Origin of the sequence: Campylobacter sp. P0103, assembly GCF_002139545.1 — a bacterium.
Taxonomy (GTDB): Bacteria; Campylobacterota; Campylobacteria; order Campylobacterales; family Campylobacteraceae; genus Campylobacter; species Campylobacter devanensis.
The window spans coordinates 1-185,020 of sequence record NZ_MJKG01000003.1; the positions used below are offsets into that span (position 1 = coordinate 1).

General features: G+C 32.9%; 195 protein-coding genes, 2 tRNA genes, 1 other RNA gene, 2 pseudogenes and 1 CRISPR repeat array. Of the genes and pseudogenes, 96 read left to right on the forward strand and 104 right to left on the reverse strand.

The window, feature by feature from the left end:
• Positions 1-93, forward strand: a 93-nt coding sequence (locus CIGNP103_RS08295) for a hypothetical protein (protein WP_236847417.1), incomplete at its 5' end; no start/stop codon positions are given.
• Between the two features lie 70 nt (positions 94-163).
• Positions 164-1,881: direct repeats of the CRISPR family, unit length 37 nt; unit sequence GTTTCAAACCGAGTTGATTTGTGGTATAATTTGCAAC.
• 211 nt (positions 1,882-2,092) lie between these two features.
• On the opposite strand, the gene CIGNP103_RS04215 is transcribed toward CIGNP103_RS08295, so the two are convergent.
• The 7 genes from CIGNP103_RS04215 to nadD form a co-directional block, all read right to left on the reverse strand.
• Entirely contained in the window at positions 2,093-2,461 is a 369-nt protein-coding gene (locus CIGNP103_RS04215) for a Dna2/Cas4 domain-containing protein (RefSeq protein ID WP_086268645.1), read from the reverse strand.
• Positions 2,398-2,658 carry a hypothetical protein gene (locus CIGNP103_RS04220; protein WP_086268646.1) on the reverse strand — a complete coding sequence of 87 codons (261 nt, stop codon included), beginning with the start codon at positions 2,656-2,658 and terminating at the stop codon, positions 2,398-2,400. Before CIGNP103_RS04220 ends, CIGNP103_RS04215 begins: the two co-directional genes overlap by 64 nt.
• Positions 2,659-2,928, reverse strand: a complete 270-nt coding sequence (gene cas2 / locus CIGNP103_RS04225; protein WP_086225671.1) for a CRISPR-associated endonuclease Cas2 — start codon at positions 2,926-2,928, stop codon at positions 2,659-2,661. It lies immediately after the preceding gene.
• Entirely contained in the window at positions 2,929-3,885 is a 957-nt protein-coding gene (cas1, locus tag CIGNP103_RS04230; protein ID WP_086268647.1) for a CRISPR-associated endonuclease Cas1, read from the reverse strand. It lies immediately after the preceding gene.
• The gene (locus CIGNP103_RS04235; protein ID WP_086268648.1) at positions 3,866-7,702 is read right to left on the reverse strand and encodes an HNH endonuclease domain-containing protein; all 3,837 of its coding nucleotides are present in this window, start codon (positions 7,700-7,702) and stop codon (positions 3,866-3,868) included. Before CIGNP103_RS04235 ends, cas1 begins: the two co-directional genes overlap by 20 nt.
• A 268-nt stretch (positions 7,703-7,970) precedes the next feature.
• Entirely contained in the window at positions 7,971-8,297 is a 327-nt protein-coding gene (rsfS, locus tag CIGNP103_RS04240; protein ID WP_086233857.1) for a ribosome silencing factor, read from the reverse strand.
• Entirely contained in the window at positions 8,287-8,835 is a 549-nt protein-coding gene (gene nadD / locus CIGNP103_RS04245; RefSeq protein WP_086227196.1) for a nicotinate (nicotinamide) nucleotide adenylyltransferase, read from the reverse strand. The genes rsfS and nadD overlap by 11 nt, the downstream gene beginning before the upstream one ends.
• A 56-nt stretch (positions 8,836-8,891) precedes the next feature.
• Between nadD and gap the strand changes: the two genes are divergently transcribed.
• From gap to CIGNP103_RS04285, 8 genes are all read left to right on the forward strand, one after another.
• Complete coding sequence (gap, locus tag CIGNP103_RS04250; protein ID WP_086227195.1) at positions 8,892-9,887, forward strand: type I glyceraldehyde-3-phosphate dehydrogenase; 996 nt, start codon at positions 8,892-8,894, stop codon at positions 9,885-9,887.
• Between the two features lies 1 nt (position 9,888).
• Complete coding sequence (locus tag CIGNP103_RS04255) at positions 9,889-11,097, forward strand: phosphoglycerate kinase (protein WP_086225681.1); 1,209 nt, start codon at positions 9,889-9,891, stop codon at positions 11,095-11,097.
• Positions 11,094-11,771, forward strand: a complete 678-nt coding sequence (locus CIGNP103_RS04260; RefSeq protein WP_086227194.1) for a triose-phosphate isomerase — start codon at positions 11,094-11,096, stop codon at positions 11,769-11,771. Before CIGNP103_RS04255 ends, CIGNP103_RS04260 begins: the two co-directional genes overlap by 4 nt.
• Positions 11,772-11,773: 2 nt before the next feature.
• The gene (gene fabI / locus CIGNP103_RS04265) at positions 11,774-12,592 is read left to right on the forward strand and encodes an enoyl-ACP reductase FabI (RefSeq protein WP_086225684.1); all 819 of its coding nucleotides are present in this window, start codon (positions 11,774-11,776) and stop codon (positions 12,590-12,592) included.
• A gap of 271 nt (positions 12,593-12,863) precedes the next feature.
• On the forward strand, positions 12,864-14,054 hold the full coding sequence (locus CIGNP103_RS04270; RefSeq protein WP_086225685.1) for a NifS family cysteine desulfurase: 1,191 nt from the start codon (positions 12,864-12,866) through the stop codon (positions 14,052-14,054).
• Positions 14,055-14,067: 13 nt separating this feature from the next.
• Positions 14,068-15,063 (forward strand): iron-sulfur cluster assembly scaffold protein, encoded by a 996-nt coding sequence (locus CIGNP103_RS04275; protein WP_086225686.1) that lies wholly within the window; start codon positions 14,068-14,070, stop codon positions 15,061-15,063.
• The gene (locus CIGNP103_RS04280) at positions 15,060-15,443 is read left to right on the forward strand and encodes a hypothetical protein (RefSeq protein WP_086241891.1); all 384 of its coding nucleotides are present in this window, start codon (positions 15,060-15,062) and stop codon (positions 15,441-15,443) included. Before CIGNP103_RS04275 ends, CIGNP103_RS04280 begins: the two co-directional genes overlap by 4 nt.
• 105 nt (positions 15,444-15,548) lie before the next feature.
• On the forward strand, positions 15,549-16,112 hold the full coding sequence (locus tag CIGNP103_RS04285) for a hemerythrin family protein (protein ID WP_086227192.1): 564 nt from the start codon (positions 15,549-15,551) through the stop codon (positions 16,110-16,112).
• A 112-nt stretch (positions 16,113-16,224) separates the two neighbouring features.
• On the opposite strand, the gene CIGNP103_RS04290 is transcribed toward CIGNP103_RS04285, so the two are convergent.
• A complete protein-coding gene (locus tag CIGNP103_RS04290; RefSeq protein ID WP_086268649.1) occupies positions 16,225-17,529 on the reverse strand; it encodes a Na+/H+ antiporter family protein in 1,305 nt (434 codons plus the stop codon).
• A gap of 154 nt (positions 17,530-17,683) precedes the next feature.
• On the opposite strand from CIGNP103_RS04290, the gene thrS reads away from it, so the two are divergent.
• Entirely contained in the window at positions 17,684-19,498 is a 1,815-nt protein-coding gene (gene thrS / locus CIGNP103_RS04295) for a threonine--tRNA ligase (RefSeq protein ID WP_086246150.1), read from the forward strand.
• Positions 19,495-20,010 carry a translation initiation factor IF-3 gene (gene infC / locus CIGNP103_RS04300; protein ID WP_086225692.1) on the forward strand — a complete coding sequence of 172 codons (516 nt, stop codon included), beginning with the start codon at positions 19,495-19,497 and terminating at the stop codon, positions 20,008-20,010. The genes thrS and infC overlap by 4 nt, the downstream gene beginning before the upstream one ends.
• A gap of 245 nt (positions 20,011-20,255) precedes the next feature.
• Here the strand turns inward: infC and CIGNP103_RS04305 are convergent, their stop codons facing one another.
• The 8 genes from CIGNP103_RS04305 to panB all read right to left on the reverse strand — a co-directional run bounded on the left by CIGNP103_RS04305 (position 20,256) and on the right by panB (position 27,643).
• On the reverse strand, positions 20,256-21,830 hold the full coding sequence (locus tag CIGNP103_RS04305; protein ID WP_086268650.1) for a flagellin B: 1,575 nt from the start codon (positions 21,828-21,830) through the stop codon (positions 20,256-20,258).
• A 426-nt stretch (positions 21,831-22,256) separates the two neighbouring features.
• Entirely contained in the window at positions 22,257-22,853 is a 597-nt protein-coding gene (locus CIGNP103_RS04310; RefSeq protein WP_086233842.1) for a hypothetical protein, read from the reverse strand.
• On the reverse strand, positions 22,825-23,694 hold the full coding sequence (locus CIGNP103_RS04315; RefSeq protein WP_086236257.1) for an MlaD family protein: 870 nt from the start codon (positions 23,692-23,694) through the stop codon (positions 22,825-22,827). Before CIGNP103_RS04315 ends, CIGNP103_RS04310 begins: the two co-directional genes overlap by 29 nt.
• A 3-nt stretch (positions 23,695-23,697) precedes the next feature.
• The gene (locus tag CIGNP103_RS04320) at positions 23,698-24,423 is read right to left on the reverse strand and encodes an ABC transporter ATP-binding protein (RefSeq protein ID WP_086226642.1); all 726 of its coding nucleotides are present in this window, start codon (positions 24,421-24,423) and stop codon (positions 23,698-23,700) included.
• On the reverse strand, positions 24,420-25,487 hold the full coding sequence (locus tag CIGNP103_RS04325) for an MlaE family ABC transporter permease (protein ID WP_086225165.1): 1,068 nt from the start codon (positions 25,485-25,487) through the stop codon (positions 24,420-24,422). Before CIGNP103_RS04325 ends, CIGNP103_RS04320 begins: the two co-directional genes overlap by 4 nt.
• A gap of 28 nt (positions 25,488-25,515) precedes the next feature.
• Positions 25,516-26,544 (reverse strand): Holliday junction branch migration DNA helicase RuvB, encoded by a 1,029-nt coding sequence (gene ruvB / locus CIGNP103_RS04330; RefSeq protein ID WP_086225164.1) that lies wholly within the window; start codon positions 26,542-26,544, stop codon positions 25,516-25,518.
• A 9-nt stretch (positions 26,545-26,553) separates the two neighbouring features.
• Entirely contained in the window at positions 26,554-26,865 is a 312-nt protein-coding gene (locus tag CIGNP103_RS04335) for a rhodanese-like domain-containing protein (protein ID WP_086241629.1), read from the reverse strand.
• On the reverse strand, positions 26,849-27,643 hold the full coding sequence (gene panB, locus CIGNP103_RS04340) for a 3-methyl-2-oxobutanoate hydroxymethyltransferase (protein ID WP_086225162.1): 795 nt from the start codon (positions 27,641-27,643) through the stop codon (positions 26,849-26,851). The genes CIGNP103_RS04335 and panB overlap by 17 nt, the downstream gene beginning before the upstream one ends.
• 83 nt (positions 27,644-27,726) lie before the next feature.
• On the opposite strand from panB, the gene CIGNP103_RS04345 reads away from it, so the two are divergent.
• The 6 genes from CIGNP103_RS04345 to CIGNP103_RS04365 all read left to right on the forward strand — a co-directional run bounded on the left by CIGNP103_RS04345 (position 27,727) and on the right by CIGNP103_RS04365 (position 29,996).
• Positions 27,727-28,143, forward strand: coding sequence for a phosphorelay protein (locus CIGNP103_RS04345; RefSeq protein ID WP_086241630.1), 417 nt, complete (start codon positions 27,727-27,729; stop codon positions 28,141-28,143).
• A 39-nt stretch (positions 28,144-28,182) separates the two neighbouring features.
• Positions 28,183-28,542, forward strand: a transfer-messenger RNA (tmRNA) gene (ssrA, locus tag CIGNP103_RS04350).
• Between the two features lie 190 nt (positions 28,543-28,732).
• Complete coding sequence (locus CIGNP103_RS04355; protein WP_086241631.1) at positions 28,733-29,086, forward strand: hypothetical protein; 354 nt, start codon at positions 28,733-28,735, stop codon at positions 29,084-29,086.
• Positions 29,083-29,382, forward strand: coding sequence for a phage integrase central domain-containing protein (locus tag CIGNP103_RS08455; RefSeq protein ID WP_439097978.1), 300 nt, complete (start codon positions 29,083-29,085; stop codon positions 29,380-29,382). The genes CIGNP103_RS04355 and CIGNP103_RS08455 overlap by 4 nt, the downstream gene beginning before the upstream one ends.
• A 53-nt stretch (positions 29,383-29,435) precedes the next feature.
• The gene (locus CIGNP103_RS04360) at positions 29,436-29,720 is read left to right on the forward strand and encodes a hypothetical protein (protein ID WP_086241632.1); all 285 of its coding nucleotides are present in this window, start codon (positions 29,436-29,438) and stop codon (positions 29,718-29,720) included.
• Positions 29,721-29,732: 12 nt separating this feature from the next.
• On the forward strand, positions 29,733-29,996 hold the full coding sequence (locus CIGNP103_RS04365; RefSeq protein WP_086241633.1) for a plasmid mobilization protein: 264 nt from the start codon (positions 29,733-29,735) through the stop codon (positions 29,994-29,996).
• A 153-nt stretch (positions 29,997-30,149) separates the two neighbouring features.
• Here CIGNP103_RS04365 and CIGNP103_RS04370 read toward each other — a convergent pair whose 3' ends face one another.
• The gene (locus CIGNP103_RS04370) at positions 30,150-31,382 is read right to left on the reverse strand and encodes a type II toxin-antitoxin system HipA family toxin (protein ID WP_086252609.1); all 1,233 of its coding nucleotides are present in this window, start codon (positions 31,380-31,382) and stop codon (positions 30,150-30,152) included.
• Between the two features lie 963 nt (positions 31,383-32,345).
• Here CIGNP103_RS04370 and CIGNP103_RS04375 point away from each other — a divergent pair.
• Complete coding sequence (locus CIGNP103_RS04375) at positions 32,346-32,975, forward strand: zeta toxin family protein (protein WP_086234254.1); 630 nt, start codon at positions 32,346-32,348, stop codon at positions 32,973-32,975.
• A gap of 117 nt (positions 32,976-33,092) precedes the next feature.
• Here CIGNP103_RS04375 and CIGNP103_RS08130 read toward each other — a convergent pair whose 3' ends face one another.
• Positions 33,093-33,236 (reverse strand): hypothetical protein, encoded by a 144-nt coding sequence (locus CIGNP103_RS08130; protein ID WP_179187317.1) that lies wholly within the window; start codon positions 33,234-33,236, stop codon positions 33,093-33,095.
• A 130-nt stretch (positions 33,237-33,366) separates the two neighbouring features.
• On the opposite strand from CIGNP103_RS08130, the gene CIGNP103_RS04380 reads away from it, so the two are divergent.
• Together CIGNP103_RS04380 and CIGNP103_RS04385 are read left to right on the forward strand one after the other, a co-directional pair.
• The gene (locus CIGNP103_RS04380; RefSeq protein WP_086234253.1) at positions 33,367-33,606 is read left to right on the forward strand and encodes a hypothetical protein; all 240 of its coding nucleotides are present in this window, start codon (positions 33,367-33,369) and stop codon (positions 33,604-33,606) included.
• Positions 33,599-33,859, forward strand: a complete 261-nt coding sequence (locus CIGNP103_RS04385) for a hypothetical protein (RefSeq protein ID WP_439098028.1) — start codon at positions 33,599-33,601, stop codon at positions 33,857-33,859. Before CIGNP103_RS04380 ends, CIGNP103_RS04385 begins: the two co-directional genes overlap by 8 nt.
• Before the next feature lie 407 nt (positions 33,860-34,266).
• On the opposite strand, the gene CIGNP103_RS04390 is transcribed toward CIGNP103_RS04385, so the two are convergent.
• The 16 genes from CIGNP103_RS04390 to CIGNP103_RS04465 all read right to left on the reverse strand — a co-directional run bounded on the left by CIGNP103_RS04390 (position 34,267) and on the right by CIGNP103_RS04465 (position 47,528).
• Positions 34,267-34,357 (reverse strand) — tRNA-Ser (locus CIGNP103_RS04390).
• A 43-nt stretch (positions 34,358-34,400) separates the two neighbouring features.
• Entirely contained in the window at positions 34,401-35,081 is a 681-nt protein-coding gene (gene pyrF, locus CIGNP103_RS04395; RefSeq protein ID WP_086268651.1) for an orotidine-5'-phosphate decarboxylase, read from the reverse strand.
• On the reverse strand, positions 35,078-35,476 hold the full coding sequence (gene nusB / locus CIGNP103_RS04400; protein ID WP_086225159.1) for a transcription antitermination factor NusB: 399 nt from the start codon (positions 35,474-35,476) through the stop codon (positions 35,078-35,080). Before nusB ends, pyrF begins: the two co-directional genes overlap by 4 nt.
• A 1-nt stretch (position 35,477) precedes the next feature.
• Entirely contained in the window at positions 35,478-35,948 is a 471-nt protein-coding gene (ribH, locus tag CIGNP103_RS04405) for a 6,7-dimethyl-8-ribityllumazine synthase (protein ID WP_086228521.1), read from the reverse strand.
• Positions 35,949-35,957: 9 nt separating this feature from the next.
• On the reverse strand, positions 35,958-36,281 hold the full coding sequence (locus CIGNP103_RS04410) for a DMT family transporter (protein WP_179186960.1): 324 nt from the start codon (positions 36,279-36,281) through the stop codon (positions 35,958-35,960).
• Entirely contained in the window at positions 36,278-36,604 is a 327-nt protein-coding gene (locus CIGNP103_RS04415) for an SMR family transporter (protein ID WP_086268652.1), read from the reverse strand. The genes CIGNP103_RS04410 and CIGNP103_RS04415 overlap by 4 nt, the downstream gene beginning before the upstream one ends.
• Positions 36,597-37,397, reverse strand: a complete 801-nt coding sequence (gene kdsA / locus CIGNP103_RS04420) for a 3-deoxy-8-phosphooctulonate synthase (protein WP_086268653.1) — start codon at positions 37,395-37,397, stop codon at positions 36,597-36,599. The genes CIGNP103_RS04415 and kdsA overlap by 8 nt, the downstream gene beginning before the upstream one ends.
• A gap of 52 nt (positions 37,398-37,449) precedes the next feature.
• Entirely contained in the window at positions 37,450-38,343 is an 894-nt protein-coding gene (locus CIGNP103_RS04425) for a DMT family transporter (RefSeq protein ID WP_086268654.1), read from the reverse strand.
• A gap of 101 nt (positions 38,344-38,444) precedes the next feature.
• Positions 38,445-39,026 carry a UDP-N-acetylbacillosamine N-acetyltransferase gene (gene pglD, locus CIGNP103_RS04430; protein WP_141082069.1) on the reverse strand — a complete coding sequence of 194 codons (582 nt, stop codon included), beginning with the start codon at positions 39,024-39,026 and terminating at the stop codon, positions 38,445-38,447.
• A complete protein-coding gene (gene pglC / locus CIGNP103_RS04435) occupies positions 39,013-39,618 on the reverse strand; it encodes an undecaprenyl phosphate N,N'-diacetylbacillosamine 1-phosphate transferase (protein WP_086226716.1) in 606 nt (201 codons plus the stop codon). The genes pglD and pglC overlap by 14 nt, the downstream gene beginning before the upstream one ends.
• The gene (pglA, locus tag CIGNP103_RS04440; RefSeq protein WP_141082231.1) at positions 39,611-40,726 is read right to left on the reverse strand and encodes a N,N'-diacetylbacillosaminyl-diphospho-undecaprenol alpha-1,3-N-acetylgalactosaminyltransferase; all 1,116 of its coding nucleotides are present in this window, start codon (positions 40,724-40,726) and stop codon (positions 39,611-39,613) included. The genes pglC and pglA overlap by 8 nt, the downstream gene beginning before the upstream one ends.
• Positions 40,727-40,729: 3 nt before the next feature.
• The gene (locus tag CIGNP103_RS04445) at positions 40,730-42,820 is read right to left on the reverse strand and encodes an STT3 domain-containing protein (RefSeq protein ID WP_086268655.1); all 2,091 of its coding nucleotides are present in this window, start codon (positions 42,818-42,820) and stop codon (positions 40,730-40,732) included.
• Positions 42,804-43,925, reverse strand: coding sequence for an N-acetylgalactosamine-N,N'-diacetylbacillosaminyl-diphospho-undecaprenol 4-alpha-N-acetylgalactosaminyltransferase (gene pglJ, locus CIGNP103_RS04450; protein WP_086229773.1), 1,122 nt, complete (start codon positions 43,923-43,925; stop codon positions 42,804-42,806). The genes CIGNP103_RS04445 and pglJ overlap by 17 nt, the downstream gene beginning before the upstream one ends.
• Positions 43,925-44,989, reverse strand: coding sequence for a glycosyltransferase (locus tag CIGNP103_RS04455; protein WP_086268656.1), 1,065 nt, complete (start codon positions 44,987-44,989; stop codon positions 43,925-43,927). Before CIGNP103_RS04455 ends, pglJ begins: the two co-directional genes overlap by 1 nt.
• Positions 44,986-46,029, reverse strand: coding sequence for a glycosyltransferase (locus tag CIGNP103_RS04460; protein ID WP_086268657.1), 1,044 nt, complete (start codon positions 46,027-46,029; stop codon positions 44,986-44,988). The genes CIGNP103_RS04455 and CIGNP103_RS04460 overlap by 4 nt, the downstream gene beginning before the upstream one ends.
• A complete protein-coding gene (locus tag CIGNP103_RS04465; RefSeq protein WP_086228514.1) occupies positions 46,026-47,528 on the reverse strand; it encodes an MATE family efflux transporter in 1,503 nt (500 codons plus the stop codon). The genes CIGNP103_RS04460 and CIGNP103_RS04465 overlap by 4 nt, the downstream gene beginning before the upstream one ends.
• Positions 47,529-47,799: 271 nt before the next feature.
• Here CIGNP103_RS04465 and lysA point away from each other — a divergent pair, with 271 nt between their 5' ends.
• From lysA to serC, 13 genes are all read left to right on the forward strand, one after another.
• Complete coding sequence (gene lysA, locus CIGNP103_RS04470) at positions 47,800-48,996, forward strand: diaminopimelate decarboxylase (RefSeq protein WP_086268658.1); 1,197 nt, start codon at positions 47,800-47,802, stop codon at positions 48,994-48,996.
• A complete protein-coding gene (locus tag CIGNP103_RS04475) occupies positions 48,996-49,766 on the forward strand; it encodes an HAD-IIA family hydrolase (protein ID WP_086240326.1) in 771 nt (256 codons plus the stop codon). The genes lysA and CIGNP103_RS04475 overlap by 1 nt, the downstream gene beginning before the upstream one ends.
• Complete coding sequence (pheA, locus tag CIGNP103_RS04480; RefSeq protein WP_086228512.1) at positions 49,763-50,842, forward strand: prephenate dehydratase; 1,080 nt, start codon at positions 49,763-49,765, stop codon at positions 50,840-50,842. Before CIGNP103_RS04475 ends, pheA begins: the two co-directional genes overlap by 4 nt.
• Positions 50,839-51,936, forward strand: coding sequence for a histidinol-phosphate transaminase (gene hisC / locus CIGNP103_RS04485; RefSeq protein WP_086268659.1), 1,098 nt, complete (start codon positions 50,839-50,841; stop codon positions 51,934-51,936). The genes pheA and hisC overlap by 4 nt, the downstream gene beginning before the upstream one ends.
• Before the next feature lie 6 nt (positions 51,937-51,942).
• Entirely contained in the window at positions 51,943-53,652 is a 1,710-nt protein-coding gene (gene fliF, locus CIGNP103_RS04490; RefSeq protein ID WP_086225144.1) for a flagellar basal-body MS-ring/collar protein FliF, read from the forward strand.
• The gene (fliG, locus tag CIGNP103_RS04495) at positions 53,652-54,677 is read left to right on the forward strand and encodes a flagellar motor switch protein FliG (protein ID WP_086225143.1); all 1,026 of its coding nucleotides are present in this window, start codon (positions 53,652-53,654) and stop codon (positions 54,675-54,677) included. The genes fliF and fliG overlap by 1 nt, the downstream gene beginning before the upstream one ends.
• Positions 54,674-55,489 carry a flagellar assembly protein FliH gene (fliH, locus tag CIGNP103_RS04500; protein WP_086268660.1) on the forward strand — a complete coding sequence of 272 codons (816 nt, stop codon included), beginning with the start codon at positions 54,674-54,676 and terminating at the stop codon, positions 55,487-55,489. The genes fliG and fliH overlap by 4 nt, the downstream gene beginning before the upstream one ends.
• A 1-nt stretch (position 55,490) precedes the next feature.
• The gene (dxs, locus tag CIGNP103_RS04505) at positions 55,491-57,299 is read left to right on the forward strand and encodes a 1-deoxy-D-xylulose-5-phosphate synthase (RefSeq protein WP_086268661.1); all 1,809 of its coding nucleotides are present in this window, start codon (positions 55,491-55,493) and stop codon (positions 57,297-57,299) included.
• 96 nt (positions 57,300-57,395) lie between these two features.
• On the forward strand, positions 57,396-57,806 hold the full coding sequence (locus CIGNP103_RS04510; protein ID WP_086226728.1) for a Fur family transcriptional regulator: 411 nt from the start codon (positions 57,396-57,398) through the stop codon (positions 57,804-57,806).
• An 84-nt stretch (positions 57,807-57,890) separates the two neighbouring features.
• Positions 57,891-58,670, forward strand: a complete 780-nt coding sequence (locus CIGNP103_RS04515) for a hypothetical protein (protein WP_086268662.1) — start codon at positions 57,891-57,893, stop codon at positions 58,668-58,670.
• On the forward strand, positions 58,670-59,383 hold the full coding sequence (ubiE, locus tag CIGNP103_RS04520; protein WP_086232503.1) for a bifunctional demethylmenaquinone methyltransferase/2-methoxy-6-polyprenyl-1,4-benzoquinol methylase UbiE: 714 nt from the start codon (positions 58,670-58,672) through the stop codon (positions 59,381-59,383). The genes CIGNP103_RS04515 and ubiE overlap by 1 nt, the downstream gene beginning before the upstream one ends.
• Entirely contained in the window at positions 59,380-60,540 is a 1,161-nt protein-coding gene (xseA, locus tag CIGNP103_RS04525; protein WP_086268663.1) for an exodeoxyribonuclease VII large subunit, read from the forward strand. Before ubiE ends, xseA begins: the two co-directional genes overlap by 4 nt.
• Positions 60,541-60,549: 9 nt before the next feature.
• Positions 60,550-61,626, forward strand: a complete 1,077-nt coding sequence (gene serC / locus CIGNP103_RS04530) for a 3-phosphoserine/phosphohydroxythreonine transaminase (RefSeq protein ID WP_086268664.1) — start codon at positions 60,550-60,552, stop codon at positions 61,624-61,626.
• 143 nt (positions 61,627-61,769) lie between these two features.
• On the opposite strand, the gene CIGNP103_RS04535 is transcribed toward serC, so the two are convergent.
• On the reverse strand, positions 61,770-62,366 hold the full coding sequence (locus CIGNP103_RS04535) for a peroxiredoxin (protein WP_086225135.1): 597 nt from the start codon (positions 62,364-62,366) through the stop codon (positions 61,770-61,772).
• A 167-nt stretch (positions 62,367-62,533) separates the two neighbouring features.
• Between CIGNP103_RS04535 and accD the strand changes: the two genes are divergently transcribed.
• The 13 genes and pseudogenes from accD (at position 62,534) to CIGNP103_RS08470 (ending at position 74,620) form a co-directional block, all read left to right on the forward strand.
• Positions 62,534-63,406 carry an acetyl-CoA carboxylase, carboxyltransferase subunit beta gene (gene accD / locus CIGNP103_RS04540; protein ID WP_086225134.1) on the forward strand — a complete coding sequence of 291 codons (873 nt, stop codon included), beginning with the start codon at positions 62,534-62,536 and terminating at the stop codon, positions 63,404-63,406.
• Complete coding sequence (locus tag CIGNP103_RS04545; protein WP_086229759.1) at positions 63,406-63,852, forward strand: 23S rRNA (pseudouridine(1915)-N(3))-methyltransferase RlmH; 447 nt, start codon at positions 63,406-63,408, stop codon at positions 63,850-63,852. The genes accD and CIGNP103_RS04545 overlap by 1 nt, the downstream gene beginning before the upstream one ends.
• Before the next feature lie 11 nt (positions 63,853-63,863).
• On the forward strand, positions 63,864-64,220 hold the full coding sequence (gene dksA / locus CIGNP103_RS04550; RefSeq protein WP_086232507.1) for an RNA polymerase-binding protein DksA: 357 nt from the start codon (positions 63,864-63,866) through the stop codon (positions 64,218-64,220).
• Between the two features lie 9 nt (positions 64,221-64,229).
• Positions 64,230-65,222, forward strand: coding sequence for a hypothetical protein (locus tag CIGNP103_RS04555; protein ID WP_086252623.1), 993 nt, complete (start codon positions 64,230-64,232; stop codon positions 65,220-65,222).
• Complete coding sequence (locus tag CIGNP103_RS04560; protein WP_086252624.1) at positions 65,222-66,160, forward strand: tRNA dihydrouridine synthase; 939 nt, start codon at positions 65,222-65,224, stop codon at positions 66,158-66,160. Before CIGNP103_RS04555 ends, CIGNP103_RS04560 begins: the two co-directional genes overlap by 1 nt.
• Positions 66,142-66,756, forward strand: a complete 615-nt coding sequence (recO, locus tag CIGNP103_RS04565; protein WP_086226737.1) for a recombination protein RecO — start codon at positions 66,142-66,144, stop codon at positions 66,754-66,756. The genes CIGNP103_RS04560 and recO overlap by 19 nt, the downstream gene beginning before the upstream one ends.
• 229 nt (positions 66,757-66,985) lie before the next feature.
• Positions 66,986-67,504, forward strand: a complete 519-nt coding sequence (locus tag CIGNP103_RS04570; protein ID WP_086233815.1) for a PAS domain-containing protein — start codon at positions 66,986-66,988, stop codon at positions 67,502-67,504.
• Between the two features lie 576 nt (positions 67,505-68,080).
• Positions 68,081-68,746 (forward strand): annotated as a pseudogene (locus CIGNP103_RS08460) (methyl-accepting chemotaxis protein); the annotation flags it as partial.
• 14 nt (positions 68,747-68,760) lie between these two features.
• Positions 68,761-72,741 (forward strand): DNA polymerase III subunit alpha, encoded by a 3,981-nt coding sequence (gene dnaE / locus CIGNP103_RS04580; protein ID WP_086241654.1) that lies wholly within the window; start codon positions 68,761-68,763, stop codon positions 72,739-72,741.
• 42 nt (positions 72,742-72,783) lie between these two features.
• The gene (locus CIGNP103_RS04585) at positions 72,784-73,686 is read left to right on the forward strand and encodes a DNA adenine methylase (protein WP_086241655.1); all 903 of its coding nucleotides are present in this window, start codon (positions 72,784-72,786) and stop codon (positions 73,684-73,686) included.
• A gap of 1 nt (position 73,687) precedes the next feature.
• Positions 73,688-74,170 (forward strand): DUF7004 family protein, encoded by a 483-nt coding sequence (locus CIGNP103_RS04590; protein WP_086226741.1) that lies wholly within the window; start codon positions 73,688-73,690, stop codon positions 74,168-74,170.
• Between the two features lie 80 nt (positions 74,171-74,250).
• Entirely contained in the window at positions 74,251-74,382 is a 132-nt protein-coding gene (locus CIGNP103_RS08465) for a DpnII family type II restriction endonuclease (RefSeq protein WP_201790325.1), read from the forward strand.
• Between the two features lie 61 nt (positions 74,383-74,443).
• Entirely contained in the window at positions 74,444-74,620 is a 177-nt protein-coding gene (locus tag CIGNP103_RS08470) for a DpnII family type II restriction endonuclease (RefSeq protein ID WP_369126167.1), read from the forward strand.
• An 82-nt stretch (positions 74,621-74,702) separates the two neighbouring features.
• Here CIGNP103_RS08470 and mshL read toward each other — a convergent pair whose 3' ends face one another.
• The 22 genes from mshL to mraY all read right to left on the reverse strand — a co-directional run bounded on the left by mshL (position 74,703) and on the right by mraY (position 97,012).
• A complete protein-coding gene (gene mshL / locus CIGNP103_RS04600) occupies positions 74,703-76,181 on the reverse strand; it encodes a pilus (MSHA type) biogenesis protein MshL (RefSeq protein ID WP_086225122.1) in 1,479 nt (492 codons plus the stop codon).
• Complete coding sequence (locus CIGNP103_RS04605; protein ID WP_086268665.1) at positions 76,162-76,533, reverse strand: hypothetical protein; 372 nt, start codon at positions 76,531-76,533, stop codon at positions 76,162-76,164. The genes mshL and CIGNP103_RS04605 overlap by 20 nt, the downstream gene beginning before the upstream one ends.
• Positions 76,530-77,102, reverse strand: a complete 573-nt coding sequence (locus CIGNP103_RS04610) for a hypothetical protein (RefSeq protein ID WP_086225120.1) — start codon at positions 77,100-77,102, stop codon at positions 76,530-76,532. Before CIGNP103_RS04610 ends, CIGNP103_RS04605 begins: the two co-directional genes overlap by 4 nt.
• A complete protein-coding gene (locus CIGNP103_RS04615) occupies positions 77,092-78,477 on the reverse strand; it encodes a hypothetical protein (protein ID WP_086241658.1) in 1,386 nt (461 codons plus the stop codon). Before CIGNP103_RS04615 ends, CIGNP103_RS04610 begins: the two co-directional genes overlap by 11 nt.
• 165 nt (positions 78,478-78,642) lie before the next feature.
• Positions 78,643-79,041, reverse strand: a complete 399-nt coding sequence (locus CIGNP103_RS04620) for a hypothetical protein (RefSeq protein WP_141031701.1) — start codon at positions 79,039-79,041, stop codon at positions 78,643-78,645.
• The gene (locus CIGNP103_RS04625) at positions 79,019-79,612 is read right to left on the reverse strand and encodes a hypothetical protein (RefSeq protein ID WP_086234225.1); all 594 of its coding nucleotides are present in this window, start codon (positions 79,610-79,612) and stop codon (positions 79,019-79,021) included. Before CIGNP103_RS04625 ends, CIGNP103_RS04620 begins: the two co-directional genes overlap by 23 nt.
• A 124-nt stretch (positions 79,613-79,736) precedes the next feature.
• Positions 79,737-81,254, reverse strand: a complete 1,518-nt coding sequence (locus CIGNP103_RS04630; protein WP_086225116.1) for a 2-isopropylmalate synthase — start codon at positions 81,252-81,254, stop codon at positions 79,737-79,739.
• A gap of 125 nt (positions 81,255-81,379) precedes the next feature.
• Positions 81,380-82,111, reverse strand: coding sequence for a CDP-diacylglycerol--serine O-phosphatidyltransferase (gene pssA / locus CIGNP103_RS04635; protein ID WP_086225115.1), 732 nt, complete (start codon positions 82,109-82,111; stop codon positions 81,380-81,382).
• Positions 82,104-82,715, reverse strand: a complete 612-nt coding sequence (locus CIGNP103_RS04640; protein ID WP_086232519.1) for a phosphatidylserine decarboxylase — start codon at positions 82,713-82,715, stop codon at positions 82,104-82,106. Before CIGNP103_RS04640 ends, pssA begins: the two co-directional genes overlap by 8 nt.
• The gene (gene ftsH / locus CIGNP103_RS04645) at positions 82,708-84,630 is read right to left on the reverse strand and encodes an ATP-dependent zinc metalloprotease FtsH (protein ID WP_086241660.1); all 1,923 of its coding nucleotides are present in this window, start codon (positions 84,628-84,630) and stop codon (positions 82,708-82,710) included. Before ftsH ends, CIGNP103_RS04640 begins: the two co-directional genes overlap by 8 nt.
• Positions 84,630-85,442, reverse strand: coding sequence for a 50S ribosomal protein L11 methyltransferase (locus CIGNP103_RS04650; protein WP_086225112.1), 813 nt, complete (start codon positions 85,440-85,442; stop codon positions 84,630-84,632). The genes ftsH and CIGNP103_RS04650 overlap by 1 nt, the downstream gene beginning before the upstream one ends.
• Entirely contained in the window at positions 85,442-85,807 is a 366-nt protein-coding gene (locus tag CIGNP103_RS04655) for a chemotaxis response regulator CheY (RefSeq protein ID WP_086225111.1), read from the reverse strand. The genes CIGNP103_RS04650 and CIGNP103_RS04655 overlap by 1 nt, the downstream gene beginning before the upstream one ends.
• A gap of 64 nt (positions 85,808-85,871) precedes the next feature.
• A complete protein-coding gene (hisA, locus tag CIGNP103_RS04660) occupies positions 85,872-86,582 on the reverse strand; it encodes a 1-(5-phosphoribosyl)-5-[(5-phosphoribosylamino)methylideneamino]imidazole-4-carboxamide isomerase (RefSeq protein ID WP_086226750.1) in 711 nt (236 codons plus the stop codon).
• Positions 86,583-87,194, reverse strand: a complete 612-nt coding sequence (hisH, locus tag CIGNP103_RS04665; protein ID WP_086225109.1) for an imidazole glycerol phosphate synthase subunit HisH — start codon at positions 87,192-87,194, stop codon at positions 86,583-86,585.
• Positions 87,178-88,083 (reverse strand): PDC sensor domain-containing protein, encoded by a 906-nt coding sequence (locus tag CIGNP103_RS04670; protein ID WP_086268666.1) that lies wholly within the window; start codon positions 88,081-88,083, stop codon positions 87,178-87,180. The genes hisH and CIGNP103_RS04670 overlap by 17 nt, the downstream gene beginning before the upstream one ends.
• Position 88,084: 1 nt before the next feature.
• On the reverse strand, positions 88,085-89,866 hold the full coding sequence (pglF, locus tag CIGNP103_RS04675) for a UDP-N-acetylglucosamine 4,6-dehydratase (configuration-retaining) (protein ID WP_086241663.1): 1,782 nt from the start codon (positions 89,864-89,866) through the stop codon (positions 88,085-88,087).
• Entirely contained in the window at positions 89,863-90,957 is a 1,095-nt protein-coding gene (gene pglE / locus CIGNP103_RS04680; RefSeq protein WP_086268667.1) for a UDP-N-acetylbacillosamine transaminase, read from the reverse strand. Before pglE ends, pglF begins: the two co-directional genes overlap by 4 nt.
• Before the next feature lie 83 nt (positions 90,958-91,040).
• On the reverse strand, positions 91,041-92,159 hold the full coding sequence (locus CIGNP103_RS08215; RefSeq protein WP_201790324.1) for a restriction endonuclease subunit S: 1,119 nt from the start codon (positions 92,157-92,159) through the stop codon (positions 91,041-91,043).
• A gap of 20 nt (positions 92,160-92,179) precedes the next feature.
• The gene (locus CIGNP103_RS04690) at positions 92,180-94,234 is read right to left on the reverse strand and encodes an HsdM family class I SAM-dependent methyltransferase (RefSeq protein ID WP_086268668.1); all 2,055 of its coding nucleotides are present in this window, start codon (positions 94,232-94,234) and stop codon (positions 92,180-92,182) included.
• A 357-nt stretch (positions 94,235-94,591) separates the two neighbouring features.
• Positions 94,592-94,667 (reverse strand) — tRNA-Phe (locus tag CIGNP103_RS04695).
• Positions 94,668-94,740: 73 nt separating this feature from the next.
• Entirely contained in the window at positions 94,741-95,943 is a 1,203-nt protein-coding gene (gene murD / locus CIGNP103_RS04700) for a UDP-N-acetylmuramoyl-L-alanine--D-glutamate ligase (RefSeq protein ID WP_086268669.1), read from the reverse strand.
• 4 nt (positions 95,944-95,947) lie between these two features.
• Positions 95,948-97,012, reverse strand: coding sequence for a phospho-N-acetylmuramoyl-pentapeptide-transferase (mraY, locus tag CIGNP103_RS04705; RefSeq protein ID WP_086234217.1), 1,065 nt, complete (start codon positions 97,010-97,012; stop codon positions 95,948-95,950).
• A gap of 160 nt (positions 97,013-97,172) precedes the next feature.
• Here mraY and gpmI point away from each other — a divergent pair, with 160 nt between their 5' ends.
• From gpmI to CIGNP103_RS08395, 7 genes are all read left to right on the forward strand, one after another.
• On the forward strand, positions 97,173-98,636 hold the full coding sequence (gpmI, locus tag CIGNP103_RS04710; protein ID WP_086268670.1) for a 2,3-bisphosphoglycerate-independent phosphoglycerate mutase: 1,464 nt from the start codon (positions 97,173-97,175) through the stop codon (positions 98,634-98,636).
• Between the two features lie 10 nt (positions 98,637-98,646).
• Positions 98,647-99,390 carry a 3-oxoacyl-ACP reductase FabG gene (gene fabG, locus CIGNP103_RS04715; protein ID WP_086241668.1) on the forward strand — a complete coding sequence of 248 codons (744 nt, stop codon included), beginning with the start codon at positions 98,647-98,649 and terminating at the stop codon, positions 99,388-99,390.
• Positions 99,391-99,447: 57 nt separating this feature from the next.
• The gene (gene acpP / locus CIGNP103_RS04720; RefSeq protein ID WP_086225098.1) at positions 99,448-99,681 is read left to right on the forward strand and encodes an acyl carrier protein; all 234 of its coding nucleotides are present in this window, start codon (positions 99,448-99,450) and stop codon (positions 99,679-99,681) included.
• Between the two features lie 44 nt (positions 99,682-99,725).
• The gene (locus tag CIGNP103_RS04725; protein WP_086268133.1) at positions 99,726-100,937 is read left to right on the forward strand and encodes a beta-ketoacyl-ACP synthase II; all 1,212 of its coding nucleotides are present in this window, start codon (positions 99,726-99,728) and stop codon (positions 100,935-100,937) included.
• Positions 100,937-101,869 carry an acetyl-CoA carboxylase carboxyl transferase subunit alpha gene (gene accA / locus CIGNP103_RS04730; protein WP_086268671.1) on the forward strand — a complete coding sequence of 311 codons (933 nt, stop codon included), beginning with the start codon at positions 100,937-100,939 and terminating at the stop codon, positions 101,867-101,869. Before CIGNP103_RS04725 ends, accA begins: the two co-directional genes overlap by 1 nt.
• Positions 101,870-102,113: 244 nt before the next feature.
• Positions 102,114-102,467 (forward strand): hypothetical protein, encoded by a 354-nt coding sequence (locus tag CIGNP103_RS04735; protein WP_086252635.1) that lies wholly within the window; start codon positions 102,114-102,116, stop codon positions 102,465-102,467.
• An 85-nt stretch (positions 102,468-102,552) separates the two neighbouring features.
• Complete coding sequence (locus tag CIGNP103_RS08395) at positions 102,553-102,675, forward strand: hypothetical protein (RefSeq protein ID WP_272887997.1); 123 nt, start codon at positions 102,553-102,555, stop codon at positions 102,673-102,675.
• A 56-nt stretch (positions 102,676-102,731) separates the two neighbouring features.
• On the opposite strand, the gene CIGNP103_RS04740 is transcribed toward CIGNP103_RS08395, so the two are convergent.
• The 3 genes from CIGNP103_RS04740 to prfB are packed head-to-tail and all read right to left on the reverse strand — an operon-like array spanning position 102,732 to position 104,590.
• On the reverse strand, positions 102,732-103,157 hold the full coding sequence (locus tag CIGNP103_RS04740; protein ID WP_086251534.1) for an SEL1-like repeat protein: 426 nt from the start codon (positions 103,155-103,157) through the stop codon (positions 102,732-102,734).
• A complete protein-coding gene (locus CIGNP103_RS04745) occupies positions 103,154-103,480 on the reverse strand; it encodes a type II secretion system protein (protein WP_086252636.1) in 327 nt (108 codons plus the stop codon). Before CIGNP103_RS04745 ends, CIGNP103_RS04740 begins: the two co-directional genes overlap by 4 nt.
• A 9-nt stretch (positions 103,481-103,489) precedes the next feature.
• Positions 103,490-104,590: a peptide chain release factor 2 gene (gene prfB / locus CIGNP103_RS04750; RefSeq protein WP_086236016.1), complete on the reverse strand. Its 1,101-nt coding sequence runs from the start codon at positions 104,588-104,590 to the stop codon at positions 103,490-103,492.
• Positions 104,591-104,715: 125 nt separating this feature from the next.
• On the opposite strand from prfB, the gene panC reads away from it, so the two are divergent.
• The 3 genes from panC to tilS are packed head-to-tail and all read left to right on the forward strand — an operon-like array spanning position 104,716 to position 107,835.
• Complete coding sequence (gene panC, locus CIGNP103_RS04755) at positions 104,716-105,537, forward strand: pantoate--beta-alanine ligase (protein WP_086252637.1); 822 nt, start codon at positions 104,716-104,718, stop codon at positions 105,535-105,537.
• 1 nt (position 105,538) lies between these two features.
• Positions 105,539-106,846, forward strand: a complete 1,308-nt coding sequence (gene rimO / locus CIGNP103_RS04760; protein WP_086241673.1) for a 30S ribosomal protein S12 methylthiotransferase RimO — start codon at positions 105,539-105,541, stop codon at positions 106,844-106,846.
• Entirely contained in the window at positions 106,837-107,835 is a 999-nt protein-coding gene (gene tilS / locus CIGNP103_RS04765; protein ID WP_086268672.1) for a tRNA lysidine(34) synthetase TilS, read from the forward strand. Before rimO ends, tilS begins: the two co-directional genes overlap by 10 nt.
• Here tilS and CIGNP103_RS04770 read toward each other — a convergent pair.
• Genes CIGNP103_RS04770 through CIGNP103_RS04795 form a run of 6 tightly spaced genes read right to left on the reverse strand, consistent with a single transcriptional unit; the run spans position 107,801 to position 112,063 of the window.
• Entirely contained in the window at positions 107,801-108,328 is a 528-nt protein-coding gene (locus CIGNP103_RS04770; protein WP_086225088.1) for a hypothetical protein, read from the reverse strand. The genes tilS and CIGNP103_RS04770 overlap by 35 nt on opposite strands.
• Positions 108,325-108,846, reverse strand: coding sequence for a hypothetical protein (locus CIGNP103_RS04775; protein ID WP_086225087.1), 522 nt, complete (start codon positions 108,844-108,846; stop codon positions 108,325-108,327). Before CIGNP103_RS04775 ends, CIGNP103_RS04770 begins: the two co-directional genes overlap by 4 nt.
• Positions 108,836-109,858 carry a hypothetical protein gene (locus CIGNP103_RS04780; RefSeq protein ID WP_086225086.1) on the reverse strand — a complete coding sequence of 341 codons (1,023 nt, stop codon included), beginning with the start codon at positions 109,856-109,858 and terminating at the stop codon, positions 108,836-108,838. The genes CIGNP103_RS04775 and CIGNP103_RS04780 overlap by 11 nt, the downstream gene beginning before the upstream one ends.
• A gap of 45 nt (positions 109,859-109,903) precedes the next feature.
• Positions 109,904-110,530: a lysophospholipid acyltransferase family protein gene (locus CIGNP103_RS04785; RefSeq protein WP_086225085.1), complete on the reverse strand. Its 627-nt coding sequence runs from the start codon at positions 110,528-110,530 to the stop codon at positions 109,904-109,906.
• Positions 110,514-111,824: a tRNA (N6-isopentenyl adenosine(37)-C2)-methylthiotransferase MiaB gene (gene miaB / locus CIGNP103_RS04790; protein WP_086268673.1), complete on the reverse strand. Its 1,311-nt coding sequence runs from the start codon at positions 111,822-111,824 to the stop codon at positions 110,514-110,516. Before miaB ends, CIGNP103_RS04785 begins: the two co-directional genes overlap by 17 nt.
• Positions 111,821-112,063, reverse strand: a complete 243-nt coding sequence (locus tag CIGNP103_RS04795; RefSeq protein WP_086225084.1) for an HP0268 family nuclease — start codon at positions 112,061-112,063, stop codon at positions 111,821-111,823. The genes miaB and CIGNP103_RS04795 overlap by 4 nt, the downstream gene beginning before the upstream one ends.
• 187 nt (positions 112,064-112,250) lie before the next feature.
• On the opposite strand from CIGNP103_RS04795, the gene nusA reads away from it, so the two are divergent.
• Positions 112,251-113,354 (forward strand): transcription termination factor NusA, encoded by a 1,104-nt coding sequence (gene nusA / locus CIGNP103_RS04800; RefSeq protein WP_086228467.1) that lies wholly within the window; start codon positions 112,251-112,253, stop codon positions 113,352-113,354.
• A gap of 55 nt (positions 113,355-113,409) precedes the next feature.
• On the opposite strand, the gene uvrA is transcribed toward nusA, so the two are convergent.
• The 4 genes from uvrA to CIGNP103_RS04820 all read right to left on the reverse strand — a co-directional run bounded on the left by uvrA (position 113,410) and on the right by CIGNP103_RS04820 (position 119,802).
• Complete coding sequence (gene uvrA, locus CIGNP103_RS04805; protein WP_086268674.1) at positions 113,410-116,226, reverse strand: excinuclease ABC subunit UvrA; 2,817 nt, start codon at positions 116,224-116,226, stop codon at positions 113,410-113,412.
• Between the two features lie 63 nt (positions 116,227-116,289).
• Positions 116,290-117,198 (reverse strand): ABC transporter ATP-binding protein, encoded by a 909-nt coding sequence (locus CIGNP103_RS04810; protein WP_086268675.1) that lies wholly within the window; start codon positions 117,196-117,198, stop codon positions 116,290-116,292.
• The gene (locus tag CIGNP103_RS04815) at positions 117,185-118,801 is read right to left on the reverse strand and encodes an ABC transporter permease subunit (RefSeq protein WP_086241677.1); all 1,617 of its coding nucleotides are present in this window, start codon (positions 118,799-118,801) and stop codon (positions 117,185-117,187) included. Before CIGNP103_RS04815 ends, CIGNP103_RS04810 begins: the two co-directional genes overlap by 14 nt.
• A complete protein-coding gene (locus CIGNP103_RS04820; RefSeq protein ID WP_086228463.1) occupies positions 118,798-119,802 on the reverse strand; it encodes a Fe(3+) ABC transporter substrate-binding protein in 1,005 nt (334 codons plus the stop codon). Before CIGNP103_RS04820 ends, CIGNP103_RS04815 begins: the two co-directional genes overlap by 4 nt.
• A gap of 282 nt (positions 119,803-120,084) precedes the next feature.
• Here CIGNP103_RS04820 and CIGNP103_RS04830 point away from each other — a divergent pair, with 282 nt between their 5' ends.
• The 13 genes from CIGNP103_RS04830 (at position 120,085) to CIGNP103_RS04890 (ending at position 132,478) form a co-directional block, all read left to right on the forward strand.
• Entirely contained in the window at positions 120,085-121,740 is a 1,656-nt protein-coding gene (locus CIGNP103_RS04830; protein ID WP_086225078.1) for a DASS family sodium-coupled anion symporter, read from the forward strand.
• Positions 121,741-121,979: 239 nt separating this feature from the next.
• Complete coding sequence (locus tag CIGNP103_RS04835) at positions 121,980-122,843, forward strand: hypothetical protein (protein ID WP_086225077.1); 864 nt, start codon at positions 121,980-121,982, stop codon at positions 122,841-122,843.
• A 30-nt stretch (positions 122,844-122,873) separates the two neighbouring features.
• A complete protein-coding gene (gene nosZ / locus CIGNP103_RS04840) occupies positions 122,874-125,468 on the forward strand; it encodes a Sec-dependent nitrous-oxide reductase (protein WP_096022323.1) in 2,595 nt (864 codons plus the stop codon).
• A 92-nt stretch (positions 125,469-125,560) separates the two neighbouring features.
• Positions 125,561-126,322, forward strand: a complete 762-nt coding sequence (locus tag CIGNP103_RS04845) for a cytochrome C (RefSeq protein WP_086241678.1) — start codon at positions 125,561-125,563, stop codon at positions 126,320-126,322.
• Positions 126,319-127,533: a nitrous oxide reductase family maturation protein NosD gene (locus tag CIGNP103_RS04850; RefSeq protein WP_086252647.1), complete on the forward strand. Its 1,215-nt coding sequence runs from the start codon at positions 126,319-126,321 to the stop codon at positions 127,531-127,533. Before CIGNP103_RS04845 ends, CIGNP103_RS04850 begins: the two co-directional genes overlap by 4 nt.
• Positions 127,526-128,209 carry a 4Fe-4S dicluster domain-containing protein gene (locus CIGNP103_RS04855; protein ID WP_086241680.1) on the forward strand — a complete coding sequence of 228 codons (684 nt, stop codon included), beginning with the start codon at positions 127,526-127,528 and terminating at the stop codon, positions 128,207-128,209. The genes CIGNP103_RS04850 and CIGNP103_RS04855 overlap by 8 nt, the downstream gene beginning before the upstream one ends.
• Positions 128,206-128,751 (forward strand): c-type cytochrome, encoded by a 546-nt coding sequence (locus tag CIGNP103_RS04860; RefSeq protein WP_086268676.1) that lies wholly within the window; start codon positions 128,206-128,208, stop codon positions 128,749-128,751. The genes CIGNP103_RS04855 and CIGNP103_RS04860 overlap by 4 nt, the downstream gene beginning before the upstream one ends.
• Positions 128,748-129,197 (forward strand): c-type cytochrome, encoded by a 450-nt coding sequence (locus CIGNP103_RS04865; protein ID WP_179187319.1) that lies wholly within the window; start codon positions 128,748-128,750, stop codon positions 129,195-129,197. The genes CIGNP103_RS04860 and CIGNP103_RS04865 overlap by 4 nt, the downstream gene beginning before the upstream one ends.
• Positions 129,198-129,202: 5 nt before the next feature.
• Positions 129,203-130,099, forward strand: a complete 897-nt coding sequence (locus tag CIGNP103_RS04870; protein WP_086229718.1) for a NapH/MauN family ferredoxin-type protein — start codon at positions 129,203-129,205, stop codon at positions 130,097-130,099.
• Between the two features lie 9 nt (positions 130,100-130,108).
• Positions 130,109-130,747 (forward strand): ATP-binding cassette domain-containing protein, encoded by a 639-nt coding sequence (locus CIGNP103_RS04875; protein WP_086268677.1) that lies wholly within the window; start codon positions 130,109-130,111, stop codon positions 130,745-130,747.
• A gap of 2 nt (positions 130,748-130,749) precedes the next feature.
• Entirely contained in the window at positions 130,750-131,577 is an 828-nt protein-coding gene (locus CIGNP103_RS04880) for an ABC transporter permease (RefSeq protein ID WP_086225070.1), read from the forward strand.
• Entirely contained in the window at positions 131,574-132,029 is a 456-nt protein-coding gene (locus CIGNP103_RS04885) for a nitrous oxide reductase accessory protein NosL (protein WP_086268678.1), read from the forward strand. Before CIGNP103_RS04880 ends, CIGNP103_RS04885 begins: the two co-directional genes overlap by 4 nt.
• 8 nt (positions 132,030-132,037) lie before the next feature.
• Positions 132,038-132,478 (forward strand): hypothetical protein, encoded by a 441-nt coding sequence (locus tag CIGNP103_RS04890; RefSeq protein WP_086234202.1) that lies wholly within the window; start codon positions 132,038-132,040, stop codon positions 132,476-132,478.
• Between the two features lie 29 nt (positions 132,479-132,507).
• Here the strand turns inward: CIGNP103_RS04890 and CIGNP103_RS04895 are convergent, their stop codons facing one another.
• The 26 genes from CIGNP103_RS04895 to CIGNP103_RS05020 form a co-directional block, all read right to left on the reverse strand.
• On the reverse strand, positions 132,508-133,257 hold the full coding sequence (locus tag CIGNP103_RS04895) for a tRNA 2-thiocytidine biosynthesis TtcA family protein (protein ID WP_086229713.1): 750 nt from the start codon (positions 133,255-133,257) through the stop codon (positions 132,508-132,510).
• Complete coding sequence (locus CIGNP103_RS04900) at positions 133,254-133,940, reverse strand: 5'-methylthioadenosine/adenosylhomocysteine nucleosidase (RefSeq protein WP_086268679.1); 687 nt, start codon at positions 133,938-133,940, stop codon at positions 133,254-133,256. The genes CIGNP103_RS04895 and CIGNP103_RS04900 overlap by 4 nt, the downstream gene beginning before the upstream one ends.
• On the reverse strand, positions 133,937-134,848 hold the full coding sequence (fabD, locus tag CIGNP103_RS04905; protein ID WP_086226788.1) for an ACP S-malonyltransferase: 912 nt from the start codon (positions 134,846-134,848) through the stop codon (positions 133,937-133,939). Before fabD ends, CIGNP103_RS04900 begins: the two co-directional genes overlap by 4 nt.
• 9 nt (positions 134,849-134,857) lie before the next feature.
• On the reverse strand, positions 134,858-135,484 hold the full coding sequence (locus CIGNP103_RS04910; RefSeq protein ID WP_086228452.1) for an FKBP-type peptidyl-prolyl cis-trans isomerase: 627 nt from the start codon (positions 135,482-135,484) through the stop codon (positions 134,858-134,860).
• A gap of 16 nt (positions 135,485-135,500) precedes the next feature.
• A complete protein-coding gene (locus CIGNP103_RS04915) occupies positions 135,501-136,418 on the reverse strand; it encodes a hypothetical protein (RefSeq protein WP_086234200.1) in 918 nt (305 codons plus the stop codon).
• A gap of 13 nt (positions 136,419-136,431) precedes the next feature.
• On the reverse strand, positions 136,432-136,914 hold the full coding sequence (locus CIGNP103_RS04920; RefSeq protein WP_086225062.1) for an OmpA family protein: 483 nt from the start codon (positions 136,912-136,914) through the stop codon (positions 136,432-136,434).
• Positions 136,915-136,989: 75 nt separating this feature from the next.
• The gene (gene tolB / locus CIGNP103_RS04925; RefSeq protein ID WP_086225061.1) at positions 136,990-138,249 is read right to left on the reverse strand and encodes a Tol-Pal system protein TolB; all 1,260 of its coding nucleotides are present in this window, start codon (positions 138,247-138,249) and stop codon (positions 136,990-136,992) included.
• A 2-nt stretch (positions 138,250-138,251) separates the two neighbouring features.
• A complete protein-coding gene (locus CIGNP103_RS04930; protein ID WP_086241682.1) occupies positions 138,252-139,025 on the reverse strand; it encodes a TonB C-terminal domain-containing protein in 774 nt (257 codons plus the stop codon).
• Complete coding sequence (locus CIGNP103_RS04935; RefSeq protein WP_086232551.1) at positions 139,025-139,417, reverse strand: biopolymer transporter ExbD; 393 nt, start codon at positions 139,415-139,417, stop codon at positions 139,025-139,027. Before CIGNP103_RS04935 ends, CIGNP103_RS04930 begins: the two co-directional genes overlap by 1 nt.
• Positions 139,418-139,987 carry a MotA/TolQ/ExbB proton channel family protein gene (locus CIGNP103_RS04940; RefSeq protein WP_086225058.1) on the reverse strand — a complete coding sequence of 190 codons (570 nt, stop codon included), beginning with the start codon at positions 139,985-139,987 and terminating at the stop codon, positions 139,418-139,420.
• The gene (atpC, locus tag CIGNP103_RS04945; protein WP_086226793.1) at positions 139,988-140,377 is read right to left on the reverse strand and encodes an ATP synthase F1 subunit epsilon; all 390 of its coding nucleotides are present in this window, start codon (positions 140,375-140,377) and stop codon (positions 139,988-139,990) included.
• A 17-nt stretch (positions 140,378-140,394) separates the two neighbouring features.
• Positions 140,395-141,792 carry a F0F1 ATP synthase subunit beta gene (gene atpD / locus CIGNP103_RS04950; RefSeq protein ID WP_086225056.1) on the reverse strand — a complete coding sequence of 466 codons (1,398 nt, stop codon included), beginning with the start codon at positions 141,790-141,792 and terminating at the stop codon, positions 140,395-140,397.
• Between the two features lie 17 nt (positions 141,793-141,809).
• Positions 141,810-142,697 carry an ATP synthase F1 subunit gamma gene (gene atpG / locus CIGNP103_RS04955; RefSeq protein ID WP_086228447.1) on the reverse strand — a complete coding sequence of 296 codons (888 nt, stop codon included), beginning with the start codon at positions 142,695-142,697 and terminating at the stop codon, positions 141,810-141,812.
• A gap of 9 nt (positions 142,698-142,706) precedes the next feature.
• Complete coding sequence (gene atpA / locus CIGNP103_RS04960) at positions 142,707-144,224, reverse strand: F0F1 ATP synthase subunit alpha (protein ID WP_086225054.1); 1,518 nt, start codon at positions 144,222-144,224, stop codon at positions 142,707-142,709.
• 14 nt (positions 144,225-144,238) lie between these two features.
• Entirely contained in the window at positions 144,239-144,772 is a 534-nt protein-coding gene (locus tag CIGNP103_RS04965) for a F0F1 ATP synthase subunit delta (RefSeq protein WP_086232552.1), read from the reverse strand.
• On the reverse strand, positions 144,773-145,285 hold the full coding sequence (locus CIGNP103_RS04970) for a F0F1 ATP synthase subunit B (RefSeq protein WP_086241683.1): 513 nt from the start codon (positions 145,283-145,285) through the stop codon (positions 144,773-144,775).
• 9 nt (positions 145,286-145,294) lie between these two features.
• Complete coding sequence (locus CIGNP103_RS04975) at positions 145,295-145,717, reverse strand: FoF1 ATP synthase subunit B' (RefSeq protein WP_086225051.1); 423 nt, start codon at positions 145,715-145,717, stop codon at positions 145,295-145,297.
• 62 nt (positions 145,718-145,779) lie between these two features.
• The gene (locus CIGNP103_RS04980; RefSeq protein WP_086225050.1) at positions 145,780-146,616 is read right to left on the reverse strand and encodes a ParB/RepB/Spo0J family partition protein; all 837 of its coding nucleotides are present in this window, start codon (positions 146,614-146,616) and stop codon (positions 145,780-145,782) included.
• Between the two features lies 1 nt (position 146,617).
• Entirely contained in the window at positions 146,618-147,400 is a 783-nt protein-coding gene (locus tag CIGNP103_RS04985) for a ParA family protein (RefSeq protein ID WP_086225049.1), read from the reverse strand.
• Positions 147,397-148,032 (reverse strand): biotin--[acetyl-CoA-carboxylase] ligase, encoded by a 636-nt coding sequence (locus CIGNP103_RS04990; RefSeq protein ID WP_086268680.1) that lies wholly within the window; start codon positions 148,030-148,032, stop codon positions 147,397-147,399. The genes CIGNP103_RS04985 and CIGNP103_RS04990 overlap by 4 nt, the downstream gene beginning before the upstream one ends.
• Entirely contained in the window at positions 148,010-148,924 is a 915-nt protein-coding gene (fmt, locus tag CIGNP103_RS04995) for a methionyl-tRNA formyltransferase (protein WP_086268681.1), read from the reverse strand. Before fmt ends, CIGNP103_RS04990 begins: the two co-directional genes overlap by 23 nt.
• A complete protein-coding gene (proB, locus tag CIGNP103_RS05000; RefSeq protein WP_086268682.1) occupies positions 148,921-149,685 on the reverse strand; it encodes a glutamate 5-kinase in 765 nt (254 codons plus the stop codon). Before proB ends, fmt begins: the two co-directional genes overlap by 4 nt.
• A gap of 68 nt (positions 149,686-149,753) precedes the next feature.
• Positions 149,754-150,794, reverse strand: coding sequence for a GTPase ObgE (obgE, locus tag CIGNP103_RS05005; RefSeq protein WP_086268683.1), 1,041 nt, complete (start codon positions 150,792-150,794; stop codon positions 149,754-149,756).
• Positions 150,795-150,868: 74 nt separating this feature from the next.
• Entirely contained in the window at positions 150,869-151,126 is a 258-nt protein-coding gene (gene rpmA, locus CIGNP103_RS05010; protein WP_038455086.1) for a 50S ribosomal protein L27, read from the reverse strand.
• A gap of 12 nt (positions 151,127-151,138) precedes the next feature.
• Positions 151,139-151,447 carry a 50S ribosomal protein L21 gene (rplU, locus tag CIGNP103_RS05015; RefSeq protein ID WP_086225044.1) on the reverse strand — a complete coding sequence of 103 codons (309 nt, stop codon included), beginning with the start codon at positions 151,445-151,447 and terminating at the stop codon, positions 151,139-151,141.
• Positions 151,448-151,623: 176 nt separating this feature from the next.
• Positions 151,624-152,691: a cytochrome-c peroxidase gene (locus CIGNP103_RS05020; protein ID WP_442861922.1), complete on the reverse strand. Its 1,068-nt coding sequence runs from the start codon at positions 152,689-152,691 to the stop codon at positions 151,624-151,626.
• Between the two features lie 369 nt (positions 152,692-153,060).
• On the opposite strand from CIGNP103_RS05020, the gene CIGNP103_RS05025 reads away from it, so the two are divergent.
• The 15 genes and pseudogenes from CIGNP103_RS05025 (at position 153,061) to CIGNP103_RS08480 (ending at position 165,976) form a co-directional block, all read left to right on the forward strand.
• Entirely contained in the window at positions 153,061-153,801 is a 741-nt protein-coding gene (locus CIGNP103_RS05025; RefSeq protein ID WP_086268685.1) for a thioredoxin domain-containing protein, read from the forward strand.
• Positions 153,801-154,472, forward strand: coding sequence for a pseudaminic acid cytidylyltransferase (gene pseF, locus CIGNP103_RS05030; protein ID WP_179187345.1), 672 nt, complete (start codon positions 153,801-153,803; stop codon positions 154,470-154,472). Before CIGNP103_RS05025 ends, pseF begins: the two co-directional genes overlap by 1 nt.
• The gene (locus CIGNP103_RS05035) at positions 154,462-155,247 is read left to right on the forward strand and encodes a sugar phosphate isomerase/epimerase family protein (RefSeq protein ID WP_086268686.1); all 786 of its coding nucleotides are present in this window, start codon (positions 154,462-154,464) and stop codon (positions 155,245-155,247) included. The genes pseF and CIGNP103_RS05035 overlap by 11 nt, the downstream gene beginning before the upstream one ends.
• A 347-nt stretch (positions 155,248-155,594) precedes the next feature.
• The gene (exbB, locus tag CIGNP103_RS05040) at positions 155,595-156,020 is read left to right on the forward strand and encodes a TonB-system energizer ExbB (protein WP_086244850.1); all 426 of its coding nucleotides are present in this window, start codon (positions 155,595-155,597) and stop codon (positions 156,018-156,020) included.
• Positions 156,017-156,403, forward strand: coding sequence for a TonB system transport protein ExbD (gene exbD, locus CIGNP103_RS05045; protein ID WP_086225038.1), 387 nt, complete (start codon positions 156,017-156,019; stop codon positions 156,401-156,403). The genes exbB and exbD overlap by 4 nt, the downstream gene beginning before the upstream one ends.
• Positions 156,400-157,071 (forward strand): energy transducer TonB family protein, encoded by a 672-nt coding sequence (locus tag CIGNP103_RS05050; RefSeq protein WP_086268687.1) that lies wholly within the window; start codon positions 156,400-156,402, stop codon positions 157,069-157,071. Before exbD ends, CIGNP103_RS05050 begins: the two co-directional genes overlap by 4 nt.
• A gap of 133 nt (positions 157,072-157,204) precedes the next feature.
• On the forward strand, positions 157,205-158,212 hold the full coding sequence (gene pseI / locus CIGNP103_RS05055; protein ID WP_086225036.1) for a pseudaminic acid synthase: 1,008 nt from the start codon (positions 157,205-157,207) through the stop codon (positions 158,210-158,212).
• A 3-nt stretch (positions 158,213-158,215) separates the two neighbouring features.
• Positions 158,216-159,214 (forward strand): N-acetylneuraminate synthase, encoded by a 999-nt coding sequence (gene neuB / locus CIGNP103_RS05060; RefSeq protein ID WP_086226806.1) that lies wholly within the window; start codon positions 158,216-158,218, stop codon positions 159,212-159,214.
• Positions 159,211-160,359, forward strand: a complete 1,149-nt coding sequence (gene neuC / locus CIGNP103_RS05065) for a UDP-N-acetylglucosamine 2-epimerase (protein ID WP_086252653.1) — start codon at positions 159,211-159,213, stop codon at positions 160,357-160,359. Before neuB ends, neuC begins: the two co-directional genes overlap by 4 nt.
• Before the next feature lie 40 nt (positions 160,360-160,399).
• Positions 160,400-161,437 (forward strand): nucleotidyltransferase family protein, encoded by a 1,038-nt coding sequence (locus CIGNP103_RS05070; protein ID WP_086229696.1) that lies wholly within the window; start codon positions 160,400-160,402, stop codon positions 161,435-161,437.
• The gene (locus tag CIGNP103_RS05075; RefSeq protein ID WP_086268688.1) at positions 161,434-162,327 is read left to right on the forward strand and encodes a Gfo/Idh/MocA family protein; all 894 of its coding nucleotides are present in this window, start codon (positions 161,434-161,436) and stop codon (positions 162,325-162,327) included. Before CIGNP103_RS05070 ends, CIGNP103_RS05075 begins: the two co-directional genes overlap by 4 nt.
• Positions 162,324-163,022 (forward strand): acylneuraminate cytidylyltransferase family protein, encoded by a 699-nt coding sequence (locus tag CIGNP103_RS05080; RefSeq protein WP_086225031.1) that lies wholly within the window; start codon positions 162,324-162,326, stop codon positions 163,020-163,022. The genes CIGNP103_RS05075 and CIGNP103_RS05080 overlap by 4 nt, the downstream gene beginning before the upstream one ends.
• Complete coding sequence (locus tag CIGNP103_RS05085; RefSeq protein WP_086251556.1) at positions 163,015-163,749, forward strand: oxidoreductase; 735 nt, start codon at positions 163,015-163,017, stop codon at positions 163,747-163,749. The genes CIGNP103_RS05080 and CIGNP103_RS05085 overlap by 8 nt, the downstream gene beginning before the upstream one ends.
• Before the next feature lie 298 nt (positions 163,750-164,047).
• Positions 164,048-164,854 (forward strand): annotated as a pseudogene (locus CIGNP103_RS08475) (nitrate- and nitrite sensing domain-containing protein); the annotation flags it as partial.
• A gap of 462 nt (positions 164,855-165,316) precedes the next feature.
• The gene (locus CIGNP103_RS08480) at positions 165,317-165,976 is read left to right on the forward strand and encodes a methyl-accepting chemotaxis protein (RefSeq protein WP_236845064.1); all 660 of its coding nucleotides are present in this window, start codon (positions 165,317-165,319) and stop codon (positions 165,974-165,976) included.
• A gap of 484 nt (positions 165,977-166,460) precedes the next feature.
• Here the strand turns inward: CIGNP103_RS08480 and CIGNP103_RS05095 are convergent, their stop codons facing one another.
• The 6 genes from CIGNP103_RS05095 to CIGNP103_RS05120 all read right to left on the reverse strand — a co-directional run bounded on the left by CIGNP103_RS05095 (position 166,461) and on the right by CIGNP103_RS05120 (position 171,190).
• Positions 166,461-167,948, reverse strand: a complete 1,488-nt coding sequence (locus CIGNP103_RS05095; protein ID WP_086268690.1) for an amino acid adenylation domain-containing protein — start codon at positions 167,946-167,948, stop codon at positions 166,461-166,463.
• 18 nt (positions 167,949-167,966) lie between these two features.
• Positions 167,967-168,158 (reverse strand): hypothetical protein, encoded by a 192-nt coding sequence (locus tag CIGNP103_RS05100; RefSeq protein ID WP_086268691.1) that lies wholly within the window; start codon positions 168,156-168,158, stop codon positions 167,967-167,969.
• Between the two features lie 89 nt (positions 168,159-168,247).
• A complete protein-coding gene (locus CIGNP103_RS08315; RefSeq protein WP_086268692.1) occupies positions 168,248-168,532 on the reverse strand; it encodes an AAC(3) family N-acetyltransferase in 285 nt (94 codons plus the stop codon).
• Positions 168,533-168,552: 20 nt separating this feature from the next.
• Positions 168,553-168,978 carry a type II secretion system protein gene (locus tag CIGNP103_RS08405; RefSeq protein ID WP_086225025.1) on the reverse strand — a complete coding sequence of 142 codons (426 nt, stop codon included), beginning with the start codon at positions 168,976-168,978 and terminating at the stop codon, positions 168,553-168,555.
• Complete coding sequence (locus CIGNP103_RS05115) at positions 168,978-170,258, reverse strand: dihydroorotase (protein ID WP_086268693.1); 1,281 nt, start codon at positions 170,256-170,258, stop codon at positions 168,978-168,980. The genes CIGNP103_RS08405 and CIGNP103_RS05115 overlap by 1 nt, the downstream gene beginning before the upstream one ends.
• A complete protein-coding gene (locus tag CIGNP103_RS05120) occupies positions 170,258-171,190 on the reverse strand; it encodes an aspartate carbamoyltransferase catalytic subunit (protein ID WP_086236046.1) in 933 nt (310 codons plus the stop codon). Before CIGNP103_RS05120 ends, CIGNP103_RS05115 begins: the two co-directional genes overlap by 1 nt.
• 170 nt (positions 171,191-171,360) lie before the next feature.
• On the opposite strand from CIGNP103_RS05120, the gene CIGNP103_RS05125 reads away from it, so the two are divergent.
• From CIGNP103_RS05125 to CIGNP103_RS05175, 11 genes are all read left to right on the forward strand, one after another.
• On the forward strand, positions 171,361-172,368 hold the full coding sequence (locus tag CIGNP103_RS05125) for a DUF1848 domain-containing protein (RefSeq protein ID WP_086268694.1): 1,008 nt from the start codon (positions 171,361-171,363) through the stop codon (positions 172,366-172,368).
• 1 nt (position 172,369) lies between these two features.
• The gene (locus tag CIGNP103_RS05130; protein ID WP_086241699.1) at positions 172,370-173,533 is read left to right on the forward strand and encodes a 3'-5' exonuclease; all 1,164 of its coding nucleotides are present in this window, start codon (positions 172,370-172,372) and stop codon (positions 173,531-173,533) included.
• Between the two features lie 11 nt (positions 173,534-173,544).
• A complete protein-coding gene (locus CIGNP103_RS05135; RefSeq protein WP_086241700.1) occupies positions 173,545-175,119 on the forward strand; it encodes a hypothetical protein in 1,575 nt (524 codons plus the stop codon).
• Positions 175,103-176,539, forward strand: coding sequence for a hypothetical protein (locus tag CIGNP103_RS05140; RefSeq protein WP_086268695.1), 1,437 nt, complete (start codon positions 175,103-175,105; stop codon positions 176,537-176,539). Before CIGNP103_RS05135 ends, CIGNP103_RS05140 begins: the two co-directional genes overlap by 17 nt.
• Before the next feature lie 144 nt (positions 176,540-176,683).
• Complete coding sequence (gene rho, locus CIGNP103_RS05145; RefSeq protein ID WP_086225018.1) at positions 176,684-178,012, forward strand: transcription termination factor Rho; 1,329 nt, start codon at positions 176,684-176,686, stop codon at positions 178,010-178,012.
• A gap of 9 nt (positions 178,013-178,021) precedes the next feature.
• Positions 178,022-179,611 (forward strand): DNA polymerase III subunit gamma/tau, encoded by a 1,590-nt coding sequence (locus CIGNP103_RS05150; RefSeq protein ID WP_086268696.1) that lies wholly within the window; start codon positions 178,022-178,024, stop codon positions 179,609-179,611.
• 7 nt (positions 179,612-179,618) lie between these two features.
• The gene (gene lepA, locus CIGNP103_RS05155; protein ID WP_086246051.1) at positions 179,619-181,409 is read left to right on the forward strand and encodes a translation elongation factor 4; all 1,791 of its coding nucleotides are present in this window, start codon (positions 179,619-179,621) and stop codon (positions 181,407-181,409) included.
• Positions 181,410-181,418: 9 nt separating this feature from the next.
• Positions 181,419-181,766 carry a hypothetical protein gene (locus tag CIGNP103_RS05160; protein WP_086268697.1) on the forward strand — a complete coding sequence of 116 codons (348 nt, stop codon included), beginning with the start codon at positions 181,419-181,421 and terminating at the stop codon, positions 181,764-181,766.
• 53 nt (positions 181,767-181,819) lie between these two features.
• Positions 181,820-182,026: a 2-hydroxymuconate tautomerase family protein gene (locus CIGNP103_RS05165; RefSeq protein WP_086268698.1), complete on the forward strand. Its 207-nt coding sequence runs from the start codon at positions 181,820-181,822 to the stop codon at positions 182,024-182,026.
• Positions 182,023-182,682, forward strand: a complete 660-nt coding sequence (locus CIGNP103_RS05170) for a hypothetical protein (protein WP_086268699.1) — start codon at positions 182,023-182,025, stop codon at positions 182,680-182,682. The genes CIGNP103_RS05165 and CIGNP103_RS05170 overlap by 4 nt, the downstream gene beginning before the upstream one ends.
• Before the next feature lie 32 nt (positions 182,683-182,714).
• Positions 182,715-183,284 carry a ComF family protein gene (locus CIGNP103_RS05175; protein ID WP_086225012.1) on the forward strand — a complete coding sequence of 190 codons (570 nt, stop codon included), beginning with the start codon at positions 182,715-182,717 and terminating at the stop codon, positions 183,282-183,284.
• 28 nt (positions 183,285-183,312) lie between these two features.
• Here the strand turns inward: CIGNP103_RS05175 and pseC are convergent, their stop codons facing one another.
• A complete protein-coding gene (pseC, locus tag CIGNP103_RS05180) occupies positions 183,313-184,437 on the reverse strand; it encodes a UDP-4-amino-4,6-dideoxy-N-acetyl-beta-L-altrosamine transaminase (protein WP_086268700.1) in 1,125 nt (374 codons plus the stop codon).
• Positions 184,438-184,446: 9 nt separating this feature from the next.
• Positions 184,447-185,007 carry a dCTP deaminase gene (gene dcd / locus CIGNP103_RS05185; RefSeq protein WP_086225712.1) on the reverse strand — a complete coding sequence of 187 codons (561 nt, stop codon included), beginning with the start codon at positions 185,005-185,007 and terminating at the stop codon, positions 184,447-184,449.
• Between the last annotated feature and the right edge of the window lie 13 nt (positions 185,008-185,020).

Below are 185,020 nucleotides of genomic sequence, written 5' to 3' on the forward strand. Positions count from 1 at the left end.
ATTAAAACAACCAAAGATTTTCATATAAATATGATGAATAATGATGATTTTATCAATAATTTATATGATACAAACTATTTAGCAAAGCATTAATTTAATTTTAATTCCAAGCTAAATTTATTTATGATAAATTCGATGGTGTCTAATTTATAAACTAGACACCTATTTAAGCTGAGTTGATTTGTGGTATAATTTGCAACATGGCGAAATTACTCCAGATGGCTATTTTAACGGCTGTTTCAAACCGAGTTGATTTGTGGTATAATTTGCAACTGCAGCTATTCTACAAGCATCAATCAGAGCCGCTACGTTTCAAACCGAGTTGATTTGTGGTATAATTTGCAACTAAAATCCACGCTACGGAGATTTTATTCACACACAAGTTTCAAACCGAGTTGATTTGTGGTATAATTTGCAACTGGTGGTGGTGCTTTAATTGATATTGCTAAAAAATAGTTTCAAACCGAGTTGATTTATGGTATAATTTGCAACAGACAGCATATAGATTTAGTATGTGATAAAATCGAGTTTCAAACCGAGTTGATTTGTGGTATAATTTGCAACCAGCCACGCTCATACCGTTTTCATAAGCTTTAAATAAGTTTCAAACCGAGTTGATTTGTGGTATAATTTGCAACTGCAGCTATTCTACAAGCATCAATCAGAGCCGCTACGTTTCAAACCGAGTTGATTTGTGGTATAATTTGCAACTAAAATCCACGCTACGGAGATTTTATTCACACACAAGTTTCAAACCGAGTTGATTTGTGGTATAATTTGCAACTGGTGGTGGTGCTTTAATTGATATTGCTAAAAAATAGTTTCAAACCGAGTTGATTTGTGGTATAATTTGCAACAACGATATAAGCACTTATAAGCAAAATGGGGCTGGGTTTCAAACCGAGTTGATTTGTGGTATAATTTGCAACAAAGCTATACAGCAAAGCAAAGCTACCGGTTGCGATAGTTTCAAACCGAGTTGATTTGTGGTATAATTTGCAACTCGTATATAATAAGAATATCAAGGTGGGCGATGAGGTTTCAAACCGAGTTGATTTGTGGTATAATTTGCAACCTCAAACTCCAATTTTATAGCATTTGCTACTTTTGAGTTTCAAACCGAGTTGATTTGTGGTATAATTTGCAACTAGAAAATATTGATGAGTTTGCTTTTAAGGCTCTGTTGTTTCAAACCGAGTTGATTTGTGGTATAATTTGCAACGAAATTCATCTATAATTACAATTCCTTTGCCGTCCAGTTTCAAACCGAGTTGATTTGTGGTATAATTTGCAACTTTATCAGATAATACTACTTCACTCGCTTTTTTAGTTTCAAACCGAGTTGATTTGTGGTATAATTTGCAACTGCTTACTCATCAAAAGGCACCTTATTAATTTTTTTAGTTTCAAACCGAGTTGATTTGTGGTATAATTTGCAACCCAAATCACGGTTAGCAAAACTGGGGCTTTAATTCGTTTCAAACCGAGTTGATTTGTGGTATAATTTGCAACCGTAAAAAGCACACGCTATACACTAAGAGAGCTAAAGTTTCAAACCGAGTTGATTTGTGGTATAATTTGCAACGCTGATGAGTGTGTAATTTATTGTGATATACCTTATAAGTTTCAAACCGAGTTGATTTGTGGTATAATTTGCAACCGACAAGCTCTATTTTTTACGGCTTTTAAGGGGTAGATGTTTCAAACCGAGTTGATTTGTGGTATAATTTGCAACACAAAGACAACAAAGGGGCAGTCTATGATAACTTTGTTTCAAACCGAGTTGATTTGTGGTATAATTTGCAACTTTATTAGTATTAGAAAACTCCCTTAAGCATAAAATAGTTTCAAACCGAGTTGATTTGTGGTATAATTTGCAACTGAGCTAAATTTAGCCTATTTTATGGGCGTTTGGCTATAGTTTAAAGGTCTTAATTCTTCCACTTTGAAAAAAAATGCTAAAAATAGCGAATTTGTGGAAAAATTTAGCTATAATACAAACGCAAATTATACTACAGATTAACTCTTTAGCGTTTGAAATCACCTAAAGGTGTTAACAGATCGGGGCAACTGCCATATGGCACCCCCGGTATCATTCTCTATCATCACAGTAGTTTTTAAATTCACACTGCATACAAGCAGCTATACTAGCACAACTTTGCGGAAATAACTCTTGATTTAACATTTTATTAATCTTATCTATCGTGCTATTAAATTGGGCTAAATCATCACTGTTTATATCAAATATCTTAAATTTAAGATTATTACTACAAATTAGCATTATCTTAAAAAATGGTTTATTAAAATGCTTACTGGCTAGCTTTGAGTAGGCTATAAGCTGCATTTTAGTGCCTTTATTTAGTATTGGCTTGTTTTGATTTTTAAACTCAGCTACAATTATCTCATTTTGGACTCTAGCACCAAATCTGCTACTCCTTGCATAGATGAATCTTGCAAATATAGATTACTATATGCTTTTATAATTGGCAGCTTAAATTTGATAAATTTTCTATTTTTAAATAGTTCGTTTTGTTTATTGTGATATTGTGAGCCTGAGCTTACATACTCTGGATATACTGGCTTAATATCGCAAAATGTATAAAAATATAAAATCCTAGGACAAAATACAAATTGTCTAATATGGCTAACTAAAATCATCTAAATAATCTCATATATTTTACTCTCAAAACACTCTTTGGTATAGCCTAAAGTATCATTAAAATCTAAATTTACAGATGCGATAATCGCCTTATCGCTTTTAGCACAATATTTAGATAAGAGTTCTTTAATGGCTAGCTTATCAGCTCGACTTAACTCCCCATAAAATACTGATTTTTGCACAGCTAAAAGCCCAAAATCTTTTAATCTTTCAAATAGCTTTGTCCTGTTTTTACTATTTTCTATATCGTAGCAGATTAGATATCTCATTTACCACCTAAATATGTATGATTTATACCTGCTATCACCACAAAAAAATGCTGAAATTTTATATACTTGGCGTTGGATAATACTTTCTAAAGTAAGCTTTTTGTGATTATAGATAAGTTTTTTATTTAATGAATTTAATATATTTGAAGCTATTACTTTTTTTAATTCTGCATTTAATTCGCCTTTGAGAGATGAGCGAATTTTAATAATATTTCTATCTACTATAAAGCTTCTATACTCCTCCATAATATCTAAGGCTAAAGATGGCTTGGCGCTTCGCATAGTATGTAAAACTCCAAAATATGGATTTAATCCGGCATTTATAATACTTTTATAGATTATATTTAATAGTATTGCATAGCCATAATTTAAAGCTTGATTTGATATTTCACAGCTTGCTCTTTTGGTGCGGTGTTCAAAACTAGATGGCAAAAGAGAGTTAAATTTGAGAAATTCAAAATATTTATGAGCAGCATTAGCCTCAATACTAAATATATCATTTGTGTCTATTATTTTTGAGCTTTTTAGTGTATCAATTGCTTTTTGCATAGCAATTAATGCAGTGTTTTTTTGCTCGTTATTTTTATTTCTAGAAAAGTATAAAATTGTAGAACGTTGATTTTTAATCTTTCCGATTATTAACTCTTTTGCTAGTATCAATCCCTTGGCATTATCTTTAGATGAAAATTGCTGTTTTAATACATTTACTCCTTTATGTTCATAAAGTGTATGCGTAGCACTAAATGTGTTAAAGTTTTGATAGAAAATCTTTATTCCACGCACACTACAAGCAAAGATTAAATCGCTAGAAATGGTTATACCGTTTGAATTTATAGATATGGTTTTTAATGATTTAAGGGCTATCTCTTTTATTATCTCTTTATTTTGATATATTACTATCCTTTGAGACTTTAATCCTAAAAATAGCCCAAAACTATTAAGAACTAGATGTTTCATCGATTAAATTATCTAGCATTATTTTTTTATGTATAGCTGATGTTTGAGTGCAATATGTGATTATTAGGCTATTTTTTGTATCTTTGATTATGGTTATTTTATTATCTCTTGGTTTTCCTAGTAGCTCTTTAAATTCACCATTTAAATATTTATCTATAAACTCATCACGGCTAGTTTGGTCAAGTAAATTATAATCTCCAATTTGGCTTTTATCAAATTCAACCTCTATATCGTGTCTATTGGCTTGAGAGATTATATACTCAAGTTTTGTAATAGCTGATGGGAGATTTTTGGTTACTAGAAGTTTGTAAATTTGCTTTATATTTTTAGATTTTAATTCAATTATATTTATTATATCTGCTATTTTACGAGGCAATATATTTTTACTAAAAAATGGAATTTTGATTATATTTTTACTATCTAAATCTATATATGTTTTAGTGGCTATATCGGAATTCACAAGTCCAGCATATCCGCCATTTTGCCTTATGATATAGTTAGGACTTTTAATTGCTTTTATAGGCAAAGAGTAGATTATACGAGATTTATTTCTACTTCTTTTGGCTTGTTTGGTATAAAAACACTCTTTAAACAGCTCTTTTATCTCTTGGTGTTGTAATATATTTTTGCCATCTTTTATCTCTATAATCTTGCTTTCATTTGCTTTTAAGATATGATAGAATTTATCTATATTTTTGGTTTTTATTTTTGCATCTGGTACTTTTAATTCATTTTTATTATTAAAAAACATACTACTTTTATCTTCATCTTTTATAATAGCAAATATATCTTTTCGTATATAAGAACATAGATGATTGTCTAGAAATTTAAGTTTATTTAATAATTTAATATCGCCTTCATTAAAGGCTTTAAATAATAGATCAAAAACTTTATGTGTACTTATATAAAATTTACCTGATTTAAAATCACTAGTGATAGCAACCTTTTTGCCATTTTCTTTAGTATGCAAAAGTCCAAGATCAAGCAAGATATTAAATTCTTTATCTTTTAATATATTAGCATTTTCATAAACTAGCGAATATACACCATCATCAAATAGCTTTTTACGAGATATTTTATTAGAGTTTAACTCTAGATATTTTTTGCTTTGCATAGTCATTTTATTGCTATACTCTGGCTTAATATGATTATAGTTATACTTAAACTCACGCTGACCTTTTGAGTTTTTTATTAATTTACTATTAGCATAATAAAATACTATACTAGCATCAATGCAGTGACTATGACTATCTTGAATTTTAGCTTTTTGTAGCTCTTTATCTTCTTTGCTTAGTTCGCTTCTAATTGCGCTTACTAGTTCTGCATTGATGAAATTAACACTAAATTCAATATCTTGATTTGATTTATTTAGCTTATCTTTTACCTTTTGTATTAAAAGATTTACAAAACGCTTTTGAGTGCCATTAGAGTGAGTTTTGATTCTATCTAGTTTTAAAATTTCAAGCGCTTTAGTAAAACTATCTGAATTTTTATAAAATAGAGCATGTCTAAGTGCGATCTGTTCTATGCTATTAAGATTATCAAAATTTGTAAATTTATTAATATTTATCTTTGCCATCTGTGTATCTATAAAATTCTTAAATTCATCAAGATTTTGTACTTTTATAATTTTATAAATTGAATTTAAATAATTTTGGTGTAAATTTTCTAAAGTATAGCTTTGATTGCCTTTTTGTAAATTAGCAGTAGAGCTAGCTGGGATTAAATTTGCCCTAGAATTATACAAGCCTTTAGAACGAGGCAAGATATGATCATATTCGCAGTTAATCTCATCTATCTTTTGGCCTGAGTATGGACAGATCATATCTTTGGATTTTTGGCGTTTGCTTATTAAATTTAAGTCGCTAGCACTATTTTCAAAACTAAATTTATTCATCTCTACATTTATAGTTATATATGAAATATCTTTTAAAATTTCTGGCTTAATAGCGGTGCTAATTTCATATGCTAAACGATTTAGATACATCTCTATTTTGCCATTAATAAGTCTAGCCGAATTAGCTGGCAATCTAGTACAAATAGCATTTTGTGAGCCAGAACGAATTAAATTTTCTAAAGTATGGCATTTGCAAGTTTTTAAAAATCCACGATTTTTTTCATCATAGATTATATCTCCTAACTGGCCAAGATAGTTGATATTTGTATTTAAATTATTTTTATCAAATGGATACTTAAACTCAAATACGCTATTGTGGTTATTGATATTTTGAGCTACTTTTGGATATAACTCTAGGATTGTTTGAATATCTTTATCGTTAATTTCATCATTATTTAGATTATGATAGAAGCTATTTTGGTAACTCTTTTTTAATTCATTTAAATCTCTAAAAAACCCTTTATAGCTCCTATTGCCTTTTATCTTATTTTTTAGCATAAACTCTTCTAGGTTAATTACGTCATCTTTAGTGATATTTTTTCCAAAAAGAGCTGAAATAAGTTCATTTTTATTTCTATTTTTATGTGGCGTATTTTTGCCACATGGAATTAATAAATCATTAGTTATTATTCCTTTTTTTGCGTTATCTACTTCGTTATAGTATCTCCTAGCAAACTCCTTAAATTCCCTAATTTCATCACTATTTAACCTAAAAGTATCAGCAAATATTTTGCTATTATTATCAAGAGCTCTTGGATATAAGGCTACATCTATTAGACTCTCTTTTGAGATATCTAATACTCTTTGTAAATATTTAGCGATATTATTTTCATTTATATCATTAAGGCTGATTAACTGGCCATTTTCATCTCTTCTTATATGCGTAAAATCATCGCTATTTAAAATTTTATAAGTTAAATTTGCTAGACTAGGAGTAATTTTATCAATATTTAACATCAAAGTATTGCATTTTTGTGGATTTTTATTTTTACGATTTTCGTATGGCGGGATAGTAATTACTGGATCGATACTTTTTAAATACTCTAAAGCCGATTTTGTCTTTAAAGAATTTAGCATATTTAGTTTATTGTTATTTTGTATATCAGTTATATACTCCATATAATTGATATTTCTTATTATATTTTTCTTTAGCTTTGCATCATCAAAATTTATATTATCTAGATATTTATTATTAAAATACCTTCTTAAAATTCGAGTTTGAAAATTTGAAATATTTCCAACAAAATTATAAAATTCATCTAAATTATCAAATTTATCAGATTTTTGGATTATAAATTCACAATCTTTATAAATTAACTCTTTTATATCTTTTAAGTAGCTAATTCTATGCTTATTATTTTTATCAATTTCATTGCATATACTTTGAATTAGACTTTGTATATTTTTACTAGCTTTTATAGCTTCTTTATTCTTTTTATCTATATTGCTTAGAATTTGACTTTGAGTTTCTAGTATCTCTTTAATTTCATCATTTGAGTGATCTACAACTATCTCATTTATAATTTGTTCAAATTCATCTTTATTTTTACTAAGCCCAAATATATATCTATCTAAACCATTTAAAAACTCAACCACATCATCATCTAAGCTTTCATTAAATTCGATATTATGATAGTTAAAACCACGATTTTTAAAAAGCCCATAAATTGTCTCTATTTGACTTTGACTCAAACCATCTATAGGCAAAATCTCATTAAGTAATCTTAAAATAAATCTATCCCTATCATAACTACGCCTAGCATGGCGACGTGCTGTTCTATCGCTTTTAGAAAATGTTAAATTTTTATCAAAATATATATTAAACGCATTTTTATAAATTATAGAATTTTCATTTGTAATAGCGATAAACACGCCATTATTTGCAGCACCCATATCTACATTTATAGACAATTCATACATAAACAACTCCAACTATATAAATGATTTTGATTTTAATGAAATTTGGCTTACAATGGTTTAAAATATAAAATAAGTTTAGAAAATTAAGAAAAAATTGATAACTAAATATCTGTAATACTAACTAGCTTATCTATAGTGCAATATTAAATTTATTAAGACTCAAAATTGCTACTAGCTTTTGATTTGCTAGTAGCTACAATAATTAAAGCGATTAAATTTTAATAAAATAATCTCTTTAATTATATCCAAAATACGCCTGGTTTAAAACCTAATTTCCTTTAACGCTTAACTCTTTTAAGAACTCTTCTATATTATACTTAGCTCTATAAGTTTCGCTCATTAAATGTATCATTATATCGCCAAGATCTATTACAGTCCAATCATCGCTACTTTCTACACCTAAAAAATTCTCACCGGCTGGTTTTAACTCTGTTTTTAAATCATCAAGTAAAGCAAAGCCATGACGAGCAGCCAAAGTGGTAGCTACAACTACAAATTTACTTAAATAATCCCTACCTTGCATATCAATAACTTCGATATTTTCAGCCTTTTTTTCATCTAAAAGCTTAACAATTCTATCTATTCTATTTTGCATTTTTATCCTTATAAAATTTCTCAACACTATCTAAAATAGCAGTTGGAATATGCTTAAAATTTAACTCAGATTTAATCTTTGAAGATGAGATTTTAACATTTATATCTAGTTTTTGCAAATTTTCATCTATTTTAATACCATCTCTACACGCTACAACAAAGCTTACTAATGCTTTTAACTCATCATATCTATGCCATTTATGCAAGCTATTCAGCTGATCAGCACCGATTATTAGATAAATTTTCTTAGGATTAAACTCACGCTTAAAATATCTCACACTCTCTATTGTAGCCACAGGTCGATTTTGCGAAATTTCATAATCACTTATTATAATTTTTTCATCCAGATTAGACCAAAGCTCATTACACCACTGAAGTCTCAAAAGCGGTGGCGCACCAAATTCGCTCTTAAAAGGGCTTAAAAATGTTGGAATAATAATAAGTTTATTAATATTTAAGCTCTTTAAAGCCTCTTTTACGATCATATCATGACCCAAATGTGGCGGGTCAAAACTTCCACCAAAAATAGCTATATTCAATTTTTTTTAACCTTTTTTTTAGTAAAATAGCCAAATTATACCCAAAAAGGATGAAAATGGCACTTAAAATAGCAATTAATGGTTTTGGAAGAATCGGCAGATGTGCTGCTAGGATTATACTCAATAACCCAGCAGAGTATGAATTAAGCATTATAAATGATACTGCTGAACGCAAAATGACTAGATACTTACTAAAATACGATACAGTTCATGGCGAATTTAATCAAGATGTAGAGGTTTTAAATGATGATTATATCGCCGTTAATGGCAAAAAAATCAGAGTATATAGCACAAGAGATATCAATGATTTAGACCTAAGGGGAATCGATGTAGTATTAGAATGTACCGGCAAATTCCTTACAAAAGAGCAATGCCAAACCTACATCGCCAAAGGTGCTAAAAAGGTTATAATGAGCGCACCAGCTAAAGATGATACTCCAACATTTGTTTTAGGTGTAAATTCAGATAAATACGAAGGCCAAACAATCATCTCCAACGCAAGCTGTACTACCAACTGCTTAGGTCCTGTAACTAGAGTTTTAGAAGATCTTTATGGCATTCAAAAGGGTTTAATGACTACTATTCACGCCTACACAAATGGCCAAAGCCTAGTAGATGTCAAATGCCGTGATTTTAGACGCTCTAGAGCAGCTGCTGTTAATATGATTCCAACTAGCACAGGTGCTGCCAAAGCTATGAAATTAGTAATGCCTAGCCTAGATGGCAAACTACACGGACAAAGCATTAGAGTTCCAGTCCCAAATGTATCAATTGTAGATTTAACTGCTGTACTTGAAAAAAGCGTAACAAAAGATGAGCTAAATAACGCATTTGTAGAAGCTAGCAAAGGTAGCTTAAAGGGCATTATGGCTGTGGATTTTGATGAGAGAGTGAGTAGCGATTTTATCACCTCAAACTACTCAAGCATAGTAGCGGCTGATCTAACTCAAGTAATTTGCGGTGATATGATTAAGGTAATGGCGTGGTATGACAATGAGTGGGGCTATAGCAATCGCTTAGTTGAAATGGCTAAATTTATAAGCGAGAAGTGATATGAGTGAGATTATTTCTATAAAAGATATTGAATTTAAAAGTGGTAGCAAGGTTCTTGTAAGGTGCGATTTTAACACGCCTATGGATGAATTTAACAACATCACAGATGATAGAAGAATCCGCTCAGTTATCCCAACTATCAGATATATTTTAGATCAGGGTTGCTCTGTTATCTTAGCTAGCCACCTAGGTCGCCCAAAAAATGGCTACGAAGATAAATACTCACTTCTACCAGTAGCCAAAAGACTTGGTAGATTAATGGATAGAGAGATTAAATTTGCTCACGATGTAGTCGGCCACGATGCTAAAGAAAAGGTTCAAAAGCTACAATCTGGAGAGATTTTGTTATTAGAAAATTTACGCTTTGAAAAGGGCGAAACAAAAGATGATATAAACTTGGCTAAATCTCTTAGCGAATTTGCTGATTACTATGTAAATGACGCTTTTGGCGTATGTCATAGAGCTCACTCTAGCGTCCATGCTATAACTCAATGCTACGATAGTGAGCATAAGGCTGCTGGATTTTTGCTAATTAAAGAGATTGAATTTGGCCAAAATCTAATCCGCCACCCTAGTCGCCCATTTGTCGCAGTGACAGGCGGATCAAAAGTAAGTGGCAAACTCCAAGCCCTAACCAATCTCTTGCCACGCATTGATAAATTAATCATCGGTGGCGGTATGGCATTTACATTTTTAAAAGCTCTTGGTGAAAATATCGGAAATTCCCTTTTAGAAGAGGAGCTTGTAGAAGAAGCGTCAAACATTCTTAAAAAAGGCCGTGAGCTAGGCGTGAAAATTTATCTGCCTGTTGATGTCGTAGCGGCTCAAAGTTTTAGCAATGATAGTGCGATCAAGTATGTCCCCGTTCAAGAGATCCCAAATGGCTGGATGGGGCTAGATATCGGTCCAGCTAGTGTGAAGCTATTTAAAGAGGCGATTGCCGATGCTCAAACCATCTGGTGGAATGGCCCTATGGGGGTTTTTGAAATGGATAAATTTAGTAAAGGTAGCATAAAAATGAGCCACGCTATTGGTGAGAGCTTTGCTACTACTGTGGTCGGTGGTGGCGATACTGCTGATGTAGTTGAGAGAGCCGGGGATACTGATGAGATGACCTTTATCTCTACTGGTGGTGGTGCTAGCTTGGAGCTTATAGAGGGCAAGGAGCTGCCTGGAGTTAGAGTGCTTTTAAGAGAAGATAATATATGATTTACGCTGCGAATTTAAAATGCAACCACACCAAAAAAAGCTATGCAGATTATGCTAAAAAGCTTAGTAATGGACTTAGTCAAAATAGCAATAGCGTGATTGTATTTCCTCCATTTACTGCTTTGAGTGAAGATAAATTTAACTTCACTCAAGGGGCGCAAAACTTCTATCCAGCACAAAATGGCTCATATACTGGCGAGATTGGTAGTCAAATGCTAGAAGAATTTGAGATTACCACTGTAATGATCGGCCATAGCGAAAGACGCGCTCTAGGTGAAGATGAGCCATTTTTAAAAGCCAAATTTGATTATGCTGTAAGCAAGGGCTGGGATATTATCTACTGTATTGGCGAAGATGATATAACTCATATGAATGGAAGCACCAAAGAATTTTTAAGCGATCAATTAGCAAATATTGATTTAAACTATGAAAATCTAGTAATCGCCTATGAACCAATCTGGGCTATTGGCACTGGAAATAGTGCTAAAGTTGAATTTATAACTGAAATTTTGGATTTTATATCTAGCAAATGCTCAGCTCCACTTCTATATGGAGGTAGTGTCAATCTATCCAATATAGATCAAATCAAAGCAATAAAATCATGCGATGGAGTTCTTGTCGGTACTGCTAGTTGGGATGCTGATAAATTTTTAGAAATTATCAAAAAGGGTTAATAATGATACTAGAAGGTAAAAAAGGTTTAATAGTCGGTGTAGCAAATAAAATGAGCATAGCCTATGGAATTGCTCAAGCTTGTAAAGCTCAAGGGGCTCAGCTTGCTTTTACATTTTTAAATGATGCAATTAAAAAAAGAGTAGAACCAATCGCAGCTGAACTTGATAGTTCGCTAATTTATGAACTAGATGTAAATAATCAAGAACATCTTGATACTCTAGCAGATAAAATTGCTAAAGATTTTGGCGAGATTGACTTTGTAGTTCATGCTGTAGCTTTTGCTCCTAAAGAAGCTCTTGAGGGTGAGTTTATCAACACTACAAAAGAGGCATTTGATATTGCTATGGGTACTAGCGTCTACTCTCTTATCTCTCTTACTCGTGCAGTGCTTCCGGTGCTAAAAAGTGGTGGTTCCATCTTGACTCTTAGCTATCTTGGCGGGGCTAAATTTGTCCCACATTATAATGTAATGGGCGTAGCTAAAGCAGCTCTTGAAAGTAGCGTAAGATATCTTGCTCATGACCTTGGAGCTAAAAATATTCGAGTAAATGCTATCTCAGCAGGCCCGATTAAAACCTTAGCAGCAAGTGGAATTGGCGATTTTAAGATGATTTTACACTGGAATGAGTGTAACGCCCCACTAAAAAGAAATGTCAGCATAGAAGATGTAGGTAAAAGCGGTATGTACCTACTAAGCGACCTTGCAAGTGGCGTAACTGGCGAAGTCCATTATGTCGATGCTGGATATAATATCATGGGTATGGGTGATGTTTTAAGTGATGCTTTTGGCAATACAGTCTTAGCCTGGGATGCAAAGTAGGCTAAATTTATCATTTCAGTTTAACTGATATACTTACTTTAAAATACTATTTCGTCATTGCATTTGTAATGACGAAAATCTCCAAATTTAAATTAAAAATCCAATTTAAAAACTTCAAAAATATACTAAAATACTTAAAAAATTTATATCTAAATTCAAATTTATAGAATATTTACTTAATTTTTATGCAAAATTTATGTAAAATAGTATATTATTTCACATTAAAAAGATAAAGTTTATCCTAATTATTTTAGGAAGAGGAAGGATAGTTTTGAAAGTTTATTTAGACAACAACGCAACAACAATGATTGACCCTGAGGCTTTAGAGTTGATGCTTCCATTCCTTGGTGAGAAATTTGGCAATCCAAATTCACTTCACAGCTACGGAAGCCAAACACATCCAGCACTTCGCAAAGCACTAGATCAGCTCTATACTGGTATAAATGCAGCTGATAATGATGATATAGTAATAACTGGATGTGCCACTGAGAGCAATAACTGGGTATTAAAAGGTATATATTTTGATAAAATATTAAAAGGCGATAAAAAGCGTATAGTTACAACCACAGTAGAACATCCAGCTATCGGTGCTACCTGTGCATTTTTAGAATCTCTTGGTGTAGAGATTACTAAAGTAGATGTAAATAATCAAGGGGTTATCACTGCTGACGATCTACGCAATGTGATGAGTGATGATGTTGCACTTGTAAGTGTAATGTGGGCAAACAACGAAACTGGTATGATCTTTCCAATCAAAGAACTATCTAGCGTAGCACATGAATTTGGCGCACTTTTTCACACCGATGCAGTTCAAGCAATAGGCAAAATTCCCGTAGATGTACAAGATGCAAATGTTGATTTTTTAAGCTTTTCAGGACATAAATTCCATGCACCAAAAGGAGTAGGCGCTCTATATATCAAAAACTCAATGCCTCTTACTAGCCTTCTTCATGGTGGCGAACATATGGGCGGACGCAGAAGTGGCACATTAAATGTTGCTGGTATAGTAGCAATGGGTCAAGCATTAGAAAATGCAAATAAATTCCTAGCCTTTGAACAAAGCCATGTAGGAAGATTAAGAAATAAGCTAGAAGACGCACTATTATCACTACCAGATGTTACAGTAGTAGGTGATAGAGCCAATCGTGTGCCAAATACAATCCTAGCAAGTATTAAAGGCGTAGAGGGTGAAGCAATGCTATGGGATCTAAACCAAGCTGGTATAGCAGCAAGTACTGGCTCAGCCTGTGCAAGTGAGGATTTAGAAAGTAATCCTATAATGGAAGCCATCGGTGCTGATAGCGAACTAGCACATACAGCACTTAGACTATCGCTCTCTCGCTTTAATACTGAAGAAGAGATAGACTATACAATAGAAAAAATTAAACATGCCGTACATAGACTAAGAAGCATATCAAGTAGCTACGCATACGCCCCAAAATGGCATAAATCAGGACTATAAAGGAAATAATAATATGGCAAAAGGTAATTTAATAAGCGGAAATATATGGGAAGAGTACTCTCAAAAAGTTCAAAATGCAATGAACGCACCAAAAAATATGGGTGAAATTACAGAAGAAGATGCTAAAGCTCTAGGCTGTAAGCTAATAATTGCAGATCATGGTGCTGAGAGCTGTGGTGATGCAGTTAGACTATATTGGGCTGTTGATGAAGCTACTGATATTATTAAAGATGCTAAATTTAAAAGCTTTGGTTGTGGTACAGCAATTGCAAGTAGCGATTATATGGCAGAACTATGCAAAGGCAAAACAGTAGATCAAGCAGTTAAAATCACAAATATAGATGTAGAAAAAGCTATGCGTGATGATCCAGATATTCCAGCAGTTCCACCACAAAAGATGCACTGCTCAGTAATGGCATATGATGTTATCAAAGCTGCGGCTGCTAGCTATAAAGGCGTTGATCCAGACCACTTTGAAGATGAGATTATAGTATGTGAGTGCGCTAGAGTTAGCCTTGGTACAGTAAAAGAGGTGATAAGATTAAATGATCTTACAACAGTAGAAGAAATTACTCAATACACAAAAGCTGGAGCATTTTGTAAATCTTGCATTAAGCCTGGCGGACATGAAAAAAGAGAGTACTACCTAGTAGATATTTTAGCTGAAGTAAGATCTGAAATGGAAGCTGAAAGAATGAAAGCTATAGCTGATGCTAAAATAAGCGGAAGTGGCGTAGATAGCGATCTAAGCTTTGAGGAGCTAACAGTAGTAAAACAACTAAAAGCAGTAGAGGCTATTATCGATGAGCATGTAAGACCGATGCTAGAGATGGATGGTGGAAATATGGAAATATTAGATATCAAATCTGAAGAAAGCAGAATCGATATATATATTAGATATCTAGGTGCGTGTAGTGGGTGTGCTAGTGGTGCTACTGGAACACTATATGCGATTGAAAATATCTTGCAAGAGAGTCTAAGTCCAAATATTAGAGTAATCCCTGTATGATAAATGCTAAATTTAAAGCTGGCAAATACTATATTGGTGATTTAGCTAAAATTTTAGATTATGCAAATTTGACTAACCTTAAGTATGGCTTTGGGTCTTTAGATGAGTTTACTTATGCAAATTTTAAGTTAGAGTGTGATGAGATAGCCGATAGTGATGAATTTATATATAGCGTCGATAGTGCAAATTTTGGTATAATCGACGCTAAAATAATTGACGATGAGTTGCTAAGTAGTAGAATTTTAACTCTAAGACATGGATTTATAGCTAATAAATTTAGCAGCCACCCACTTGCTAGGATTGTCGACTTTAAAGATGAATTTAAAGTTAGCATTTGTGATAATGAGATAAAATTTGGTAATATTATACTAAATTTATAAAAATTTATTGGTAAGTTTTGCTTTTTTAAAATCAATTTTCAGCTAAAATTATTATAAAATTTAATATAATAGAGAAATTTATATTTTTTCATAGAGAGTTTTGAAATGGTACCTAGCTGGGACGATAAATATAGCATTGGCAATTCAGATATAGACTTACAACATCAAAAGCTATTTGATCTAGCCAAAAAATCCTTTATTTACGCTAATAAAAATGTATCTCGTGAAGAGATTCGCGGTATCGTGGCTGAATTTTTTGAATATATGAAAGAACACTTCAAAGACGAACAGGAATATATGGAGCTAATTGGATATCCGTACTTGCACGAACACACTATGATTCATAAAGACATAATCGCTAGTATGGCGGGTCTAATCAAAACTGCTAAAAATGTAAATGATTTAAAAGAAAATCTTTTATTAATTGCTGAAAAGTGGCTAGTAGAGCATATTTTAAAAGAGGATGCCAAAATAGAAAAATGGCGTCAAGCAAACCTAGAACACGCAGAAAATGAGCTAATCGAAGAACAACCAAAACAATATAAATATACCTGCGGTTGTCCTAATAAAATCCATCTTGTTCCACCTTATATTCATGAGAAAATTGTCGAGGGCAAGAAATTCTCTTGTATGACTTGCAAGGTAGTTATTAAAATCAAGCTTTCATAAGATAGCATAGTTAAATTATTTATTACCTTATGCTATATCTTTATAAATTAAATTTTATCAGCATTTTATTATTGCTTAAGTTTTAACCATCTACTTACTTTTCTTAAATAACTTACAAAAACATCGCAAATACTACTCCGCAAATTAATAGCGGAATGTTAAAAAATACAAATGTCGGCACACAAGTATCATATATATGATTATGCTGACCATCGGCATTTAGTCCAGATGTTGGTCCAAGAGTACTATCACTAGCAGGACTCCCAGCATCTCCTAGTGCTGCAGCAATACCTATAAGCAATATAGTAGCAGCATGACTAAATTCTAGCGAGATACAAAGTGGAACATAAAACGCCGCAATAATAGGAATCGTCCCAAAGCTCGTTCCAATTCCCATAGTAACAAGCAACCCAATAGCTAGCATAATAATCGTTCCGCCAAGCTTACCGCCACTAATTGCAGTAGCAAATTCAACCAGCTCACCAATCCCACCAGTCTCTCTAATCACCGAAGCAAACCCAGCTGCAACAAGCATAATAAACGCAATAAATGCCATCATACTTAGGCCATTTTCCATTACTTTGTCAATCTTTTTATATTCGATCCCACCAAAAGCTACCATAAAAATAAGCCCCATCAATCCACCAAGCGGCAAAGAATCGCTCCATAATTGAACACCAAAGGCAATCGCAACACCAATAAGTAAAACCCACTCTTTCTTGCTCATTTTAATATCAAGATTACTATCGTAAAGCTCTTTAGCTTCCATAGAGCTTTGCTTATAACTGCGTGGCGTGCGATAGTAGATAATCGCCAAAAATAGCCCAATAAGCATCGCTACTCCACCAAGCCACATAACAGAGCTAATATCAGATAGATTAGTCTCTAGTCCATTTTGGCTTATCTCCTTGGCTAAGATATTATGAAAAATTAGCCCAAATCCAACCGAAGCACTTACATATGGAGCCTTCAGCCCAAAAGTCAAAGCACACGCTACAGCTCGCCTATCAATTTGCATTTTATTCATAAGTGCTAAAAGTGGCGGAATAAGAATAGGAATAAATGCAATATGCACCGGAATTAAATTTTGTGAAAAGCATGCTACAAATGCAATTGTAAGCACAAACCAAAATGTTTTTTTGCTAATTAATTGGCTTACATAGTGAATTAAAATTGCAGTTAGATTACTCATAGCAATAGCAGCGGCTAACGCACCAAGAAGAATATAGCTAAGAGCAGTCTCAAGATTGCCTTGCATACCTTTGATTAAAATGTTAATTGTAGTAATAATATCAATATTTGCGCTTACTCCAGCTATCAATGCAGAGATAAGAATAGCTAATAAGATATTAAATCTTAAAAGACACAGCGTACACATTACAATCACGCCAATAACTACAGGATTTAAAAGAAGCATTGTCTACCTTTTATTATGATTAAATTTGGAATTATATATATTTTTGGCTTAAATTGCTAAACGGTATTAGCTTAAATTTTATTAAAATTCAGTTTAAGTTAAAATACAATTAGATAAAATCTAACATTTTGTTATTTTTGAAAAAAGAGAGTCGATGAGCGAGATTATTGGATATAATGTAGATGGAGAGATAGTAGATACTCAAAGCTACACCGGAGGCGGTAGTGAGATTAAATTTGACAACTCTAAAGAGGCGCTAGAGATTATACGCCACTCATGTGCGCACTTAATGGCTGCAGCGATTAAGGAACTTTATCCTAATGTTAAATTTTTTGTTGGACCTGCTATTGAGGATGGATTTTACTACGATATGCGTGTAAGCAAAAGCGATGGTAGCAAACTAGGCGAAGATGATTTAGCTATAATTGAGAAAAAAATGAAAGAGTTAGCCTTAGCTAAAACTTCAATTGTAAAAATAAACTCAACTAAATCAGAAGTAGCTGCAAAATACGCCGATGATGACCTAAAACAAGAGGTATTAAAAAGAATTCCAGATGGTGCTGTAAGCCTGTATTCTCAAGGTGGTTTTGAAGATATTTGTCGTGGGCCACATATTCCAAATACAATTTTTGCTAGATTTTTTAAACTTACTAGAATAGCTGGAGCATATCTTGGCGGTGATGAAAATCGTGAGATGCTAACTAGAATTTATGGTACAGCTTACGCTGATAAAGAAAGTCTAAATGAGCATATTAGAATTATCGAAGAGGCTAAAAAACGTGACCATCGTAAACTTGGCACAGAGATGAAATTCTTTACCTTTGATGAGAGCGTTGGTGTTGGACTCCCTATTTGGCTACCAAATGGATCAAGGCTTAGAAGCCGCTTAGAACATAAACTATATCGCACTCATAGACTTCGTGGATATGAGCCAGTGCGTGGACCAGAGATTTTAAAAAGCGATGCTTGGAAGACAAGTGGCCACTATGCTAATTATAAAGAAAATATGTACTTTACAGTAATTGATGATCAAGAGTATGGCATTAAACCAATGAATTGCGTAGGTCATATTAAAGTTTATCAAAGCGAGATTAGAAGCTATAGAGATCTTCCGCTTAAATTTTTTGAGTATGGCGTAGTGCATAGACACGAAAAGAGCGGAGTACTACATGGGTTATTTAGAGTTCGTGAATTTACTCAAGATGATGCACATCTATTTTGTATGCCAAGCCAGATTAAAGAAAATGTTTATGAGATTTTAAGTTTTGTTGATACTCTTATGAATGCGTTTGGATTTAGCTATGAGATGGAGATTTCTACCAAACCAGCTAAGGCTGTTGGCGATGATGAGGTATGGGATATAGCTACAAAAGCTTTAAAAGATGCTTTAGATGAAAAGGGATTAAAATATGGTATTGATGAAGGTGGCGGTGCGTTTTATGGGCCAAAAATAGATATTAAAATTACAGATGCCCTTAAAAGAAAATGGCAGTGTGGCACTATTCAAGTAGATTTTAACCTTCCAGCAAGATTTAATCTAGAATATATTGATGAAAACAATGAACGCAAACAGCCAGTTATGCTTCATCGTGCAATTCTAGGAAGCTTTGAGAGATTTATTGGGATTTTACTTGAACATACTGCTGGTGAATTGCCATTTTGGATTGCGCCAACTCAAGTTGTGATCATACCAATTGGTGAAGCTCATCAAGAGTATGCTAAAGAGATTTATGCAAAATTACTTGATATGAATATAGATAGTGAAATCTTTAGCAAAAATGAGACACTAAATAAAAAGATTAGAAATGCAGAAAAACAAAGAGTACCTATGATAATAGTACTTGGCGATAATGAGGTGGCAAATAGAGGTGTAGCACTGCGTGATCGTAGAGCTAGAGAACAAAAGGATATAAGTCTAGATGATTTTTATAGCTTAGTCCAAACCAAATTAAACGAGGTGAATATTTGAGCAAAGATAAAGAGGTTTATCTAAATGATGAAATTCGCGCAAGCGAGGTTAGATGTGTAGGAGATGATGGCACTGCGTATGGTGTTATCAGTAGAGATGAAGCGTTAGATATCGCTAATAAAATGGGATTAGATCTAGTTTTGATAGCAGCCGATGCTAAACCACCAGTATGTAAGATAATGGATTATGGCAAATTCCGTTATCAACAAGAGAAAAAGCAAAAAGAGGCTAAGAAAAAGCAAAAAGTAATAGAGATAAAAGAGATTAAGCTTTCCGCCAAAATTGCACAAAATGATATAAATTACAAGATAAAACATGCTCAAGAGTTTTTATCTGAGGGCAAATATGTTAAATTTAGAGTATTTTTAAAGGGGCGTGAGATGTCTACCCCAGAACTTGGCGTAAATATGCTTGAAAAGATTTGGGAGATGGTTCAAGAATATGCAGATAGGGATAAAGCTCCAGTTCTTGAGGGTCGTTATGTAAATATGCTTGTAACGCCTAAAAAATAACGCTACAAGCATATTAATTAGGTAGGTGAATTTCACAGATGTCCACCTACCAAACTGATAAATTATAAAATAAATCCAAAATAACTTCTAATAATTAGATTGATTACTATACTATTTAAATCTAGATAAAATCCTAAAATAATATTTAAAATTGATAATATAAAAAGCTTGATATATTGTATATAAACCCTCGCAATGACTAAGCATTGCGAGTAAATTTAAGCTATTAAAGATTTAAATTTAAGCTACTGTAGTAGTCTTAATATATTTTGTTGTACAGCATTTGCCTGGCTCATAGCGTAGCTTCCACTTTGGGCTAGTATGTTAAATTTAGAGAAGTTTGCACTCTCACTAGCAAAGTCTACATCTCTTATTTGAGATTCAGCTGATTTTACATTTACTTGGGTAACTGTAATATTATTTATAGTAGCTACTAATTGATTTTGTACTGAACCTAGGTCGGCTCTTAGCTTATCTAGAGTTTTTCTAGCTGCTTCAGCTACATCTACCATAGCTTGAGCACCACCGTATGTATTTACGCCACCGGCTTGGTCTACTTCTTGACCGGCATTAGATGCGTTACCATTAAAAAATCCCATTGCTTTAGCCATTGTAGCACTAATTGTACCAGAGTTCATATATTTAAGATTTACCGATGTTTGATTATATGCCTTGCTAGCGTTAGCCGCATTAGATATTGCAGCATTGCCACTAAATACATGAGAAGCGATTAATGACATATTTTGTAGGCCTATTTTGATATCTCTAGCGTCTTGGCGAATGAAAGTTAATTGACCTAAATATGTAATACCTTTTTGTGAAAAATTACCTTTCACGCCTCCAGCTATTGTAAAACTATTAACAGAATGTGTATCTACATTAATAGCTCTACCATCTTTAGCAGCTAAAACTAAACGACCATTTTGCAAGCTTGCTTCTACTCCGGTTTCATCTTTTTTAGCGTTAATTGCTGCAGTTAAAGCATTGTCGGCATCATTAGCTTTTACAGTAATATTTCCAATAGTTACGCCATTAATTGTTAAATCTTGTATTGTACCAGCACCAACAGCTTCTGACATAATCTGAGTATTATTAACTTTAACTTTTACACCAGTTTTATCTGAAACGCCATTCATCATATCAGCTACAGCTTTATAGCCATCTTTTGCTAATACCGTACCAGCAATTGCTTGAAATTCATAACCGTTAGGATATCCATCAACACCACTAAGTTTTACTGTTAGGGTTTGAGCTGATAAAGTAGAGACAGTAGATACAACAGTATTAAAAACAGTCTCAAACCTAGTATGCCCTATAGTATTTGAGTTTGTAGCACCTATACTTACTTTTGCAGTTTCATTGCTATAAGCACCTATTTGGAAGTTTTTGTTTGAAAAATTTCCATTTAATAGCTGTTGGCCATTAAAGCTTGTAGTAGTAGCTATCATATCTAGTTCTTCAAGAAGTCTGCTAATATCATTTTGAAGAGCTCTTCTAGAATCAGCATTTTGACCATCTTGTGCTGCTTGGATAGCTTTGGTTTTAATAGTATCAAGTATTTTAATCTGTTCATCCATAGCTTTATCTGCAGTTTGAACAATACCAATTGCATCATTACCATTAGATATAGCTTGACCTAAAGAGCTAGCTTGGCTTTTTAGTGAATCAGCAATAACAAGACCTGATGCATCATCAGCTGCTGTTTGAATTCTAAGACCTGAGCTTAGGCGACCAAGTGAGCTAGTAAGCTCTCTATCTGTGATTTGTGAGTTTGCGTGAGCATTCATCGCTGCGATGTTAGTATTTATTCTAAAGCTCATAACTTTTCCTTTGTGTTAAGATTTCCCTATAAAACTTAAATCCATTTAGGGGTTGTTTTTATTATATCGAACCAAATATTAAAAAGTTTATATATGGGGGGGGGNGGGGGGGGGATTTTGATAAATTTGAAGAAAATATTGCAAATTTTTAATCAATTTGAGAAATTTATAAAATTTAGATTAGATATTGTAGATTTATGATTTGGGTATTTTATAATTTTTAGAGTGGAATTTAGATTGGATTGGGTGAGATATTAAAATATTATGGGGTGTAATTAAATTTGTGGGTTTTAGAAATTTGGGGAGGTTAATGGGTTGACTATGGGATAAGAGTGAATTCGATAGTTTTTGGTTTATAGATAATGTTAGGTTTTAGCATTGGATTCACCCTAGCAAGATTGGGTTGTGCTAGGGTGATCACAGCATTTATCTATACCTTAATGCTGCTTGATGAATTTGCCATAAAGCATTTTCTAGTGCCAAATTCATAGCATTCATTGCAATATTTTCACTACTCGTAGCATTATTTAAACCATCAAAACTTTTTTTAGCACTAATTATCTCATTTGATATTACTTTTCCATTTTGGCTTAGTTCTAGTGCAATCTGAATAAATGCATATCTTGGTTGAATACTCATTTCAGTAATATTTAATCCCATTTGCAAACTTGCATCACTACTTAATTTTAAATGGCAATTGCTATTTAAATATAATACCAGTGCTTTTTTTAACATATCTTTGGGACTAGCGATATATTTTGCATTATTCATTTTTGATACATTTATACCATCTTTTGTAATAATATCACGACTATTGTAACCATCTTGTACTTTGATATAGGCTAAATTTAGCATCAAATCAGCTCTTCTATCGCAAATTTGAGTTGCATTGCTATCGTTATTATATCCCAACTCATAATAGCTTAATTTTGGAGCATCCTTGGCTAAACAACCAGACATCAATACGCCAAAAATCACTGCTAAAATAGTGCTTTTAATCTCTACTTTTAAAGAAAAATTCATAAGGGTTATCCTCCAAATTATTTAAATTATTTTTTATTTGTTCTGCTAAATCATTTAGTTCATCTATGCTTTGCTGAACAGACTTAATAGTTGGCGCTAGCATAGTTTTAAAATCGATCTGGCCACTATTTATACGCTCATCGATATTGTTCCATGCAGTATTTATATCGCTAATACTCTTATCTAAATTAGCTGCGAGTCTATCTAAATTAGCACTCTTTAAATCTTGAGAAACAATATATAAATTATCGATAATTACATCGATTTTATCCAAATTCTTATCGCTTGCGATAACATTCATTAGCGAATTTATTTTATTGATTGAATTTAGCAATTTATCTAAATTTTCTTGCCTTAAGGCTTCATCGATTTTACTAGCAATTTTATCTAAACTTACAGTTAAATTTGCCGTTCTTGAGCCTATTTTATCCAATAAACCCTCACCTAAGCTAATTTGAGCTCTTTCATTTTTATTAAAAATCCTAGCCGTATCGCTACCTTTAGTAATATTTATATAAGCAATTCCACTAATACCTGAGCGTTCTACAATAGCTTGACTATCAGTTTTAATAGGCAAATTATCATCTATACTAAGCCAAATCTCAATCGTTGCTGAGTGTGGATCGCTAAAATATATATCTCTTATATGCCCTACTGGTACACCTATAAATCGTACCTCACCATCTTTTTTAAGCCCATTTGGTAGCTCTTTTGTAACTATATAATAATCCCTTGTTTCCTTACTATTATATCCTTGCATAAATAATAAAAATATTCCAATAAACCCTACAACTAAGCAAAAAAATAGTCCAGCTATAAAATATGAATTTTTATTTTCCATCTCCTACCTCATCAAAAATAGATCTTTTAGGGGATTATCTTTAAATGCTAAAGCCTGTTTTAAATCCCCTTCAAAAGCGATTTTTTTATTATCAACTATCAAAAACCTATCCAAAATATTAAATATACTATCTACATCGTGAGTCACCATCACCACAGTAATACCTAAGCTATCACGCAGCTCACATACTAGTCTATCCATTGCTCTAGCACTGATAGGATCTAGACCAGAATTTGGCTCATCTAAAAATAAAACTTTAGGACTAAGTGCTAAAGCACGAGCTAAAGCTACTCTTTTTTTCATTCCACCGCTTAACTCGCTAGGATATAGACTCATTGCATTTGGCTTAAGACCAACTTTTATTAACCACATTTTAGCAATCTCATCAATGTCGCTTGAGTCAAATTTGCTATACTCTTTTAACATAATTGCAATATTATCTAATACACTCATATTGCTAAAAAGTGCACCAAACTGGAACATAACACCCATTTGTAACTTAATATTTTGTTGTTCTTCTTGTGTAGCTCTCCAGATATCAACGCCGCCAATTTTTACACTACCACTAGCTGGTTTTTTTAAAAATATCATAGTTTTAAGTAGTGTAGTTTTACCACTTCCAGATCCACCTAAAAGGCCGTAAATTTCACCGCTTTTTATATGAAAATTTGCTCCTTCATGTATTACTTTGCCACCATATGTAGTTACTATATCTTTACAAACTATCATATTTTAAGCTCTGTATAAATCACTGAAAATAACGCATCTAAAGCAATAATCCAAAATATCGCATTTACCACGCTTTTAGTAGTTAGCTCACCTACGCTACTAGTACTCCCACTAACTTCAAATCCCCTCATACACCCAATCAGCCCTATCATTGCACCAAAAAATGGCGTCTTAAGCATTCCAACAAAAAAATGCCGTAATTCTACACTCTCTTTAAATCTTTGTAAATATTCATAAAAGCTAAAATCTAAATAAATTTTACATACAATCATCTGAGCAAAAATACTAATAGCATTAGCCAAAAATACTACTAGTGGTACTGCAATTATCAGCGCCATAATCCTAGGCATAACAATAAATTTAAATGGATCAAAGCCCATTGTATTCATCGCTTCAATCTCCTCAGTTATTTTCATAACTCCAATTTGCGCTGTATAGCTAGATGCAGAGCGTCCAGCAATCACAATCGCAGCAATAAGCGGCCCAACCTCACGCAGCGTCATAATACCCATAATATCAACTACATAAATACTAGCTCCAAACTGGCTAAGCATACTTGCCCCTTGATAGGCCAACACTACTCCAATTAAAAAACTTGTAAGCCCTACAATTCCTATAGCCCCAAAACCAGCGCTAACTATATGATTAGATAATTCAGCAAACCGAATTTTAGTAGGTTTTTTAATCCCATCTAAAAGTGAAAATAAAAACTTACCCAAAAATATACAAAAATTAATAATATTTAGCCGTATATCAATAAATATTTTGCCAATTTTCTCAAGTGAATTTATACTGCTTGGTTTATAAATTTTTAGCCCTAAAATATCATTATCACGTACTAAAGCAAAGATTTTATCAAATTTATCATTTGAATTAATCAGCTTAAAATCTCCAAAATTTTTTGAGATAAAAATTGCCATCGCATAATCAATATGCTCTAAATTTTCTAAATCTAGCTTATCTATTTTTAGTTTTTTTAACTCTTTTAGTTGGGATTTTGGTGCTTTATAATCCCAAATTCCAATAAGCTTAAGAGTGGTTTTATCTAATTTAAATTTCCCCATTTTAATTGCTTTAAACTCTTAAATCAACCTACTGATCAAAAAGTCCTTTTTCAGACTCACTCATTATATGTACTGGTGGTTTTTTACCAAACATTTTATAAGTTTGATCACTTAGAATTCTGCCTTTAGCTGTTCTTTGGATATATCCATTACTTAGTAGATACGGCTCTATAACATCCTCTATAGTCCCCTCATCTTCGCTTAGTGCTGCAGCTATAGTAGAAAGCCCAAGTGCACGAGTAGAATAAGCTAAAATATTTAGATATTTCAGATCCATCTCATCAAATCCAAGCTCATTTACCCCTAAGCTATCAAGCGCTATTTTAGCTCTTTCGTGGCTAATTTTGCTCTCATCAGCAACTTCAGCAAAATCACGAATTCGCCTAAGCAACCTAAGAGCGATTCTAGGCGTCCCACGACTACGCCTTGCTATCTCTAAACTAGCCTCTTTACTAGCCAATTTACCTAGTTTATTAGCCGCTAAAGAGATGATTTGAGCTAACTCATCAGCATTATAAAATTGTAATCTAAATTGCATCCCAAAGCGATCACGAAGTGGAGCTGAGATCATCCCTGCTCTAGTTGTAGCGCCTATTAGCGTAAATTTAGGTATATCTATTTTAATCGTTTGAGCTGCTGGCCCACTACCTATGATAATATCCAAGCGAAAATCCTCCATAGCCGAGTAAAGCACCTCTTCAATAGCTGGGCTTAGGCGGTGAATTTCATCTATAAATAGCACATCACCCTCTTCTAAATTTGTCAAAATAGCTGCTAAATCTCCACTTTTTTCTATCATTGGCGCTGATGTTATCTTGATATTTGCGTTCATCTTAGAAGCAATTATATGAGCTAAAGTTGTCTTACCAAGTCCTGGTGGCCCATAAAACAAGGCGTGATCTAGACACTCACCACGCTTTTTAGCCGCTGCGATAAAAACTTCTAAATTCGCTTTAATCTTATCTTGACCGATATACTCATCAAAATTTGAAGGCCTTAAGCTCACTTCATATTCAGCATCAAAGCTAACTCTCTCAATCTCTACAATCCTATCCAAATCCTAGTCCTACAAATCAAATTTATCAAATTTCGCACCCGTTTTTTCATAATAATACGCCCCGCCCCTAATCTCTTTAACTGCCTTAAATCCATGCTTTTGCAAGAGCTTTAAAGCCTCTTTAGAGCGAGTTGCCGTAGCACACATTAGATAGAATTCATCATCTTTTTTAAATATACTCTCAATAGAGCTTACAAATAGCGGATTTACCTTGCCACTTAAATTCGCATAAGTTATCAAATGCGACCCATCTAAAATCCCAAATTCCAGCCATTCACTAGGCAACCTGATATCTACTATTTTGCTATTTGGTATATTCATATTGACTACTTGGAAATTTAATATTTCTTACTTCATCAGCGTAATTTTTCATCGCTTCACGAATCAAATTCGCCCCATCCATATATCTTTTGACAAATTTAGGCCTAAACTCATCATAAAACCCAAACGCATCACTCCACACAAGCACCTGCCCATCACAGCTAGCACCAGCCCCAATCCCGATAGTAGGTACTTTAAGAGCTTTTGTTATCTCTTTGGCTAGATCACTTGGGACGCCTTCTATTAAGACCATTTTCGCCCCAGCAGACTCTAAAGCCAAAGCATCTTCAAGGATGGATTTTGCCTCTTTATCATCCTTGCCAGCGACTCTATATCCCCCTTCTTGGCGTGAGAGTTGAGGCTTTAAACCTATGTGAGCGATCACAGCGATTCCATTTTGATCTAATAGCTTTATTGTAGGTGCTATCTCTTTTGAGCCTTCTATTTTCACAGCATCGCAAAGGGTATTTTTGTAAATTTTCACAGCATTTTTCAAACTAATTTCTGGCGTGATAGTAGAGCCAAAAGGCATATCCACAACCAAAAACGCCCTTTTAGCACCCCTTTGAACGGCTCTTGCGTGATATATCATCTCATCAACACTTATCCCCAAGGTCTCATTAGCACCGCCAAAACTCATATTTAAGCTATCGCCTACTAAAATCATATCAGCATAATCATCAAAAAGCCGAGCAAACAAAGCATCATAGGCTGTTATCATAACGATTTTTTCTCTATTTTTCTTAGCGATTAAATCAGTGATTTTTATTTTTTTCACACTTTTCCTTTAATTTTTTGAAATATTTTACTAAATTTAACCTAAATTTTGTTACAATTTGGCAAAAAATCAAAGAGTAAATGATGGGTTTATTAAAAGAGCTAGAAGCAGATTACGATCTAGACATTATCGAGGACTATTTAACACACTTTGGCGTGATGAATGGATTACTCGATAATCTCATTGTAAATTTGGGTAGGAATGATAAATTTGATGCTAGTAGCTATGAGCTTAATAGAATTTTTCACAATATCAAAACTGCAAGCCAATACTTAGAACTAACCCCAGTAGTCAAACTAACTACACTGGCTGAAGATATCACAGCAAAACTAAAATCTAAGCGTGGAACAGGAGTTACTGCTTCAAATGAGCTTATTGACTGGCTACTTTTAGTAGCTGATCAGATGCAAGGCTATTTAGATGATATAGAAAACGATGAGATATATTTAAGAATTCTAAATCCCAAAATCATCGCTATCCCTAATGAGATATTTAATTAAATTTTAAGACAAATTTGAGTATTATAATTGCCTTTTTATGGGGGTGACTTGGCTTCGACAGGAGTAGTGAGGTCACGGTGGCATGCAGCTTTTGGCATAGCTTAAAAAGCCTAAATAAAATTAAACGCAAACAACGTTAAATTCGCTCCTGCTTACGCTAAAGCTGCGTAAGTTCAGTTGAGCCTTGCTATTTGGCAATACTATCTAGCTAAATCAGCGAGTAATTTTAGATAGTGTAGCTTTGCTATTTGACGAGTAGTAAGGTGAAATTTAGTCTTAGCTTGGCTAGTTGTTTTGGGAAGTGAGCACGGCTGGGTGAAATCTTCACTTCTGCTAAGCATGTAGAGGCTGTGGGTTTGTTATTTTTGGACTGCGGTTCGATCCCGCACACCTCCACCATTTAATATCTTATATCTATTTAAATCCTTTTTTATTTATTCAGTTTTATTGCCTATTTTTCATACTTGGAGAGAGTTTTCTAGTGCTGTTTTTTCTCAATTGATTTTGAAAAAATACTATTAATTCTCAAAAAATTTTACTACTAATTAAGTCACTACTATTTTAATAAGTCACTATTGAAGGAGTTGTTATGGCTAATATTTCAAAGACTTGTTTGAGCGATAAGGATATCGAGCTTTTAGAGATAAAAGATAAAAGATATTTTGCTGTTGTGGGAAATCCTAAAGAGCTTGAAATTTATATTAATCCTAAAGGAAGCAAGGTTTTTTCAATTACTATTTATGACAAATATGGCAAAAAACATAAATACAAATTAGAAGAATTTAGAGTTGGGCTTTATAATGCATTTAAAGCTAGAAGAGATGCTATTAAGCTATTAAACAATTTTGATGAATTAGGAAAGGATTTTAATCTATTAAGTGGAACTAAAAAGCATACATATAAAGAGCTATTTATAAAGTATATGGATAAAAAATTAAGATAGATGGCGATAGCAAAGATTATGCTAAAAGAATAACCTTAGTACACGAAAAATACATAATCCCAGCAATTGGAAATAAAAATATCAAAGAGATTAAATATGAAGATTTGGTTGAGATATTAAACAATATTTTTAATCCTAATAATCCTAATAAAAGCAGATTAGAAACTATTTATAGACTTATTTCTATTATGAAAAATGTATTTGCAATCGCTATAAAAAGCAGATATATCAGTTATGATCCAACTTTTGGACTAAGAGACGAATATCATAGCACCGACAATCGTCTCATCTCTTGATACAAAAGTTATAAATTATATGATTGAGATTGTAAAAAGCGCTAAAGATTTTAATGAAAAATTTATTAACTTATATAGTCGTAAATAAGGCTACCACAAATAAATTTTTATCAAATGAACTGGATATATTAAGATCTGATCTAAAAGATATAATAGGTGAAAATCAAGATATATTTTTATTAAATCACCAAATTTCACAAAGAGTGGCGTATAAAAGAGCCATTAATAGTGGCTTATCAATCAGCGAATATAGTGATGAAAAAGCAAAAAATGAATTTGAATGCTTTTATAAAGAATTTGAAAAATCAATTAAATTTAATATAAAAAAAATTAGTTAAGAAAGGATATGTATGGGCTTTAAAGATGAGAATGAATTTCTAAATTCAGCTAGGGGGGATACTAATATTGCTCAAAAAAGAAAGACAATCCCAAATAAAGAAAGAATAGCAAATTTCAAAAGAAAAAAGACAATAACGATATATTTCACAGAAGAAGAGCACCACGATATCAACCAAACAGCATTTAATATGGGCTTTTCTGCTTCAGCTTTTATAAGATATGCTATAAAAGAGAAGTTAGATAACATTAAATCAAATAAAAGCTTTGGGAGCTAAATTTTAATAAAGAGTAGGAAACTAAAGCGAATTTAAGTAATAATCCAAATTTCATTTCTACTCTATTTTATTTAGAATAGACCATTAAAGAAAAATCTCTATTGCTTTTTAAAGATCTATGTATGATGTTTAATATTTCATAGACTAAATTCACTAATATCTTTTTTTACTGGTTTTTTTATCATTAGTTTCATAAACTTTATTTCTATATAAATTTCTAATTTTTTCAAAATCTTCGTGTTCGTAATTATTTTTTAACATTTTTAAGTTATCACTATTTATTCCATTTTTCTTAGCTATTTTTTCAAATTCATCTCTTGCCATCAACATATCAGATAAAATTTCTTTAAATTCGCTTTCATTTATCTCAAAAAATTCTTTTATCCCATTAAATAATTCAATAGAAGGCAAATTTACAAAATCTATAAAATTTAAAGCGTGGCTTTGCTTTGAATATATTATCATATCAGGCGTAATGTCAAATGCTGGACTTAAATTCCAGCTTTTTGTTTCTCTATCATATAAAACGCCGTGATTTCTCAAATGATCATCCGTATTACCAAATAAACCATTAAAAACCATTCTACGAAATAGCTCTTTTTTATTTTTACTATCTAATATAAAAGCCAAATCAACATAGCTTTTTTCATCACTTGTCTCATTATCTTTAACCCCTAAAAGCGTCATTGCTGATTTATATGGTATTCTCTCATTTCCTATCCTATCAAATCTTTCAACTAATAAAGCAGTTCCTTTTATCGTTTCATAAAGTTGTGTTTTACAAACATTGATTTTTGCTATTTTTGCCACTTCTAACATAGTTTGTTCGCATTTTGAAATTTGCTTATATTCATCTTTGATTGATGGAAATTTGGCGATATAAAGTTTGTTATCTTTAATGATGCTAGCCTTTGGTCTAGCTCCACCCAAACTACCGCTTGGAGCTAATAAATTTTTTATATCGCTATCTAAACTTTCGCCTTCTTCTACTCTACTAGCTGATTGGCAAAGTTCATTTATATTGGTTAATTTTGGAATATCAGTTTTTGAAGATACAAATTCTCCATCTCTTTTGATTCTAATAGAACCTACTCTAAAATAATCACTAACCCCAATTAAATATTCACTATTGGTAAGTTCGCTGTTTGATTTTCTTTTTTGGATAAGTCTTCCCCATCTATCAGGACTAATATCGCAAAAGATACCCCAAAGATCTTTTGAGATAAATTCCATATCCTTTAGAGGTAAATTTGGGTCTATTTCAAATCCATTTTTTAACCATTGTTTATCGTATGAAAAATAATATGTTTCGTTTTTACCTATTGCATATACTTTCATTTCTCCAATTTTGGTTTCATTATCATAAATTTCAAATAAATTTTTCATCTTACCTTTCAAATTGCAAATTTGATACCGGGATACCTTTTTATATACATAAATTCACTATATATGCTACTACGTCAAGTGCTTTCATTGTTTACTCTCTTCGCTATCCTTTTTAGTAGTAGATAATTGTATCATAAAATTAGCAATATTTTTCTTTTTAATGGTAGTAGATTGCTTGATAATAGAATTTTACACATAAATGAATTGTTTAAAAAATAACATATAAAATTTTTGTTTTACAATTTTGAATTTTTGATATTTTTTATAAAAATATAATACTTACCCCTTTTCATTTTTCTTTTTTTATAAGAAAGGTCTGATGAAAATTAACCAAATTTTAACAAAAATAAACAACTAATTATATATTATATTTAGTAAATATATAATTAATAAATCAAATAATATAATTTTTAATTTATTTATATTTTTTAATCTATTAAAATATATGCTATAATCTGTGTTTTAATTAGTAGTTAAGTATTAATAAGTTTCAATAAATAAAGTTATTAATTAGGTCATTATTAAAGTTGGATAATCTATAGATATAGTTAAATAGGTATTTTGTAGATATGTAATTAATTCGCACACCTCCACCATTTAATATCTTATATCTATTCAAATCCTTTTTTAATTATTCAATTTTATTGCCTATTTTTCATCCTTGGAGAGGGTTTTCTAGTGCTGTTTTTTCAATTGATTTTAAAAAAATATCATTAATTCTCAAAAAGTTTAGTCATTAATTAAGTCACTATTGAAGGAGTTATTATGGCTAATATTTCAAAGGCCTGTTTGAGCGATAAGGATATCGAGCTTTTAGAAATCAGAGATAAAAGATATTTTGCTGTTGTAGTAAATCCTAAAGGGAGCAAGGTTTTTTAGTTTGCTATTTATGATAAAAAAGATTGAATTAGGCAAAATAAGAATATAATAAAATCAAAGTCTCAATATAAAAGGTTTTACTATATGGATAATATAAAAGATACTAAACAATTATATATTTTTGCTGGAGTAAATGGGAGTGGCAAAAGCACATTTTACATTAATCAGCTTTTAAAAAATTATTTTTATGGTTATAGAGTAAATAGTGATGAGTTAGCAAAGGAATTAGGTAATTACGAAAGCTCATATATACAAAATAAAGCAGGTAAATTGGCTATTACTATGAGAAATAAATTTTTAAATAGTGGTGCTAGTTTTAATCTTGAAACAACACTTAGCGGAAAAGGAATTATCAGATTTATAAAATTGGCTAAAAACAAAGATTATAATATTACGCTTTTTTATATAGGCTTAGAAAATGTTGAAATATCTAAAAAAAGAGTAGCAATTAGAGTAAGCAAAGGTGGACATAATATAGACAATGAAATTTTAGAAAGAAGATTTGGACAAAGTTTTGATAACCTAAAAGAGCTACTTGGAGTATGTGATAAGATCTATTTCTATGATAACAATAGTGAAATTCTAGACGACAAAGAGCAAACCCTATCAAATGCCAAATTAGTGGCAGTTAAGCAAAATGGAGAATTTTTTACTATAATAGATAGTTATGCTAATGAAATTATTAATAAGTACAGAATACAAAAAAGAATATGAAAATATAAATAAACACAAAATTGACTTACTTAGGTGATTTATAATTTATCTTAATTTAAATTTTCATTTCATTGCCTTTATTTTTGGATTTATTTATACTGTTTGGAGTGATTTGATTTATAGGTTTTGTCGGTTGATAAATATTTTGCTGATTTTTATCTCTTTGATTAATATTTTAGAATTTATGCTATTTTGAGCATTATCTATATCTACTCTGTTGTCTGCTTGAGTTCTTTGATAGCTTATATTTGGGCATCGCATATCTCTATAAAAACTTACAAAATATACTTATATTTAACTTAATCTATTGACATCGTAAGAATATATGCTATATAATCCATCATAAAAATTTAAATATTCTATAAAAAAGAAGTCTTAGAAAGGAAAATAGATGAATAAATATCCAGAAGTGTATAGCTTAGAAGAGAGCTTAGCTATACTTGATAAATATAAAGATGATTTGACAAAAGAGCAATATAGAGCTATAAGATCTACCGTTTGCGGACACGCTATTGAAAATATGTTTGCAAATGAAAGAAACATTATTGATATGATAAAAATTGCAAAAAATGAAAAAACAGCTGATGAAATAATCGCCGAATATAAAAAAGAGTGGGGAGTAAGTGTTTAAATTTTTAGATGATGGTATCCCTGAAAATGATTTTGATAGACAGCTTTTAGATTCTAATTTAGTAGGTGCAATAAATTTAGTAGAACTAAAAGAACGAGAAAGAGAAATTGCATTAAAAAAACAATTGGAGTTAGAACTTAATCCAATTAAAGTCAATTTTGACTATCAACATTTAAAAGATATACATAAAAAACTTTTTGAGGATGTATATACATTTGCTGGTCTTGATAGGGCTGATATTGGGCTAGAATGAAATACAATGATATAGATATCTTAGTAGCCTTTTTGGTGCTATCAAAGATGGAGATGAAGAATACACAGAAGCAAAACTAAATGTAAGAAAAGATGGTAGCCATATATCCAAAAACCAAACAAAAGCAGAGTTTCATGATAATTTCAATGTATTGATAGTTGCAAAGAAGTATCAAACAGGATTTGATGAGCCTTTGCTACATACGATGATGAAATATCAATATAAGCTCAAAAGAGTTTAGATATTCAAATAATAAATTAAATCAAAATATATCGACTTTCAAGCCAAAATAATATAGATAATTAAATATGAAAAAATATTAATCAAATTTGAACAATATGGTTTTTATTAAATAATAATGCTAAAAACTTAAAAAAGGATTTGGATAAAGGTAAAATTTCTTTAAGTGGCGGACAGAGAGGGATTTGAACCCTCGAAGCCCGATTAAGACTTGCACCCTTAGCAGGGGTGTGGTTTCAGCCGCTCACCCATCTGTCCTAAAAAGAGCTGAAATTATACAAGCTTTTTACTTAAAAACCGCTTAAATATGCTCTAAAATCCTTTGAGTAATCTCTTTTGGACTATTTGCTTTATATATAGGCCTGCCAACTACTATAAAATCAGCTTGATTTTGCACCGCAGTAGCTATATCAGCTACTCTTTTTTGATCTGCATTATCCTCACCAAACGGCCTAATACCTGGCGTTAAGGTTAAAAACTCTCTACTAGTAGCCTCTTTAATAGCTAGACTTTCATATACTGAACAGACCATTCCATCTAGGCCGCTTGCGTATGCCATCTGCGACATATTTACTACGCTTTTTTTAATACTAGAGTTATACACAGCTTTAAATTCACTCTCATCAAAGCTAGTAAGAGCTGACACTGCCAATACTAGTGGCCTACTAGGCAAAGCATTTAATCTATCCATTACTGTTTTCATGGCTACTGTTCCAGCACTAGCGTGAATATTTATCATATCAGCACCAACTCTAGATACTACCTCGCAAGCATCTGCCATAGTGTTTGGTATATCATAAATTTTAAGGTCTAAAAAGATCTTAAAATCACTAATGCTTTTTAACTCTTCTATAAATTTTGCTCCATCACGCAAATAGGCTCTAAGTCCAACCTTTAGCCATAAATCAAGCCCTTTAAGCTCTCTAGCTAGTGCTAGACACTCATCTTTTTGCGCCATATCTAATGCGATACAAAGCTTCACTTTTTATCCTTTGCGATAGCGTCTAAAACACCATTTATAAGTTTGATAGAAGATTCACTGGCTAATTCATTAGCTAGCATCACAGCCTCATTAATCGCAATAGCTGAGTCTATATCACTATATCTCATCTCATAGGCTCCAAGTCGTAGAATTTGTCTTTCTACGCTACCTATCTCGCCTATTTTCCACTTGCCAAGATAGTTATCTAGCTGTTCATCAATGCTAGATAAATTTTCTAAAATACCATTATATAAGCTGATTGTAAAGCTCTTTTGGTCGTTTCTTATCTTTTTTTCTTCTAAAAACTCATCGCTAAAATGCTCCATCTCGCTACCCATCTCCTTAGCATAGAGTAGGCTTACTACGCACTGTCTTACTTGATGTCTAGTAGCCATTTTATCCCTTTAAATTTTCATACAAACTAAGCAACTCAATAACTCCAGCCATTGCTTCAAAGCCTTTATTTCCAGCTTTTGAGCCGGCTCTTTCTATGGCTTGTTCTAAATTATCAACTGTTAATACGCCAAATGTTACTGGCTTAGCGTATTTTAGCGTTATATTTGCTACGCCTTTAGTAGTTTCTGCGCTTACATAATCAAAATGCGGAGTAGAACCACGAATTACAGCTCCTACGCATACTACAGCATCGAATTTGCCACTTTCTAGAGCTTTTTGGAGTGCCATTGGTATCTCAAATGCACCAGGAACTAAGATTAAAGATAGATTTTCTTCTTTACCGCCATGGCGTAAAAACGCATCTTTTGCACCTTCTACAAGCCTATCAGTTATAATATGATTAAATCTAGCGTTGATTATAGCTATTTTTTCACTGCCTTTTAGGGCTAAATTGCCTTCTATTATATTCATTTTAACTCCTTATATTAATTTTAACATTATTACACTAAAAACTATCAAAAATAGATAAACTGCCTTTTTGATACCTATCTTTTCTTTATTAAATATTACTCCAACTCCAACAGCTCCAACAGCTCCAATCCCAGTCCAAACTGAGTAGGCTACTGACATTGGCAATATATTCATCGCAAAGCCAAGCAGACTTAAAGATATTCCAAAAGTTACTACTACAAGCATAAAAAGTGCAATCTTTTTGATATTTTGACTTTTTGCCATTTGATTTAAAAATACGACGCCTAAAACCTCACAAACTCCAGCACCAAAAAGCGCAGCTGTATATATCACGCTTCACTCCTTTTAAGCCCTAAAACGCCGATAATAATAAGCAAAATAAATAAAATTCTAAGGAAACTAATGCTTTGATTATTAAAATAGTTTGTAATTATCTCGGCGCCCACGATGAAAATTGTCCCAAATCCAATAAACATTGTATAAGCTATACTTGCGCTAAGATATTTAAAGCTCATCATAAATGCCCAAAAACTACAACAAACAAGCAAAGCAGTAATCACCCATTCAAATGGTGTATTAGCATACTTTAAACCATAAGCCCAGCCAGCTTCAACACTAGCTCCACTAATGACCCAAAAAAATCCTTTATTATTCACCTAAAGCGTCCTTGATTTTTTTGATCTGTTCTAAATTTGCTTTAAGAGCTTCAAGATTTAGCATATTTGGCCCATCGCACATAGCCTCACATGGATTAATATGCGTTTCATAGAAAAATCCATCCACACCCACAGCAGCTGCTGCCCTAGCAAGATATGGTACAAATCTGCTATCGCCACCACTTGTAGCGCCGTTTGCACTTGGCATTTGTACGCTATGAGTAGCATCGAAAACAACAGGTGCAAACTCTCTCATAATAGGCAAACTTCTCATATCCACTACTAAATTCCCATAACCAAATGTAGAGCCTCTCTCGCATAAAAATACTCCATTATCCCTAGCAACTTCATAGCCAAATTCGCTTATACCACGAGTCTCTAAGACCTTTTTAACGCTGTGTTTCATCGCATCAGGGCTTAGGAATTGACCCTTTTTGATATTTACCATAGCTTTGGTTTTGGCTGCTGCTACTAGCAAATCTGTCTGGCGACATAAAAATGCTGGTATCTGCAGGGCATCTGCTACTTGCGCTGCGGGCTGGGCTTGATAGCTTTCGTGGATATCTGTTAAGATTTTAAAGCCAAATTCCTTTTTAACCTCATCTAAAATTTTTAAACCCTCATCAAGTCCTGGCCCTCTAAAGCTACTAATACTTGTGCGATTAGCTTTATCAAAACTAGATTTAAAATAAAAATCTATCCAATCTAAATTTGCAAACTCTCTAAGCTTACTAGCAACCTTAAATACCAAATCTCTACTTTCTATTACGCAAGGTCCTGCTATTAATATCATTTTTACACCTTAAATTTCATTTTAGCTATGATTATACCCAAATATTGCTAAATTACCGCTCACGAGCAACTAAAATTCCAGCACCAATAATCATTACAATACCTAAAAATGCCCAAACATCAGGCAGGGCATCACCCAAAATTAACCCAAAAATCATACTAAAGATTACATCACTATAGCCTACAGCTGCTACAACTCCTGCTTTTTTACTTGCTGCATAAGCTTTGGTTAGATAAATTTGAAATCCAGTAGCTAATAATCCCATTAATATCACCATTACCCAGCTAGTTAAACTAGGCATAATAAATGGACTGATTAAGAAGTCTAAATCTGGCCTATAATAAAAACTTCCTATAATCATAGACAATAAAGGAATAGCACTCCCACATAGCATAAATGATAATACAATAGCACGAGTATCATAGTGTTTTCTAAGCCCTCTAATACTAGTATAAGCAAGAGCCGCACCAATTCCACTAAGTAGGCCTATATATTCATCTTTGCTTACGCCAAGAGTTGGCTCAATAACAAATAAAATTCCAATAAATCCGATAAAAATCGCAAACCAGCCTAGATAGCTAAGTCTCTCTTTGAAAATAAAAGCAGCCAAAAGTGCTGTAAAAATTGGACTAGTCTTAGAAAATGTAAAGGCTGTTGCAAGGTCTATATGAGCAATATTGTAAAAAAATGCATACAGCCCAATTGTCCCAATAATTCCACGAAAAGCAAGTAGCCAAAACTTGCCACCAGCTTGATGAAGTGGCCTTTTATAAATCATCCAAATTATTAGCCCAAGTCCTATGATATTGCGAAAAAATACAATCTCAATAGAACTTAGCTCGCTGCTTAAAATTTTAGATAATGCTCCAGTCCCAGCAAAAAGCAAAGAGGCAATAAGCATATAATAAATACCCAAATGGCGAATTAAAAATTTGTTATATCTCATTTTTATTTTGTATCCGGTTTTACTTTAAATTTTTAAAATAAAATATTAGTTAAATTTCATTGAATTTAAGATAAATATCACAATCAATCATTAAGCCCAATTTACTTTCGTACCTTACATGGATTACCATAAGCTATACTACCACTATCTATATCAGATACTACCACGCTACCAGCTCCAATAGTTATATCTGATTTGATTTGAATCCCTTGAATAATACTCGAACCAATCCCTATCCAAGTACGCTCACCAATATTTACACCGCCTGCTAAAGCCACACCAGGGCAAATATGCGCAAAATTGCCGATTATGCAATCGTGTTCTACTATAGCACCACTATTTATGATAACACCATCTCCAATTATACTATTAGCATTGATAATAGCCCTAGGCATTACCACGCTTCCAGTGCCAATTTTTACACTAGTGCTAATAATCGCACTTGGGTGGATGAGTGTAGCTAACTCAAATCCACTTTCAACTACAAGCCTTTGAAGTCGCTCCCTAGCTATAGTATTGCCAATAGCTATGATTATAGGATATTTAGGCAATTTAGGGCTAAATTTCACTCCGTTTACATCATCTAAAAATATTAAATCATTATAACCATTTATACGAGCTATATCAGCTACAACTTTAGCGTGACCACCATTTCCATAGATATACAAACTAGTTATTGCCACTAAATTTCTCCGTAGTTACCATACCATCTTTATTTATTCCATCTTTTTTTATCACCTTTTTAATAGTTAAAAAAGCAATTTTAATATCTAAATTTAGACTTAGATTATCAGCATAATATGTATCAAATTCAAATTTTTGCTTCCAGCTAATAGCATTTCTACCATTTACCTGCGCAAGGCCTGTAATTCCTGGACGGACATTATGGCGACGACTCTGTTCTTTAGAATATAGTGGCAAATACTCAACTAACAATGGTCGTGGCCCAATAAAACTCATATCGCCTTTTAAAACATTAAAAAGCTGCGGAAGCTCATCTATACTAAGCGCTCTAATCCTCTTTCCAAATTCTCCAAGTCGAACCTCATCGCTAAGCAAATTACCATTTTCATCACGAGCATCACTCATAGAGCGAAATTTATAAATTTTAAAAATTTTAGCATTTTTACCGGGTCGTGCTTGGGTAAATATTACAGGTGTCCCAAGATGTTTTTTAATAGCAAAATATGCCCACGCCATCACTGGTGCAGTTAAGATTATTAAAATTAACGCCCCTAAAATATCAAAAATCCGCTTAAAAAAATATCTATACACTCGCAATTTCCTTATAAAACTCAATATATTTTGCCGTAATGATTGGCTGGTTATAGTGTTTTAGTACAGTATTTCTAGCATTTTGCCCCATCTTTGCAGCTTCTTTTTCATCATCGAGCAACTTAGATATTTTTATAGCTAAATCATTAGCATCTCTAGCTTTACAAATTAAACCATGCAAACCATCAGTTATTGCTTCCTTGCAGCCATCGCAGTCGCTTACAACTGATGGTTTTGCCATACTCATTGCCTCTAACACCGTACGTGGAAAACCCTCTTTATAACTTGGTAAAGTAAAAAGATAGCACGATGAAAGCATATTGGCTACCCTATCACTCCAGCCTATATGACGCACATATGGTGAGCGTAAAAACTCCTCATCTAGACTAGATGTATTACCTAAATCACTTGAACCTACAAATACAAACTCACAATCTTTACGCCCGCTTAAGATCTTAGCTGCTTCATAAAATTCCATCACCCCTTTATCTTTTAACGCTCTAGCTATCATTAAAACGATTTTCTTATCACTTTTAAAATCATATGGCGTTACTTTTTGTGGGTCAAATTCACTTGCATCTACTCCTACACTTTTAATTCGTTTTATCTTGTTTTTTTGGATTAAGTGGCGGCTTAACATATAATTAGGATCTGAATCATTGACAAAAATCGTAGCCCTTGATAGTCTAAATGTGATAAAATATAGCCCTTCAATAGCTACTCTTATAAGCCTACTTTTTAGAGTATTGGATATATAAAAGCTACCTAAGCCCTCTACTAAATTTATCACACATTTTACGCCTGCTTGCTTAGCTGCAAGTGTCCCAAATACATTTGATTTATGTGCTGATGTTTGGAGCATATCTAAATTTAATCCACCTAAAAGTCTAGCTAAATTTGCTGTATCTTTAAAAACTTTAAGAGGATTTAAACTAGCCTTATCAATATCATAATGCACTAGTCTAAACTCAGCACCAATAAGACTACTATACTCTCCCTTTGGCGCAATAGCAACCACTTCATGCCCAAGCGCCTTTAATGCTCTCATTATTGGCAAACGAAAGTGATAAATACTCATATCTGAATGAGATAAAAACCCTATTACCACGCTCTACCTTTTAAGTTTATATACTTTAGCTGCTGGTTCTAAAATAACAGGCTCAAATGGTGTATCAGCGTAATTTTCTAGCACAAAAAGCTGAACATAGCTACTATTAAACATCTCCCTATCCATTATAACAAATCGCCCATAATCAACCATATAAATCAGATATATATCAGCTAAATTATCTATATTATGAATAGTTTTATTTAGCTTCATATTTTCATCATATTTAGTTTCAATATAACTATTTACCCTAAATTTCTGCCCACCTAGCTCAATATGCGTAGCATCATTTGAGATAATTATACCATTATCTAAAGCAATTCCATTTTGGGTTTGAGCAAAATTGGTCGCAATAACAAAAAATGGTTCAGCCCACTCCTTGCCATTTAGTAGATCAAGACGACTAAATTTAGCTACAACTGGGAAAATCCCCATCATTCTATCAGGTAAGAAATAATATATATCACGACTCTTTAGAGGCGGACTAAAAGTCTCTTTTTTAATATCACTTAAAAATTCTCCAAGCTCGATATAGTTATAATCTTTTAAAATTTGCTCTAAATTCTTACCGCCAAAGTTTTGCGTATAGCCTTTTTCAGTATATTCAACCTCTAATCGTGCCATATTAGCAGAATTTAATAGTGGCATAGTTAAAGCATAACTAACTGCATAGTTTTCTCTACCTAAATGTTTACCCCCATCAATTAATGTTTTTGTATCGCTATAATATCTAATCGCATAACCATAATCCCACCATGCCAAGGTATAATCATCTCTTTTTGCAATCTTGCCAAGCTTATCTAAAACATTCACTTCAGTTTTAAATAGTACGCTTGATGGTTTGTAATAATATATATGAACAATAGATGGAATCAACGCTACTACTGTAATAATAAAAGCTATTAAATTTATCTTTGCTATTTTGGCTCTTTTGAGTAAATAATATAACAAATATCCAAATCCCATCGCCACAATCGGTACAGCATAAATTGTAAATCTTAGCCCACCTTTAAGCGCTAAAAAACCAAGACCAATCATTGGAATAGCTACTAAAAATATTCTAAATTTAAAACATAGCAAAACATAGCCAATTACACCAGCAATAAACACACTCCAATGTCCGCTAATACGCTGAGTAAATAGATCTAAATCAATTCGCCCAGATTCCATAATTGTTTGATTAACATTATAAAAATAAAATGATACTGAACTACTATCACCAAGACTTCTAAATAGATAAAATTTAGCCTGAAACCATATCGGGTTTAATCCACCAAATATAACAAATAGCGCCAAAACAGATACAAAAAGCCCAATCATAACCCTAACGCTAAGTAAATTTGCCCTAAAATAAATCAAGCCAAAAAGCGCTATAATTAGCCCCAATCTAACTGCATAAGGCGCAGCAGTAATAGCTAAAATCATAAATAAAATCGCTTGATAATTCTTTAAATTTCTACGTTCTAAAACTACAGTATAAATAGCATAAAATAGCGTTATAGCCACGCATAGTGTATAGCTAGATGGATACCACCAATTATATGCCAACATTGAAAGCGAGATAATTAAAAAAGATATCAAATCGCCTTTAAAATGTAGTCTGATTATTCCCCAAATAGCAAAAAGTGGTAAAACAATTACCAACATATCAGTATCATAATATCCAGCCATTGTGCGATTGTAGTAGCTATTTGCGATTGATGCAAGGAGACTAGCAACGAAAAATTCTTTAACATGGCCAAATTCTTTGCCTATTAAAATTATTGGCACAACAATAAGCGAGGCTAAAAATATGCTTAAATAGACCATAATAGTCTCTAAGCTAAATGGCAAAACCTTACAAAGCAAAAATGTCAATGTAGAAAGCGGAGTACCATAGTAGCTAAGATCGTTTGGCTGGTGAAATCCAGCTATCATATCTCTAGCGCCTTCAGCATAAGCATATCCATCATTTGTGCTAATCATCAGCTGATTATTCCAAATAAAATCGCTATAATCTCCAGCCCACAATACCCACTCCATACGGCATAACAAAGCAAAAAGGTAGGCAATAATTATAAATATTGAAATTTGATATCTATTTAGAAGCTGCATATATCTCCTCTAATTCATTTATAAGATTTTTAGCTATTATTTTTTTGTCAAATTCTTTAGCTCTTATGATAGCGTTTTTTTCATAATATTTTACAAAGTTTGGCTCATCAATAGCTCTTTGCATAGCTTTTTGTGTAGCATCTTGATCGCCTACAGGAACCAAATAACCCCACTCATTCTCCCCTATTAGCTCTTTTGCTCCACTTTTATGCTCACTTGTAATTACTAGCTTACCGCACGCCAAAGCCTCAATTAAAGCATTTGAAAATCCCTCAAAAAGACTCACAAATACAAATGCATAACATTTTGATATATATTTATATGGATTATTATCAAAGCCAGGCAAAAAAACTCTATCTTCTAAATTTAGCTCTTTTATTAAATTTTCAAGTCTAGAGCGCAAAATTCCATCACCTAAGATTATTAAAGATTTATCACAATTTTTAAGTCTAGCATAGGCTCTAATTAAAAGTTCATGGTTTTTACCGCTATCAAGCCGCCCAACACTTAAGAAAAATTCACCCTTAAATTCTATAGGTTCACTAGATTTACGAGCAATATCATCAAGATCAAGTGCGTTATATAACACTCTCATTTTACGCTCATCAATGCCAAAATTATCCCGCAAATCGGCCAAATTACCAAGACTATTTGGATAGATAAAATCACCTTTTGGATATAGCCATTTAAGTAAAAATTTACTAATTCTAGACTTTAGTGTATCATTAGCATACAGTACCGATGGTGTTGAACACTCATTTAACACTAATGGGCGTTTATCTCCTAAAATCCTAGCTAAAGTTGCAACATAACAAGGGCGATTCATCCATACAAAATGCAAATCCACACCAAGTGCTAGGCAAAGTCGCTTATATTTTAATGCCAAAAATGGTAATTTTGCAAATTTAATCAGTCCATTTTCAAAAGGCTTAGAATTCTCCAAATAATATATTTTAACATCATGTGGGATTGGATAGGCGATGCGATCATTCATTAAAATTAGATAAATCTCATAACGCCCTACTAGCTCACTAAGCAGATTTGACACCACACGCTCAGCTCCACCGCCAGCCATTGAATATATAAATACTGCTAATTTTTTCATTATTTTCCTTTTAATTTACCGATTAATTCACTCCATTGGGAAATAATATTTTGTGGAGTAAATTTAGTTAAATTTATATTTTTTACCAAATTTTCTTTTAAATTTGGATCGCTTAGAACTTCACTTATGCATTCACTTAGCGCCTTAGGGCTAAAATCTTTAGCAATTAAAGCATCCTTTCTATGAGATAAAATCTCCATAGCTCCAGCTGTGGGTGTAGATATTCTAGCAACTTTATAAGCTGCAGCTTCATTTAACACATTACCAAAAGCTTCACTAAGGCTAGGCAAAACCAAAATCTCAGCCCTTTGATAGAGAGTCTCAACGCTCTTAATATGACCTAAAAATTCAATATTTAAATTTAAATTTTTAGCTAAATTTTCTAAATTTTGTCTTTGAGACCCCTCACCTGCAATAGCGATTTTATAATCTTTTAACAAATTTTTATCTACAAGAGCTAAAGCGTTTAGATATAGCTCATAGCCTTTTACTGCTTCAAGCCTACCGACACTTAAAATAAGTTTATCTTTTTTAGCTAAATTAACACCTAAATTTGATGAAATTTTAGCTAAGTTTTCAACCATAAATAGCGGATTATATATTATTTCACAATGCTTAACAAAACTGTAATAATCTTTATCTCTTTTACTTAAAACCACTAATGCATCGCAAAATCTATAACTAAAATTTCTAATTTTTCGCCAAATTTGCGAACTTAGTAAATCATAACTCACATGTTCAGTAGCTATAATTTTTTTTCCCATAAATGCTGTGGCAATTAGCACATTTATATTAGTTTGATCCATAAAAGTGATTATAATATCAGGTTTTGCACTCTTTATATAGGATCTAATTTTTAAAAATTTACTAAATTTGCTTACCCAGCCTTTTTGATTATAAATATCTAAATGAGTAAGCTTACCACTAATTTTATAGTGGTTTTGATTCTCTTCAAAGTAGATGGTCTCAATCTCATAATTTTTACTTAATTCACGGCTTAAAAGCTCTACTACACGCTCAGCTCCACCATTTCTAAGTGCAGAAATTACTAACATAATTTTCATTTTAATACTCTATTTATAAGATTTAACCACTCTTGAGTGATATTTTGAGGCATAAAACTAGCTCTATTTTTATAGCCATTTTGAGCAATTTTAGCTCTTAAATTCTCATCTTGTATAGCCAAGTTTAGCTTTTTAGCTAGACTTTGTGGGGTAAAATCGCTACTTATTAGCCCATTTTTACCATCTTCTATTAATTCACATGCGCCAACTGTAGGCGTAGCAATTCTAGCAACCTTATAAAAGCACGCCTCAATTAATACATTTCCTAACCCTTCGCTTCTTGAGCTTGAAACTATAATTTTAGCTCGCTTATAATAGCTTGATATATCGCTTACGCTTCCTTTGAATTTAACTCTATCGCTTTTAAACTCACTTTTCAATTTTTCAAACTCACTTCCATCTCCACAAATCTCCACACTAAAATCTCCAATATTGCAAAATTTAAGTGAATTTAAAAATATATCGCACCCTTTTACACTCTCAAGTCTACCAACAAAAATTATTAAATTTTCTTTTTTACTTTCATCAAAATCAGCACCAACCTCTCCAAAAAATGGATTATGAATCACCGCACGATTTTTGACATATTTATAATGTTCATAATCGTTTTTGCTTAAAAGTGATAAAGCATCACAAAATGGATATAGTAATCTTTTAGCCACTCTCCACTTTAAAGATAAAAAGCTATGCTCGCTATGTTCTGATATTATTAGCCTCTGTTTTAAGCCTAAATTTGCCATTAAACATAATAAATTTGTACTATCCATAAAGCTAATTATAAGATCAAACTCACCACTTTTAAAAATCTTACGCAATACAAAAATCTTGCTAATTACTCTTTTGAGATTACCTAAAATACCACTATTTTGTAAGCTTAGGCTTACTACACGCACTTGCTCATCAATCTCATAAAATGGCGCCTTGCTATCAAATTTAAAAATAGTTATTTCATGCTTAGAACTTAAATTATTTGCTAAAATACTTAGCACCCGTTCTGCTCCGCCAAATCCAAGCGTAGAAATCACAAATCCAATCTTCAAAAACGCCCCCTAATTTTAGCTATAAATATCGCCCTTTGTGCCAAATTAAATATCATAACAAACCCTACTAAATAACCAAGCCCACTCATCAAAGTACAACAGAGTAAAAACTCCAGCCAATTAGTTACACTTAACATATTTGAAATAGGATAAATTATTCCAGTAATTAAAGCAAAAACAGCAAGACATTTTATATAGATTGGATAAAATGTACTTAGTTTTAACCCCAAATTTGCCCCAGCATTTGCAATATCAAACAGACTAATCTTAAGCGCAATTCCAATGGTTATTACAATTGCTATCTCTTTGAGTCCAAACTCAAAAAAACTAAGCCCAATAAGCTGTATACAAAATACGCAAACAGCCATAAATAGCGTTACAAGTGCTGGTTTTTTCAGTTTATCAGTGATCAAATTTATACTAATTAATGGACGTGAACTAGCAAAAATAATAGATGGTACAAGCGAAATTAAAACTAGCTCATAAATAAATTCAATCTCCTCTTTGCTCTTAAATGGCAGCCAAAGTGTATAAAACTCATCAGCTAAAATCCCAAAAGTCGCAATCAATGGAAGCGAGACAAAGCTTACACTCTTAATAGCTAAAATAACCTCATCTTTAAGAGGCTTAGCGCCTGCATGCAAGGCAACCAGCCGTGGATTCCACGCTACTGCAGTAGTAACTACAAAACTCTCAATAATCATAGTAACTGAGCGAGAAAGCGCTAGTATCCCCATACTAAATGCACTAATAAAAATATTAACCAAAAGCAAGCTAGCACCACTAATAAGCACTTGACTAAGCATATTTAAGCTATTAAAAAGCCCGCTTCTAGCTAAAACATAGACAAATTTTGTTCTAAAAAGCTTGGAATTAAAGTGTAAATTTAGCCCAAATTTATGATTTAAAAATAGAGCACTAAAAAATACAAAAATTGAGGATATTAAAGCTGCAATTGCTGTGTAGTAAATCATAGCCTCAAACGCCCAAAATAACCCTAACACGCACCCAGCATAAATAGCAGTGGATATAGCATTGCGAATAGAGATTAAATACATCTGGTTTTTAATAAATGCATGCACGCTAAAAAGTGCATTAAATAGCCCAATACTAAAGTTGATAAAATATATTGCCATTGTAGCTCTTACATCGTTTAAAAGGGCCTGTGATATATTTATTATTGATTGAATTTTAACCAAAAACACAAACGAAACTAGCGCAACTATAAGACTAAAAATCAGATTAGCTACAATCACTGAACTATAAAATTTGCTAGCCCTAGCAAAATTGCCTTTATGATAGCTAGAGGCAATAAATCTACTAGCTACAGAGTTAATCACAAGTGTTAAGATAAATCCATAATTTACCAGCGAATTAGCAAGTGCTAAAAATCCATAAGCTTCATCGCCTAAAACACGCAAAATATATGGAGTAAGAAAAAAATTAATAGCTGTTTGTAGAGCAAAAACAATAATAGTTGTAAGCAAATTTAGATACATAACGGGCTATTGTTCCTTGAATATTTGGATAGATTTAGGTTGAATTCTAACTAAATTTAAATAATTCTTTGCTTTAATCAAAAATTATTAAAGTTAATAAATCTAAATTTAATATAAAAAATGTTAAATTTAGCACAAAAAATTTAAAAAACAAGCCCATATTTTGCCTAACTTTAAAAATAAATTTTGCAAATTTTTACTAAAATTTAGTCTTAAATTTAAGCCAAATTTGGGTAGCATTACGAATTCTAAAATTATCAAGGACAGTCTTATGGATTATTTGGAACTAGCTCATAAGTATCAAACACCGCTTTATGTGTATGATTTTGATCATATTACTACTCAATATGAGAGATTAAAAAAGGAATTTAATGCTAGAAAGTCACTTATTTGCTACGCTGTTAAAGCCAATTCAAATTTGAGCCTTTTAAAGCATATTGCTACTCTTGGTGGCGGGTTTGATTGTGTGAGTATAGGCGAAGTAAAAAGAGCCCTGCTAGCAGGCGTTAGTAACTATAAGATAATTTATAGCGGAGTTGGCAAGAGCGATGAAGAGATTAAAGAGGCTTTAAATTTAGATATTTTAATGATAAATTTAGAGAGCTTTGCTGAGATGCAAAGAGTTGAATTAATAGCCAAAGAGTTAGGTAAAAAGGCTAGAATCTCAGTTAGAGTTAATCCAAATGTAGATCCAAAAACTCATCCATATATCTCTACAGGATTACATGAAAATAAATTTGGTGTTAGTATAAATGAAGCTAGGAAAATTTATCTACATGCTCATAGAAGTGATAATCTAGATCCAGTTGGTATTCACTGCCATATTGGAAGTCAGCTAAGTGATATTAGCCCAGTTATTGAAGCAGCAAATATTACTAGCGATCTATTAAGAGAGTTAAGAGCAGCTGATATAAATATTAAATTCTTTGATATAGGTGGCGGTATTGGCATTAGATATAGTGATGAAAATGAGCCAAATTTATATGAATATGCTCAAGGAATTTTAGCAGCACTAAAGGGTCAAGATGTAACCATCATATGCGAACCAGGTAGATTTATAGTAGGAAATAGCGGAGAATTACTCACTCAAGTATTATATGAAAAAACTAATGGTGATAAGCGTTTTGTAATTGTCGATGCGGCTATGAATGATCTTATTCGTCCAAGTTTATATGAGGCTTATCATGAGATAATAGCATTAAAAGATGGAGATAAAACTAATTGTGATGTAGTAGGCCCAATTTGTGAAAGTGGGGATTTTTTAGGTAAAAATATAGAGTTGCCAAAGCTAGAACATGGTGATATATTAATAATTAAATCAGCTGGAGCATATGGATATTCAATGTCTAGTAACTACAATACAAGAGGCAGAGCTGCACAAGTCGCTATTGAAGGCGGCAAAGATCGCTTAATAGGCAAAAGGGAGAGCTTTGAAGATATGATACAAAATGAGAGAGAGTTTATATAATGTATTTTATCGATGTTCAAGGAACCTTAATAAGCGATAGCGATAAAAGTCCAATTAATGGCGCTTGTGAACTACTTAAGAAATTAAATCAAAAACAAATTCCATATGTAGTTATAACAAATAATACAAAAATTAAAAGTGATGAGTTTTTACAAACGCTAAGAGATAAAGGTTTGGCAATAAAAGATGGTGCTTATTTAGATCCATTTTGTGTATTAAATAAAACTATTTCACCTTGCCCTGTGGCGCTTTTTGGAGCTAATGAGTTTATTTCTACTATGCAAAATATAGGCTACACACAAGATTTTAGCAATCCAAAAGCAGTTTTAATAGCTAGCTGGGATAAATTTAGCTTTGATGACTTTGCTACTATCAACGAACTTGCCCTAAAAGGGATAAAAATTATAGCTATGCATGAGACTAGTATCTACAAAAAAAATGGTAGATTATATCCAGGAGTTGGCGCTATTGCTAATATGATTAGTTACGCTACTGGAGTGCAATTTAGCAGTATTGGCAAGCCAAGCTTAGGATTTTATACAGCTGCGCTTGAGCTTTTAAAATTGCAAAATCCTAAGGCTGAATTTAAAGATATAACAATAATTAGCGATGACGCAACTGGCGATCTTTATGGAGCTAAAGAGTTGAATATGAGTACGGCTTTGGTTTTAAGTGGTAAAATAGATAAAAGTAGTGCCGCAAATTTAAATAGAGATAAAATTGATAATATATATGATGATGTGAGTAAAATTTGGGAGATTTTAAAATGAGCATTGATGAGTTAAGAGTTGGCATCGATAAGATTGATAATGAGATTTTAGGCCTACTTAATCAGCGTATGGAATTTGTCAAAAAAATTGGCGAATTAAAGGTTGGTTCAAATGCTCCAATTTACCGCCCAGAGCGTGAAAGAGCAATACTAGAAAGATTAAAATCATTACCTAATAACACTCTAAGCAGCAAAGCTATCGAGGCGATATATTTAGAAATTTTTGCTGTTAGTCGCAATCTAGAACTACCACAAAAAGTAGCATTTTTAGGCCCAGTTGGGACCTATACACATCAAGCAGCTGAGAGTAGATTTGGGGCAATGAGCAGCTATACGCCAATCAGTTCTATAGAGGGTGTTTTTAGGGAACTTAACAATGGTGAGGCTAAATATGGAGTTGTACCAATTGAAAATAATACAGAAGGTGCTGTTGGGATTACCCTTGATTGCTTAAGAAAATATGAAAATGTAAAAATCGTAGCTGAAATTTATATGGATATTCACCATAGTTTTGTTAGTTTAAATGAGAATTTAAGCGATATAAAAAAGATATATTCTCATCCGCAAGGCTATAATCAGTGTCATAAATTTCTAGATGATCATAATCTAAATTCAATAGAGTTTATACCAACTAAATCAACTGCTCAAGCTGCCTATTTAGCCTCACAAGATCCTAGTTCAGCAGCAATCTGCTCTAAAATAGCCGCACATATAAACAAAGTGCCAATAATGTTTGAAAAAATCGAAGATAATATGGCAAATAGAACAAGATTTTTTGTACTAAGTGATTTTAAAAATATCAAAAGTAGCTGCAATAAAACCAGCATCCTAGCACTCACTGCTCACCGTCCAGGCGGCCTTGTAGAGCTGCTTAATATGTTTAAAGAGGGTGGAATAAATTTAACCAAGCTTGAGAGTAGACCAATCAAACAAAAAGATTTTAAAACGGTATTTTATATAGATTTTGAGGGGCACATCGATGATGAAAATGTCGAAGCAGTGCTAAAAAATGCTAGCCAAAACGGACATGAGATCACCTGGCTGGGTAGCTACTTAAACCAAGAAGGACAAGAATGAAATTTAATTCACAAATATCAAATTTACCAATATATGAAGCTGGCAAGCCAATCGAGCTTGTTATTAGAGAGTTTGGCATTGAGCCACAAAATGTAGTAAAACTAGCTAGTAATGAAAATCCACTAGGCTGTTCACCGCTTGCACTTGAAGCTATGAAAGAGTCAATCAAATGTGCAAATTTATATCCAGATGATAGCTATTATGAACTTAAAGAGTCTTTGGCAAATTTATATCATGTAAGTAGTAAAAATATTGTAATTGGTAGTGGTAGCGACCAAGTAATAGAGTTTATCATGCACGCAAAGCTTAATCCAAATACAGCAATGCTAAGTGCAGGTATAACTTTTGCAATGTATGAAATTTATGCTAAACATATTGGGGCTAAAATTTATAAAACCTCAAGTGCTGCACACAACCTAAATCAACTAAAAGAGCAATATCTAGCACACAAAGATGAGATAAAGGTTATATTTTTATGTCTACCAAATAACCCACTTGGTGAATGTTTAGATGCTAATGATGTATATGAATTTATATCTAGTGTTGATAGTGATACTATTGTAGTAATTGATGGAGCATATATGGAGTTTGCTAAATTTAAAGATAGCAAAAAAGCTATAAATCCAAGTGATATAGTAAAACTAAATAACTCTATATATCTTGGTACATTTTCTAAAGCTTATGGATTAGGCGGAATGAGAGTTGGCTATGGTATTGCAAATGATCAAATAATTACTGCCATTAGCAAGCTTAGAGCGCCATTTAATATTACAACTCCTAGTCTAGCAGCAGCCATTGCAGCTATTAAAGATCAAGCCTTTATAACGCAAACTTTAGAAAATAACTTTAAAGAAATGAAAATTTTTGAAAAATTTGCTACTGAGAATGGGATTGAATTTATTCCAAGTTATACAAATTTTATTACTTTTAAATTTGATACCAGTAGAGACTCAACTCAAATTTGTGATAATCTACTAAGACAAGGTATAATTTTGCGTAATCTAAAAAGCTATGGATTAAATGCAATACGCATAACAATAGGTACCAGCAAACAAAATATAAAAGTTTTAGAAACTCTTAAAAAGGAAATTTAATAGATTATGGATTTTAAAGCTCTTTTTCAACAAATTAGTCAAGTCGTTCAAAATCTAACCAAAAAGCAAAAAATTGTAGTTATTAGCTCTGTTGTTTTGGTTATTGGATTTTTGGTGTTTTTGACTCTATTTAGCAGTAGTAATAAAAACCCAGAAGCTGAATATGAAGGCTATAGCGTATTATTTCGCAATGTTGATCCTGCTATATCTTCTCAAATTATCAATGAATTAGAGGCTCAAGGCGTAAAATATAAACTAGCTGATGAAGGTACGATTTTAGTTCCTACAAGTGATGTTTATCGCCAAAGAATAGCCGTAGCTAGCCTTGGCATAATGGGTGATAATAAAAAGGGTTTTGAAATTTACGATACACAAGATTTTGGAGCAACCGAAAACGAACAAAGAGTTAAATTCCAACGTGCGATTCAAGGCGAGCTATCTAAAACCATCGAAAGTCTAGAGCCAATTGATAAGGCTAGTGTGTATATAGCTTTTCCTAAAGATAGCGTATTTACCGAGCGTCAAGTCCCACCAACAGCTTCAGTTGTAGTAAAAATTAAAGATGGCGCTAAGTTAAATCGTAGACAGATTGATGGAATTAAAAGAATCGTAGCTGGTTCAGTTCCAAATTTAAAACTAGAAGATGTAAAAATAGTAACACAAGATGGCGTAGCACTTGGCGATGATGAGATTGCATTAGAGAATGAATTAGTAGCTGCACAAATTAAATATAGAAGCCAATTTGAAGATTCATATGAGAGAAAAATCATTGATATGATTGGCAAATTTATTGGCGGAAAAGATAAAGTAACAGCTAAAGTTAGCATTGAATTTGATTTTTCAACCAAAGATAGCATAAATGAGATTTATGATCCAAATTCAGTTATTAGAAGTGAGCAAAATATAGAAGAAAAAAGGGAAGGAAAAGAGCCAAAAGATGTAGGCGGTGTGCCGGGTGCAGTTAGTAATATCGGCCCAGTTCAAGGCCTAGAAGATAATAAACCAACCGAGCTATACTCCAAAAATGTCGCCAATACCAACTATGAAATTTCAAAACAAACAATAAAAGTAAAAGATCAATACGCCACGATAAAAAGAGTAACCGCAGCCGTAGTCGTAGATGGAAAGTATGAATTCCAAACCCTTGAAGATGGCTCACAAGCTCAGACTCCAACCTATATTCCATTAAATCAAGATGAATTAAACTCAATAAAAAGTCTAGTCCAGCAAGCAATCGGATATAATGCTGATAGGGGCGATGAAGTTACAGTAAGTAATTTTGAATTTAGACAAACTGGTAAAATTGCACAGGTAACAGGCTTCCAAAAAGTTGTAGATACATATTTTAAACCAATTGTACCGGTATTAAAATATCTAATAGTTTTAATAATTTTATATGTATTTTATAAACAAGTTATTACTCCATTTCTTAATAAAATGCTTGAAGAGTCTAAAGACGAAGGTCTTGAGCCGCTCTCACATGAATCTACTATCCAAGAAGAAGCCGAGGATACATTGGAGAAATTCAAAGCTGCTAGAAAACGGGTTGAAGATGAACTTGGAATTGGTGAGAATTTTGATGAAAATGAGCTTAAATACGAAGTTATGCTAGAAAAACTCAAACTCATTGCCACTGAAAGAAGCGATGAGATCGCTACATTGTTGCAAAATATGCTTAAAAATGATACTGGATTCAACTCCAATAAGGAATTCTAATGAAGCTAAACGAAGAACAAAAGGCAGTATATGAAGATTTGAGCATGGCTGAAAAAATAGCCATCTTGCTCATTCAGCTAGGTGAAGATGTTACTACGATGCTTTTTGCGCATATGGATATAGATATTATCACTGAAATCTCAAAATATATTGCCACTGCCAAAACTATCGATAAATCAATAGCAGCTGCAGTGCTAGAAGAATTTTATGTAGTTAGTCAGTCTAACCAATATTTACAAAGTGGCGGTATCGAATATGCTAAAGAGATTTTATTTAGAACATTTGGTCCAGAAATCGCTCAAAAAATTATGGATAAACTCCAAAAATCACTCGAAACCACCAAATCTTTTGGCTATCTTGGCCAGGTGCGACCTCAGCAGTTAGCTGACTTTATCGTCAAAGAACACCCACAAACCATCGCTCTAATCGTAGCCCATATGGATTCATCAAGTGCTGCTGAAACCCTAGTTTATCTACCAGATGATATTAGAAGCGAAGTTGTAATGCGTATGGCAAACCTAGGCGATATTAGCCCATCTGTTGTCAAACGTGTTTCAACCGTACTTGAATCCAAGCTTGATAGCCTTACAAGCTATAAAGTTGAAGTTGGTGGACCAAGAGCTGTTGCAGAAGTTCTTAACCGTCTTGGTCAAAAAGCAAGCAAATCTACAATCGAAATTATTGAGAAAAATGATCCGGCTCTTGCTACGATCATTAAAGATCTTATGTTTACATTTGATGATATTAGCTCTCTTGATAACAATGCTATTAGAGAAATTCTCAAAGTTGTGGATAAAAAGGTACTTATGGTTGGTTTAAAAGGCAGCGGCGAAGAGTTAAAACGCAAATTCCTAGCCAATATGAGTCAAAGGGCAAGCGAAGCATTTATCGAAGAGATGCAATTTATTGGTGCTGTACGTGTAAAAGAGGTTGAAGAGGCACAAAGAAAAGTTGTAGAACTAGTTCAAAAACTAGCTGAAGATGGAGTATTCCAAGTCGGCGTAAGCGAAGAGATGATAGAATGATAGCAAGTAGTGTAATACATAAAAACAACGAAGAGCATATAGTCGAGCCATATAGATTTAAGGTTTTAGCGCTCCAATCAAATGAATCACCAAAAGAACAACCAGTCAAGGAGCCAATCCAAGATACAAATAGCGATGCAAGAGATGATTTTGAGTCAAATACACAAAATGCTGAATCAAGCTCAACTCCAGCTCAAGAGTCGTCAAATTTAATAGAATCAACATTTATTGAAGAGCTTTTAAAGCGAACTGATGATCTAAGCGGTAATATCGTTAAGCTTCAAATGCAGATTGAACATCAAGAGAATGAATTTAAAATTCGCCTAGAAAATGAGACTCAAAGAGCCAAAGAAGAAGGGTTAAGAGAAGGACACGAACAGGCTAAAGCTGAGTATGATGCAGCTTTAAATGAAACTAGCAAAAAGTATTCAAGTTCCATTGATAAGCTCGATGAGCAAACTGCTAAACTTGAAACTTTACTAGCAACTAGTCAAAGTGAAATCGCAGCAACTGCTATTGAGATTGCTAAAGAAGTAGTCTTAAAAGAGATAAAAGACAGCTCAGCTCAGATTGCCTTAAATATCGCTAAGAGCTTAATTGATGAACTAAACCAAGCTACAACAATTGAGATAAAAGCCAATCCAAAAGATTATGAGTTTATAAAATCAAATTTAGCTCTAAAATCTAATATAAAACTTAGCAGTGATGAGGCTGTATCAGCTGGTGGTGTAATCATTCTAAGCGATATAGGCAATATCGATGGCAGCATAATGGCTAGATTTGAGAAAATTAAAAAAATATTAAGCGAATAAAATGAATATAAAATCTCTAAAGCTAGGCGAACTAGAATCTCTAGCCTGTGATATCAGGGAACGAATTTTAAGTGTAGTTAGCACCAATGGCGGACATTTAAGCTCAAATTTAGGAGTTGTAGAGCTTAGCATTGCGATGCACTATGTATTTAATCCCCCAAATGATCCATTTATATTTGATGTTAGCCACCAAAGCTACACTCATAAGCTCTTAAGCGGGCGTTGGAATGAGTTTGATAGTTTGCGTAAATTTGGTGGAATTAGTGGATATACTAAACCTAGCGAGAGTGAATATGATTATTTTATAGCTGGACATAGTTCAACTTCTATTAGCCTTGCTGTTGGCGCTGCTAAGGCTATAAGACTTAAAAACGAAGATAGATTACCCGTAGCTCTAATCGGCGATGGGGCATTAAGTGCTGGTATGGCGTATGAGGCTTTAAATGAGCTAGGCGATCTTAAATATCCATGCGTTATTATTTTAAATGACAATGAGATGAGTATCTCAAAACCGATTGGCGCTATGAGCAAATACCTATCACAGATGATGGCTGGGCCATTTTATCAAAAATTTAAAAGCAAAATTAATCAACTTTTAGAGCTTATGCCAGACTCAGCAGCTTATATGGCTAAAAGATTAGAAGAAGGCATTAGACTCATTACTCCTGGAATGTTTTTTGAAGAGCTTGGATTAGAATATATAGGCCCAGTAGATGGGCATAATATCAAGGATTTAATCTCAGCTTTTAGCGTAGCAAAAAATATGAAAAAACCAGTTATAGTCCATGCTCAAACTATAAAAGGCAAAGGTTATGAAATTGCCGAAGGCCCAAAAGAGAAGTGGCATGGCGTTAGTCCATTTAATCCGCAAAATGGTATAGCGCTACAAAAATCTAGTCAAAAAAATGCTACTGAAATTTTTAGCAGTTTACTTTTAGAACTTGCTAGTAAATATGATAATATAGTAGGCGTAACAGCTGCTATGCCTAGTGGTACTGGAATTGGGGCTTTGATTGAGAAATTTCCAGATAGATTTTGGGATACTGCAATTGCAGAACAGCATGCAGTTACATCTATGGCAGCAATGGCAAAAGAAGGCTTTAAACCCTATATTGCAATATATTCAACATTTATGCAAAGAGCCTATGATCAAGTCATTCATGATTGTGCTATTTTAAATTTACCTGTAGTCTTGTGCATGGATAGAGCTGGCATAGTAGGAGAAGATGGTGAGACGCATCAAGGAGCTTTTGATATTAGCTTTTTAAACGCTATACCAAATTTTACTCTTGCAGCACCTAGAGATGAATTAATGTTTAAAGAGATTATGGAATTTTCTTATAGTTTTAATTCGCCACTTGCTATTAGATATCCTAGGGGAAATTTTGGGCTTAGTGATGAGTTTAAACCAGTTAAAGTAGAGCTTGGAAAATCCCAAATTTTATCGCAAAATAATGAAAATGTCGCATTTATTGGATACGGTAATGCGGTAGCTAAAGCATACAAGGTAGCTAAATTTTTAGATATTAATCCTACAATTATAGATCTTATCTTTATAAAACCACTTGATAAAGAGCTGCTTTTAAACCTTGCTAAAGAGCATAAAAAATGGTATATTTTTAGCGATAGTGCTAAGCGTGGTGGGGTTGGCGAGATTTTATCTGGATTTTTACAAGAGAATAATATTAAAGATGTAAATATTATAAGCTTTGAGTATGAAGATAAGTTTATAACGCATGGATCTATAAATTTAGTAGAAAATAGCTTAAACATCAGTATTGAAGAGATTGCTAAAAAAATCATACTTTAAACAAGATAGGCTAATAGATAAAAAATATTAATTAATAAAGTTGAATTTAAATATTTTTTGGATAAAATACGCCCATTTAATTAAGAGGAAAAAAGTATGGATTACATGGAGCTTTTAAAACAAGCCAAACTTAAAGCCACTCCACAAAGACTGTGTGTGTTAAAAATACTGAGCAATCACACGCATCCAACTATAGATGAGCTTTATGAACAAATTAAAAGCGAATACCCATCTATATCACTTGCAACAGTATATAAAAATCTAAGCACCCTTATAAATGAAAATTTAGTAATTGAGGTTAATAGCCCAAACCAAAAAGCAAAATATGATATTTACGAGCAACCACACATTCATTTAGTATGTAGCAATTGTGGCAACATTACAGATATTAGCGCCAACGATGCGCAGATGATCTCATATCAAACCCATCTAGAACAAAAGATAGGTAACTTAATAAATAGATTAAATATCGTTGCAAATGTCTCAAATTGTTCAAAGTGTTGCTAAATTTAAAGCCCTAAATACGGGGTTTTAAAGCTATATTTTAGTAGTTTTAGTGTAAAATTCTTCACTTTTATTCAAGGAAAAATTTTGCAAAATATCAACTATTTAGAAATCACATCCAAACTCCCAAAAATAGGCAACAAAATGCTATATTTTGGTATCGATATTAGTGCTTATGATGGGGTTAGATTGCTAATTTTGCAAAAGCTCTTTTTAATTGATGGGCTTAGAAAACTCTACCAAAAAGATAAAAATAGTGCGATTTTAGCTATAATTGGAAAGCATTTAATAGAAATAAACTGCCTAATTAATAGCTTTGATTTTATATTTGATAAACTTGTTGTTGTTAAATTTAGCAAACTTCTAGATCAAGTTTTACCGCTATTTGAGCATTTAGGCCAAATTTTAAAAGGACAAAATGATTCTGAATTAAAAGATATTTTAGCTCAAATTCAGATATATTTTGAGAATGGGTTTCAATCATTATGCTTTGAATTGGAGATTTTTTTATATGATACACACTCATTTTACTGCATTAAAGAGTGGAAAATTTCTTCATCATCAGCATATGCAATCCGCAAAAGTATAGTAAATTTACGCCAAGAAATTAAAGCCAAAACCGCCTTAAATTCAAACACTCTAAGCGAACTTTTTGTGCTTGTTAATGCATTTTATCAGATTTTTGGATTAACTAAATTTGAGCAAAAACTCTCAAAAATCACAAATTTAGTCTATAAATTCAAAAAATCTAACCAAAAAGATAGCAAATCAATAAATAAAGAATTAAATAAAAAGCTAAAAAAATTCGATAAAAAGCTAGCTAAAATCTCAAAAAAACTAAAACCATACTATCAAAAGGAAATCTAGTGCAAAACCAAGAAAAAATCATAGATATGTTTAATGAAATTGCGCCCACTTATGATAAAGCTAATAAAATATTAAGCTTTGGAATCGACGCTTCTTGGAGAAGCTCAGCCTGTGATCAAGTTTTAAAAAATTTTAACTCCTCACTAAATATTGCAGATGTCGCTTGCGGCACTGGAGATATGATTCAAGCATGGATTAATAGCGCCAAAAAAGCAAATTTAAAAATTGAAAAAATTACCGGAATTGACCCAAGTAAGCAGATGTTAAAAGTAGCCAAAGAAAAGCTCCCAAATTGTGAATTTAAAGAGGCAAAAGCTGATAATACAGGATTAAGCCCAAATACCCAAGATATAGTTAGTATAAGTTATGGTATTAGAAATGTCGTAGCTAGAACTCAGGCTTTACATGAGTTTAATAGGGTTTTAAAAATTGGCGGATATTTAGTTGTTTTAGAATTTACTAAAAGAGATAAAAGTGGCCCAATAGCAAAGATTAGGGATTTTTATCTACACAATATTTTGCCTGCAATCGGTGGATTTATAAGCAAAAATAAAGAGGCTTATGAGTATCTACCTAGAAGCATTGAAGGTTTTTTAGACTCAAATGAGTTTTGTCGTGAACTTGAAGGAAGTGGTTTTGAGATGGTGATAGTTAAAGGGTTTAGTATGAATATTAGCACTATGTTTATTGCTAAAAAGGTTAAAAATATATGACAGTAAGCGATCTAAATGAGTCGGCTAAGGCGTTATTAGAGTCGCACTTTAGCGTAGTTGAAGTTGAAGGTGAGATAAGTCGCTTAACAAAACATAGTAGTGGTCACTGGTACTTTACGCTCAAAGATGAGAAATCTGCCATCAGCGTCGCTATGTATAAATTTGCTAATCAAAATATAAAATTTGAAATAAAAGATGGAATGAAAGTTACGCTAATTGGTAAGCTTTCAATCTATAGCCCAAATGGTAGCTATCAGTTTATCGCTAGTCGCATAATGCCTATTGGCGTAGGAGAATTAGAGCTTGCTTTTAACCAACTTAAAGAGCGTTTAGCAGCTGCTGGGTTATTTGATAAAGAGCATAAAAAGCCACTACCAAAATATCCAAGCAAAGTAGGAATCATTACAAGTGCTAGTTCTGCAGCATTTGCTGATATGTGTAAGGTTATTAGTGATAGGTATGTTTTGCCTAAGTTTTATCTATTTAATTCCTTAGTTCAAGGAAATAGCGCTCCAGCAAATTTAATTAAGATGTTAAAGCTTGCTGATTCTATGGAGTTAGATGTAATTGTCATTGCTAGAGGCGGCGGGTCTAAAGAGGATTTGTGGTGTTTTAATGATGAAGGCTTGGCTTATGCAATTTATGAAGCAAAGACGCCTATTATCTCAGCTATAGGGCATGAGATTGATTATAGTATTAGTGATTTTGTAGCTGATCACAGATCGCTTACACCCACTGCTGCGATGGTTGATCTCTTGCCTGATAGTAATGAACTTCATCAAAAACTTGATATTTTTCAAAATACTCTTGAAGCGATTATATCATCTAAATTCAACAAATGTGAAAGCTATTTAAATTTAGCCAAAGCACAGATAAAATCTAAAGCAATAGAACAAAAAATCAACTTAGCTACTCTTACTTTAGATAGTTTTAAGTCAAATTTAGATAACTTTTTACATAAAAAATTTAATTTAGCTCAATCAAAAATTGATAAATTTGAGTTAGTTTTTAAAAGACAAGAGTATTTTTACAAGGTAACAAAAAATATGGCACATATTATAAAAGATTCGCAAATCATCTCATTATCTGAGCTAAAAAGCGGCGATGAGATTACTATTAGTTCACAAAATTTATGCAAACAAGCAATAATAAAATAAGGGGATAAAATGAGTAGAGTTTTAAATTTTAGTGCTGGTCCAAGTGCGATTCCATTAGCAGTTTTAGAGCGTGCACAGGCTGAATTTACTAATTATCACGGTCTTGGCTTTAGTATTATGGAGGTTAGCCATCGTGGTAAGGTATTTGAAGAGTTACACAATAACGCCATTGCTAAACTAAAAAGTTTTTATAATATCGGCGATGATTATGCGGTGCTATTTTTACAAGGTGGTGCGACTTTGCAATTTGCTCAAATTCCGATGAATATTTACACTGGTGGCGTGGCTGAATATGTAAATACCGGCGTTTGGACACAAAAAGCAATCAAAGAAGCCAAAATCCAAAATATCAATTACAAGGTAATAGCAAGTAGCGAAGATACTAAATTTGATCACATTCCAAATTTTAATTTTAGTGATGATGCTGATTATGGTTATATCTGCTCAAATAACACGATTTACGGCACACAATACGCCACACTTCCAAGCCCAAAATGCCCACTAGTAGTAGATAGCAGTTCTGATCTTTTAAGCCGTGAAATTGATTTTAAAGCACACAATATCGGATTATTCTATGGTGGAGCACAAAAAAATGCTGGCCCAGCTGGTATAACTATTGTTATAGTTAAAAAAGATTTAGCCGCAAGAGTTAAAGATAGCGTTCCTACTCCGCTTCGTTATATAACGCAAATAGAGGCTAATTCACTAGCTAATACACCACCGACATTTGGAATTTATATGTTTGATTTGGTTCTTGATTGGATCAAAGATCAAGGTGGTTTAAATGCTATAAATGCTGTAAATGAGCAAAAAGCAGCTGCTTTATATGAACTTATAGATAATTCAGATTTTTACAAAGCATTTGCAAAACCAGGTTCGAGAAGTTTAATGAATGTTAGTTTTGCCACTCCAAGTGCTGAACTTGATGGAGCTTTTGTTAAATTAGCTGAACAAAATGGAATGATAGGATTAAAAGGTCATAGAATCTTAGGTGGTTTAAGAGCTTCTATATATAATGCTGTAACACAACAAAGCGTACAAACTCTATGTGAATTTATGAAGGAATTCCAAAGAACACATGGATAATTTTTAAGCCTTTTAGGTAGTTAAACTCTATTTAAAGGGCTTTTAAATTTTATATTAAATACAAAATATCCGATTGTAAAAATTAGACATAAAAAAAGGCTACGACTCTTGCGAGTCGCAGCCAAATTAATTAAAAGGTAGAATTATAGTTTGTCGCCATCAGTTGATAGGTAGCTTGCTACACCTTCAGTTGTAGGTTTCATACCTTTATCACCTTTGTTCCAGCCAGCTGGACAAACTTCACCATGCTCATTTGTAAATAGCATTGTATCAACCATTCTTACCATTTCATCGATATTTCTGCCAAGTGGTAAATCATTTATTACTGCGTGGCGAACTGTACCATCTTTATCTAGTAGGAAGCTACCTCTTAGAGCTACTGCTTCATCAAATAGTACATCAAATCCTCTTGCCCACTCTTTTTTAAGGTCAGCTACTAGAGGGAATTGTACTCTACCGATACCGCCTTGTTTAATATCTGTTTCTCTCCATGCAAAGTGGCAGTATTCATTATCTGTGCTAACGCCGATAACTTCAATACCTCTATCTTTAAATTCTTTATATCTTTTGTCAAAAGCGATGATTTCGCTTGGGCAAACAAATGTAAAATCTTTTGGATAGAAAAATACTACTGCACCTTTTGGTCCAATGTTTTTATATAGATCAAAATTTTCTTCAATTTGACCATTGCCTAGAACTGCTACGCCACTTAGTTGTGGTGCTTTATTAGTAACTATCATACTAAATCTCCTTAATAATTTTTATGAATTGCGAAATTGTATCTGTATAAATTTAACTATAATTAAACGCAGATAAAACAATCTATAAAATCAATTTAAAAGTAATAAAAATATGAATTTAAAGAAAAATTTGCTATAATCGCCCAATTTTTTATTAAAGGAAAAAAATGCTAGGTGATTTTTTTTCAAAAATACGCAAAAAACAATCTCACCCAAGTGAAGCTCCAAGTCACTGGGTAAAATGCAGCAGTTGTAGCTCTTTAATGTATTTTAAAGAAGTTGAAGCATGCTATAATGTTTGTCCAAAATGTGGATATCATATGAGACTTAGCGCTCAAAAAAGAATAGAATTAATTAGCGATGTTGGAAGTTTTGTTGAATTTGATGCAAATTTAAGACCAATAGATCCATTAAATTTCGTAGATAAAAAATCATATAAAAAGAGAATTGAAGAAGGTCAAAGTAAAAATGGCAAAACAAGCTCAGTAATCTCAGGAGAAGCTACAATTGATGGCCAACCAGTTCAGCTTGTGGTTTTTGATTTTAGCTTTATGGGTGGTAGCCTAAGCTCAGTTGAAGGTGAAAAAATCACTCGTGCAGTTCGCAGAGCGATAGAAAAAAGAAATCCACTTATTATAGTAAGTGCAAGCGGTGGCGCAAGAATGCAAGAGAGTACATTTAGTCTTATGCAAATGAGCAAAACTAGTGCTGCACTCAAACTTTTAAGCGATAATAGATTGCCATATATCTCAGTTCTTACTGACCCTACTATGGGTGGAGTTTCAGCTTCATTTGCTTGGCTAGGTGATTTAATCATTGCTGAGCCAAAAGCTTTAATAGGTTTTGCAGGCCAAAGAGTTATTGAACAAACTATTAAAGCAAGCCTACCTGAAGGTTTTCAAAGAGCTGAGTTCTTACTAGAGCATGGATTAATAGATGCTATAGTCCCAAGAGATGAGCATAAAAAATATCTTAGTGATATGATAAGATTTTTTATGAAAAATGATAATTTTTATAGCCCAATTAATGAGGCTATTTAGTGCAAATTCTAGTCCATTGTCTTCAAAAGCTTGATGATGATAAAGATATAAAAGATTATATCAAGATGAGTAGCAAATGGGCTAATATTAAAGAGATTAATAAATTTAGCCCACAAATTGCTAAAGCTCAAATTCAAGGCCAAGCCGCATCGCATAGAGCATATGAAGAAGCATATAAGCCTTGTTTAAATGGTTTTTGCATCGGACTTGATGAGCGTGGTGAAATGCTTGATAGCTTTGAGTTTGCAAAGCTTCTTAAAGATAGAAATCAAATTTCATTTTTTATTGGCGGGGCTTATGGTTTAGGTGATAATTTACGGGGAGAGATGCATAAGTTAGTGAGTTTATCACGGCTAACATTTGCGCATAAAATAGCTAAACTCGTACTATATGAGCAGATTTTTCGCGCTCTTTGCATTAATGCAAACCACCCCTATCATAAATAAAAAGGAGTTATATGACAACAAGCCAACTAGAGTATTTTAAAGAGTTGCTTTTAGAGAGAAAAGAGCAAATTCAAAGAAATATCAATGATGCAGCTAGCGAGATTGATGGACTTAGACAAAGTGGTGCTACTGATGAGCTTGACTTTGCTAGTATTAGTGCTGATGAAGAACTAGAACACTCAATCTCAGCTAAACAACAACAAGAGTTACATGAAATTGATCAATCATTAAAAAAAATTGAATCTGGAATTTATGGTATTTGCGATATGTGCGAAGATGATATTGATATAGAACGCCTAAAAGTAAAACCACACGCACGCTACTGCATTACATGTCGTGAAATTGCTGAAAAAACAATAATAAAATAAGGGTAAAAGATGAAAACTAGACGATTTTTCTTATATTCTGTTATCTATATTGGGCTTGTTTGGCTGGTCACTTTTTCGTTTGCTGACCAAAATTATGCTATAAATATTCTTAGCTATACACTTGAATTACCAGTAGCTACATGGCTTGTGGTGCCACTTTGTATCTTTGCGATTTTAGCACTTTTGCATATGAGCTACTATGGGTTTAAAATCTACCTAGAAGGTAGAGCAATGAAAAGCGATGCTCAAATTTATAATGTTTTAGCTAAGGAAATTTACCTTGGACTAGAGTCAAATAAAGATTTTAAAACCGATCTTTTTGCGGCTTCAAGTGAGGTTACAAAATCTCTTTCTCCATGGCTAAATTTAGGCAAACCAGTTCTTCATAACGATGATTTAAGAGCCGCCTATGAGCTTTACAATGATGTAAAAACTGGAAAAGTATGTGAGTTAAAAAGATTTAAGCTTTTAAAAACTAATCCACTCTATATCCAAAATGAAAAAAACAAAATTCAAGCTGACTATAAATACGCTATTACCATCTTATCTAGCAATGATGCAAACGAAGAATTAAGAGCTTTTGCTTCAAATGCACTCGTAGAAAATGGTTCGTTTTTAGAACTATCTAAATTCAATCCAATCTACACAAATAACGATGTATTAACACTGGTAAATAGATACTCTAAAGACAAATTTGAAATTAGTACAAATGATATGTTTGGAATTATTAATAAAGTTAAATTTACCTCAGATGAATATATTAAAATTGCTAAAATTCTTAAAACAAAAGTTGATCCAGATCTGCTTATATCTATGTTTGAGCATCTTAGAAATGATGAAGGGGCTGCATTTGAAGCATATTTATATCTACTTTATGACTTCCAAATGATAGAAAAGCTTAGAGAAGCGATAATGAGCGGTAATGCTAAATTTGAGCGTATTGAGACCTTACTCTTTTTAAGAGATCATGGTAAAATCGCTAGAGCGGATCTATTTTATTAATGATTGATTTTAGCTCAAAACCGTTATTTTTAGCCCCTTTAGCGGGCTTTTCTGATCTACCACTTCGCAGCCTAGCTAAGCGTTTTGGCTGCGATTGTACAGTTAGTGAAATGATTAGCTCAAATGCTCTTGTATATGAACATGATAAGACCTTAGCAATGCTAGAAAAATCTCCACTAGAAACGCCATATATAGTTCAGCTAGCAGGTAGCGACACAGACGTAATCGCTAGAGCAGTAGAGATTTTAAATGAATTTGATGGGATTGATGGGATTGATTTAAACTGTGGTTGTCCAGTGCCAAAAGTAATAAAACAAAATGCCGGTTCAGCCTTATTAAATGAACCAAAATTGCTATGTAATATCATTGAAACGATTAAAACTAAATCAAATAAACGCTATACTTCGGTTAAAATTCGTCTAGGATTTAACACCAAAATGGCACACCTAATAGCTCAAGATTTAGCTAACGCTGGGGCTGATTTTATCTGTGTGCATGGACGAACTAGAGCTGGTGGATATAGCGCACCAGTTGATTATGAAGCCATCGCTAAAATAAAATCAAATACAACAATTCCAGTTATTGCCAATGGCGACATTAATCTAGATAACTATCAAAATGTATTAAAAACTACTGGTTGTGATGGACTGATGATTGGCAGAGCTAGTATTGGTTCTCCATGGATATTTAAAGAGATTAAAGAAAATCAAAGTATAAATCCAGATGAAAAAAGACAAGTAATTAAAGAACATTTTGAACTAATGCTTAATACTTATGGTAATCATGCTATAGGGATTTTTCGCAAACATTTACACGAATACTCCAAAGGTCTTAATGGGGCTAGCGAATTTAGATCTAGCGTTAATAAAATGCACTCTCCAGAGCAGATGAGAGAACAGATTGAACAATTTTTTGACCCATGCAGGGCTATATCTTAAAGGTTCAAAAAGTAAGAGATGAAGACTGTATTGTCACAATTCTCTCACCGCACAAACAGATCAAATGTTATAGGTTTTATGGCGCTCGTCACCCTATTATCACTCAAGGATTTAAACTTGATTTTGAATTAGTTGAAAGTAAAAGCTTTTTGCCGCATCTTCGCTCGACTATGCATCTAGGATTTAGCTGGTTAATCGAGCGTGAACGACTTTTAGTTTGGCAAAATTTTATGCGGCTAATGGCTGATCATTTACGTGATGTACAAGAGAGTGATGAGTTTTATTTTGAAATACTTGAAATGTGTGCTAAGAAATTTCACCGCCAAAACCCTATTAGAGTCGTACTTGAATCCTATGCAATGATTTTAAAATTTGAGGGGCGATTGCATATTGATACTAGTTGTTTTATCTGCGATGGCAAGCTTAATGAACAAGTCGGACTTGGTAGAGCATTTTTACTTGCCCATCCTGAATGTATAGGCAAAAATCCATTAAACTATGATAGCGTGATTAAATTTCTTTCTACTGCTTCAACTGCTCACTTAAACGATACGCAAATCAAAGAGTTATATTTTATCCTTTTAGAGGGGTTTTAATTTTTTGTTTATATGGATTGCTTTATCTTCTAAAACATATCAAGAAAATAATAATAAAATAAATCAAAAGTATTAAAGTAAATATTTTAATAAGTATTTATTTTGCAAGTTATTATTACGGCAATATGATATAATCTAAAACTAAAAAGCACTATTTTACACTAAATATATTAGAATTTAATATATTTTTTTATAAAATTTGTAGTTTAGAAAATTGCGGGAGAGCAAAATGAGTACTAATCTACTAAATAATCAGCAAAAAGAGATTGGCGATGAAGCTTTCATTACTACAAAGACAGATTTAAAAGGCTACATTACTTATGCTAATAGCTATTTTTTAAATATCGTAAATGCCAAAAATTCAGATCTCATAGGCAAAAATCACAATATAGTTCGCCATCCCGATATGCCAAAGTATGTATTTAAGCTACTTTGGGATAGGATAAAAAATAAACAAGAGATATTTGCTTTTGTTAAAAATATAACCTTTGATGGTGGATATTACTGGGTATTTGCCAATGTTACAAGCTCTCTTGATGAAAGTGGCAATATCATAGGCTACTACTCAGTGCGACGCAAAGCCAATCCACAAGCCGTGGAGAAAATCATCCCAATATACCAAAAAATGTTAGAATTAGAAAAATTCAGCGGAATCGAAGCTAGCCAAAAATATATAGCCGATTTATTAGCTACGCACAACACTACATACGACCGCTTTGTCAATGAACTACAAAGAGTAAAAGGATAGTAAATGGGTATATTTAGCAAAAAAAGTAAATTTGATGATATTGTTTATAATGAGATAGTAGCAGTAGTATGTGGCGCATCAAAAGGCAAATTAGAAGCTAGGATTACAAATATTGATAATGATTCTAGATTAGTAACGATAGCTAAGTATATCAATGACCTTTTAGATCAAGTAGAAGCCCTACAAAGAGAGACTCAAAGTAGCATTTTAGCAGCCAGAAGTGGCAAAGAGTATCGAAATATCTATGTTGAGGGATTTAAAGGGATTTTTAGAAATAACGCAGAATCTCTAAGCGAAGGCGTAACCGGTGTTTTAGAGGGGCAAAAAGGAAAAATCAGAGGAATTTTAAGCCAAAAATTTACCGAACTTGGCAATGGTACAAATGGAATGGATAGCGTTCAAAGAGATCTAATCGCAAGTGTAAGTGATTTAGCTAAGGTAGTAAATTCTAGTCAGCAAACTGCCGCTATTGCCGCCCAGAGCATAAGCAAAGTCGAAGAGCTAAGTTCAAATTTTCATATAATAACATCAAATACTAACCAAACTACTCAAAGTATATATCAAAGAGCAACCGATATTAGTAATGTAGTAAATTTAATTAAAGATATAGCTGACCAAACTAATCTTCTTGCTCTAAATGCCGCCATTGAAGCTGCTCGTGCAGGTGAGCATGGTAGAGGATTTGCAGTTGTTGCTGATGAAGTTAGAAAATTAGCAGAAAATACAACTAGGGCTACTGCTGATATTGAAAGTACCGTAACAATGCTAAGTCAAGACGCCGATGAATTAAACCGCTCAACTGATATGATAAATCAAGTGGCCCAAACAGCTTTAGATAACACAGATAAATTAAAAGAGGCTCTAGAAAATTTTAGTACTGACGCAGCTACTACAGCTAAAGTCTCAGAATTAACGCAAAATAAAACTATTGGAATTTTAACCAAAATTGATCTTATTTTAGCCAAAACCACAGCTTATAATAACGCATTAAATGAGCTAAAATTTACTCCAGAGCAAAAAGCGCATATAGATGAGTTATTGCATGATTGTGAGAGTAATTTTGCTAAATTCAGCCCAGAACAAACTGCTAAAATCAAAGAGGCTTTAGAGTTGATAATTAAAGTTTTAAGAGATGAAAATAGACAAGATATAGATAAACTTGTTGATAAATTTAATACCATAGAACAAAATAGTAGTTTTATCTTTAAAAGCATAGATAGCGTAGTATTAAATAAAAATTAATTTAGGATTTATATATGAGTTTGGATTTTACCCATCTGCATTTACATACTGAGTATTCGCTTTTAGATGGAGCTAATAAGATTAAAACTTTAGCTAAAAGACTAAAAGAGATGAATATAAAATCTTGTGCTATTACTGATCATGGAAATATGTTTGGAGCAATTGAGTTTTATAAAGGGATGAGGGCTGAGGGGATAAAGCCAATTATTGGTCTTGAAGCCTATATCCATAATAACGATGATATAAGCTCTAAAGAGAGTAGATATAGATTTCATCTATGCTTATTTGCCAAAAATGAGATAGGATATCAAAATTTAATGTATCTTAGCTCAATGAGCTATATCAAGGGATATTACTACTATCCAAGAATCAATAAAAAGCTATTAAGAGAGCATAGCGAGGGGCTAGTTTGTAGCTCGGCTTGTTTGGCTGGAGAGGTGAATTTTCATCTAAATTTAAGTGAGAGAAACATCAAAAGGGGTGCAGGCGGATATGAAGCGGCTAAGGCTGCAGCACTAGAGTATAAAGATATATTTGGCGATGATTTTTATCTTGAGATTATGCGTCATGGGATATTTGATCAGCAGCGAATTGATAGTGATATTATCAGATTATCTAAAGAGACTGGTATTAAATTAATCGCCACAAACGACGCTCACTACACCACCAAAGATAGTGCCATAGCACAAAAAATCTTTGTCTATATCTCAGCCAATAAAAATTTCGATGAGAGTGTCAAAGAGCAGGTTTTAAGCGAATTTTATGCTAAATCCCCAGAGCAGATGAGCGAGATTTTCGCTGATATCCCAGAAGTGGTATCTAATACCCAAGAGATAGTAAATAAGTGTAATTTAGAGATTAAATTAGGCAACGCCACTCCGCCAAATTTCAAATTCACCCAAGAATATGCCAAAGCAAGGGATCTAGCCTTGCCAAACCCAGATTTAGAGTATGATTTGGATAATGATAGCCTTTTGTTTGAATATGAGTGTAAAGAGGGGCTTAAAAAGCGTTTAGAGTTTATCGATCCTAGCAAACATCAAATTTACAAAGATAGGCTAGACTTAGAGATAAACACCATTAAAAATATGAAATTCCCAGGCTACATGCTTATCGTGGCTGATTTTATAAACGAAGCCAAAAAGCGTGGTATCCCAGTAGGCCCTGGGCGTGGCTCGGCCGCTGGAAGCTTGGTAGCTTACGCCCTTCGTATAACTGACCTTGATCCGATCCCATATAACTTGCTATTTGAGAGGTTTTTAAATCCTGAGCGTATAAGTATGCCTGATATTGATGTGGATTTTTGTCAAAATCGCAGAGGCGAAGTTATTGATTATGTGATTGAAAAGTATGGCCAGTATAATGTCGCTCAAGTAGCTACATTTAGTAAGCTCTTAGCCAAAGGCGTTATAAGAGATGTCGCTAGGGTTATGGGTATGCCATACGCTGATGCTGATGCGATGGCAAAGCTAATTCCTGATGAGCATAGCTTAAAAGGCTACACAAATAAAAATGGTGAATTTGAGCCTGGAGCCTTTGAAAAAGAGCCAAAAATCGCTGAATTGATAGAGAGTAATGAGCTAGCTAGAAGCGTGTGGCAATATGCTTGCGAGCTTGAAGGCTTAAATAGAAATCCCGGTATGCACGCTGCTGGTATAGTAATCAGCAATGAAGAACTATGGAAAAAGGCACCACTATGGCGACAAAGCAACGCCGAAGATGGCCACTATGTCACGCAATATACTAAGGATTATCTTGAAGATGTAGATCTTATTAAATTTGACTTTTTAGGGCTTAAAACGCTAACTGTGATTGATGATGCTATTAAGCTTATTAAAGCTAGATTTAATCAAGATATTTTATGGGAAAAGATCGATTTTAACGACCCTAAAACCTACCAAACTATACAAAGTGGCAACACTCTTGGAATTTTTCAGATAGAATCTAGCGGAATGCAAAAATTGGCCGCCAAATTAAAGCCCGATTGCTTCGAAGATATAATCGCTATGATCGCACTATATCGCCCAGGGCCGCTAAATTCAGGTATGGTGGATGATTTTATAGATATTAAACATGGCAAAAAGAGCGTAGAATACGCTTTTGATGCCTTGCGACCGATATTGGAGCCAACTTATGGGGTTATAGTCTATCAAGAACAAGTCATGCAAGTAGTTCAAACTGTGGGTGGATTTAGCCTTGGTGGAGCGGATTTAGTCCGTAGAGCAATGAGTAAGAAAAAAGAAGATGAGATGCTAAGGCTCAAAACCCAGTATCTAGATGGCGCTTCTCAAAATGGCTTTGATAGAGATAAGGCTGATGCTCTCTTTGAGCTGATTATGAAATTTGCCGAATATGGATTTAACAAATCCCACTCCGCAGCTTATGCTCTTATCACCTTTCAAACAGCATATTTAAAGACATATTATCCGGCTGAATTTATGGCTGCTCTTTTAAGTAGTGAAGAGAATAACGCCGATAAAATCACCAAATATATAGAAGAGATCCGCCGTTTAGATATAGAGCTACTCCCGCCTAGCGTTAGTAAAAGTAGTAGTGAATTTAGCGTTATTAGCAAGGATGGTAAGGATGCTATCATCTATGGACTGGGCGCTATTAAAGGCGTTGGTGGATCTGCGATTGAAGATATCACAAATATCAGAAAAGATGGCTTAAATAGTTTAGAAGATCTAGTATCTAAGAGCGATTGTACCGCAGTAAATAAGCGAGTTTATGAATCGCTTATTAAATCAGGTGCTTTGGATGAATTTGGCTACACTAGAAAAACTTTGATGCAAAATATTGAGTATCTCACAGACCAATCCAAAAAGAGCTCCGATATCAAAAGAGAGGCGCAATTCTCTCTATTTGGCGATGATGAGAGTATGAGTAAAATGGTGCTTAATCTAAGCTTAGCACCAGATGAATTCACCCAAAGAGAGCTTTTAAGCTTCGAACAAGAGTATCTAGGTGTATATATCAGCGGACATCCATTAGATGAGTTTAAAAGTAGCATTGAAGCCATTTCGCATACGAATTCAACGCAGTTTGACACTATCGAAGATGGCAATGAGATTATCGTAATAGGCAAGATAGAAGATATTTCAATCAAGCTGACAAAATCTGGCAATAAAATGGGTATCATAACCATCCTTGATATGTATGGAAGTATGGAAGCTACGGTATTTTCTCACATACAAAAGATAGAATCAATGCCAAAAGATGAGCTAAATAAACCACTTGTATTTAAGATGCTTTTTAATAGAGACGACCAACAAGTCAAGCTAAAAGTAAATGAAATTTACACTCTTGAAGAGGCCGGAAATACCAAAATCACACTAAAATCCAACAAAATCACCGCCGAAGAGATAGAAGAGAATAAAGAGTATTTCGACGCCATCAAGCACTCTACAATCCTAGATATCTTAAAAAGTGCTAAAAACGGCGAACATCTCATCATTGCTAAACTAAATGATATCAGCATCAAAGATACAAAATCAGGCAATAAAATGGCGGTATTAAGCGTAACTGACAAAAGCTCAAATGCTGATATGTTTGCCTTTGATGTGGCTTGTACTCAAGCTAGCGAGATAATCAACACAGATAGATTATACGCACTCAAAGTCACACCACCAAGGGATACAAACTCAAAAATGATAGTCAATCAAATCATCGATATAGACGAGGCAAAAAATGGCGATATAACCCTTAGAAACGCACCTAAAAAAAAGGTCATAAATACAGAAACCACTATCGAACAACCTAGCTCAAATATCGTTGGAAAATTAGAAATTGAGCTAAAATTAAGCGCTTTAAACAAAAATAAAATCAATCAAATTTACCAACTAGCACACAGACACAACGCTATAATCGGAGCCAAAAAGAGCTTGATTTTAAGAGTTTTAGATGAGAATAAAACGCAAATTATGCAGTTTGTAACTGAATTTAGCGTAACTGATGATTTCGAAAGTGAGTTAAATACGCTTTTAGCTGGATAAATATATTAAATTACTAAGTTATAATTTTGAAAGAATATTGAAATGGACAAAAAATTATCTAAACCATTTTTAAAATGGGCTGGTGGAAAAGGGCAGCTTTTAAATAAATTTAAAGAGCTATATCCACAAGAATTAATAAATGGAGAAGTTAAAATATATATTGAGCCATTTGTCGGTGGTGGTGCTGTTCTTTTTGATATTTTACAAAACTATCAAATTAAGAAAGCATATATAAATGATATTAACAAAGAGCTTATTAACTGCTATCGTTGTATTAAGGCAAATGTTGAAGAAGTAATAAAACAATTAGATATATTAGAAAAAGAATATTTGACAAGCGAAGATAGAACTAGTTATTTTTATAAAGTTAGAGATAGATACAATGAAATTCATTTAAACAAACACTATGATTTTGAAAAATGTGCTGATTTTATATTTTTAAACAAAACTTGTTTTAATGGACTTTATAGGGTTAATAAAGATGGAAAATTCAATGTACCACACGGCAAATATAAAAATCCACTAATTTGCGATAAAGAAAATTTAAGGTTGTGTTCTAATCTATTACAAAAAGTTGAAATAAGTTTTGGTAGTTATGAACAAGTCTTAGAAAAAGCAGATAATAACACATTTGTATATTTTGACCCACCATATAGACCACTTATGGAAAAGAATTCATTTGTGAGTTATGATAAATCTGGATTTGATGATAATGATCAAATAAAACTTACAGAGAATTATAAATTTTTAGATAATAAAAAATCTCTGTTAATGCTTTCAAATTCTGACCCTAAAAATACAAACGAAGAAGACAATTTCTTTGATGATATATATAAAGGTTTTGAAATTGAGAGGGTTTTTGCAAAAAGAATGATAAACTCTTCAGCAAGTAAGCGTGGCGATATAACTGAAATTGTTATAATGAACTACAAAAGGAGAAGATAGAATGAATATTTTAAAAAGATTTATTGATAATTCTATAGTATATTATGATCGTGGTAAATTTGACGACTATTGTGTGTATCTAAAAGAAAAAGATTTATCTGCAAAAGCTCCCAGAGATATTGAATATTTTCAATATTTCATTGATTTAGCTAAAATTTATGGTAATAGTAAAATATATAATGATTTTTGTTTGATATATGATAAAACAACTGATGTTGTTAACAATGCAATACTTAACCTAATAACTGAAATAAGTGTTTCGTATGGAGAAAATTCCTTGTGGGTTGATAAATGGTTTACCGTGATATATCTAGGAATGGTGGCTGAAGAAAGAAAAGCTAATGCAATACTAAAGAAAAAAATTAAACGATTAGGGTTTCATCAAATTATGATGGAAAATCTATCAGCCTATGAAGCTGCAAATTTTAGCAGAGGAAAACGTGCTGTAATATTGTTACAAGAATGTCAAAAAAGAGGTTTTTAATATAAAAAGAAATTTTAATGAATGGTTTGCAAATTTTACTGATAGTATAGCAACTTACGAATATTACATAGACTTTTAGCATTGTTTATAAAAATATTGAATATGATTTTGATTTATCGTTTAAAAAATACCCTGAAATAAGAAAATGTTTACCTCTACTTATTGCTGTAAGAGAAAAAGAAATCAAAGTAATAGATAATGGAAAAAATTGAAATATAACTTTACTAATATTGACGATATTGAATTGTTAGAAAAACTGGTTTATCTGACCTAATTTCAAATCTAGGTAAAGTTGCTAAAAGATTTGATTATGTAGTTAAAACCAATAATTGCATTTATGCTTTTGAAACAAACTTTTATTCAAGCAATGGCTCTAAACTAAACGAAACTACTAGAAGTTATAAAATGCTAGCTGAAGTTTCTAAAAGTTTTCTTGAATCTTTGGTTTGAATATACGATAAAAACACTAAATTATTCTTAAGCTTATTAACTTTTTTGCACTTATAAAATCGCTAAAATATTAAACAAAACACTATTTATTAAATATTTCTACTCCATCAAATCCAAGTTCATTTGGTAAAATCGGGCCGTTAATTATAGTTGGAGTGATAATAAAGATTAATTCACTAGTTTTGCTAGTTTGTCGGTCGCTTTTAAATAGATACCCAAGCAAAGGAATATCACCCAAAATTGGAACTTTATTAATCTCGTTACCTAGGCTTTTAGCGATTAAACCACCTAAAATTATACTATCACCACTAGAAATTTCTACCACAGTAGATAACTTTTTTTGCATAGTATCTGGAGCGATTACACGAGGTTGTGTCTGCTTAGCATCATCAGCTGAATATTTAAAGCTGCTTAAGCTAGGATTTATACGCAGCATTATGCGATTCTCATCGCTAATTTCAGGTAGGAGGTTTAGTAAAATTCCTATAAATACAGAGTGCTGTTTATAAGTAGTTTTAGTAATCTCACTAGTATCATTATTAGTAATATCTTCAGCAATTCTATAATTGATATTATCACCTACTGAGATTAGGGCTTGTTGATTGTTCATTGCCATTATTTTAGGACTTGAGATTATTTGACTTTTCCCATTAGTATTTAAAAAATTTAATACACCATCAAGGCTAAGACGTAAATCTCCGCCAATGATAAATCCGCCAGAGATATTCTTTAGGCTATGAGCTGGATTTTGAGTAGTGCCTTTATTAAAGATTAGGCGTGATGAAGTACCATCGCTTAAATAACTTTTAAAACCAAGCTCAAATTTACTCCAATCAACACCTTTTGTATAACTATTATCTAGCTCAACAGAGATTATTTTTACATCAATTAAAACCTGCTTTTTAAGTCGGTTTGAGAGCAAATTTAGATAATTTTGTACTCTTTGTAGTTGATTTGCAGTACCAGTGATATGAATTAGCCCAGCTGCTGGATTAATGATTGGGGCTGGAGCAATAAATGAATCATTATGGCTATTTAATACTAATTTTAGCTCATTAGCAAGATCTTGCCAAAAATCAAATTTTTCTGTAGTTTTTATTATATTATCTTGATTATTTTCATCATTTTGACTACTATTTTGATAATCCTCGCCAATCTCTATCGGAGCTGAATCTACAGAAGCTTTAGTAATTGCTTGACCTTGTCTAGCTGAGATAATATAATCCATTTTAAAGGTTTTAGTTTGTATATATGACAAACTTAACATTTTGTCATTAAACTCATAACTAAGATCATTTGACTCAGCTACTAAGCGTATAATTTCATCAAGACTAAGGCGTGAAATATTTATTAAATTTGTTGGGGTTTTTAATGCATTAGTGGCGTTTGAATCGCTTAAAGCAATGCTAAATTTACAAATATTTGCAAGCTGAGCTAAAATTTCATATGATGTTATATTTGGGCTTAGACTCATATCTAATTTCTTATTTTTGCACTCATTTGCATTTAGATTTATAGTTAATGCAGCTAGGCTTAATATTTTAAAAAACTTTAATATCATTATTTACCTTTGAGATTGAAAGCCTAATTTTATTATTATTATGCAGTATTATTACAGTTTGATTTTCTATCTCTAAAATGCAAATCTCTTGACAACTTTGACCTAGTTCATACCAATTAGAGTTGATTTTGGCTCTATTTTCTATTATAGCCTCTAATTTTAAAGTGCTAGAATTAAAGTCTGTTTGAACATTTTGAGTGATGTAAAATGGCGATTTTACTTGATTTATATCGCTTAAATTTGCCCTTAATGGGCTTTTATTGTATAAATCTAATATATATTTGTATTTAGTACTTAAATCTTGAGAAAATAGCAAAGTAGTCATGGTTAAAAATAAACAAAGCAATCTCATTTTACGCTCTGCAAACTTAGTCTAATTTGACTACTATATGGCTCAAATCTAGCCTCTTTAATATCTATAAAGCCCCCTTTAAGCTCATCTATAAAAGCTAGTGTTTGAGTAAAAGTCGAACTAAAAGATAGATTATAATCATATAAAATAGCACTATTTTCTTTTATATTATTTGGCAAAATTTGAGAAATCTTTATATTATGTTCTTTTGCCTTATCCCCAATAAAGCTTAAAATCTCACTACTAGAACTAAATTTATCCAAGATTGCGACTAGATTTTTAGTGTGAGATTGGATAAAGATATTCTCAGCTTTTAAATTTTCTAGTTCAATTTTACTGTCTTGCAATCTTTTTGTTGCTAGCTCTAGGCGATTTTGAATTTGCTGCGGAGAATTCATACTGATATAGTTATTTAACTGTAATTCATAATTAGCTAAAGCGCTTTGATAGAGTCTATCAAAATAATCCCAGCTAAGATAAAGTAGATAAAACATAATCAAAAATCCACCCATAAATATCATATGTTGTTCTCTTTGGCTGCGTGATTCTAACAAGGATTTAAAATCCATTTTCTTGTTCTATCGTAAGGTTTGATTCAAAAATATTTTGATTACTGATGAGTTGACCAATGTGAGTTTTAGCGCTAAAAGAGTTTATAAAATTATTAATATTTTGAGTATCTTGTGAGATGATTGCAATGTTGATTTGATTATTTTTTAATTCTATATTCCTTGCTTGAAGCGAATATTTATCCATCAAATTTGCGATATTTGCTAAAATTATAGCTAGATTTTGGTTATTAAATTTACTTGCAATAATATCGATTGTAGCTAAGTTTTTATTTATATTATTTTTTATATTTTGAATTTGTATGGTTATACTTTTAATCTCATTATTTAGTGCTATTAGACTACTATTTAAACTACTCACGCTTGAGTTTTGCAAAGTCAAATTTGCTCCAAGTTTTGTAGATTTAGCCTCTATATTAAAAGTTAATATTAGCATATAAATCGGATAAATCAATCCCAAAATCGCTCCAGCAGCAATACTAATAAATAGCCTACCATCAGCTCTTTTATATAGCGGTTTAGGCTTGTTAAATAGTGTAAAATTTAGCAGCTGCCCTTTATGTATTAGCTCCTTAGCGTATATTGCCATCATTAAATTAAGCGGTGCTGGACTTTTAAAATTATCTAAAAACTCAAACCCTCTAACCTCTTGCCCAAGCTTATTAGATAAAGCAGTATTAAGACCTATAATATCTCCTATAAATGAACTAAGATATATCCTATCTGGTATGATTTTATCGATATTTGCAATACTTTGGATAGTTTGAATAGTTATATTTAATAACTCAGTAAATTTATTGCTATTTTGATCTATAATCTTAGCCGTGCATTCAATTTTGTAATTCCTAGCTATCTTAGGCAAAGTATCACATATAATTCCATGATGCATAACATATCGCCCATTACGATAAAAGCATAAATAACTTTCATCATTATCATAAAATATAAAACAATCTATGCTAGATTTATCAAGTAAATTAGAGCTATAAAATCCACCCATTAACAAAGGAGATGGAATAATTATATTAATATTTTTTAAGATATTAATTGCTTGAGTATCTAATTCCTTCAAAGCTAATTCAATATCGATGATATAAAGCATATAACCACCATCACTATCATCAAAATAGCTAATCTTATACTCTTTTTGCGGATTTAAAAGCAGCTCATCGTATGCAAATTTGATAATCTTTATACCTAGATTCTCTTTCTCATCAGTATAATATTTTAGAGTTGTTAAAGCTTTAGCTGGTATAAAACAAATACTAAATTCATTATTTTTTACTTTATATTTTACTTTAGGATTAAAGTGATTTGAGTAGTCATAAATTACATTTTTATATAAATCAACGCAGACCAAGCTACTCTTTTTCAACTTTTTACCTTAAAATATATAAAATATGTTAAATTCGGTATTTTTTAAATATTATAAAAATAAAATTATGAATTTATACTTTGATTATATCTATTTTTGCTTTAAATAAATTTAAATTGAGATAATTTTTATTAGAATATTTAATCACTAAATAATATAAATTTATTAAAATTCAATACTCTCTACTACTGGAATACTATCTACTGTGAGATTTTGCTTGGTTCTGTGATGTTTTTTGATAATGGCCGGTTCTTGCACTCGCTCAAATCCGGTAACCAAAACAGCAAAATAGTCAAATTTAGCTCCATTTAATCTAGCATATACCAAATCACCGACATTGCAAGGCTTAGAGCTAAATCCCTGAGCTGATGTGAGCTTACCATTGCTAGTATCAGTAGATTCAATAGTATAAACATAACCGCTATTAACTTTACTAATTGAAGTTATAACGCCTTTTATATAGCTGTTTTTAGCAATTTCCATGTGATTCTTAGCAGCTGTACATCCAGCTACTAAGAATAGTAATATAAATAAGGATAGACTACGCAGTAATATTAATAGCATTACCGCTAAGCTCCATAATGGCTTGATTAATCCTATCTAGAGTTTTATTCATTGTTTGCTCAGAGATATCAGGTAAAGCCTGACCCCACATAGCTTCAGCTTGAGCGAAGCCATTTTTGACCCCTTCTAAGCCGCTTTTCATCTTTTCTACATCATCTCCAGCCCCATTAATAACAAAATCAGCTATACGATTTGCGGTATTATCAATACCAAAATATCCATTATCGCTTATTAGGTTGCTTGCCTCTTGTGGGCTTAGGTCGCCAATTGGCTTACCGCTATAACCAGTAATATCTATATTTTGATTTAGTAAATCTTTTAATTCTTGAGTAAAATTATTTGCACTATTATCTTGATTATTAAACCCAAAGCTAAGACTCATAAAGCCAACTTGCATATTAAAATTACCATTTGATAATTCAAAGCTTTGTTGCATAAACTGCATATGATAGCCTCTTGTTAGCTCACTTGCGTCAATCTTGCTTGCAGCTTCTTTAATTCTTTCAATGCTATCTTTCGAATTTGGATTAATGCTTAAAAAATCTAAGCTATTTGTGCCATTTATTTGCATATTTTCTCCTTTTAGAAGTTTATTATAGATATCGGATTTTTTAGTTAAATATGTTGTATTTTAGTGGGTAAATTTAATTTTTGAGTGAATTTGGCTAAAAGAGTAGCCAAATTCAAATTTAAACCTATTTTTTCATACTTAAATAGCTATTTAAAGCACTTACATAGGCTTTAGCACTTGCCATCATAGTATCTATATCTAAACCATGACCTATAAATGGAGGCTCACTAGAACCAAAGGCCACCTTTACAGTAACCTTAGCAAGAGCATCTTTGCCTTGAGATACGGCTGAAACTTTATAATCTTTTAGCTCTCCAGCAACCTTGCTTATTCTATCAATTACCTTAAATATCGCATCAGCCGTACCGTTGCCTAGAGCTGCATCACTAATAATCTCACCATTAAATTTGATACTAATAGCTGCACTTGAATGGCCTGAGTTACATGAGCTAGTACTTAAAGTTTCAATTGTATAAATCTCAGGGATTTTGATAATCTCATCACTTACAAGTGCTCTAATATCATCATCAAAAATCTCTTTTTTCTTATCACAAAGTAATTTAAATTTGCTAAACGCTTCATTTACCTCTTCATCATTTAGATCAAAACCTAAATTTACTAGCTTATCTTTAAAGGCATGACGACCGCTATGCTTACCTAAAACTAGAGCATTTTTCTCTGCTCCTATATCTTCAGCTTTGATTATTTCATATGTTTGAGCGCATTTTAACACACCATCTTGATGAATACCACTCTCGTGAGCAAAGGCATTTTTGCCTACAATTGCTTTATTTGGTTGTGGTTCTATACCTGTAATACTAGCTACTAAACGACTTGTAGCATATATCTCTTTAGTAACGATATCAGTATATAATCCACTAAATTCATCGCTTCTTGTTTTGATCGCCATAACGATCTCTTCTAAAGCTGCATTACCAGCTCTTTCACCCAAACCATTAATAGTGCATTCTACCTGTCTTGCTCCAGCCTTAATACTTGCTAAAGTATTTGCTACTGCAAGTCCAAGGTCATTGTGATTATGAACTGATATAATAGCTCTATCTCCAATGTATTCACTCATAATTCTAACCATATCAGCTATCTCATATGGCAATCTAAAACCTACAGTATCAGGCAAATTTAAAGTCTTAGCACCAGCATTTACCACTGCATCACATATCTCTTTTAAAAATGATATATCGCTTCTACCAGCATCTTCGCAGCTAAACTCAACATCATCTACAAAACTTTTAGCATATTGTACCGCTTCAACTGCTCTTTTGATAACCTCATCAGGCTTCATCTTAAGCTTGTGTTCCATATGGATTGGACTAGTAGCGATGAAGGTGTGAATTCTTCTATTTTTTGCTGGAGCGATTGCATCGGCTGCTGCTTTTATATCACGCTCAATAGCTCTTGAAAGACTAGCAACTTTAATGGATTCTACTTGTTTGGCTATTTGATTAATCGCATCAAAATCTCCAGGACTAGCAGCAGCAAATCCAGCCTCCATAACATCAACGCCAAGGCGTTCTAATTGAAGAGCAATTTGAATTTTCTCTTCAGTATTCATAGAGGCACCAGGGCTTTGCTCACCATCTCTTAATGTTGTATCAAAAATTATAATTTTATTTTTATCCATTTTATTATCCTTAAATTTAATATATTTTATAGTATGCTATGCATAGAGTTATTAAAAGGAGCTACAGAGCAGATTAAGGAGAGAAAGTTTATAGATAAATATATAAATTTTTTTACTATTTGCTATCATTTTTGTTCCTTTATCTTGATATTTTTGGCAAAAAATCTCGCCCAAACAGCACGAATTATACCATATGTAGTATAAATAGAAATCAAAGCAGTAGCTGATTCTAAAGGATATAAATATAAAAGTGAAAATAGTATTACAAGCATTACGAGAGCTTTAATATAATTAGCACGACTAAAATCAACCTTTTTAAAGCTTGGATAGCGTACATTTGAGACCATAAGTATCGAAAGTGCCGCCATTAAAATGATAAATACCCATTCAAAACCAATTAAAATTTCATATTTATTATAAATTCCAATCCAAAATCCAGCGACTATAGCAGCTGTAGGAATCGGCAATCCAATAAACATATTTGGTTCATTTTCATTAGTTGTAACATTAAATCTAGCTAGTCTAATAGCCCCAAAAACTACAAACATAGCCGTAATAAGTGAACCAAATCTACCAAATTCGCTTCCGATACTAAAATAAAATAACATAGCTGGAGCTACACCAAAAGCAACTAAATCAGCCAAACTATCAAATTCAACACCAAATTTAGATGTGGTTTTGGTTAATCTTGCTACTCTACCATCTAGCCCATCAAGCACAAGAGAGATTACAAGATAAAAAATAGCCTTTCCAAATTCGCCATTAGCACTAGCTAAAATACTGATAATGCCAGTAAATGCACTACCTGCTGTAAATAAATTTGGAAGTATATATATTAATTTATTATTACTATTCATCTATATAACCTATAATATTACAAGCTTTTACTTTATCACCTTTAGTAAGAGATATTCTCGTATTTAAAGGCATCAAAAGAGAGATTTTGCCATCTTTAATAAAGCCTATTCTACGACCAGATTTAACATAAGTTATACTTTCTAAATAAATCTTAGAAGTAAGTGCTGAAGTGCTAATACGAAGTATAATATCTTGATTTTTAGATATTATGGTAGCTCGGTTATTTAATAAATTTAAGTTTGAATCGCTGCTATGTAAATTTAGACCATTACGCCTTTTAATATCAGATATCTCCATATCACAAGTAGCACGCAAAACACCACAGTCAATGATTCTTGAGCGAATTAAAATTTCACTATAACCACGGCCATTATAATTGCATTTTTTAATATCTTCTACAACTCCATCAATAGGAGATAATATAGCTTTAGAATCTTCACTTTGCGGTAGTCTTTCAGGGTTTCTATAAACCCACAAAGTAGCTAAAAGTAAGATAGTAAAAAAACTAAACCAAAAATCAAAAATCCAAGATAGTATTAAAAGCACCACTGAAATAGTGATGCATTTATATCCATATCTGCTTATGATTCCTAGATTATTCATCTACTTGATTCTCTTTTGCTTTTTTAATGTCTGAATTCTCATCTTCAACATCTATTAAGCGAGTAGGCAAACCATTTGCTTCTTCAAATTCTTTAATAATCGCCCTAACTTTATCGCCCTCTATAGTCTCTTCTTCATATAAAGATTCTACCATTTTTTCTATCGCACCACGATAAAGCTCAAGCGTAGCAAGAACTGCTTCATATCTCTCATTTAAAAAGTTCTTTACAAACTCATCAAGTTTTTGTGCCATATCATCGCTATAATCTTTTAGAGTTTGGCCCCCATTTAAAAATACATTGCGTTGTTTTTCTAATACCATAAGGCCAGCTACATCAGTCATTCCATACATTGATACCATTGCTTTTATAATATCAGTAGCGCGTTCAAGATCGTTACTTGCACCTGTACTAATCTCTTTGATAAAGACCTGTTCAGCAGCTCTACCGCCTAGCAATACATCAACCTTAGCAATCAACTCATGTTTTTGCATTAAAAATTTATTCTCTTCTGGGGCGTTAAGCGTATAACCTAAAGCTGCAATACCACGTGGTATTACCGATACTTTTGTAACCTTATCAGCCCCTTTTGTAGTTTCAGCTATTAAAGCGTGTCCGCACTCATGATATGTAACTATCTTTTTCTCTTTTGGATTTATACGGCGAGATTTTTTCTCTAAACCTGCAATTGCTCTCTCAACTGCTTCAACTAGATCTTTTTGATCAATTTTAGTTTTATTAGAACGGCCAGCCAAAAGAGCAGCTTCATTAATGATATTAGCCAAATCTGCTCCAGCCAAACCAGCAGTTAAGCGACCTATCTCATCCATATTTACATCATTTGAAAGCTTGACTTCTTTGCTATGTACTTTTAATATATCAACACGACCTTTAAAATCAGGTTTATCAACTAAAACTTGGCGGTCAAATCTACCTGGTCTTAAAAGTGCCGCATCTAAAACCTCTGGGCGGTTGGTTGCTGCTAAAACTATTACAGGACTTTTATCGCTATCAAATCCATCCATTTCAGCTAAAAGCTGATTTAGAGTCTGCTCTCTTTCATCATTACCACCCATCATAGAACCAGCCGCCCTACTCTTACCAATAGCATCAATTTCATCTATAAATACGATAGCAGGTGCTTCTTTCTTAGCATTTTCAAACAGATCTCTAACACGACTTGCGCCCACACCTACAAACATCTCTATAAAACTTGACCCAGAAACTGAGAAAAATGGAACCTCGGCCTCACCAGCAACAGCCTTGGCAAGTAATGTTTTACCAGTGCCTGGAGGGCCTACTAATAGCACACCTTTTGGAATTTTAGCACCTAAGCGAATATAGCGTTCAGGATTTTTAAGGAAATCTACGATCTCTTTTACCTCATCTTTAGCCTCTTCTACGCCAGCTACATCATCAAATTTAACTTTTGGCTTTTCGCTATTAATTAACTTTTTACTACTTCCCATACCAAGGATTCCGCTACCCATATTTTTTTGCATTCTACTGGCTAAAAACATCCAAATTGCAAAGAAAATAAATACAGGAATAACCCACGAAAATAGCATATCACTTAGCCAATTACTCTCACTATATGCTCCATAGCTGATGTTGTTCTCTTCTAAAAGTGGAACTAAAGTTTGATCATTAGCAACTTTTTTTACTACATATGCTTGACCATTTCCACTAGCTTTTATCGTAGTTTGTCCGATTACAACCTCATTTATCTGCTTTGATTTAATTAGGGATTTTAGCTCTGAGTAGCTGATATTTTTTGAATTCGTACCAGATATTCCCATCTCATCGGGGCTCATACTACGAAAAATCAGCACCATTACCACAGCAAAAATCGCAAACATTAAAATAGGATTTTTATTAAAAAAACTATTATTATTTGGTTGATTTTTATTTTCCATTATTTTCCTTGATTTTTAAATACAAAACTCTCCCACTCATTTTGAGTTAAATTCTCTATCAACTCAAATTCGCTAAAAGCATTTATAATTCTATTTTTATATTTTGTAAGAATTCCAGATAAAATTATTATGCCACCGACTTTTATCTTAGATTTTAGGTCATTTGCAAGAAATAGTATAACATCAGCAATGATATTTGCTACTACAATATCATAAGACTCATTACTATTAGTTATAGAACCAGTCCAAATTTTATCTATAGCTATATTGTTTTTTTGCGCATTTTCAAGACTGCTTTGAACGGCTAGTTCATCAGTATCACAAGCGCTTACATTTAGCCCTAACTTTGCCATAGCAATACTTAAAATACCACTACCGCAACCAACATCTAGAGCATTTTTATATCCTTTAGAATATTTTGAAATTAGCTTTAGACATGAATTTGTACTCTCGTGATGACCAGAGCCAAAAGCTAATGCTGGATCGATAATAATATCTATTAGCCCATCTTTTGGAGTTTCCCAACTTGGCCTAATATAAAACTCACCAGCTTCAACCGGAGCTATGCCTTTTTTATATTCATTAATCCAGTCTATATTATCTTTGATTTGTAAATCAGTAGTTATTTTGCAGCCCAAGCGACTAGCAAACTCTTCAAGTCCCCACTTGGTATCTTCCAAGCTCTGCTCATCCCTAATGATAAAGCCACTATCGATCTCTTCTATACAGGTAAATCCAAATTCAAAAACAAGATCTTTTAATGGCTCAATTTGCTGGGATGTAACTTTTAATTCGTAATATTTATCTTTCATTATCCAAGAACGTCTTCAAGTTTCTCTTTAAGAACCTGCGGCGTAAAAGGCTTAACAATATAGTTATTCACTCCAGCTTTTAATGCTGTAATAACCTCAGCCTTACCACCCTCTGTGGTTACCATTATAATAGGCATATTTTCATACTTAGACTCAGCCCTAACCTTTTTAACTAGCTCTAAACCATTCATTTCAGGCATATTCCAGTCAGTAATTAACACGCCTACATCTGGATTTTGGCAAAGTATATCCCAAGCCTCTACACCATGCTCAGCCTGCAACACTTCGTTATGTCCAAGCCTTTCTAATGTATTTTTTATAATTCTTCTCATAGTAGAGCTATCATCAACAACCAATAACTTCACTAACTATCCTTTCTCAACTTTAGACGATATTTTATCTAAAATTACTTTTAAAATACTTTAACAGTTAAAAATTGTTATTAAAAATATCATTAAGTGCTATTTTTCCTTCATAATAAGCTTTGCCAATTATAACCCCAGATATTCCATTAGTTTTGCTTGCAGTCTCTAAATCGGCTAAACTTGCCACACCACCACTTGCAATCGTATCAATACCACTAGCTTGTGCAATGCTTGATGTAAATTCTAAATTTAACCCACACAGCATACCATCTTTGCTAATATCTGTGGCAATTATCGCTTCAACTCCAGCATCTGCATATAGCTTAGCAAGATCAGTAGCTCTTATCTGACTTACCTCAGCCCAGCCTTCTACTGCTACAAACCCATCTTTGGCATCTATTCCTACAACTATTCTGTATTTTTTAGCCATCTCTTTTACAAACTCAGGATTTTTAAGTGCAACAGAACCCAAAATCAACCTACTAACTCCTGAGTTTAAATAACTTTTTATACGCTCTTCATTACGGACTCCACCGCCAATTTGTATATTTAAATTTGTAGCATTTACAATTTTTTCTATAGTTTTTAAATTTACAGCATCTCCTGCAAATGCTCCATCTAAATCTACAATATGCAACCACTTAGCCCCAGCATCGCTAAATCTCTTAGCTAGCTCCCACGGCTCATTTGAGTAAATTTTCGCACTATCCATAAGACCTTTAGATAGCCTAACTGCCTTGCCATCTTTTAAGTCTATTGCCATATATTTTTCCATCTATATCTCCATAAAATTTTTAATTATTCTTAGTCCGCTCTCATGTGATTTTTCAGGATGAGGCTGAAATCCATAGACATTTTCATATTCTACAGCACTGACAAAATCATACCCATACTCAGTATAAGCTAAAGCAAATTTACTATCACAAACAGCATGATATGAATGAACAAAATACAAATAAGCACTCTTGCCAAGACCATCTACAATCTTGCTTTGTTTAGTAAATTTAGCCATATTCCAGCCCATATGCGGCACTTTAAGAGGCTTATCAAATTTAGATTCATCAAATTTAATAATACTCCCATCAATCACTCCAAGACCACTATGCTCACCAAATTCATAGCTCTTTTTAAACAAAAGTTGCATCCCAAGACAGATCCCAAGAAACGGCTTACCACTAGCTATAAACTCTAAAATTGCATTATCTAAATTTGTATCTCTTAATCTTTGTATCGCCTTACCAAAAGCACCTACACCAGGCAAAAGCAACTTATCATAGCTTTTTAATCTATCTGCATCGCTTACTAATTCACTCTTAGCACCGACAAACTCAAGAGCGTTTTGAACGCTTCTTATATTTCCAGCACCATAATCAATAATCCCTATCAACACTACTCCTTATTAAGATAAACAGATAGCAACTAAGTGCAATCATCAAAAAACCAACTCCGCCAATAAGATATATCGCATATAATATCTGACTTGGATCAGTAATTGCAAATTTAAATACCAACATAAGAGATTCAATAGCTAAAGCTATAATAATACTCCCTATAAATCTTACCATTGTTCTACTGCCGCCATTTTGATGGTGATTTGGCCGACCTAAAACCTCAGCTTCAAATATCGCCTTAACAAGATCAAATATTGCAAGTGCTAAAGTAAGCACAATAGTAGATTCAAAAACCTCACTAATATTAATCTCATTAAAGCTTTTTAATACAAAGCTCTTTATACCATGAACAAATAAAACCAATGAGATCGCAAAAAGAGCAATAGAAAAAACAGAATATATAAGCTTTGTAAATTTGCCAAATATTCCATCTACAGAACTAGGACTAATCATAGCCAAAAGCTCTTTTAACCCAATATCCACACATGCTATATAAAGCAACTCTTGTTTATCATTACATATAGGCATTGAAGCTGTAACACAAAGGCGATTAGTAAGGCTTGATGGATATGGATCAGTTAGCACGCATCGCTTCTCACGAACACATCTATAATAATACGCCTTATTACTTCTATTTATTCCTTTTCCAGATATATTTTTAGAATCTAGACTTATGGTATTATCTAGTTGAATTCCATTTTTATCCAATATATAAAACGCATCAAAGCTATCAACCTCATGTGCGATCTTATCAAAGCCATCATTAATGCTTTGAACATTTACACCAGGGAGATTATTTGGTATATTTCTATCTAAAAGATGGCATAAATAGGCTCTAGCCTTATAGCGTATCTCACTAAATTCTTCAATCTCTTTAAAAATCACATTAATTCCTATTTTTATTATGATGAAACTCAGGCACGATAAGTTTTAATCTTTGTTCAACTTCTGCATCGTTTTGACTTTGTAATAGATCAGAAATTTGACTATTTAATAGATCGATATCATATGGTTGGCTTTTGGTTACAAAGATACTTTCAAATTTAGTTGCTACATCATTTGGATCAATCAAAAGCTCTTCATACAGCTTCTCACCCGGACGCAAACCTACAAATTTGATTCCAAGATGCTCTTTATTGCTTAATCTTAGCATTCTTTTAGCCATATCAGCGATACGAACTGGCTCACCCATATTAAGCACAAAAAGCTCACCGCCACTTGCAATGCTAGCTGCTTGAAGCACTAATTGACACGCCTCACTAACAAGCATAAAATATCTAGTAATATCTGGGTGAGTTACGCTTAGTGGCTCATTGGCTGCTATTTGGGCTTTAAATTTAGGTATAACGCTACCGCTACTTCCTAGCACATTACCAAATCTAACTGCAACAATCTCAGTAGAGCTAGTATTTGAATTTAACGCATATAATTCACAAACCCTTTTAGTAGCTCCCATGATATTTGTCGGCCTTACAGCTTTATCAGTTGAGATTAGCACTACCTTTTTAGTTTCATATTTTTTGGCTAAATCTATAACATTTTTAGTTCCCATTATATTATTTTGCACAGCAATTAATGGATTAAACTCACATAATGGAACATGCTTATATGCAGCTGCGTGAATCACTATATCTGGGCGAAATTTAGAAAATACAAAATCAAATTCATTAATATGAGTGATATTTAACATAACTAAGCGATTACGCTCATCAGCGTTTGTGGCTTCATTAATCTGATATAGATTATACTCGCTATGTTCTACCATTATTAACTCTTTAGCACCAAATTTCAAGCACTGCTTACATATCTCGCTACCGATTGTTCCGCCAGCGCCAGTAACCATCACTACCTTACCACCTATAAATGACTCAACAGCTGCACTATCTAGGTCTTTTGGCTTTCTAGCTAGTAAATCTTCTATGCTAATATCTGTAATTCCCTCATTTTTTTGCCCAATTAAAGAAAATATTTTAATATCTTTAAATCCTAAAGTATCTAGCTCATCATATAGTTCTTTAAGCTCATTTGGCATAAGTTTTAGAGCTATTATAGCGCTTTTTACGCCATCTTCTATATAGCTTTTTAACTCATCTTTATGACCTACTTGATAGCCATCGCAATATGTGCCTACTAGATCTTTTCTACCATCTACTATACCTACGGCGTAATAGTTTGCATATCCGCTTTTGAGTCCTTTTAGGATTTGTAGAGTTTTAGAAGTAGAGCCTATAATAACGCAAGGTTTGCCATTTTTAGCCTTTTTAAAGTCCATTAAAGCTCGTTTTGAAATTCTTAAGCTACCTACCATAATAGCCGAAATAAGCGCATCTATAATAATAACACTTCTTGGAAAAGGAGCAAAAAGCTCCTCATAAGATAAAAATATTCCAAAAAATATTCCCGCACAAAGCAGACAAGCTAGTGAAATTTTTCTAGATTCATTTAATCCAAAAAATCTCCACGGCACTCTATAAATTTGAAAAGCCCATAGCATAGCAATCTTGATAACAATCAAAATTACTCCACTATATATCATACCAGGAATAAATATCTCAGGTATATCCCCACTAAATCTAAGTAAAAAAGCAAAATATATACTAAATGCAAATATCAAAGTATCGCATAGTAAAAAAAATGCTATTCTACGCCTCTTAGTCGCCCTAATCACAGCGCACTCCTAACGATATTAGCAACTTTTTCTACTAATTCATCACTCATATCAGCACCACTTGGAAGGCACATTCCTCTACTAAAATAATCCTCACTCGTGCCATCTACAACGCATTTAGCACCTTTAAATACTGGTTGAAGATGCATTGGCTTCCATAGTGGTCTGCTTTCTATATCGTGTTTATTTAGTGCTTCTATAACTTTTAAATGCTTATTTTTATCTTTAAATAAAAGCGTAGTAAGCCATCTATTACCATGCGAATTTGGAATTTCAGGCATAAACTCAGCCACATCTTTGAGTAAATTTGAGTAGATATCAAATATCTGCCTTTTTCTCTCTACTCTGCTTTGCAAGACCTCCATCTGCCCCACTCCAATAGCACCCAAAACATTACTAAGCCTATAATTATACCCATAATCTAAATGCTCATAATGAAGCAATGGCTCTCTTGCTTGCGTGCTGTAATATCTAGCTTTATTAGCTATGTTTTCATCATGGCTAACTAACATACCGCCACCACCTGTGGTTATGATCTTATTTCCATTAAAACTATAAACTCCAATATCACCAATGCTTCCAAGTGCTTTGCCTTTATAAAATCCACCCAAAGCCTCAGCTGCATCTTCTATAATAGCTATATTATTTTCAGTACAAATTTCTACTATCTCATCCATCTTTGCTGCTTGGCCATATAAGTGGGTTATAATTAGTGCTTTTGGCTTTTTATCGCTTTTATTTATTGCATCTTTTAAGAGTTTTGGGCTAAGATTCCAACTCTCATCACAATCTATGAATATAGGCTCACACCTTTCATACATTATAGGATTTACACTAGCAGCAAATGTAAAAGATGAGGCCAAAACAGCATCGCCATCGCTTATTTTTAAAACTCTAAGCGCTAAATGCAATCCAGCAGTTGCTGAGCTAAGAGCTACTGCATTTGGTGATTTAGTATAATCTTTTATACTATTTTCAAACCTATCTACAAACTCTCCAAGTGGTGCTATATAATTACTTTTAAATGCTTCATTAACATACTTTAACTCATTACCGCCCATATAAGGTGCGCTCAAAAAAACTCTAGCCATTATATTCCTCTATTAATTAATGGCCATATTTTATCAAAGTTAGAATAAACTTAGAATTAATAACGCTAAAAAGTTAAATTTATTCATTGATTTGAGCTTACTATGCTTTTTGTAGCTTTGATTTTGTTATCAGTGTATAAAACTACATCTTTTATTACTAGCTTTTCGATCGCTTTGATAAAATTATTCATAAATTCAAAATCTATTTCGCCGTTAGTGGTTATGGGTAGTTTTATATTTTCATTTTTAACTCTTTCCCAACTTGCTTTTAGTTCGTAAGAAAATTTTAATTTTATGGATTTTTGGATAGCTGTTGCAAAAAAGTATAAAAGGCTTTTAGAAGCTGTAAACTTGGATTTAATTAAATATGCATTATATAAAACACCCGTTTCTTGTGGTTGCGGATAAACATTGCCAGTTGAAACTGCACCATCGTTCACAATATCTATCGTCATTGTAGCAGTTTCAAAGTCTTGTGGTCGTCCATAATACATAATTCCATTATCGCCATCCTTTGCATTAACTAGTGGGATTGAAAATTCTGAATTTTTAATTTTTGAGACATCATTGTCTTTATTAAATTTTGATTTTCTGAAAGATAAATTTAACTTTTCAAACAAATCACCAATTCTAAATTCGCCCCAATTATAATTTTCAAATTTAGAAAGAGCGGATAATTCATCGGCGGTTAATTCGTAATCTTTTAGTGACGCGGCGGCAAGATACGCCTCTAGCTCTGCTACTCGCTCCGCCTCTAGCTCTGCTACGAAGCTCTCCATAAATTCAAAATCTATTTCACCACTAGCAGTTATGGGTAGTTTTATTTTATGTTCAGCAAAGCTCTTTTGTCTATATTGCTTTTCATATCCAAACTTTGTTTTATCCTTATTGATTGCACTTGTCATGAAAAGCAAAGACTTATTACCAATATCTATTTTAGGTAATAAAACTAAAATATTATCATCACAAAGAAATTTGTAATTTCTATAAAAACAATTACAAAACATATCTATTGTTAAATGATTTTCATAAATTTTTAGTTCATCATCATAAGCTATAAATTCAGCTACTCCTTGATTTTGCTCACCAGCTGTAACTAGTGGAATTTTGCCACTTTTACGCTTTGATTTAATAAATCTTGTGCCACGCTCTATATTAAATAATTCATTTAATTTAAATTCACCCCACTCAATGCTACTCATTTTTTGATTAAGTGGGGATATTACTTTCCCAGATTATCTTTTTGATTTTTGATTATTTGACTTACTTCCCACGCTAGATAGTCGCTTACAGTCTTTTTAAAATCCTCTAAAGTCGGCGTTGTATCAATCGGTGCTGATTGATTCCAGTCTGAGCCGCTAGTAGGGTCTATCACGCCTTCGAAATAGTCATTTGAACTAAGCAAATTTAGATAATTTTTGCCATAATGCACTAGATCGACAACCTCAGCATACCTGGCCTTAGCATTACCAATATCTCGTAGATTTAGGCTAGATTTGGCCTTTTTGCGGTTTGCTCTTGCGTAGCCATCATCGCTAAAATCTATAAATTTAACCACATGTTTAGCATTATGAGCCTCACCTACTTTAAAGACATAAATATTAGTTTGAACACTAGATTTACCGATAAATAGGTCAATTGGCATTTTAATGCTAGCTATTAAAGTGTTAGATTTTAGGATTTCTTTATTGATAGCTTGGGCTTTGCCATTTCCGGCTGAACTTTGGATAATTATAGCTGCATAGCCGTTGTCCATCATAGATAGGGCTTTTTGGACAAATATCATTCCATTACCCTCAGCTGAATATGGAGGATTTAGAATAAATGCAGTAGCTTTGAATTTGCCCTGCTTTGTGCCATAGGCATAATCTCCATCAAAATCTCTAAGGCTATCTTTATTTAAAATATTTGAGCTACCATCGCCCATTAAGATCATATTTAACACAGCAAGCATATAAATATTTGGCAAAATTTCCAAGCCCATTAGCTGTTGAGCTTTTATTTCGGCGATTTTTTGCTTTTGAGAGTCTGGGGATTGAATTTGATTTTTAGCATCTTCTATCATTTCGTTCATCGCAGCAATCAAAAGTCCAGCCGAACCAGTAGCAAAGTCCCAAACAAAGCTATCTTTATTTACTCTAGCGAGTTTAACTAAGAGTGTTGCGACATATGGCGGAGTCAAAACAACATCATTTAACTGATCTTGAGTAAAGCCTAGCCAAGCATACATTTCATTGAATAATTTACCGGTAAAATCGATATTTAACTCACTTTTATAATACTCACCTAAATCATCTACGATTTTGCAAAATACACGCTTGAGTTGGCTCTCACCGTTTATTGGCTTATTTAAATTTTCAGCTGTTAGAGTGTTAGCTAGCGTGCGAATTATTAGCCCTTGTTTATCTTCTGGGATTGATTTTTCTTTGAGAAAATTTTTGACTTTGCTTAAAATTTTATCGCCATCTCTCTCTCCGTTTTCTTCAGATGATATTAGCTTATCTTTTGTAAGTGGTGCAACCTTACCGCCCTCAACACCTAAAGTAGCGATAATCGTTGCTACGACAAGATAGACTCTATCATTTTCGCTTAAGCCTTTTTCATCTCTATAAATATCATTATTTAACTTAGTTAAAACTATAGAAATTTCTTCATCTTTCTTGGTTTTTATCGCTTCTAGCTCTTGAGGGGTTAGATTTAACTCTTTTAGCTTTTGAGTAAATTTGATAAAATTATCATCTTTTAAAAATGATAAATCGCTATATTCACCTACTTTTATAGCTTTAGCTAAGTTGGCTTTGCTTACATAATATACGCCAATTTTTATCTCAAGTTTGTCGCTTAATGTATCTTTAAAGCCAGTAACACCAATAGCAATAATCTCATCATAGTCAGTATGGTGTAAAATAGCATTAGCATAATGCACAGCACCATTAACCGCATATTCGTTAATATTCTTGAAATTTGGCTCATTTTTAGTATTTTTGTTATCGATTTGACCATCTTTATCAAGCTTAATTAGCTTATCTTTATAGCCTTTGTATTCAATTAAAACTGGATAATATTTTAGACTTTTTGGGTCTTGCTTTAGCAGCTTAGCATCTGGGCGATTACCACCTGCGCCGCCATTTTTAGAATAGTATAAATTTAATGCGTTATCAATTTGACTATTTAAAGATTCTTGTTCGAGTTTATAATCTAATTTATAGCTTTTTAACTGGGAATTAATGTAATCTGCAACATTTGGTTCTACTGATTGAACTTTGGATTTAGCCATTTTAGTTCCTGAAATTATGATAATTTAAAAGCTGTAATTATATATTAAATTTACTAAAATAACAACATTTATCTTTAATCATTAAAAATTCAATCAACTCATTATTCTTTTTTAATTTTTTATTGAATTTTTTATATTTATTCTTAGCTTTTTTAAATGTTTTGATAGCTATTTTCTATTCATATTTTCATATTTTGCATAATTTATTATATCCATATGATATCCCTTAATAATCCTTGATTTGAGCGATATTTGTAGAATTTTCTTTAACGAGCATAATTTTCTTAATTAATCACTTAGCGGCTTTAGAAGAGATAAAAAATTAAATATGATATAAAAATGTAAATTGAATAAAAATGGTGGTTAGAGGCAGAATTGAACTGCCGACACGCAGATTTTCAGTCTGCTGCTCTACCGACTGAGCTATCCAACCACCTTAAAAATGAGTTGTAATTATACCTTTTTAAAACTTAAATATAGATAAAATTCTACTCAAATTTAAGAATTTATATAATTTTTGCTATAAATTCTTTAAATTTATCTCCACGATGTGCATATGAACTAAACTGATCTAAACTAGCACACGCTGGACTAAGCAAAGCAATATCATCTTTTTCCATCATTTTATCTATCAAATTTACAGCATTATAAAGCTCTTTAGCATTAAATACTTTAGCACCAAATTTATCACTCATCTTTTCTATATCATCGCAATTTGAGCCAATAGCATAGATTGTAGCGCCTTGCTTAGCAGCTGTAGCGACTACTTTTTCTATACTCACACCCTTATCATCGCCACCTAATATAATATGAATCTTAAACCCCTCATATCTGGCTAAGGCTTGAAGAGTTGCGTCTATATTTGTAGCTTTAGTATCATTGACCCATAATCTACCTTTGGCGTCCTTTAACTCTTCAAGCTTGTGAGGCTCAATGATAAATTTATTAAGCAGATCAATGCTACAACGACTAAATATTATGCTCTCAATACAAAGCGCCATAATCGCATCCATCAAAAATGGAACCCTAAAATCAATCCTACCAATATCTATACTAAATTTATTAGCTAAATCAATCTCATCATCATAAGATATTATCTTAGCATATGATTTTACTGATTTTTCATACTCTTTAGGAATAATTGCTACACTGCCTTCTTTCATCATTGATAGTGGTTTTAACTTAGCATTTATATACTCTTTAGCACTTCCATGCCAGCTTATATGATCATCGCTAATAGGCAGTAACGCATATATATCAGGTGTTGCAAATTTCGTATAATGCATAGTAAAAGAGCTAGTCTCTAAAATCCAAATTTTAGCCCCTTTACCTACTAATTCACCAAGTGGAATTCCCACATTGCCACCCATTATAGCACCACGATCTCTTAATAAATGCTCAGTCATTTTAGTCGTTGTAGTCTTGCCATTTGTGCCACTAATCCAGATACTTTTGGGGGTGGAATTTCTAAAATAATCATACTCGCTTATGAGATTTTTAGCCGATTTTATCAGCTTATGAGATGGCGGAAATCCAGGACTTGGAATCTCTAATTCACTAAGATTAGGATCAAATTTATCAATCGGTAACAAAGCATTACCATACTCATCACTACTAGCTACTTTAAATTTATCATCATAGATATTCCAGCCGCCACTTTTGGCGATAGATTTTGTTGTATTAGCATATCCAAATAGAGATTTTATCATTATTTTACCTTAATTTTAATGCGATTAAAGCGATCAAATTTGCCACCAAAGCTATCATCCAAAACCGCACAATAATCTTATTTTCGCTCCATCCTTTCATCTCGAAATGATGGTGTAAAGGTGCCATTAAAAATATACGCTTTTTTCTAATCTTAAAGCTACCAACTTGCAAAATTACAGAGAGCGTCTCAACCACAAATACAAACCCGATTATTATAAGCAAAAGCTCATTTTTTGTAACAATCCCCATATATCCGATAAATGCACCGATACTAAGGCTACCACTATCACCCATAAAAACCTCAGCCGGATAGCAATTAAACCATAAAAACCCAAAAAGCGCCCCAATAACAGCAGTAACTAAGATCACAATTTCGCCTAAATTTACCACCTTAGGTAGCAATAAATAAGAGCTATAAACTGCATTTCCCATCAAATAAGCAAATATTCCAAGACTAACTAATCCAAAAATAGAAGGCACACTAGCAAGTCCATCTAATCCATCTGTTAAATTTACAGCATTAGATGCTGAAGTAAATACCAAAACCCAAAATAACATTGCAAAAATAGATATATCTAAAATCGCATGCTTATAAAATGGAAAATAAAATAAAGAATCAAGTCCGCTAAAAAAATATAAAAGCACAGCAGCTATCACACCAAGCACAATTTGAAAAACAAATTTAACCCTAGCGTGCAAACCAGCGTGATTTTGGCGACCAACTATCTTGCTATAATCATCATAAAAACCAAGCAGACAAAATCCACCCAAAACAAAAAGCCCAATAAGCACAAAAGCATTGCTTAAATTTGCACTCAAAAGCGTGGCCACTACAGCACAAATAACAAAAACAACACCGCCCATTGTCGGAGTTTTACCTTTTTGCTGATGGGATTGCGGAGCTAGCTCATATATAGGCTGATTAGCATTTTTAATCCTTGCCCAAGCTATAAATTTAGGCATAAAAAATAGAGTCAAAACAAAAGCTAAAAAAAAGCTAATCCCAGCACGAACGCTAATATAACTAAAAAAATTAAATTCAAAAATTTCATAAATATAATAAAACACCAAAAATCCTAAGACGATAACTAAAAAATTTAAGATAAAATTATATAAATTTTTTGATAATATTTGGATAAATCTAGTTAAAAATTTAAAAAAATTATAATTATTTATAAATCAATGTTAAAATTGTGCCTAAAATATGCTTAAATAAGGACATAACCAAATGAGCAAAAAATCTATACTGGTAATCACTGATGGAATTGGATATAATCCAAGCAATGAATTTAATGCATTTAATGCTGCTAAAAAGCCAACATATGAGTGGTTAGAAGCAAATGCTGCTAAAAATTTATTAAAAACTAGCGGTCTAGCTGTGGGTTTGCCTGATGGGCAAATGGGCAATAGCGAAGTTGGCCATATGACTATTGGCAGTGGAAGAATCCTATATCAAAATTTAGTTAAGATTGACAAAGCAATAGAATCAGACAAATTAAAAGATAATCCAGAATTAAAAGAGCTACTAAATAAAGTAAATAGAGTTCATGTTATTGGTCTTTATAGCGATGGTGGCGTACACTCACATATAAATCATTTTGATGCTATATGTCAAATTTGTATCGCAAATAAAAAAGAGGTTTATGCTCACCCTATCACTGATGGCCGTGATGTCAATCCAAAAACTGGATTAAATTTCATCAAATCTCTACAAAACAAATTTACCATTGCCTCAATCAGCGGTAGATTTTATGCTATGGATAGGGATAAAAGATGGGATAGAGTAGAAACTGCTTATAAAATCATAGCTCAAAATGAAAATTTACAAACAATAACTCCAGTCCAATATATGGAAAATTCATATCAAAAAGAGATATTTGATGAGTTTATAGAACCAGCTAGTTTTATAGATTTTGGTGGAATTAAAAAAGATGATGGAATAATCTTTATCAACTTTAGAAATGATAGAGCAAGGGAGATTTGTGCTGCTTTGGCTGTTAGTGAATTTAATGAATTTAAGCGTGAAAATATCTGCGAAAATTTAATTACAATGACAAACTATGATGATAAATTTAGCTTTCCTATAATGTTTAAAAATGATGATATTAAAGATACATTAGCTGATGTTATAGCAAAAAATGGATTAAGACAACTCCACACTGCCGAGACTGAAAAATATGCTCATGTGACATTCTTTTTTAATGGTGGCAAAGAGGATCTTGTAGAGAATGAAACAAGAGTATTAATACCAAGTCCAAAAGTTAAAACATATGATGAACAGCCAGCTATGAGTGCATATGAAGTAACCGATGCGGTGATAAAAGGCATAGAAAATGGGATTGAATTTATAGTAGTAAATTATGCAAATGGTGATATGGTCGGTCACACTGGAAACTATGACGCAGCTATAAAAGCAGTTGAAGCAGTAGATGAATGCTTAGGTAAAGTGATTGCAAAAGCTAAAGAGTATGGCTACTCATATATGCAAATTAGCGATCATGGAAACTGCGAAGCAATGCAAAGTAGCGATGGCGAACTACTAACTAATCATACAACATTTGATGTATTTAACTATGTAGTAGCTGATGGTATAAACTCAATAGAATATGGCGGGTTAAGCAATGTAGCTCCAACAATACTAAAATTAATGGATTTAGAAATTCCAGAAGTTATGGATAAACCACTATTTTAAAGGATAATAAATGAAATTTAGCGGAAAAAATGTTTTAGTTACTGGTGCAAGCCGTGGAATTGGTGCTGAAATTTGTAAAGTTTTAGCTAGTTTTGGACTTAAAGTTTGGATAAATTATAGATCAAATCCTAAGCTTGCAGATGATTTAAAAGCTCAAATAGAAGCTGGTGGCGGAAGTGCTGCTGTGGTGAAATTTGACGCTACTAATGAGGCGGAATTTATCGAGGCTATAAATTTAATAGTCCAAAGTGATGGCGAGTTAAGCTATCTAGTAAATAATGCGGGAATTACAAATGATAAACTAGCTTTAAGAATGAGTGTAGATGACTTTAATAGCGTTATTGATGCAAATTTAAAAAGCGCATTTATTGGTTGTAAAGAGGCACTTAAAGTAATGAGCAAAAAACGCTTTGGTTCAGTTGTAAATGTAGCTTCAATAGTTGGTGAAATGGGTAATGCAGGCCAAACCAACTACTCAGCTAGCAAAGGCGGCATGATAGCAATGAGTAAAAGTTTTGCCAAAGAAGGTGCTAGTAGAAATATCAGATTTAATAGCGTAACTCCAGGATTTATAGCTACAGATATGACCGATGCTCTAAGTGATGAAATTAAAGCACACTACTCAGCAAATATTCCATTAAAAAGATTTGGAGAAGCTAAAGAAGTAGCCACAGCAATAGCGTTCTTGCTAAGCGATTATGCAAGCTACATCACAGGCGATACCCTTAAAATCAATGGTGGCCTATATATGTAGAAAACTTTAAGCCAAATTATAGTAAGATTACACTCATTTTTATTTTAGGAGAAAATTATGGCAATATTTGACGAAGTTAGAGATGTTGTTGTAGAACAACTAAGTGTTGCAGCTGACGCAGTAAAAATGGAGTCAAAAATAATTGAAGATCTAGGTGCTGATTCACTAGATGTTGTTGAGCTTGTTATGGCTTTAGAAGAGAAATTTGATGTAGAAATCCCAGATAGCGAAGCAGAAAAACTAATTAGCATCGCAGATGTTGTAAATTATGTTGAAGGTCTAAAAAAATAATTAAAATATTAAGTGATTAAATTTAAATTTTAGGAGAAGTAGCATTGAAAAGAGTGGTAGTAACTGGTTTAGGCATGATAACTGCGCTAGGTCTTGATAAAGATGTATCTTTTAAAAATATTTGCGATGGCAAAACAGGTGTAAAAAAGATAACCCTATTTGATGCTACTGATTTTCCAGTACAAATAGCTGCTCAAATAGATGATTTTGATCCAGCTACTATAATGGAAGCAAAAGAGATAAAAAAGGTAGATAGATTTATCCAATTAGGCTTAAAAGCCGCTAAAGATGCTATGGATGATGCGAATTTTAAAGATTTTGATCCAGGTGAATTTGGCGTTAGCTCAGCTGCTGGCATCGGTGGCCTACCTAATATAGAAAAGAATTCTAATATATGCTTAGAAAAAGGGCCTAGAAAAATATCTCCGTTTTTTATCCCTTCTGCTTTGGTAAATATGCTTGGTGGATTAGTTAGCATAGCTCATAATCTAAAAGGCCCAAATTTATCTAGCGTAACAGCGTGTGCTGCATCAACTCACGCTATATGCGAAGCAGCTAAAAGCATAATGATAGGCGAGACAAAGGCTATGCTAGTAATTGGTGCTGAATCTGCAATCTGTCCCGTAGGTATCGGCGGATTTGCTGCGATGAAAGCACTATCTACAAGAAACGACGATCCAGCAGCTGCATCAAGACCATTTGATGCAAATAGAGATGGCTTTGTAATGGGAGAAGGTGCTGGTGCATTAGTGTTAGAAGAGTATGAAAGCGCAATAGCTAGGGGTGCAAAAATCTATGCTGAAGTAGCAGGATTTGGAGAAAGCGGTGATGCTCATCATATCACAAGCCCAAGTCAAGATGGCCCACAAAGAGCTATGAGTAAAGCTTTAACGATGGCTGGAAATATCAAAATTGACTACATCAACGCTCATGGCACATCCACTTCAGCAAACGATGCTAACGAAACTGCTGCTATCAAAGCTGTATTTGGCGATAATATCCCAGCTATTAGCTCTACAAAAGGTCAAACAGGTCACTGTCTTGGTGCAGCTGGCGCTATTGAAGCCGTTATTTCTATTATGGCAATGGATCAAGGCATTATCCCACCAACAATTAATCAAACAGACAGAGCGCCTGAGTGCGACTTGGATTATACCCCAAATTCAGCTAGAAATTGCGAACTAAATGCTATAATGAGCAACTCATTTGGCTTTGGTGGAACTAATGGCTCAGTCATATTTAAAAGGCTAAAATAATGGCTAGCTATCTTGATTTTGAAAAAGGTATTCAACAGATTGATGAAGATATCGCCAATGCTAAAATTAAAGGCGATGAGCATGCTATTGAGATCCTAAGCAAAAATTTAGAAAAAGAGATAGCAAAAACATATAAAAATTTAAATGAATTTCAAAGATTAAATTTAGCTAGACATCCAGATCGCCCTTATGCACTTGATTATATCAGAGCTCTTCTAACTGATAGCTATGAAATTCACGGTGATAGAACTTACGCTGATGATCCATCAATTGTCTGTTATAGCGGTTACATAGGCAATAAAAAGGTAATTGTCATAGCCGAACAAAAAGGCCGTGGAACAAAATATAAAATTATGAGAAACTTTGGAATGCCTCATCCTGAAGGGTATAGAAAAGCCCTTCGTGTAGCTAGACTAGCTGAGAAATTTGAAATTCCAGTTATATTTTTCATAGATACTCCAGGCGCATATCCAGGAGTAGGCGCTGAAGAGCGTGGTCAAAGCGAGGCAATTGCTAGAAATCTATTTGAACTTAGTGAGCTTAGAACTCGCACTATTGCTATAGTTATTGGCGAAGGTGGTAGTGGAGGTGCTTTAGCCATTGGTGTGGCCGATAGGCTTGCGATGATGAGAAATTCGGTATTTTCTGTTATTTCGCCAGAGGGTTGTGCAGCAATTTTATGGAATGACCCTAGTAAAAGCGAAGCTGCTACAAAAGCTATGAAAATAACAGCTGATGATTTAAAAGAGCTAAATTTAATCGATGATGTTATTGATGAGCCAGTTATGGGAGCGCATAGAGATAGAGATGGCGCTATAGCTGCTGTTGGTGAGTATATTAGAACTAAGCTAGAAGAGCTTGAGAAGTTATCAATTGATGAAGTAGTAAGCGCTAGAATGGAAAAAATACTCTCTGTTGGAGCTTATGAATAATTGACTATTTTAGCCAGGTTTTAGTATAACTTGGCTAAATTTTAATCTATTTTACTCATTAGGCCTAAAATATCTTTAATCCTTTTAATCCAAATTTAACTTAATTAGATAATTGCGAAACCTTGCGCTCTTTTCTAACTTTTGCTACATTTTGCCCAATTACTTTATAAGCTTCTAAAATTTGTTCTTCATTAAGCATAAAAATACCTTATTATAATACGGTAAATTAGTAAAAAGGATTACTATGGCAAACATAGCTAAATTTGGTTTTAAAACTTTGGTTGCTACTGCACTTTTAAGCTCGGTAGCTCAAGCTAATTTTTTAGATCATACTTATGTAGGTGTTAAAGGAGCGATTTTATCAACTAATATTAATTCATCAGATGTAATTGGAGAATTAAGCCTTAAATTTGGTAAAGATTTTGACATCTATAGAGTTTGGACTGGATACAGCTATAAAATGGAGTCTAGCGATAAATCTGACATAAATGATTCAAACTATAGCAATAATGAAATAAAATTCAAATCACATAACATCATCTTAGGAGCAAGATACACTCCATCGATTAATGATAGTTTTAAAGCTTTACTTGGGTAGCTATAACAAAAGGAGAAAGTATTGAAACAACCAATAATGGCTCAACACAAAAAGTAGGTGATACTAAAACAGGCGGTATTTTGGATTGAAGCTTGGTGGTATTTATGCGATAAATGATAGCAATGAGATTGAATTTGGTCTAAAAAGCGATTACACATCTACAGGTTTAGAAGGTTATAAAATAGAATGGATTATGGTGCTTATTTAGGTTATAACTATAAATTTTAATTAAATAGCCAAAGAGATTTTCTCTTTGGCTAAAGATTATCTATTTTGATTTTGCACTCTTAAATTTCTAGCTAAATCACAAGAGTTATTATCACCGTTATTACAAGCGATTTGATAAATTGTTACAGCAGTGTCAATATCTCTTGGCATACCATCGCCATGAGCAAACATATCTGCAAGCTGCTTACAAGCTGGAATATATTGAAAACCATAGCAAACCATATCATAAGCGATTGCTGCACTTCTAAAATCTCCACTTTTATAAATATCATCAGCTACTCTTTTGCATTTAAAGGCATCTTTTAGCTTTGAGCATTCACTATAAAAGTTATCAATCTTAGCCTTAATCTCTTGTTCGCTAATGTTGATTGGCTCAGGTTTAACAGTAATTGGCCCAGGGAATTTTTGCACACAACCAGCCAGAATAAACCCAGCTAAAACTGCTACTATAACCTGTCTCAATCCTCTCTCCTTAATATATAATAGGTCTGCTTACCAGCTAGTTTTTCTATGATAATTTTATACTTACTAGCCCATGACTGCACAATCTCATTAAATTCATCAATAATCTCTGGAATAGTACTTTCACATTTGATTTTAAATGTATCTTCACTATTAGATAGAGCGACAAATCCATCACTATGTTTTATTTTTTCATGTAAATTTATAATATGCTCGATCTCTTTTTCATCAAAATCAGATGCTGATAAAACTCTTTTTACCTGCTCTACAAGCGCATCATTTACATTATATCCAAGTCCAGTTAGCACTAGTTCTACACTCATTATCTCCCTTTAATTATTTGATTTTTGACTAATTAATACAGCTTCTATTATCTTTTTGATATCGCCATCTAAAACTGCATCAGCTTGCGAGTAGGCAATATTGCTTCTATTATCTTTTACTTGTTTATATGGAAATAAAACATATGAGCGAATTTGATGACCCCAGCCCATTTCGCTTTTTTCTACTGATTGGCTAGCTGCTCTTTGCTTTTCTAACTCTAGCTCATATAGCCTTGATTTTAGCATTTTTAGAGCTGTAGCTTTGTTTTTATGCTGACTTCTATCATTTTGACATTGAACTACGATTCCGGTTGGATGGTGAGTTATGCGTACGGCTGATTCAGTTTTATTTACATGTTGGCCACCTGCTCCACTGGCTCTATAATAATCATATCTTATATCCTTTTCATCAATATCAATCTCGATATCATCATCAATCTCGGGACTTACCATTACACTTGAAAAGCTCGTATGACGCCTACCAGCACTATCAAATGGGCTGGTTCTTACTAGACGATGAATTCCATTTTCAGCCTTTAAATAGCCATAAGCATTTTCACCTTTTACAATAAAGCTAACATCTTTTAATCCAGCCTCATCGCCCTCTTGAAAATCTAAAGTCTCAACCTTAAAGCCTTCTCTTTCGCAAAATCTTAGATACATTCTATATAGCATACTAGCCCAGTCATTACTCTCAGTTCCGCCAGCTCCTGGATGAATACTTACAATAGCATTTTTGCTATCATCTTCGCTGCTTAGCATCATGGCAACTTCTAAATTTATAATAGCCTCTTCTAACTTAACAGAGTCCTCAAATAGCGAATTTATAGTATCTAAATCATTTTCTGAATTTGCTAAATCAAATAATTCTATAGCATCATTTAATGAGTTTTTAGCATTTTGAAATTTAGCTAGCATAGAGTTTAATTTGGTCTTTTCTTTGCCTATTTGTCCAGCCATTTGGACATCACTCCAAAAGCTAGGGTCTTGTTCTAAAGCTTCAATCTCTTTAAGTCTTGATTGTATTAAAGAGGGATTTACAACTTTAGCAATATTATCAACCTTGATCTTTAAACCCTTTAAAAGTTCGTTATACTCATAGTTATCCAAAGTTTTACCTTTTAAATTTTTGGCGAAATTTTATCTAAAATATGGTTAAAATTTAATTATTTAAAGGAAAAATTTTTAGAAATTTATGCTAAAATTATAGATTAAAAATTTCAAAAGAGAGTCTTATGCAGATATTAAAAACAGTACAAGAAGTGCGTCAATTCCGTGCTAATTGCAGTGGAAATGTAGGCTTTGTGCCGACAATGGGTGCTTTGCACGCCGGTCATGCTCAGCTATTAAAAAGCTCTGTATCACAAAATAATCATACTATAGCAAGCATTTTTGTCAATCCAACACAATTTTTAGCCGGTGAGGATTTAGATAGATATCCTAGAACACCTGAGGCTGATATTAAAATATGTGAATTATGTGGAGTAGATGCAATATTTATGCCTGATGCTAATGAAATTTATAGCCAAATAGAGCCAAAAATCTTAGCACCAAAAGAGCTATCTAGCACACTCGAAGGCGCTACAAGGCCTGGACATTTTGATGGTGTTTGTACAGTATTAACTAAATTTTTTAATATCATTAATCCTACAAACGCATACTTTGGCAAAAAGGACGCTCAACAGCTTTTAATAGTACAGCATATGGTAAAATCGCTATTTATGCCAATTAATATAGTTCCTGTTGATATAGTTCGCTCTAGCGATGGCTTAGCACTTTCGAGTCGTAACTCATACTTAAATGATGATGAATTAGCTCAAGCATTAAAACTCTCAAGGTCTTTGATGAAAGCTAGCAATTTAATTAAAGCAAATAAATTAAACTCTCTTGAGATAAAAGATGCAATGAGTAGCTGTCTAGAGCCTTTAAAAGTTGATTATATAGCAATTGTAGATAAGAGTTTAAAACCAATTGATAGCATTGAGCTTGGCAATACTATTATTTTAATTGCTGTATATGTAAGCAATACACGCTTAATTGATAATTTGTGGGTGTAATATGGCAAATTTATATTTAGTTTCACTTGGATGTAATAAAAATCTAGTTGATAGCGAGATTATGCTTGGAAGACTAAGTGCATATGATTTAGTAGATGATCCTAGCTTAGCTGATGTAATGATAGTAAATACATGTGGCTTTATAGAAGATGCTAAAAGCGAAAGCATAAGTACAATTTTAGAGCTAGCAAGTTATAAAAAACCAAATTCGGTTTTAGTAGTTACTGGCTGCTTAATGCAAAGATATAAAGATGAGCTTATGCGTGAATTACCAGAAGTAGATATATTTACTGGCGTTGGAGATTATGCTAAAATAGATGAGATAATCCTTAAAAAACAAAATCTATTTAGTCCAGAAACATACTTGCAAGCAGCCAATACCAAAAGAGTAATTACTGGTTCAAGCTATCACGCATATATCAAAATCTCTGAAGGTTGTAATCAAAAATGTAGCTTTTGTGCAATTCCCAGCTTTAAAGGGAAGCTAAAAAGTAGAGAAATTTCAAGTATCGTTGATGAGATAAAAGAGCTAATTAGTAGAGGATATAATGATTTTAGCTTTATCGCACAAGATAGCAGCTCATTCTTGCGTGATCATGGAGAAAATGAAGGGCTTATAGCGCTTATAGATGAGGTTGAAAAGATAGAAGGGATAAATGCAGCTAGAATTTTATATCTATATCCTACAACTACCAACGCAAAACTAATTCAAAAAATTATTGATTCCAAAGTATTTGTCAATTATTTTGATATGCCTATACAGCATATAAATGATGAGATGCTAAAGATAATGCGTCGCGGTGCTAATAAAGATAAGATAATTGAGCTTTTAACAATGATGAGAGAAGCACCTAATAGCTTTTTGCGTACTGGAATCATAATAGGCCATCCAGGAGAAAAAGATAGCTATTTTGATGAGCTTTGTGAGTTTTTAAGCAAATTTAAATTTGATAGAATCAGTGCATTTGCTTACTCCAAAGAAGAAGATACTCTAGCTTATGAAATGGAACAAGTAGAGCCAAAGATTATCACGCAAAGATTAAATAAGATCGAAAAGATTATAAAATCTAGCATTGATGAGAGCTTTAAAAGCTTAATTGGAAATACTATCAAAGTACAAATTAATGGCACAAGCAGCGAAGGCGATATGTTTTATGGCGCTAAGGCTATAATTTGGGATAGAGATATCGATGGTGAGATTCTTGTCAATGATAGCGAGATTAAAAATCCAAAAGTAGGACAAATTTATGATTGTCAGATCACTGAATTTGTTAATGATAAACTAATTGGACAGATTGTTTGCAGTTAAATTTAGAACCATTAAAAGACAAAAAGGCTCTGCTAGCTTTTTCACACGGAGTAGATAGTACAGCTCTTTTTTATCTTTTAGTTAAAGCCGGAGTAAGCTTTGATTGTGCAATGGTAAACTATCAAACTCGCCCTAGTAGCAATACTGAAGAACAAAGTGCTATAAAACTTTGCAAACAATTTAATAAAAAAATATTTATTCATAAAGCTAGTTTAAATTTAACCAGCTCCAATTTTGAGATGACAGCTCGTAAAATTAGATATGAGTTTTTTGACTCTATAATATGTGAGTTTGGTTATGAAATTTTGATTTTAGCACACCAGCTAAATGATGCAACTGAATGGCTATTAATGCAACTAGCTAAAGGTAGTGGCGCTGTGGGACTAGCTGGAATGAGTGAATTTAGTACAAGATACCTAAAATCTCAAAATAGAGAAATAGGAGTATTTCGTCCGCTTTTAAGTGTTAGCCGTAGTGAAATTTTAGAATTTCTACACTCTCAAAATATAAAATATTTCATAGATAACTCCAATCAAAATCTAAAATTTACCCGTAATAAAATTAGGTCTGAATTTAGTGATTCTTTTGTAGAACAATTTAGAAATGGAATTAAAAAAAGCTTAGAGCTTTTAAGGGATGATGCAAAGCTACTTTTAGGTGAGTTTGAATATAATGATGGAGAGCTCTTTATAGTGGCTAAATCACAAAATTCAATCTATCTAATAGATCAAGCCTGCAAAAGGCTAGGCGTACTAATGAGCCAAAAGACTCGTCAAATTTGTACTCAAAATGATTGCGTAATATCGCATAAAATTACAATCACATCAAATAAAAAATATTACTTTATCGCTCCATTTATAAAAACCATAATGGATAAGAAACTAAAAGATAAATTTAGAATCCTAAAAGTTCCGGCCTTGCTTCGTCCATATCTAGCAAATAATTTAGAATGTCTTAAGGTTCTTGATAAATTTTTATCACAAAGCTAGTTTGTATATATCCATCTCTTGACTCCATCTTAACTGGAAAATCAACTCTGATAAGATTATCATGTGTATTCATATCAGCAATAAAATCATATAAATTTTGCGGATTTTTCATTGTAGCACTTACATTAGCTTCGCTAATTATATATTTAGAATTGCTTGTTATAGTTTTTGGCTTAGTAAAGTAGATATTATCAAAATACTTCCCAGCAACACCGATAAATTTCATCTGATTAAAGCTATTTTTAAGCGACTCTAACGCTTTTGTATTTTGCTGTTTTAACTTTTCATAGGTTGCTAAATGATCATTATAAAGCTGGTTAATTTTAGCTAAATTTACCTCTTTTTCACTGCGAATCTGCGCAGCTTGTTTGTATTTATCAATTGAAGGCATAGCCACAGCAAAAACCATTACTAGCACAAAAATCACAAAAATCAAACTATAAATTGCTAGCTTAGTAAGGTCGATATTTTCTAGACTTCTATCTACTCTCATTTGCCAACTTCTCCATTAGGGCTATTTTTATTAATACTTACAAAATTATACCAACCATTTGGAAGCTGATAAAATGTGGTATTTGATACAGCAAATATTGACTTTAATGGTGCTTCAAATAGTAACTTAAAACGATCTTTTGTTGGTGTTAATCCTTTTACTTTTAGCATATACTCTTCCATATGAACGCTTTTAAGAGTTACTCCATCAGGAACTAGATTAAATAAATTCATCAAACTTTTATTTAAAATTGCATTTTTATGATAGATATCAAGAGTCATATCACGCTTTATAGAAGTGATTTTAGTCTGATTTTTCAACTCATTAATAGCTTTAAATTTAGCATCGTATTGAGCCTGTAACTCATCAGATTGTAAATTTATATTAAAAATTTGCATTCCAATAAAAATTGCTCCAGATATAAAAGCTGCTCCTATTAAAAACATTGTCCAAAGCCAAATTCTAGTAAAAAGAGAAAATAACGGCTTAACTCGTGGCTTGATAAAACTATAACTCATTGCAAATCTCTCTAATCATCATATTATTTATTAGCTTATCAATATCTTGCTTAATTAACTTAATATCTAGCATTAGCTCATTTTCTGCCATAATCAAAAACTCATTATCAAGACTTAGTCCATCAAATATTACAACACTCTCGATAAAATCACCCAAGTAATTTTTATTTTGATAATACTCAGTAATGGCAAGCTTGATATTACTAATTAGTGTAACTTCTTTACCAATATCTCGTACACTATCTTCTAATTTTTTATTAGCATTAGCAATCTCTTCATGCTGTATATCCTCAAAATCATCTTTATCTACATTATCAAAATCACTAAATCCACCGCCAATATCACCTAGCCCTCCAAGTTTGCTTAGTCTATCTTGCTCTTCTTCGATAACATTATCTAAATCTGCGCTCTCCTCTTTACTAAAGACCTTATCATAATAATCAAAACCATCATTTTCTTTTCTAGTATCAAAATATGCGCCAAATTTCATATCTTCGCCATCAAAAATCATGATAGTATTATTATCATTCATATGTAGCATATATAAAATTTTACCTTTTTTTGGGGACTCTTTAATAAGTGAGTGCAAAATACCAAATGGAGAATAAATAAGATCAGGCTTTAGTCCATTTAGCGTCTCTTCAAAACTAGTTAGCTCACTATCGGGCACAACAATACTCCAGCCTTTCATTTTAATCTTAGCAACTAGATTGTATGAGATATTAAATTTTTCAAATCCTCTAGCATCTACAGCTGGAAGCGCCCACTGCTTAGGGCTATTAAGCATAGCAGCTAGATATACTGAGTGATACTGCTTGGTACGCTTTTTAAGATAATCAACAAGTTTATAATCAACTACGCCATTATGAACATCAAATACAGCCTCATTACTACCTATAATCTTATCGCCTTTTACAGCACGTGAGTACAGATAGCACTGATTATCTTTAATAATAACACTAACATATAAAGTAGTCAAAAATCCACGAACCCAAGAGATTAAACCAGACATATTAAACCTTAAATTTTAAAAATTTTAGCCAATTTAGCTTTAAATTTAGATTATATTATCTACCTCATTAAATTTTTTAGCTATTAATGCTTTAGCTTCTTGCATATCTAAACCTTCTAAGCCAAATTCGTTCCCAATGCAATAGGTAAGCTTGCAAAAAGGCTTTGGCAAAATCATTTTATCCCAACTATTAAACTGCCAAAACCTGCTAGCTGTGTAACTTAAAACTATCAAATTTACTCCAGTTTTTTGTGCAACTGCCACTGAGCCATCGCTAATGCTATGTCTTGGACCTCGTGGACCATCTGGGGTAATTACTACATCAATTCCATTATGGATTGATTTTATTGCTGATAGAAAAACTTTCAAGGCTCCTTTTGATGAACTTCCTCTAATCGAACCAATACCAAAATGACTAATAATATCGCTAATTACTTGACCATCTTTATGATCTGAGATCATTACATTCGCATTTCTGCCTTGCCAACAACTACTAAAAATAAATGGCATAAATGCTAACTTCTCATGCCAAAAAAGAGCTACTACTGGCTTGCTCTTTGGCGCTTCTCCAATAAACTCCTTTTTGCAAGTTAGATATATAAGCTTAATTATAAAAACTAGTAAATTTTCTACTATTTTATTAACAAATTTAGCCCTAAATAATCTGCCCATTTAATACCATTCTTCTTGGTTGAGTGATTTGAACCTTAGCAAATTTGCCTAGCAACTCCTCGCTGCCTTTGGCCTGAACCAAAAAGTTATTATCTGTACGACCAGCTATCATTCCATCAGCCCTAAGCTCTTCAAAATAGACATCATAAATTTGTCCTATTTTACTAGCTACAATCTCATCTAAAATTTCATTATGTCTAGACTGTAAGCGTGTGAGCCTAGCCCCAGCTATGCTATCATCAATCTGATTTGGCATAGTTGCCGCTGGAGTTAGAGGGCGAGCTGAGTATTTAAACGAAAACACTTGCTCAAATCTAACTTTTTCTAAAACATCCATCGTATCTTCAAAATCAGCCTCACTCTCACCAGGAAATCCGACTATAATATCAGTTGATATGCTAACATCAGGACAAAGCGTTCTAAGTTTACTTGCTCTATCTAAAAACCACTCCTTAGTATATCCACGTTTCATAGCTTTTAGTATTGCTGTACTTCCACTTTGTAGTGGCATATGCATAGATTTACAGATTTTAGGATTTGAGCTAAACTCGCGTAAAAATTTATCATCCATATGCAAAGGATGCGGACTAGTAAAGCGAATTCTCTCTACGCCATCAATTTGACTAATTAAATTCAAAAGATCACTAAAATCTATCTTTTGCTCATTAGAACTACTAAATCTTTTGCCATAATTATTTACATTTTGACCAAGCAAAAATATCTCTTTAGCTCCGTTATTAGTGGCTTTTTTAATCTCATTTAAAATTATATCTTTTGGAATGCTTAGCTCATCGCCCCTAGTGTGCGGGACTATACAATAGGTGCATTTCTTATCGCATCCTATCATGATATTTACATAACTTTTATATGGACTAGTGCGAAACTCACCAAAGGCATACTCGCTCTCATCATGATTTATATCTACGCTCACAAATTTAGGCGTTTTGACTGCAGTTTTGATCTTTGATACATTTCTAGCTCCAAGGACAAAATCAACATACGGCGCACGCTTAAATACATCAGAGCCAAGATGGCTAGCCGTACAACCACAAACACCTATTTTTGCTCCTGGTTTTTTGACTTTTTCAAATCCGCCAACCTCACTAAAGAGCTTATGCACTGGTCTTTCACGCACAGAACAAGTATTTATAAGGATTAGATCAGCCTCGCCAATCTGATTAGTAGTCTCATACTCATCATCTAATTCAGCTATGATATGCTCGCTATCACGAACATTCATAGCGCACCCCAAAGTCTCTATAAAGAGCTTTTTTTTACTAAATTCAGCACTCAAAGTATATGCACCTCATACATATAGTCATTCTCATCTAGGCCATATTTTACCGTGCGGTGATATACGCTTAACCCTTTGTTCTCAAAATGCTCAACTAAGGCAATAAGCTGCTTATGTGAGTTATCACGATCAAAATAGAATATCTTTCCACCATCTTTTAGCGCAGCACTCTCGATCTTTTCTAGACTAATTGTTTTTGGTTTTGCATCTAACTCAGCTCTAGCTAATTTTAACTCCATTTTTTATCCCTTTTTGAGTGATTTTAACTCATTAGTATATCAAATTTGCTATAAAATTTCGTTTAAATTATATAGTATAAATATATTTAAAGATTATAAAAGCTAATATAAGATAAAATAACGGGCTTGCAAATTTTAAATCTCAATAATTTATTATTTTGACAAATTAATCACAAAAGGTAACTTTATGGAGAGAATATTAGATATAATCGAGTCAATAGCTAATGAAAAAAATTTAAACATTGATGATGTAAAAGCCAGAATCTTAAAGGCCTTTGAATCAGCTGCTAAGAAACTATATGGTTCAGAGTGTGAATATGAAGCACTAATTAATCCAACAACTAAAAATATCACTCTATATCAAAAAATTCTAGTTGTTAATAATGATGATGAACGCCTAGATAATGAGCATTTTATCAGCCTTGATAAAGCTCATGAATTTGATAAAAGCCTTGAAATAGGCGATAGTCTAAACTATGAAATAAATATAGAAGATCTAGGTCGCACAGCTGCTGGAACGCTTAGCCGTGAGATAGAGTATCATATCCAACGCCTAATAGAAGAGAAAATTTTTGAAAAATATAATGCTAAGATTGGTTCACTTGTCTTTGGTTCAGTTACACGAGTTGATTCTGAAGAAAATACATTCATCGAAATTGATGAGATCAGAGCTGTAATGAGCATGAAAAATCGTATTAAAGATGAAAAATTTAAAATTGGCGATGTTGTAAAATGTGTTATTAAAAGCGTAAGACTAGATAAAAAAGATGGTATAAAAGTTGAACTCTCTCGTACATCACCTAAATTTCTTGAAGCGCTTTTAAAAGCTGAAGTTCCTGAGATTAAAGATGGTGGTGTAATCATTCAAAATAGCGCTAGAATACCAGGTAAAAAAGCCAAAATTGCTTTATATTCTACTACCCCAAATATCGATGCAGTTGGTGCAACAGTAGGTATAAAAGGCGTAAGAATCAATGCTGTAAGTAATGAGTTAAATGGTGAAAATATAGACGCTATTGAGTATAGTAATGAACCAGCTATTTTTGTAGCACGCGCTTTAGCTCCTGCTATAGTAAGCTCTGTAAAAATAGATGGACAAAAGGCTATAGTATCACTAGTACCTGAACAAAAATCAAAAGCAATTGGAGCAAGCGGTATAAATATTAGACTAGCAAGTATGTTAACTAAATATGAGATTGAACTAGAAGAATTGACAAATGCCACACCAGCGGGTCAAATCAACAACGAAGAGGGTCTAAAAAATCTAAAAGCACTCTTTGGTGATCTTTAAAATAAAGAATTCGGTCTAGCCGAATTCTTTTACTATGAATTAAAAATTAATTTTATTATATCTTAAGCTCTAAAGCTAAAAATTTACCAGTATGAGAACCGCTCTTTTTATATCCTTTAGCTAACTCTATTGGACTACCCTTAGCAATTACCTTACCACCACCTGCTCCACCTTCAGGCCCCATATCTATAATATAATCACAATTTTTAATCACATCTAAATTATGCTCTATTACTATAACTGAATTTCCCAATTCAACCAAATGATGTAAAACTCCAGTAAGTCTATCAACATCAGCAAAATGCAATCCAGTTGTAGGCTCATCTAAGATATAAAGAGTAGAGCCAGTATCGGTACGACTAAGTTCTTTTGCTAGTTTAATCCGTTGAGCTTCACCACCGCTTAAAGTAGTAGCTGGCTGACCCAAAGTAAGATAGCCAAGACCGACTGAGCAAATAGTGCTAAGCTTAGCATAAATTTTAGGAACCTTAGCAAAAAACTCCAACGCTTCATCAGCGCTCATAGCCAATACTTCAGATATGTTTTTGCCTTTATATCTTATCTCTAAAGTTTGAGCATTATAGCGAGTACCTTTACATACATCACATATTACATTAATATCAGGTAAAAAGTGCATCTCAACCTTTATCTCGCCCTCACCGCTACATTTTTCGCATCTACCGCCTTTGACATTAAAGCTAAAGCGTCCGATTTTATACCCTCTAATCTGAGCCTCTTTAGTCGCTGCAAATAACGCTCTTATCTCATCCATCACGCCCGTATATGTAGCTGGATTGGAGCGTGGAGTTCTGCCTATTGGACTTTGGTCTAAATAGATAACCTTATCTAGCTGATCTAAGCCTTCTATTTTAACACCCTTTAAAGCTTGAAATTTTTTAGCACGATTTAGATCTATCTCAGCTGCTGGCAAAAGAGCTTTAAGCACTAGCGAACTCTTGCCGCTACCACTTACTCCAGTTACACCTACAAGGTTACTAAGTGGAAATTTAACGCTTAAATTTGATATATTGTTTATAGTTACTCCACTTAAGCTTAGCCACTGTTTTTGTTTTCTGCCTTGATAGTAATTAATATCTTTTTGACCATTTAAATATTTTGCTGTTTGAGTTTGACTTGCTAATAACTCTTTATATGTACCATTAAAAACTACATTACCACCATAAATTCCAGCTCCAGGGCCAATATCTACTATATAATCAGCAGCTTCAATAGTCTTTTTATCATGCTCTACTACAATTACTGTATTGCCTTTTTCTTGCAAATTTCGCAAGGTTTTAATCAGCTTTAGAGTATCTCTTTCATGCAATCCAATACTAGGCTCATCTAGCACATACATAACCCCACTTAGTCCGCTTCCTATCTGACTAGCGATCCTAATACGCTGCGCCTCGCCACCACTGATAGTTCTAGCATCTCTACCAAGACTAATATATCCAAGCCCTACATCATATAAGAAAAATAGCCTTTCATTTATCTCTTTTAAAATTGGAGTAGCTATTAGAGTTTGTTGAGGATTTAGGTGAGCAAATCTATCATTATTACTAAAAAATTTAGTAGCGTTTTCTATGCTCATGTTAATAATATCGCCTATTGATTTAGACGCTACTTTGACAGCTAGGCTATCAGCACACAATCTATCACCACCACAACTTTCGCATACTTTTTCAGTCATATACTCGCTAAAATCTTTATCATCTTTTAATATCTCATATGCAACTTTTAGCACTCCTTCAAAGTGCTTTTTAATTCTATGGCTTTTCCATAAAAAATCAATACTTTTTGCATTGCCATATAGTATTAACCTTTTAGCATCTTCATCGAGTTGATAATATGGTGTTTTGACACTAATATCATTTTGTTCGCAAAATGCCATTATAAATTTATAATAATAGCTCTTATTAAATCCATACATTACCTTAACAGCACCATCTTCAATGCTTAAACTATCATCTATTATCTTATTTAAATCCAAGCTAAAACGAATTCCTAGCCCATCACAGCTAGGACAAGCACCCTTAGGCGAGTTAAAGCTAAAACTAAGTGGCTCAAGTGTATTAAAGCTAATTTTGCAATTAAAACAAGCATTGTGTTCGCTAAAGTGAATATGAGAACTCTCTAGCCCTATCTCATCAGCATTTAAAATTTCAATTTCTAACTCACCAAAACTTTCATAAAGCCCTTTTTGAACATCATCTGCAATTCTTGCACTATTTTCTTCATTTACTACAACTCTATCTATAACAGCTTTTATAGTATGCTTTTTGGTCTTTGATAGTTCTATCTCTTCATCTAATCGCACCATCACGCCATCTATCATCGCTCTTATAAAGCCCTTATTTGCAAGACTCTCTAATGTATCAGCAAAGCTACCCTTTTTCTCTCTTACAATAGGTGAAAGAATTGTGATTTTAGTACCATTTGGGAGTTTAAGAATTTGATCTATAATATCACTTGCACTCATTTGAGATACTACTTGATCGCATTTGGGGCAGTGCTGAATACCTATTCTAGCATATAAAAGTCTTAAATAATCATAAATTTCAGTAATCGTTCCAACTGTAGAGCGAGGGTTTTTACTAGTGCTTTTTTGATCAATTGCTATAGCTGGGGTTAATCCTTCGATATGATCGACATCTGGCTTGCCAACTCTATCAAGAAATTGTCTAGCATAGCTTGAGAGAGATTCTATATATCGTCTTTGACCCTCAGCATATAAAGTATCAAATGCAAGCGTACTCTTACCACTTCCACTAAGACCAGTAAATACCACTAATTTATTTTTTGGAATATCTAGGTTAATATTTTTTAGATTATGCTCTTTAGCACCTCTAATCTTAATCATTTCATTCATCTTTAATCCATATTTTAAATAAAATCTTGGATTATATCTAAAATTTAATAATAAGATATTTGTCTAATTATAAAATCCAAATTTAACACTATTTGAAATTTCTAAACAAGATGGCCAAAGTGTGTAAAATCTAATACCTTTATACTCTAATTCAATCTTATAAAATAGTCCAATAAAACTCTTGCTTATTACATTTGCTTCAAACTCTCCACCCATATAAATTTCAGAATAAGCAAATATATTATTGCGAGACTTAATCCAATCAAAAAACTTATCTTGAGATGTTAAATCGCTGTGTATATAGTTCAATCCACCTAGCATTTGAGCGCTTTTTTCATCTTTTACACTATAAAAAAGCTTATTAGGAGTACCGATATCTAAAATTTTACCACCATCAATTAAGGCTATTTTATCGCTTAAATAATAAGCATCATCAATATCATGAGTAACAACAATAGCAGATAAGCCCTCTTTTTGAATCATCTCTTTTAATTCTACTCTTAAAGCTTGCTTTAATCCTTGATCTAAATTTGAAAACGGCTCATCTAAAAGTAGTAATTTAGCACCAGCAGCAATCGCTCTAGCAAATGCAACTCTTTGAGCTTGTCCTCCTGAGATTTGATCTGGCTTTTTATCCTTTAGTCTCTGTATGCCAAATTTAGTCAAAAGCTCATTTATTTTATTATCTGCTTCTTTTTTGCTTAGTTTATTTAAAGCAAAAGCGATATTATCATATACGCTAAGATGAGGAAAAAGAGCATAATTTTGAAACATAAATCCAACATTTGATCCACATCTTAACTCATCGTATTGACTATTTTCTAATTTAGCAATACATCTTAAAAGCGTACTTTTTCCACTTCCACTACTACCTAAAATAGATAAAATTTCATTACTTTTAAGACTTAAATCAATCCCTTTTAAAACCTCATTTTGACCAAATTTTTTATGCAAATTTCTAATTTCTAGCACGTTTTGCCTTTATAAATATATGGGTAAAAATCAATACAAATAACGATAACACCACTATCATTAAAGATGGTAATGCACTATCATAAATTCTCTCATCAGTAGCGTACCAAAACGCCTTAACGCTCAATGTCTCAAAACTAAATGGTGATAACATACGAGTAAGTGGTAACTCCTTAATAGTGTCTATAAATACAACTAAAAACGAGAGTAAGAAAAACTGCTTTAATAGCGGCATATATAGCTTTATCATTAATATAAAATAGCTTGGGCGTAGCATATATCCAGCCTCATCAATAGAAGTATGAATTTTAGCAAAACCACCATCAATAGAGTATATAGCAGTAGCTAAAAATCTAACTACATAGGCAAAAATTAAAACGCTAAATGATATTCCTAAAATTGCCACATTAAAAATCTCGCCTATAAATGCAGCTGCTATCATAAGACTTACACCAATAGCAGCCCCTGGAATAGCATATCCTACTGAACTAGCCTTAAGTATCCAAAAGCCAAATTTTCCACCTTTGCTAATTCTAGCTACAAAACACAAAATAAATGCCAAAATAGTAGTAACAAGCCCAGTAATTCCAGCTAAAATAAGCGAATTTAAACTCAAAATATAAAAATCAATTTCAAAAAGCTTATAATCTTTAAGCCCCCAATATCCAAGCCATATAAATGGCAATATAAATCCTATAAATAATATCATAAAACAATATAGAGTTGCTATTATGGATTTAAATTTACTAAGATCTCTTTTTTGAATAAACTCACTAATATCTTGATTAAAGCTAAATTTGCTCTTTTGACGCTCTTTATACTCTACATACATAAGAGCAAAAACACAAAGCATTAAAATTGCTGAAAGCGCACTTGATGAGTATGGATCTCCAAGATCATACCAAGTTTTAAAAATCCCTGCACTAAATGTATCTACCCCAAGATACGCACTAGCTCCATAATCGCTCAAAACCTCCATAAGCACAAGCATAAGCCCAGCTATAACGCTTGGCATAGCTATCTTAATGCTAACTTTATAAAATATCTTAAATTCGCTATACCCATGGATTTTTCCCACTTCATAAATAGCCATTGATTCGCTCTTAAAAGCTGACTTGGCAAATAAATATACATATGGATATAAAGATACACTAAGCACAAAAATAACACCATAAATATTAAAAATATCAATTCTAAAACCAAATATACTTTCAAACTCGGCCCCATAATCCATAATTCCAACATAAACAAAAGCCAAAATATAAGCTGGAATAGCAAGCGGTAAAATTAGTAAATTTTCTAAAATTTTACAAAAATAAAAATTATAATTACTAACCAAATAAGCCGTAGAAATACCCAAAATATAACAAATTATTAGTACAAAAAAGGCCACTATAAATGTATCTTTAACAAATCTAAAAAATAAAAACTCAAAAAAGTGACTTAAATTTCCACTAATTTGAGCTAGTCTTGATTCATCACTACTAGCAAAAGCCTCAAATAGATATGAGCCAAATTCAATAAAAATACTAATAACAGGAACAACAACTAAAAAAGCTATAAAAAGCCCAAGGGCCTTTATAGCTTTTGTTTTATCTCTCATCTAAATCCTACTTCATCATAGATAAGTACTGCATCTTTTACATTATCTGCGATTTTTGATACTTCTATGCTATCTTCTTTAAATTTACCAAATGATTTAACTACATCTGAAGGTTCTACATCACTTCTTGCTGGATACTCATAGTTGATATTTGTTAGCATTGTTTGAACCTCTTTGCTTAGCATAAACTCCATAAATTTCTTAGCTGCTTCTTGGTTTTTACTTGATGCTGTCATAGCAATTCCGCTCACATTAATATGTGCACCACGGCCATCTTGATTTGGGAATATTATACCAATTGAGTTACCAACTTCTACATCTTTTGGATTTTTAGATGTTCTTAGAAGTCCTATATAATAAGTATTCATAACAGCATATGGAGCTACGCCAGATACCATCTGTCTAGCTTGGTCTCTATCGCCACCTTTTGGTGGCATTGCTAAATTATCCAATACTCCTTTAGCCCATTTTTTAGCCTCTTCTTTGCCATCATTTGCAATAATTGAAGCAAGTAAAGTTTTAGAGTATGCAGCTGTAGCGCTTCTTACTAAGATTTTACCTTTTAGTTCAGGTTTTGCTAAATCTTCATAATTTTTTACTAAATTTGGATCGATTTTAGCATTTTTATCATATGCGATAATTCTTGCTCTTTTAGTAATAGCAAACCACATATCATCTTTATCTCTTAAATTTGGAGCTATTGTATCTTTTAGAAATTTAGAATCTACTGGGGATAATACATTTGCATTTTTAGCCTCAGTCAAATTTGAAACATCGGCAGTTATAAATATATCTGCTGGAGAATTCTTGCCTTCTAATTGCAATCTTTTAATTAGCTCAGGCGCTCTTGCAGTTGTGTGATTTATCTTAATACCAGTTTGAGCCTCAAATTTTTTATATATCTCAAAGTCAGCATCATAGTGTCTAGCTGAATATATATTGAGTTCAGCTGATACCAAAGTCGTAGCACTAAGTAGTGCAGCTATGATAATCTTTCTCATCATTTTCTCCTAGAATTTAATTTTAATGGCGAAATATTAGCTCTAAGAAGTAAATATTCTGTAAATGATAATAGTTATTAATTTCTATTGAATTAAATTTGGGTCGATAATTATTAAATTTAAATATAGCTTGAAATAAAATTTTAAATCAAAATTATAATAAAGTGTTACTAAATTACACATTTTTATAAATTTTTTACTGAATTTAGGCTTAAATTTATTAAATTTGAGATATTGCTGATATAATGCAATTTTAAATAATTTCATAATAAAGGTTAACAGATGTCTAATCCAAACATCCCTGTTGACAAGCAGACAAATGCTGTACAAATCATCGGCTTAATCGGTGGTGTTATAGCTGCTATGCTTGTTTACTACATAATGCCTAGCAATGCTGGCGAGATAGCCTTAGCAGCTGCAAATGGCAAAACACTCAATGTAAATGCTCTTCCCATAGTTGCCGCCGTGGCTGTTTTAATGGGTATATGGTGGATGACTGAGGCTATCGCACTTCCTGCTACGGCTCTTCTTCCAATGGTTTTATTCCCTATTCTTGGTGTTGATACATTCAAAAACGCCGCCGCTCCATACGCAAGTGATACTATATATCTATTCATGGGTGGTTTCGTTTTAGCCCTTGCTATGCAAAAATGGAATCTCCATACTCGTATTGCTCTTGGCATTGTACTTTTAGTAGGTACTAGCCCTAAACGCCTTGTGGCTGGATTTATGATAGCTACTGGCTTTATGTCTATGTGGGTTAGCAATACTGCAACTGCTGTTATGATGCTTCCAGTTGGTCTTTCTGTTCTTCATTTAGTAAGTAAATTAACCGGTAAAGAAGATGGCACAGTAGAAGGCGATTTAAAACACCTTGATGAAGTAAGCCGCAAAGGCACTCAAGGCGGATTTGCAAGTGCTGTTATCCATAAAGGAAAAGATGTAGTAAGTGAAATAAAAGACAAAACCGCAGCCTATACTTCAAATTTCGGTATTGCTTTAATGCTTGGTATAGCTTATGCTGCATCTGTTGGCTCTCTTGGCACTATTATCGGCACTCCGCCAAATGCGCTTTTAGTAGCTCATATGAAAAATGAATTTGGTATCGAAATTGGCTTTGGCGAGTGGATGTTGATGGGTGTTCCTCTATCTATTATTATGCTAATTGCTTGTTGGGCGCTTTTGGTTTATGTATTATTTAAACCTGAAATTAATGAGATTCCAGGCGGTAGAGAGGTTATTCATGCAGAATACAAAAAACTAGGTTCAATGAGTAGAGCTGAGTGGCTAGTAGGTGGCGTGTTTGTCTTGGCTGCGCTTTGTTGGATATTCCTTGGATTTATATTTAAACACTATGGAATTAAAGTCGCTAGTTTGGATTCTGTTATTGCTATGAGTGTTGCTGTGTTGCTCTTTATAATTCCAGCAAATTCAAATCATGAGAGATTGATAGATTGGAATACGGCCAAAAAATTGCCGTGGGATATCTTAATCTTATTTGGTGGTGGTCTAGCGCTTTCAGCTCAATTTAGTAAAACTGGTCTTAGCTTATGGATTGGAAATCAAGTATCAGCCCTTGGATTTATGCCAATTATATTAATTATATTAATTGTTACAGCTCTTGTTATATTCTTAACAGAGATCACATCAAACACAGCTACCGCAGCAGCGTTCTTGCCAGTAATTGCTGGTGTGGCGATCGGTCTAGGATACGAAGGAGAAAATATAATGCTATTTACAGTTCCAGTTGCTCTTGCTGCTACTTGTGCATTTATGTTACCAGTAGCTACTCCGCCAAATGCTATTGCCTATGGTTCTGGCTATGTCAAAATCAGCAATATGATCAAAGCTGGTTTATGGTTAAATATAATAGGTGTATTCCTAATCACACTAACAGTTGTATTCCTTGCAACTACAGTATTTGGATTAAGCTTATAATCCTTTTAGCTAGGCGAATTCGCCTAGCTACCTCATCTAAATTTAATACACTTTTTAAATCCAAAATTATTATCAACATAATTTTAATATTTATAAATTACATATTGTAATAAATATACAAATTTAATTAATAAAATTTGATAATTTCAATAATCATTTAGAAAAAAATATGATATAATTATGAATTACATAATTTATATTAACATTATAAAAATTAATAAGCATGGAAAGATTAAGATATGAAAATTTTACTTTGTATCTTTGTATTTGTTATAATAGGCTTTGCAAAGTGCCAACTAGTGCAAAAACCTAGTGATGATATAAATAGCGTAGATGTTAGCCAAACACAAATAGCATATAGTAATCTAAAAAATTTATATATAGCAGATCTTAAAACCTACAAAATCCTATCTCAAATAGATATAAAATCTGATAAAATCAATGTAATTAAATTTAATAATCTAAATCTTATAATTGGCCTAGATAGTGGCTATGCTATACAAATTAACCCAAAAGGGGTTAAATCAATTCTAATTGACCCGACAAAAACCAATATAATAGATGGCATTACATCTATAAATTTTATCAAAGATAAGATTATATTTACTCTTGGCAATGCGACTTTAATAATCTATGATACAATTAATAATATATATAAAAAATCAAATTTAAACCTAAACTCAAAGATAACTGCTACACATATAATTGACAACTCTCTTTATATCGCTAGTTTTGATAGAAATATATATAAAGTTGAATTAGATACGATCACAATCAACAAAATTATGCAAACATCAAATTTACCAACTGCAATGATGGATTTAAATAAAGAACTAATCATAGGACTAATAGATGGCAATATAATCTATAAAGATAAAATTTATAAAATCTCAAACAACCAAATAAGCACAATAAAAATTTATAAAGATAATATTTATATTGGCGATTGGGATTCAAATTTATATATTTATGATTTTAATTTAAATTTAAAAAATAGCACAAAAATCGGCTATGATTCAATTCTGGATATATTTATTAGTAAAAATAGCCAAGTTGCACTATGGAATAGTGCTATTTTTTCTTGTAATTTTGGTATTGAGTAATTGATACAAATTTTATAAAAGGAGAGCTTTATGTATAGTTTTATCAAAAAGCCATTAGTGCTTGGCGCTGGCTTATGCTTAGGCTTATCTAGCCTTTTTGGTGCTAGTGAGCTTGAAACTATCATGAAAGAGCGAAACTTGAGTGAAAAAGATGTCTTAGCAGCAGCTAAAACATATCAACCAAGTGGTCGCAAAGATGAGTATATCGTCTTTAGTTCTGGCGGTCAAAGTGGCCAAGTAATCGTATATGGCGTCCCATCTATGAGAATTTACAAATATATAGGTGTATTTACTCCAGAGCCGTGGCAAGGTTATGGCTATGATAGCGAGAGTAAGGCTATATTAAAAGGCGGTGCTATTAGAGGCAAGGAAATCACATGGGGTGATACTCACCACCCAAATTTCACTGAAAAAAATGGCGAATATGTGGGCGATTATCTATTTATAAATGATAAAGCAAACCCAAGAACAGCTGTAATCAATCTTCATGATTTTGAAACCACTCAAATCGTGGTAAATCCAATCATGAAAAGCGAACACGGTGGAAGTTTTGTTACTCCAAATACAGAGTATGTAATCGAAGCTAGCCAATACGCAGCTCCATTAGATAATAATTATCATCCAATCGAAGAGTACGAGTCTGTATATAGAGGTGCGATTACATTTTGGAAATTTGATTATCCAAAAGGTAAAATTGATGAAAAAGCTTCATTTTCACTTGAGCTTCCTCCATATATGCAAGACTTAAGTGACGCTGGTAAGGGTGAATCAATGGGTTGGGCATTTACAAATAGCTTTAACTCAGAGATGTATACTGGTGGTATTGAAAAGGGTCTTCCTCCATTTGAAGCTGGTATGAGTAGAAATGACACTGATTACATGCATATGTATAACTGGCAAATTCTAGAAAAACTAGCAAAAGATCCTAAAAATTACAAAGTAATTAATAACCACAGAGTTATTCCTATTAGTGTAGCTGTAGCTAATAATGCACTATTTTTAGTTCCAGAACCAAAATCTCCACATGGTGTAGATGTAAGCCCTGATGGTAGATATATCCTAGTAGGCGGCAAGCTAGATACTCACGCTAGCGTATATGACTTTAGAAAAATAAAAGCTTTAATAGATAAAAAAGAATTTGCAGGTAAAGATCCATTTGGAATTCCAATTTTGGATATGCAAAAATCTTTGCATGGTCAAGTAGAACTAGGCCTTGGACCACTTCATAACTCTTTTGATTCTAAAGATGGCGTGGTTTATACCTCACTATATGTAGATAGTCAAATCGTAAAATGGGATTATAAAAAGTTAAAAACTCTAGATAGAGTAAATGTCCATTACAATATCGGCCACCTTGATACTATGGAAGGTAAATCTGCTAAACCTGTTGGCAAATATGCTCTAGCTCTTGATAAATTATCAATTGATAGATTTAATCCAGTAGGCCCACTTCATCCACAAAATCACCAATTAATCGATATAACTGGTGCAAAAATGGAACTAATCTATGATATGCCAATTCCTCTTGGTGAACCTCATGATGTTATCTCAATTGCAGCTAGTAAATTAAAACCTGCAATGACATACAAAATGGGTACAAACTCAAGAACAGGTGAGCAATCAGTCGGTATGACTCTAGCCGGTCAAGAGAGAGTCGAGAGAAATGGCAAAAATGTAACTGTATATGCTACTCTTGTTAGAAGTCACATAAATCCTGAGCATATAGAAGTAAATAAAGATGATAATGTTACTATCTATCTAACTAACTTAGAAAGAGCTCAAGATGAGACTCACGGCTTTGCAATTGACTTATATAATGTTCATGCATCTATAGAGCCTGGTAAAACTGCGAGCGTGAATTTCAAAGCTGATATGGAAGGCGTATTCCCTTACTACTGTACTGAGTTTTGTTCTGCTTTACATCTAGAGATGATGGGATATCTATATGTAAAAGATCCTAAGAAAAAATATGAATCAATCAAAAAAGCAAAACTAAAAGAGTTAAGCCCAGCTCAATTAGAAGCTGAATACAAAAAAGTAATCGCTACAAATAAAGCAACTGATGATGTTATCCAAAGCGTTGTTAAATTCTTAAAAGAGAAACACTTTGAGAAATATCCAAAAGTCAAACAACTTGTTGAAGATGCACTAGATCAATATGGCAAAATTCCTGAAGTAAAAGCAAAAGCTGATGAAGCCTATAAAAAAGGCGATGTCAATGGCGCTATTCTTTGGGAGTATCAAGTATGGCAATATATGGTTAAAACTGCTGATGTTGGTCTAAGAGCTAAAAACAACCTAACAAAAGCCCTTGCTACACCTATGACAGCTGTGCAAGCTCGTGGTGAAGAAGCTTATTTAAAAGGTGGATGTAATGGTTGCCATGTTATCGGTCAAGTAAGCTCAGGTCCAGATTTAACCGGTGTTCTTCTAAGACATGAAAATGCCGAACAATGGGTGTTTGATTTTATCAAAGATCCAGCTAGCAAATATGAAGAAGATTATGTTAAAGCTATGATTAACTTCTTTAATCTAAGAATGCCAAATCAACATATGACTGACCAAGAGATCAAAGATATAATTGAGTATCTAAAATGGATCGATGAAAATGCTGGATTATATTAAAATTTAGCAAATGGGGCGGAGATTCCGCCTCATTAATTAAATTTATTATCCGCCCAGATGGACTGATAGTAAATTTAATTAAAGGAGTAAAAATGAAAAGGTATCAACTCTATACCATACTAGCTCTAGTTTTAATGACTGTGGGATTTACTATTCCTGTAATTGCATATCATGGTGTAGCCAATAAGATTAAAAATGGTGCTGAGATTCCAAGCTATGTATACCCAATATATAATCTCTACACTAAAATTCAATATAAAAATCATCTAATGGCACCAGAAGTTAGAAATGATTTAGCAAAAATGATAGAAACAAGATCTGAAATTGGAGTGCCAAGCCTTCCTATATGGTATGTATCTTTAGAGGCTCCTAATTATCCTAAAGAGGCCTTTCCAGATGGAATTCCAGTATATTTTCATGTAGATGGTTATAGTGGTGATGTGCATGAAATGAATACTATAAATCACTATATAGGTATGTATCCTATGGAGCATGGTGGCAATGTAGAAAGAGCAATCGCACCATACTATTTGCTTATTGCAACTATCTTTATGTTGCTATATCTATACTATAACGGTAAAGGAAATTCGCTATTACTAATCCCTACAATTATCGCTCCAGTACTATTTATGAGTGCATTTGCTGGCTGGCTATACTGGTATGGTCATAATATGCAAGAATGGGGCGCATTTAAGATTAAACCATTTATGCCAACAGCTCTAGGTGATGGCAAAGTGGCACAATTTACCACCCATTCATATCCTACTATAGGATTTTGGGTTATGATTACTATGAGCGTTTTATCAATTTTAGCAATATTTTCTAAAAATAAATATCTTAAGGAAAATGCGTGAAAAAACTCTGCTTAATAGCTCTGCTATATAGCTTTACTTTTGGAAATGACTTACAAAATGCTATAGATAGTGCAAGTAGTGGAGATATAATAGAGCTTAGCAGTGGAGTTTATAGTGGTAATATCATTATAAATAAGCCAATTACTATAGATGGAAAAGATAGAAGCGCTATCATTAAAGGCGATGGAAAAGGCGATGTGATAAAAATCAATAGCTCAAATGTAAAGCTATTAAATTTAACCATTGAAAATAGCGGTAATTCTCACACTACTATTGATTCAGCTATAAGTTGTGATAGCGCTAGTAGGGTTGAGATTATCAACAATGCTATCAAAAATTCGCTTTTTGGAGTAAATTTCAAGCAGTGTAATGAATCTAAAATAGTTGATAATTTTATCACTTCAAAGCCTGTTGATTTAGGACTTAGAGGTGATGGAATTCGCCTATGGTATAGCCATGACAATATAGTACAAAACAACCATCTAAGCAAGAGCAGAGATATGGTAGTATGGTATTCTAGCAATAACCAAATTCGCAAAAATTATGGCGAGTATGGCAGATATTCACTACACTTTATGTATGCTGGAAAGAATTTAGTTGAAGAAAATATATTTAAATACAACTCTGTTGGTATATTTTTTATGTTCTCCTCAGGAACAACTGCTAGAAAAAATCAAGTTTTAAACTCTACTGGTGCCTTTGGAGTTGGTATTGGTATGAAAGATACTAGTGATTTTATAATACAAGATAATATATTAGCCTATAATGCTAGAGGATTATATCTAGACCAATCTCCGTTTCAACCAGGCACTACAAATGTTTATGAAGATAATCAGATACTATACAACACAGTTGGAGTTCAATTCCATGCTACTCAGCATAAAAGCATATTTAATCGTAATGACTTTATAGGTAATATGGAGATTGCTATCAACGATACACCTGGTTCTAAAATTGATATAAATGAGTGGAGTAATAATTACTTTGATGATTATGCTGGATTTGATAGAGATAAAGATGGAATTGGCGATATAGAGTATAAGAATTTTACCTATCTTGATTCACTTTGGCAATACTATCCAAATTTAAGGCTATTTTATGGAAGTGCAATTATGAGTATTTTAAACTTCATCTCTAAACTCGCCCCATTTTCTGAACCAGAGCTATTAATCACAGATACAAGTCCGCATATGGAGCCATATCATGAATAGAAGAGAGTTTAGCATTTTTAGCATTGCTGCGATTGGATGCGCTGCTGGTAGTGGAGTTTTAATAAATAAATTCTATGAACCAAAACTACACCTTAGACCACCAGGAAGTGTTAAGAATTTTGAATCTTTATGCATCAAATGTGGCCAGTGCGTTCAAGTCTGTCCATATCATAGCATTGAACTTTTGGGGCTTGATGATGGGATAAATTTAGCCTCAGCATATATCAATCCAAGCAAAAGAGGCTGCTATCTATGTGATTTATTTCCTTGTGTATTAGCCTGTCCTAGTGGCGCACTAGACCATAGTATAAACTCTATAAAAGATGTTAAAATGGGAGTTGCTGTAGTAAGAAATATACAAAAATGCTATGCAACGCTAAATAAAAATGTAAGTCAAGATGATATTAGTATCCTACTAAATCGCCAAACCTATAACCAAAGAGAGAGCGATGCTAAAAAGATTATAGAAGATAATATTGATAAAAGCTGCTCATTATGTGTAAATTCTTGTCCAGTTGATGAGGCTATAAGTTTTATACAACTAAATGAAAAAAAGGTTGTAAAAATAGAGTCAAATTGCGTAGGATGTGGAGTTTGTCAAGAGGTATGCTTTGCTGGAGTGATTGAAATCTTACCACAAAAAAGCTATAACGAAATTTACGAGGAATCAAAATGAAAAAGTCAATTACGATTATACTAAGTGCAATAATATTTCTAGGATGTTCAAATCAAACAAATTCTAAAAATGATTCACAAGAGTCAAACAAAACAGCTACTACAAACTCAATTACAATCAAAAAAGGCAGCAGTGCCAATCAAACAAAATCTGATGAATGGGTAGTATATGATATAGATGGAAAGAAAAATATTAAATTTGGCATTGGCGAATCAAACGAAACTACAAAATCTATCGGCGCTATTGCCTTTACTAGGCCACCACTTCAAAGTATAAATAAAGCCTTGCTAAAAGGCCAATTAAGTAAAAATTTCATTACCAAATGTTCAGCCTGCCATGATGATTATGCCAATGGAATAATTGGTCCATCGCTATTAGATAAGACAAGCGAGCAGATATATGATATGATAATTGCATATCGCACTAAAACAAAAGCCAATATATTAATGGCAGATCTTGTAAAATCAATGGATGATAAAGAGATGGCAGATATTGCCAATGAAATTAGCCAATTCAATGAACAATTTAGGAGTAAAAAATGAATATAGGCAAAGTAATAGCTCTATTTTTAGGCAGTTTAATTGTTGTTTTAATGCTTTTTATGTTGTTTAGCTCTGATAGCCCAACTCAAGCAACACAAGAACCAGTAAAAAATGAACCAAAGCCAGTTACGCAAACTACTAGCAATTCAAGTGAGTTTCAAACAAGCGATGAGTTGAATAAAATTAAAGAGTTAAAACAAAGCGTATCTCTAAGCAGCGATGGAGTAAGCAAGATATATTTACAAAGTTGCGCACCATGCCATGCTAAAGATGGCTCTGGAATCTTAGCTCCATCAATTATTGGAAAAAGCAAAGAAGCTATTCTAGCTAGATTAAATGAGTATAAAGCTGGTAAAATACCAAATAGTTTAATGGAAGGACTTTTAGATAATGTCAGCGATGAGAATTTAACAATTCTAGCTGAAGAGATATCTAAATTTAAATAAATATCATGAATAAATATCAAGGCCGCCAAACAGTAGCAAATGCTAGTTTTTTCTCTACTTTTATAACCACAACAAAAGATGGCAAGAAGCGTCCTAGCATAAGGTTTTACCGATATTTTACGATGATTTTGATTCATCTTTTGTTTGTGCTTTCATTTGTAGCAGATATTCAAGTCATTGAAGGTGATATTACTGGGTCTAGAATGCTAGGCTTTCACTTAGCTGATCCATTTATAACCACACAAATTATCCTTAGTAGAGCAGAGTTACCTGTAAATCTACTCATTGGGGCTTTTACTATTTTAGCTTTTTATATGCTTTTTGCTGGGCGCGCCTTTTGTTCGTGGGTCTGTCCATATAATTTTTTTGGCGAATTTGCTGAGAGATTAAATGCTAAATTAGTTAGCAAAAAAATAATCAAAAAAAGAGAATTTGATACAAAAATCAGATATATATTTTTGATAATTTTTTGGATTTTAAGCTTAGTGAGTGGATATTTAATATTTGAGATTTTTAATGTTGTAGGTATAGTATCAAGATTCATCATATATGGATATAGTGCTGCAATTTGGTGGGCTGTTTTGGTATTTTTAGCTGAAGTATTCTTTAGTAGAAGATTTTGGTGTAGATATGTTTGTCCTATTGGAACATTATATTCATTATTATCTAAATTTAGAGCTATAAAAGTTAGCTGGAATAAAGAAAAATGCGATCACTGTGCTGTATGTATGGATGTTTGCATTGTCCCAAAAGTTCTAGAAATTACAAAGTCTAAAAATAAAGATGTTCCAGGAGAGAAATTTAGTATAATAAGCGGGGATTGTACTATGTGTGGTAGATGTATCGATGTATGCCATCAAGATGCTTTAAATTACGAAAATAGGCTTAAAAAGCTTTTATAAGGATTGATATTGATAAAAATAGAAAACTTAACTAAAAAATTTGGCTCACAAATTATTTTAAATAACTTAAATTTAAATATTCAAGATGGTCAAAAAGTTCTAATAATGGGACAAAATGGAGCTGGAAAATCTACTTTAATGAAGGCAATATTAGGTGAGTTAATCTGCGATAGTGGCTCTATATTCATAGATAATATCAATCCAATTATAGATAGAAAAAATGCTTTAAGATATCTAAGTTTTGTCCCGCAAACTCCTCCGCCTCTTAAACTTAGTGTCGCTCAACTATGTGAATACTCTATAAGCTCAACCCAAACAGATTTAAATAATATAATTAACTATTTAAAAGAGCTAGATTTAAGCTATGAAAAAGAGCATAAAAAGCCATTTTATAAGCTCTCAGGCGGTATGAAGCAAAAGGTTTTAATCGCTCTAGCTCTTGCAAGAGATTCAAAGACTATACTCTTTGATGAACCTACTGCCAATCTCGATCCTCAAGCTAGAGAGAAGTTTATAAATATATTAAAATCTAAATTCCAATCTCACACCCTTATATTTATCTCTCACAGAGTAAGTGAGGTTCAAGGCATAGTAAATCGTGTTATTGAGATGGATTTAGGCAATATCATTAAAGATAGCGAGGTATAATAGTGAAAAATTTAATCCTAATAGCAAAAATTGATATAAAAGAGACATTTGCTTCAAAATGGTTTTTCTTTTATTTAGTTACCTTTGCTGGGTTAATTGCGATATTTTTTGTAACAGGAGTTGTTGATAGCAGAGTTGCTGGATTTAGTGGACTTACTAGAATGCTTTTGCTATTTATTCAAATTTGTATAATAATCTTGCCAATCTTTATTCTCATCACAACTGTGCGAAGTATAAACTCAGATAGAGAAACTGGGGCTTTAGAGTATCTTCTTAGTTTTCCAATATCGCTTAAAGAGTACTATTTTGGCAAAGCTTTAGGGCGTGCATTTACAGTCTTTTTACCTATACTTATAGCTCTTATCTTATCGCTTATTATAGCTATTTTTAAAAATGTAGATATTCCTTGGGGAGTATTTTTTTATTACACTTTATTGCTTTTAGTGCTATCTTTTGCCTTTTTATCGTTTGGATTTTTAATCTCAAGCCTTATTAAAAGTAGCGAACTTGGGCTTGGATTTTCATTTTTATTTTGGCTATTTTTGTTAGCATTTTTAGATCTTGCATTAATAGGCCTAATGATGCAAAGCTCAATAAATGAAAATATCATCTACTCCATCTCATTAGCAAACCCTATGCAAGTTTTTAGAATCGCAGCAATTAGTCTATTTGATCCAAATTTAGCTGTAATTGGTCCAGCAGCTTACTTTATTTTAGATGGATTTGGCAAGATTAATTTTTTAATATATTCAGCACTATATCCAACTTTACTTGGTATAATTTGCATGATATTTGGATATATTTCGTTTTCTAAGAAGGATTTAGTATGAAAAAACTTATACTTTTAGCTCTTTTTACCGGAATAGTTTTTGGGGCAAATTTAAAAGATAATGAGTTTTTTAAGGATACAAACTCTACTTGTCCTATTAAATTCATAGATGTTTTTAAATATCCTGATTGGATTGCAGTTTTAGAATATAAAAATGGTAAAAAAGTATTATTTAGCTCAGCCAAACAGATGTTTTACTACTTTTATACAGGCAAACCAAAAGAGGTTGTGCCGCTTAAAAAGATGTATGTTACAGATTATAAAACAAAAGAGCTTATCGAAGCTACAGAGGCATTTTATGTTTTTGGCAGCAATATAGTAAGTTTTAGTGGTGATGATTTAATACCATTTGCTAGCTATGAAGATGCGAAAAAATTTGCCGATGATAACTCAGCTAGTAGGATTTTTGAATTTAGTAAAATTAATAAAAAATTGATTGATTATTTAGATTAGGATTGATAATGAAAAATATTTTATATGTTTTAAGTGCTATTATCATTGGTGCATTATTTGCTTTTATAATAAATTCTTATGATGAACAAACCCAAAAGATCTCTGCTGATTCAAACATAACTTGCGATTTAAATACTCAAAACTGTAATATATCCTATAAAGGAAAAGAGATTGGATTTTCTTTTTATCCAAGACCACTTGAAGCTATGGCACCACTTACGCTTAAAGTAGAAGGGCTAAATGGTCAATATAAAAATTTAAATGCTAGAATTTATGGTTTAAATATGGATATGGGAACTATAAAAGCAAATTTAGAAAATAAAGGCAATCTCTACATAGGTACAGTTGTGCTAAGTTCTTGCGTAGTAGAGGTGATGAATTATCGTTTAGAGCTTTATGATGGAGATAAACAACTTGGAATTTATATAGATTTTAATCTTAAAAGCTAATTGTAAATAAAGCCAAATAGCTATAAAAGCTATTGGCTATTAATCTTAAAAAATGTATCTAAATGTATATTTTCAAAAGCAGCTTGCAAACTTACAAATAGTTTTGGATTTTGCTTTTCAAGAGTAGCTAAAAGCTCTTTAGTTTCAGCCCTAGCGTGTGGCATTTTAACATCAAACCTCATAGCAGGACACGCCTCATCTCCAATCACTCTAAGCTCATTTCTAGTAGCATTATCACGCAATTGACGCTCACGCACATTAATAAGCGGTCTAATCACTATCACGCCATTTTTAGCAGTATATTTTGGTGCTAGAGTTCTCATAGCTCCATTGTATGTAAAATTCATAAAAAAACTCTCTACAGCATCATCTAAATGATGTCCAATAGCAAGCTTATTAAACCCATTAGCTAGTGCATATGTATAGAGATATCCTCGTCTCATACGACTAAAAAAGCTGCAAAAACTTGAGTTTTTACGAATTTTATCTTTACTAATCTCAAATATAGAGCTATCAATTACGCTGTGTTTGATTCCATGAGCATTGCAATGCTGGGTTAAATATTCATAATTTTCACCCATTCCATAGCTTAGCGTTACTGCTTCAAATTCAAATTTATCAGGGGTTACATTTTGAAAATGCTTAAGAATATGTGCCAAACTAAGGCTATCTTTACCACCGCTTAAACCCAGTAAAATCTTATCGCCTTTTTCAAACATCTTATACTTAGCGTTAGTTTGGCCAACTTGTCTAATTAATTTTTTGCTTAGCTCTATCATATATTTTTTACCATTTCTAGAACAAATTTAGCCGATTTATCTGCTGCTTGAGTTAAAAATGTATCAAAATCAACCTCTGCTTTACCACCAGCTTCATCGCTAATAGCTCTAAGCATACAAAATCCAACACCAAGAGCAGCACAAACTTGAGCAACGCTTGCCCCTTCCATCTCTACAGCATCAGCTTTAAAAGTAGATTTTATCCACTCTTTTTTTTCTTCATTGCAGATAAATTGATCGCCAGTAGCAACTACTCCACCAATTAAACCAATACCTAAAGAATCAGCCACCTTTTTAGCTACGCTATTTAACTTCTCGTCGCTATTTTCAAAAATATTAATTCCAGGCACATAACCATGTGGATGTCCAAAAGCTGTAATATCTAAATCATGTTGAGCTGTAGTAGTGGCATATAGCATATCACCGATCTTTAAATTTTCATTTAAAGCACCAGCAACGCCAGTAAATATCAGCTTTTCGCAACCAAATTTTTCAACTAAAATTATTGCAGTTAAAGCTGCATTGACTTTTCCAATCTTTGAATAGGCTATTACTAATTCATGATCGCCACACTGTGCTTTATAAAATGAATTTCTAGCATGATCAATCTTTTGATAATCACCAACTGCTTTTAGCAAAAACTCAATCTCTTCACTCATAGCCCCAAGGATAGCAATTCTCATCTTAACGCCTCTAAAGCTTCATTGAGTGAGCTTAAATTTGTGATACTATATGTTGGTTTATCGCAGATTTTTTTATTCATTCCTTTTAATACGCTTGCACCAAATTCAATAAAACAATCAACCTTATCAACATAATTTTTTACACTATTTTGATATAAAACTGGGCTAGTTAGTTGAAGTTTTAATAATTCTAAAGCCTCTTTTTTAGTAGTATAAGTCTTGGCTGTAACATTTGAAATTACTGGCGCAAACTCTTCACTTAGTAAATTTTCAAGCTCATTGGCAAGCTTTATACTAGCATTTTGAAGCAAAGGACAGTGACTTGCTACACTCATATCAAGCAGCATTGCTCTTTTGGCTCCAGCAGATTTAAACTCATCTACAGTTGCTTGAAGATCACTTTTGATACCAGCTACTACTATTTGACCATCACAGTTATAATTTGCTGCCCAAATTTGCTTATTACTATTTTTACAGATCTCTTCAACCTTTTCATTGCTAAGACCTAAAATCACCATCATTCCAGCGCCAATTTCTGCACAATCTTGAGCCATAAATTTACCACGCAAATTTACAACCTTAATAGCATCTAAAGGTTTAATTGCTCCACTTACACTAAGAGCGCTAAACTCACCTAAAGAGTGTCCAAAGCTAAGCTCTGGTTTTAAATTTAATTGACTTTTAAACGCTTCAAAACACATTAATGAATTTAACACAATTGCTGGTTGAGTAAATTCAGACTCACCAAGCTTATCATTTGGCTCAAAAAGCAAGGATTTAAAATCAATCCCACAATGCTGACTAGCACTATCTAATAGCTCCTTAGCACTGCTAAATTCATTATATATTTCCTGCCCCATTCCAATACTTTGTGAGCCTTGACCAGGGAAAATAAAAGCTACTCTCATATCAAACTCTTAGTGGTGTTTACCGCAGCATCCGCCACCATTTTCATCATGATGAGCACCATTGCAACACTCATCTTCATCATCATGATGATGACCATGACCACCGCAACCACCATGACCACCACAGCCGCCATGTCCATGATGATGTTCATGACTATGACCACCACAACCACATACATGTGGCATAGCTACAACACCTGTTAGCTCCTCATCAGCATCAGCATCTCTATTTTCTGTAATCTGTACATTAAATTCCAAATCTTTACCAGCGTATGGGTGATTAAAATCTACAGTTACATCATTTTCACCGATAGCTTTTACAGTTACACGAACTGTGCTACCATCTTCTCCTTCGCCAAAAAGCTCCATTCCGATATTTAAATCAATTCCTGCAAACTGCTCTTTAGGAAGTACTTGCAAAGCGTTTTCATCATATTCGCCTACGCCTTGGCTAGCTGGAATTTTAATTGTAGCTTTTTGACCAACTTCTAAATTTAAAACACCACTCTCAAGTGCTTCTAAAACTTGATTTTTACCACTTACAAATGCAATCTCTTGACCACCTATATTTGATTCTAAAAGTTCGCCACTATTAGCATCTTTTAGCTCATAAAACATTTTAATAACTTTTGACATATCTCTCTCCTAAAAATTATTTTCTATCAGGCGCAGCTTTTGCCTCTGCGCTATCTGGGTAGGCCTGTTTTAATGCTTTATAAAATTTATTAGCACTTTTTATATCGCCTATTTTATCAAAACTGATTGCTGTATGATACAATAGCTTTGGCATATAATTACCCTTTTGGCTAATTGCTACACTCTTTTCATAATATGGTACGGCAGTTTTATAGCTTTTGTTAAAATATTCAATCTCGCCAAGCATAAAATTTGAGTAGGCTGGCTTATAGTTTTTACTAATTAAATGAGTGAAACACTCACTAGCTTTTTTATATTCATTAGCTTTATAGGCCTTATCAGCCATTATTAAAATCTCAGAAGCTGGCATATCATCAAGTTTTAAATTTGATTTTGTCTCTTTATTTTGAGATGTTTGCTCTTTAACTTCTTTGTTTACAGCTTTTTTATCTTCAGATTTTGTTTGAGCTTTTGGCTGAGCAGTTGAAGTCTCTTGATGTTTGCTATCTATTAAAGCAGTTAGCTCACCAAGTGCTTTAGTGATATTTTTAACATCTTCATCATGTTTAGTTTTGTTTGCTTTGATCTGTGATTTTAAATTTGATATATCTTTGGCGGTAGTAGTTTTTTGCAAATTTAGGCTATTTTCTAGCTGAGTTACTCTGCTTTCAATTGCTAAAATTCGCTGATTTATACCATCTAAAAGGCTTTTAACACCTTCGATATTCTCCTGAGCTAGAGCCACATCAGATTGCATTGAGCCTATATTTTGATCTAGTCTATCTACCTTTTTTTTATTATTTAATAAAACCTTTTCACTTTCTGTAAGACCATATGGATTTTCTTTATTTATATTACCTGCATCAAATACTGAAACTTCAGCAAATATAGAAGTTGCAGCCAAAACGGCTGCAACATGGATAAATTTTTTCATTTATTAGATAAAATTATGGAAGTAGTCTAAATTCATCACGACGATTTTGAGCATCGCAAGATTTTGTTTTTTCAGTACATACAGGTTTGCTCTCACCATTGCTGGTAATTTCGATTCTATCTGCAGCGATACCTTGTGCTATTAAAGCATCTTTAGCAGCTTTTGCTCTTTTTACACCTAAAGCGTAGTTATACTCATCACTACCCCACTCATCACAGTTGCCTTCTACCATTACTTTGTAGTTGCCAGCTTGATTAAAAATAGAAGCGTTTTGATTAATTACGCTTTGCATATCTGGACGAATGCTAAATTTATCAAAATCAAAATATACATTTTGAACTTGAGCTTGTAATGAATTTAATCTCTCAGCAGCGCTGATAACGCCTTGATTAGCTTTATTTGCATCTGCACTCATATCTACCTCTGGAGATTTTGAGCTACAACCAGCCATAAATAGAGCCGCAGCAACAGTAGAAACTAGGACTAATTTTTTCATCTCATTCCTTTTTAAAAAAATTTTGGGCGAATTATAGCATAAATATTCAAATTTTAGATATAAATTTAATATTTATTACCAATCAATTGACTGTAATTTACCAATTTTTAAAGGGAACTGAAAACTGCGGTTTTCATGAACCCTGATAATTCCAACTAAACTACTTCCATTAATATTTTTGATAAATACAATGCTTCCACCATCACTAGAAAATCTTGGATAAGTATTAACTCCGCCTGCTGTAAGTTGTCTAATATAGTCGCTTTTTGTTGAAATTAAATATAAATTAAAAGTCTTTTGCTCATATTCATTTGCACTCTCACGACTTGAATATACAACATAATTATCAAAAGTACTAATTGAGTTATTATTTTTACCATGGAATACCATCTGTTCAACTAGCCCATTACCATCAAGACTAGTAGAAAATATATTTGGATATCCCATTCTATCACTGACAAATACTACTTTAGTATCATTATCTACAAAATTACCGTTGACATCGATTCCACTAAATGTAGTAATTCGTTTTAAGTTTTTAGTAAATATATCATATAGATAGATATCACTTTGATCATTTGGTGCCATTGTTAAAAGCAATTTAGTACCATCACGACTGACATCACTTGCTACAATCATACCGCTACTTTGAATGATTTTACTCTTTTGTTTAGTATGTAAATCAAATTTAAAAAGAGTCGGAGTTAAATTTACATAAGATGTGTAATAAAAAGCACTTTGATCATCATTTGCCCATTTTGGAAAGATATTTAATCCACCGCTAATTATAATTTTTTGATATGTAAGTGTATAATCTGCTACTACAATATTGCTCTTGCCAGGTGTTGTATATTGAGAGAATATAATAGATTTATCCATCCACTCAATTGGAGATAAATTTAGATTTCTAGCAAGTTCTACAATACTTTTATGTGCTAAAAATGGAAATTTATCCACGCTTTGGATATACTCACCACTAAATCTTATCTGATTATTTTTAGCATTTAACACCTTAACTTTTAGACTTAATTGATTGCCTAACTGAGTTAGAGCATATCTGTATATCAAATCAGCATTTTGCTCGCTAGTAAGGATTGCGCTATCATTAAAATCACTAGTATAATACTTATCTAAGACCTCAAATGCTGAACCAACTTTTAAATCCCCTACGATAAGCTTAAAAAATTTATCTTGTAATGCTCTATTGCCAAAATTTTGCGTAGCATCTTGAACTATAATTTTTGGCAATACAAGCCCCTTATTTACAATATCGACTCTACCATCTGCAGCTATTAACCCAATGCAGATCATAAGTAACAAAAATAGCTTTTTCACTTTTACTCCGTTTCTATTAAATCAATTAAATTTATATCCAATACAGTAGCATCTTTACTAGGTGGAACTGGGAAATCTATGGCTTTTAACTGCTCTAAAAACTCCCTAACCTTGCTATTAAATGCACTATTTAATGAATACTCGTCTATATGATAGCTTAGTTTTCCAAATTTATCTATAATAATTTTAACCTTAGCATTATTGTTTGTATCTGCTTTATAGCGCACCCATCTATTTTGAATAATCTCTACTATATCGCCCATATATTTATTATATACGCCTGTCATTGATGATTTTGGTGCTTTTTTATCTATATCTTTTTGGAGCGAAGCGATAATATCAGCTGCACTTTTTGAATTAGATTTTGTCTCGCTTTTAGCATTACTTTGAACTGCTTGAGTTGTCTGTGGAGTAATATCTATAGGTGCAGCCTCGCTAAAAAGATCGCTTAAATTTACACTTGGTATATCTTGTTTTTGTGACACAATATCTTTATTTGTTGTCTCTTGTTTTAATTCTAAAGGTGGTTCTACTTGCTTTTTAATTATAAATTCTTCTATTTTTTGTTCATTTTGCTCAGGCGCTTTGATACTTTGACTAATATCTGATTCTACTACAAAAACATCCATAAATGCGTCTTTGTCATTTGTATATTTTATGCTCTCTTCATATCTACTGAGTTTAAAAAATATAAAAAATATAATGAAAAAATATAATATTACAGAACACCAAAAAGCACCTGTAGTGTTATATGAGATTCCAAATTTACTATTCATTAACCATTTGTTTCTAAGGCAACCTTAGAAAAACCTGCATTTTTCATACTTTTTAAAACAAACATAACATCATCATATATAAGTCTCTTATCAGCTTTTATATATACTGGTGAATTTTTATCATACTTTTTAGATAATAATACTAAATTATCGCTAAGTTCATTTAAAGACATTTTAGATTGATCAATATATACATGTCTTTGACTATCAATTCTAACTGTTAAACTTTTTAACTCTTGGCTTAATACTTTAGATTTTGAACCATCTGGCAAACTAATTTGCTCTTCATAAATAATAGCTGGTGTTGTTACCATTAAAATAGCTAATAGCACCAGCATAATATCAACTAAAGGGGTAATATTTAGTTCTGGATTTTCATCAAAATTTATCATCTATTTACTACTAAGCAATAAATTTGTTTCTCTTTGTATAAGACTTATTAATTCATAAGCTTTACGTTTAATCAATAGATTAAAACTATAAGCTGGAATAGCTACAAATATTCCACAACCAGTAGCAACTAAAGCTTCTGAAATAGCTGGCGCAATAACTGAAAGAGATGCTGCACCACCACCTTGACCAAGTGCTGCAAATGTCTCTAATATACTAATAACAGTCCCAAAAAGCCCTATAAATGGTGAAGTAGATGCGATAATTGCAAGAGCTGTAAGGCCACTTGTAGAGTTAGTTTGAGCTAGTGATATAAAGACTTCTAGACGTTCTTTGCTTAAATTTGATTGTGGGCATTTTTTTAAAACTGAATCTGTATTTTCAAGCTTATTTCCAAGCAAGATCGCCTCCAAAGATTGCTTCTCTCTTTTAATCCAGCGATTAAGTCCATTATATCTTGAGAATAAAATAGTAAAACTAATAACAAAGTAGAGTGACAACCACGCAAGAACGACGATTGTCACCAAGCTACTTTTAGATAAATAACTTATAAGAAGTTCTATAGACTCCACTTATCTAACCCTTACTGAACTATCAATCTTAGATAATGCAGTAGCTAAGATTCCATTGCTATCATGCATTTTTCTTACAAGAGCTTTAGCGTTTTCTATAGATTTAGCAATCTCACTTTCGCTATTACCACTTACATGTACAGCACCATCAACTAAGATGCTAATTTTGTTTTCATCGATCTTAGCATAGCCCCAATCAATAGCAACTGCGTCATGACTTCCATCTAGATTTTCTATATCTACTACGCCAATTTTAAGCAAGGAAACCAAAGAGGCGTGGCCTGGCAAAACGCCAAACTCGCCATCTGCACCAGGAAGGACTACCATTTTAGCATCATTAGAAAATATTAGCCCTTCTGGGGTGACTATTTCTAAATGTATTGTATTCATATAGCTTCCTTTTTGGCTTACGATTTCATCTTTTCAGCTTTAGCGATAGCCTCATCAATATTTCCTACCATGTAAAATGCATTTTCAGGTAGGTGATCATATTTACCTTCTAAAATACCTTTAAATCCAGCGATTGTCTCTTCTAGACTTACATATTTACCAGGACTACCTGTAAATACTTCTGCAACGAAGAATGGCTGAGATAGATATTTTTCAATTTTTCTAGCTCTATCGACAGTTAATTTATCTTCTTCGCTTAGCTCATCCATACCTAAAATTGCAATAATATCTTGCAAGTCTTTATATTTTTGCAATACTGCTTGAACGCCACGAGCAATTCTATAGTGTTCTTCACCTAAAATTTGTGGATCTAGCATTCTAGATGTTGAATCTAGTGGATCAACCGCTGGATAAATACCTTTTTCAGCAATGGCTCTATTAAGAACTGTAGTAGCATCAAGGTGAGCAAAAACAGTCGCAGGAGCTGGGTCAGTAAGGTCATCTGCAGGTACATAAACAGCTTGAACTGATGTGATAGAACCTTTTTTAGTTGATGTAATTCTCTCTTGTAATTTACCCATTTCACTAGCAAGTGTAGGTTGATAACCAACCGCACTTGGAATACGTCCAAGAAGTGCTGACATTTCTGAACCTGATTGAGAGAATCTAAAAATATTATCAATAAACATAAGAACATCTAGTCCCATCTCATCACGGAAATACTCAGCCATTGTTAGACCAGTTAAAGCAATTCTGTTTCTTGCCCCTGGTGGCTCGTTCATTTGACCATAGCATAGGGCAACTTTATCTAAAACGCCCGATTCTTTCATTTCATTATAAAGGTCGTTACCTTCACGAGTTCTCTCACCAACACCAGCAAATACTGAGTAACCACTATGTTTGAATGCAACATTATGAATAAGTTCCATAATAATAACTGTTTTACCAACGCCAGCACCACCAAATAGACCTACCTTACCACCTTTTGCATATGGAGCTAGAAGGTCAACAACTTTAATACCAGTTTCAAAGATTTCACTTTTTGTGCTTTGCTCTTCAAATGGAGGCGGATCTCTATGGATAGACCATCTATTGTCAAATTTTTCTTCAGCACCTTCGTCTATTAAATCGCCTACAACATTAAAAATTCTACCAAGAACTTTTTCACCAACAGGTACACTAATAGGTGCGCCTAAAGCCGTAGCCTCTAGACCACGAGTTAGACCCTCACTCATATCCATAGCAATTGTTCTAACTCTATTATCTCCTAGATGTGCAGCAGTTTCTAATACTAGCTTATGCGTATTACCTTCAACAGTAAAATTTACTTCAATAGCTTCGTTAATTTTAGGTAAGTAGTCTTTGAAATCAACATCAACTACAGGACCCATAACTTGGCTAATTACACCTTTCATTATTACTCCTTATAAATTTACTTCATACTCTCAACGCCACTTATAATCTCTATAAGCTCTGTTGTGATACTCTCTTGTCTTGCTTTATTATAGGCAAGATTTAACTCTTTTACTCTAGCTTTAGCATTATTTGTTGCATTATCCATAGCCTGCATTCTAGCACTATGTTCAGCCGCCAAAGAGTCAATAAGAGCATAATACATACTATACTCAAAATACTTTCTCATAAGCTCATCAAGTATTCTCTCATCATGTTCTGGCTCAAAGTCCATAAGTGAACTATGCAATTGATTATCTTCAATCACTGGTGGTTCAACTGGAACTATGGTATTTACTCTTAGTTCTTGAGAAATCATATTTTTATAGCCATTATGAACTAAAATAACTTTATCAGTTACTCCAGCTACAAAATCAGCAATAGCTACTTTAATAACCTCTTGAGCTTTCTCATATGTAGGTGCTGAACTTACGCCACGGTAACTTTCTAAAATCTCAATACCTTGGAAATTGAAAAATTCAATACCTTTTTTACCCACAGCTCTTAAGCGAACTTTAACTTTTTTAGATTTAAACTCATCTATCATATTTCTTACAGCTTTAATAGTTGAGATATTAAAACCTCCACAAAGACCTTTATCAGCAGTAACAAAAATTATATCAACCTTTTCTACCTTAGCCTCTGTATCAAAAAATTTATTACCTTCGCCAACGATTTTAAACTTATTAATCTCATAAGCTATCTCGCTTAAGACCTCATTGATCTTTAGAGCATAAACACGAGAATGGCGAGCTGCCTCTTCTGCTTTTTTTAATTTCGCAGTAGAGACGAGCTTCATCGCCTTTGTAGTTTTTTGCGTGTTTTGTACGCTCTTGATCTTTCTTTTAATATCCTTTAAATTTGACATATTTTAGCCTTATTCAGCGCTAAATATTGCTTTAAATTCATTTAATGCTTTATCTAGTGCCTCTTCGATATCTTTATCAAGCGCTTTTTTGTTACGAATTTGTTCAAAAATATCTGGGTATTTAGCCTCGATATATGGATAAAGCTCAGCTTCAAATTTAGTAACAGCAGACACTGGAAGATCGTCTAAATATCCATTGCTTCCTGCAAAAATAATTACAACTTGATTTTCAACTGGAAGCGGGCTGTATGGTGGTTGTTTTAGAACTTCAACCATTCTTTGACCACGCTCTAATTGCTTACGGCTACTCTCATCTAGATCACTTGCAAATTGAGCAAATGCTTGTAATTCACGGTATTGAGCTAGGTCTAGTCTTAGAGTACCAGATACTTTTTTGATAGCTTTAATTTGTGCAGCACCTCCAACACGAGATACAGATAGACCAACATTAATTGCTGGGCGGATACCTGAGTTAAATAGATCACTCTCAAGGAAAATTTGACCATCTGTAATAGAGATAACATTGGTTGGAATATAAGCTGAAACGTCGCCAGCTTGAGTCTCAATAATAGGCAATGCTGTTAAGCTTCCTGCTCCTAGTTTATCACTTAGCTTACTTGCTCTTTCGAGTAGTCTTGAGTGTAGATAGAATACATCACCTGGATAAGCTTCACGACCTGGTGGACGGCGAAGAATAAGTGACATCTCACGATATGCAACAGCATGTTTACTTAAATCATCATAAATAATAAGCGCATGACGAGAATTATCACGGAAATATTCACCCATTGTTACACCAGCATATGGTGCTAAATATTGTAAAGCAGCTGCATCGCTAGCACTTGCATTTACAACAATTGTATAGTCCATAGCGCCATATTCTTCAAGTTTTTTAACAACTTGGGCTACTGTTGATTGTTTTTGACCAATTGCTACATAAATACAAATTACATCTTGACCTTTTTGGTTGATAATTGTATCAGTTGCAACTGTAGTTTTACCAGTTTGACGGTCACCAATAATAAGCTCTCTTTGACCTCTACCAATTGGCACAAGAGCATCAATCGCCTTAATACCTGTTTGAAGTGGCTCATGAACAGATTTTCTAGCCATAATGCCTTTGGCTTTTTCTTCTATAAATCTAGTCTCAGTAGCATCAATTGTACCTTTACCATCAATTGGCTCTCCTAAGGCATTTACAACACGACCAATAAGTGCATCACCTACTGGAACTCTAAGAAGTCTACCAAGTCTTTTTACGCTACTTCCTTCTTTAATATCATTACAACCACCCAAAACAACAACACCAACGCTGCTCTCTTCTAGGTTTAGCGCCATACCTTTTTGACCATTTTCAAATTCAACCATCTCGCCAGCCATGACATTTTTAAGACCATAAACATTTGCCACGCCATCAGCGACTGATATAACCTTGCCAGTCTCTTCAATATTAACGCTAAGATCAAAGTTTTCTATGCGTTCTTTGATGATACTGCTAATCTCATCAGCTTTTAACTTAACACTCACGCTTTTACTCCTTATTAAATTACTTTTAATATATATTCGCTCATTTGAGCTTTTAATCTATCGATTGAAAAACTAACTTCAACACCTAAATCGTCAATCTCAATTTTAATGCCATTAAATTCGTTTTTTACAGTTTGAAATTCAATATTTACATCAAATTTATTAGAAAATTTCTGCTCCAACTCACTCTTTTGAGTTTCGCTTAATTCGATATTTCCAGAGATTAAACCTTTAAATTTACCATCTCTTAAAGCTTTTTGATATTCAAATTCTCTTGCAATTTCTGGAATTAAATGTAATCTACCTCTATGGCTTAAAAGCATTAAGAAATTAGCAAGTTTTTCGTTTTTATTATCATTAACTAAAGTTAGCAAAAACTCAACCTTAGACTTCGCATCAATGATTGGCGAGTCTATTATGTAGTTAAATTTATCTAGGCCAAACGCAGCAGCTAACTTACTAATCTCGTCACTTACTCTATTAAATTCATCAGCGTCTAAAGCTAAAATTAGTGCTTTTACATATTTTTTGGCTACTATTTCTCTCATTTAGCTCACCTTTTTCATAATAAGATTGATAAGCTCATTTTGATCTATTTTCATAGCATCACTTGCAAATAGCTCATCTAAAACTTCGCTAACTACGGCTCTAACAAGCTTTCTTTCTTCAAAGTCTTTTTGTTCTTCATAACTTTTTTCTAAGATAGCAATCTCATTTTGAGTATCTTTTTCTATCTTAACTAACATGATTTCTATCTCTTTTTTAACAGCTTGAGTTAAGTCATTTGCAATAACTTTAGCATTTTCTACCTTTTTGGCAGCCTCTTCTTTTTTAGCATTTGAGGCTTTTAGCTTCTCTTGAATAGCGTTTAATCTATTTGCAATAGAGTTAATTCTGCCATGATATGCAGCTTTAACTGGCTTAGCTATTAAGTAATAGAGTATAGCAAAGAATATAACAAAGTTAATCACCCTAGGAATAATATCATACTCACCGCTTCCGCTACCAGCACCAAAAGCAAGCATTGGAGCTGCTAATAATAGGATAAATTTAATATTCATACAAATCTCCTACATTTTTGATAAAGAACCAGCAAGGGTACTTTTTAATTCTGGAATTTTAGCGGTTAAATTAGATTTTAACTCAGCTTTTCTATCGGCAAGTCCAGCCATAAAGCTGTCAAAATCAGCTTCTAAACTCTCTTTTTTGATAGCAACTTTAGTAGCTGCTCTCTCTTTAGCTTCACTTAAAGCAGCATGCTTTTTAGCCTGAGCTTCAGCTCTAGCATCACCTATGATCTTCTCTATTTGGGCTTCGTAATTTCCAGTATCGCTAGCATTTTTACTAACGCTCTCTTCATCATTTTTGATAGATTTATTTCTATCATCAATGAAACCAAGCAATGGCTTGTAGAGAATGGAATTTAGCACAAAGATAAGCCCTAAAAAGATCACTAATGTAATCAGCAACAACGGCGGATCTATCTGTAGCATCGGTTCTCCTTATGTAATTTCATTAAACTAATCGAGTATTTTACAATATTAAAAAATAAATTCTACTGAATTTTTTGAATTATTTTTATCATATTATCGATTTTTTTACTATCATTTAAATTTAAAGTAATTTTTTGCCCGTTTATTTTACATTTTATTCCAAGTTCTTCAATTAAATCTTTAAGCAAATTTAAATTTTTTCTATCCTCAAAATCTATCCTTGGTCTGCTTTGATTGCTATTTTTAAGTCTTTTTACTAAATTTTCAGTATCTCTTACGCTAAGCTTTTGCCCCATTATACTATCAGCTACTAGTTTTTGATTATCTTTATTTAGACCAACCATAATCTTAGCATGACCTTGAGTAATTTTACCCTCATCTATTAACTCTTTAGTATGTTCATCAAGCCCTAAAAGTCTTAGAGTATTGGTTATTTGCGTTCTGCTTTTTTTAACAATAGACGCTAAAGCCTCTTGGGTAATTTTATATTCATTAATTAGCTCTTGATATGCATTTGCCAGTTCAATTGGGCTTAAATTCTCTCTTTGGATATTCTCAATTAGTGCTAATTCTCTTAAATTTTTATCGCCGATATTTGCGACGATTGCTTTGATTTTATCCTCTCCTAAAAGTTTAGTAGCCCTTAAACGCCTTTCGCCAGCAATTAGTGTAAAATTATCACCCTTTCTAATAACAATAATTGGCTGAATTAGCCCGTGACGCTCGATACTTTGACTAAGTTCTCTTAATGATTCATCGCTAAAATTTCGTCTAGGCTGAAACGGATTTGGCTCAATTCTATCAATTTCAATATCAGCTACTAACTCTTTGTGTAATTCCTTATTATATGCTTGCTCAACATCACCTAAGATGGAGTCTAATCCTCTACCAAGTGCCATATTACCCCATTATCGAGTGAGCTAATTTTTGATAGGCTAAAGAGCCGCTAGATTTTATATCATATAAAATAACTGGCTTACCAAAGCTTGGACTCTCAGCTAATTTAACATTTCTAGGAATTATGACAAACCCATCTTCGCAGTTTTCAGCCTTAAATAGCTTATTACTAAAGTGTTTTTTCAAGTCAGCAACCGTCTCTTTAGAGAGATTATTTTGCGAACTATACATCGTAGGCAAGAATCCTTTGATAGCTAATTTTGGATTTGTTGTCTCTTTTATCACTTTTACAGTGTTAAAAATCTGTGCTAAACCCTCCATAGCATAAAACTCGCATTGAATCGGAATAATAACGCTATCACTAGCAGTTAGTGCATTAATTGTTAAAATTCCAAGTGTTGGTGGGCTATCGATTATTATATAATCATAGCTATCACGGATGGTGGCTAGCTTGCTTTTTAAAATATTTTTATAGTCACGATTTTGCTCGTTAAATTCCTGCTCAATACCAACTAGCCCAATATTTGATGGGGCAATATCAAGCATTTGCAGCTCTGTTTTTAATATTATTTCGCTGATATTTTTTCTACCAGTTAAAACATGATAGATATTAAATTCATAATCACTTCTTTTAAAGCCTAGCCCGGTCGTCGCATTAGCTTGCGGATCAATATCAAGTAGCAAAACTCTCTTCTCAGCCACAGCCAACGAAGCTGCTAAATTGACAGCTGTAGTAGTCTTTCCTACGCCACCTTTTTGGTTGGCAATGGTTATAACCTCACTCATCTTGCTGAATACACCCTTTTATTATTTATTATTATCGAGCCATCGCTTTGCAATGTAGCACCGCTTAGGCTCACTGGCTTCTCATCTATATGGACACAAAAATTCTTTGACAATTCAAATTCTATCAAATATTTGCTAAAAATTTGCTTCCATTGTGGCTTAGCATTTAAACTTTTAAAATACAAATCTAGTATAAAATCCCTACTAAGCTCTATATCTAGGCACTTAGCAAAGCTAGGAGCACTTTTTAAATTTAGCCCTATTCCACATACATATACGCTATTAATTTTTGTCGTAATGATACCTGCAATTTTATGCTCTCCTAGATAAATATCATTTGGCCATTTTAGCCATAATTTTGAGCCCTTTTCTCTAAGTGCCAAGACTAAAATATAGGCAAAATATATGCTTGCAGATACTGACTCTAAGTCGCTTGGTAAATCCTTGGCATCTATTGCAAAGCTTAAGTATAAATTGCCTTTTGGGCTATGCCAGTTATTTGCTCTACTTCCTATGCCATGACTTTGACAATCAGCCACTATAGCACACGGAGGATATTTTTTAAATGATTTTATATCTTCAATTAGTTTAGTTTGTGTCGATTGACACTCACAAATATACTCTATCTCCAACACTTAGCCTTTTGCCATTTAAATAACTTTTTGCATCAACTGATTTTTTACCAGCTGCTTGTAGTGTTTTTATTAAAATACTTCCATGATTTACACCAACTACAAAACCATTATCATTAATGGATAAAATTTCACCAATTCCACCATTTAAATTTGCTACTTCTATATCTAAAATTTTTATTCCATTTTTAGTAAAAATCCCTGGCCATCCATAATATGCTAAAAATTTTGTCCAAATTTGACTAGCACTATCAACACTAAAATCAACTAGACCATCATCTTTTTTTATCTTTTTACACTTTGAACTAAGAGCATCAAACTGCTTGATTGGATTGATATTTTCATACTCATTTAGTATTTTAATAGTCAAATTTGCAGCCATTATGCTTAACTTATCAAATAATTCATATGAGTTCATATTGGTAATATCAAGAATACTAAATGCTAAAATATCACCGCTATCAAGCCCTTCATTCATTGCCATAGCTGTAACTCCGCTTAAACTATTTTTATCTAAAATAGCCGATTGTATAGGAGATGCACCACGATATGCTGGCAAAATAGATGCATGCAAATTAACACATGGCGCAATATCTAAAATTTCACGTGGTAGAATCTGTCCATAAGCTGCTACTATAATAATATCAGGATTTAGTGATTTAATATGCTCTTTAACTCCGCTCTCTTTTAAAGATTTTGGCTGATAAACTATATCATTAAGTCCTAAATCTATGGCTAGTTTTTTTACATCTGGCGGGGTAAGAGTTTGGCTTCTACCTACTGGTTTATCAGGCTGAGTATAGATAGCAAGAATATTAAATTTAGCCTTATAAATCTCTTCTAAAATCTTACTAGCATAGCTTGGAGTTCCCATAAAAACTATATTTTTCATCTTTTACCTTTAAAAATTGTACCGCCAATTTGGTTTGAGTTTAACAAAAACTCTCTTGCTACGCTAAGATCAAACCCGCTGGCTAAAAACATATCTTTACCATTTTGCATTAAAAAATCAGCCGCTAATAGCTTTGTAGTAATTCCACCTGTGCCATGCTTTGAGCCTGTTTGCGAATTTTTAGTTAATTCAGATTGATCGATACTAGTTACTACTGATCTTATTGTAGCAGTTTTATCTAAACTTGGATCGGCTGTATAATAACCATCTATATCACTTAATATAACTAGTAAATCAGCATCAAAATAGTACGCTACCGCACTTGATAATCTATCATTATCCCCATAAACTATCTCGCTAATTCCTGTAGAATCATTCTCATTTATAATTGGTAGAATTTTATTTTCAAGCAAGCCATTAATTACATTTTTAGCATGATTAGTAATTTTTCTAGAGTCAAAATCACCTGCTGTAAGCAAAATTTGAGCTGCCATTTTACCATATTTTGATAAGGTATTAGAGTAGATTTCCATCAAATATGGTTGCCCAAGACTAGATAAAATTTGCTTATTTATAACACTTGTTCTTGGTAGATCAAATTTGGCTTGACCAGCGCTAATTGCTCCACTACTAACTAAAATAACTTCAAATTTATTGCTTAAATCACTTAAAAATTTACAAAGATTGTCTATTCTACTTTGACTAATTGCATTATCATCGCTTAAAACATGTGAGCCAACTTTTATAACTATGCGTTTCACTCTAGCCCTTTTTATAATTATTTAGGGCTAGAATTATATCTAAATTTATCTAAATTTATCACCTAATTTTAGGCTGTAGTATCATCTTTTAAAATCTCTAAAAGAGCGAATTTAAGCTCTTTTAAATTTTCTCCGCTAACGCTTGAAATTGGCATTACAAAATATGGAAGTGAAGTATCAATTTTATATCCACTTTGTTTTATTTCAAAGCCAAATTTAGATATAAAATTTTGAACTTTTTTATCAATATCCTCAGCCACATCTGCCCTAGTAAGAGCAATGGCAAAACTTCGTTTAGCAAGTAAAGGTGAGAATTTTTCAACTTCAGATCTTAGAGTTTCAAACTGCTCTTCAAGGCTTCTATAGTTTGCTAAATCTATCATATATAGCAAAACTTTAGTTCTTTCGATATGTTTTAAAAACTTAATTCCAAGCCCTTTGCCATCACTAGCTCCTTCTATAATACCTGGAATATCAGCCATCACAAATCCATTGAATTGATCTACTTCAACCAATCCTAGCTTTGGTGTAAGCGTAGTAAATTCATAATTTGCAATTTGAGGTTTAGCATTTGATACAGCTGAGATTAAGGTAGATTTACCAACATTTGGAAAACCAACAAGACCAACATCGGCAATCAGCTTTAATTCAAGTCTAATATTCTTAGTCTCACCTGGAAGTCCTGGCTGCGCTTTTGAAGGTGCTTGATTTACGCTAGTTTTAAAATGAATATTGCCAAGACCGCCTTTGCCGCCAAGTAAAAATAACTCTTTTTGCCCCTCAGTTGTAAGGTCTAGTAGCAACTCTCCACTATCATTATCATACACAGCAGTTCCTGGCGGTACAATTAATTCAAGGTTCTCACCCTTTTTACCAGTCATATTTCTTGGAAGTCCTGGTACGCCATTTGCAGCTTTTAAAACTCTTTTACCTTTGTAGTTTGCTAAAGTATGCGTATTATTATCAACTATAAAATATACATCACCGCCATTTCCGCCATCACCGCCATCTGGCCCACCTAGAGGAACATGCTTTTCACGGCGAAAACTAGCACAGCCTGGCCCACCTTTGCCACTACTTACAGTAAAATTTACACTATCTATAAACATTTTGGATATCCTTTATCTAAAGGCTATTTAAAGAATAAATTAATTAAAGAGAAAGCCCCGTTACGGAGCTTAAATTATGCAGCTGGATAGACAGAAACTTTTTTTCTATCTTTATCTTTTCTTTCGAATTTCACAAAACCATCAACCAAAGCAAATATAGTATGATCTTTTCCCATACCTACATTGTTGCCTGGGTGAGTTGCTGTTCCTCTTTGGCGGATTATGATATTTCCGGCTCTTACGAACTCGCCACCGAATTTTTTAACACCTAAGCGGCGACCTATACTATCACGGTTATTTTGGGTTGAACCCTGACCTTTCTTGTGTGCCATACCTTACTCTCCTTAGGCTTTTATACTTGTAACTTTTACACGAGTGTATTCTCTTCTAAAACCGCGTTTTAATTTTGAATCTTTTCTTCTGCGTTTTTTGTAGATAACAACTTTTTTGTCTTTACCTTCTCGTATAACTTCTAAAACAACTTTTGCACCACTTACAAACGGCGCACCTACCTTTAAACTGCCATCATTAACTGCTAAAACCTCAGTGATTTCAACAATTGATTTTGCTTCGGCTTCAAAATGATCTAAATTTAGGAAGTCGCCTTCGCTAACTTTATACTGTTTTGAGCCATGTTTGATAATCGCATACATCAAACTATCCTTTAAAATTTGGTAAGACCAAAAAGCACTCTTAAATAAAAATTTATCAAAGAGATTTATGGAGCTATTTTGGATATTAGGGCATGATTATACTAAATTTATTATAAATTTTGACTAAATTTGGGGTGAAATTTGAATTTAGCCTACCGAGTTGGTAGGCTTTGAGATTATAGCTCTGGTTTTGGAGTAGCTTCTGTGCTTGCTGGGAATTGTGGATATACAACTTTTGGTTTTTCGCCTGTTAGAGCATTTAAGAAGCTAATAATGCTTTTTGCTTCAGCGTCGCTGATTTCGATACCTAATTGGATACTTCCCATCTCTTTTACAGCTTCATCAAGTTTCCATATAGCACCATTGTGGAAGTATGGAGCAGTCTCTGCTACATTTCTTAGAGTTGGAGTTTTGACCATGCCATTTGCATCACCTTTAAAGTCGCCAATATTAGCAAATTTATATTTACCTGCTACTTCGAATGCTTGCATAGATCCACCTAGATTTACACCTGTGTGGCAAGTAACACAACCTTTGTCAATGAAAGTTTGTAGGCCTTGTTTTTCAGCTTTGTTTAGAGCTTTTAAGTCGCCATTCATAAATTTATCAAATTTAGATGGAGTAAGAAGTGTTCTTTCGAAACTTGCGATCGCATCGGCGATATTGTCAAATGTAATACCATCTTTATATATTTTTTTAAATTCAGCCTGATACTCTGGAAGTGAGCTTATTCTTTCTACAGCTAATTTAGCTGGAGTTGCCATTTCTGGTTCAGCTTCGATTGGGCCTTTGGCTTGATCTACTAAAGTCATAGCACGACCATCCCAAAATTGTGTTGTGTTTAGCACTGAGTTATAGACTGTTGGGCTATTTAGATGATGCGGATTTACCGTCCATTTATGACCTACAGCAGCAGCGATACCATCAGTTCCACCTAGACCTAGATTGTGGCATGTATTACAGCTGATTATACCGCTTTTTGATAATCTTGGCTCAAAATATAGTTTTTTACCAAGTTCGGCTTTTGCTTTTGTAAATTTATTTGGTTTTACGCCTATCTCGTTTAGCAACTCATCTACTTGAGCTTGTGTAGTTGGAAGTGCTTTTAAACCAGCATCTTTAGCAGCTTTTAAAAGATCAGCATCACTAGCAGCAAATAAAGATGTAGCAACTAATACAGAACTTAAAAGTAATCTACTTTTCACAATGAAACTCCTTACAAAATTTGGTTTGCGATTAGAAATATAATAATTGAAAGTAAATAAAAAATAGCGAATTTAAGCTAAAAATACTCTTTAAGTATTAATTATTTGTATTAAATATAAATTTTACTTATTTTAGTTAAGATAAATTTAATCTTTTTATATTGGTAAAATAGTGCTTAAAAGGTAGTGTTGGCTCAACCGTTTAAATATCTTTAACTAAATTTATAATAAAAATTTATAATAAAAAAATTAAATAAAATTGTAAAAATGTTACCATTGGTAAATTTTATCCTACTAAAATACCAAAATTTAGTATAAATTCTTAAAATCTTCCTTAAAATTGTTGATTTTTATTTAAAATTTAACCATATAATTTAGCTTAGCCATTTTAAACAAGGATACATTATAATGAAAAAAATTTTTATAAGCTCTTTGCTTAGTTCAAGCCTACTTTTTGGCGCACTTAGCGATGCTGAGATTTTACAAGTTTTTGAAGGTGGCGATGAAGAGCTAAAATACACAATCGACTCACGCAAAAATCTACCAAATACAAATTTTGAAGAGATCAAAATCAAAATGAGTGATGGTGAAAATAGCGCTTACATTGCACTTTATAGTGATGGGGCTTATATATTTCCTGATGTGATTGATATTAAAAATAAAATCAGCTATCTAGCAAATTTTGAAAACGCTCAAGCCAAAATCGCCATAGAAAAAGCAACCAAAAAACTAGGCGAACTTATCAAATCAATACCAAAAGATAATATAATCTCAATTGGCAATGATAAAAACAAAGAGACAAAATATCTATTTACAGATCCAGATTGCCCATATTGTCGCCAGGATTTAGAGCTAATTGAAGCTAAACTAAAAAGCGCAAATTTAAAAATAATCCTAGCACCAGTCTCAAACCACGGTATTCCTGCAATTAAAAAATCTATTGCGATACTAAACGAAGCAAAAAGTGCTAAAAATGATACCGCTAAAATAAAAATCCTAAGAAAATATTTTGCTCCAAATGCCAAAGAGCCTAAAATGATTAGCCAAGAAGAGATTGATAAGTTTAAAGCTCAAGTTGATAAAATCTTTACCACCGGTGCTGTACGTGGTGTGCCTATGCTAATTGATGCTAAAACACTAGGATTATAATGAACGCTTTAGCTATTATTACTGCTCGTGGTGGTTCAAAACGAATTCCACGCAAAAATATTAAAGAATTTATGGGAAAGCCTATGATCGCATATGCTATTGATGCGTGCAAAGATTCAGGGATTTTCGATGAGATTATGGTCTCAACTGATGATGATGAAATCGCAACTGTAGCAAGAGAGTTTGGTGCAAATGTACCATTTATGAGATCTTCTAAAAACTCAGATGATTATGCGACTACAAATGATGTATTAACTGAAGTTTTAGAGCAGTATCAAAAGCGTGGAATTAAACCTTCTGTGGTCTGTTGTGTTTATCCGTGCGTGCCATTTTTAGATGGGGGGATTTTACGCTTGGCTTATGATAAATTTAAATCAAGTGGCGCTGATGGACTTACTCCTGTTGTTAAATTTAGTTTTCCGATTCAAAGATCCTTTAGGATTAAAGATGGTTTTTTAGAGTATAGAGAGCCGCAAAATGCATCTAAAAGAAGTCAAGATTTAGAGCCTATGTATCATGATGTAGGAATGTTTTACTTTTACAAAGGCACAAAGCTAAATGGTAAAAATATAATTCCATATATAATAGATGAATCTGTAGCGCAAGATATCGATACAATGGAGGATTGGAAGATGGCAGAGATTAAATTTAAGGTAAAAAATGAGCTATAAAATTGGACTAAAGCTTTGGAGTTTAAATAAGAATTACATAGCACCAGCCAAAGAGCTTTATGAGCGTGGCAAGTATGATTATATCGAACTTTATGCCGTGCCTAATAGCTTGCAAATGCTACCTTTGTGGAAAAATTTAGCTAAAGATTGCGGTGTTAAATTTGCCATTCATGCGCCACATTTTAGCAGTGGGTTAGATTTTTCAAATCCTAATAAACAGCGTTATAATCTAGAATTATGCGAACAAGTAAAACGCTATAGCGGCGAGCTAGAAGCCGTTTATACCGTATTTCATCCTGGAATTGGTGGAAGCATTGATGAGAGCGTGCGACAGATGAAAATGGTAAAAAATCTCAAATTTGCTATCGAAAATAAACCATATATCGTACCAATGGACAATGGAACCGCATTTTGCGTAGGGGCAGATTTTTTGAGTATTAAGAGAATTTTAGACGAAGTAGGATGTGAGTTTTGCCTTGATGCTGGACATGCGCTTTGTAGTGCAAACTATCAAGGATTAAATCCTTATGAGTATATTGCTAAATTAAACGAGCTAAATCCTAGAATTTATCATCTAAGCGATAACGATGAGAACGCAAAACTTGATGCACATATGCATTTTGGTGATGGGAACATTGATTTAGCAAGGGTATTAAAGCTTTTGTGCGGCGGAGAATTTTTAGCAATTGAAACAATCAAAGATAGCAAAGATAATTTAGATGATTTTGCTAAGGATTGCTCAATTTTAAAATTGCTAATTAAAAATACTAAGTAATTTTAGAGTATTTTTAATAAATTTATTTTATTGCTAAATTTGGGATTAAAATTTCAATCTCAAATTTAACTCTAAATATAAATTTATCACTTAAATTAATAATATATCAAATTATTTAAATATTGTAAATTTAAAAACATAAAAATAATTATAATAAATTATTTAGCTATTAATGCCGTACTAATTTTCCAAAATCACATCTCAACTATGATAATAATTCTTAAGATTATGAAATCAAAAAGATATTTAATAATTTATATCAAATTTATTTCCTAATTTATGCTATTTTTATAATCTTAATTTAAAGTTAAATTGAGTATAATTATCAAAAAGATTTGGAGAATTATATGGAATTTTTAAAAGAATATATAGATTATATTATATTTGCTACCTTAGGAATTATGGCGTTTATAGCCTGCTGGTGCGTGATAGAAAGAGTGTTGTTCTTACGCAAAGTAGATATAAACAGCTACACTAGCCAAACCAAGCTTGATAATGCTCTAAGCTATAATCTTACAACACTATATATAATCTACTCAAACGCTCCATATGTAGGGCTTTTAGGAACTGTTATTGGTATTATGATTAGCTTTTATGATATGAGTATTTCAGCCGCTATTGATGTCAAAAGTGTAGTTTTAGGCCTCTCGCTTGCGCTTAAGGCCACAGCCCTTGGCCTATTAGTTGCTATACCAAGTCTAATAGCTTATAATTATCTATTACGATGGGTAAATCTCATCTCTAGTCAATACACAAATAAGGCACAAAATTGATAAATTTACCTAAAAACGAAGGGCTAAATATAATCCCATTTATAGATATTATGCTTGTTGTTTTAGCTATGGTGCTTAGCATTTCTACATTTATTGCTAGTGGACAAATCAAAGTAGATCTTCCAAATGCTAGCTCAGCTCAACCGCTAGAATCCAAAGAAAAGCTAACCATCATAATCGACCAAAATGATAACTTTTATCTCAACGATACTATCATAGATATTAACGACCTTGAGGTTAAAATTGCTGCTACGCCAAAACAAACAGTAGTTGAATTAAAAAGCGACAAAGGTGCTAAATTTGATAGCTTTGTCAAAATTATTGATATTTTAAAGGTCAATAATCACCAAAATTTCTCAATCATTACGGAGAAAACACGATGATACGAGCAATTTACTCAAGCAAAACCCAATCATTTTGCTTAACTAGTATGCTATTTATTCCATTTATTTGGTTTGGTCTAAATGCATTAAAACCAATCGTTCCAGCTATCACTACACAAAGCATTAGCCTAAATCAGATAGTCCAAATTCCAAAACCAGCTCCAGTGCAAACACATAAATTTGAGACACCAAAACAAGTTCAAAAAATCGAACCAATCAAAACCACAAAACCAACTCCAGTCAAACCAAAGCCAACTCCAACTCCAAAACCAATGCCTATAGAATCTAAACCGGCTAAAAAAATAGAACAAACTACACAAGCAGCACAAACCACTCCAGCAGCACAAGCCCAACCAGTAGAACAAATACAAACATATAATATAACTAGCGCTACACTAGATCCATTTTTAGCAGCGATAAAATCAGCTATAAATGATAATCACATATACCCACGCACCGCTAAAAGACTAAGACAACAAGGCAATGTATTAGTTGAGTTTATATGGACAAAAGATATGGAGTTAAAATCTCTTAAAATACTAAAAGCTTCCAAACATAAAGCTTTAAATGATGCTGCTATAGCTACAATAACAGCAGCCGCTAAAAATTTTCCAAAACACGATAAAACCGTTCAAATTCAAATCCCGCTAGTTTATAAAATAAACTAAAAACTACTAAATTTGCTCATCTTGTCTTTGGGCGATTTGGATTTGGATTAAAAATTTAGATTAAATTTCTACATTTGTAGCTATATTTTGACCTTTTTTAGATACAATCTATAAAATCAAATTTGGAGTTATCATGAATCCATTTGTTATAGCTGAGATGTCGGCTAATCACTGCGGAGATAAAGATTTAGCATTTAAAATTATCAAAGCTGCCAAAGAGTGCGGTGCTGATGCTATTAAAGTTCAAACATATACAGCAGATACTATTACGATTGATTGCCGTGATGAGATATTTATGACTAGAGATGATGGACTTTGGGCCGGACAAAGCCTTTATGAATTATACCAAAAGGCCTACACGCCGTGGCAATGGCAGGCTGATTTAAAAGCTTATGCTGATGAGATTGGGATTGAGTTTTTTAGCACACCGTTTGATTTTAGCGCAGTTGATTTTTTAGAAAGCATCAATGTCAGTCGCTATAAAATAGCCTCTTTTGAAGCGATGGATTATCCACTTATTCGATATGCTGCAAAGCATAAAAAGCCAATGATAATATCTACTGGAGTTAGCACAATTGATGAAATTTACGAGGCAATTGACGCATGCAAAAGTGTTGGTAATCACGATATTACAATCCTAAAATGTACCTCTAACTACCCAGCTCAAATAGAAGATATGAATATTGCAACTATCTCTGATATGATGGCTAGATTTGCTCCACTTGGTGTAAAGGTTGGGCTAAGCGATCACTCAATGAGCTTAGAAGTACCAATCACTGCTGTAGCTCTTGGAGCTAGTGTGATTGAAAAGCACTTTACTCTTGATAGAGCCTTAGGTGGAGAAGATAGCGGATTTTCGCTAAACAAAGATGAATTTAGCGCAATGGCTCAAGCGGTTAAAAATGCATATAAAGCCCTTGGTAAGGTTGATTATAGCTTTAGCGAGCAAAATCGTAAATATGCTAGATCGCTTTTTGTAACAAAAGATATTAAAAAAGGAGAAATTTTAACCCCTGAAAATATCCGCTCTATTCGCCCAGCTCAAGGTCTTCACCCACGATATTATGAACAAGCCATTGGCAAAAAAGCTACAAAAGATCTTAAATTTGCTAAGCCTTTAGAACTTAGCGACTTTGAGTAAGCTATGCAAAAAGTCTATATAATAGCAGAAGCTGGAGTAAATCACAATGGAGATTTAAACACAGCTAAAAAATTAATAGATGAAGCTAAAAAGGCCGGTGCTGATGCTGTTAAATTTCAAACCTTTAAAGCTGAAAATTTAGCTAGTAAAACTGCTTTAAAGGCAGCCTATCAAAAACAAACTACAGATTCTAAACAAAGCCAATATGAGATGCTAAAGGCCCTTGAGCTAAGTATTAAATCCCATACTAAACTAATAGAGCATACCAAAAATATTGGAATTGAGTTTTTATCTACTCCATTTGATATTGATTCAGCAAATTTACTTTTTGAGCTTGGTCTGAGCAAATTTAAAATCCCAAGTGGCGAACTAACAAATCTACCGCTACTTCGTACTATTGCTAAATTTAAAAAACCAATAATTTTATCAACTGGGATGGCTACAATGGCTGAGATTTGGGATGCTTTTAATATTCTTACTACCAATGTAGCACTAGAAGATATCACGATTTTGCATGCAAATACTGAATATCCTACACCTTTTTGCGATGTTAATTTAAAAGCAATGGTTAGTATTGGGGCTGAATTTGGAGTTAAATTTGGCTATAGTGATCACACATTAGGAATTGCTGTGCCAATTGCAGCGGTTGCGCTTGGGGCAAGTGTGATTGAAAAGCACTTTACCCTAGATAAGACTCAGCCAGGCCCAGATCACAAGGCTAGTTTAGAACCAAACGAATTAGCTCAAATGGTAGCTGGAATTCGAGCAATTGAGCTAGCCCTAGGCGATGGAATCAAAAGCCCAAGCCCAAGCGAGATAAAAAATATAAACATTGCTAGAAAGTCTATTGTAGCTAAATTTGATATTAAAAAAGGTGAAATTTTTACCGATGATAATATCACTACAAAACGTACCACGCCAGCAGGAATTAGCCCAATGAAATGGGATGAAATAATAGGAACTCCAGCACAAAAAAATTATAAAAAAGATGAGATAATATGAGAAAAATATGCGTAATAACTGGATCAAGAGCTGAATATGGTCTACTTTATTGGCTGATTAAAGAGCTTAGCATCAGCAAAAGTCTGCAACTTCAATTAATTGTAACAGGTAGTCATTTGCGAAGCGATTTTGGCAATACATATTTACAAATTCAAGATGAGTTTAATATCAATAAAAAGGTTGATATTTTAAATTTTGCCAATGATGCTCTTGGTGTATGCAAATCTATGGGAGTAGCTACTAGCGAGATTGGCAAAGCCTTAAGCGAACTAGATCCTGATATTGTTGTGGTTTTAGGCGATAGATATGAGATATTTTGCGCAGCATCTGCGGCCCTAGTATTAGGTATTCCAATAGCTCACATTCACGGTGGGGAACTCAGCGCTGGAGCTATTGATGAGTCATTTAGGCATAGCATTACAAAGATGTCGCATATCCATTTTACTGCAAATAAAGAGTATGCTAAAAGAGTAGCTCAATTAGGCGAAGATCCTAAATTTATCTTTAATGTTGGCGGTATGGGAATTGAAAATATAAAAAGGCTAAAGCTATTAAATAAAGCCAAATTTCAAGACTCAATTAAATTTAATCTAAATAAAAAAAATATCCTAGTAACCTACCATCCACTTACTACTCAAACAGATAATAAAAAAGATTTTAAAGAGATTTTAAAAGCACTAAATGAATTAAAAGATACAAATATAATTTTTACAAAAGCTAATAGTGATGCTGGCGGAATAGCTATAAATAAAATGATAGATGAATATGTCAAATCTCGCCCTAATTGTATCGCCTTTGCCTCCCTTGGAAGCCTAAGATACCTAAGCGCACTTAAGCATGTAGATATAATTTTAGGTAATAGCTCTAGCGGATTACTAGAAGCCCCTAGTATGGGAGTCGCAACCATAAATATAGGCCCAAGACAAGATGGCAGACTAAAAGCACCAAGCATCATAGATATCAAGCCTATAAAGGCGCAAATTTTAAAAGCAATAAAACTTGCCTATAGTCCAAAATTTCAAAAAATAGTCCAGAAAAAACAAAATCCATATGGCAACTCAAAGCCTAGTAAAACCATAATCAAAGTTCTAAAAAATATAAATTTAAAAGATATCACAGTCAAAAGATTTAAGGATTTGGTATGACTTTAAATTGGGGGGGGGTCTACCCCAAAAAGGCCATAATATGAATATAAACTCTCTAAAGCTAAGCCCAACTAGCAGTATAAAAGAGGCTCTTAAAATAATAGATAGTGGCTCACTCCAAATGGCGCTAGTTGTAAATAGCGATGGCAAACTTTTAGGTACAATTAGTGATGGTGATATTAGGCGAGGATTATTAAGCTCAATGGAGCTAACTCAAAGTATTGAATCCCTATACTATCGCACGCCTATAGTTTCGCACTCGTTGCATGTCTCTCCAGATATCATTGCTAAAGCCAAAGCTAAAAATATACGCTACATTCCAATTATCGATGAAAATGATATCGCAACTGCTATTGTTAATATTTATGAACCAAACTTTAAAAAACCAAACCAGGTTATATTAATGGCTGGCGGATTAGGCACAAGGCTTCGCCCGCTAACTAATCAAATTCCAAAGCCAATGCTTCATGTAGGTCCAAAACCAATTCTACAAACAATCATAGAAAGCTTTCTTGCAAATGGGTATAGCGATTTTACTATTTGTGTCAATTACAAGGCTGAGATTATTACAAACTACTTTGGCGATGGAAAAAAATTTGGTGTAAACATAAACTATGTTTTTGAAGATAAACGCCTTGGTACAGCTGGGGCGCTAAGCTTGATAAATCCACCAAAAGATGATTTTTTTGTAATGAATGGCGACCTGCTAACAAATACTGATTTTACTAAACTTCACGACTATCATACAGCTCACAAATCTGTTGCTACAATGTGTGTGCGAGAATATGAGATGCAAGTGCCATATGGGGTGGTAAATTTAGATGATAATACTATCAAATCTATCACTGAAAAGCCACGCCAAAAATTCCATGTAAGTGCTGGAATCTATATGTTAAACCCACAAATCCTAAATTTTATTCCAAAAAATGAGTATCTAGATATGCCAGATCTTTTTAACTCTTTAGCTACTAAAAATCAAAATCCAAAAGCTTATCTAATTAATGAAGAGTGGCTAGATATAGGCAGAATCGAAGAGTACAACCTGGCAAATGAGCTTTATAGTGAGATTTTCTCATGAGAGCGCTTATACTTTCTATGGGGTCAATTGGTCGCCGCCACGCTGATGTTTTGCGCTCATTAGGATTTGATATTAGCGCCATTTCATCACAAAAAATTATTGATATAAAATGTTATAAAGAGCTTGAAACAGTAGATATAAATCAGTTTGATTACTTTATCATTGCCTCGCCTACATATTTGCATTTTAAACATTTAAGCTATATTGATTTAAATGTCTGTAATAAAATAATACTTTGCGAAAAGCCATTATTTGATAAATTTAGAGATTTTAATCCAAACAATAAGATTTTTATTGGGTATAATCTGCGTTTTCATCCACTAATTTTAGAGCTAAAATATATGCTAAATCCAAGCGATATTTTAACTATTGAAGCTCGCTGTGGTCAATATTTGCCATCATGGCGAAAACGAAAATATACTAGCTCATATAGCGCTAAAAAGGAGCTTGGCGGAGGCGTTTTGTTAGATCTTAGTCATGAGATTGATTATCTTAGCTTTTTATGCGATTCTAAATTAGAATTGATTAAATCTTATCAAGCCAAAGTATCAAATTTAAATATCACTAGCGATGATATTTGTATGATTTTAGCTAAATGCAATAAGACTTTAATAAATATCAGCCTAAATTATCTAAGCAAAACACCATATCGTCAAATTTTAATTGAGACAAATAATAATACCTATCATCTTGACCTCATCGCAAATATACTTAAAATAGTAGATCAAGATGGAAAAATCACTCAAATACAAAAACCAAATTTACAAAGAAACGATACTTTCAAAGCGATGCATATAGATGCTTTAAATATGCAAAATCATATATGTACATTTTCTCAAGCTATGGATACAATGCAACTAATAGATCAAATTCAAAAGGAAAATATATGAGCAATATACTATGTACCATTTGCGCTAGAGGCGGTAGCAAAGGTGTAAAAAATAAAAATATCCGCCCAATTGCCGGTCTTCCGCTCATTGCTCACACTATAAATCAAGCCAAAGAGTGCGGTTTATTTAAACATATTGTAATTAGTACTGATAGCGATGAGATAGCCTCTACAGCACAAAAATATGGAGCGGAGGTCTTTTTTAAACGAGATAGCGCTTTAGCTAGTGATACTGCTGGCAAACTAGCTGTAATCCGTGATGCCTTACTAAAAAGTCAAGAGTATTATAAACATAAATTTGATTATATTATAGACCTTGATGCTACATCTCCTTTGCGTCTATCTAGCGATATTAATATGGCTTTTGAGCAGTTTATACAAGATGATAATGATATTCTTATTACTGCTACGCCAAGTCGTAGAAGTCCATACTTTAATCTAATAGAAAAAATAGATGGCAAGATAAATCTTAGCAAAACTCTACCAAATCAAATTTTACGCCGTCAAGATGCTCCGGCTACATATGATATGAATGCTTCAATTTATATATGGAAATCTTTAGTTTTATTAAATAACGATACCTTGTTTTTACCTAAAACTGGACTATATGTAATGCCTGCAAATCGCAGCATTGATATAGATGATGAGCTTGATTTTATGATAGTAGAGCATATTTTAAGGAGTAAAAATGCTTAAAGATAAAGTAGTTATAATAATTGGCGGTTCAGGATTAATCGGCAAAGCCTTTGTAAAATCAGCTATACAAAATCACGCTACTGTAATAAACGCAGATATAAATCAGCCAAACACAAAACTAGATTGTGAGTTTATCCATACTGATATAACTAATAAAAGCTCACTTGATAATCTAATAGAATTAACGAGTAAAAAATATGGCAAAATAGACGCTGTAGTAAATTCTGCCTATCCAAGAACAAAAAGCTTTTCTAACCACTTTTTTGATGTAGAGTATGAGGATTTTTGCACTAATACCAATCTTCAACTTGGTGGAGCGTTTTTGGTTATGCAAAGATTTGCTAAATTTTTTAAATCACAAGGATATGGCAATATAATCACACTCTCATCTATTCAAGGCGTAGTAGCACCTAAATTTCAAACCTATAAAAATACACAGATGAGTTCTCCAGTAGCCTATAGCGCTATTAAATCTGGAGTTATTCATCTAAGTCGCTACCTAGCTAAATATCTAAAAGGGAATAATATTAGAGTCAATTGCATAAGTCCAGGTGGAATACTAGATAACCAAAATGAGATATTTCTAAGTCAATACAAAGATGTCTGTCTAAATAAAGGTATGTTAGACCCAGATGATATCTGTGGGGCTTTAATATTTTTACTTAGTGATTATAGCCAGTTTATTAATGGACAAAATATAATCGTAGATGATGGATTTTGCTTATAATCTTAGTAGAGTAAAAATTTTGGCGTAGTAATCTATGCCAAAATCTAAGCAGTATCAAAGCCAAGTGATACTAACTATCAATGATAATTATATAATAATACTATCAAACTCCAAATTCTCTCATAAAAATAAATTTTTTAATCTCAAATCCAAACTTTTAATCTAAAAATAATTTATTAATAGTAAAATATCAGACGAATTAATTCATATTTTGAAAGGATAAAATATGTCGATATTTGACAATTTCAAGATTAAGAATAAGATGCTTATTCTCATCGTCATTCCGCTCATCGTCGCTATGATCATAGCTGGCAATCTCATCAATAAAGAGTATGATACCTATAAACGCACTCAATTACTCGAAGATGGAATCTTGCTCTCATCTCAAATTTCACTTGTAATACATGAACTACAAAAAGAAAGAGGTTCATCATCAGGATATCTAGGTAGTAAAAGTGAGGATTTTAAAAAAATTCTACTAAATCAACGCCAACTAAGCGATAAAGAGATAAATAAGCTTAATGAAAATCTATCTAAATTTGAAATAGATGCATATCCAGTTGAGCTTAGGGACTCTATAAAAGATACAATAAATGCACTAAATAATATCCAATCTATAAGAAGAGGTGTAGATAATTTTAGCGTTAAAGTAGGAGATGTTTTAGGATACTATACAAATACTATCTCAAAACTAATCAATAATATAGTAGTAATCTCTAATATCTCAAACAACTACAAAATAATCCGCTCTTTAACTGCATTTGTGAGCTTTATAAATGCTAAAGAAAATGCCGGTCAAGAAAGAGCAGTCTTATCAAATACATTCTCAGCTGATAAATTCGGCGATGGAATTTATAACAAATTTATCGCATTAGTTGTAGCTCAAAATCTATATACAGAAGAGTTTAAAAAATATGTAGACCCTGAGGAGCTAATCAATTATAACAATATAACTAGTGGAAACAAAGATTTTCAAGAAGTTGAGCGTATGAGAGCTGTGGCGATGAAAAATGCATTTACTGGCGGATTTGAGACTAGTGGTACATACTGGTTTGCTACTATTACCAAAAAGATTGATATCTTAAAACAGATAGAAGATAGACTAGCAGCTAGATTGATTCAAGACATAGACCAGATAAGACAAAGCAATATTAATGTGCTTGTTTTCTCAATTGGAATTTTAGCCTTTGCGTTTATTGCTACATTTGGATTTAGCTACATTATAATCCATAATATTAATAGTAGAATTGCTAAAATCCTAAACTATCTAGTATATGTCCAAAAAACAAAAGATATTAGACCAAACAATGTTCTAAACAAAGGCAAAGATGAGATTGGGCTAATCTATGAACAAATAGAAGGATTTTTAAAAGTTATTAGACAGCTATTTGGTCAGCTTGATGGACAAATTCAGCAAAATCTACAAATTGCAAATGACTTACTAAGCGAGTCAAAAGTAATTCAAAATGATACTCAAGAGGGCTTTAAACTATCAAAAGATTCACAAATAATCGGTCATAGCGTAGAAGATAGCCTAAGCGATAATGCTTTAAAAAGCAATGATACAATGAACAATATCATCACAGCTAAAAATGAACTAAGCTCAACCTCTAGCGTTATATCTGAATTCTCTGAGCTAGTAACGCTTGATGCAAGTCGCCAACAAGAGCTATTAACTAATATCTCAATGCTAAATAATGATGCTCAAAATGTTAAGAATATTCTAACAACTATATCAGATATTGCTGATCAAACCAACCTTCTTGCACTTAATGCCGCCATCGAAGCAGCAAGAGCAGGCGAACATGGTAGAGGATTTGCAGTTGTTGCTGATGAGGTTAGACAGCTAGCTGAAAGAACTGGCAAATCTTTAGATGAGATTGATATAACTATCAATGCTATTACTAAGTCAATTGATGATGTAAGCTCAAAAATCACACAAACCTCAAGAGATTTTACGACATTTGTCGATGAAGCGCAAAATATTCAAAATACAATCCAAACAGCAAATGATAACATTGATCATGTCATCGCCCTAGCTACCCAAGCAATGGCTAGTTCAAAAGAGTTAAATGATAAAACCAATAACCTACTAAGTAATAATAAAACATTAAATGATAGGCTACAAAATATCTCAAATTCAATGGATAAAATTAGCTCAGTTTCTGATACACTAGAGCATAAAGCTGAGAATTTAAGGGATAAAATTAGCGAATTTAAGTTTTAATAGCTTGGTTAATAGTATTTGCTGCAATGGCTAAGCTTTTAGTCATTGCAAGAATAAGCATAAATAAGGTGATTTAATAAATAGATATTTTTATTAAATCACCTTATTCTCATAGTTGCAATATATTACTCTTAGATTCCATTATTGCCTTATATGCTTCATATAATATTTTTGAGCATCTATAGCTACGATCATAGCCCACCAAATGGTACTAGATTAAAGTTATTTGAGCGCTTGAGTATCTCTATTTACTACGGTGATTAGGAAGCAAAGCGTTGTGATAGTTGATTATAGTGTTATTTTCTACTCATCTAGGCTTAAATATATAGGTATTATTTGTGCTAATTATTAGATGGCCTTTTAAGGAATTAAAATACTCATCTAAATTTGAAATTTCATTAATATCTAAAAGCTTAACATTATCAAATTTATCTCTAGCAATTCTAGCGCAATCTTTAGCTACCTTTCCTTGAGCAATTACTTCTCAAAGCTTATCATCAAGCGCCTTTCTATCGATTTTGCCATTAGCATTTAGAGCAAATTTATCCAATCTTATAAATATTTTTGGGATCATATACTCTTGAATTTTTTTACTTAAAAACTCTCTAATCTTATCTATATCTCTACTAGCTTCATAAAACGCTACAATTTTCTCACCAGTAAATTTACATGCTGAACGCTTGATTTGCGGATGTGAATTTAATGCCGCTTCTATCTCACCTAGCTCGATCCTGTGGCCATTTAGCTTGATTTGAGAATCTAGCCTGCCATAACAGATTAACTCATTATACTCATTATAAGCTGCAATATCGCCAGTTTTATAAATTGGGTCGTAGAAGTTATTATGAAGTGGATTTTGGATAAATACCTGCGCACTCTTAGTCCTATCGCCATAATAACCAAGACTAAGACTACTACCACGCACGCATAATTCACCTTTGATAAATGGCTGAGTAATAAGGTTATTATCTTCATCAAAAAGTAAAATTTGTGTATTTTTACATGCTTTGCCAATTGGTAGTAGCTCATCATCACCAAATTCTCTATCACACACATAGTAGCAGCATACATCGGTTATCTCAGTTGGCCCATATAAATTAGCATAAAGTGCATTTGGCAAGGCTTTTCTCCAGATATTTAACTGACGATTTGGCATTATCTCACCACAAAATAACACCTTTTTAAGTGTTTTTAGCTCTTGATGTTCTAACGCTCTTGTATTAGCAAAGTATATTAACACGCTAGGAACCCAAAATATCATCGTAACACCGTGAGTTTTTAAATACTCCACTACCTTAGCTGGAAAGGCAAATTCAAAAGTAGATAAAAGATGTAAAGTCGCTCCGCATCTAACTGTAGTAAAGATATCTAAAATTGAGTTATCAAAATAAAATGGTGCTTGATTTACCAATATTTCATCACTTCCAACATCAAATGTTTTACTAACCCAAAATGTATAATCAATCACACTTTTATGGCTGATACTCACACCTTTTGGCTCACCTGTGCTTCCGCTAGTAAATAGCACATAAAGCAAGTCAGTATCAATAATCTCAACTCTACTAAGCAGTGATAAATTTAACTCAAAGCTATAAAATTCATCGCTATAAATTACATCAGCACCATATTCATTAACACTACTGTCTAAATCCCTTGCTGTAATAATAAGTGCAGGTTTTAAAATATTTATAATTTTTTGCACTCGCTCAAATGGCATTTTCTCATCTATAATACTATAAAAATTTCCACTTCTAGCCACGCCAAACATCGCTATAAGTGCTTCGATGGATTTTGGCAAAATTATTAAAACTGGCTTTTTATTTAACCCAAATTCTAAAATCTTGCTAGCCAAAGCGCTACTTTTATGGCTAAATTCAAGATAATTAATACAATTCTTACCGCTTACAAATAGTGTTTTATTTGGATATTTTGCTACACTTTTATCTAGAAATTCATAAATATTGCTAATCATCACGCTACCTTAAATATCTTATTTTTCACTAACAAATACCCCTTTATTCCAATCAAGTTCATAATCAATAAATGTATAAAGATTTTTACCGCCATTATTTAATAAATCATTATCTGTAATTCTAAAAGTATCACAAGAACCAAGCAGCTTGATATAATAACTATCAAATTTAACTTCCTTTAAAATACTTTCATAAAAACTATTTGGCATATTTTTTTACCCCAGCAGCACGAACATACATTACATAAGTTCTCTTAGTCTCTACGCCATTAGCATCAATATATCCAGCCGTAAAAGGCTTAAAATAGCGATATGGCACTTGCAAAGCCTTCTACATAGTGTGTAAATGTAATTCCCATATTGATTGCTACATTAAAAAAGACCATTTTCGCATCAAATTTATACATATAACCAAATAGCGAGTAACTCTCAAAGGCATCGATATTATTAAGATTAGCAAGCATTTTAGCATCCTTGCCCCAAACCATTAATGAATAAATCGGGTGAGCTGTACGGCCAAATTCAAGGCGGTTTTTTAATATCCAGTTAACTAACGCTCCAGTCGATCCAGATAATAAGCAAATTTACCTTTTAATAGTAAAAATTAATTAAATATTCCGCTACTGCTTAGGGTGATATCATTATCTATCCACTCTTTAACAGCTGGGATTTTAACTAAAGTTTTGCATAATGGCTCGCTTGAATTACTAGCATCATCAACACTAATAGTATCGCTTGTAAGCGTGATATTTAGGCAACTTGTCCAAGCTTCGTTTTTATCTAGTGATTTTTTATATGTTGGAGCGAGATTTTCTAGATTGCTTTGAGATTTTAATTCACCAGCTGGTAGTTTGCCATTTATAGTATAATATGCAGTAAGCTGGACGATGGTATCTTTTAGTAAAGTAGCTGATGTTACAGCACTTGCATCGTCCTTAGTAGCAACTAGCCTAGGTACTGCGATACTAGCTAAAATGCCAAGCACCACAATGACAAAGACTAGCTCAATCATTGTAAATGCGCTTCTCATCACGCCACCACATTTGGAAAATCATATACTAATCTTCCAGATTTTATAGTTTTGATTGCAGCACCTTTTAGTTTTTTACCTAGAAGTGGTGAGTTTTGTGATTTAGATTTGTTTAGCTTCTCATCGTAGAGATATTCAAAATCAGGATCGACAATTGTAATATCAGCCAAATAACCCTCAGCAATAACTCCTCTATCGTTTAGTTTTAGTAGTTTGGCTGGATTTAGACTAGTTAGCTCTACCATCTTATTTAAGCTTATCACCCCATCACGAACTAAATTTAAAGTAAGTGGAATGAGTGTTTGAAGGCCTAAAATTCCAAATGGAGCCTTATCAAATTCTCTTTGTTTTTCATCATTATGATGCGGAGCATGATCAGTACAGATGATATCTATAATTCCATTTTTTAATCCATCTCTCATAGCCTCTACATCAGCTTTGGTGCGAAGTGGTGGAGACATTTTGTAATTTGTATCATAGTTTTCAAGATAGCTATCATCGAAGGTGAAGTGGTGCGGACAGACTTCACAAGTGATATTTATTCCCTCTTTTTTAGCTGTTTCTATTAGTTTTAAACTCCATGCACTACTAACATGAGCTATATGGATATGGCCGCCTGTGAGTTTAGCTAAGAGCATATCACGACTTATCATTATCTCTTCTTGCTCTCTTGGCATACCTTTGATACCTAGCTTCATAGACATTAGACCTTCATTCATGTGGCCATTTCTACATAGTGAGCAGTCTTGAGAGTGATTTATGATAAATGAGCCGTGAAACGCTGAATACTCAAGCGCAGCTCTCATAACATCGCTAGAGCTAACAGGCAATCCATCATCGCTAAATGCCACGCATCCAGCCTCACTCATCTCTCCCATCTCAGTAATTCCACCGCCTTTCATACCTTTTGTTATAGCTCCAATTGGCATTAAATCTATTAGGCCTCGTTTTTTAGCCTTTTCTATCATATCTCTAGTTATTGTAGCATTATCATTAACAGGATTTGTATTTGCCATTGGACAACAAGCAGTTACTCCACCAGCTACTGCAGTTTGCGATCCAGTAATAATATCATCTTTATACTCAAACCCTGGATCTCTAAAATGCACATGGATATCAATTAATCCTGGCATAACTAGTTTGCCATTAGCATCTATTACTATATCAGCAGATGGCTCATCTGTGGTAATAGAGATAATTTTATCATCTTGTATTAATATATTTGCTTTTTTGCTCTCGTTGGCATTGATTATTGTTCCATTTTTTATTAAAGTTTTCATTATAGCCCTTTTAGATTTTTATAAACTATATCTAATATAGCCATACGCACAGCTACGCCATTTTCTACTTGTGATAAGATTGTAGATATGCGTGGGTCATCAGCTACATCGCTATTTAACTCTACTCCACGATTGATTGGTCCTGGATGGAGAATTATTACATTTTCTTTTGCTTTTTGCATTCTAGTTTTGCTTAGTCCAAAATATCTGCAATACTCTCTAATGCTTGGAAATGGAGTCTCATCATCGCTTCTTTCTAGCTGAATTCTAAGCATGATAATAGCATCGCTTCCACTTACTGCCTCATCCATATCTTTGCAAATTTCACAACCAAAAACCTTAGCATATTGCATCATTTGGGGTGGGCCAAATAGTTTAACTTTTATACCTAATGTTTGCATAGCATAGATATTTGATCTAGCTACCCTAGAGTGAGCTATATCACCAATGATTGAAACTGTAAGATTATTAAATGAGCCAAATTTTTCATATATTGTAAAGAGATCTAATAACGCTTGAGTAGGATGCTCATTGCAACCATCTCCTGCATTTATCACACAGCTAGGAGTGCGAGAAGCGACAAATTGTGCTGCACCTGAACTACTATGACGCATTATAAAGATATCTGTTTGCATAGATTCTATATTTTTGATTGTATCTATTAGGGTTTCGCCTTTATTGGTGCTTGAGTTACTAGCAGTGAAATTTATAGCATCGCTAGATAGCCTTTTGGCCGCAATTTCAAAGCTTGTGCGAGTTCTAGTGGAGTTTTCGAAAAATGAATTTACAACCGTTACGCCTTTTAAAAGTGGAGACTTTTTCTCATTTTGTAAATTTAAATTTTTGTAATCTTTAGCTAGGTTTAAAATTTGATATATATTCTCGGTGGTAAGATCTTTTGTAGAGATGAGATCCTTTTTGGAGTATGCCATTTTTGCCCCTTTTTTTAATACGATATTTTATCTAGATTTGGCTTAATGGTAGATTTAATTTTGAAATTTGAGATATTTATTTAAATTTAAATTTCTTTTTATAGTATTTACTTCAATATAAGTATATTTTGATATTATAGTGAAATTTAAATAATTTTTTAGGTGAAAATATGGCTATTTGGGAGAGCAAGGATATTGTTTTAGATAGTGGCGAAACTGTAAAGGCGCAAGCTCCTGTGATTATCTCTGCTAGTAGGGCGACTGATATACCAGCGTTCTTTGCTGATTGGTTTAGAAATAGATTTGAAATAGGCTATATAAAGTGGATTAATCCTTTTAATGGTAAGCCTTTGTATGTGAATTTTAATAATACTAGGCTTATAGTTTTTTGGAGCAAAAATCCTGAACCAATGATAAGACATTTAGATTATTTTGATAGCATTGGAGTCAATTATTATTTTCAATATAGCTTAAATGATTATGAGATTGAGGGGCTAGAGGCTGGTGTGCCAAGCAAAAAAAAACGTATTGAAACTTTTAAAAGATTATCTGATAGATTAGGAAAATCTAGAGTTATATGGAGATACGACCCACTTTTAATAACTAAAAATTTACCTATGGACGCTTTATTAGAAAGAGTAGAAAAAATTGGTGATGAGCTTTATAAATATACTAATAAGCTTGTATTTAGTTTTGCTGATATATCGTCCTATAAAAAGGTTCAAAATAATTTAAAAAATGTCCCTTATATTGAGTTTGATTCCCAAAAAATGGAATATATGGCAAAACATATATCGCAGATGGCTAGGCGTTGGGGGATTAAAGTAGCGACTTGTAGCGAAAAGATTGATTTGGATAAATTTAATATAAAGCATAATAAATGCGTAGATGATGATTTAATGATAGAACAGTTTTATAATGATCAAAAACTAATGAAATTTCTAGGGGTAGAAGTAAACCGGGGGCTTTTTGGTATAGAGATTAAAAAAACTAAGGAAAATAAGGATAAAGGACAAAGGGAAGATTGCGGCTGTATAGTTGCTAAGGATATCGGTCAGTATAATACATGCGTTCATCAATGTATATATTGTTATGCTAATACTTCAGCCAAAACAGCGATAAGTAACTATAAAAAATATCTTATAAATCCAAATTCAGAAAGCATTATAGGGGTGTAAAATGGCGATATCTAATTCCAATAAAGTCAGCGAAGAACCAGCAAGAGAATATGCAGTATCATTTCCACTAATAACAGATTTATCAGCAAATCAGCAAATGGTTTTAAATTCAAAAGATCCATTTTGGGTTACTGGGCCAGCAGGATGTGGCAAAAGCATAGTATCTCTATGGAGATATATAAATGATGCTAAAGATAATAATATTATAATGATAGCTTATACAAAAAGTTTGCGAAAATATTTAAATTGTTGCATAGAACAAAGTGGCAATAACATTAATGAAGTTAAATCATTATATGAAACTTTTAAATATAATAATAGCTGGATAATAGAACCTGATATAAAATATGATGTGGTTATAATAGATGAAGCCCAAGATATAGAGATAGAGGCATTTAAGGCAATTGCATCTGCTACTAAGAGGATTTGCATTAATGCAGATATGAATCAACAACTATATAGCAACCAAAATAGACCAGATACAGAAGAGAGATTGGAAAATATACTAAAAGATTGCGAATTTGAACCATTAAAAAAATACTCTTTGAATCGAATATATCGCTATGATCAAGGGATATATGAGTTTGTAACAGCCTTTATAGGCTTGGGGCAGAGCGTAGAAGCATTAGATAATTTTTCAAATGATAGATATACTTTACCAGTAGTTTATGAAAATATCCCAAATGATGAAGAGATATCTTTTATTGTTGAGCTTATAAAATCATATTCTGATACAAATATCGCTATATTGTTGCCATTTGCTCAAGAGGATGGTTGTAATAAATTCAATAATAAGCATATTAAAGAGTGTTCTGTAGAGTATTATTATGATGAGTTAAAAAGTCGTGTCGATTGCACTTATTATGTTAGCAATGAAAATGAGGTTAAAATAGGAAGAGTTCATATATGCACTTTTAAATCCGCTAAGGGTTTAGAATTTGATACTGTTATTATACCAAAATTACATCTTATAAGACTTATTACGGAAAATAAGACAATAAATCAAAATATAATAACTAAGAAAGATTATTATGTAGGATTAACAAGAGCTAAAACTAATTTAATTTTATTAAATAATGTTTCGTTAAATAAAATACAGTATTTTAATGATATGGGTAAAACTGATTGTTATATAAAAAAAGATTATAATGAAATGAAAAATTAAGAAAGAATAATATGAAAGAGATTTTTATACCTATAAAAAAAGATAACATAGTTCACTATTTTGGAACTGGAATTATTAAAGCAAGGGCATATTTTAAAACAGATCATATATGTGATATTCAAAATTTATGTCCTAATAATATCATAGCTTTAAAAAATAAAGAGTTACCTCAAAATTCTGATTGCTTAATTGCCGTGTTAGTTGAAGATGAGTTTGTTCAAGATAGTGAAAATATAATTATTATAAAAGAAGCTATCCCTATTTCAAGAATAAATAAAATTTATATCAAAGATATTGATAATATTGATAGGTTAATATCCAATGCAAATATGGCAACAAATACTGTAGGTGGAGGAGCTATTATTCATAAAGAGATATTTGAAAAGCTGAATATAGAACAAATTAATTTAACAATACCAATTCATTTACCTAATTCAAAAGATGAAAATTTAGCTATAAAGCTAGATAAATTTAATAGAATAATGGGAGCTATGGCTTTTATCAGTCATAAAGAAAATAATAACCTGAATAAAACTTTGTTTGATATTTTGTCTATATTAAATAAAGATATCGCTACAGAGTATAAAAAAATTACAAATTTTAAACCAAATTTAGAAATAATACCTATTAAAAAATTAGATTTATCAAATTATGAAATATTAAATTTTAAAGATTGCAAAAATAAACTTGATGCAAAGAATATAAGTGCTGGTATAAAAGATAAATTTGAAGTACCAATGGATAAATTTAAATTACATGATACAGATACTGGATTAAAAATTTTATATGATCTATTTAAAGCAAGCGATCCAATATCAAGCGAAAAGATTAAAAATATGAATAATGATACTCTTTTTCTTTATGGATACAATAAAGGATATGATGGTCTAAGGACATTTTATGAGAAAAAAAAAGTTAAATTTGATATAAATAGCTTTATAGGTAGAGTGATAATAGAGATAATATATCAATACGCCATAAAAGATAAAGATAATATAGATATATTGTTTTTAGATAAATATAAGCAAAATTCGAAAAGTAGAATGGAAGATGATAAAGATTATTATCTATTTGATTCATCAAGACCATTTAGTATATATGATTTTATAGATGAATATAAGATGAATTTTTATCAAAATGATACTTACTTGGCAAAATATATAGAAGAAGATAAGAATTTATCTAAAAACTTAAATGAATTAGATAACATAAAAAATCAAAATCTAGAAAAAATTTCTAATGGCATAGAAGAAATTATAAAACGATGTGCAGAGTATGAACAAAAAATAAATCAACTAAAAAAAGAAAATATTATATTAAGACAAAAGTTTGCAAATATCAATCAAAATGATATTTTGACAAATAGCGACAATTTAGATAGAAACTACATTATGGATAATAATCATATTGAAACAATTCAAGATAAAAAAGATAATTTAATAAATGAAATAAATGAAATACTTAGTAAACTAGATTCTAAACCATCTAAATCTAAACGAAAAATAGATTATGAAAATGCTTGTAATGATATACGAAAAATTATAAGCAAAGACAAAGGGCTTCTTGACTATGAATCTACTAATTAACACAATTAAAAATTTGCCACACTCTCTAGATGATAATTTTCAAAATATCTATGAATATATGAATGATGGCTATAATATTTATAGCCAAAATATTAAAGATGAGCTAGATAAAATAAATATTCACCAAGAGATAATATATAATAAACTTGATATATCAAATACTAGACATTTTTCTTTTATTATCTTGCTTATGAAGCTATATAATAGATATATGCTAGATACTTCTTTTTTCTATCTTTATGATAGATTAATACAAAATAAAATTGATTTAGGCTACACAGTCCAAGTTATGTATTTAATGAGAAAAAATTTAAATTTAGATAGAATTAAATCTAATATAAATGATATAATATTTACTCTCAAAAAAGGATATGAATCCAATGAAGACAGAGATATCATTAATTTTATAATAAAACAATATATCTTTAATTCACTAAAATTAAACCGAAAAAATCTATATATTTATAATAGTATATTAGATATTTTTGAGCAAAAATTTTTAGATGTTCAAAATGATTTTTTAGATACCAAATCTTTGCAAGATTTTCTATATCAAGCAAGAGATAAAGATGAATTTTTAAATCAATGGGATGCGCAAATTCATAATATTTTCCACTATGAGAGCATCGAAGATATAGCTATTAAGATAGAAAATGGCGATTATGCTGATTTTATAAATTCAATTAAAAATATCAAATTTACAGATATACAAAACCATGCTAAAGAATATTATTCAACACATATAACCGATACAAATTCTAGGCATTATAATTTAGATAGAGGCAAAGCTGTATTAAAAGACAAAGAAGATTTGATCCAGTATATATACTCTTTTGGTAAAATGCATTCATCTAAATTGCAAAAATCTTTAAAATTACTACTTGATGAATTTTATAAGCTAGATAAATTAAATGTAGTAGATTATGGGTGTGGCCAAGCGATGGGGATTATGAATTTATGTGATTTTATTAACAATAATAAATTAGATTGTAAAATAGATGAAATAATATTAATTGAGCCTTCCAAACTTGCTTTATCTAGGGCTATACTTCATTCTAACGCATTTTGTGTTGACTCAAAAATTAATCCAATATGTAAATATTTAAATGATATAGAAGAGAGCGAGCTCAAATTTAAAAATAAAGAAATTCCGGTAATTCATATTTTTTCAAATATTTTAGATATGGAAGCCGTAGTATTAAATCAGAAATTATATAATTCCATAGAAAACGCTATGGGAAAATCAAATTTATTTATATGCGTTAGCCCATATATTGGCAAAATTGCAAATAATAGAATAGACATATTTTATGAGTATTTTCGTAGCAAATATAATGCTAGATTAATAAGCAACGAAGCATATGATAGAACAGAACATTGTTATACAAAATATTCAATACTATTTGAAGTTAATAAATAAAATTTAGCTTAAATATAATTTTTAATAGATAGCTAAATTTATCTCTTTTATTGACAATTTAAAAAAATTTGTATAAAATTGGTTCTTTCAAACTACAATTTTATTCGTTGTACTGCTATTTATTCACTATATTAAAGAGGTCTAATGGAAAATAAGGAAACTGCTCAACAATCAAACCAACCAACCAAAAAACAACACACACGCACACATACGCCAGTTGATGGCTATAAAATAGAAGAGTTAAGACTCCAAGACTTAGATAGCCTAGTAGCAATCGCCGAAGAAGTAGGCGTCCAAAACCCTAGAGAATTTCGCCGCCAAGAGCTAGTATTTGAAATTCTAAAAGCCCAAACCAAACAAGGCGGATTTATCTTATTTACTGGAATTTTAGAGATAGTTGAGGGCGGATATGGCTTTTTACGCTCTACTGATGCGAATTTGAGTGATTCTGCTAATGATACATATGTTAGCCTAAGCCAGATTAAAAAATTCGCCCTAAGAGTCGGTGATATCATAACCGGACAAGTAAGAGAGCCAAGAGAACAAGAGAAATATTACGCTCTTTTAAAGATAGAAGCGATAAATTATAAATCCATAGCTGAAGCCAAAGAGCGCCCATTATTTGATAACCTAACTCCGCTATTTCCAAATCAAAAAATTCAATTAGAATATGATCCAATGAAGCTTACAGGTCGTGTGCTTGATCTTTTCACCCCGATAGGCAAGGGGCAAAGGGGGCTTATAGTTGCCCCACCTAGAACAGGTAAAACTGAGCTTATGAAAGAGCTAGCTCACGGCATTACAAGAAATCACCCAGAAGTTGAGCTAATAGTGCTTTTAATAGATGAGAGGCCAGAAGAGGTTACAGATATGCAACGCAGTGTGCGTGGTGAGGTATTTAGCTCTACATTTGACTTGCCAGCATCAAATCATGTAAGGGTAGCTGAGTTGGTGATAGAAAAGGCTAAAAGACTAGTAGAGATGGGAAAAGATGTTGTGATATTGCTTGATAGCATTACTCGCCTTGCTAGAGCGTATAACACAGTAACCCCAAGTAGCGGTAAGGTTTTAAGCGGTGGTGTGGATGCCAATGCTCTTCATAAGCCAAAGAGATTTTTTGGTGCAGCTAGAAATATAGAAAATGGCGGAAGTCTAACGATAGTAGCGACTGCTTTGATCGATACAGGTTCTAGAATGGATGATGTGATATTTGAAGAGTTTAAAGGCACGGGTAATAGCGAAATTATCTTAGATCGCACCATTTCAGATCGCAGAATTTATCCAGCTGTAAATATACTCAAATCCGGCACTAGAAAAGATGAATTACTACAAGGTAGCGATGATTTAGGCAAAATTTGGGCTATACGAAATATTATAGCTACTATGGATGACATAGAGGCTCTTAAATTCCTATACTCTAAAATGTTAAAAACCAAAAACAATAAAGAGCTTTTAAGCATAATGAACGAATAAGGACTAAATTTGAAAGCTTTAGCACTCAAATATCGCCCAAAGAGCTTTGATGAATTAATAGGCCAAGATGTAGTGGCAAATACGCTATCTCACGCCTTAGATTCTAATAGATTAGGCCATGCGTATCTATTTTCGGGGCTTAGAGGGAGTGGCAAAACTAGTAGTGCTAGGATTTTTGCTAAGGCTTTATTGTGTCAAAAGGGTATAAGCGCTCATCCGTGCGAAGTTTGCCCAAATTGTATAATGGCTAATGAAAATCGACATATGGATATCATAGAGATGGACGCAGCAAGCCATCGTAAAATCGATGATATCAGAGAGTTAATCGAGCAGACAAAATACTCACCAAGTAGTGCGAGATTTAAGATATTTATCATTGATGAGGTTCATATGCTAACCAAAGAGGCCTTTAATGCGCTTTTAAAGACGCTTGAAGAGCCACCTGATTATGTTAAATTTATTTTAGCGACTACTGATCCGCTGAAACTTCCAGCTACTGTTTTATCACGGACTCAACATTTTAGATTTCACTCTATTGCTAAGGCTAGTGTGGTGAAGCATTTGGAGTTTATATTAAATAAAGAAGGGATTGAATTTGAGCCAAGAGCCTTAGAAGTGCTAGCTAGAAGTGGTGGTGGTAGCCTTAGAGATACTCTTACCTTACTTGATCAAGCTATTATCTACTCACACGAAAAGCTCACGCATAAGGTTGTTGTAGATATGCTAGGACTGCTTGATCCAGTCAAGATTGATGAGATATTTGCAATAATAAATTCAAGGGATAAAAATAATCTTTTACAGCTTTTAAATGAGCTTCAAAATTATGATTCTAGCTCAATAATTGATGAATTAATCGAGCATTTAAAGTATAAATTTATACACCAAAATGGCGACTTTTCACTTTTGATTTTTGAGAGATTTTTTAGGATATTAAGCGAAGCTAAAGCTATGCTAAATAACTCAGCCGATCCAGAATTTGTTTTATTTATCACATTATTTATGATGCTTGAGGCATTTAATCTTACAAATATTGATGATGCGATATCATCACTAAAATCTCAATCACCCAATTCAAATTTATCGCTAAATTCAGTGTCAAATTTAACCTCGCAGCCAACAGAGCAAAACCATTCTAATTTAACATCAGTTAAGCCAAAATCAAAAAATAACTATCAACTATTTGTTGATGCCATTTATGATAAAAGCTATGAACTAGGTGTAATTTTTGATGAGTGTGTGAGTTTTAAAGGGTTTAAAGATAACACTTTAAATCTTGAGTTTGCTATGAGTGATGATCAGCTAATTTTGGCTAGGAAATTTTATAATGATGTAATTTTACCATCTGTTCGTAGTATTTATGGAGATAATAGCAAGCTAAATGTACAAAAAAGTGAACCAAAAAAGCAAAGCCCGCTTAGCCGTGCTCCAATGCCACCAATAATAGGGCAGACTACGCTAAATAAGCAAAATCCAAATTCAAAACCAACCGATGAGCCAAAAGGATTAGAGGCACTAAAATCATCAATGAGCCAAGAGGATATGAATTTAAAAGAGTTAAAACGGCTGTTTGGCGAGCCGCAGATTTTATCAAATAGTTAGGAAAATTATGGAAAATATAAGAAATTTTAGCATTATAGCCCACATAGATCATGGTAAAAGCACGCTAGCAGATCGCATTATAACAGAGTGTGGCGCTGTTGATGAGAGATCTATGAGTTCTCAAGTCATGGATACAATGGATATAGAAAAAGAGCGTGGAATCACCATAAAAGCGCAATCTGTAAGGCTTGGCTATACACTTGATGGGCAGAATTATATATTAAATTTGATTGATACCCCAGGACATGTGGATTTTAGCTATGAAGTTAGTAGGAGTTTGGCAAGTTGTGAAGGGGCTTTGCTAGTAGTAGATGCCTCTCAAGGAGTCGAGGCCCAGACAATAGCAAATGTATATATCGCACTTGAAAATAATCTTGAGATAATTCCAGTAATAAACAAAATAGACCTCCCAGCAGCTGATCCAGATAGAGTTAAAAATGAGATAGAGCATGTTATTGGGCTTGATTGCTCTGAGGCTTTAGAGGTGAGTGCTAAAAGTGGAGTTGGGATAAAAGAGCTAATAGAGACAATAATTCGCAAGATTCCACCGCCAAAAGCGGATTTAAATTTGCCACTTAAAGCGCTTATTTATGATAGTTGGTTTGATAACTATCTAGGCGCTTTGGCTCTTGTGAGATTATACGATGGTAGCCTTAAAAAGGGTGATGAAGTCTATGTAATGGGAACTGATAAAAGGCATATTGTATTAGATCTGATGTATCCAAATCCTGTTTTGCCTATCAAGACTAATGAGCTAAAAGCCGGCGAAGTAGGCATAGTGGTTTTGGGGCTAAAAGATGTAGCTAGTGTAAGTGTAGGTGATACTATAACCCTAGCCAAAAATAGAGCCGCAGAGCCAATAGGTGGATTTGAAAAGGCCAAACCATTTGTCTTTGCTGGATTATATCCTATTGATACGGATAAATTTGAAGATTTAAGAGATGCTTTAGATAAATTAAAATTAAATGATAGCTCTATAAGTTATGAGCCTGAGACTTCAGCGGCTCTTGGTTTTGGATTTAGGGTTGGATTTTTGGGTTTATTACATATGGAAGTGGTCAAAGAGAGATTAGAGCGTGAGTTTAATCTAGATTTGATAGCTACCGCACCGACAGTTACCTATCAAGTAGTATGCACCGATGGAGCTACTATAAATATTCAAAACCCAAGCGAACTACCACCAGTAAATAAAATAGAGCATATAAAAGAGCCATATGTCAAGGCTACTATTATCACGCCAAGCGAGTTTTTAGGCAATATCATAACTCTTTTAAGCTCACGCCGCGCTATTCAAACTAAGATGGATTATATCACCACTTCAAGGGTGCTTTTGGAGTATGATATACCGATGAATGAGATAGTTATGGATTTTTATGATAAGCTCAAAAGCGCCACAAAAGGCTATGCGAGTTTTGATTATGAGCCAAGTGAGTATAGGATTGGTAAGTTAGTTAAGTTAGATATCAAAGTAGCAGGCGAGACCGTAGATGCTCTATCTATCATAGTGCCTGAAGAAAAGGCTATGAGTAAGGGTAGGGATTTTGTCAAAGCGATGAAAGAGATAGTCCCAAGACAGCTATTTGAAGTAGCGATCCAAGCCAGTATAGGAAGCAAAATTATCGCTAGAGAAACGGTCAAATCAATGGGCAAAAATGTAACTGCTAAATGCTATGGTGGCGATATAACACGCAAAAGAAAACTTCTAGAAAAGCAAAAAGAGGGTAAAAAGCGTATGAAAGCCATAGGCAAGGTAACCTTGCCTAGTGAGGCGTTTTTAAGCGTGCTTAAGATAGATTAAGGGGAGATGATGAAAAGGGGATTATGGATTGTATCAGCGTTGATTATAGCTGGATGTAACTCTGATAGCTCTAAGGCGACAGATATATTAAATAGCGTTAAAGATGCTAATATCCAAGAGATTATCAAAGTAGCCTTACCAGAAGAGATCAAATCCAACCCAGCAATGGAGTATATACAAAATGCTATGTATAAAAATCAAAATGAGATAATAAAAAATATAGAGATATTAAGCCAATATATCAGTGAAAGTAACGCCTATATAACTATCAAAATCAGATCTGCTAATGCTCACATAGATGGAGATAAGATCAAACTCAAAAGAGATAATAACGACGAGTGGATGATAATAAAATAGTATATTAATCTAAAATGGCACAAAATTTGCTAATATAATTTAAAAGGAAAATAATGCCATATATCAACATTAGAGTAACTAAAGAGAATGGAGAGCCTACAGCTGAGCAAAAAGCACAGCTTATAGATGGTGTAACAGAGTTAGTAAGTCGGGTTTTAGGTAGAAATAAATCTAGTACCGTTGTAATCATCGATGAGATAGATATGCAAAATTATGGCCTAGCAGGAGAGAGTATAAAATCTATAAGGGAGAGAAAATGAGAGTATTTTTGGTTTTAGTTTTAACAATGATTTTAGGTGGATGTGCTGTAAGCAATAACACACAAACTAACCAGGAGCAAAAACCTAAACAAACACTATTTCGCATAGATGCAAAGTGTGAGCCTTGCTCACAAAGAGGCTATGAGACGCTAATTGATGGTAAATTATACAGAAGCGATGTAGCAATAAATTGTTGTGAAAATATCCGCACAATCGATACATCAGCAGCACTAAAAAAGGTATATATCCATAAAGTTATCGATTTAATAGAAACACAAAAGTTAATAAAAATTAATGGTAAATATATTAAATTTGATAAAAATTTTGCTAAAGTATTTTACGAAACATTAGCTGCTGAACTAGAAGCTCGTGGAATTTATGTTGCAAGTGATGGTGATTCGCCTTATACATATAGGGTTCAGTTTGAATTTGATAATATCAAAAGCATTTATAGTCCAGGTGCAAATTATTTAAATTCAAAACTCTTTGGTACGCTAAAAATTAAAAATATCAATAAAAATAGAACACTCTATATCACTACAACTCAAAATGTAAGCGATCTAAGCGTAAGCAAGGTAGATGATTTTGACCTATATATGAATCTACTAATCAAGCAATCAGCCAATAAAGTTGCTCAAGAGATTTCAAAGTTATAAAAGGCCATTTCTAAGGCTATTTTGGTAAATTAATGCGATGTGTAAAATGTGCTAAAATATCGCTTAAATTGATATGTAAAGATTGCCAAAAGATACTTAGTGAGTATCAGCAAGGTTGTAGATTAGTAGATGGATTTAAGGTATATTATTTTTATAAATATAGTGATATAAAAGAGATTTTATCTACTAAGCATCATCTTTGTGGCTCATTTGCGATTTCGAATTTGGCTCGTTTGAGTCTAACCAAATTTGCTAGTGAGTTTAGCTTTGGGAGCAAGGTTTTAGTCATTCCGCTTGATGATAATACAAAAAGCGGATATTCTCATACTGCTATCCTAGCCAAGGCTTTATCAAATTCAGAATTATCACCGCTTTATAGGGCATTGCGTGCTACAAATAGTGTGAAATATGCTGGAAAGTCTTTGGAGTTTCGTCGTAAAAATCCACGGCAATTCAAGCTTTTAAAGCAGATTAAATATCCTGTAATCTTAGTAGATGATATAATCACTACCGGCTCTAGTATGCTAGAGGCTCAAAAGCTCTTAAAAAGAGCCGGAGTTAGGGTGCTTTTTGGTTTAGTTTTAGCCGATGCTAGGGAGTAGGAATTTGGGTATTAAAATCCTAAATTCATCAAATCCAGCACCCAAAACTATATTTTTCTAACATTTGATTTAAGCTTGATATAACCACTCTTGCTTCATCATCACTCATCATCTGATGGCACGGCAGACTAAGTTCAGCTCTATAAAAATCCTCAGCACCATCTAATCTCATCTCACCATATAAATTTTTATAAAAGCTAAATTGATAAGTTGGTTTATAATGCACTTGTACCCCAATGCCCATAGCGTGAAGTTCGTTATAGATATCCTCTTTTACGCACCATAAATTAGAGTTTAAAAGCACAGGATATAGATGTCTAGCACTTCTTATATTATCTGGGATATCTATCGTTTTTAGATATTTTGAGTTTTTAAAGGCATCATCATATATCTTAGCAATCTCATAACGCCTATTAATAAACTTATCAAGCTTTTTAAGCTGACTTAGCCCCAAAGCACACGCCACATCGCTTAAGCGGTAATTATAGCCTAGAGTTACCATATCCATATTCCAAGCCTGTTTTTTTACCATACCATGTGAGCGTGTGAGTCTAGCGGATTTAGCAATCTCTTCATTATTAGTTAGCAAAGCCCCACCCTCAAAAGTCGTAATAGGCTTAATGGCATGAAAGCTAAATACACTCACATCAGCCAAAGTGCCAACCATCTTGCCATTAATACTACTACCCAAAGCGTGACTAGCATCATCAATAATTTTAATATCTTGCTCTTTTATTAACGCTTTGATTTCATCCATATCTACTGGATACCCACCAAAATCCACAGCGGTTATAACCTTGGTTTTATCGCTTATTAACTCTTTTATAGAGGATGGATTTATATTGCCATTTAAAAGTACATCAGCAAATTTAATCCTAGCGCCACACATTATAGCCGCATTTGCGGTGGCTGCAAAGGTTATAGGGGTGGTGATAACTTCATCACCAGTCCCCACGCCAAGTGCGATATATGCAGCGTGAAGTGCTGAAGTAGCTGAGTTCATCGCTACAGCAAATTTGGCTCCAGTAAGCTCGCAAAGCTCACGCTCAAACTCCACTACACGATTTCCACATGTAAGCATATCGCTTTTTAGAGCTTCTATCACGGCTTTTATATCATCATCTTCTATTTTTTGTCTGCTATAAACCATCATTTTAAACCCTTATTGTAGTATTCTTGGTAGGGTTATGCCAGTTTGGGATTGATATTTGCCATTTTTATCAGCGTAGCTAGTTTCGCAAATTTCATCCCCTTGTAAAAATAGCACCTGAGCTATCCCCTCATTTGCGTAAATTTTAGCCGGAAGTGGGGTAGTATTTGAAATTTCAATTGTGATATGACCTTTAAATCCAGGCTCAAATGGTGTTACATTGACTATTATCCCACACCTTGCGTATGTGCTTTTGCCAAGGCATATAGCTAGGGTATCTCTAGGCATTATGAAATACTCCACCGTCCTAGCTAAGGCAAATGAATTTGGTGGTACAATACAAATATCACCGATAAAATCCACTACATTTTTCTCATCAAAATTTTTAGGGTCTACAACTGTACCACCTACATTTGTAAAGATTTTAAATTCATTTCCAACCCTAATATCATATCCATAACTAGAAAGCCCATAGCTGACAACACCACGACCGATATTCTCTTCGCAAAATGGAGTTATCATTTTGTGTTCTAAGCTCATTTGGCGTATCCATTTATCGCTTTTTAAACCCATAAATTTCCCTTTA

Bases quoted from the DNA above. Each gene is read 5' to 3' on its own strand.
- CIGNP103_RS04255 (WP_086225681.1), top strand. From the start codon at position 9,889: ATGAGTGAGATTATTTCTATAAAAGATATTGAATTTAAAAGTGGTAGC.
- CIGNP103_RS04325 (WP_086225165.1), bottom strand. From the start codon at position 25,487: ATGGGGAAATTTAAATTAGATAAAACCACTCTTAAGCTTATTGGAATT.
- acpP (WP_086225098.1), top strand. From the start codon at position 99,448: ATGGCAATATTTGACGAAGTTAGAGATGTTGTTGTAGAACAACTAAGT.
- CIGNP103_RS05080 (WP_086225031.1), top strand. From the start codon at position 162,324: ATGAGCAATATACTATGTACCATTTGCGCTAGAGGCGGTAGCAAAGGT.
- CIGNP103_RS04275 (WP_086225686.1), top strand. From the start codon at position 14,068: ATGGCAAAAGGTAATTTAATAAGCGGAAATATATGGGAAGAGTACTCT.
- CIGNP103_RS04895 (WP_086229713.1), bottom strand. From the start codon at position 133,257: ATGATAGAGCTAAGCAAAAAATTAATTAGACAAGTTGGCCAAACTAAC.
- CIGNP103_RS04310 (WP_086233842.1), bottom strand. From the start codon at position 22,853: ATGAATTTTTCTTTAAAAGTAGAGATTAAAAGCACTATTTTAGCAGTG.
- pglJ (WP_086229773.1), bottom strand. From the start codon at position 43,925: ATGAAAAAATTAGCAGTATTTATATATTCAATGGCTGGCGGTGGAGCT.
- panC (WP_086252637.1), top strand. From the start codon at position 104,716: ATGCAGATATTAAAAACAGTACAAGAAGTGCGTCAATTCCGTGCTAAT.
- gap (WP_086227195.1), top strand. From the start codon at position 8,892: ATGGCACTTAAAATAGCAATTAATGGTTTTGGAAGAATCGGCAGATGT.
- CIGNP103_RS08405 (WP_086225025.1), bottom strand. From the start codon at position 168,978: ATGAGAAGCGCATTTACAATGATTGAGCTAGTCTTTGTCATTGTGGTG.
- CIGNP103_RS04280 (WP_086241891.1), top strand. From the start codon at position 15,060: ATGATAAATGCTAAATTTAAAGCTGGCAAATACTATATTGGTGATTTA.
- CIGNP103_RS04570 (WP_086233815.1), top strand. From the start codon at position 66,986: ATGAGTACTAATCTACTAAATAATCAGCAAAAAGAGATTGGCGATGAA.
- rsfS (WP_086233857.1), bottom strand. From the start codon at position 8,297: ATGCAAAATAGAATAGATAGAATTGTTAAGCTTTTAGATGAAAAAAAG.
- dksA (WP_086232507.1), top strand. From the start codon at position 63,864: ATGACAACAAGCCAACTAGAGTATTTTAAAGAGTTGCTTTTAGAGAGA.
- CIGNP103_RS04980 (WP_086225050.1), bottom strand. From the start codon at position 146,616: ATGGCACTTGGTAGAGGATTAGACTCCATCTTAGGTGATGTTGAGCAA.
- CIGNP103_RS04885 (WP_086268678.1), top strand. From the start codon at position 131,574: ATGAAAAAACTTATACTTTTAGCTCTTTTTACCGGAATAGTTTTTGGG.
- pglE (WP_086268667.1), bottom strand. From the start codon at position 90,957: ATGGCTAGAGTTTTTTTGAGCGCACCTTATATGGGCGGTAATGAGTTA.
- CIGNP103_RS04260 (WP_086227194.1), top strand. From the start codon at position 11,094: ATGATTTACGCTGCGAATTTAAAATGCAACCACACCAAAAAAAGCTAT.
- thrS (WP_086246150.1), top strand. From the start codon at position 17,684: ATGAGCGAGATTATTGGATATAATGTAGATGGAGAGATAGTAGATACT.
- CIGNP103_RS04510 (WP_086226728.1), top strand. From the start codon at position 57,396: ATGGATTACATGGAGCTTTTAAAACAAGCCAAACTTAAAGCCACTCCA.
- murD (WP_086268669.1), bottom strand. From the start codon at position 95,943: ATGATAAAATCTCTATTTGGATATGCTAATACAACAAAATCTATCGCC.
- CIGNP103_RS04830 (WP_086225078.1), top strand. From the start codon at position 120,085: ATGTCTAATCCAAACATCCCTGTTGACAAGCAGACAAATGCTGTACAA.
- fliH (WP_086268660.1), top strand. From the start codon at position 54,674: ATGATAGCAAGTAGTGTAATACATAAAAACAACGAAGAGCATATAGTC.
- CIGNP103_RS04640 (WP_086232519.1), bottom strand. From the start codon at position 82,715: ATGAATAATCTAGGAATCATAAGCAGATATGGATATAAATGCATCACT.
- atpC (WP_086226793.1), bottom strand. From the start codon at position 140,377: ATGAATACAATACATTTAGAAATAGTCACCCCAGAAGGGCTAATATTT.
- fliF (WP_086225144.1), top strand. From the start codon at position 51,943: ATGGATTTTAAAGCTCTTTTTCAACAAATTAGTCAAGTCGTTCAAAAT.
- CIGNP103_RS04930 (WP_086241682.1), bottom strand. From the start codon at position 139,025: ATGAATAGTAAATTTGGAATCTCATATAACACTACAGGTGCTTTTTGG.
- CIGNP103_RS05050 (WP_086268687.1), top strand. From the start codon at position 156,400: ATGATACGAGCAATTTACTCAAGCAAAACCCAATCATTTTGCTTAACT.
- CIGNP103_RS04335 (WP_086241629.1), bottom strand. From the start codon at position 26,865: ATGAATATACCAAATAGCAAAATAGTAGATATCAGGTTGCCTAGTGAA.
- pseI (WP_086225036.1), top strand. From the start codon at position 157,205: ATGAATCCATTTGTTATAGCTGAGATGTCGGCTAATCACTGCGGAGAT.
- dnaE (WP_086241654.1), top strand. From the start codon at position 68,761: ATGAGTTTGGATTTTACCCATCTGCATTTACATACTGAGTATTCGCTT.
- pseC (WP_086268700.1), bottom strand. From the start codon at position 184,437: ATGATGGTTTATAGCAGACAAAAAATAGAAGATGATGATATAAAAGCC.
- xseA (WP_086268663.1), top strand. From the start codon at position 59,380: ATGACAGTAAGCGATCTAAATGAGTCGGCTAAGGCGTTATTAGAGTCG.
- CIGNP103_RS04630 (WP_086225116.1), bottom strand. From the start codon at position 81,254: ATGGATAAAAATAAAATTATAATTTTTGATACAACATTAAGAGATGGT.
- rplU (WP_086225044.1), bottom strand. From the start codon at position 151,447: ATGTATGCGATTATCAAACATGGCTCAAAACAGTATAAAGTTAGCGAA.
- CIGNP103_RS04855 (WP_086241680.1), top strand. From the start codon at position 127,526: ATGAATAGAAGAGAGTTTAGCATTTTTAGCATTGCTGCGATTGGATGC.
- rho (WP_086225018.1), top strand. From the start codon at position 176,684: ATGGAAAATAAGGAAACTGCTCAACAATCAAACCAACCAACCAAAAAA.
- CIGNP103_RS04380 (WP_086234253.1), top strand. From the start codon at position 33,367: ATGAATAAATATCCAGAAGTGTATAGCTTAGAAGAGAGCTTAGCTATA.
- CIGNP103_RS04815 (WP_086241677.1), bottom strand. From the start codon at position 118,801: ATGAGAGATAAAACAAAAGCTATAAAGGCCCTTGGGCTTTTTATAGCT.
- nosZ (WP_096022323.1), top strand. From the start codon at position 122,874: ATGTATAGTTTTATCAAAAAGCCATTAGTGCTTGGCGCTGGCTTATGC.
- CIGNP103_RS04220 (WP_086268646.1), bottom strand. From the start codon at position 2,658: ATGATTTTAGTTAGCCATATTAGACAATTTGTATTTTGTCCTAGGATT.
- CIGNP103_RS04610 (WP_086225120.1), bottom strand. From the start codon at position 77,102: ATGGATTTTAAATCCTTGTTAGAATCACGCAGCCAAAGAGAACAACAT.
- pssA (WP_086225115.1), bottom strand. From the start codon at position 82,111: ATGAATAGTAATAATAAATTAATATATATACTTCCAAATTTATTTACA.
- dxs (WP_086268661.1), top strand. From the start codon at position 55,491: ATGAATATAAAATCTCTAAAGCTAGGCGAACTAGAATCTCTAGCCTGT.
- CIGNP103_RS04860 (WP_086268676.1), top strand. From the start codon at position 128,206: ATGAAAAAGTCAATTACGATTATACTAAGTGCAATAATATTTCTAGGA.
- CIGNP103_RS04365 (WP_086241633.1), top strand. From the start codon at position 29,733: ATGGGCTTTAAAGATGAGAATGAATTTCTAAATTCAGCTAGGGGGGAT.
- pheA (WP_086228512.1), top strand. From the start codon at position 49,763: ATGAGCATTGATGAGTTAAGAGTTGGCATCGATAAGATTGATAATGAG.
- dcd (WP_086225712.1), bottom strand. From the start codon at position 185,007: ATGGGTTTAAAAAGCGATAAATGGATACGCCAAATGAGCTTAGAACAC.
- CIGNP103_RS04970 (WP_086241683.1), bottom strand. From the start codon at position 145,285: ATGAATATTAAATTTATCCTATTATTAGCAGCTCCAATGCTTGCTTTT.
- CIGNP103_RS04985 (WP_086225049.1), bottom strand. From the start codon at position 147,400: ATGAGTGAGGTTATAACCATTGCCAACCAAAAAGGTGGCGTAGGAAAG.
- CIGNP103_RS04920 (WP_086225062.1), bottom strand. From the start codon at position 136,914: ATGAAAAAATTAGTCCTAGTTTCTACTGTTGCTGCGGCTCTATTTATG.
- CIGNP103_RS04625 (WP_086234225.1), bottom strand. From the start codon at position 79,612: ATGCAAATAAATGGCACAAATAGCTTAGATTTTTTAAGCATTAATCCA.
- neuC (WP_086252653.1), top strand. From the start codon at position 159,211: ATGAGAAAAATATGCGTAATAACTGGATCAAGAGCTGAATATGGTCTA.
- CIGNP103_RS05035 (WP_086268686.1), top strand. From the start codon at position 154,462: ATGAGCTATAAAATTGGACTAAAGCTTTGGAGTTTAAATAAGAATTAC.
- CIGNP103_RS04235 (WP_086268648.1), bottom strand. From the start codon at position 7,702: ATGTATGAATTGTCTATAAATGTAGATATGGGTGCTGCAAATAATGGC.
- CIGNP103_RS04425 (WP_086268654.1), bottom strand. From the start codon at position 38,343: ATGAGATATAACAAATTTTTAATTCGCCATTTGGGTATTTATTATATG.
- CIGNP103_RS04745 (WP_086252636.1), bottom strand. From the start codon at position 103,480: ATGAGTGTAGAACTAGTGCTAACTGGACTTGGATATAATGTAAATGAT.
- CIGNP103_RS05085 (WP_086251556.1), top strand. From the start codon at position 163,015: ATGCTTAAAGATAAAGTAGTTATAATAATTGGCGGTTCAGGATTAATC.
- CIGNP103_RS04305 (WP_086268650.1), bottom strand. From the start codon at position 21,830: ATGAGCTTTAGAATAAATACTAACATCGCAGCGATGAATGCTCACGCA.
- CIGNP103_RS05165 (WP_086268698.1), top strand. From the start codon at position 181,820: ATGCCATATATCAACATTAGAGTAACTAAAGAGAATGGAGAGCCTACA.
- hisA (WP_086226750.1), bottom strand. From the start codon at position 86,582: ATGGAAAAATATATGGCAATAGACTTAAAAGATGGCAAGGCAGTTAGG.
- rpmA (WP_038455086.1), bottom strand. From the start codon at position 151,126: ATGGCACACAAGAAAGGTCAGGGTTCAACCCAAAATAACCGTGATAGT.
- CIGNP103_RS05120 (WP_086236046.1), bottom strand. From the start codon at position 171,190: ATGGCATACTCCAAAAAGGATCTCATCTCTACAAAAGATCTTACCACC.
- CIGNP103_RS04590 (WP_086226741.1), top strand. From the start codon at position 73,688: ATGAATATTTTAAAAAGATTTATTGATAATTCTATAGTATATTATGAT.
- cas2 (WP_086225671.1), bottom strand. From the start codon at position 2,928: ATGAGATATCTAATCTGCTACGATATAGAAAATAGTAAAAACAGGACA.
- CIGNP103_RS04605 (WP_086268665.1), bottom strand. From the start codon at position 76,533: ATGAGATTGCTTTGTTTATTTTTAACCATGACTACTTTGCTATTTTCT.
- CIGNP103_RS04935 (WP_086232551.1), bottom strand. From the start codon at position 139,417: ATGATAAATTTTGATGAAAATCCAGAACTAAATATTACCCCTTTAGTT.
- CIGNP103_RS04455 (WP_086268656.1), bottom strand. From the start codon at position 44,989: ATGAAAATTATGTTAGTAATTTCTGCACTTAGAAATGGTGGAGCTGAG.
- CIGNP103_RS04375 (WP_086234254.1), top strand. From the start codon at position 32,346: ATGGATAATATAAAAGATACTAAACAATTATATATTTTTGCTGGAGTA.
- CIGNP103_RS05135 (WP_086241700.1), top strand. From the start codon at position 173,545: ATGAAAGAGATTTTTATACCTATAAAAAAAGATAACATAGTTCACTAT.
- CIGNP103_RS04320 (WP_086226642.1), bottom strand. From the start codon at position 24,423: ATGATAGTTTGTAAAGATATAGTAACTACATATGGTGGCAAAGTAATA.
- CIGNP103_RS04780 (WP_086225086.1), bottom strand. From the start codon at position 109,858: ATGTCTGGTTTAATCTCTTGGGTTCGTGGATTTTTGACTACTTTATAT.
- mshL (WP_086225122.1), bottom strand. From the start codon at position 76,181: ATGATATTAAAGTTTTTTAAAATATTAAGCCTAGCTGCATTAACTATA.
- CIGNP103_RS04785 (WP_086225085.1), bottom strand. From the start codon at position 110,530: ATGGGCAGATTATTTAGGGCTAAATTTGTTAATAAAATAGTAGAAAAT.
- serC (WP_086268664.1), top strand. From the start codon at position 60,550: ATGAGTAGAGTTTTAAATTTTAGTGCTGGTCCAAGTGCGATTCCATTA.
- hisC (WP_086268659.1), top strand. From the start codon at position 50,839: ATGAAATTTAATTCACAAATATCAAATTTACCAATATATGAAGCTGGC.
- fabG (WP_086241668.1), top strand. From the start codon at position 98,647: ATGAAATTTAGCGGAAAAAATGTTTTAGTTACTGGTGCAAGCCGTGGA.
- exbB (WP_086244850.1), top strand. From the start codon at position 155,595: ATGGAATTTTTAAAAGAATATATAGATTATATTATATTTGCTACCTTA.
- CIGNP103_RS04560 (WP_086252624.1), top strand. From the start codon at position 65,222: ATGATTGATTTTAGCTCAAAACCGTTATTTTTAGCCCCTTTAGCGGGC.
- atpG (WP_086228447.1), bottom strand. From the start codon at position 142,697: ATGTCAAATTTAAAGGATATTAAAAGAAAGATCAAGAGCGTACAAAAC.
- fmt (WP_086268681.1), bottom strand. From the start codon at position 148,924: ATGAAAAATATAGTTTTTATGGGAACTCCAAGCTATGCTAGTAAGATT.
- CIGNP103_RS04555 (WP_086252623.1), top strand. From the start codon at position 64,230: ATGAAAACTAGACGATTTTTCTTATATTCTGTTATCTATATTGGGCTT.
- uvrA (WP_086268674.1), bottom strand. From the start codon at position 116,226: ATGAATGAAATGATTAAGATTAGAGGTGCTAAAGAGCATAATCTAAAA.
- CIGNP103_RS04355 (WP_086241631.1), top strand. From the start codon at position 28,733: ATGGCTAATATTTCAAAGACTTGTTTGAGCGATAAGGATATCGAGCTT.
- CIGNP103_RS04890 (WP_086234202.1), top strand. From the start codon at position 132,038: ATGAAAAATATTTTATATGTTTTAAGTGCTATTATCATTGGTGCATTA.
- CIGNP103_RS05140 (WP_086268695.1), top strand. From the start codon at position 175,103: ATGAATCTACTAATTAACACAATTAAAAATTTGCCACACTCTCTAGAT.
- CIGNP103_RS04445 (WP_086268655.1), bottom strand. From the start codon at position 42,820: ATGCAGCTTCTAAATAGATATCAAATTTCAATATTTATAATTATTGCC.
- pseF (WP_179187345.1), top strand. From the start codon at position 153,801: ATGAACGCTTTAGCTATTATTACTGCTCGTGGTGGTTCAAAACGAATT.
- fliG (WP_086225143.1), top strand. From the start codon at position 53,652: ATGAAGCTAAACGAAGAACAAAAGGCAGTATATGAAGATTTGAGCATG.
- CIGNP103_RS05170 (WP_086268699.1), top strand. From the start codon at position 182,023: ATGAGAGTATTTTTGGTTTTAGTTTTAACAATGATTTTAGGTGGATGT.
- accD (WP_086225134.1), top strand. From the start codon at position 62,534: ATGCTAGGTGATTTTTTTTCAAAAATACGCAAAAAACAATCTCACCCA.
- CIGNP103_RS08215 (WP_201790324.1), bottom strand. From the start codon at position 92,159: ATGAGTAGCATTGAGTGGGGTGAATTTAAATTAAATGAATTATTTAAT.
- CIGNP103_RS04770 (WP_086225088.1), bottom strand. From the start codon at position 108,328: ATGAGAGTAGATAGAAGTCTAGAAAATATCGACCTTACTAAGCTAGCA.
- CIGNP103_RS04735 (WP_086252635.1), top strand. From the start codon at position 102,114: ATGGCAAACATAGCTAAATTTGGTTTTAAAACTTTGGTTGCTACTGCA.
- CIGNP103_RS04370 (WP_086252609.1), bottom strand. From the start codon at position 31,382: ATGAAAAATTTATTTGAAATTTATGATAATGAAACCAAAATTGGAGAA.
- CIGNP103_RS04820 (WP_086228463.1), bottom strand. From the start codon at position 119,802: ATGAGAAAGATTATCATAGCTGCACTACTTAGTGCTACGACTTTGGTA.
- CIGNP103_RS05125 (WP_086268694.1), top strand. From the start codon at position 171,361: ATGGCTATTTGGGAGAGCAAGGATATTGTTTTAGATAGTGGCGAAACT.
- CIGNP103_RS04290 (WP_086268649.1), bottom strand. From the start codon at position 17,529: ATGCTTCTTTTAAATCCTGTAGTTATTGGCGTGATTGTAATGTGTACG.
- CIGNP103_RS04345 (WP_086241630.1), top strand. From the start codon at position 27,727: ATGGGTTTATTAAAAGAGCTAGAAGCAGATTACGATCTAGACATTATC.
- CIGNP103_RS05070 (WP_086229696.1), top strand. From the start codon at position 160,400: ATGAATATAAACTCTCTAAAGCTAAGCCCAACTAGCAGTATAAAAGAG.
- CIGNP103_RS04910 (WP_086228452.1), bottom strand. From the start codon at position 135,484: ATGTCAAAAGTTATTAAAATGTTTTATGAGCTAAAAGATGCTAATAGT.
- gpmI (WP_086268670.1), top strand. From the start codon at position 97,173: ATGAGCAAAAAATCTATACTGGTAATCACTGATGGAATTGGATATAAT.
- cas1 (WP_086268647.1), bottom strand. From the start codon at position 3,885: ATGAAACATCTAGTTCTTAATAGTTTTGGGCTATTTTTAGGATTAAAG.
- neuB (WP_086226806.1), top strand. From the start codon at position 158,216: ATGCAAAAAGTCTATATAATAGCAGAAGCTGGAGTAAATCACAATGGA.
- CIGNP103_RS04690 (WP_086268668.1), bottom strand. From the start codon at position 94,234: ATGGCTAAATCCAAAGTTCAATCAGTAGAACCAAATGTTGCAGATTAC.
- CIGNP103_RS05160 (WP_086268697.1), top strand. From the start codon at position 181,419: ATGAAAAGGGGATTATGGATTGTATCAGCGTTGATTATAGCTGGATGT.
- CIGNP103_RS04620 (WP_141031701.1), bottom strand. From the start codon at position 79,041: ATGCTATTAATATTACTGCGTAGTCTATCCTTATTTATATTACTATTC.
- nusA (WP_086228467.1), top strand. From the start codon at position 112,251: ATGGAGAGAATATTAGATATAATCGAGTCAATAGCTAATGAAAAAAAT.
- CIGNP103_RS04465 (WP_086228514.1), bottom strand. From the start codon at position 47,528: ATGTATCTAAATTTGCTTACAACTATTATTGTTTTTGCTCTACAAACA.
- lysA (WP_086268658.1), top strand. From the start codon at position 47,800: ATGGATTATTTGGAACTAGCTCATAAGTATCAAACACCGCTTTATGTG.
- CIGNP103_RS04845 (WP_086241678.1), top strand. From the start codon at position 125,561: ATGAAAAGGTATCAACTCTATACCATACTAGCTCTAGTTTTAATGACT.
- atpD (WP_086225056.1), bottom strand. From the start codon at position 141,792: ATGAAAGGTGTAATTAGCCAAGTTATGGGTCCTGTAGTTGATGTTGAT.
- CIGNP103_RS04915 (WP_086234200.1), bottom strand. From the start codon at position 136,418: ATGAAAAAATTTATCCATGTTGCAGCCGTTTTGGCTGCAACTTCTATA.
- CIGNP103_RS05075 (WP_086268688.1), top strand. From the start codon at position 161,434: ATGAGAGCGCTTATACTTTCTATGGGGTCAATTGGTCGCCGCCACGCT.
- CIGNP103_RS04775 (WP_086225087.1), bottom strand. From the start codon at position 108,846: ATGAGTTATAGTTTTATCAAGCCACGAGTTAAGCCGTTATTTTCTCTT.
- lepA (WP_086246051.1), top strand. From the start codon at position 179,619: ATGGAAAATATAAGAAATTTTAGCATTATAGCCCACATAGATCATGGT.
- fabI (WP_086225684.1), top strand. From the start codon at position 11,774: ATGATACTAGAAGGTAAAAAAGGTTTAATAGTCGGTGTAGCAAATAAA.
- CIGNP103_RS05025 (WP_086268685.1), top strand. From the start codon at position 153,061: ATGAAAAAAATTTTTATAAGCTCTTTGCTTAGTTCAAGCCTACTTTTT.
- CIGNP103_RS04535 (WP_086225135.1), bottom strand. From the start codon at position 62,366: ATGATAGTTACTAATAAAGCACCACAACTAAGTGGCGTAGCAGTTCTA.
- CIGNP103_RS08480 (WP_236845064.1), top strand. From the start codon at position 165,317: ATGAACAATATCATCACAGCTAAAAATGAACTAAGCTCAACCTCTAGC.
- CIGNP103_RS04795 (WP_086225084.1), bottom strand. From the start codon at position 112,063: ATGGAGTTAAAATTAGCTAGAGCTGAGTTAGATGCAAAACCAAAAACA.
- CIGNP103_RS05115 (WP_086268693.1), bottom strand. From the start codon at position 170,258: ATGAAAACTTTAATAAAAAATGGAACAATAATCAATGCCAACGAGAGC.
- nusB (WP_086225159.1), bottom strand. From the start codon at position 35,476: ATGGCTACTAGACATCAAGTAAGACAGTGCGTAGTAAGCCTACTCTAT.
- CIGNP103_RS04315 (WP_086236257.1), bottom strand. From the start codon at position 23,694: ATGGAAAATAAAAATTCATATTTTATAGCTGGACTATTTTTTTGCTTA.
- CIGNP103_RS08130 (WP_179187317.1), bottom strand. From the start codon at position 33,236: ATGCGATGCCCAAATATAAGCTATCAAAGAACTCAAGCAGACAACAGA.
- CIGNP103_RS04835 (WP_086225077.1), top strand. From the start codon at position 121,980: ATGAAAATTTTACTTTGTATCTTTGTATTTGTTATAATAGGCTTTGCA.
- CIGNP103_RS04870 (WP_086229718.1), top strand. From the start codon at position 129,203: ATGAATAAATATCAAGGCCGCCAAACAGTAGCAAATGCTAGTTTTTTC.
- CIGNP103_RS04975 (WP_086225051.1), bottom strand. From the start codon at position 145,717: ATGCTACAGATAGATCCGCCGTTGTTGCTGATTACATTAGTGATCTTT.
- CIGNP103_RS04650 (WP_086225112.1), bottom strand. From the start codon at position 85,442: ATGAAAGATAAATATTACGAATTAAAAGTTACATCCCAGCAAATTGAG.
- CIGNP103_RS04285 (WP_086227192.1), top strand. From the start codon at position 15,549: ATGGTACCTAGCTGGGACGATAAATATAGCATTGGCAATTCAGATATA.
- CIGNP103_RS05095 (WP_086268690.1), bottom strand. From the start codon at position 167,948: ATGATTAGCAATATTTATGAATTTCTAGATAAAAGTGTAGCAAAATAT.
- accA (WP_086268671.1), top strand. From the start codon at position 100,937: ATGGCTAGCTATCTTGATTTTGAAAAAGGTATTCAACAGATTGATGAA.
- fabD (WP_086226788.1), bottom strand. From the start codon at position 134,848: ATGAGAGTAGCTTTTATTTTCCCTGGTCAAGGCTCACAAAGTATTGGA.
- CIGNP103_RS05100 (WP_086268691.1), bottom strand. From the start codon at position 168,158: ATGCCAAATAGTTTTTATGAAAGTATTTTAAAGGAAGTTAAATTTGAT.
- CIGNP103_RS04965 (WP_086232552.1), bottom strand. From the start codon at position 144,772: ATGAGAGAAATAGTAGCCAAAAAATATGTAAAAGCACTAATTTTAGCT.
- obgE (WP_086268683.1), bottom strand. From the start codon at position 150,794: ATGTTTATAGATAGTGTAAATTTTACTGTAAGTAGTGGCAAAGGTGGG.
- CIGNP103_RS05130 (WP_086241699.1), top strand. From the start codon at position 172,370: ATGGCGATATCTAATTCCAATAAAGTCAGCGAAGAACCAGCAAGAGAA.
- CIGNP103_RS04585 (WP_086241655.1), top strand. From the start codon at position 72,784: ATGGACAAAAAATTATCTAAACCATTTTTAAAATGGGCTGGTGGAAAA.
- ftsH (WP_086241660.1), bottom strand. From the start codon at position 84,630: ATGGAAAATAAAAATCAACCAAATAATAATAGTTTTTTTAATAAAAAT.
- kdsA (WP_086268653.1), bottom strand. From the start codon at position 37,397: ATGATATTAATAGCAGGACCTTGCGTAATAGAAAGTAGAGATTTGGTA.
- CIGNP103_RS04865 (WP_179187319.1), top strand. From the start codon at position 128,748: ATGAATATAGGCAAAGTAATAGCTCTATTTTTAGGCAGTTTAATTGTT.
- CIGNP103_RS05175 (WP_086225012.1), top strand. From the start codon at position 182,715: ATGCGATGTGTAAAATGTGCTAAAATATCGCTTAAATTGATATGTAAA.
- CIGNP103_RS04900 (WP_086268679.1), bottom strand. From the start codon at position 133,940: ATGAGAATTGCTATCCTTGGGGCTATGAGTGAAGAGATTGAGTTTTTG.
- rimO (WP_086241673.1), top strand. From the start codon at position 105,539: ATGGCAAATTTATATTTAGTTTCACTTGGATGTAATAAAAATCTAGTT.
- ribH (WP_086228521.1), bottom strand. From the start codon at position 35,948: ATGAATATAATAGAAGGCAATTTAGCCCTAAAAGGCAGTGAAAAAATA.
- CIGNP103_RS04360 (WP_086241632.1), top strand. From the start codon at position 29,436: ATGAAAAATTTATTAACTTATATAGTCGTAAATAAGGCTACCACAAAT.
- CIGNP103_RS04475 (WP_086240326.1), top strand. From the start codon at position 48,996: ATGTATTTTATCGATGTTCAAGGAACCTTAATAAGCGATAGCGATAAA.
- recO (WP_086226737.1), top strand. From the start codon at position 66,142: ATGCAGGGCTATATCTTAAAGGTTCAAAAAGTAAGAGATGAAGACTGT.